This window comes from Vreelandella salicampi (genome assembly GCF_013415105.1).
GTDB lineage: Bacteria > Pseudomonadota > Gammaproteobacteria > Pseudomonadales > Halomonadaceae > Vreelandella > Vreelandella salicampi.
Genome location: NZ_JACCDF010000011.1, coordinates 1 through 161,512, shown reverse-complemented (window position 1 = coordinate 161,512; position 161,512 = coordinate 1). Strand labels below are relative to the sequence as shown.

The 161,512-nt window shown below is 56.7% G+C and carries 137 protein-coding genes, 3 tRNA genes and 1 pseudogene; 99 read left to right on the top strand and 42 right to left on the bottom strand.

What is annotated here, in order from left to right; all coding sequences use genetic code 11:
* Positions 1 to 260 (top strand): hypothetical protein (locus tag HZS81_RS17980; protein ID WP_206679556.1); only part of this gene is annotated, 260 nt, incomplete at its 5' end.
* Here the strand turns inward: HZS81_RS17980 and HZS81_RS18300 are convergent.
* From HZS81_RS18300 to HZS81_RS13030, 6 genes are all read right to left on the bottom strand, one after another.
* A complete protein-coding gene (locus HZS81_RS18300) occupies positions 173 to 403 on the bottom strand; it encodes an ankyrin repeat domain-containing protein (protein WP_179931004.1) in 231 nt (76 codons plus the stop codon). The two genes, HZS81_RS17980 and HZS81_RS18300, sit on opposite strands and share 88 nt — an antisense overlap.
* Positions 404 to 546: 143 nt before the next feature.
* A complete protein-coding gene (locus HZS81_RS13050) occupies positions 547 to 2,052 on the bottom strand; it encodes an MFS transporter (protein WP_179931003.1) in 1,506 nt (501 codons plus the stop codon).
* A gap of 6 nt (positions 2,053 to 2,058) precedes the next feature.
* Complete coding sequence (locus tag HZS81_RS13045) at positions 2,059 to 2,535, bottom strand: universal stress protein (RefSeq protein ID WP_179931002.1); 477 nt, start codon at positions 2,533 to 2,535, stop codon at positions 2,059 to 2,061.
* A 61-nt stretch (positions 2,536 to 2,596) separates the two neighbouring features.
* Complete coding sequence (locus tag HZS81_RS13040; protein WP_179931001.1) at positions 2,597 to 4,189, bottom strand: MFS transporter; 1,593 nt, start codon at positions 4,187 to 4,189, stop codon at positions 2,597 to 2,599.
* Positions 4,190 to 4,435: 246 nt separating this feature from the next.
* Positions 4,436 to 5,101, bottom strand: a complete 666-nt coding sequence (gene narL / locus HZS81_RS13035) for a two-component system response regulator NarL (protein ID WP_179931000.1) — start codon at positions 5,099 to 5,101, stop codon at positions 4,436 to 4,438.
* A 2-nt stretch (positions 5,102 to 5,103) separates the two neighbouring features.
* Positions 5,104 to 6,987 carry a histidine kinase gene (locus tag HZS81_RS13030; RefSeq protein WP_179930999.1) on the bottom strand — a complete coding sequence of 628 codons (1,884 nt, stop codon included), beginning with the start codon at positions 6,985 to 6,987 and terminating at the stop codon, positions 5,104 to 5,106.
* 367 nt (positions 6,988 to 7,354) lie between these two features.
* On the opposite strand from HZS81_RS13030, the gene hmpA reads away from it, so the two are divergent.
* Complete coding sequence (gene hmpA, locus HZS81_RS13025; protein WP_179930998.1) at positions 7,355 to 8,524, top strand: NO-inducible flavohemoprotein; 1,170 nt, start codon at positions 7,355 to 7,357, stop codon at positions 8,522 to 8,524.
* A 130-nt stretch (positions 8,525 to 8,654) separates the two neighbouring features.
* Here the strand turns inward: hmpA and HZS81_RS13020 are convergent, their stop codons facing one another.
* Together HZS81_RS13020 and HZS81_RS13015 are read right to left on the bottom strand one after the other, a co-directional pair.
* On the bottom strand, positions 8,655 to 9,041 hold the full coding sequence (locus HZS81_RS13020; RefSeq protein WP_338401862.1) for a SirB2 family protein: 387 nt from the start codon (positions 9,039 to 9,041) through the stop codon (positions 8,655 to 8,657).
* 45 nt (positions 9,042 to 9,086) lie between these two features.
* Positions 9,087 to 10,280, bottom strand: coding sequence for an NnrS family protein (locus tag HZS81_RS13015; RefSeq protein WP_179930997.1), 1,194 nt, complete (start codon positions 10,278 to 10,280; stop codon positions 9,087 to 9,089).
* Between the two features lie 351 nt (positions 10,281 to 10,631).
* On the opposite strand from HZS81_RS13015, the gene HZS81_RS13010 reads away from it, so the two are divergent.
* From HZS81_RS13010 to HZS81_RS12980, 7 genes are all read left to right on the top strand, one after another.
* Positions 10,632 to 14,402, top strand: coding sequence for a nitrate reductase subunit alpha (locus tag HZS81_RS13010; RefSeq protein WP_179930996.1), 3,771 nt, complete (start codon positions 10,632 to 10,634; stop codon positions 14,400 to 14,402).
* Positions 14,399 to 15,961 (top strand): nitrate reductase subunit beta, encoded by a 1,563-nt coding sequence (gene narH / locus HZS81_RS13005; RefSeq protein WP_179930995.1) that lies wholly within the window; start codon positions 14,399 to 14,401, stop codon positions 15,959 to 15,961. The genes HZS81_RS13010 and narH overlap by 4 nt, the downstream gene beginning before the upstream one ends.
* Positions 15,954 to 16,742 carry a nitrate reductase molybdenum cofactor assembly chaperone gene (gene narJ / locus HZS81_RS13000; RefSeq protein ID WP_179930994.1) on the top strand — a complete coding sequence of 263 codons (789 nt, stop codon included), beginning with the start codon at positions 15,954 to 15,956 and terminating at the stop codon, positions 16,740 to 16,742. Before narH ends, narJ begins: the two co-directional genes overlap by 8 nt.
* Positions 16,743 to 16,754: 12 nt before the next feature.
* Positions 16,755 to 17,438, top strand: coding sequence for a respiratory nitrate reductase subunit gamma (gene narI, locus HZS81_RS12995; protein WP_179930993.1), 684 nt, complete (start codon positions 16,755 to 16,757; stop codon positions 17,436 to 17,438).
* A gap of 12 nt (positions 17,439 to 17,450) precedes the next feature.
* Positions 17,451 to 18,263: a peptidylprolyl isomerase gene (locus HZS81_RS12990; protein WP_179930992.1), complete on the top strand. Its 813-nt coding sequence runs from the start codon at positions 17,451 to 17,453 to the stop codon at positions 18,261 to 18,263.
* 60 nt (positions 18,264 to 18,323) lie between these two features.
* On the top strand, positions 18,324 to 18,728 hold the full coding sequence (locus HZS81_RS12985; protein WP_179930991.1) for a ribonucleotide reductase subunit alpha: 405 nt from the start codon (positions 18,324 to 18,326) through the stop codon (positions 18,726 to 18,728).
* 103 nt (positions 18,729 to 18,831) lie between these two features.
* Complete coding sequence (locus HZS81_RS12980; RefSeq protein ID WP_179930990.1) at positions 18,832 to 21,024, top strand: OsmC domain/YcaO domain-containing protein; 2,193 nt, start codon at positions 18,832 to 18,834, stop codon at positions 21,022 to 21,024.
* An 18-nt stretch (positions 21,025 to 21,042) separates the two neighbouring features.
* On the opposite strand, the gene HZS81_RS12975 is transcribed toward HZS81_RS12980, so the two are convergent.
* From HZS81_RS12975 to HZS81_RS12955, 5 genes are all read right to left on the bottom strand, one after another.
* Positions 21,043 to 21,975, bottom strand: a complete 933-nt coding sequence (locus HZS81_RS12975) for a LysO family transporter (RefSeq protein ID WP_179930989.1) — start codon at positions 21,973 to 21,975, stop codon at positions 21,043 to 21,045.
* A gap of 8 nt (positions 21,976 to 21,983) precedes the next feature.
* Positions 21,984 to 22,676 carry a hypothetical protein gene (locus HZS81_RS12970; protein WP_179930988.1) on the bottom strand — a complete coding sequence of 231 codons (693 nt, stop codon included), beginning with the start codon at positions 22,674 to 22,676 and terminating at the stop codon, positions 21,984 to 21,986.
* Between the two features lie 67 nt (positions 22,677 to 22,743).
* Positions 22,744 to 24,093 (bottom strand): nicotinate phosphoribosyltransferase, encoded by a 1,350-nt coding sequence (locus HZS81_RS12965; protein WP_179930987.1) that lies wholly within the window; start codon positions 24,091 to 24,093, stop codon positions 22,744 to 22,746.
* Positions 24,090 to 24,656 carry an isochorismatase family protein gene (locus tag HZS81_RS12960; RefSeq protein WP_179930986.1) on the bottom strand — a complete coding sequence of 189 codons (567 nt, stop codon included), beginning with the start codon at positions 24,654 to 24,656 and terminating at the stop codon, positions 24,090 to 24,092. The genes HZS81_RS12965 and HZS81_RS12960 overlap by 4 nt, the downstream gene beginning before the upstream one ends.
* 119 nt (positions 24,657 to 24,775) lie before the next feature.
* Positions 24,776 to 25,714 (bottom strand): 2-hydroxyacid dehydrogenase, encoded by a 939-nt coding sequence (locus HZS81_RS12955; protein WP_179930985.1) that lies wholly within the window; start codon positions 25,712 to 25,714, stop codon positions 24,776 to 24,778.
* Positions 25,715 to 25,944: 230 nt separating this feature from the next.
* On the opposite strand from HZS81_RS12955, the gene doeA reads away from it, so the two are divergent.
* The 13 genes from doeA to HZS81_RS12890 all read left to right on the top strand — a co-directional run bounded on the left by doeA (position 25,945) and on the right by HZS81_RS12890 (position 41,010).
* A complete protein-coding gene (gene doeA, locus HZS81_RS12950; RefSeq protein WP_179930984.1) occupies positions 25,945 to 27,144 on the top strand; it encodes an ectoine hydrolase DoeA in 1,200 nt (399 codons plus the stop codon).
* 25 nt (positions 27,145 to 27,169) lie between these two features.
* On the top strand, positions 27,170 to 28,201 hold the full coding sequence (doeB, locus tag HZS81_RS12945; protein WP_179930983.1) for a N(2)-acetyl-L-2,4-diaminobutanoate deacetylase DoeB: 1,032 nt from the start codon (positions 27,170 to 27,172) through the stop codon (positions 28,199 to 28,201).
* A 17-nt stretch (positions 28,202 to 28,218) separates the two neighbouring features.
* On the top strand, positions 28,219 to 28,695 hold the full coding sequence (locus HZS81_RS12940) for an Lrp/AsnC family transcriptional regulator (RefSeq protein WP_179930982.1): 477 nt from the start codon (positions 28,219 to 28,221) through the stop codon (positions 28,693 to 28,695).
* A gap of 222 nt (positions 28,696 to 28,917) precedes the next feature.
* On the top strand, positions 28,918 to 29,787 hold the full coding sequence (locus tag HZS81_RS12935) for a carbon-nitrogen hydrolase family protein (RefSeq protein WP_179930981.1): 870 nt from the start codon (positions 28,918 to 28,920) through the stop codon (positions 29,785 to 29,787).
* A 154-nt stretch (positions 29,788 to 29,941) separates the two neighbouring features.
* The gene (locus tag HZS81_RS12930; RefSeq protein ID WP_179930980.1) at positions 29,942 to 31,414 is read left to right on the top strand and encodes a biotin carboxylase; all 1,473 of its coding nucleotides are present in this window, start codon (positions 29,942 to 29,944) and stop codon (positions 31,412 to 31,414) included.
* Between the two features lie 56 nt (positions 31,415 to 31,470).
* Positions 31,471 to 32,457, top strand: a complete 987-nt coding sequence (locus tag HZS81_RS12925; RefSeq protein WP_241697496.1) for a C45 family autoproteolytic acyltransferase/hydrolase — start codon at positions 31,471 to 31,473, stop codon at positions 32,455 to 32,457.
* Positions 32,458 to 32,515: 58 nt separating this feature from the next.
* Positions 32,516 to 35,293 (top strand): aminotransferase class I/II-fold pyridoxal phosphate-dependent enzyme, encoded by a 2,778-nt coding sequence (locus tag HZS81_RS12920; protein ID WP_179930978.1) that lies wholly within the window; start codon positions 32,516 to 32,518, stop codon positions 35,291 to 35,293.
* A gap of 180 nt (positions 35,294 to 35,473) precedes the next feature.
* A complete protein-coding gene (locus HZS81_RS12915) occupies positions 35,474 to 36,970 on the top strand; it encodes an NAD-dependent succinate-semialdehyde dehydrogenase (protein ID WP_179930977.1) in 1,497 nt (498 codons plus the stop codon).
* Between the two features lie 167 nt (positions 36,971 to 37,137).
* Positions 37,138 to 38,571: an aminotransferase gene (locus HZS81_RS12910; protein ID WP_179930976.1), complete on the top strand. Its 1,434-nt coding sequence runs from the start codon at positions 37,138 to 37,140 to the stop codon at positions 38,569 to 38,571.
* Positions 38,572 to 38,704: 133 nt separating this feature from the next.
* Complete coding sequence (locus HZS81_RS12905; RefSeq protein ID WP_179930975.1) at positions 38,705 to 39,382, top strand: haloacid dehalogenase type II; 678 nt, start codon at positions 38,705 to 38,707, stop codon at positions 39,380 to 39,382.
* Between the two features lie 85 nt (positions 39,383 to 39,467).
* The gene (locus HZS81_RS12900; protein ID WP_179930974.1) at positions 39,468 to 39,815 is read left to right on the top strand and encodes a putative quinol monooxygenase; all 348 of its coding nucleotides are present in this window, start codon (positions 39,468 to 39,470) and stop codon (positions 39,813 to 39,815) included.
* A 46-nt stretch (positions 39,816 to 39,861) separates the two neighbouring features.
* Positions 39,862 to 40,329 carry an S-ribosylhomocysteine lyase gene (locus tag HZS81_RS12895; protein ID WP_179930973.1) on the top strand — a complete coding sequence of 156 codons (468 nt, stop codon included), beginning with the start codon at positions 39,862 to 39,864 and terminating at the stop codon, positions 40,327 to 40,329.
* A gap of 144 nt (positions 40,330 to 40,473) precedes the next feature.
* Positions 40,474 to 41,010 carry a DUF924 family protein gene (locus tag HZS81_RS12890; protein ID WP_179930972.1) on the top strand — a complete coding sequence of 179 codons (537 nt, stop codon included), beginning with the start codon at positions 40,474 to 40,476 and terminating at the stop codon, positions 41,008 to 41,010.
* Between the two features lie 86 nt (positions 41,011 to 41,096).
* On the opposite strand, the gene HZS81_RS18075 is transcribed toward HZS81_RS12890, so the two are convergent.
* The 5 genes from HZS81_RS18075 to HZS81_RS12870 all read right to left on the bottom strand — a co-directional run bounded on the left by HZS81_RS18075 (position 41,097) and on the right by HZS81_RS12870 (position 44,464).
* Positions 41,097 to 41,807 (bottom strand): AAA family ATPase, encoded by a 711-nt coding sequence (locus tag HZS81_RS18075; RefSeq protein ID WP_338401861.1) that lies wholly within the window; start codon positions 41,805 to 41,807, stop codon positions 41,097 to 41,099.
* 20 nt (positions 41,808 to 41,827) lie between these two features.
* Complete coding sequence (locus tag HZS81_RS18070; RefSeq protein ID WP_241697495.1) at positions 41,828 to 42,283, bottom strand: AAA family ATPase; 456 nt, start codon at positions 42,281 to 42,283, stop codon at positions 41,828 to 41,830.
* 233 nt (positions 42,284 to 42,516) lie between these two features.
* Positions 42,517 to 43,137, bottom strand: coding sequence for a protein-methionine-sulfoxide reductase heme-binding subunit MsrQ (gene msrQ / locus HZS81_RS12880; RefSeq protein WP_179930971.1), 621 nt, complete (start codon positions 43,135 to 43,137; stop codon positions 42,517 to 42,519).
* A complete protein-coding gene (gene msrP, locus HZS81_RS12875; RefSeq protein WP_179930970.1) occupies positions 43,137 to 44,153 on the bottom strand; it encodes a protein-methionine-sulfoxide reductase catalytic subunit MsrP in 1,017 nt (338 codons plus the stop codon). The genes msrQ and msrP overlap by 1 nt, the downstream gene beginning before the upstream one ends.
* A 65-nt stretch (positions 44,154 to 44,218) precedes the next feature.
* A complete protein-coding gene (locus tag HZS81_RS12870) occupies positions 44,219 to 44,464 on the bottom strand; it encodes a sensor histidine kinase (RefSeq protein ID WP_338401860.1) in 246 nt (81 codons plus the stop codon).
* A gap of 104 nt (positions 44,465 to 44,568) precedes the next feature.
* On the opposite strand from HZS81_RS12870, the gene HZS81_RS12865 reads away from it, so the two are divergent.
* The 4 genes from HZS81_RS12865 (at position 44,569) to HZS81_RS12850 (ending at position 49,068) form a co-directional block, all read left to right on the top strand.
* A complete protein-coding gene (locus HZS81_RS12865) occupies positions 44,569 to 45,546 on the top strand; it encodes a DUF2157 domain-containing protein (protein WP_179930969.1) in 978 nt (325 codons plus the stop codon).
* Positions 45,543 to 46,622, top strand: coding sequence for a DUF4401 domain-containing protein (locus HZS81_RS12860; RefSeq protein ID WP_179930968.1), 1,080 nt, complete (start codon positions 45,543 to 45,545; stop codon positions 46,620 to 46,622). Before HZS81_RS12865 ends, HZS81_RS12860 begins: the two co-directional genes overlap by 4 nt.
* Positions 46,612 to 47,139 (top strand): GDYXXLXY domain-containing protein, encoded by a 528-nt coding sequence (locus tag HZS81_RS12855; RefSeq protein WP_179930967.1) that lies wholly within the window; start codon positions 46,612 to 46,614, stop codon positions 47,137 to 47,139. Before HZS81_RS12860 ends, HZS81_RS12855 begins: the two co-directional genes overlap by 11 nt.
* A gap of 195 nt (positions 47,140 to 47,334) precedes the next feature.
* On the top strand, positions 47,335 to 49,068 hold the full coding sequence (locus HZS81_RS12850) for a mechanosensitive ion channel family protein (protein ID WP_179930966.1): 1,734 nt from the start codon (positions 47,335 to 47,337) through the stop codon (positions 49,066 to 49,068).
* 91 nt (positions 49,069 to 49,159) lie between these two features.
* Here HZS81_RS12850 and HZS81_RS12845 read toward each other — a convergent pair whose 3' ends face one another.
* The 4 genes from HZS81_RS12845 to HZS81_RS12830 all read right to left on the bottom strand — a co-directional run bounded on the left by HZS81_RS12845 (position 49,160) and on the right by HZS81_RS12830 (position 54,214).
* Positions 49,160 to 49,555, bottom strand: a complete 396-nt coding sequence (locus HZS81_RS12845) for a DUF3037 domain-containing protein (protein WP_179930965.1) — start codon at positions 49,553 to 49,555, stop codon at positions 49,160 to 49,162.
* Entirely contained in the window at positions 49,548 to 50,111 is a 564-nt protein-coding gene (locus HZS81_RS12840) for a hypothetical protein (RefSeq protein WP_179930964.1), read from the bottom strand. Before HZS81_RS12840 ends, HZS81_RS12845 begins: the two co-directional genes overlap by 8 nt.
* A gap of 1 nt (position 50,112) precedes the next feature.
* Positions 50,113 to 53,586 (bottom strand): class I SAM-dependent DNA methyltransferase, encoded by a 3,474-nt coding sequence (locus HZS81_RS12835; RefSeq protein ID WP_179930963.1) that lies wholly within the window; start codon positions 53,584 to 53,586, stop codon positions 50,113 to 50,115.
* Positions 53,587 to 53,701: 115 nt separating this feature from the next.
* Positions 53,702 to 54,214: a carboxypeptidase-like regulatory domain-containing protein gene (locus HZS81_RS12830; RefSeq protein ID WP_179930962.1), complete on the bottom strand. Its 513-nt coding sequence runs from the start codon at positions 54,212 to 54,214 to the stop codon at positions 53,702 to 53,704.
* 386 nt (positions 54,215 to 54,600) lie between these two features.
* On the opposite strand from HZS81_RS12830, the gene HZS81_RS12825 reads away from it, so the two are divergent.
* Positions 54,601 to 55,659, top strand: a complete 1,059-nt coding sequence (locus HZS81_RS12825; RefSeq protein ID WP_179930961.1) for a CNNM domain-containing protein — start codon at positions 54,601 to 54,603, stop codon at positions 55,657 to 55,659.
* An 18-nt stretch (positions 55,660 to 55,677) separates the two neighbouring features.
* Here HZS81_RS12825 and HZS81_RS12820 read toward each other — a convergent pair whose 3' ends face one another.
* Entirely contained in the window at positions 55,678 to 56,643 is a 966-nt protein-coding gene (locus HZS81_RS12820; RefSeq protein WP_179930960.1) for a calcium/sodium antiporter, read from the bottom strand.
* 193 nt (positions 56,644 to 56,836) lie between these two features.
* Between HZS81_RS12820 and HZS81_RS12815 the strand changes: the two genes are divergently transcribed.
* The 5 genes and pseudogenes from HZS81_RS12815 to HZS81_RS12800 all read left to right on the top strand — a co-directional run bounded on the left by HZS81_RS12815 (position 56,837) and on the right by HZS81_RS12800 (position 60,171).
* On the top strand, positions 56,837 to 57,205 hold the full coding sequence (locus tag HZS81_RS12815; protein WP_179930959.1) for a hypothetical protein: 369 nt from the start codon (positions 56,837 to 56,839) through the stop codon (positions 57,203 to 57,205).
* 122 nt (positions 57,206 to 57,327) lie between these two features.
* Positions 57,328 to 58,794: a dihydrolipoyl dehydrogenase gene (locus HZS81_RS12810; RefSeq protein ID WP_179930958.1), complete on the top strand. Its 1,467-nt coding sequence runs from the start codon at positions 57,328 to 57,330 to the stop codon at positions 58,792 to 58,794.
* A gap of 34 nt (positions 58,795 to 58,828) precedes the next feature.
* Positions 58,829 to 58,942: pseudogene (locus tag HZS81_RS18235) on the top strand (DUF6746 family protein); the annotation flags it as partial.
* Positions 58,943 to 59,170: 228 nt separating this feature from the next.
* Entirely contained in the window at positions 59,171 to 59,374 is a 204-nt protein-coding gene (locus tag HZS81_RS12805) for a hypothetical protein (protein WP_179930957.1), read from the top strand.
* A gap of 20 nt (positions 59,375 to 59,394) precedes the next feature.
* Positions 59,395 to 60,171, top strand: a complete 777-nt coding sequence (locus HZS81_RS12800) for a ZIP family metal transporter (RefSeq protein ID WP_179930956.1) — start codon at positions 59,395 to 59,397, stop codon at positions 60,169 to 60,171.
* Between the two features lie 84 nt (positions 60,172 to 60,255).
* On the opposite strand, the gene HZS81_RS12795 is transcribed toward HZS81_RS12800, so the two are convergent.
* Entirely contained in the window at positions 60,256 to 61,272 is a 1,017-nt protein-coding gene (locus tag HZS81_RS12795; protein WP_179930955.1) for an isocitrate dehydrogenase, read from the bottom strand.
* A 283-nt stretch (positions 61,273 to 61,555) separates the two neighbouring features.
* Here HZS81_RS12795 and HZS81_RS12790 point away from each other — a divergent pair, with 283 nt between their 5' ends.
* The 9 genes from HZS81_RS12790 (at position 61,556) to HZS81_RS12750 (ending at position 71,538) form a co-directional block, all read left to right on the top strand.
* Positions 61,556 to 62,965 (top strand): NfeD family protein, encoded by a 1,410-nt coding sequence (locus tag HZS81_RS12790; protein WP_241697494.1) that lies wholly within the window; start codon positions 61,556 to 61,558, stop codon positions 62,963 to 62,965.
* Between the two features lie 60 nt (positions 62,966 to 63,025).
* Positions 63,026 to 63,811, top strand: coding sequence for a slipin family protein (locus HZS81_RS12785; RefSeq protein WP_179930954.1), 786 nt, complete (start codon positions 63,026 to 63,028; stop codon positions 63,809 to 63,811).
* Positions 63,812 to 63,870: 59 nt separating this feature from the next.
* Complete coding sequence (locus HZS81_RS12780; RefSeq protein ID WP_179931011.1) at positions 63,871 to 64,737, top strand: DMT family transporter; 867 nt, start codon at positions 63,871 to 63,873, stop codon at positions 64,735 to 64,737.
* A gap of 347 nt (positions 64,738 to 65,084) precedes the next feature.
* Positions 65,085 to 66,575, top strand: coding sequence for a SulP family inorganic anion transporter (locus HZS81_RS12775; protein WP_179930953.1), 1,491 nt, complete (start codon positions 65,085 to 65,087; stop codon positions 66,573 to 66,575).
* Positions 66,576 to 66,625: 50 nt separating this feature from the next.
* A complete protein-coding gene (locus tag HZS81_RS12770; RefSeq protein ID WP_179930952.1) occupies positions 66,626 to 67,486 on the top strand; it encodes a universal stress protein in 861 nt (286 codons plus the stop codon).
* Between the two features lie 117 nt (positions 67,487 to 67,603).
* Positions 67,604 to 68,758: a cyclopropane fatty acyl phospholipid synthase gene (cfa, locus tag HZS81_RS12765; protein WP_179931010.1), complete on the top strand. Its 1,155-nt coding sequence runs from the start codon at positions 67,604 to 67,606 to the stop codon at positions 68,756 to 68,758.
* Positions 68,759 to 68,762: 4 nt separating this feature from the next.
* Entirely contained in the window at positions 68,763 to 69,758 is a 996-nt protein-coding gene (locus HZS81_RS12760; protein WP_338401859.1) for an arsenic resistance protein, read from the top strand.
* A gap of 94 nt (positions 69,759 to 69,852) precedes the next feature.
* Positions 69,853 to 70,533, top strand: a complete 681-nt coding sequence (locus HZS81_RS12755; RefSeq protein WP_179930951.1) for a TVP38/TMEM64 family protein — start codon at positions 69,853 to 69,855, stop codon at positions 70,531 to 70,533.
* A 147-nt stretch (positions 70,534 to 70,680) separates the two neighbouring features.
* A complete protein-coding gene (locus HZS81_RS12750; RefSeq protein WP_179930950.1) occupies positions 70,681 to 71,538 on the top strand; it encodes a universal stress protein in 858 nt (285 codons plus the stop codon).
* Between the two features lie 15 nt (positions 71,539 to 71,553).
* Here the strand turns inward: HZS81_RS12750 and HZS81_RS12745 are convergent, their stop codons facing one another.
* The gene (locus tag HZS81_RS12745; RefSeq protein WP_179930949.1) at positions 71,554 to 72,744 is read right to left on the bottom strand and encodes an MFS transporter; all 1,191 of its coding nucleotides are present in this window, start codon (positions 72,742 to 72,744) and stop codon (positions 71,554 to 71,556) included.
* A 109-nt stretch (positions 72,745 to 72,853) separates the two neighbouring features.
* Here HZS81_RS12745 and HZS81_RS12740 point away from each other — a divergent pair, with 109 nt between their 5' ends.
* Entirely contained in the window at positions 72,854 to 73,195 is a 342-nt protein-coding gene (locus tag HZS81_RS12740; protein WP_179930948.1) for a TraR/DksA family transcriptional regulator, read from the top strand.
* 6 nt (positions 73,196 to 73,201) lie between these two features.
* On the opposite strand, the gene HZS81_RS12735 is transcribed toward HZS81_RS12740, so the two are convergent.
* The 3 genes from HZS81_RS12735 to HZS81_RS12725 all read right to left on the bottom strand — a co-directional run bounded on the left by HZS81_RS12735 (position 73,202) and on the right by HZS81_RS12725 (position 77,525).
* Positions 73,202 to 74,311 carry a pyridoxal phosphate-dependent aminotransferase gene (locus HZS81_RS12735; protein ID WP_179930947.1) on the bottom strand — a complete coding sequence of 370 codons (1,110 nt, stop codon included), beginning with the start codon at positions 74,309 to 74,311 and terminating at the stop codon, positions 73,202 to 73,204.
* A 21-nt stretch (positions 74,312 to 74,332) separates the two neighbouring features.
* Positions 74,333 to 76,216 carry a diguanylate cyclase gene (locus HZS81_RS12730; RefSeq protein WP_179930946.1) on the bottom strand — a complete coding sequence of 628 codons (1,884 nt, stop codon included), beginning with the start codon at positions 76,214 to 76,216 and terminating at the stop codon, positions 74,333 to 74,335.
* A 136-nt stretch (positions 76,217 to 76,352) separates the two neighbouring features.
* The gene (locus HZS81_RS12725; protein WP_179930945.1) at positions 76,353 to 77,525 is read right to left on the bottom strand and encodes a UbiH/UbiF/VisC/COQ6 family ubiquinone biosynthesis hydroxylase; all 1,173 of its coding nucleotides are present in this window, start codon (positions 77,523 to 77,525) and stop codon (positions 76,353 to 76,355) included.
* 217 nt (positions 77,526 to 77,742) lie between these two features.
* Between HZS81_RS12725 and HZS81_RS12720 the strand changes: the two genes are divergently transcribed.
* The 5 genes from HZS81_RS12720 to HZS81_RS12700 all read left to right on the top strand — a co-directional run bounded on the left by HZS81_RS12720 (position 77,743) and on the right by HZS81_RS12700 (position 82,439).
* The gene (locus tag HZS81_RS12720) at positions 77,743 to 78,648 is read left to right on the top strand and encodes an NAD-dependent protein deacetylase (RefSeq protein ID WP_179930944.1); all 906 of its coding nucleotides are present in this window, start codon (positions 77,743 to 77,745) and stop codon (positions 78,646 to 78,648) included.
* Between the two features lie 55 nt (positions 78,649 to 78,703).
* Positions 78,704 to 80,167, top strand: coding sequence for a protein adenylyltransferase SelO family protein (locus HZS81_RS12715; protein ID WP_179930943.1), 1,464 nt, complete (start codon positions 78,704 to 78,706; stop codon positions 80,165 to 80,167).
* Between the two features lie 60 nt (positions 80,168 to 80,227).
* The gene (gene dinB, locus HZS81_RS12710; protein WP_179930942.1) at positions 80,228 to 81,274 is read left to right on the top strand and encodes a DNA polymerase IV; all 1,047 of its coding nucleotides are present in this window, start codon (positions 80,228 to 80,230) and stop codon (positions 81,272 to 81,274) included.
* Positions 81,275 to 81,371: 97 nt separating this feature from the next.
* Entirely contained in the window at positions 81,372 to 82,175 is an 804-nt protein-coding gene (locus HZS81_RS12705; RefSeq protein ID WP_179930941.1) for an alpha/beta fold hydrolase, read from the top strand.
* Between the two features lie 9 nt (positions 82,176 to 82,184).
* Complete coding sequence (locus HZS81_RS12700) at positions 82,185 to 82,439, top strand: YkoF family thiamine/hydroxymethylpyrimidine-binding protein (RefSeq protein ID WP_179930940.1); 255 nt, start codon at positions 82,185 to 82,187, stop codon at positions 82,437 to 82,439.
* 81 nt (positions 82,440 to 82,520) lie between these two features.
* On the opposite strand, the gene gabT is transcribed toward HZS81_RS12700, so the two are convergent.
* The 3 genes from gabT to HZS81_RS12685 form a co-directional block, all read right to left on the bottom strand.
* On the bottom strand, positions 82,521 to 83,789 hold the full coding sequence (gabT, locus tag HZS81_RS12695; RefSeq protein ID WP_179930939.1) for a 4-aminobutyrate--2-oxoglutarate transaminase: 1,269 nt from the start codon (positions 83,787 to 83,789) through the stop codon (positions 82,521 to 82,523).
* A gap of 91 nt (positions 83,790 to 83,880) precedes the next feature.
* A complete protein-coding gene (locus tag HZS81_RS12690) occupies positions 83,881 to 84,822 on the bottom strand; it encodes a sensor domain-containing diguanylate cyclase (protein ID WP_179930938.1) in 942 nt (313 codons plus the stop codon).
* A 188-nt stretch (positions 84,823 to 85,010) separates the two neighbouring features.
* The gene (locus tag HZS81_RS12685) at positions 85,011 to 85,757 is read right to left on the bottom strand and encodes a sulfite exporter TauE/SafE family protein (RefSeq protein ID WP_179930937.1); all 747 of its coding nucleotides are present in this window, start codon (positions 85,755 to 85,757) and stop codon (positions 85,011 to 85,013) included.
* Between the two features lie 224 nt (positions 85,758 to 85,981).
* Between HZS81_RS12685 and HZS81_RS12680 the strand changes: the two genes are divergently transcribed.
* The 3 genes from HZS81_RS12680 to HZS81_RS12670 are packed head-to-tail and all read left to right on the top strand — an operon-like array spanning position 85,982 to position 89,465.
* Complete coding sequence (locus tag HZS81_RS12680; RefSeq protein ID WP_179930936.1) at positions 85,982 to 86,941, top strand: TAXI family TRAP transporter solute-binding subunit; 960 nt, start codon at positions 85,982 to 85,984, stop codon at positions 86,939 to 86,941.
* Positions 86,942 to 87,463: a DUF1850 domain-containing protein gene (locus HZS81_RS12675; protein ID WP_179930935.1), complete on the top strand. Its 522-nt coding sequence runs from the start codon at positions 86,942 to 86,944 to the stop codon at positions 87,461 to 87,463.
* Positions 87,450 to 89,465, top strand: a complete 2,016-nt coding sequence (locus HZS81_RS12670; RefSeq protein ID WP_179930934.1) for a TRAP transporter permease — start codon at positions 87,450 to 87,452, stop codon at positions 89,463 to 89,465. Before HZS81_RS12675 ends, HZS81_RS12670 begins: the two co-directional genes overlap by 14 nt.
* Here the strand turns inward: HZS81_RS12670 and HZS81_RS12665 are convergent.
* Positions 89,462 to 91,993, bottom strand: a complete 2,532-nt coding sequence (locus tag HZS81_RS12665) for a penicillin-binding protein 1A (protein ID WP_179930933.1) — start codon at positions 91,991 to 91,993, stop codon at positions 89,462 to 89,464. The two genes, HZS81_RS12670 and HZS81_RS12665, sit on opposite strands and share 4 nt — an antisense overlap.
* A gap of 215 nt (positions 91,994 to 92,208) precedes the next feature.
* Between HZS81_RS12665 and pilM the strand changes: the two genes are divergently transcribed.
* The 12 genes from pilM (at position 92,209) to eno (ending at position 109,609) form a co-directional block, all read left to right on the top strand.
* Complete coding sequence (pilM, locus tag HZS81_RS12660) at positions 92,209 to 93,270, top strand: type IV pilus assembly protein PilM (protein ID WP_179930932.1); 1,062 nt, start codon at positions 92,209 to 92,211, stop codon at positions 93,268 to 93,270.
* Positions 93,267 to 93,875, top strand: a complete 609-nt coding sequence (locus HZS81_RS12655) for a PilN domain-containing protein (protein WP_179930931.1) — start codon at positions 93,267 to 93,269, stop codon at positions 93,873 to 93,875. The genes pilM and HZS81_RS12655 overlap by 4 nt, the downstream gene beginning before the upstream one ends.
* The gene (locus HZS81_RS12650; protein WP_179930930.1) at positions 93,865 to 94,512 is read left to right on the top strand and encodes a type IV pilus inner membrane component PilO; all 648 of its coding nucleotides are present in this window, start codon (positions 93,865 to 93,867) and stop codon (positions 94,510 to 94,512) included. The genes HZS81_RS12655 and HZS81_RS12650 overlap by 11 nt, the downstream gene beginning before the upstream one ends.
* Entirely contained in the window at positions 94,509 to 95,066 is a 558-nt protein-coding gene (locus HZS81_RS12645) for a pilus assembly protein PilP (RefSeq protein ID WP_179930929.1), read from the top strand. Before HZS81_RS12650 ends, HZS81_RS12645 begins: the two co-directional genes overlap by 4 nt.
* Positions 95,067 to 95,103: 37 nt before the next feature.
* Entirely contained in the window at positions 95,104 to 97,218 is a 2,115-nt protein-coding gene (locus tag HZS81_RS12640) for a type IV pilus secretin PilQ (protein WP_179930928.1), read from the top strand.
* A complete protein-coding gene (gene aroK, locus HZS81_RS12635) occupies positions 97,218 to 97,790 on the top strand; it encodes a shikimate kinase AroK (RefSeq protein WP_179930927.1) in 573 nt (190 codons plus the stop codon). Before HZS81_RS12640 ends, aroK begins: the two co-directional genes overlap by 1 nt.
* 9 nt (positions 97,791 to 97,799) lie before the next feature.
* Positions 97,800 to 98,915 carry a 3-dehydroquinate synthase gene (aroB, locus tag HZS81_RS12630; RefSeq protein WP_179930926.1) on the top strand — a complete coding sequence of 372 codons (1,116 nt, stop codon included), beginning with the start codon at positions 97,800 to 97,802 and terminating at the stop codon, positions 98,913 to 98,915.
* Between the two features lie 503 nt (positions 98,916 to 99,418).
* Entirely contained in the window at positions 99,419 to 103,861 is a 4,443-nt protein-coding gene (gene gltB, locus HZS81_RS12625; protein WP_179930925.1) for a glutamate synthase large subunit, read from the top strand.
* Positions 103,862 to 103,909: 48 nt separating this feature from the next.
* Positions 103,910 to 105,328 carry an FAD-dependent oxidoreductase gene (locus tag HZS81_RS12620; RefSeq protein ID WP_179930924.1) on the top strand — a complete coding sequence of 473 codons (1,419 nt, stop codon included), beginning with the start codon at positions 103,910 to 103,912 and terminating at the stop codon, positions 105,326 to 105,328.
* 408 nt (positions 105,329 to 105,736) lie between these two features.
* Positions 105,737 to 107,392, top strand: a complete 1,656-nt coding sequence (locus HZS81_RS12615) for a CTP synthase (RefSeq protein WP_179930923.1) — start codon at positions 105,737 to 105,739, stop codon at positions 107,390 to 107,392.
* Between the two features lie 6 nt (positions 107,393 to 107,398).
* Positions 107,399 to 108,265 carry a 3-deoxy-8-phosphooctulonate synthase gene (gene kdsA, locus HZS81_RS12610; protein ID WP_179930922.1) on the top strand — a complete coding sequence of 289 codons (867 nt, stop codon included), beginning with the start codon at positions 107,399 to 107,401 and terminating at the stop codon, positions 108,263 to 108,265.
* A gap of 54 nt (positions 108,266 to 108,319) precedes the next feature.
* Positions 108,320 to 109,609, top strand: a complete 1,290-nt coding sequence (eno, locus tag HZS81_RS12605) for a phosphopyruvate hydratase (protein WP_179930921.1) — start codon at positions 108,320 to 108,322, stop codon at positions 109,607 to 109,609.
* A 464-nt stretch (positions 109,610 to 110,073) separates the two neighbouring features.
* On the opposite strand, the gene fdxA is transcribed toward eno, so the two are convergent.
* Both fdxA and mutS read right to left on the bottom strand, forming a co-directional pair.
* Positions 110,074 to 110,397: a ferredoxin FdxA gene (fdxA, locus tag HZS81_RS12600; RefSeq protein ID WP_179930920.1), complete on the bottom strand. Its 324-nt coding sequence runs from the start codon at positions 110,395 to 110,397 to the stop codon at positions 110,074 to 110,076.
* A gap of 229 nt (positions 110,398 to 110,626) precedes the next feature.
* Positions 110,627 to 113,191: a DNA mismatch repair protein MutS gene (gene mutS, locus HZS81_RS12595; protein ID WP_179930919.1), complete on the bottom strand. Its 2,565-nt coding sequence runs from the start codon at positions 113,189 to 113,191 to the stop codon at positions 110,627 to 110,629.
* Between the two features lie 97 nt (positions 113,192 to 113,288).
* Between mutS and HZS81_RS12590 the strand changes: the two genes are divergently transcribed.
* From HZS81_RS12590 to HZS81_RS12550, 9 genes are all read left to right on the top strand, one after another.
* Positions 113,289 to 113,801 carry a CinA family protein gene (locus HZS81_RS12590; RefSeq protein WP_179930918.1) on the top strand — a complete coding sequence of 171 codons (513 nt, stop codon included), beginning with the start codon at positions 113,289 to 113,291 and terminating at the stop codon, positions 113,799 to 113,801.
* Positions 113,802 to 113,898: 97 nt separating this feature from the next.
* Positions 113,899 to 115,011 (top strand): recombinase RecA, encoded by a 1,113-nt coding sequence (recA, locus tag HZS81_RS12585; RefSeq protein ID WP_179930917.1) that lies wholly within the window; start codon positions 113,899 to 113,901, stop codon positions 115,009 to 115,011.
* 6 nt (positions 115,012 to 115,017) lie between these two features.
* Positions 115,018 to 115,503, top strand: coding sequence for a regulatory protein RecX (locus HZS81_RS12580; protein ID WP_179930916.1), 486 nt, complete (start codon positions 115,018 to 115,020; stop codon positions 115,501 to 115,503).
* A gap of 146 nt (positions 115,504 to 115,649) precedes the next feature.
* Entirely contained in the window at positions 115,650 to 118,262 is a 2,613-nt protein-coding gene (alaS, locus tag HZS81_RS12575) for an alanine--tRNA ligase (RefSeq protein ID WP_179930915.1), read from the top strand.
* 90 nt (positions 118,263 to 118,352) lie between these two features.
* On the top strand, positions 118,353 to 119,603 hold the full coding sequence (locus HZS81_RS12570) for an aspartate kinase (RefSeq protein WP_179930914.1): 1,251 nt from the start codon (positions 118,353 to 118,355) through the stop codon (positions 119,601 to 119,603).
* Positions 119,604 to 119,815: 212 nt separating this feature from the next.
* Positions 119,816 to 120,007, top strand: coding sequence for a carbon storage regulator CsrA (gene csrA / locus HZS81_RS12565; RefSeq protein WP_179930913.1), 192 nt, complete (start codon positions 119,816 to 119,818; stop codon positions 120,005 to 120,007).
* Between the two features lie 146 nt (positions 120,008 to 120,153).
* A tRNA-Ser gene (locus HZS81_RS12560) sits at positions 120,154 to 120,246 on the top strand.
* A gap of 53 nt (positions 120,247 to 120,299) precedes the next feature.
* A tRNA-Arg gene (locus HZS81_RS12555) sits at positions 120,300 to 120,376 on the top strand.
* A 68-nt stretch (positions 120,377 to 120,444) separates the two neighbouring features.
* A tRNA-Arg gene (locus HZS81_RS12550) sits at positions 120,445 to 120,521 on the top strand.
* A 199-nt stretch (positions 120,522 to 120,720) separates the two neighbouring features.
* Here HZS81_RS12550 and HZS81_RS12545 read toward each other — a convergent pair.
* Positions 120,721 to 121,692 (bottom strand): tRNA dihydrouridine synthase, encoded by a 972-nt coding sequence (locus HZS81_RS12545; protein ID WP_179931008.1) that lies wholly within the window; start codon positions 121,690 to 121,692, stop codon positions 120,721 to 120,723.
* A 183-nt stretch (positions 121,693 to 121,875) separates the two neighbouring features.
* On the opposite strand from HZS81_RS12545, the gene HZS81_RS12540 reads away from it, so the two are divergent.
* The 3 genes from HZS81_RS12540 (at position 121,876) to HZS81_RS12530 (ending at position 125,391) form a co-directional block, all read left to right on the top strand.
* Positions 121,876 to 122,133, top strand: coding sequence for an OadG family protein (locus HZS81_RS12540; RefSeq protein ID WP_179930912.1), 258 nt, complete (start codon positions 121,876 to 121,878; stop codon positions 122,131 to 122,133).
* 100 nt (positions 122,134 to 122,233) lie between these two features.
* Positions 122,234 to 124,054: a sodium-extruding oxaloacetate decarboxylase subunit alpha gene (gene oadA, locus HZS81_RS12535; RefSeq protein WP_179930911.1), complete on the top strand. Its 1,821-nt coding sequence runs from the start codon at positions 122,234 to 122,236 to the stop codon at positions 124,052 to 124,054.
* 14 nt (positions 124,055 to 124,068) lie between these two features.
* Positions 124,069 to 125,391, top strand: a complete 1,323-nt coding sequence (locus HZS81_RS12530) for a sodium ion-translocating decarboxylase subunit beta (RefSeq protein WP_179930910.1) — start codon at positions 124,069 to 124,071, stop codon at positions 125,389 to 125,391.
* A 103-nt stretch (positions 125,392 to 125,494) separates the two neighbouring features.
* Here the strand turns inward: HZS81_RS12530 and HZS81_RS12525 are convergent, their stop codons facing one another.
* Positions 125,495 to 126,133: an IMPACT family protein gene (locus HZS81_RS12525; protein WP_179930909.1), complete on the bottom strand. Its 639-nt coding sequence runs from the start codon at positions 126,131 to 126,133 to the stop codon at positions 125,495 to 125,497.
* 35 nt (positions 126,134 to 126,168) lie between these two features.
* Positions 126,169 to 126,510 (bottom strand): LexA family protein, encoded by a 342-nt coding sequence (locus HZS81_RS12520; RefSeq protein ID WP_179930908.1) that lies wholly within the window; start codon positions 126,508 to 126,510, stop codon positions 126,169 to 126,171.
* 275 nt (positions 126,511 to 126,785) lie between these two features.
* On the opposite strand from HZS81_RS12520, the gene ccmA reads away from it, so the two are divergent.
* The 14 genes from ccmA to HZS81_RS12450 all read left to right on the top strand — a co-directional run bounded on the left by ccmA (position 126,786) and on the right by HZS81_RS12450 (position 144,586).
* Entirely contained in the window at positions 126,786 to 127,406 is a 621-nt protein-coding gene (gene ccmA, locus HZS81_RS12515) for a cytochrome c biogenesis heme-transporting ATPase CcmA (RefSeq protein ID WP_179930907.1), read from the top strand.
* Between the two features lie 28 nt (positions 127,407 to 127,434).
* Positions 127,435 to 128,160 (top strand): heme exporter protein CcmB, encoded by a 726-nt coding sequence (gene ccmB, locus HZS81_RS12510; RefSeq protein ID WP_422141601.1) that lies wholly within the window; start codon positions 127,435 to 127,437, stop codon positions 128,158 to 128,160.
* Between the two features lie 13 nt (positions 128,161 to 128,173).
* Positions 128,174 to 128,911, top strand: coding sequence for a heme ABC transporter permease (locus HZS81_RS12505; protein WP_179930906.1), 738 nt, complete (start codon positions 128,174 to 128,176; stop codon positions 128,909 to 128,911).
* Positions 128,912 to 128,913: 2 nt separating this feature from the next.
* On the top strand, positions 128,914 to 129,153 hold the full coding sequence (gene ccmD, locus HZS81_RS12500) for a heme exporter protein CcmD (protein ID WP_179930905.1): 240 nt from the start codon (positions 128,914 to 128,916) through the stop codon (positions 129,151 to 129,153).
* On the top strand, positions 129,143 to 129,652 hold the full coding sequence (gene ccmE / locus HZS81_RS12495) for a cytochrome c maturation protein CcmE (RefSeq protein ID WP_179930904.1): 510 nt from the start codon (positions 129,143 to 129,145) through the stop codon (positions 129,650 to 129,652). The genes ccmD and ccmE overlap by 11 nt, the downstream gene beginning before the upstream one ends.
* 57 nt (positions 129,653 to 129,709) lie before the next feature.
* Positions 129,710 to 131,734, top strand: a complete 2,025-nt coding sequence (locus HZS81_RS12490) for a heme lyase CcmF/NrfE family subunit (protein WP_277814997.1) — start codon at positions 129,710 to 129,712, stop codon at positions 131,732 to 131,734.
* Positions 131,731 to 132,258 carry a DsbE family thiol:disulfide interchange protein gene (locus tag HZS81_RS12485; RefSeq protein ID WP_179930903.1) on the top strand — a complete coding sequence of 176 codons (528 nt, stop codon included), beginning with the start codon at positions 131,731 to 131,733 and terminating at the stop codon, positions 132,256 to 132,258. Before HZS81_RS12490 ends, HZS81_RS12485 begins: the two co-directional genes overlap by 4 nt.
* The gene (locus HZS81_RS12480) at positions 132,249 to 132,716 is read left to right on the top strand and encodes a cytochrome c-type biogenesis protein (protein WP_179930902.1); all 468 of its coding nucleotides are present in this window, start codon (positions 132,249 to 132,251) and stop codon (positions 132,714 to 132,716) included. Before HZS81_RS12485 ends, HZS81_RS12480 begins: the two co-directional genes overlap by 10 nt.
* Positions 132,713 to 133,960: a c-type cytochrome biogenesis protein CcmI gene (gene ccmI, locus HZS81_RS12475; protein WP_179930901.1), complete on the top strand. Its 1,248-nt coding sequence runs from the start codon at positions 132,713 to 132,715 to the stop codon at positions 133,958 to 133,960. Before HZS81_RS12480 ends, ccmI begins: the two co-directional genes overlap by 4 nt.
* Positions 133,961 to 133,978: 18 nt before the next feature.
* Positions 133,979 to 137,473 (top strand): chromosome segregation protein SMC, encoded by a 3,495-nt coding sequence (gene smc / locus HZS81_RS12470; protein ID WP_179930900.1) that lies wholly within the window; start codon positions 133,979 to 133,981, stop codon positions 137,471 to 137,473.
* A 266-nt stretch (positions 137,474 to 137,739) separates the two neighbouring features.
* A complete protein-coding gene (locus tag HZS81_RS12465) occupies positions 137,740 to 139,389 on the top strand; it encodes a cell division protein ZipA (RefSeq protein ID WP_179930899.1) in 1,650 nt (549 codons plus the stop codon).
* 119 nt (positions 139,390 to 139,508) lie between these two features.
* Complete coding sequence (gene ligA, locus HZS81_RS12460; protein WP_179930898.1) at positions 139,509 to 141,545, top strand: NAD-dependent DNA ligase LigA; 2,037 nt, start codon at positions 139,509 to 139,511, stop codon at positions 141,543 to 141,545.
* A 26-nt stretch (positions 141,546 to 141,571) separates the two neighbouring features.
* Positions 141,572 to 141,847 (top strand): YheU family protein, encoded by a 276-nt coding sequence (locus tag HZS81_RS12455; RefSeq protein ID WP_179930897.1) that lies wholly within the window; start codon positions 141,572 to 141,574, stop codon positions 141,845 to 141,847.
* 150 nt (positions 141,848 to 141,997) lie between these two features.
* Positions 141,998 to 144,586: a putative bifunctional diguanylate cyclase/phosphodiesterase gene (locus tag HZS81_RS12450; RefSeq protein WP_179930896.1), complete on the top strand. Its 2,589-nt coding sequence runs from the start codon at positions 141,998 to 142,000 to the stop codon at positions 144,584 to 144,586.
* Positions 144,587 to 144,621: 35 nt separating this feature from the next.
* Here the strand turns inward: HZS81_RS12450 and mnmC are convergent, their stop codons facing one another.
* Positions 144,622 to 146,640, bottom strand: coding sequence for a bifunctional tRNA (5-methylaminomethyl-2-thiouridine)(34)-methyltransferase MnmC2/FAD-dependent 5-carboxymethylaminomethyl-2-thiouridine(34) oxidoreductase MnmC1 (mnmC, locus tag HZS81_RS12445; RefSeq protein ID WP_179930895.1), 2,019 nt, complete (start codon positions 146,638 to 146,640; stop codon positions 144,622 to 144,624).
* Positions 146,641 to 146,831: 191 nt separating this feature from the next.
* Complete coding sequence (locus HZS81_RS12440; protein ID WP_179930894.1) at positions 146,832 to 147,131, bottom strand: YciI family protein; 300 nt, start codon at positions 147,129 to 147,131, stop codon at positions 146,832 to 146,834.
* A 119-nt stretch (positions 147,132 to 147,250) separates the two neighbouring features.
* On the opposite strand from HZS81_RS12440, the gene HZS81_RS12435 reads away from it, so the two are divergent.
* A complete protein-coding gene (locus tag HZS81_RS12435; protein ID WP_179930893.1) occupies positions 147,251 to 148,150 on the top strand; it encodes a PHP domain-containing protein in 900 nt (299 codons plus the stop codon).
* A gap of 105 nt (positions 148,151 to 148,255) precedes the next feature.
* Positions 148,256 to 148,882 carry an L-threonylcarbamoyladenylate synthase gene (locus tag HZS81_RS12430; RefSeq protein WP_179930892.1) on the top strand — a complete coding sequence of 209 codons (627 nt, stop codon included), beginning with the start codon at positions 148,256 to 148,258 and terminating at the stop codon, positions 148,880 to 148,882.
* Between the two features lie 3 nt (positions 148,883 to 148,885).
* On the opposite strand, the gene HZS81_RS12425 is transcribed toward HZS81_RS12430, so the two are convergent.
* Positions 148,886 to 149,767 carry an ion transporter gene (locus HZS81_RS12425; protein WP_179930891.1) on the bottom strand — a complete coding sequence of 294 codons (882 nt, stop codon included), beginning with the start codon at positions 149,765 to 149,767 and terminating at the stop codon, positions 148,886 to 148,888.
* A 38-nt stretch (positions 149,768 to 149,805) separates the two neighbouring features.
* Positions 149,806 to 150,708, bottom strand: a complete 903-nt coding sequence (locus tag HZS81_RS12420; RefSeq protein ID WP_179930890.1) for a CYTH domain-containing protein — start codon at positions 150,706 to 150,708, stop codon at positions 149,806 to 149,808.
* 137 nt (positions 150,709 to 150,845) lie between these two features.
* Here HZS81_RS12420 and HZS81_RS12415 point away from each other — a divergent pair, with 137 nt between their 5' ends.
* From HZS81_RS12415 to HZS81_RS12400, 4 genes are all read left to right on the top strand, one after another.
* Positions 150,846 to 151,526: a TIGR00153 family protein gene (locus HZS81_RS12415; protein WP_179930889.1), complete on the top strand. Its 681-nt coding sequence runs from the start codon at positions 150,846 to 150,848 to the stop codon at positions 151,524 to 151,526.
* 11 nt (positions 151,527 to 151,537) lie between these two features.
* Positions 151,538 to 152,803 carry an inorganic phosphate transporter gene (locus HZS81_RS12410; RefSeq protein ID WP_179930888.1) on the top strand — a complete coding sequence of 422 codons (1,266 nt, stop codon included), beginning with the start codon at positions 151,538 to 151,540 and terminating at the stop codon, positions 152,801 to 152,803.
* 151 nt (positions 152,804 to 152,954) lie between these two features.
* Positions 152,955 to 154,268 (top strand): amino-acid N-acetyltransferase, encoded by a 1,314-nt coding sequence (gene argA / locus HZS81_RS12405; RefSeq protein WP_179930887.1) that lies wholly within the window; start codon positions 152,955 to 152,957, stop codon positions 154,266 to 154,268.
* On the top strand, positions 154,265 to 155,260 hold the full coding sequence (locus HZS81_RS12400) for a C45 family autoproteolytic acyltransferase/hydrolase (protein ID WP_179930886.1): 996 nt from the start codon (positions 154,265 to 154,267) through the stop codon (positions 155,258 to 155,260). Before argA ends, HZS81_RS12400 begins: the two co-directional genes overlap by 4 nt.
* A gap of 4 nt (positions 155,261 to 155,264) precedes the next feature.
* Here HZS81_RS12400 and xseA read toward each other — a convergent pair whose 3' ends face one another.
* The gene (xseA, locus tag HZS81_RS12395) at positions 155,265 to 156,605 is read right to left on the bottom strand and encodes an exodeoxyribonuclease VII large subunit (RefSeq protein ID WP_179930885.1); all 1,341 of its coding nucleotides are present in this window, start codon (positions 156,603 to 156,605) and stop codon (positions 155,265 to 155,267) included.
* A gap of 126 nt (positions 156,606 to 156,731) precedes the next feature.
* On the opposite strand from xseA, the gene guaB reads away from it, so the two are divergent.
* The 5 genes from guaB (at position 156,732) to HZS81_RS12370 (ending at position 161,419) form a co-directional block, all read left to right on the top strand.
* The gene (gene guaB, locus HZS81_RS12390) at positions 156,732 to 158,201 is read left to right on the top strand and encodes an IMP dehydrogenase (protein WP_179930884.1); all 1,470 of its coding nucleotides are present in this window, start codon (positions 156,732 to 156,734) and stop codon (positions 158,199 to 158,201) included.
* A gap of 81 nt (positions 158,202 to 158,282) precedes the next feature.
* On the top strand, positions 158,283 to 159,860 hold the full coding sequence (guaA, locus tag HZS81_RS12385; protein ID WP_179931005.1) for a glutamine-hydrolyzing GMP synthase: 1,578 nt from the start codon (positions 158,283 to 158,285) through the stop codon (positions 159,858 to 159,860).
* Positions 159,861 to 159,914: 54 nt separating this feature from the next.
* Positions 159,915 to 160,502 carry a nucleotide modification associated domain-containing protein gene (locus HZS81_RS18230; RefSeq protein ID WP_179930883.1) on the top strand — a complete coding sequence of 196 codons (588 nt, stop codon included), beginning with the start codon at positions 159,915 to 159,917 and terminating at the stop codon, positions 160,500 to 160,502.
* A complete protein-coding gene (locus HZS81_RS12375) occupies positions 160,489 to 161,163 on the top strand; it encodes an HIT family protein (protein WP_179930882.1) in 675 nt (224 codons plus the stop codon). The genes HZS81_RS18230 and HZS81_RS12375 overlap by 14 nt, the downstream gene beginning before the upstream one ends.
* A 19-nt stretch (positions 161,164 to 161,182) precedes the next feature.
* Positions 161,183 to 161,419, top strand: a complete 237-nt coding sequence (locus tag HZS81_RS12370; RefSeq protein ID WP_179930881.1) for a hypothetical protein — start codon at positions 161,183 to 161,185, stop codon at positions 161,417 to 161,419.
* Positions 161,420 to 161,512 lie beyond the last annotated feature (93 nt).

The following is a 161,512-nucleotide window of genomic DNA, read 5'->3' as shown; positions in this document are numbered from 1 at the left end:
CAGTAGTGAAACCGCTCAGCGCCGATGGTAGTGTGGGGTCTCCCCATGCGAGAGTAGGTCATCGTCAGGCACTTATCCGAAAAATCCCCCCGGGCTTATGCCCGGGGGGATTTTTTTTGCGCATTAATAATTTATTTGCTGAAGCTATCAAGCGCTTCAATAAAATTTCTTATTATGGAATTAGTCTATCTTTTAGGGTGATCTTCGTCAGATTTGACTCTGCAAAAGATAGAGTAGTCGTTGGTGCAGCAGCCCATTGAATCGCCGTGCGCCCTGCATGATCGCTTTGATAGGGATCTGCGTCATGCTTTAGAAGCTTGCGGACACTGTCTATATCATTCTGTTTTGCGGCCCAAATCAACGCCGTCCAACCCAGGCAATCTTGATGATTAACTTCAGTCATGGCGCCAATCAATGCTATCCAATCCACCAGGGTGGCAGTGTTTGGCGGATTCGCGCTCTGGGTTAACCGAGACCCACAAAAAAGGGCAGATTGAAACAATCTGCCCTTAACGTATTGTATAGCGAATACCGTCACTTAAGCTCTCAACTCTTGCCTGAGTGCTGCGCTTTAAGGTTCGCTTGTTCCTCTATCATGCGGTCAACAGAGGAGACGTGGTACTCCTCAGCAAAGCCACCTTCCGGCTCCTTGAGCCAGAGAAAGCAGATCAGCCAGCTTAGGAAAGCACCGGTGGCGATGATGTAAAAGAACTGAGTTGGCGTGACGAAGGTGAAAATGGTCAAGTAGACCACTGCCCCCACATTACCATAAGCGCCGGCCATGCCCGAAATCTGGCCGGTGATGCGGCGCTTGATGGAGGGAATGATGCCGAAAGTCGCGCCTTCCGCGCCCTGCACGAAAAAGGACGTAAAAATGGTGATAGCCACGGCCACGATCAAGGGCCAGTTCGAATTGAGCATGGCCATCAAGAGAAAGCCGATGCCGATGCCGAACATGTAGCTGAGCATGACAAAGCGTCGGTTACCCATGCGATCCGACACCATGCCGCCCATGGGGCGCGCCACCAGATTGACAAAGGCGAAGGAGGCCGCGATCACCCCAGCCATTGCAGCACTGAGCCCCCAGGTTTGCTCAAAGAACATGGGCAGCATCGAGACCACGGCAAGCTCAGCACCGAAGTTGGCGAAGTAGGTGCTGTTAAGTGCCGCCACGCTGCTAAAGGGATACTTGTCGTCCTCGGGGACGCCCTCCTTGAGAATGGGGATGTTGACCCGCAAGATCTGGATGATCTGATAGATAACTACCGCGACAATCACCAAGTAAGCAATGATCGCACCCGTGGTGGAAAGGTAGCCCATGTTTTGAATGCGCCAGACAAGGATGCCGAGCACACCGACCAGCGGAATCGTCCAGAGGATCAGTTTGACCATGTCGGCCCAGGAACTTACCTCCATCGCGGCGGCCTTGCGTGGCTTGCGGTGTGCCTTGGGATCCGGACCGTCGGTGATGCCGAACCAGTAGTAGACACCGTAGGCCGCCATGACGATGGCGCTTTGAGCAATGGCCCAGCGCCAGCCGTCTTCACCGCCATACATAGTGATGGCGATGGTAGGCAGGGTCATGGCCGCAGCGGCGGAACCGAAGTTGCCCCAGCCAGCATAGAAGCCTTCGGCAAAGCCGATATCCCGAGGTTTGAACCACAGCGCGGTCATGTGGATACCGACCACGAAGCTTGCGCCGATGGAACTCAGCACCAGACGCGAGATGAGAAGCTGCGCCATCGTGTCGCCGAAGGCGAACACCAGCGCCGGAACCGACATCGTCACCATCAGCACCGAGAACACCCGGCGGGGGCCGAAGCGATCTAGGGCCATCCCCACGATGATGCGCGCCGGAATGGTCAGCGCTACGTTACAGATGGCGAATAGCTTGATGTCGTCCTGGGTTAGCCAGTTGACGCTTTTGAGCATGCTCGATGCCAGCGGCGCCATGTTGAACCAGACATAGAAGGTGATAAAAAAGGCGATCCAGGTCAGGTGCAGGGCCCTGATCTCCGGGTTTTTCACCTTGAACACGGCAGAGGCTTTCATAGTCGTCTATTCCTTGTTTCCAGTGTCGCCTGTGGGGAGAATCAGCAATGGGCATTCGGCCCGGCGGGTAAGAAAGGAGCTGACGCTACCGAAAGTCATGTAATCAAATTCGTCGAAGATGGCGTTGAGTGATTTGGCGATAAAGCTTGGGTCGGGCTCGTGGCTGTGTCGGGCAATGACCAGCAGGTCAGGCTTTTGCTTGTGGGTAGCCTGTAGCAGCAGCTTGCGCGCATCACCCTCGGCGATCATAAGCTCGGCTTCGAACCCTTCCTTAACGGCAGTCTCGACGCCTTCTTTCAAATGCCCTTTGAGCTCCTCGTATTCCTCCTTGAAGAGGTCCTCATTGGCATCCGTAGAATCGCGCGGGTTCTCCACCACGCCCACCAGGATCAGAGAGGGCGTGTTGCAGCGGAACATCTTCATGGTTTCATCGAGTGCCAGTTTGGCGTTTCGAGAACCGTCATAAGCAAGCATGATTTTCATCGGTGACCTCGCAAACGGATAACAGAGGGGCGCCGACCATGGGCGCCACTCGACGAACGATTCAAGGATTCTTCACGTAAGCGTTTTTGCGCAGGTAGAACCACCAGTTAACCACCAGGCATAGCGCGTAGAAGATGGAAAAGCCGTACATGGCAAGTTCTGGCGTACCGGCTTGAATTTGCTCGCCCATAACGCGCGGTGCGATAAAAGCGCCGTAAGCGGCCACCGCCGAGGTCCATCCCAGCACTGGACCTTTCTGCTGCGCATTAAAGATGACGCCGATACTGCGGAAGGTGGACCCGTTCCCAATACCGCTGGCAGCGAACAACACAATGAACAAGATCAGAAAGAGGGCAAAGTAGCTATTCGGGTCGGTAGAGTTATAGGCCAGCATCATCACATAACCCACGGCCGCGGAGGCCGCCACCATCACTACCGAGATTGCCTGGGTGACGATGGCACCACCCATCCGGTCGGAGATCCAGCCCCCTACTGGACGAATCAGCGCACCGACAAACGGACCCATCCAAGCCCACGTCAAGGCACTGGGTCCGTCGGGGTTGTCGATGCGTGTCATGGCGCCGTCAGCGCCCATTTCCATCATACCGCCGAAGATGACATTGATGGACAGCGGCAGGGCCGCAGAAAAACCGATGAAAGAGCCGAAGGTAGCAATGTAGAGCACGGTCATGGACCAAGTGTGCTGGTTAGAAAAAATTTCAAACTGCTTTTTGATGTTGGGCTTGATGTCTCCGGGAATGAGCCGAAGCAATACCACGGTTAAGACGATGGTCAGGGGCAGCGCTATCCACATGTTCAGCCACACTAGCGCCAGCATGCCGATGACGCTGGTGACGGCGCCGACAGCGTAGAGGCCGAGAATCTTGCCGAAAGCCTGCGCGGGTGTGCCCGGGTCGGGCGTGATGGGCCGCAGGTTATTCATACCGAACCAGCCGGCGAAGGCCAGCGGAATCAGAAACACCAACCAGATGAACCCCGCGTTCTGAATCCAAGTATCGGTGCCTGCTTCGATACGGCCAATTAAAGTGCCGCTTGAGCTTTCAAGCGCCATCGGGCCGCCGGCAATAGCGCCAAAGATACCCACTGTCATCACCAGCGGAATCAAAATCTGCATGGTGGTAACGCCGAAGTTACCCAGACCCGCGTTCATGCCCAGGGCATACCCCTGCTGCTTTTTGGGATAGAAGTTAGAGATGTTGCTCATGGAGGCAGCAAAGTTACCCCCGCCAATGCCGGATAACAGCGCCAGTGCTTGGAAGATCCACAGCGGCGTATTCGGGTTCATCAGCGCGAAACCGGTGCCCGCAGCAGGAATCATCAAAAGCGCTGTGGTCAGGAAGATGGTATTACGCCCGCCGGCAATACGGATCATGAAAGACGCGGGGATGCGAAGCGTTGCCCCAGAAAGACCGGCCAGTGCCGTGAGCGTGAATAGCTCACCAACGCTGAAAGAAAAGCCAAGGTTCTGCATCTGCGTGGTGATCATGCCCCACATCAGCCAGACGGCAAATCCCAACAGCAAGCTAGGAATAGAAATCCACAGATTCCGCGTCGCAACCCGTTTTCCTTCCTGTTCCCAGAACGTGGGGTCCTCGATATCCCAGCGTTCAATATCGGCATTTTTTTTACTCATGGCGTACCCCCTTGGACGAGAATGCAGCGTTATGCCGCCCTGACCGGCAAGATACGCCTTGGCTTGAAGGGGGGGAATGGGGGGTAACGAGCCGAAAAAAAGCCTATATACTCCTTGATAGGTATAAAGGCTTGTTGATTAACTATCTGATATTAAATGGAAAAGTATTTACATTGAGGTAAGTGCTAACAGGTGTTTGTGTCCTCTCAAGTCTTTAGGAGTATCCACTCAGAGCCGGCTGACGGGCTATTTATCCAAGCCTTCCTGTACGGCCCAAACGGCCGCTTCCACTCGCGAGCGCAGATGGAGCTTTTTGAGCAGATGCTTCACGTGGACTTTGACGGTGCCCTCGGTGATATCAAGCTTTCGTGCAACCAACTTATTGGACATACCGGCGGCTAGCTCGCGCAAGATTTCTTTCTCGCGCAGGGTGAGGGCGTCAATCGACGGCTTAGAAGGCACTGAGCGTTGATTACGCAGGGCTTCAGCAAGCAGAGCGGTGAGGTTTTCACTAATGGCCATGCGCCCTTTGGCGGCCTGACGTAATTGATGAACCATATCTTCCGGCTCCATATCCTTAAGCAAATAGCCATCCGCGCCGCCACGCAGGGCATCCACCACGTCATCTTCTTGATCCGATACCGTGTACATAATAATTCGCCCAGCGTAGCCCCCATCGCGCAGCTGTTTAAGCGCCTCAAGGCCGTTCATGTCGGGCATATTAAGGTCTAGCAGAAGCATGTCGGGATCTAATGCTACCGCTTGCTCAATGCCTTCTTTGGGGGAGCCGGTATCGAAAATCAGGGTCAGGTCGTCTTCAATCTCTAACAGTTGGCGAACACCGCGGCGTAAGAGCGGATGGTCGTCAATCACCATGATGGTCGCAGGGTGATCGTGGGCGGTGCTGGACATGCTTAGATGCTCCCTTCCTCGATGAGTCGGTCAGTCTGTGGGTTAAAGACGAGATAGACCCCGGTTCCGCCTTCAGAGCGGTTTTTAAAATTGAGTGTGGCATTAATATTGCGCGCACGGTCGCGCATGATGATCAGGCCATAATGCATCGGCGGCGATTGATCATCAGCTAGGCCAATACCGTCATCCTCGACGGCTAAATGTAAGTTCGCCTGCTGAAAGGTGAAGCTAACCTGGGCCCAGTGAGCATGGGCGTGTTTCAGGGTATTAGCCAGCGCTTCTCGGACGATTTGGAGTAGGTGCACTTCTTCGTTAGCGCTAAGTAAGTGCGGCGGCACCTGATACGTTAACTCCACCGTAAAGCCCAATCGCTGGCTAAACTCGTCCACGGTTTGCTGCAACGCTGGCTGCAATCCGGGTTTATCCAGCGAGAGCCGAAAGGTGCTTAGCAGCTCGCGAAGTTGGCGGTAGGCACTGCTGAGGCCTTCACGCAGATCGTTGATGACACCTTGCTGTTGCTCCAGGGGAAACTGTTTTTCCTGCATGCGCTCAAGCCGGGCGACCTGCATTTTCAGGTAAGAGAGTGATTGTGCCAGCGAGTCGTGTAGCTCCCGGGCGATGATGGTGCGCTCCTTAATGAGGGATAGCTGCTGCTGTTCCTCGATACGCTGCTGTAAGTAGATCGCCGTGGCCAAATGGTCGGCGAGCGTATTTAGCAGCTGGCGTGTTGACGTACTCGGCGGCGTGGCGTAGCCGATGGTTAAATAGCCGAGCGTTAAATCACCGACAGCGACGGGCAGCACCAGCGTTTGCGCATCGCTTTTGCGGCTCCGGGGGGGAGGGTGCTCGTGAGAAAACTCAAGTGCGGATTGAGGGTCTTCCAAGCAGGCAAAGCAGTCTAAGTCACGGCAGTAAAGCGGACGCTCGGATGAATGGGTCGCTAGGATTTCCATATCACTGCCGTCATGTTCGTTATTCAGCGATAACACCATGGGGCCGATGTTAAATAGTGCTTCGAGCTCACGCAGCATAGGGGCTGCGCTGCCACATAAGTCGTTGCCACCGCCGTATAACGCGCGGCTGCCGTTGTGAATGATGTGAAGGGCCCGATTGTGACGCGCGAGTTCTTTTTGCTTGTGCGAAATGCGCGCCTCTAGCTCGCTATAGCTTTCGTTGAGTTCGGACGCCATTTGGTCAAATGTGCGACCGAGTTGACCTAGCTCATCGCGGCTAGTGAAATTTGTGCGGTAGTGAAAATTGCGCTGCCCCGCCTCGCGGCTGAGTACCATCAGTTGACGTAGCGGTGTGATGAGGTTGTGTCGAAGGTCATAAAGCGCCGCCAGTAAAAGCAGGCCAATCACGGCTAAAAACAGCACCTGCATAGCGCTTAAAAAACGAATTTTAGCTTCGGTGTTGGCTTCAAGGAGGGAAACAAAGTGGTCAATGTCATCGATAAAGCCATTCAAGGCCGCCTTTGCCCGCTCAATGTCGCGCTCGTTACCGTTAACGGCGTCCTCTAACGTGGGAGTGAGCGTTTGATGCCACTGCGTTTTTAGCGCGCTGAGCTGCTCAGACAGCTGGCCGTTACTCGTATCGTTATTTCCTTGTTCCAGCACGGAGCTTTCTAGGCGCGATGTGAGTCGTTCAGCGAGACGGTTCACCTCTTGTGCCACTTCATTGGGCTCATCAGTAGGAGAGCGCTGCAGCGCCTCGGCAATTTGCGCACTATTTAGGCGTAGGGAACCGGCGACATTAATGGCAGCGGCATCGCCCTGGCTGCGTTGGGCAATCAGCATGGTCAGCCCAATACTTGCGATTGCCATGGTGCTGATGACCATCAGGTAAGCAATACTCCGGGCAACAAGAGAGTGGCGTAATACGTTCATGCGGCTCCCGGTCAGTGAAGGGGGAAACGTAATAGGCCGTCAGGCTAGCGCTTATTCCCTATGATTGAAGTAAGTGTATTACTTCTTTTTAGGTATAAAAAGCTGAAAAGCGCTACCCCTTTGCTTTTTAGTCGTCTAATTTTTCCTCACGGTAATAGCGTGATATCAACGCCCCGATGACAGCGGTCGATTTGCACCGTGGGTATATGCATCAACCGGGATAGTTGCGATGAGCGTCCTTCAAGCAAGTCCCCATTGTACGGCGTTCACCGGCGGGGAGAAATGTTTTGCTGGGGTGTATTTACGCAGGAATGCGAGGCTGATATCTTAAAAGATGTATTTTAAATAAATCTTTTAAGAGGCATTTATGCTCTCACCGGCACAAGAAGACATCATCGAAGCCACCGCGCCTGTCGTGGCCGAGCACTTAGAAACCATCACGGCGCGTTTTTACCCACTAATGTTTGCGCGCTACCCGCAGGTCGTGCCGCTGTTTAACCCAACGCACCAGCAAAACGGCGGCCAGCCGCGCGCGTTGGCAAAGGCCGTGCTGGCTTACGTGCAGCTGCGTCAATCGCCGCAACAGGCCCGCGAAACGCTAGAAACAGTGGTCAATAAGCACGTGTCGTTGGACATTCAGCCAGAGCACTACCCGATTGTTGGCGAGTGCCTAATGGCCGCGATTGGCGACGTGCTCGGTGATGCCGTCACGCCGGAGGTGGCCGACGCCTGGAGTGCACTGTACCAAGAGCTTGCGGATTTGCTGATCGAGCTGGAAGCCGAGCGCTACAACGCCTTTGAGCAGCAAGTCGGTGGCTGGCGCGGGTCGCGGCGTTTTCGCATCGCTGAAACACATCAAGAGAGCCACGTGATCCGCTCGTTTATTCTAGAGCCGGAAGACGGCGGCGCGGTGGCGGCGCATGCGCCCGGCCAGTACATTGGGGTGAAGCTTGAAATCGACGGTGAGCCGGTTTATCGCCACTACAGCCTTTCCGATGTGCCCAATGGTCGTGCTTATCGGCTTTCTATCAAGCGCGAGGCGCACGGGGTAGCGAGCCGCCACTTCCACGACCGCCTGGATGTTGGCGATACGCTAGAACTGTTACCGCCCGCGGGCGAGCTAACACTGGCCGGTGATGACGAACCGCTTGTGTTGATTAGCGGCGGCGTCGGTCAAACCCCGCTGCTGCCGATTGCCAAGCAAGCGCTTGAGCAAGGCCGCCGGGTGACGTACCTGCACGCCGCTTTAGACGCTGAGCATCATGCCTTTGCGGGAGTGATTGCCGACCTACGTAAGGCGTATCCCCAACAGCTCAATAGCATCACTATTTATGAGCAGGATGACAGCGGCGACTATCAAGGGCGCATTAATCAGTCGCTGCTAGCCGATTATGTGCCGTCACAGGCGCGCTGTTACTTTGTTGGGCCTCACGGCTTTATGGCAGCGGTAAACCAAGGGTTGGAGCGCTTGGGCGTGCCAGCAGACAAGCGTCACTTCGAGCACTTTGGGCCCGAAGCGGCGCTAGACGCGGCGTAACCCTAGGGCTTTGTAGTTAAGGAATTAGCAACAAAAACGAACGTAACCACTGCACTGAAAAAGAGCGCCATCGCCGTGAGTAGCGTGGCGCTCGTCCCTATCTATCAGAGTATTCCTACGCTTGAGGCCATCATCCCAGCCAAGAGAGCGGCGTACGCTGAATCGCAGCGCCTAGCATATACACAAATACCACCACGGCGGCGAAGGCAAAGCCAGTGCGAATGGCGGGTGTTTTGCCGCGTTTGATCGCTACGGTGCCGAGCACGATATAGATGACCAACGCGGCGATTTTGGCACTGAGCCATGCGGGTAACGGCCAGAAATTAAGCGTAATGGCGAGCAAAACGCCAAATGTCAAAAGCGCAGTGTCGATGACATGGGGCACTATCTTGACCCAGCGTGCTTGCAAAATGGGCGCTTCCCGCAGCGACCAAAAGGCGCGCAGGATAAAGAAAAGCAGGCTCAGGTAAGCCGCTGTGATATGCAGGTGTTTGAGCATTAAATAGTGTTCTGGCACGTCTATCTCCTTCGATGTTCGCTACGTTAATGATGCTGCCCGTTGCTAACCGTTTTTGCCATCCGGGCGGGCACTGAGTAGCGGTACGCTATAGTGCAACACAAAGACCAAATAGCTTAAGCACCAAATAAGGATCACCACGCTATACACCCAATGGCTTGTTTGCGGAAACACCAAGAGCCATACCGAGCGCAAAAGGGCAGCGACCAAAAGTCCTGCCAGTGCGATGCCGATACCGGGCAGCGTGCGGATCACACGCCCGGTGTGACCTAGTGAGACGCGTGACATCATCGCCAGCATCATCGTGCCTATGCTGCCAATTGTCAGCGCATGAAGGGCGGTTTCCACCCGTTGCCCGGCGAAAAGCTGCCACGCCCACAGCAAAAGCCCCAGTGGAATAAACGCATAGCTTACATGCAAGCCCCACAGAAGCGGCTCGCGAAAGCTTAACCAACCCTGCCAACGTACCAAACGCCAAGCGTTTGCCCCGGCGGCAATGAGCAAAAGTGCGGCCAGCAAGGTGTTCGCCCGCACATCGCTCAGGGTGATCAGCGTTTGCAGAAGCACCACCGCTACCATGGCGCCGAGGCTAGCAAACTCAATAACACGGTGAGGCTCCGGCGGTTTAATCCCGAGTTTGCGCGAAGTGAAAAACGGAATCACCCGGCCGCCTAGCAGCACCATCAGCGTGGTAATAAGAAAAAGCGCCAAGTGCGCGGCTTCACGTATCAATAGCCCATCGCCTTGCAGGGCACCCCAGTGCATCGTCGCGTTCGCCAGGGCGAGCAGCAGTAACACTGGCACAAATAGCAGATTGCGCCACATCCGCGCGGCCACCACGCGCTTGGCCATCGCGAAGGCGACCAGCGGTAAAAAGGCTACGTCCACAAGCAGCAAAAGCCAGCCGGGCAGCATTGGGGCGTAGGTTAGCAGTAACCGAGCGGTAAGCCACAAAGCCACAAGCCCCAACAGCGGCCCACCAGAAAGACTTGGTCGTCCGGTCCAGTTCTGCACGGCGGTGAGCAGGAATCCGGTGATGATGGCGCTGGCAAAACCAAACAGCATTTCGTGCTGGTGCCACCACAGCATGCCGCCGTGGGGTGTGATCCACAGGTTGCCGTGCCAGAAGGCGAGCCAAACCAGCATCGCGAGCACGCTAAAGAGCGCACCCAGTAGAAAGAAAGGCCGAAAGGCCAGGCGCAGTAGCGGGAAACGTTGGGCTAGCGCGGTGTTGCTCATGTTTTTCACCTTTATCTTAGTACCTGTTATCTCAGCGCCTGTTATCTCAGCACTTTTGATGCTAATACCTGAGTGTACTCGTCGGGGTCGGGGTATAGTAATAAAGATGCTCTAATAATGCATGATATGAATCAAACGCAACCGGCTTTAACGGCTCCTATCTTCAGAAGTTGGTAAGCGCGTTCTCAACGGCTATGGCAAAGGCCGTCGCAAAGACTATCCCCTAAGAGGTAGCGAGGGGTTATATGGAGGTAACCGGGCAGAAATCGGATGTTTAATCACCCAGAATCGATTTCCAAGGTGCCTGTATTTCAGGCGATTGCTTTCCTTCGAAAAGCCTGGAGATCGACCATGAGTCATTTCATTGACCGGCTAAATTTTTTCCGCAAAGCGCGTGAGCCCTTTGCTAATGAGCACGGCGAAGTCCGCCAAGAGGACCGCCAGTGGGAAGATAGCTACCGCCGCCGCTGGCAACACGACAAAGTCGTGCGTTCCACCCACGGCGTGAATTGCACTGGCTCGTGCAGCTGGAAAATCTACGTCAAAAATGGCCTGGTGACCTGGGAAACGCAGCAGACCGATTACCCGCGTACACGCCCCGATCTCCCCAACCACGAGCCGCGCGGCTGCCCGCGGGGGGCCAGCTACTCGTGGTACATGTACAGCGCCAACCGCTTGAAGTACCCGTTGATTCGCAAGCCGCTTTTGAAACTGTGGCGCGAGGCGCTGGCGCTGAAAAAAGACCCGGTGGACGCGTGGGAGTACATCGTTAGCGACCCGACGAAAACCAAAGAGTACAAGCGTGCCCGTGGCATGGGCGGATTGGTGCGTGCCAATTGGGATGAGCTCAATGAGCTGATTGCCGCGTCCAACGTTTACACCGCTAAGCAGTACGGCCCGGACCGCATTATCGGCTTCTCGCCGATCCCGGCCATGTCGATGGTCAGCTACGCCGCTGGCAGCCGTTATTTGTCGCTGATCGGCGGCGTGTGTATGAGTTTCTACGACTGGTACTGCGATCTTCCGCCGGCTAGCCCCCAGACCTGGGGTGAGCAGACCGATGTGCCCGAATCCGCTGACTGGTATAACTCGGGCTATATCATCGCCTGGGGTTCCAACGTGCCGCAGACTCGCACGCCGGATGCCCACTTCTTTACCGAGGTGCGTTACAAAGGCACCAAGACGGTATCGATCACGCCGGATTACGCCGAGGTCTCCAAGCTCACTGATGAATGGATGAGCGCTAAGCAGGGCACCGATGCCGCGCTTGCCATGGCGATGGGACATGTGATTCTCAAAGAGTTTCACTTGGAGAATCCCAGCGCCTATTTTACCGACTATGTGCGTCGCTACACCGATATGCCGTGTCTGGTCGAGCTGGAAACGCGCGAAGACGGCACCTTGGTGCCCGGCCGTCAGCTGCGCGCGGCGGATTTCGCCGACAACCTAGGCCAAGACAACAACCCCGAATGGAAAACGCTGGCCTGGGACGAAACCCGCGACCAGCTGGTGGTGCCGCGGGGTTCGATTGGCTTCCGCTGGAATGAAGAAGAGGCCAACCAGGGCAAGTGGAACCTGGAATCGCTCGACGCAGAAGGGGCTGAAATCAAGCCGTTGCTGACCTTTGTGGGTCATCACGACGATGTCGCCCGCGTGGCGTTCCCATACTTCGGTGGCATCGAGCACGAGCACTTTGACCACGTCGAAGGCGCAAGTGGCGACCGCCTCTACCACTGCCTGCCCGCCAAACGGATGAAAAAGGCCGACGGTACCGATGTGTTGGCGGTCACCGTATTCGATCTGATGTGTGCCAACTACGGCATTGACCGTGGCTTGGGCAAAGAAGGCGAAGACGACGGCGCGACGGCTTACGATCAGATCAAGCCCTATACCCCCGCCTGGCAGGAAAAGATCACCGGCGTCTCCGCCGAGCAGGCGACCCGTATCGCGCGTGAATTCGCCGATAACGCCGATAAAACCCACGGACGCAGCATGATCATCGTCGGTGCCGGGATGAACCACTGGTACCACATGGACATGAACTACCGTGGCCTGATCAACATGCTGATCATGTGCGGCTGTGTCGGTCAAAGTGGTGGCGGCTGGGCCCACTACGTCGGCCAAGAGAAGCTGCGCCCGCAGACCGGCTGGCTCCCGCTCGCCTTTGGTCTCGATTGGACGCGCCCGCCACGGCACATGAACTCCACTTCGTTTTTCTATAATCACTCTTCGCAGTGGCGCTACGAAAAGCTGGAGATCAAGGAAATTCTCTCGCCGCTCGCCGATACTTCGCGCCATACCGGTAGCCTGATCGATTACAACGTTCGCGCCGAACGGATGGGCTGGTTGCCCTCCGCACCGCAATTGGGCACTAACCCGCTACGCATCGCGGAATTGGCCAAAGCAGCAGGGATGGCCACTAAAGAGTACGCCGTTGAACAGCTGAAAAAAGGTGAGCTCGCCTTTGCCGCGGAAGACCCCGACAACCCGCAGAACTTCCCGCGTAATATGTTTATCTGGCGCTCCAACTTGCTCGGCAGCTCCGGCAAGGGCCACGAGTACATGCTCAAATACCTGCTGGGTACACGTCACGGTATTCAAGGTAAGGACCTCGGTGATTTCGGCGGCCAGAAGCCCGAAGAAGTGAAGTGGCATGACGAGGCACCGGAAGGCAAGCTTGATCTGCTAGTGACGTTGGACTTCCGCATGTCGACCACCTGCCTTTACTCGGACATCGTGCTGCCTACGGCAACGTGGTACGAGAAGAACGACCTCAATACCTCGGATATGCACCCATTTATTCATCCGCTGACCGCGGCCACCGACCCGGCGTGGGAGTCGCGCAGCGACTGGGATATCTACAAGGGCATCGCCAAAGCGTTCTCAAAAGCCTGCGTAGGCCATCTTGGCGAAGAGACTGACCTTGTCACGTTGCCAATGCAGCACGACTCGCCTGGGGAGCTTTCTCAGGTGGACGTTAAAGACTGGAAAAAAGGCGAGTGCGACCCGATTCCCGGCAAAACCATGCCAGCGCTGATGGAAGTGCAGCGCAACTATCCCGAAACCTACGAGCGCTTTACCTCGCTCGGTCCGGCGCTTGAGAAACTCGGCAACGGCGGTAAAGGCATTAGCTGGAATACCGATACCGAAGTTGAGCTTCTGGGCAAGCTCAATAAGCGCAAGCTTGAGGGGTCGGCGAAAGGGCGCCCGTGCATTGAGTCCGCGATTGACGCCGCCGAAACCGTATTAACGCTCGCGCCGGAAACCAACGGCCAAGTGGCGGTGAAGGCGTGGGGAGCGCTAGGCAAGATTACCGGGCTAGACCACACCCATCTTGCGCACCCCAAAGAAGACGAGAAAATTCGCTTTCGCGATATCGTCGCGCAGCCGCGCAAAATTATCTCAAGCCCAACGTGGTCTGGCCTGGAAGACGAGCACGTTTCCTACAACGCCGGCTACACCAACGTCCACGAGCTGATTCCGTGGCGCACGGTGAGCGGTCGTCAGCAGCTTTATCAAGACCACGCCTGGATGCGTGACTTCGGTGAGAGCCTTTTGGTGTACCGCCCGCCGATTAACACCAAAGCGGCGGAGAATTTCCAGCTCCCGGCGGATAACGGCTACAAGAGCAAGGCGCTTAACTTCCTGACGCCGCACCAGAAGTGGGGCATTCACTCAACCTACTCCGACAACCAGCTAATGCTGACGCTCAATCGTGGTGGCCCGGTGGTGTGGCTCTCTGAAGACGACGCCGCAGACATCGGCATCGAGGACAACGATTGGATTGAGGTTTATAACGCCAACGGTTCGATCGCCGCCCGCGCGGTGGTGAGCCAACGCATTAAGAACGGCATGGTGATGATGTACCACGCCCAGGAGCGCCAGGTGAATGTGCCCGGTTCCGAGATTACCGGCACACGCGGCGGCATCCACAACTCTGTCACCCGCGTTTGCCCTAAACCGACGCACATGATCGGCGGCTATGCGCAACTCGCCTACAGCTTTAACTACTACGGCACTGTGGGCTCCAACCGCGATGAGTTCGTGCTGGTGCGCAAGATGAAGCACATCGACTGGCTCGATGGCGAAGGTAACGATTACGTCCAGGAGGCAGTCAAATGAAGATTCGCTCGCAAGTAGGCATGGTCCTCAATCTTGATAAGTGCATCGGCTGTCATACCTGTTCGGTGACGTGCAAAAACGTCTGGACCAGTCGCGAAGGCGTCGAGTACGCCTGGTTTAACAATGTCGAGACCAAGCCGGGCATCGGGTACCCCAAGGAATGGGAGAACCAGGCTAAATGGAAAGGCGGCTGGATGCGTCGTAAAGACGGCAAGATCGAGCCGCGCATCGGCGGTAAGTGGCGGGTGTTGGCGAATATTTTCGCCAACCCGGATTTGCCCGAAGTGGATGATTATTACGAGCCGTTCACCTTCGATTATCAGCACCTGCACACGGCTAAGCAAAGCGAGCACCAGCCCGTGGCGCGTCCGCGCTCGCTGATCACCGGCGAACGGATGAAAAAGATCGAATGGGGACCCAACTGGGAAGAAATTCTGGGTACCGAGTTTGCCAAGCGCCGCAAGGACATGAACTTCGAGAAGGTACAGGCCGATATTTACGGCCAGTTTGAAAACACCTTCATGATGTACCTGCCGCGTTTGTGCGAGCACTGCTTGAACCCAACCTGTGTGGCGAGCTGCCCGAGTGGCGCGATTTACAAGCGCGAAGAAGACGGCATCGTGCTGATCGACCAGGACAAGTGCCGCGGCTGGCGGATGTGTATCTCCGGCTGCCCGTACAAGAAGATCTATTACAACTGGAAAAGCGGCAAATCCGAGAAGTGTATCTTCTGTTACCCGCGCATCGAATCGGGCCAGCCGACGATCTGCTCGGAAACCTGTGTGGGCCGCATCCGTTATCTCGGCGTGCTGCTCTACGATGCTGATCGCATTGAAGAAGTGGCAAGCTCACCCAGCGAGCAGGATCTTTACCACCGACAGCGCGACATCTTCCTCGACCCCAACGACCCTGACGTGATCGCCCAGGCGAAGGAAGACGGGATCACCGATAACGTGATCAAGGCCGCGCAAGAATCGCCAGTCTACAAGCTGGCGATGGATTGGGGCTTAGCGCTGCCGCTGCACCCGGAATACCGCACGCTGCCGATGGTGTGGTACGTGCCGCCGCTGTCGCCGATTCAATCCGCCGCTGAAGACGGCAAGGTCGAGTTTGACGGCGTCATGCCCAAGATCGAATCGCTGCGTATTCCGGTGAAGTATTTGGCCAATATGCTCACCGCCGGCGAAGAAGCGCCCGTCGTGCTAGCGCTCAAGCGGCTGATGGCGATGCGGCTTTACATGCGCGGCAAGCATGTCGAAGGCCATGCCAATACCGCAGTGCTCGACGAAGTGGATTTGACCCAAGCCCAGGTCGAAGAGATGTACCGTTATCTGGCGATTGCCAATTACGAAGACCGCTTCGTAATTCCCACGAGCCACCGCGAAATGGCCACTGACGCCTTCCCCGAGCGCGGCGGTTGCGGCTTCAGTTTTGGCGATGGCTGCCACGGCGAGAGTTCGTCGAGTTTGTTCAACGGCCGCTCGACCACGTCCACCTTGGTACAGCCCGTAGAGAGCTTTGATCCGCAGGCGCAAAGCGAGGAGGCACGTCATGGGTAACGCTGCCGAAAACTGGCTGCCGGAGCCGCACGACGAAATGCTCAGTCTACGTGTGTTGGCGCGTTTGCTGGACTATCCGACGGCCGAGCTACAACAAGCCGCCGGCGAGCTGATTGAGCTCATCGAGGCGGAAAAACGCTGGAAACCAGCGTTGCGCACTAAACTGATGGCATGGTGTCAGCATCTAGCCGACAACGAGCTTTTAGAGCTGGAAGCGGAATACGTCGCCCTGTTTGATAAGGGGCGTGCGACGTCGCTTTTGCTGTTTGAGCACGTTCACGGTGAGTCTCGCGACCGCGGCCAAGCCATGGTCGATTTGATGAACGAGTACCAAGCCGCTGGGTTTGAGCTAGACGCACGCGAACTGCCCGACTACCTACCGCTATTTTTGGAGTACCTCTCCACGCGCCCAGAAGGGGAAATTGCGCGCTGGTTGGGCGAGATTCGCCATATCTTGGCGCTGCTCACGGCGCGCTTAGAGGAGCGCGAGGCGGATTACGCCTTGGCCCCTTACGCCCTGCTAGCATTGATCGGCGCTGAAGACGACGTCGGTACGCACCGCGACGAGGTGAAAACCGAAGCGCCAGACGACACGCCAGAAGCGCTGGATGCCGTATGGGAAGAAGAAGCGGTACGTTTTTCCGCTGAATCCGACCAGGACTGCGCCCTGCAGTCCGCCGAAGGGCGCCGCCTTGCCGAACGCAAGCACAGCGTACCCAGCGACCCCATCAACATCATGCCGAGCAGCGACCCCGCCGGTCGTGGCTTAAGCGATCGCTAAAGGAGAACCGTCATGTTTAGCGAATACCTGCAACATTTGATTTATGGTTACTACCCGTACCTGGCGGGCACGGTATTTTTGCTCGGCAGCCTGCTGCGTTATGACCACGGTCAGTACACCTGGAAAACCGGCTCTAGCCAGATGCTGTCGTCGAAGAACATGCGTCTGGCAAGCAATTTGTTTCACGTCGGGATTATCGTGATCTTCTTTGGCCACCTGGTCGGCATGCTGACCCCTCACTGGGTCTATGCGCCGTTTCTGCATGCGGGCACCAAGCAGCTGATCGCCATCATCGTTGGCGGTGCCGCCGGTGTTGCCTGCTTGATAGGCGGCGCCATGCTGCTTCATCGGCGAATCTTCAATCCGCGTGTGCGGGCTTCCTCTAGCCGCATGGATACGCTGATTTTGGCGCTCATTGTGTTGCAGGCAGCGCTGGGGCTGATCACCGTGGTTTTCTCGCTCGGCCACCTCGATGGCGAAATGATGCTGACACTCTCTAGCTGGGCGCAGTCGATCATCTTCTTCAGCGGCGGTGCGGCGGATTACATGGCCGACGTTTCCTGGATCTTCAAACTGCATATTTTCCTCGGGATGACCATTATCCTGCTATTCCCCTTTACCCGTCTGGTACACGTGTGGAGCGTGCCGTTTGGCTACGTGACTCGCCGCTATCAACTGGTACGCCGTAGAGGTTAAGGAGTCGTTGCCATGCAGATGATTGATATTGAACAGTTACCGGGGGCGGCCACGCCCCCACCGGTGAGCGTGGGTGACCAGCAGATTTTAGACAGCGACATTGCTCACGAGATGCAGTACCACCCTGCGGACAGCGCCGGGACTGCCCAGCTTAAAGCGGCGCGTGCGCTAGTCGTGCGGGAGCTTTTGCGCCAACGCGCTGTAATGCTCGGGCTTGTTGAAGCAGGTGCCGACGTTGATGATCAAGCAATTGCCGAGTTGTTAGAGCAGGAACTTGCGGTACCCGAGCCCTCAGAAGATGACTGCGAGCGTTTCTACGCCAGCCACCCTGAGCGTTTTTGTGAACCTACGCGGGTAAAGGTGCGTCACATTCTTCTCGCCGCCGCGCCGGACGACGCCGAAGCCCGCGACGCCCAGTATCATCAAGGCGTCAAACTGTTGGAAACGCTAGCGCAGCATCCTGAGCGGCTGACCGAGTTCGCGGCGCGCTACTCCGCCTGCCCGTCAAAAGAGCAGGGCGGTGAGCTTGGGTGGCTAGCGCCGGGGCAGACCGTGGCCGAGCTTGACCGCGCGCTGCAACATCTGCCACAAGGCCTGCACGAGCGCCCCATCGCCTCGCGTTTTGGCTGGCACCTCGTCATGGTCGACGCGCGCGAAGAAGGGCAACGTTTGCCTTATAGCGCCGTAGCTGATCAAGTGCGCCGCAGCCTGCACGAGCAGGCAACCCGGCGCGGCCTGCGCCACTATTTGCTGGCGCTTGAAGCCGATATCGGCGTTGAAGGCGTGGCGCTTGATGACGATAGCGGCGGCGCCTTGATGCAGTAGCAAAGGTACCCAGGCTTTATTCGGGCTGATATCCGAGCATCTCATTTATTAGAGACCATCATGCTGACAACCCTAGACGATTTAATTCAAGAAGCGCGCCTTCAACCCGTGCCCCAGCGCCTGTTGTTTGTGCTCACCCGCGCGGAGCTGCCGGATTTCCCCACAGAAGCGCAGCGCGACAGTGTCGAGCACGGCGAAGGCGGCGTGTTGACGCCGGTATTGTGCGTGGATAAGTGCCCGACGGAGCTCGATAACATGGCCGCGCTGGCGGAAGAATCCCAAGCCACCGGCGTTGATTGGGATATTGCGCTAGTCGCCGCGATGGATCATCCCGGTAGCGAAGACGTGATCGAGTCGCGGCTTTCGCACTTGGTCAGCGCCGTGCAGATGGGCGATATCGGCCGTATGGTCGCCTTTAACCGCCAAGGCGATGCGATTGAGCTGGCCACCGCCCACGTTCACTAACAAGCGGGTTGTTACCCAAGACGCAGCGGGGTAAAAACTGGATAATGGCGCGCAACGAGCGCGGACGCGCGCCATCTTCTTTTTACCTATCTAGGCCCCGCTCATGGAAATCAAAGTCAACTATCTCGATAACCTCCGCCTGGAGGCTAAATTCGACGATTTCGCGGTTATCTCCGACCAACCAATTCGCTACAAAGGCGATGGCTCAGCGCCTGGTCCGTTCGATTATTTTCTGGCGTCTTCGGCCATGTGCGCGGCCTACTTTGTGAAGGTGTACTGTAATGCCCGCGATATTCCCACCGAGAACATCCGTTTATCGCAGAATAATATTGTCGACCCGGAAAATCGCTACAAGCAGATTTTCAAAATCCAGGTCGAGCTGCCCGAAGACCTTTCCGATAAAGACCGTCAGGGCATTTTGCGCTCCATCGACCGCTGCACGGTGAAAAAGGTCGTGCAGACCGGGCCGGAATTTCAGATCGAAACCGTCGAAAACATCGACGAAGATGCCCAGGCGCTGCTGATGGCCGCGCCCGACGGTGGCTCGCGCACCTATATCGAAGGCAAGGACCTGCCGCTTGAGGACACCATCGCCAACATGAGCGCGATGCTCGCCGATCTCGGGATGAAGATCGAAATCGCTTCCTGGCGCAATATCGTGCCGCACGTGTGGTCACTTCACATTCGCGATGCGGCTTCGCCGATGTGCTTCACCAACGGCAAAGGCGCCACCAAAGAGAGCGCGCTGTGCTCGGCGCTGGGCGAGTTTATTGAACGCCTGAGCTGCAATTTCTTTTATAACGACCAGTTCTTCGGCGAGGAAATCGCGGGCAGCACCTTCGTTCATTATCCCTTTGAAGAATGGTTTCAGCCGGGGCCCAATGATGAGTTGCCTGCGGAAATTCTGGATGAGCATTGCCGCGAAATCTACAACCCCGAAGGCGAGCTCCGCGGCTCGCATTTGATCGATACCAACTCCGGTCGCGCGGATCGCGGCATCGTCTCGCTGCCTTATGTGCGCCAATCCGACGGTAAGACGGTCTACTTCCCCTCCAACCTGATCGAGAACCTGTTTCTCAGTAACGGCATGAGTGCGGGCAATACGCTGGCGGAAGCGCAGGTCCAGTGTCTTTCTGAGATTTTTGAGCGCGCGGTGAAGCGTGAAATCATCGAGCAGGAAATGACGCTGCCCGACGTGCCGCGCGAGGTGCTGGCCAAATATCCGCAGATACGGGAAGGCATCGATGCGCTAGAAGCCCAGGGCTTCCCGGTGCTGGTCAAAGATGCCTCCTTGGGCGGGCAGTTTCCGGTGATGTGTGTGACGCTGATGAACCCGCGCACCGGCGGCGTGTTTGCTTCTTTCGGCGCCCATCCAAGCTTTGAGGTCGCGCTCGAGCGCAGCTTAACCGAGCTGCTGCAAGGCCGCAGTTTCGAGGGCTTAAACGATCTGCCTCAGCCGACCTTTAACTCACAAACGGTCGCCGAGCCGAATAACTTCGTCGAGCACTTTATCGATTCGGTTGGCGTGGTGTCCTGGCGCTTTTTCAGCGCCAAGGCCGATTTTGATTTCTGTGAGTGGGACTTCTCAGGGACGAACGAAGAAGAAGCCGCAACGCTGTTCGGCATCTTTGAAGAACTCGGTGCTGAAGTATACATGGCAGTGCACGAAGACCTCGGCGCGCCGGTGTGCCGGATTCTGGTGCCGGGCTACTCCGAGGTGTACCCGCTGGAAGACCTGATCATCGACAACACCAACAAAGCGCTGGCGTTTCGCGAGGATATCCTCAACCTGCATCGCTTAAATGACGCCCAGCTTGAGCATCTCGTCGCGCGGCTGGAAGAGAGCGAGGTCGATGAACATAGCGATATTATTACGCTGATCGGCATCGAGTTTGACGAAAACACCGTATGGGGCCAGCTCACGATTCTGGAGCTGAAACTTCTGATCTATCTGGCCCTTGAGCGCCATGAAGATGCCCTGGAATACGTCGAAATGTTCCGGCAGTACAACGACAATACCGTCGAGCGTGGGCTGTTCTACCAGGCGATGCAGGCGGTGTTGGAAATCGTGCTCGATGATGAACTCGACCTAGCCGATTACTTACCCAACTTCCAGCGCATGTTTGGTGAGAACACCATGGCAGCGGTCGTGGGCTCGGTTGAGGGAAGCGAGCGCTTTTACGGCCTGGAGCCTATCGGCATGGGATTAGAGGGGCTGGAGAGGCACCAGCGCCTAATCGATAGCTACAAAAAGCTCCACGCCGCCCGAGCCGCCAAGGCGGGCATTGCCGTTTAGCGCTACCCCAAAAGCACGTTAAGCGGATAAAGACAGAAAAAACAAAATAAGCGGCGGCGAAAGCAGCGATAGGATAAACCCGCTGACCACGGCGATGGGCACGCAGGCCACGCCGCCGTGTTGCTGAATGACCGGCAGCGTGAAATCCATGGAGGTGGCGCCGCCGTAGCCAATCGCCAGCGCTGCATGGCGGTGAATGACCAGCGGAATCAGAATAAACGCCAACAGCTCGCGGGTTAGGTCGTTGAAAAATGCCACCCCACCCATCAGCGGGCCGAGGTGGTCGCCGATCAGAATCGCTGATAGTGAGTACCAGCCAAACCCCGCCGCCATGGCGAGCCCTTCGTTCCAGCTCAGCGAGAGGAGTGGGGCGGCTAGCAAACCCGCCAGCAGCGAGCTAATTGCAAGTGTCATCGCGATAGCAAGCCCTAATCGGTTGAGCAGAATCTGTTTGAGAGGCATGCCGGAGTTACGCAGCTGACAGCCGATCAGCGCCAAGAGACAATATAGCGCCCACTCGGCTAATAAGTCTGCTGCTGTGAACAGCCCCTCTCCCAAACGTGGGCCGGCCAAAAGGCCCAATATGACACCCCCTGCCACGACGATGACTAACAGCAGTGATCCTTGCATCGCGGCGAGCTTGCTGGTCGGTGCATCTTTGACCACCGGCGAGCCCCCTGCCTTTAGCGCTACGCGGCGAGACAACCACCACAGCGCTACTAGGTTAAACAGTGTGGTAATGCTAAACAGCAGCAGGGCATTGCCGCCCAATTTGGAAAGCTGGCTGGTGAGGTTCTCAAGCCCCGCAAGACTGACACCCATCAGCAGCAAAATCACATAAACCGATCCATTCACTGCATGGTTGATCAAAGTTTGCCAATGGGGCCGACGCACGGGGACTAAGTACCCCAGCACCAGCGGGAGTAACACAATGATTAAACCAGAAAACATAATGAGCCTTAATTGCCTCCGTGCGTGCTCAGCTGGGTAAGCGTAATTTGGGTGTCGCGTTTACCGTCTTTTTGGTAAATCGCCTGAAGAATCAACCCAGGATAGTCCGCATGATAACTGATGCGGATCTGACGGTCGGGTTTTTCAACGTCGAGCAAGACCACCGAGTGGGCGTTAAAGGTGCCAGCGGGGACATCGACACGCTCCGGCTCGTTTGAGGTTAACGGCAGCGAATAGTACTGAAAGTACTCATCACGGCCGCGATGATCGACAAAGTTGACGTCGCAAGGCACGTTTGGTGTGCAGGTTTCGCTCGTGGCGCGGCGGGCGAGATCGATGATGGCCGCCTGACGGTCTAGCGAGGCAATGTCAGCCTCGTCAAGCTGGTAGCTGTTGCCAATCCCAAACAGGGAGTAGCTACTGATGTAATGCAGCGAGTGAGTGGCGCCATCGTCGATGGTAAAGCGGCTGCGCTCCTGGCCGCGCGCCACGGCAACGGAGAAACTCATATCGCTTAACCAGTGGCGCCCTTCATCGACGAGCCGGTGGGTAATCGTGGCGCTGGGCCAGCCGCGGACTTCCAGACGATACTCGGCCTCGAACGGCTGTAACTCGGCGCGTGAGGCGGTGTCAACGTCGTTAGCGTCAGCACCAGCCGCCGCTGCTAGCATCCATAAAGCGTAAACGGGGGCAATTCGCATGGCAGGCAGTTCTCCTAAGGGGCGCGGTAAGCGTGCTTGCGATTGCCTAGCAACCCAAATGCCGCGATCAGACGTTCGATGCCAAGCCGCGAAGCGCGGGGCTAAGGTCGACCGCATAGCGGCTTTCACCTTCTTCCAGGGCGGTAACGTGAGAGGGAAAATGGTGAAGGGCTTCACGTACACGGGCAGGGGCATTTTCTGCCTGTGCAAATGTTGCTGTTTGCAATTCGCCGCCTTTCACTAGGGGCGTTAATAGCGCTTCACCGTCAAGGCCGGTTTCATCTCGCAAGGCGATCACATCGCCACAATAGTGCCCTTGGGCGTTTCGGCGGCGATACACTTGTTTGCGTGACGGAAGGTTAACTTTGCCGGTCGAGTATTTTACCCGAGGTTTACCCGCATATTCGACCAGTTTGTAGGAAAGATCGAGCACCGGCGCATCTTCGGAGACGCCCATGTGCGTGCCGACACCAAAAGCATCAATCGGCGCCTTTTTGGCGATAAGGTCGGTAATGCTGTGCTCATCCAGGCCGCTGCTGGCGATGATCTTGATCGCAGGGTAACCCGCGTCGTCCAAAAGGGTGCGGGTGCGCTTGGCGAGATCACCTAAATCGCCCGAATCCAGGCGTACCGCACCGACGGTGAGGGATGGCTCTTCGCGCAGCAAATCAATCACTCGTTCAACGCCGGTTAAAGTGTCGTAGGTATCTATCAGCAGTGTGGTATTGGGGTAGTGGCGGGCAAAGGCGCGGAAGGCGTCACGCTCGTCGTCGTGGGCCAGAATATAGCTGTGCGCCATGGTGCCGTTAAGGGCTAGGCCGTGGCGCAGCCCGCCGAGCACGTTGCTGGTGCCATGTATCCCGGCGGTTTTATAGGCGCGCACGCCGCGAACGGCGGCATCAATGCCGTGCATGCGACGCATACCGAAATCCACCACGGGGTGATCGCCTGCGGCCCAGGTAATGCGAGCGGCTTTGGTGGTCAGGGTGATTTCCAGTTGCACCAGGTTCATCACGAGGCTTTCAAGAAGCTGCGCTTGACCAATCGGTGCGTCGACTTCGAGTAGGGGTTCGTTGGGGAACAGTGGTGTGCCTTCTGGTACCGTCCAGATGTCACCCTCGAAACGCCAATTCGCCAGCCAGTCGAGAAAGCCAGCGTCGAACATTTGCGTGTCTTGTAGTCGCTTAATGGCGGTATCGTTAAAACGCAGCTGGCTTAGCAGCGCCGCAGCGTGCTGCTGCCCGCAAGCCAGGATAAAGCGCCGTGAGGCGGGCAGTTTACGGAAAAACAGGCTGAACGTAGACGGTGTTTCGTGCAGTGACTCTTTCCAATAGGCCTGAGTCATCGTCAGCTGGTAGAGGTCGGTTAACAGCGCCAGCTCGTCGTCGGCAACGCTTGGCGTTACTCGCTCACTCATGCGCGCACCTCCGCACCGGCATCCTGCATCTCACGGCGGCAAGCGTCGATAGCATCCGGATCAGCCGCTGCGGATAACGATTCCAACAGCACCGTGCTAAAGCCTTCGCGACAGGCGGCCAGTACTGTCGCGTGAACGCAGACATCTAGCGCGAGCCCGCAAATCACCACGCGCTCTACGCCTTTTTCGCGTAGGTATTCCCCCAGCCCCGTGCCGTCAAACGCTGAATACGCATCGGCATTGAACGCCGTGGCTTTGCTGATACGAATCGCCTCATCAGGCAAGGCGAGTTTAGGGTGAAAGGCCGCCCCTGGGGTATCTTGTACGCAGTGAACAGGCCAAGGGCCACCGCGGTGTTCGAAGCTTATGTGATCGACCGGGTGCCAGTCGCGGGAGGCGACAATCATGGCCCCCGCGTTGCGAGCGGCGTCGATTTCGGCGTTGATGTCGGGCACCAAGGCGTTGCCACCCTCAATGGCAAGTGCGCCGCCTTCACAGAAGTCGTTTTGCATATCGACAACCAGCAGCGCGTCGTTGCGGTGATAAGACGTGGGTGTCTTCATCGTCAATCAATCTCCTTGAGCATGGGCTTAAGTGGACGATCTTTATGGCTTAAGACCGCCACAGAGCTGTCACGTTTCGCCTCTTTATATCTCTTATGTTGCGTCGTTAGCGTGTTGATTCAATAGCCGTCGCTGGGGTTGATCGTCGTTACGGGCTCGCCGGCTTCAAAAGCGCGCAGGTACGCAATGACTTGGTCGATCGCGGCATGCAGCGGTGTAGGGGCCGACATATGCGGTGTGATCGTGACCTTCGGGTGCTGCCACAACGGATTATCTTCAGGCAGCGGCTCCTCGGGGAACACATCAAGTATCGCTCCGCGCAAGTGGCCCAGGGTGTCGTGCGTGCCGAGCGCCGCCAACAGCGCGCTTTCCTCGACCAGCGTACCGCGGCCGGGGTTAATCAAACTGGCGCCTTCGGGCAGCTGGGCTAGACGTTCCTTGTTGACGATCCCACGCGTCTCAGCGGTGTCCGGCAGCAGAGTGACCAGCGTTTGGGCTTGGCTGAGTACGTGATCCAAACCGTCATCACCGTGATGGCAGCTAACGCCGTCAATTTGTTTGGGCGAGCGGCTCCAGCCGAGGACGGGAAAGCCAGCCTCGCTGAGCGTTTCGGCGACATAGGCGCCAATGGCGCCAAGTCCTAAAATGCCCACCGGCCACTGTGACTTTTCCGCGACCGGATGAGGCCGCCAATACGCTTGGGTTTGCTGATTGGCGTAGCGGTCAAAACTGCGGTAGAAGTGCAATACGCCGTATAGCACGTAATCGGCCATCAGTTCGCCCATGCCAGCATCGCGCAGTTTGACGATAGGCACGTCTTGCGGGCGTGCCGGCGAGCGCAGCAGATAATCGACCCCGGCGCCTAAGTTGATAATCGCCTTTAGCTGGCTCTGTTCGCGCAGCAGGTGCTCGGGTGGTTTCCACGCCGCGAGGTAATCGGCGTTTTGGCGCACCTCGGCCGGTGCCTCGCTGGTTATGACGTCGGCCTGGGGAAACGCCTCTGCCAGCGCTTCGCGCCACTGCTCGGCTTCGCTCTCAATATGGACGACGATTTTCATCTTGGCCCCCTTTAGCTCGGTGTTATTTGTCGTTACAGCTTACGCTATCACGAGTGAATGCACTTTTTGTCATAAAGGCTTTGACCGGCAACCAAGGGGTGGTGCTAGTATCAGCTTAAGACGACATTGGCGGGCCTACTGCGGCGGTAGCCAGGGTCGATCCTGTGGCCCGAAAAAGCGACGCATGTCGCTTTTTCGGTTCTTGGTGATCTTTAATGGCGAGTTGCCCGATGACTGAGGTTTCCCTGCCTTTCACACGCGAAGAGTACGCGAATCGACTGTGGAAAGTGCGCGCTGAAATGGCTGGCCGTGGTATTGACGTGATTATCGTTAGTGACCCCTCGAACATGGCCTGGCTGACCGGCTACGACGGCTGGTCATTTTATGTGCATCAGTGCGTTCTGGTGGGCCTTGAAGGCGAGCCGGTATGGTTCGGTCGCCGTATGGATGCCAATGGCGCGTTGTTGACGTGTTGGATTGATCCGGAAAATATCACTTATTACCCGGATTACTACGTCCAGAATCCAGACATGCACCCGATGGAGTACCTGGCGCAGTCGATCATGCCCGACCGCGGCTGGCACCAGGGTGTCGTCGGCATGGAGATGGACAACTACTATTTCACCGCCAAGGCGTATCAGAGCCTGCTGCGCGAGCTTCCTCACGCGCGCTTTATGGACGCCAATGGGTTGGTCAACTGGTGCCGCGCGATTAAATCGCCCCAAGAAGTCGCCTACATGCGCATTGCGGCGAAAATCGTCGAGGGGATGCATTCGCGCATTTTGGAAGTGATCGAGCCAGGGTTGCCCAAAAGTAAGTTAGTCTCCGAGATTTACCGGGTGGGTATCGAAGGCTACGTGGATAACAAGGGCAAAGTGTACGGCGGTGACTACCCGGCGATTGTGCCCATGCTTCCCACTGGCAAAGACGCCGCTGCCCCGCACTTAACCTGGGATGACACCCCGTTTCGTAAAGGCGAGGGTACGTTTTTCGAGATCGCCGGTGTTTACAAGCGCTACCACGCGCCGATGTCGCGCACCGTCTATTTAGGTACGCCGCCCAAAGACTTTCTGCGCGCTGAATCCGCGCTCTTGGAAGGCATCGAGAATGGCCTTGCCGTGGCCAAACCCGGCAACCGCACGGCGGATATCGCCATGGCGCTGGGGGCGGCGATGGATAAATATGGCTTTGACCGCGGCGGGGCTCGCTGTGGCTATTCAATCGGGCTTTCCTATCCGCCTGACTGGGGCGAGCGCACCATGAGCTTGCGCCCCTCAGATGAGACTATCTTGAAACCCGGCATGACATTCCACTTTATGCCCGGCCTATGGGTAGACGAATGGGGGCTGGAAATCACCGAGAGCATTCTGATTACCGAGGATGGCTGCGAGACGCTGGCCAATTTCCCCCGCCAGCTATTTGTAAAATAGCCGCTTGTACCAAAAGGAATATTCAATGACCGATCAACCCAACCAAGTGCGGCCTAGCCCTATTTCAGCCACCGTGGATTTTGACGCCGATGGCGTCCAGCACGGCTTTTTGAAACTGCCGATCTCCACCGATGAATCCGCCTGGGGGGCAGTGATGATCCCCGTCACCGTGGTGAAAAACGGTGACGGCCCCACAGCACTTCTCACCGGCGGTAACCACGGCGATGAGTACGAGGGCATCACGTCGCTGTTAAAGCTGTCTTCCACACTGAAAGCGGAAGACGTCACCGGGCGGGTGATTATCGTGCCGTGCATGAACACCCCGGCGGTGATGGCGGGCAAGCGGACCTCGGGGCTTGACGGTGGCAACATGAACCGTAGTTTCCCCGGTGACCCCAACGGCAATGCCACCGCGCAGATCGCCGACTACTTCACCCGCGTGCTGGTGCCGATGAGCGATGTGGTGCTCGATTTGCACTCCGGCGGTCGTACGCTGGATATTCTGCCCTTCGGCGCGTCCCACGTGCTGGACGATAAAAACCAGCAGCAGGCAGCGCTCGACGGTGCTAAAGCGTTTGGCGCACCTTATGCCATGGTGATGTTTGAGCTCGATGCGGAAAGACTCTTCGATACCGCCTGCGAACGCCAGGGCAAAGTATTTGTCGCCACCGAGCTTGGCGGAGGCGGCACCTCCACGCCGGAAAGCATGGCGATTACCGAGCGTGGTGTACGTAACTTTCTGATTCACTATGGCTTAGTGGCAGGCAAGGTCGACATGCCAGAAAGCGGGCAGGTGTATCTCGATATGCCCGATGCCAGCTGCTACGTGCAAAGCCAGCACTCGGGCGTGTTAGAACTGTTAGTCGCCCTCGGCGATGAAGTGAAAAGGGGCCAGACGATTGCCTACGTGTACGACATGACTCGCAGCGGCACTGAGCCTGTGGCCTACCGCGCCGAGCGCGATGGCGTGCTGATGGCGCGGCGTGCCCCCGCGCTGATAAATATGGGCGATACGCTCGCGGTGATTGCCGACGTGGTGGAGCGTCTTAACGCCTAGGCGTTGTCGGATTTATCATGACTAAACTCGACCGATACGATGTAAAAATTCTGGAAATTCTTTCCCGCGACGGGCGGATCACCAAATCCAAGCTCGCCGCGGCGATCAACCTTTCCGTCAGCCCCTGCTGGGAGCGGGTCAAGCGGCTGGAGCAGGCGGGCATTATTCAAGGCTACAGCGCGCGTATCGACACCAACATACTGGTGCCGCACAACCCGGTGTGGGTGCAGATTGAGCTAAAAAAGCACAACGCCGATAGCTTCAAGGCTTTCGAAGCGCTGGTGATGCAAACCCCGGAAGTTACCGAGTGTGTTGCCGTGGGCGGCGGGGTAGACTACTTGGTGAAGTTTGAGGCTCGCTCTATCGATAGCTACCAACGCCTGATGGATAGCTGGCTGGTCTCGGACGTGGGCATCGAGCGCTATTGCACGTATATCGTGACCAAGATGGTCAAGCAGTCCACGCCGACCGTGGTAGCGGAAGATTTTCTGTGACGCTTCGCGTATAAAACGAAACAAATGATTTGGCTAGGGGTTTGGTCAACGCCAATTCAGCGCTCGATTATCATAGGATGAAGGTGAGTGCTTATTTACCGACTGACTCAGCGGAATACACGCTCCCACTAGCAAATTTAAAGTAGTATTTGAACCAGCATTAAAAATAGTATTTAAAACAGAATTTAAAACAGCCAGATCGCCTGACGCAGAGAGAATCCAATGTCTTACTTCACCATTGCCGGTGTTCAAATGCATGCCCTGCACCACGGCGACAATACCGAGGCCATGCGCCACCGTATCGACGTGCTCATGAACCGTTTTCCTCAGGTTCAGATGGTGCTGTTTAGCGAATTGCTGCCCATGGGCGCATCGCCGCACCACGCGCAACCGCTACCCAGTGATACTGAAGCGATGTTTTGCCAGTTAGCCGCGCAACACCGCATCTGGTTAATTCCCGGCTCGATGTTCGAGCAGGTGGGTGAGCAGATCTACAACACCTTGATGGTGATCAACCCATTAGGGCAGGTCGTAACCCGTTATCGCAAGATGTTTCCCTTCCGCCCTTATGAAGCCGGGGTGGAAAGCGGCACTGAATTTGTGGTTTTTGATGTGCCCACCATAGGCCGCTTCGGCGTGTCTATTTGCTATGACATGTGGTTTCCCGAAACGACCCGGACCCTGGCCGCCATGGGTGCTGAAGTGATTCTTCATCCCACCATGACCGATACCATCGACCGAGACATCGAGCTTTCGATTGCCCGCACCAATGCCGCAATCAACCAGTGCTATTTCTTTGATATCAACGGTGCGGGTGCGCTGGGTAACGGCCGTTCCATCGTGGTCGGCCCGTCCGGTGACGTGATCCACCAGGCCGGTATCGGCGAAGAGGTCATGCCGATTGAAATCGATCTGAACCGAGTGCGCCGCGAACGCGAAACTGGGTTGCGTGGCTTGGGTCAGCCGCTCAAGAGCTTCCGCGACCGGGACGTGGATTTTTCGCTGTATCGTAGCGAAAACGGCTCATCACCTTTTTTAGATACCTTAGGGGCGCTTGCCAAACCGGTGCGTAACGACCAAGACATTTTCTAGGAGATTGTTTGATTTGACTGATCGTCACGAGAAGCACGGATTTCGCGCCACATTGATTGATCGATTTAGGCAAGTCGTGCGTTTTTTCACCCAGCGCCTAGCCGACACTAATATCACGCGGTCTTCAGTACCCGTCACCGAAGGAGCGAGAACAATGACTAAAATATCTTCCATTGCAGATGTTCGACGGCATTTTCTTAACAATAAGGAGCCGGTTTATTTTATTTCCGCCACCAATTTTAATCTCTTGGGTATCGGTGATTGGGTCGGCGGCTTTCGCCATATCAACTATATAAACTGCTTCGAGGGCAAGCAGCGAAACGTCTTCGTGCCCAAGGAGAAGTTTCCCCGTGACTTCGAGGGCATCGAAGACATCAACAACTATTTGCTCGAACACAAGGAAGTGATTAATTTCATTCAATCACGTGCCGATGGCGAAAATGCCGGGGTGGCCGCGTTTTTGATGTTCGACGAGCACACCGAAGAAATCTGCAAGCAATTGGGGCTGCGGGTCGCCTTTCCGCCGGCGCAGTTGCGCCAGCGAATGGACAACAAGATCGAGACGGTACGCATCGGCAACAAAGCTGGGGTGCCCAGCGTGCCCAATGTGCTGGCCAAGGTAGGCAGCTATCAGGAGCTCGTTGAGGTCAGCAAAGAGCTTGGCAATGACTTAGTGGTGCAGACCGCGTTCGGTGATTCCGGCCATACCACCTTCTTCATCGCCAGCGAAGAGGACTACTACAAGCACGCCGAAGAGATCGAGGCCGAGCCCGAAGTCAAAATCATGAAGCGCATCAACTGCCGTGGCTCGGCGATAGAAGCTTGCGCCACGCGCTGCGGCACAGTGGTTGGCCCCTTGATGACCGAACTTGTAGGGTTCAAGACATTAACGCCTTACAAAGGCGGTTGGTGCGGCAACGAGATGTTTGCCGGAGCCTTCAGCCAGGAAGTACGCGACCTGGCGCGTGAGTACACCTTCAAATTCGGCGAAGCCCTGCGCGAAGAAGGCTACCGCGGTTACTTCGAGCTCGATTTCCTGATCGACATGGACACCAACGATGTGTACCTGGGCGAGCTCAATCCCCGCGTGACCGGGGCGAGCTCGCTGACCAACGTCGCGGCTTTTGCCCACTCCGATATTCCGCTGTTCTTGTTCCACTTGCTGGAGTTCTCGGATGTCGACTTCGACCTGGATATCGACGACATCAACGAGCGCTGGTCGCACCCTGAAAGCGTTGACAGCTGGAGTCAGTTGGTCATCAAGCATACCGATGAAAGTGTCGACCTTTTGACCCATGCTCCCGATACCGGAGTATGGCGTATGAGTGACGATGGCGAAATCGCCTACGATCATTACAGCTATCACCCGCACGCGGCGGAAAACGAGCATGAAGCTTTCTTTCTGCGTATCAGCGGCGCTGGCGATTTCCGCTATGAAGGAGCCGATCTCGGCATTCTGATCACCCGGGGCCGGTTGATGGATGATGATTTCCAATTGAACGAACGGGCGAAAGCCTGGATCGAGGGCATCCGTCAGCAGTACAGCGGTCAGGCGTTGCAAGACCCCGTGGTGGAGGGAGTTGCCGTTAGCCATGCCATCGGCGGTGGCAACTTCAAAATTTTGTGACCATGGACAGCTACTTAGCCAGTGGCAGGACGCCAAGTGTTGAGCTGGATAAAACATTGACGTTTCGCACTGTGCATGAAGAGGTGGCGGGGGCCAAATGGCAGTCGCTGTTTCATTACCATTGGCCTGCCTACGAACCTTGGTATTTGGCCGAAGGCGAACGCGAGCGTCCTTCTTACTTGGAATGCTACAACGCCTTGCGCCGCCATATGCCGGAGTTGTTGGGCACCTACCACACTTTGTGCGAGCTGGCCGGTGGGGGCGATCTTTCGTCGCGGCTATTGAGCCTGTACCGGCCGCCACCGTATATCACCGGCTGCTCCCAAGCGGTACTGGCAAGCCCGGCGGCCACCGTGCTGGCGCGCAACTACGATTATCCGCCGGAGCTTTGCGAGGGCACCATTCTCTACACCCGGTGGAATCAACGCCGGGTGATCGCCATGTCGGATTGCTTGTGGGGCGTGTTGGACGGGATGAACGATTCGGGGCTTGCGGTTTCTCTGGCATTCGGTGGGCGCAAGGTAGTGGGGGATGGCTTCGGCGCGCCGATTATCCTGCGCTACATTCTCGAATTCTGCGATACGGTGCCGGAAGCTGCGGCGGTGCTGGCACGTGTGCCCACCCATATGGCCTACAACATTACCGTGGCGGATGCCTGCGGGCGCTATGTCACGGCCATGATCGCGCCGGACCGTCGCGCCAGTATCCGGCGGGTGGCCGTGGCCACCAACCATCAAAAGAAGATCGAATGGTACGCCCATGCACTGGCCTCGGAAACCTTGATACGCGAGCGTCAACTGTCGATTCTGGTCGATGATGATGCCACCACTGATGAGCGGTTAGTGTCGGCTTTTTCTGCACCGCCCTTGTTTCGTCATGACTACCGGCGTGGCCTGGGCACGGTGTATACCGCGGTTTATCGCCCCAACGAGGGCCGGACCGAGTTTCGTTGGCCCGGCAAAGTGCTGGATTTGAGCTTCGAGGCCTTTGCCGAAGAACAAATCACCGTGCGTTACGGCTCACGCGGCCTGCATAGCGGATAAACACGGCGGCCAAACCACGTGTTTTTCAGATTAATATCGACAAAGGATGGGTGTCGTCATGCAAGAGAGCAGTCCTACTGAAACGCCCTACACTGCGCTGGGCTTTTATCACAAGATTTCCCAGCTTCGCTCCGACACATGGAATGCGCTCAAGCGTGACCTGGGTATTCTGACGCGCCTTGAAGAGGAAGGCCGTGCTAAGAATTTGATCAAGTCTATCGATATTAAATTGACCCGCCTGGAGATCATCGAGGACTATCACGCGTTTCCGTCCAAAGAGGATTTTCGCTACCTTTGGTTGCTGTTCCATCGCGGTGAATATGAGGTGTTAGATAAAGTGGTGAAACGCTTGGTAAGAGCGTTGATCAGCGAGTCCTATCGGCGTCGCCATGTGGATCTCTCCGAGACCGATGCTGGCGCCGAAGACATGGAAACCCTTGATGCCCTGAATCAGCTACGTCGTGGGCATCCGGCATCCAACAGCTCGGCTCAGCCCTATTTTGAGCTGTTGATCGTGGACAACCTTTCCAACCAGGAAGAGGAAGTGGTGCGCGAGGCGTTTCACAACATGCGCCGCCCGGAAGACCGCTTTGTCTACGACGTGGTAACGGTCAAAAGCTTCGAAGACGCGTTAATTGCCATACTGGTTAACCCCAATATCCAGGCGTGCCTGATCCGCTACGAATTTCCCTACAAGTCGAAGTACAACCTCAGTGCCCTGCGTAACTACCTGGAAGGTCTGTCGGAAAAAGAGCTGGAGCACCAGACCGAAGCCGAGCGCAGCATCCTGCTCAGCTCGATGATTCACGAGCTGCGCCCGGAGATTGATCAGTTTCTGGTCACCAGCGGCGATGTCGAGGCCACGGCGAGCCAGGACATTCAGTATTTCAACCGTATTTTTTACCGCGAAACGGATTACATCGAGCAGCATCATACGATCCTGCGCGCCATCGATAACCGCTACCGCACGCCGTTTTTCGATGCCTTGCGTGAATACAGCAAAAAGCCTACCGGCGTGTTTCACGCCATGCCCATCTCCCGGGGGAAGTCGGTCACCCGCTCCCACTGGGCGGGGCACATGATCGACTTCTACGGCATCAACATCTTTCTGGCCGAAACCTCGGCGACGTCCGGGGGGCTCGATTCGCTGCTGCAACCCTACGGGCCGATCAAGAAGGCGCAAGAATATGCCGCCCGGGCATTTGGCTCGCGGCGCAGTTTCTTCGTTACCAACGGCACCTCCACCGCTAACAAGATTGTGGTGCAGGCCTTGGTCAAACCGCGAGACATCGTGCTGATCGACCGTGACTGCCACAAATCGCATCACTACGGCATGGTGCTGGCGGGCGCCCACGTCAGCTATCTAGATTCCTATCCCCTCGACGATTACTCCATGTACGGCGCGGTGCCGCTGCGCGAAATCAAAAAAACGCTGCTTGCTTACAAACGATCTGGGCAGCTGCACAAAGTGAAGATGCTGTTGCTGACCAACTGCACCTTCGACGGCATCGTCTACAACGTGCGCCGGGTGATGGAAGAGTGCCTGGCGATCAAGCCGGACCTCATCTTTCTGTGGGACGAGGCCTGGTTCGCCTTCGCCGGTTTCAACCCGACGTATCGACCGCGTACCGCCATGAACTCGGCGCGCACTTTGCGCTATCGCTACCGCAGCGAGAGCTACCGTGAGGAATACAACACCTGGAAGGCCGAGTTCGACAAGCTCGACCCAGAAGACGACGCCACCTGGCTCGATCAGCGCCTAATGCCCGACCCAGACCTGGTGCGGATTCGCACCTATGCTACCCATTCGACCCATAAGACGCTGACTTCTTTGCGTCAAGGCTCGATGATTCATGTTTGGGATCAGGATTTCCGCCAGAAGGTGGAGTCTTCCTTCCATGAAGCCTATATGACCCACACCTCGACCTCGCCCAACTACCAGATTGTGGCGTCGCTGGATGTGGGGCGTATGCAGGCGGAAATGGAAGGCTTTGAGCTGGTCCACGCCCAGGTCGAAACGGCGCTTTCGCTGCGCGAGCAACTCTACACGCATCCGTTGCTGCAGAAGTATTTCCGCGTACTAAAGAACAGCGACATGGTGCCCGAAGCTTATCGCGAGTCGGGTGTTGAAACCTTCTACGACCCGGTGTCCGGCTGGAACAAGATGGAAGAAGCCTGGGCGCGGGATGAGTTCGTGGTCGACCCGACCCGTGTGACCATTGCCATTGGTAACACCGGGGTCGACGGCGATACGTTCAAAAACGAATATCTGATGAACAAGTACGGCATTCAGATCAATAAGACCTCACGCAACACCGTGCTTTTCATGACCAATATCGGCACTACCCGCGGATCGATTGCCTACCTGCTGGATGTGTTGATCAAGTTGGCCAAGGAATTCGAATACCGCTTGGAAGACAGCAGCCGCCCCGAGCGCAAGATCATCGAACAGCAGGTGCACTCGTTAAATCATGAGCTGCCGCCGCTGCCGGATTTCAGCTATTTCCACAGTGCGTTCCGGCCTAATCCCGATACCCCGCAGGGCGATATCCGCTGCGCTTATTTTCTTAGCTACGACGAAGAAAATACCGAGTACCTGCGCTTCGATAACGGCAAGTTACAGGCGCAGATGCGGGACGGGCGCGATGTGGTGTCGGCAAGCTTCGTGATTCCCTACCCGCCGGGGTTCCCGGTGCTGGTGCCGGGACAGGTGATCAACGAGGAAATTCTCGATTTCCTCCAAGCGCTGGACGTCACCGAGATTCATGGATACCGGCCAGAGCTGGGGCTGGTGGTGTTTACCCAGAAGGCGCTGATCAACCCGGCTGAAGGCTAAAAAACGCCCCTGCCAAAAAAAACCACGTTAAAGTCGGTTTTCGCAAAAAAAGTGCCGTTCATTGGGTGGCCTTTCAAAAGCACTTCGTGTGCTTTCTCCCTTACCCTGAACACATCAAAACGCAAACGGCCATGTTGGCCGTTTTGCTTTTTGCTCGCATTGATAACGGGGGAGGTTCCCATGACGACACTATCCACAACACTCGCCAAGCGCCTGGAAGACCCACGCCTTTTCCGTCAGTACGCCTACGTGAACGGCAAATGGACCCATGGCGAGAGTGGCCGCGAAGAAGCGGTGACTGACCCCGCCACCGGTGAGGCGCTGGGCCATATCCCCCTGCTGGAAGCCGAGCAAATTACCGCGGCGGTGGATGCCGCCGAAGCAGCCTTCGTGCATTGGCGGGCACTGCGTGCCGATGAGCGCTGCGAGCGTTTGCTTGCCTGGTACGACTTGATTCAAGCCAACCGCGAAGACTTGGCGACCCTCATGACGCTGGAACAGGGCAAACCGCTGCCGGACTCCCGCGGCGAGGTGCAGTACGGTGCCAGCTTCGTGCGTTGGTTTGCTGAAGAAGGCAAACGCACTTACGGCGAGACGATTCCGAGCCCCATCCCCAATGCCTCGCTCGGCACTATTAAAGAGCCGGTGGGCATTGCCGCGCTGATCACACCGTGGAACTTTCCACTGGCGATGATTACCCGCAAAGCTGCCGCCGCTTTGGCTGCGGGCTGCCCGGTTATCGTCAAGCCGGCGAACGAAACGCCGTTCTCGGCGCTGGCGCTGGCGGAGCTTGCCGAGCGCGCAGGTATTCCAGAAGGCATTTTCAACGTCGTGCTGGGCGATCCACCCGAGGTCTCTAAGATTCTTTGTGCCGAGCCGCGTATCAGAGCACTATCGTTCACCGGCTCCACCCGTGTTGGGCGGATATTGATGGAGCAAAGTGCGCCTACCGTTAAGCGGCTCGCACTGGAGCTTGGCGGTGATGCGCCCTTTATCGTCGGGCCGGATATGGACCCGAAAGAGGCAGCACTTGCGGCGGTGGCGGCCAAGTTCCAGACGGCCGGGCAAGACTGCTTGGCGGCGGACCGTATTTTGGTGCACGAATCCCTCCACGATGAATTCGTAGAGCACTTTGCTGAGCGCATGGCCGCGCTTACCGTGGGTAACGGCTTGGAAAGCGAAATTGACCTCGGCCCGCTGATTCACGGCCAAGCGGTAGAAAAAGCCGCGGGCATTGTAGACGACGCCATTTCCAAAGGCGCGACATTGGTGGCGGGCGACCAAAGCCAAGCGCCGGGCGCTAACTATTTCATGCCGGTGCTGCTCACTGGGATCACGCGCGATATGCGTTTGTGGCAAGAAGAGAGCTTCGCGCCCATCGCCGGTATCACGCCCTACGCCGACGATGACGAGGTCATTGATCTCGCCAACGATACCGAATATGGCCTTGCCGCTTACATTTACACCCACGATATTCGCCGTATCTGGAAGCTTTTGCGCGCGCTGGAATTTGGCATGGTGTCGGTCAACTCGGTGAAGATGACAGGCCCGCCAGTGCCCTTTGGCGGTGTGAAGCAGTCCGGCCTTGGCCGTGAAGGCGGCACCTGCGGTATTGATGAGTATCTGGAAACCAAATACTACTGCTTAGGCGCGCTGGGCTCGGTGTCGGGCAGTTAAACGAAATTCGCGTTTGGGTTTGTAGAGACACAAGGAGCCCGATTTATCGGGCGAACCCAAGCCTTATCGCCCAATAAGTTGGGCTCCTACAGCGGATAACTGGCACAAGGTTTTGTAAGAGCTCGACTTGTCGGGCGATATGTCCTTTATTGATAAGAGAGAACACCATGAGCTTGCATCAGGATTTAGTCGACCGCGACCGTAACGTTACCTTCCACGCTTCTACCCATCTGCGCGACTTCGCTCACGGCGATGCACCAGGGCGTGTGATTACCGGCGGCAAGGGTATCAATATCGTAGACAAAGACGGCCGTGAATTTATCGACGGTTTTGCCGGGCTTTACTGTGTGAACATCGGTTACGGTCGCACGGAAGTCGCCGAGGCAATCTATAAGCAAGCCTTGGAACTCTCCTACTACCACACCTATGTAGGCCACTCCAACGAGCCGCAAATTGAGCTTTCCGAGCGCATTCTGAAAATCGCCGGCATGAACATGTCCAAGGTTTACTACGGCATGTCCGGCTCGGATGCCAACGAAACGCAGCTCAAAATCGTGCGCTACTACAACAACGTGCTTGGTCGCCCGCAGAAGAAAAAGGTCATCTCGCGCATGCGCGGCTATCACGGCTCGGGCATTGCTTCCGGTTCGTTGACTGGCCTCAAAGCGTTCCATGACCACTTCGATCTACCGATTGACACCATCCGCCATACCGAAGCGCCGTACTATTACCACCGCGCCGCTGAGCAGCACGGCATGACCGAGCACGAATTCTCCTCGTTTTGCGCTGAGAAGCTCGAAGCGATGATTCTCGAAGAAGGCCCGGATACCGTCGCGGCCTTTATTGGCGAGCCAGTGCTCGGCACCGGTGGCATTGTGCCGCCGCCAGAAGGCTATTGGGGCGAGATCCAAGCCGTGCTTGATAAATACGACGTGCTCTTGATCGCCGACGAAGTGGTGTGCGGTTTTGGCCGAACCGGCTCAGATTTTGGCAGCCACCATTACAGCATTCAGCCTGACCTGGTCACCATCGCTAAGGGACTGACCAGCGCCTATCAGCCGCTCTCTGGCGTCATCGTCAGCGATAAAGTGTGGAAAGTGCTGGAGCAAGGCACGGGCGAATACGGTCCCATCGGCCACGGCTGGACATACTCCGGCCATGCGCTAGGTTGTGCCGCCGCGCTGGTTAATCTGGATATCATTGAGCGCGAAAACCTGGTGGGCAACGCCGAGGAAACCGGCGCCTACTTCCAGCAGCAGCTCAAGGCGACCTTTGACGGCCACCCGCTGTTGGGGGATGTGCGCGGCGTGGGCTTGATGGCGGCGCTGGAATTCTCCCCCGATGCCAAGCAGCGTCTTCACTTTGACCCGGTGCTGAAAGTTGGCCCGCGGGTTTCCGCCGCCGCCCTGGAAGAAAACCTGATTGCGCGCGCCATGCCGCAAGGGGATATTCTCGGCTTCGCCCCACCGCTGACCATCAATCGCGATGAGGTGGATGACATGATCGGCCGCGCCAAGCGGGCGATTGACCGGGTTACCGATGAGCTTTCGCGTTCGGGCGATCTCAAGCAAGGGCAAAAAGAGGCTGCGCTGACGATTTAGTCGCAAGTGGAAAATCCACTCGCCAAAACGCCGTTGCTCCGTGAGGGGGCAGCGGCGTTTTTTTAAAGGCTGGCTGGTAAGGTGTTGGCTATGCTGTACGCATAGTGTGGTTTACGCTGTTTAAGGAGCATGTATGCAACCCGTGATTGCTTTTGATGTTTACGGCACCTTGATTGATACCCAGGGCGTCACCGTTGAGCTTGAGCGCCGCTTAACAAAGCCGGAAAAAGCGGCCGAGTTTGCCCGTCGCTGGCGCGATAAACAGCTGGAATACAGCTTCCGCCACGGGCTAATGGGCCACTATCTCCCGTTTTCTGAATGTACTCGCGAAGCGCTGGTGTTCACCGACCGTGCGCTACAAGCTGGCCTTACCGATAACGACCAGGACCACCTGATGGCCGTGTATGCCGAGCTGCCCGCCTTTCCCGATGTGGTGCCTGCTCTGGTTACCCTGCGCGAGGCGGGCATACGTTGCGTGGCGTTCTCCAACGGCACGGCCGACGCGGTCAAAACCTTGCTGGTGCGCGCAGGCGTTGATAAACACATGGACGACGTCATCAGCGTTGACGACATTAAGCGCTTTAAACCCGACCCTGCGGTTTACGCTTACCTGCGTACTCGATTGGAAGCTCGCCCGGAACAGACATGGCTGATTTCCAGCAATCCGTTCGATGTGATTGGCGCCACGCACGCGGGTCTTCGTAGCGCCTGGGTCCGCCGCAGCTCAGATGCCCCCTTCGACCCTTGGGGCATCGAGCCGGATATGACCGTCGCCGATTTAGAAACCCTGGCCGAGCGCCTGTTGCGCTAATCAGTAGGCGGTTGTCCATTGATACGGGAGCCGCGCATAATAGGGCACGTTTCACCCACCACGGGACCGCAATACAGGACGCCACATGTCACAAAAGATTTACTGCACAGCCAGCTTCAAACCTAAGCCCGGCAAAGAAGAAGCCGTTTTTAAAACGCTACAGTCACTAGAGCCCAACGCCCATCGAGAAGATGCCTGCCTGCTTTATACCGTCACGCGGCAGATCGAGAACCCCTTCGCGGATGGCACCGGGTTCCCCATCGTTTTTCACGAGATTTGGGCTAACCGGGAAGCGTTCGAGGCGCACTGCCAGCGCGAGGAGGTTCAAGCTTTCTTCGCTCAGAACGTCGAGTCTCCCGACGGCGATATCGAAGATGCCAACGTTTGCGTCTATACCGATGAGCCGTGGAACTTTGACGCCCCAAAGGTGTAGACCAAGGGTATAGAGCAGGATAAAACGAATCGCAGAAGGAGCGACTATGACCGAGCAAAAAATGAATGTTGAAAGCTTTAACCTGGACCACACCAAGGTGAAAGCGCCTTACATCCGCCTGGCGGATATCAAAGAAGGCGAGAAGGGTGATCGCATTCATAAATACGACTTGCGCATCTGCCAGCCCAACAAAGCGCACATGGAGATGCCCGCGCTGCACTCGCTTGAGCATCTGATGGCCGAGCTTTCGCGCAATCACTCCGATAAAGTCGTCGACATCAGCCCGATGGGCTGCCAAACCGGCTTCTATATCGCCATGATCAATCACGACGACTACGACGACGTGGTCAACATGGTCGAACAGACGCTGAAAGACGTGCTCAACGCCACCGATGTCCCTGCCTGCAACGAAATGCAGTGCGGTTGGGCCGCCAGCCACAGCCTCGAAGGCGCCCAGGAGCTCGCGCGCGGCTTGCTGGATAAGCGCAACGAGTGGACCGAAGTGTTTGCTTAATGGCCCTGTTAGCGATGTCACGCAACCCCAGAACGCCTCCCCAGTGGAGGCGTTCTCGCGTCAGGCGTTGTAGCAACGCACGAGCTGTGGCTTCATAAACAGTCGGTTTGAGCAAATCAGTTTGAGTAAAAGACGGAATTCTTAATGTATCAGAGCATACTGAATTTCTGGTTCGATGAAATCGAGCCCAAACAGTGGTGGCGTGTTGAGCCGGCTTTTGATGAAAATCTAAAGGCGCGGTTTCAGCCCTTGTTGCAGCAGGCCGCTGCGGGCGAGCTTTATACCTGGCGGAAAAGCCCACAAGGTCGCCTTGCGGAAGTGATCGTGCTTGATCAGTTTTCCCGCAATATATATCGCGACACGCCGCAAGCCTTTACCCAAGACCCGCAGGCGCTAGTGCTCGCGCAGGAGGCGGTGGCCGCTGGCGCGTTAAGTGAACTAGCGCAAGATGAGCGCACTTTCTTGCTCATGCCTTATATGCACAGCGAATCGCGACTTATCCACGAACAAGCAGAAGCGCTGTTCAAGGCATTCACGCCAGCGGAAAACATCAAGTTTGAGTTACGGCATAAGGAAATCATCGACCGCTTCGGCCGCTACCCGCACCGCAACGACATACTAGGCCGCACCTCCACGCCAGAAGAGATCGCATTTCTCAAACAGCCGGGGTCGCGTTTTTGAACACCCGCGCCAATGCCCGCGTACGGTGATCAGAAGGATAGAACTCATGCTGTCACCGGAAGGTCGGCGTTAATCGCCTAGGCCTTTTAATCCGCCCACTGCCATGGCGGTTCGTCCAGCCACCCTTGTCCCAATATAACCGTTTCGCCAAACACTTTATCCAGCGCGATAGAGTTACAGGCAGTGTCTTTTTCCAAAGTGGCCACCAGGCGTGGCGCGTGGGAAACCACCCACACCTGGGTTTCTTGCGATGCACGGATAATCAGGCGGCCCAGGGCGGGCAGCAAATCCGGGTGTAGACTGGTTTCCGGCTCATTTAATACCAGCAGGGAAGGTGGTCGGGGTGTGAGCAACGCTGCTACCAGCAATAGATAGCGAAGCGTGCCGTCCGATAATTCCGACTGGTTTAAGGGGCGCAGCAGCCCCTCCTGTAGAAACAGTAACAGGAAGCGGTTGCCAGCGTCGGCCTTAAAATCAATCGTTGCACCGGGAAAGGCGTCTTCAATCGCTTCGTACAACGCCTCTCGGTCGCCAATCTCGTAGATGGTTCGCAAGGCGGCCACTAGGCTGTGACCATCGTGATCCAGCACCGGGGTGCGGGTGCCGATTTGTGGTGTACGAATCATGGATTGCGGATCGGTTCGGAACTGATCGTAGAAGCGCCATTGTCGGATGGTCTGCCGAACCGCATGAACCTCCGGCACAGCGACCGGGTCACTGATTTCGTTCAGAATGCTTTCGTAGCTATTAAGGTGGGCATCGTAAACCTGCCATTTGCGTCCAGCACGTACTTTCACCACGGATCCAACACGATCTATCAAACAACTGCTGGGGCGGGGCGGCAAACATCGCCCGCCCAGATGCATTCCCGCTTTATCTCGGGGTCGAACTGGAACATGGAGGGTTCCTGGTAGCCTGCAAACCCCTGCGGTGCGGGCATCCCTAATGAAATGGCGTAACCGAAGTCTTCACCGACAAACCCCATCCTAAGGCGCGTATTGTTCTTCTTGGCGGCGCCCTCAACCGGAGCAGAGCCGTCTTTCATGGTTTTGGTGAGTTTTTCTGGGCCTGCCCAGAAGGTGTAATCAAGGCCGCCTTCCTGTGCAATCGATGAGATAAGATTGCCTTTGGCGGTTTCGGCCAGTAACCGCAGCGACTTGTAGAGGTTGGATTTGCCGCACCCGTTGGGTCCGGTCACTACGTTGAGGCCCGACAGGGGAGAGACAACGTTTTTCAGGCTGCGGTAGTTGGAGACGGCAAAGGTGTTGATCATAAGCTCTGGATCGTTGAGGGTGGGAGGATCATATCTGTCAGCTTTATTTTTGCTCGGGTTCTACCAAGAGAGCGGATTCAAACCTGTCATTCTCCAGCTTCTCCAAGGCAATCTGATAACAGTCTTCGATATGACGGTTGCCCATGACCTTCAGGTCTTCCTGTGACTCGATCCTGAGGCGGTCCTTTTTTGACGAAGGGGAGTCTCCGTAACATCGCTGTTTGGGATACACACTACGTGTGACTAAACCGATAGCGCAGCTTAGGCAGCGTGCGGGCGACCGGCGGCAGTCGGGTTGCCATGATAAGCGCCGCAATGGCGGCGTACATTGCCCATTCGCCCATATCTGCCCGCACTACCCAGAAGAAGTGCAGCAGCACCAGGCCCAAAATGGCGTAGGAGAATTTGTGCAGCGGCTTCCAGCGTTTGCCTAGCTTGCGCATCGACCACTTGTTGGAGGTCGCGCCCAGTACCGCCAGGCCGATCAACGCGATCATGCCGACGATGATATAAGGCCGTTTGACGATCTCGCTACCCAGCAGTGCCCAGTTAAGCCCCAGGATGAACAGCGCGTAGCTGAGCATGTGCAGGGTGGCGTAGGCAAGCGTCCATAGGCCCAACTGGCGTCGGATCAGCGCAAAGCCTTTCCAGCGGGTGAGCTTGGTCAGAGGGGTAAGGCTGAGCGTGAGCAGCAGCATCCATAGCCCGCCAATGCCGATATTGAGCAGCAGGTAGCGCCCCGGCTCGGGGCCAGCGGCGTTATTCGCTACCTGCCAGCTCCAGAACAGCAGCGGCGTTAGCGCGGCTAGAAAAACACCCACGCGCCAGAGCAGCCAGATTTTCGGCGCTGCCATTAGTAGTGCTTCCTTAAATCCATGCCTGCATACAGCTCGGCGACTTCATCTTCGTAGCCGTTGAACATGCGGGTTTCGATGGTGTTGGGGCTGAATAGGCTGTTAGGTAATCGCCGCTCGGTGGCTTGGCTCCAGCGGGGGTGGTCGACTTTGGGATTCACATTGGCGTAAAAGCCATACTCGTCGGAGGCGATCTTCTGCCAGGAATTCACCGGCTGCTCTTCCGTCAGCGATATCCGCACAATCGATTTGATACTTTTAAAGCCGTACTTCCAGGGAACCACCAGCCGCAGCGGGGCGCCGTTTTGATTGGGGAGCTCGCGGCCGTACATGCCCATCGCCATTATCGTCAACGGGTGCATGGCTTCGTCTAAACGCAGACCTTCCACGTAGGGCCAGTCAATGATCGAGAACGAGGAGCGCTGACCGCGCATCTGTTCCGGATCCACCAGGGTTTCAAAGCGCACGTACTTGGCTTTGCTGGTGGGGTCGGCGCGCTTGATAATGTCGGCCAGCGGAATCCCCAGCCAGGGAATTACCATCGACCACGCCTCTACGCAGCGCAGGCGGTAAATGCGCTCTTCAAACTGCGAAGGCTTGGCGATGTCCTCCAGGGCAAAGCGCCCGCCGTTGTTGACCTCGCCGTCGATCACCACGCTCCAGGGCTGGGTTTCCAGGCTGCCCGCATAGCGAGCGGGGTCGCCCTTGTCGGTGCCGAACTCGAAAAAGTTGTTGTAGCCACTGGCATCGTCAAAGGGGGCGATTTTGTCTTTTTCAGGATTGCTGGGGGTGATCGCCCGCCACTGGGTATCGCTGATTTTTTCCTTTAACCACGGGGGCGCATCGCCATCAGGCACATCCGAGTAGTCGGCATTGGCATGCACGTTGCCGGAAAGGGCAAGACCAGCGCCCAGGCCTGCCATACCGCCCATAAAGCGCCGCCGGGAAAGATAGATAGATTCTGGTGTGACATCGGATTCGTGTAAGTCACTGGGTTTGGCAATCTTAATTAGCATGTGGTGCCTCCACTCGCGATGGATAAGGTGTGTGTTATTACTGTGACCATTTCGTACAAGATTTATCACAGCCAGTTCGCAAAGTTATTACGTTTTTTAAACGTCGGCTTAGTGAGGGGGTATACCGGTAAGCGTATGCAGAAAGATGCGCCGCCTGAGGCGAGGTTTTCTACACGAATATCACCGCCTTGAAGCGTCGTGATTCCGCGTGCTATCGCCAGCCCGAGCCCCGCACGGCCGGTGGCGCCCGAGGATTCGCCACGATAGAAGGGGGCAAAGATATGCGAAAGGGTGTATCGCGCAAAGTTCACAAATATGTCACGGGCGACCCAAAAATACGATGGTAACAACACCAACTTGATTGTTTTAATTCAACAAGCTGGTTTCACAAAAAAAGCTTCAACAAGGAGCCTCCATGGCATCCCCTCGCCGTGAACTGATATCACTGATTGAGCAGGGCGCGATACCGCCCGAGCAGGTGGCGAAAGCCGCTAAAGCGGCCGGGCTGTGCCCTTCGCCCCGTGCGTGGGGGGTGTTTATTGATCGGCTTTTACTTTGGCTGGGTGGCTTGGCTTTGGCCTTCGCGGTGCTGTTTTTTGTGGCCTATAACTGGGCCGATCTGGGGCGCTGGCCGCGCTTTGGGTTGGTGCAGGCGGCATTGGTTGTGGCGGTGGGTATCGCCCTTTGGGCTAAAGCCAGCAATGTGGTGGCCAATGTCGCGCTAACGGCCGCGACGCTGCTGGTAGGCGTACTGTTGGCGCTGTTTGGGCAGGTCTACCAAACCGGCGCCGATCCGTGGCAGCTGTTTTTCATCTGGGCCCTGTTAATACTGCCCTGGGTGTTGATCGTTCGTTTTGATCTGCTCTGGCTATTGTGGCTGGGGCTACTTAACGCGGCGCTGTGGCTTTATTTTCGTACCTGGGGCGGGGCGCTTGATGTTTGGGTTGTCAGCAGCGATGCCATCTTCTGGTGGTTATTTGTACTCAATACCACTGCGCTTGCCCTGTGCGAATGGGGGCATCAGCGATGGAACTGGCGCGTCAGTCGTTGGGCCTTGCGCACCTTGGCGTTGGGCAGCGGTGTGCCGGTCACGCTGTTAATGATGACCTTGATCGTCGATGCCACGACGTTTTATATGCCTGCGCTGGTGATTTACCCGCTGTGGTTGGTGTCGCTGTATAGCGTTTATCGTCACTGGCGGCCGGATCTGTTGTTGGTGGCGGGTGGCTGTGTGTCGCTGATCTGTGTGGTGACGCTGGGGCTGGCCCGGCGGTTGTTATGGCAGGGCGAATGGCAGCCGGGTAGCTTGCTGATGCTGGCGTTGGCGGTATTGGTAATGGGTGCCGGCGCCGTGGTGTGGTTGAAGCGGCTGCATACGGAGGCGCCCTCATGACCCATAAGACGTCTTCTTTGCGTGCCAGGTTGCACCAGGCGGGTATCGCAATAAATGAAAACGACACCCAAGCGTCGCCGCCAATCCCCTGGTTTGTGCGCGTGCTGCAGGCGTTTTCCGGCTGGTTGGCAGCGATGTTCCTGCTCGGCTTTATCGCCATGGTCGCGGCGTCCGTGGTGGAGAGCACGCTGGGGGCATTGAGCTTGGGTGCCATGATGCTGCTGGCGGCGTTTGGGCTGTTTCGCGTGACGCGCAGTGACGTGGGCGAACACCTGGCGCTTGCCGTTAGCCTGGCGGGGCAGCTGCTGGTGGCCTGGGGCCTGGTCAATGTCTGGGAAACGTCCGCTTATCTATGGTGGGTGTTGCTGGGTATGCAGGGCGTGCTGGCGCTGGTGATGCCTAGCCAGGCGCATCGTGGCTTTTCTGCCTTTGCCGCCAGCGTCGCGCTGTATATGGCGTTGGCAGCAAGCGCTATGACGTCGGTCGCCAGTGGCCTTGTGTTGCTGGCACTTGTCGTGCTTTGGGTGAATGAGTTTCGATGGCCAAGCCGTATTAACAACCTGCAGGCGTGGGGGCTTGGCCTGTTGATTGGCCTACTGGTTATTCAAGTATTAGCGCATACCGGCCAATCGCTGTCGCTTTTTGATGAACAGACAGGTGGCTCCTGGGTGAGATTAACGCCTTGGTTAAACGCTGCGCTAGTAGCGTTGGCGCTGCTGTTGCTTTTTCGTAGTGTTTTTCAGAACCCTTGTTCATTCAGGGTGCGCTGGGCGTCCTATGCGTGTGCAGCTGCATTAGTCATCGTGTCATTCCACACGCCGAGTGTAGGGCAGGGGATAGTGGTGATGTTATTAGGTTTTGCCATTGGCCACCGTTTGCTGTTGGGAGCTGGCGTGCTGTCGCTACTGCTGGGTATCGGCAGTTATTACTACTGGCTGGAGTCCACACTGCTGATAAAGTCACTCACGCTGCTGGTGTTGGGCGTGCTGCTACTGTTGCTGCGTTGGGCGTTACGCAAGTGGTTGAGTTCACCGCTGGCCAAGCCAAGTGACGAGGGCTCAAACCATGATGCGTAGTGCCAAGTGGCGCCGGGTGGTTATCGTTGCGACCACGCTGTTGATCCTGGCGGTGGTGAACGCAGCGATCTGGGAGAAGGAGCAGCACCTGGCCGAAGGCGAGGTGGTCTATCTGGCGCTGGCGCCAGTCGATCCGCGCTCGTTAATGCAGGGCGACTACATGGCGCTCAATTTTGCGCTGAGCAACGAGATTCGGCGTGCGCTGCAAAGCCGCCGTGATGACGACGCGCCCAGATCCCGCGACGGCTACGCCATTGTGTGTGTGGACGAACAGCGTATTGCTCACTTCCAAGGGCTGGCGGAGGGCCAAAGCACGCTGGATGACGACGAACGGCGTCTTCACTACCGCCTGCGCAATGGCCAGGTGCGGCTAGCCACCGATGCATTCTTTTTCCAGGAAGGCCACGCCGAGCGCTATGAGGCTGCAAGCTACGGCCGCTTCCGACTCAATGAACAGGGGGAGCCCTTGCTGGAGTCGCTGCACGATAACGATCTTGACGCGCTGGGAGATACCTAACCGGCCCTGCCGTTGTCTCAGCTTTTGTACGCGCGCGAGTCACCATCACGGCGCCGCGCCTTGCTACATCGGGCAAGGTAGGCTGTACTTTGTGTTCTCACTGACAAGGACGGCTCGGTGATTACCCCCTGGGTTGCCTAACGGCCGGGCCTGTTGGTGGCATACAAATGGCTCACTTTAATTAACAAGGCCTCTATGAAAGCAAACACCGTGTGGTTAGTACTATTCGTGGCATTCACTTTTTCTAGCCTCTGTACGGCGCAAACTCAAGAAGAGGAAGGCGGGGGCGAGAACCGTCAATGGTTTAGCGTTGATTCAATCAATGCCGGGCTCGGCGAAGCCCCCGAGGAAGTGAGCCGGGTAACGCCTAGGGAAGCGATCCGCAGCTTTATTAACCTGACTGGGCAGGAAGAGTACGAGGCGGCCGCTCATGTGCTCAACCTGGCTGAATTCTCTGAACAGGAGCAGCGTGAACAAGGCGCTGAATTTGCTCGCCAGATGGCGGAGGTCCTCAAACGCGGCAAGTGGTTGAATGTGTCGGATCTCCCAGGGCGTGCAGACGCCATGATCGTAGACGCCTCGGGCCAAACCCCCCGTGCGGGCGAAGTACGCCGCAGCGTTGAATTGGCGTCGCTCAGCACTCGCGGCGAAACCTACGCTATTCGGCTGGGTCGATACCGCGTGGGTGAAGAGGAGCCGGTGTGGCTGATCATGCCCGTCAGCGTGACGTACATTCCGTTGCTCTATGAACGATTCGGCCCGTCGATGCTGGAAGAATATATCCCCGAGCGATTCCAGGGTTCATTTGGCCTGCTGAAAATTTGGGAGTGGATCGCCATTCCGGTGTTTCTGCTTCTCAATGTGTTTGTCGGTTGGCTGGTTTATCGGTTCATCGGGTTGCTGGCGAAATGGCTGCCTTCCGGGGGGATAAGCATTTTTGCCGACCAGATTGGCGTACCCATGGCGCTGGTGGTGGTGTCGCTGGTCACGCAAACGTTGCTAGATTATGTGGTGTCATTTTCGGCGGTGGCGACGATGACCTTTCGTGTCGTACTGATTAGCATTTTGGCCTGGGGCATCGGCACCATCGCCTTGCGCCTTGTGGATACCCTGATGTTGGGGATGACGCGGCGCTTGGTCGGCTCCATCGATGACACCGATTCCAAGGATGATCGCAAGCTTCTCACCACGCTTTATGCCCTGCGTCGAATCATTATTCTGATCACGGTGTCGGGCGTGACGGTCTATATTCTGGGGCAAATTCAGCTGTTTGAGTCCCTGGGTATGTCGCTTTTGGCGTCGGCCAGCGTGTTGGCGGTGCTGGTGGGTGTTGCCGGTCAGGCAGTGTTGGGCAATATTGTCTCGTCGTTTCAGTTATCGCTTGCCAAGCCCATTCGGATTGGCGATCTAGTGATATTCGAAGGCGAGTGGTGCTATGTGGAAGGTATCTTCTATACCTTTATTCGTTTGCGGGTGTGGGATGATCGGCGATTGATTGTGCCCGTAACGTACTTTGTCACTCGGCCTTTCGATAACATGTCGGTCAAGGGCACCAAAATGTACCGGTCTTTGACGCTTACCCTTCACCTAAGCGCCGACATCGAGGTATTGAGAGAGAAGTTTTTAGAGGTCGCGAAAGAGGAAGACGACATTATTGAGCACCATAAGCTGCTGTGCTATGTAACGGAGCAATCCGGAACGGCACAAACCGTAACCTGTTATTTAATGACCACTGACCCCATGTCCGGATGGACAGCGGAAATGCACGTGCGAGAAAAACTCTTGGCGTTCATCCGCGACTATCATCCCGACTGGTGGCCAAGAGAGGTGGTGGTTATCAGCCATCAGGATATTGCCCGGGGCGTAAAAACCAAGGACAAGCGCTCAGGTGAAGCCCCAAGCGACGAAGCCCCCGGTGAGAAATCTTGATGCGGGTATCAGCAGGCGGCATGGGGCAAACGCTATAGCGGATGCTATGCGTAGCGACGATTCAGTGAGTGATTTTTCTAGCGAGTTGTTCTTAATCATGATGCACATAGCGATTGAAAAGCTCATCGAGCGCTTCTTGAGCGCTATTCGCCGCCAGTGTGCCTGCCTGGCTACACGTGAAAAGCCCTTCGGTTGGCTCAATGAGGTGAGTAAATAACTTCTTTTGCGCGTCAAGGTTTCCGCTTAAATCGCTAGCGAGTGCTTCGATACGCGATAGCTCGCGTTTCATTGGCTTGAGGTATTGAGCGAACAAGCCTTCTGGCAGTGCCGGGAAAACGTCATCAACGCGTGGATAGTTTGCATCAACGACCCGCGCAGCAAAGCTACCGTCATTGCCATACATGACGATGCCGGTATTGATAAATTCGCCTCTGTCTCTGTAAGGCAAAAAGCGGATGATGGCGTAGTTATAGTAGTGGTTAGTCATCTTGCAGGTGCTTTTTAGCAAGCACTTCGTCATTGAACCTGCCAATTTCTTCAGCCCACGGCTTGCTGACGTTAAGTAGCTGTTCGCAGGCTTTTTTCAACGCCTCTGGCGTAAAAAAGGTGCCTTGACCCTCTATATGAGTGAAGAATTCTTTAACGTTTCCGTGACAAAGATTATTTCTTAACCTGACGATTTCAACGTGTTCTCGACGCTTTTGTCCGAGTGCCATTTTACGTTCAAATTCTTCTTCACCCTCCATGGCAAGAATTTCAATCTTTAAGCCGACACACCTTGCCTTGTGGAGTAAGGGGTTGCTTAATGTTTGACCAGGGTTGAGGTTCAGATCATTTATTCCGCGGAAGTGATAAGCATGAAGCGCCCTAACGCTTGCTTCGATACCTATGAGTAAGCAGGTTGCCGAGGCAATATAGAGGCCATGGCGATAAGCTTCTTTGCCTTCTACAAAAAAATAATGCATTTCAGCGCCTCCAATGCGGCGCTGGTAATTGTGTAGCACGAAGAAGTACTTTAGCTGGTCCTCAACTGATTTTTTCATATCACCTCACCAACCGCCATTGCTCGCCTTCTTGCTGGGCTTGGCCGAGGGCGGCGAGGGCGGAGAGTACCTCGTTGACGCCTTTTAGCGGTTTGCGTTTGAATTGGCTGGCCAAGCTTTCCGTGCTGTGTGGGCTGGCGGCGAGCATATCGCGCAGCAACGTGACCTGGGTAGCGAGGTCTTTGGGCCAGGCGGCTTTGGTTTTGTCTGCTGTTGGCACCTCGGCTGCAGCGGTAGGGTTCTGCAGTTCGGTTTGAGTGGGCGCGGCTTCTTCTGGCGCTTGATAATCCGGGCGTAGCCAGCGCACCTTGCCTTGGGCTTCTTCGGCGGCGCGCTGTTTGTTCAGCGCGACTAAACGCATCAGTAACTCTTCCTCGGTCTCCGCTTGGGCGGCGGGTTTATCCGGCAGCGGGGTAGTGGCGCCGGGTAGACCCACTAGCTTATCGGCTAGGTCATCCCAGCCGTAGGCGTTAAAGACGGCGCGGTCGAGGTTGTCGTGGTCGTCCAGCAGGGTGCTGACTAGGCCCTGCTGGTTGATGGTCTGTTCCTTTTTGGTCAGCGTCTCCCCGGCGCGCAGCTTTTCCATTACGTTGTACATGCCTGTGAGCGTGAGCGTGGAGTGTTCTGCCTGCTGACGCTTGCGATGGGCGTCGATCTGCTCGGCCAGTTGGCCGATCTGTGCCGCCTGCTCGTCAGTAAGCTCAGGAAAGGGGAAAGTCTCGAAGCAGCGGGTTTTTACATAAACTGAATCGTTGCCAACGCCTAAACGGCTACCAGCCGCTAATGACCAGAGTATATGCAAGCGGCTTGATAACAGCCCAAACTCTTCACCCTTTTGCAGAGCAATATTGATTAGCTTGTTGTCTGGTAAAATATCCGCATCCAAAAACGTAAACAGGCGATGTTTCGCCGTTTCGACGGTGGCGATATAGCGCGGGAGGCCGTCGGCATAACGCCGCCAATCTCTTCTGGCTTCGCCAAAAATCCACCAGTTATCGCGATAACCAGCACGTTTATTTTGGTCGCGTTCTGGTTTGACTCGTTCAAACACCCACTGGTAGACCGAAGGGTAATGTGCTTTTGCTTCTTCTGCTGTTAACCCAAAAAGATCAATGACCTTTACGCCACGTGGCGTTTGGGTCAAGTCGCGGCCGTTGCGGTAATTGCGAATCACCTGTTCAAGTGCTGGGTCATTTTCAAAGCCAAGTTGATTTGCTTCTTCTGGCGTCACGATAAAACCGGATCCAATTAGCTGTACGCCTCGTGAAGCAATTGTTGAATTCGCCAGTAATGGCTGCACCCCCGCCACATCGGCCCCAATCGTTAAATCGGCAAACACCTTACCTTCGCGGCGGCTTAGTGCCACGCTGCGGGCTTCGCGGCTTTCGTCGCTGTCTTCTTTTATTACCTGTTGCAAAAGCCCTGGTGCTTCGCCTGCGCGGCCCACGGTCATGGCGATGCGCACAGCGGCACCGTCGTTGCCGTCTACCCAGGGGTGGTCGGGAATCGCAAAGGTCAGTGAAAGCGGCTTTTTGGCATCGTTCAGGTGCGGCTCCAGCACGCGGCGGTTGAAGGTTTGGCGCAGGCTGTTGGTGGTAATAAAGCCAAACTGCTGGGCGTGGCCGTTGCGTACCGCGTCGGCGGCGATATGCCACCAGTACATCACAAAATCGGCAGATTCCGGTACCGTGCCTTTAAATACCTGGCGCACGGCGTCTACATAACCATCGCCGAGGGCGCGGCGCATGGTAGAGGCCCCAATAAACGGCGGGTTGCCGACAATGTAATCCGCTTCCGGCCACTCGGCGCGCTTGGGGTTGTGGTAGCGGTAAACGGTGGTGCGGGCGGTTTCATCGGGGATCAGCTCGCCGGTGGCGGGGCTTTTCTTCATGCTGATGCCATCCCAGATGGTGACGGCCTGGCCGCTTTCATCCAGCAGCGGTTCGCGGCGTTCAAACTCAATTAGCGCATCGCGGTTTTCGATGTTGTGGAAGTCTTTAAGTATCGGCTCGGGCAGGTCGAGTTTGCCGTTAATGCGGTAGTGCCACTGCAGGTAACCAATCCACAACACGATTTCGGCAATAGCAGCGGCGCGGGGGTTAATTTCCATGCCGAGAAACTGCTGGGGCGATACGGTAAAGCCCTCGGCTTCCAGTGAATCTTGCCCGCCGCTAAGCTCGGCAATCAGGTTTAGTACCTCGCCTTCCAGGCGCTTCATGTGCTCCAGCGCGACATACAAAAAATTGGCGCTGCCGCAGGCGGGGTCGAGCACCCGCACCTGGCAAAGTTTGTGGTGAAAGGTACGCAGGCTTTCCAGCGCTTTGTCGGTTTTGCCTTTCTGGTTGTGGGCTTCCGCGACGACCTGTGCGGTGGCCCATTCGCGGCGTAGCGGTTCAATCAGCGTGGGCATCACCAGCCGCTCTACGTAGGCTCGGGGCGTGTAATGGGCGCCCAGCTTGTGGCGCTCGCGAGGGTCCAGGGCGCGTTCTAGCAAGGTACCGAAAATTGCCGGTTCAACAAAGCGCCAGTCGGCTTTGGCGGCATCAATCAGCAGCTGAATTTGCTCTGCGTTAAGCGGGATAGGGTCGATATCCTTGAACAGGCCGCCGTTAAAACGCATTAACTTAGCGGTGAGTACGCCGCTAAAGCCGCCGCTGTTCATGCTTTCCCACAACGAGCCGATGGCGTCGGCGAAGTGTTCGGGCGTCTCTTTCATGCGCGTGAGAAAGTCGGTAAAGCTGTTTTTGGGCAGCAATTCAACATCTTCACTGAACATGGTGAACAAGCAGCGTTTTAAAAAGTGCGCTACACGGTCGACTTCATAGCCGTCAGCTTCCAACGTTTTAGCAAGGGCGGCGAGCTTAGAGCTAACAGCACGGGTAACGCGGGCGGCGTATTGGCTAGGGTCTAGAGTGTCTGGCGCTTCCCACAGCGCTTTCAGGCGCTGTTGAATCTCGGGGTGGCGCAGGTCTTCGAGTTTGATGCGGTAGTTGCGCGGGTCGGGAAAGGGTACATAGGTGCCACCGGAGCGGGAAAATTCCGAATACAGCGCCAGCGTACGGCCCACATCCGTCACCACGATAAACGGTGGGCGACCTTCGTTGGCGGGCAGGGCGCGCACGTATTGGTCGGCCTGGTTATAGGCCGCCTGCATGGCTTTGTCCCAGCCTTTGGTTTCCAGCCCTTTGCCGGTTTGTTTGGCTTCCAGCACAAAAGCACCGCGTTTATAGAGGTCGATAAAACCGCGGTTCTCGCTGCCGTCTGGGTTGGCAATGTCCACCCGCCGCTCAAAGGTATAGGCGTTTTCGCTGTTGTCTTTGCTGGCAGGGTCTGGGGTGGGCAGCTCAAGCAGTGCGCACAGTTCAGAAAGAAATAGCTGATAGTTGGCTTTTTCGGTGCCGGTGGAGTCTTTCCAACGGGAAATAAAGGCATCAACGGCTTCAGGCGAGGCAACGGCGGCGAGGGCATCAAACATCAGCAAGCATCCTTTCTAGCGGGTTTAAAGCTCGCTGAGATGTTAGCACGGTTGTATGAAAGAGAGGACGGTGAGAGAAAGCACCGTCATTGAAAACGGTGCTTTGCACAAGCCGTTAAATTTGGCCGAGGTACTGCATTTCGTCTAGCAAGTGTGAAGGCACGTCTTCCACTAGGACGAGTGTGATTTCAGAGTCGCCGTTTGCGGTGGTAGCAACGCTTTCGCCGAGCGAGGCATTGAGGCTATCGGGGGAGAGGTTGTACATCGCTCCGGTAAGCGGGTCGACGATTAGCCAACCGATAAAGCCACCAAAAATGAGGTTGCCGCCGATGTACCAGCCGTTAGGCGTGGAATTTACCATCATGGTGCGCGACTCGTAGCCATCTTTTGAAATTTCGACAGTATAAGTTTTGCCGCCAAAATAGCTACCATCAGCTTTACGCAGCTGAACGGTGGTCGGCGTGGTAGCAGAGTGAACCTGTTGGCTACGCTCGTCAGTGATCACAACGTTGGCGTTACTCGGTGCGCTGTTGATAGTAACCGACTGTTCTTTTTCTCCAACAATTGAGGCACAGCCAGATAGGACGCTTAGCGCTGCTACGGCGGCGGCAATTTTCAGTTTTTGCATGGTGTTCCCTTGTTGATCCATCAGTGTTTTTACGCAGCGAGTGCTGCTTCCTTAAAGCCGCCTTCATGGCAGCAGCATTTGGCAAATGCCAAAATTCTTTGCTGGGCTAAGCAGTATGCTGATTTAGTTGGTTTTCGCTTTCTGCCCGTAAAGGGGCGTAACATACGCGGAGACGGTAGGGGGATCAAGGCGCGTTCAGCAAAGGAATTGCGCTGACGCAAAAAATATAATTCTTTGTAATCTATGGATTATTTTCTTGTGCGATATGTCTTACAGGATGAAGTGTATCCGTGGCGTAAGTGCTAACTGATATGCCGTGTTAAACTATTGCTTCTCCTTGCGCTTACCCCTATAAAGGCGTTGCCACTTCTTACCCATGGACCCTTATGTTCCTGCTGATTCTAACCGCCGTGCTATCTATCGGTATCTCGTTTTTATGTTCCATTTTGGAAGCTGCGCTGCTTTCCATTACCCCCAGCTACATTGCCACTCTAAAAGATGATAACCCTAAGCTGCACGGGGCATTGCGGGACCTAAAAGCCAATATTGACCGCCCGCTAGCGGCGATTCTGACGCTGAATACCATTGCCCATACCGTGGGCGCGACGGCGGTGGGTGCGCAAGCAGCGGTGGTCTTTGGCGAATCGTCGATTGGCATTGTGTCGGCGGTGATGACGATGCTGATTCTGGTGCTCTCCGAAATTATTCCCAAAACCATCGGCGCGACTTACTGGCGCGGTGTGTCAGTGATTTTGCCGCGCACGCTGAAAGTGATGATCGTGTCACTGCTGCCGTTTATTTGGTTGTCTGAGCAGATCACGCGTCGGCTGGGAAAATCCGAGCACGATGTCGACCTGCGCGATGAGATTAAGGTGCTGGCGCGAATCGGTTTGGAAGAGAGCGTGTTAGATGCCGATGAGTCGCGCACCATCATCAATATGCTCAACCTTCACGATATTTCGGTAAGCAAGGCGATGACCCCGCGTACCGTGACGGAAACGGTTCTGCCGTATATGACGGTGGCCGAGTTTGATGAGCAGTACGGAAGGGCGCCTTTTACCCGCTTCCCGGTGATGGATAATGGCGAACAGGCATTTGGCTATGTTCACAAAGCGGATATGTATCACGTCGATGGACAGAAGACGATGAAGGAGATGATGCATCCCATTGGTAGTGTGGATGTCTCCCACAACGTTGAGCAAATTTTCACCGCTATGCTCAAAGACCGCCTCCATATGCGTGTGATTTACGATGAGCACGGCACTTTTGTTGGCTTGATTACCCTAGAAGACATTATCGAGACAATTTTAGGGCAGGATATCGTTGATGAAACTGATAGCGTCGATAACCTGCGCAACTACGCCAAGCAGCGCTGGCTCAAGCGGATTAAGCATAGGCAGGACGCTCAGCAAGAGACTTCATCGGGCGTCAACCCACGGAGCTAAAAAGCGGCCGGGGAGACATTAAAACGTCGTCGTTACTAGATAAGTTGTGTAGCCAATAAAGCAGGCAAGCAAAATACCGCCTTCTACTCGGTTTATCCGGCCGGTACCACGGAAACCGTAACCGATGACGAAGAGCGATAACGTCAGGGCTGTCATTACAGCGAGGTCACGGCTGAGCACTTCCGGCGCCACCGCCATGGGAGATATCAGCCCGGCAATACCGACCACCGCCAGGGTATTGAAGAGGTTAGAGCCTAAAATATTGCCTAGGGCGAGGTCGTGCTCCCCTTTTCGCGCGGCGATCACCGAGGAGGCGAGTTCCGGTAACGAGGTGCCCACGGCGACAATGGTCAGCCCGATAATCAAATCGCTCACGCCGAAAGCCGTCGCCAGATCCACCGCTCCCCAGACCAGAATCCGAGAGCTAACAATTAGCAGCGCGAGACCCAAAATCAGCCAGAAAACGGCTTTTTTTATCGGCATGGCTTGTCTATCAAGCTCTGCCTCAACCTCGGTCGCCATGGTGTCGGTTTTTTGCTTCATACCCTGGTAAACCGACCAGGCAATTAAGCCAGCAAAGACAACAATAAGCACTAGCGCGTTGGCGAAGCTCAGCATGCGATCCCAAAGCAGCCAGAACGTCAGCAGAGTGATAAGCGCGAGTAACGGCAACTCTTTTCGCAGTACCTGCGAGTGAACGGCAATAGGGCTAATCAAAGCGGTGATACCCAGAATCAGCGCAATATTGGTGATGTTCGAACCATAGGCGTTGCCAAGTGCTAGCCCAGGGTTGCCCTGAGTGGCCGCCAGGGCGGATACCACCATCTCCGGTGCTGAGGTACCAAACCCCACCACGACCATACCAATCAGAAGCGGCGGCATGCCGAAGTGGCCGGCGGTTATCGCAGAACCTTCAACGAATTTGTCAGCGCTCCAGACCAGCAGGGCGAGACCAAACACAATGGCAAAGAGCGCTAAAAGCATGGTGTGTTCCTATAATGAAAGGGACCTTCGCAAACTGTCAGTTTGCGTCGAACCCATTGCGGTTGCAATCTGGCTCAAGCGAATTAAGACCTAGGGTTGTCAAGAGGCGCTGAGAGTTAAACGTTGACTTATCTCAAGGATAGGTTTAATTTACATAAGTTAATGAGAATCAGTTTTATCTAAAGGTGCTCCCATGACGGCTGAACAGCGCCAGCTTCGCCAAACACTTATTTTTCTACGTACCTCGTTTGAAGCCGTGCAGCACTCCATTGCCGGTCGCCTTGATGACCCGTTGCCGTGTTGGCTCGATGCGAGCCTGCTTGCCATGTTGAGCCGCGAACTCAAACGCTGTTATCAGGAAGCCGCCTTGGTGAACCCGCCCGTCGCAAAACAGCTCCTCGTCGCCTCTCAAAACAGCGATTTACTGCTAAAACAGTGCCCCGGTGTACTAAGCAGCGCGGTGTGCTACCGCCAACTCGAAGCGGTATTAATACCACTGCACTCGGCCATTTCACTCCTTACCTACTCGAAAAAACGCAGCTGGCCCTGGCAGCGGCGTTAATCTGGCGTATCGCCTAATTCCATAGAATAGCGGCAGCGCGCGGCATTTTGTCTACCTTGATATAAGGTTATGCATCGATATGCCATCGTAAGCTATCGATATTATTATCAAGGAGACACTTCATGCAGCAGCGTCATACCGATATCGCCGTGCTTGGCGCCGGTAGTGCGGGACTTAGCGCTTGGCACACGGCAAAAAAATACACCGATGAGGTGGTCTTAGTCGAAGCTGGTGAGTACGGCACCACCTGCGCTCGAGTTGGGTGTATGCCCTCCAAGTTATTGATTGCCGCCGCAGAAGCCGCGCATCGTGTGCGCCATGCCAGCACCTTTGGTGTGAATGTCAGCGGTATCGATGTGGACGGCAAAGCGGTAATGGCGCGGGTGAAAGGCGAGCGCGACCGTTTTGTGGGTAGTGTGCTCAAATCGATGAAGCGTATCCCTGAATCTCACCGCATTCGCGGGTATGCGCGCTTTATCCAGCCGCATACGCTGCAAGTTGATGACCATACCCAGCTGACCGCCAACGCGATTGTCATCGCCACCGGCTCACGCCCGAGTTGGCCGGGGATGCTGGAGTCCGCTGGCGACCGCTTGATTGTTAACGATGACGTCTTCGAATGGGACACGCTGCCCGAATCGGTGGCGGTTTTTGGCCCCGGCGTGATTGGCTTGGAGTTAGGCCAAGCGCTTAGCCGCCTGGGCGTGCGTATGCGTATGTTCGGCGTGGGCGGCGCAATTGGGCCGCTACAATCGGAGAAGGTGCACCAAACGGCGGACGAGGTGTTCAACCGAGCGTTCTACCTCGATGCTGACGCTGAGGTGAAACACATTGAACGCCAAGGCGAGGGAGTCGCGATCACCTTTATCGAGCGGGGCAGTGGTCGTGAGCTAACCGAAACCTTTGACTACGTACTCGCCGCGACCGGACGCAAGCCCAATGTCGACCAACTCGATATCGCAAACGCTGAGCTTTCCTTGAATGAGCATGGCGTGCCCAACTTCAACCGCTTTACTTTGCAGTGCGCGAACGCCGACGGCAGTGACAGCCATATTTTTATCGCCGGTGATGCCAACCAGGCGGTGCCGCTTTTGCACGAGGCGATTACCGAGGGACAGATTGCCGCGCGCAACGCCGCTAACCTTGAGAATGTACAAGTTGGCCGACGCAATGTGCCGTTATCGGTGGTGTTTACCGAACCGCAAATAGCCATGGTGGGGGATAACCGACCGGCGTTGGAAGCGCGCTACGGTGGCTGCGACTGCATCGCCGAGGGCGGTGTTTCATTTGGCGATCAAGGGCGTGCCATCGTGATGGGCGAAAATCACGGCTATATGGCACTTTTTGCGGAACACGGCACGGGTCAGTTTTTGGGCGCCGAGCTTTTAGGGCCGCAGGTGGAGCACATGGCGCATCTATTGGCCTGGGCGTTGGAGCAGAAGCTCAGCGTCAGCGAGATGCTGACCATGCCGTTTTATCACCCGGTGTTGGAAGAGGGACTACGCACTGGCTTGCGCGACCTGAATGCCAACTTGAAACAAGGCTCGGCGATTACCGAACGCTGCATGGAGTGTGGACCAGGGGGTTAACGCGGAAATGCAATAAACCGACGCAGACGTCGATGCGATGGCCGTCTCGCTGGAGGAAGTTCGCTTAGGCTCTGAAACGCTGGATCAAGAGCGCGTTGCCACTAACGGCGCGGATTTCCTAGAAGCTGCGCAGACGCTAGTCGAATAGCCAGTAGTTTCTTGCAAGCCAAGCGGCCCGGTCATTTGATCGGGCCGCTTACGTTAGGCAAAGGCTTACGGTGATGTAGGCGCTTCCCATGCGAGCGGCTTTGGCTATTCGTTAAGTAGGTTAAGGCGCTGTGAGCTACGAAATAGAAATATTGAGAATAAGTATATTCGTTTCTGTATATGGGGTGGATTGCGCAGGCGTGCGTGCCACCCTAGAATGCGTCTATAAATGCCGACCTCTCTCATAATCCCCAACGTCGCCTTAATAGCAGTCATGCAGACCTTCTGGCGGTTGGGGGATCACCACACGTCGTTGTGCGATTTGCTCGCCGAGATAGGGCGCTATTGTGAGCCGCTGCTTGGCAATTTAGCCACGTCGTCAGACCCAGCGCCTGACGGCGCTTATATGGCCGTACTTAACGACTTTTCTTAACCATAAGGCTAACAATTTACATGGAAAACACAGTATTAGTGGGTTTTCTCGGCAGTCTGATTGCGGGGTTGTTGACCGCCGTCGGTGCCTTGCCGGTATTGCTGGGTAAAGCACCTGACCGTGGCTTTCGCGATCTCGCGCTAGGGTTTGCCGCCGGGGTAATGCTCGCGGCGTCGTTCTTTTCGCTGATTATTCCAGCGCTGGACGCTGCTGAAGTCTATTACGCTGGCGGGGCGGTGCCGGCAGCCATTGTGTGTATTGCTATCTTGGTGGGGATGGGCGCGATAGCCCTGCTCAATGAGCGCTTGCCCCACGAACACTTTCAACAAGGTCGCGAGGGCCCTGAGGCCGCCTCATTGCGCCGGGTGTGGCTGTTTGTGTTTGCCATTGCGATTCATAACTTCCCCGAAGGGCTAGCGGTAGGCGTAGGGTTCGGCGCCAACGGTGTTTCCGGTGGGATGCCGCTTGCCATTGGTATCGGCTTACAGAACATGCCCGAGGGTTTGGCGGTGGCAATCGCGTTGATGGGCGAGGGCTACTCGAAGTGGCGTTCTTGGAGCATTGCTGCATTGACGGGGCTAATCGAGCCGGTAGGCGGGCTGTTGGGCGCTAGCATTGTTTCGGTGTCTCAAGCGCTTTTGCCCTGGGGGCTCGCGTTTTCCGCCGGGGCCATGCTGTATGTTATTAGCCACGAGATTATTCCCGAATCCCACCGCAGCGGGCACCAAAAGAAGGCCACTTTTGGGCTTGCGATGGGGCTTGTGATCATGCTGTTTTTGGATGTATGGCTAGGATAAGCACGACATCCAGCAACGCCATAACAAATGCCATCGGCCTCCCTGCGCGTGCAGAAGCGTTAGGCAAAAAACGCTGGCGACGGCTTACTTGGCTTTTACCTGCTCAACCAGCGCATCGGCGAAGGTGTCGGTGCTGCCGGTGCCGCCCATGTCCGGGGTGACCATATCGCGGCGGCGTTCGAGTACATCGCGAATGCCTCGGCGGATAGCGGTGCCTTTCTCGTTCATGCCCAGGTGATCGAGCATCTGGGCGGCGGCGAGCAGTAGCGCGCAGGGGTTGGCCAGTTTTTTACCTTCGATATCCGGCGCCGAGCCGTGAACGGCCTCGAAAATCGCCGCGTCTTCGCCGATGTTGGCGCCCGGCGCAAGGCCCAAGCCGCCAACCAAGCCCGCGCACAAGTCAGACATAATATCGCCGAACAGGTTAGTGGTCACGACGACGTCAAACTGGTGCGGGTTCATTACCAGCTGCATGCAGGCGTTATCGACGATCATCTCTTGGAATTCGATCTCGGGGTACTCTTTGGCGATTTCCCGCGCGACGTCCAAAAAGAGCCCTGAACTTGTCTTGATGATGTTGGCTTTATGTACGGCGGTGACTTTTTTGCGGCCGTTGTTTTTCGCCAGCTCGAAGGCGTAGCGCACGATGCGCTCGGAACCTTCGCGAGTCACTTTGATCACCGAAAGCCCTGTGTTGCCGTCGTCGATCAACTCCTGGCCGTCAGAGAGGTAAGCGCCTTCGGTGTTTTCGCGCACGGTAATCATGTCGATATCGTCGTAGCGCGAACGCGTACCGGGGAAGCTCACTGCCGGGCGCACGTTGGCGTAGAGGTCAAAATGGCGGCGCAGTTGCACGTTGATTGAAGAGAAGCCTTTGCCAATCGGCGTGGTGAGCGGGCCTTTTAGCGCGATACCCAGTTTTTCGATGGTGTCGAGCGATTCCTGCGGAATCAGCGTGCCGTGCTTTTCCAGCGCCGTCAGGCCAGCATCGATAAATTGGTAATCCAAACCGCAGTCTAGCGCGTCAAGAACGCGCAGGGTGGCATCCATAATTTCGGGACCGATGCCATCGCCTTTAATGACCGCAATAGACTGGCTCATGTCTTACTCCTCTTGATAATGGCGGGAAATCGGCGGGGTAGAACCGATTCAACGTGGACTGACGGGTATCGTCTTGTGCGTGGCAATGGTACGTCAACGTAGGACAAAACGTCACCCTGCAAAGGCCGTAGAAAAGCGCGCTTGCGGGTTATTCAAACGTTATTCATGCTTTATACGCTAAGTAAAATATCTTGAGTGAAAGCACGTTGAGTAAAAAAAGTAGAACCTGCTAGCCTGAAAAGAAACCTCACGGTGACGCTGCCCTGCGGTTAAAGGAGTGTTCATGCACACGCGACGCTTGGGAATGTCCGCAAAATTTATCGCGCTTTTCTGTTTTCTGGTGGGCACATTAATGCTTGCTTGGCAGGCTGTGGCGCAAAATAGCGAAGCCGATAACGTGTCTGGTAGTGACGCTAGTGCGCTGGTGCTGACGATTGACGGCGCTATCGGCCCCGCCACCAAAGATTATTTTGAGCGCGGTTTGCGCACGGCGCGTGAGCAGGGCAGTGACGTGATGATCGTCACCCTCGATACGCCCGGCGGGTTAGTCGACACCACCCGCGATATGATCCGCGAGATGCTCAACGCTGATATTCCGGTCGCGATGTACGTATCGCCGAGCGGTGCACGGGCGGCGAGTGCAGGCACCTATTTGCTCTACGGTAGCCACGTCGCGGCGATGGCGCCAGCGACCCATTTAGGCTCCGCTACGCCGGTACAGATGGGTGGCGGTGGGTTGCCCGGTACCGGCGATAGCGATGATGCCGAGCCGAGTGAAGAGAGTGGAAACGGCGCCGATACGGAGCAAAGCGACGGCGTCAGCGCCATGGAGCGCAAAGTATTGGAAGACGCCGTGAGCTTTATTCGCAGCCTGGCCGAGCGCCACGGCCGCAATGCGGATTGGGCCGAAGACGCGGTGCGCAATGCGGTAAACCTTACCGCCTCAGGCGCGCTGGAAGACAACGTCATCGATATCGTCGCCAGCGATATTGATGATTTGCTAACCCAGATGGACGGCATGACGGTGGTAATGGAGCGTGGTGAACGCACGCTGAACACGGCCGATTTACGCGTTGAGCGCTTCGACCCGGATTGGCGGACCGAGGTGCTCTCGCTAATTACCAACCCCAATATCGCTTACTTTTTACTGATCATCGGCTTTTACGGGCTAATTTTTGAGCTCTCCAGCCCCGGCAGTCTTTTCCCCGGCACAATCGGGGTGATTTCACTACTGCTAGCGCTCTTTGCGTTTCAGGTGCTGCCGATTAACTACGCGGGTTTAGCGCTGATTTTGGTGGGGCTGGCGCTGATGGTCGGTGAGGCGTTAATGCCTAGCTTCGGTGTGCTGGGCGTCGGTGGTATAGCGGCTTTTGTGTTGGGGTCGGTGATGCTAATGGATAGCGAGTACTTGGCGATTTCCTTGCCCATGATCGGCGGTGTGGCACTGGTTTCGGGCGGACTAATACTGTGGACACTCACGCGTTTTATGACCCTACGGCGTCGCCCGGCGCACACCGGTGCCGAGCAGTTGGAAGGTTCTTACGCCAAGGTGCTGGAAGATTTTGACGATGAGGGCCATGTGCGCTTACACGGCGAGCGCTGGAATGCGATCACTAATGCCCCGGTGAAAAAAGGCGACGAGGTGAAAGTCCTGCGTCTTGATGGTTTAACGCTTTTTGTGACGCCCCCTTAGCAGTGAAGCTTTAGGGTTTTTGGCTTTCAATCGACGCTTAACGTTGAAAAGAGGTGCCCGATGATTCTTTCGTATCTTGTCCCCGTCGTTTTGGTGGTGATGCTGATCGCCGCCTCGATTCGCATCTTGCCCGAGTACAAACGCGGGGTAGTGTTCTTTCTGGGCCGCTTCCAGACGGTGAAAGGACCAGGCCTTGTGATCGTGATTCCCGGTATCCAAAAAATGCAGGTGATAGACTTGCGCGTCATCACCATGGACGTGCCCGAACAGGACGTGATCTCTCAAGATAACGTCACGGTAAAGGTCAACGCGGTACTCTATTTCCGCGTGGTCGATCCGGAAAAAGCCGTCATCCAAGTGGAGAACTTCACTCAGGCTACCAGCCAGCTGGCGCAAACCACGCTGCGCTCAGTATTAGGTAAGCATGACCTGGACGAAATGCTTTCCGAGCGCGACAAGCTCAACGACGATATTCAGGAAATCATCGACACCCAGACCGAAGCATGGGGCATCAAAGTCGCTAATGTCGAAATCAAACACGTGGACCTGGATGAAAGCATGATCCGCGCGATTGCCCGCCAGGCAGAAGCCGAGCGCGAACGTCGTGCCAAGGTGATTCACGCCGAAGGTGAGCTTCAAGCCTCGAAAAAGCTGGTCGAGGCGGCCAACGTGATGGATGAAAATTCCGCCGCGCTGCAGCTGCGTTACCTGCAAACCATGAGCGATATGAGCAACAAAAACGCGTCTACCATTGTGTTCCCGCTGCCCATGGACATTATGGAGGCGTTCAAGGACATGAAAGCCAAACACGCAGCGCCAAACGATGCGGGTAAAAACGACGCGTGAGCCAAACGTTACCAGAAACCGGCGCACAACCTCTCTCACACCGGCAGCAAGGGCTTTTGATGACCGCTGGTGGGGCGCTGATTATCTCCCCCGATGCGCTGCTGATTAAGCTTATTGGCCTGCCGGATTTGGATATCTTGCTTTGGCGCGGTCTGCTCACGGCGTTGGGCTTTATGCTGATTGTGGCATTTCGCCAAGGCCGTGGCTTTGTCAACGCTTACCGCCGTTGCGGCTGGACCGGCATTGGCGTCGCCGTGCTATTCAGCTTTTCCACCTTTGGTTTCGTGCTCGGCAATCAATATACCAAAGGCGGCAACGTGCTGATGATTTTAGCCAGTGCGCCGCTGATAGCTGCTGCGCTCTCGCGGGTTTTCCTCCACGAACGCCAGCCGCGGCGCACCTGGGTGGCGATTTTTCTCTGCCTGTTGGGCACATCGTTGATCGTGTTGGACGATGCGGGCGCGGGCTCTTGGGTGGGCAACGCCTTTGCGCTACTCGCGGCGACGTCATTGGCGGCCAACTTTACCCTGTGCCGCACACGCCCGGGCGTGGATATGAGCCCGATGCTTACGCTCGCGGGGCTAATGGTGGCCACGGTGGCCCTCGTCGTCAGCGGCTTTGGCGAGCGTTTAATCGTGCCGTCTTCGGCGAGCTGGGTGTGGCTAGTGGTGTTGTGTTTGGGGCTTTTGCCGCTCGGGTTTACCTTGATTCAACGTGGCCCACTCTATTTACCCGCGGCGGACGTGGGGCTTTTGATGCTCTCTGAAGTGGTGGTGGGCACGCTCTGGGTATGGTGGATACTCGGTGAGCAGCCTGCGCCCATTGGGCTTTTGGGCGGGGCATTAGTGATTGGCACCCTTTTGGTGAAGGGGCTTTATGAACGCCGCCTGGAGATGCGGCAGCGCAGCAGGGTGCAGGCCAGCTGATTTGCTGCTAAAATCCGTCGCCTTCGTTGCGCGACTTTAGGCGCATTACCGTTAAAACGCACAGGCATAGTTCACTGTCATGTCGATTCCTTTCACGACATTTACCACTTTCTCAGGGCTGATGACTCCGCCCTAGGTCTTCCCTGCCATCGCTTATGACCGCCCGGCGTTCACGACGCTGTCCCGGCGGCACGGCATCCTTGTGTGGCTCATTGTGATATGGCCCGCAAAGCCTGCGTCATCTCCGCATCCGCGGTTCTCTTTTTTTGCTGTCTTCGTGCGATTCTGGCGCGCCTTGGGGTGCTGTCATTGAGTTGCTTGTTTCACTCCCAACCCTGGACCCTCGAATGTACGAAAAATTCAAACTCTCCTGGCTTTCGAACCTGAAGGGCGACACGCTCTCGGGCATCGTCGTCGCGCTCGCGTTGATTCCCGAGGCGATTGCGTTCTCGATTATCGCCGGCGTTGACCCCAAAGTTGGCCTTTACGCCTCGTTTGCCATCTGTGTGATTATCGCCTTTACCGGTGGCCGCTCGGGCATGATTTCCGCCGCGACCGGCGCCATGGCGTTATTGATGATTACGCTGGTCAAGGAGCATGGTCTTGAGTACCTGTTAGCAGCGACGCTGTTAACCGGGGTGCTGCAGATTATCGCCGGCTACCTGCGCCTGGCGGATCTGATGCGCTTTGTATCGCGCTCGGTGGTGACCGGCTTCGTTAACGCCCTGGCGATTTTGATCTTCATGGCGCAACTGCCCGAGCTCACCGGGGTGACCTGGCATGTTTATGCCATGACGCTCGCGGGCCTGGCGATCATCTACGGTTTCCCCTACTTGCCGGTAGTGGGTAAGTCGATTCCTTCACCGCTGGTGTGCATTGTGGTGCTCACCGTCGTGTATATGGCGACGGGCATGGAGATCAGAAGCGTGGGCGATATGGGCGAGCTGCCCGATAGTCTGCCGATCTTTTTGTGGCCCGACGTGCCGCTGAACCTGGAAACGCTGATGATCATCCTGCCCTATTCGCTAATGCTGGCGGTGGTGGGGCTTTTAGAGTCGATGATGACTGCCACCATCGTGGATGATCTCACCGACACCAAAAGCGACAAAAATCGTGAGTGTAAAGGCCAGGGCATTGCCAACATCGGCTCGGGCTTGATTGGCGGCATGGCGGGCTGCGCGATGATCGGGCAGTCGGTGATTAACATTAAATCCGGTGGTCGTCGTCGTACGTCAACGCTGATCGCGGGTATTTCGCTGTTGCTGATGATCGTGTTCCTCGCCGACTGGGTTTCACAGATCCCCATGGCGGCGCTGGTCGCGGTGATGATCATGGTGTCTATTGGTACCTTTAGCTGGGAGTCGATTCGCGACCTGAAAAAGCACCCGATGAGTACCAATATGGTGATGGTCGCGACCGTGTTAGTCACCGTGGGTACGCATAACCTCGCCATTGGCGTGTTTGTCGGTGTGCTGTTGGCGGCGATGAACTTCGCCAACAAAGTGGGCAATATTCTCTATATCGGCTCGAAAGAAGTCGAACCGGGCGTTGAGCGTGAATACGAGATCGTCGGCCAGGTGTTCTTTGCCTCTTCTGAAACGTTCATCGGCGCCTTCGATTTCAAAGAAAGCATCGATAAAGTCACCATTAATCTTTCCCGTGCGCACTTCTGGGATATTACCGCCGTACAGGCGCTAGACCGGGTGGTGATCAAGTTCCGCCGTGAAGGTACCGAAGTCGAAATGATTGGCCTAAACGAAGCCAGCGCGACCATCGTTGACCGCTTCGCGGTACACGACGACCCCGAAGCCGTGGAAAAACTGATGGGCGGCCACTAGTTGTTGCCAAGACCTGGTCGTTGCCAATCGACCCAGACAAGGAGAGTAAGATGAGTGATCACGTAATGGCCGCGATTGACGGCTCGCAGTTTTCCGAAAACGTGTGCGACTACGCTGCATGGGCAAGCCTTGCGATGGATGCGCCGCTCACGTTTGTGCACGTGGTGGATAACCACTCAGAAGTGCCTGAGGACGCCAACCTGTCGGGTAATTTGCGCCTTGGCGCGCGCGAAAAGCTGATGAAAGAGCTCTCAGACCTTGATGAGCAGCGTGCTAAAATCAACCGCGAGCAGGGCAAGTTGATGCTGGAAGCGGCCAAGCAGCGCGCGATTGATGACGGTGTGGCGGAGCCCGCTACGCGTCAGCGTAACGGCACGTTGGTGGAAACCCTAGTAGAGCTTGAGAAAGGCGTGCGCCTTTTAGTGGTAGGTAAGCGCGGCGAAACCGCCGATCAGGCCTCCGGCCACTTAGGCTCTAACTTGGAGCGCGTAGTGCGCGAAATGCATCGCCCGATTTTGATGGTGCCAAGTGCTGCGTATAAAGTGCCAGAAAAGGTCATAATGGCGTTTGATGGCAGTAAAACCGCGCGCAAAGGAGTGGAAATGCTGGCGAAAAGCCCGCTATTCAAAGGGGTTGTTTGCCACGTGGTGATTGTCGGTGCGGATACCGGCGAAAACCGCTCGCAGCTGGAGTGGGCACTAACCACCCTGCGCGATGCCGGGCACGAAGCCGAAGGCGCCATTCGCGCGGGTGAAGTGGAAGCCACGCTGCACGCTTACGAAAAGGAGAACGGCATTGACATGATGGTGATGGGGGCCTATGGGCACTCACGTATTCGCCATTTACTGGTGGGTAGCACCACCACCGAGATGCTGCGTAACAGTCATATTCCCGTATTGATTTTGCGCTAACCCTTAAAGCCGGCCCGCCTTGCGAGAGCCGGTTTTTTCATAGCGCGCTAAATTCCTACTAAGATTATTCAAGAATATGTGACCTTTTCCCAACGGCAAGAGGAAACAATCTTGAATATGACACCGCTGAAAAAAAGCGACGTCGGCTTTGATCTGTCGATATCTTCTCACCAATACGTGGCGGATCTCCTTGCGCAGGCGAATATTGAGATAAACGGTGAGCGACCGTGGGATATGCAGATCAACGCCCCTGGCGTGATTGAAAATGCGCTATCGCGCGGTAATCTCGGGCTGGGTGAGAGCTATATGAACGGTGACTGGGATGCCGAGTCGCTGGATCAGTTTTTCTATCATTTAATGCGTGCCCAACTGCATCTGCGCGTGAAGCCCACGCAGCTGGTTTATCATTCGCTGAGAGTGAAGCTTTTTAATCGCCAAAGCGCCAAGCGCGCCTGGGAAGTGGGGGAAAAGCACTACGACCTGGGTAACGAATTTTACGCCGCCATGCTCGACCAGCGGATGACTTATACCTGCGGTTACTGGAAAAACGCCTCCAACCTCGATGAAGCGCAAGAGGCCAAGCTCGACCTGATTTGCCGCAAATTGCAATTGAAACCCGGTATGCGCGTGCTCGATATCGGCTGCGGCTGGGGCAGTTTTATGGCCTACGCCGCCGAGCATTACGGCGTGGAGTGCGTGGGGTTAACCATCTCCAAAGAACAGGCGGACTTCGGCAAGCGGGTGATGAAAAAAGGTCTGCCGGTCGAGTTTCGTCTGCAAGATTATCGCGATGAAACGGAAGTCTTTGACCGCATCGTAAGCATTGGTATGTTTGAGCACGTCGGGCGCAAAAACTATCGTGAATACATGGAGGTCGCGAACCGTTGCTTGAAAGAGGACGGACTCTTTTTACTCCATACCATTGGCAAAAACGTCACGGCTATGCCCCCTGACCCTTGGATTGATAAGTATATTTTTCCCAATGGTGAATTGCCGTCGCTTTGCCAAGTCACCGATGCCGCTGAATCGCTGTTTGTGGTCGAAGACATGCACAACTTCGGCGCCGATTACGATAAAACCCTAATGGCATGGCACGATAACTTTGAAGCCAACTGGTTCGATTTTCGTGAGCAGTTTGACGACGAGTTTTACCGCATGTGGCGCTATTACCTGCTTTGCTGTGCCGGGGCCTTCCGTGCCCGGCAAATTCAACTTTGGCAGTTTGTGTTGAGCAAAGAAGGGGTGGTAGGTGGTTACTCTCGCGTGAGTTGAGTTAGTGTCACACCTGCGCATTTACGGTGAGGTTGGCAAATACTTAATGCGAGATACGCTGGAAAAACATCAAGTGTGGCTCTATCTCGTGGCGATTGCTGCCGGTATTGTCACGGGCACTCGCTGGGATGCAGTGCACGCGTGGGAGGTGGCGTTGTGGCCGCTACTCGGTGTGCTGCTTTACGCTACCTTTACCCAAGTTCCCCTGTTGCATATCTCGCAGGCATTTCGCGATAGGCGATTTATGGCCGCGCTTGTGCTGGGTAACTTTGTGCTCATGCCGCTGGTGGTGTGGGCACTGGTAACGCTTTTTGCTTTAGAGGGCGCACTGCGGCTGGGCGTATTGCTGGTGTTGCTAGTGCCGTGCACCGATTGGTTTATCAGCTTTGCCCATCTTGGCCGGGGAGACAGTGCTGGCGCAATTGCCGCGACACCGGTGCTACTTTTACTGCAAATCGTGCTGTTGCCGCTTTATGTCGTGGTCATCATGGGCGAGCAGTTGGTGGGAGCCAATTTGTGGGCTCAATGGCTGCCTGCCTTCATTGGCCTCATTCTTACGCCGCTATTGCTGGCGTGGCTTACCGAGAAAGGGGCCGAACGTTATTCAGCCCTTCAGCGAACGGTAACGGTGATGGGCTCGCTCCCTATACCGTTGTTGGCAGCCGTGGTTTTTTTAATTGCCGCCTCGCAAGTTCAGTTGGTCATCGATACGCGCGAAACCCTGTGGCAGGTGGCGGTTATTTTTGTGCTTTATCTGCTTGCCGCCCCTTTGGTTGGAAAGCTTTTAAGTTTGCTTTTTCGTGTGCCCGTTGCGTCAAGCCGAACGCTAGTGTTTAGCCTAGGGACGCGTAATTCGTTTGTGGTGCTGCCCTTAGCGATTGCGCTGCCCGATATTTGGGCAGCGGCAGTGGTGGTGATTGTGCTGCAGTCGCTGATTGAGTTGCTGGGGATGGTGGCTTACCTAACGTGGGTGCCGCGTCTGGTGAAACCGCCGCGATAAGGTCTTGACGTCATAACAATGCGTTGGGCTTTGTATTGGGTCTGTTAACCGCATGGTGTAAGCTCATTTGCTTTCAATCACGGCAGGAATCGCCATGCCTCGGACCCTTATCACTGCGCTTAGCGTGTTGGCCACGTTAATCATCTTGGGCGGGCTTTGGCAGTGGTTGGCGATGCAGGATGTGCTCACGGTAGAGCTTCTTCAGCAATGGATCGCGACCTCTACCGCCTGGCGTGATAGCCCATGGATATTTGTTGCGGTAATGGCAGGATATGCCGCCACCCTTTTAGTGATGTTCCCGCTCAGTTTAATGGTGGCACTGACTGGCTTGGTGTTCGGTCCGGTGTGGGGGTTTGCCTATGCCACATTGGGGACACTGACCTCTTCCGTCGTGTCTTATTGGGTAGGCCGTAAGATAGGGCGCGAGGCGTTAATGGCCTATGGCGGGCGGCATTTGCACGGGATGTCGCGCTATTTGGCCCATCGCGGTGTTCGCACCATGACCATCATCAATCTTTTGCCGCTGGCGCCTTTTACCTTAACCAATATGCTGGCAGGGGCCTTCCATCTGCGTTTCCGCGATTACATGGTGGGGTCGACACTGGGTATTGTGCCGGGGATTGCCGCCGTCACTTTGCTGGGCAGCCAGCTTGGGGCGTTAGTCACCGCCAGCGATAGTAAAGACTTAGTGATGGCGGTATTGGGCTTGGCGGCCGGGGTGTTGTTACTCTTTGCCCTGCGCCGCTATACCCAACGTCGCCGTACCAAAAGTTAGCGGTGCCAAGAGCGTATCCACCCCCATAACGCGCATGTGGTATAGCAAGGCCAGTTATCACAAAGGGTGTTACCGCTATGATAGTTCGTGTAGAAAACACTACGACAACAACAAAACGTCAATGCACCCGCTTAAGAGAGACACGCAATGACCGATCAGGTGTTGGCCGCCATTGATAGCTCACCGTTTTCAGAAGGCGTATGCGATTACGCCGCCTGGGCCGCGCAGTCGCTCGATGCGCCGTTAGATTTTGTACACGTGCTCGATAATCACCCACAAACCTCAGAACCTGACCTGACCGGCAACTTGGGGTTAGGCACCCGTGAACACCTGTTGGAGCGCCTTTCCGACGTTGAGGAGCAACATGCTAAAGTCGCCCGCGAGCAAGGGCGCTTAATGCTGGAGGCGGCCAAAGAGCGCGCCGTCAGCGCAGGCGTCGTTTCTCCCTCCACGCGCCAGCGCAATGGCACACTGGTGGAAACCCTGGTGGAACTCGAAGATGACGTGCGCTTGCTCGTGGTGGGCAAGCGCGGCGAAACAGCTCACCAGGCCAGTGGCCACTTGGGCTCTAATCTTGAGCGGGTGGTGCGCGAAATGCACCGCCCGATTTTGATGGTGCCGCGTGGCGAGTTTAAGGCGCCCGAAAACGTCATGATGGCGTTTGATGGCAGCAAAACCGCGCACAAAGGCGTGGAAATGCTCGCCAAAAGCCCGCTATTTCAAGGCGTCGCCTGCCACGTAGTGATTGTCGGCGCTGATACCGCAGAGAACCACTCCCAGCTTGAGTGGGCACTGACCACCCTGCGCGACGCCGGGCACGAAGCCGAAGGCACGATTCGCGCCGGCGAGGTGGAAGCCACGCTGCGCGCCTACAAGCAAGAAAACGCTATCGACATGCTTATCATGGGTGCCTACGGTCACTCTCGCATTCGCCACTTGCTCGTTGGCAGCACCACCACCGCGATGCTGCGCAACGCCCACTTGCCGGTGCTGATTTTGCGCTAGATACCACCGCGGGGTTTACTCACTTGTTGCTTTCGCTACCCTCAACACCGGCTGTGCCAGCAGCCAGCCGGCGATGATAAAAGCGAGCATCCCGGCGAGAATTACCTCGAAAGTGACGCCTGCCCCAAGTAGCCCACCAAGTACCGCCGGGGCGATGCCGGTGGAGAACACCATCGAGGCGCTGAGCGCGGAGCGTACCCGACCCAGATGCTCAGCGCCCCACAGCTTGATCAATAGCCCGGAGGCGACCAGTTCCTGCGCGCCCATGGCCAAGCCGCCGCCGACCATCAATGCCCATACGCTCACATGCCCGCCCACCAGTAGCGCGATCACCATGGCCAGCGCGTAGGGGAACAGATAGAGGCGGGCGAGCCGCACCGGGCCGAGTTTATCTACCCAGCGCCCGCCGAGTAGTGCCCCGGGCAGCTTGGCAATGCCCATGCCGGTTAGGGCCAGCGCGTACACGGTCAGCGAGCTGTCCAGTGCGTCGGTCAGCTGCGCTTGGTAGATGAAAAGCCCCGTCATGGTGATAGGCAGTGACATCAAAAGCGGCAGCAGCTGCCAGAAGTTGCGCTCGCGAAAAGGGTGCGGCCCTTTAGTGTCACGCTGAGTGGGCTTAGCGCCGGGGGCATTTGGCCACGGCGCTTTTATCAAAAGCCACGCCCAGGGCAGGGCGATTGTCAGCGCGAAAAGCCACCAAAACTGCTGCCAGGCAAGCCATACCAGCGTGACGGCAACCAGCGGCGGTAGTGCCGCCTCGCCAAGGGGAATCCCCAGGCTCACCAACCCCATCGCGCGACCGCGCAGCTGGGTGAATTCCCGCGCGGCGAGCGTGTTGCCCAAGTGGGTGAGCATTCCTTGGCCGCACAGGCGCACCAGCCCCAAGCCGAGAATCCCGAGCCACCACCAGGGTGAGAGCGTCAGCAGCGCAATCCCCCCGGCGAGCAGCAACAACACCGTCATGGCGAAACGGCGCGGCGAAATCCAATCAATCTTCGGCCCGAAGTGCAGCATGAGAAACCCTGACGCCAGTGTGACCACCGCGTAGCCGGTGCCAAACTGGCCAACACTCAAGCCTAGGTGCTCCGAGATAGGGGCCTGAAACAGGCCGATAAAAAAGCTTTGCCCCAGGCTTGAACTGAACATCGCTAAAAAGGCGATGCTCAGTAAAGGGCGGTGTTCACGCAGCAGCGTGCGATATCCCATGGCATTATCCCATAACAGTGTTCGTCAAAAGCGGCTCTCAACAAGTGAGATAAAAGCCGCTAGTGTAGCAGGCAGGCACCCCTTAATAGCTGACAAAGAGGAGACGGGCATGAATCATCCCGAGCTGGATGCCGATGCGGTCAGAGAAAAGCTTTTGCGATTGCGCGAAGAGCTGAAAGCAGAAAGCGAAGACAGCGAGTTTTCCCGCGATACGGTGGTGCTGGATCAAACCTCGGTGGGGCGGCTCTCAAGAATGGACGCGCTGCAGGGCCAAGCGATGGCGAAAGCCGAAGAGGAGCGCCGCCAGCTCAAACTCAAGCGCATCGTCGGCGCTCTGCAGCGGCTCGATAACGAGGAGTTTGGCGAGTGCATCGAATGCGGCGAATGGATCGGTGCCAAACGCCTGAACTGGGACCCGCTGGTTCTCAAGTGTATCGATTGCGCCGAGTAAGCGGCGCTAACTAACTTGGCGCAAGGCGTCTTCCACCGGCGCCAAACGCCCCGGCGTGAGCGCGTCTTCCAGCGCGGTAATCCTGAGTACGTTGGCAATCGACGGATGCCCCAACCGGGCGATCAGCGTGCCCTCGCTGAGTAGTTGTTGGTGGACGGTGCCGGCCAACTCAACGCTAGGCAGCCGGATACCGACAAAATTGGTCGCGCTGGGCAGTACGTCCGCACCGAGCGCGCGAAAATGCTGGGCCAGTTTTTCCCGCCGGGCTGTCACTGCATGAATATGCGCGCGGGTCTCGTCAGGGTGATCCAGCACCACCTCGGCCGCCGCCTGAGTCAGCGTGGAGACCGCGTAGTGAATCCTTACTTTCATCAGCATCGCCAGCGTTTCCGGCTCGGCGATGGCGTAGCCGATGCGTAGCCCCGCCAGGCCGTGCGCTTTGGACAGCGTGCGCAGGCGAATAACGCCGGGCAATACGCTGGCTAGCACGCCGCTTTGTGCATCGTCGCGGAAGTCGCCGTAGGCTTCATCAAGCAACAGCCAACAATCTTTGGGAAGTTGTTTGCGCAGGGCGCGAATGTCCGCCTCCGTGTGCAAATGGCCGCTGGGGTTATCGGGGTTGGCGAGATAAACCAAGCGTGCGTCTTCGGCGTGGGCAGCGCGATTTAGCGCTTCCAAATCGGGCGCCAGCAAGCCGGGGGCTTGTTGATAAGCCGGCTCCACGACGTGACAACCCTCGCCGCGGGCAAAATAGCCGAATGTCGGGTAAGTGCCTGCGGTGGCCACCACGCAACACCCCAGCGTACAGGTGGCGCGGAGTGCCAAGGCCATCAGGCTATCGGCGCCGGCATCCACCAAAAGCGCCTCAAGCGGGATCCCTTGCTGATGACTGACGCGCTGCCGAACGCCCAGGGCTTCGGCATCGCCGTAGGCATAAGCCTGCTCAGCCAGCGCATCGCCGAAGTACTCACGCAGCGCGCGGTGGGGCATGTCCAGGCCCTCGTTGGAGCCCAAACGGTGAGGAATCGGGTGGCCGAGTTTGCGCTCCAATACCTTGATACCCGGGAAAGGATTATGCGGGCCGTCACCCTGCAGATGGTCGGGAAAGCGTGGCATGTTGTCTCCTTGTGTTGTCCGCTAGCGCCGCTGTGACTTGCGCGATGCTTTATGCGTGTACATGGCATTGTCGGCAGCGGTAAAGAGATCATCAATGTTTTGGCCATCGGTGGGATAAATACTTATCCCGACACTGAGCGATAAGGTGACGGAAAGGTCGTTAGCGAGGATAATGGGCGTATTCGTACAGGCGGTGAGTCTGGCGCGCAGTGTTTCAATATCGTCGGGCTCAATCGGCGGCGCATATAAAATCACGAACTCGTCACCGCCAATGCGTGCCACGGTGTCGCTGGTTCGCACGCAGTCACACAAACGCGTTGCCGTTTCGGCGAGCATCTGGTCACCCACGGCGTGGCCATGGATGTCGTTGATCGGTTTAAAGTCGTCAAGATCAATGACGGCAAGCGCTAGATGCTGGTCATGGCGCTTTGCGTAGGCCAACGTTTCTTGCGTGCGGCGATGCAAATATTGGCGATTGGCCAAGCCGGTGAGCGCGTCGTGGCTCGCCTGATGTTCGAGTTGCTTTTGGCTGATGTGAAGAAGGCGATTGGCTTCCTCAAGTTCAAACGTGCGTTGTTTCACCCGGCTTTCCAGCGCCTCTTTGTTAAACCGCTCGATTTCCAGCCGTTTTTGGCGATTGGTGATGGCCTCTGCCTGTGCCTTTTCTTTCTGTTGCTGCAGGTTCTGAATACGATCCGCCAGTGCCAGCGAGAGCAGAAGCATCTCGACGGCGGAGCCGATCATCATGGCATTGGAAACGAGAAAAGAACTGGGTAAAACACCCAAATTATGCAGGGAAATCACCATCACACCACACAGGAAAAATAGCCAAGCCACGACGAAAAAACGCGCGCCGGGTTCTCTTTGAAGTAGGCTGGTAACCCCGAGTGAGGCGGCCGATACGACGAAAACCAGCGAAATAAGATTTACCGCGATGGCCGCTACGTTGTACGAGACCAATAAAGCAGTAAGCAACGTCAGCGCGTAAGCCACGCTAATGGTTGGCATTAGCCAGTGTAGGCGTAATTTTCGCGGCGCTGAGCCTAGAAAGCGTTGTACAAACAGGGAGCCAAAAATCCCCGCCGCTGAAACGCCGGCCGTGGGCGTCATGTGCGTCAGCCACCCCCAGTCCGGAAACAGAAATTGCCCTGTGACGCCAGATAGCCCGGCCTGGCCAATGGCGAGGAAGAGGACATAACCGGAATAAGTGACATACAGCGTATCGCGTAAGGCGAAATACAAGAAAAGGTTATAAATCAAAAGGCTGAGCAGAATGCCGTAATATAAGCCCAAGACCATATAGTGGTTTTGATCGCGCTGCCAAAGGGCGTCTTGGGTCCACAGCGTTAAGGGGACCGTCAGGGTGCCTTGCGAGCGGACGCGGAGGAGAATATCTTGCGATAAGGGGGCTGATGTATCGGCGGCGGTGAGTTCTGACAGGGCAAACACATGATGTAGGTGAGGCACGCTACGCGAGGAGAAAGGCAGTAGGTCGCCGGATACTTGCTTCTGCCAGCGAGACCTCGCGTCGTTGGCGCCTGGCGCACGTTGAAAGAGCGCGACATGATCCAAAGAGGCGTGTCCTACTTCTAAATACCAAGGCTGAACGGTGTCAGATAAGCGCTGTAGCGGGATATACAGCCAGATAGTGTCGCGCGTCAGACCAAAATTGCGCTCGCCCCGATGGATAGTATCAGGGGCATTATCTTTAAAGCGCTTCAACGCCTCTTGAGGGCTGAGCTCCTCCCCGCGATGGCGGAAATAGGCAACTTCGTCTGACAGTTCTACCTCTTTTTGCTGCTCATCCAGTAACAGCGGCGTTTGGGCAAACGTCTCACCCGGCAGGCAGAGAGTGAAAAGTATCGCGATGGAAAGCATCCACCACTGTCTCTGCCATGCTTGCATTGCCCATTCATCCTGTCGTTTGCATGAAAACATGCTGTCACCGAAATGAGCTAGTGAGCTTACCAGATGCGGGCCACCGTGGCGCTGACTAACGTTGCCTGACGGCCCAGCATATCTCATGCTTTATGCCTACGTCTTAGCCTCGTTTAAACGGATTCAGCCCGTTGGCCTGTTGCATCATCATGCGTTTGGCGAGCGGGAAGCGTTCGGCAAGCTGTAAGCTTGCATCCCCCAAGCGGCGCAGTGGCGCGCTACCGGTGAAGAGGTGATGAAAACCGTCGGTGGCGGTAATCATGGCCTGGTTGGCGAAACGGCGCTGAATCTCAAAGCGGCGTAGCCCTTTAGCATCGCCTACATCGCGCTGGGCAAGGAGTATGTCGGCAAGGGCGTCGGCATCGTGCAGGCCAATATTCAACCCTTGCCCGGCCAGCGGGTGAACTACGTGCGCGGCATCGCCAATTAAAGCAAGCCGTTTGGCGATATAGCGCTTGGCATGCTGACGTTTGATCGGAAAGCTGGCGTGGCCGGTAACGCGAATCAGGTTGCCCAAGCGTTTAGGGAAGGCCGCTTCGATGGCGGCTTTGAGGCCGTTGTCGGTGAGCATTTCCCGGTCGCGGATGGCCGCATCGCTGTCGTACCAGATCAGCGAGGCGTGATGGCCCGGCAGCGGCAACATCGAGACTGGGCCGGTGGGGGTGAAACACTGCCAGCTAACGTCCTGCTGAGGCAGCTCGGTTTCCACGTTGGTGATTAGCGCGCGCTGGTGATAGTCGTAGGTGGTGATATCGATACCGGCTAGCTCGCGTAGCGTCGAGCGCGCGCCGTCAGCGCCGACGACCAGATCCGCGTTGAGGGTTTTGCCGTTATCCAGCTCGACCAAGCGGGAGTCGCTGCTGGTGAGCGTCGAAATCGGCGCGCACTGGGTGTAGCAGGTGACACCGGGTAGGGTTTTTAAACGCTCCCAAAGCGCGTATTGCAGGGCGCGGTTCTCGATAAAAACGCCAAAGCGCTCAAGGCCGCTATCGTCTGCGGAAAACAGGCTGTGGCCCTTGCCGCCTTGGTTCCATACTTCAATATGACGAAACGAGCAGCAGCGCGCCTCGGGTAGCTCCGTTCCGCTGGCTTCGATAAACGCAAGCGAGCGCGCGTTGAGCGAGGAGATCCGTAGATCAAAGTCGCCACTAGGCGCTGTGGGCGCGTCGCCGCGCTCGACCAAGCCGACGTTTAACCCAGCGTAACCCAGGCGCGCGGCCAGTGCCGCACCGACCATACCGCCGCCGACAATGACAATTTCGTGATCCCGTTGCATGCTGCCCTCTCCCACAGAAAACTGATGGCCAGCGCAAGCGATAACGCTGACATTTACACGGTTTCTTCAAACCACTACATAAGACGGTATTTGAGATAGTATCCAAGTTCGTACTTGAGACCGTACTCGAAATCGTACTCAAGACAGTATCGTTGAGAGGTACAAGGCTTGCCTAGAGGTGAGCCTTCCACGGTAAAGAAACAGTGGGCAAACATTGATGCAGGTAAAGAAAGTGGTCGACACGCCAGCGATACCGCACGTGGAGCAGGCGGGCGATGCGCTGGCGGCGTATATCGCCCGACACCCAAAACTTTGGGTGATTACCGGCGCGGGTGTCAGCACCGATAGCGGTATACCCGACTACCGCGATGCGGCAGGCCAGTGGAAACGCTCGCCGCCGGTGCAGCACGGCGATTTCATGGCCTCCAATAGCGTGCGAAAGCGCTATTGGGCGCGGGCGTTGGTGGGCTTTAAAGCGCTGAGCGAAGCGCAGGTGAGCGGTGCGCACCGGGCGCTGGCCGCGCTTGAAGCCATGGGCTACGTTGAGCTGCTGGTCACTCAAAATGTTGACCGCCTACACCAACGCGCGGGCTCGCGGCGGGTGATCGACTTGCACGGCCGCGCCGATCTGGTCAAGTGCATGGGCTGCGGCTACCAGCTGATGCGCCACGCCATGCACGCGGAGATGGCGCGAATGAACCCGGAATTCGCCGCCTTGAATGCCCAGCATGCCCCAGACGGTGATGCCGACCTGGAAACCGACTTTAATGCGTTCCAGGTGATGGACTGCCCACGCTGCGGCGGTATCTTAAAGCCCGATGTGGTCTATTACGGCGATGTGGTGCCGCCTGCGCGTCGCATAGCCGCTGAAGCGGGCTTATCGCGCGCTCAAGGTGTGCTTTGTGTAGGCACCTCATTAATGGTGTTTTCCGGCTACCGTTTTTGCCGCGCCGCGCATGAGGCGGGGCTGCCACTGGCATCGCTTTCGCTCGGTGTTACCCGCGCCGATGCGCTGTTATCCCACCAATGGCGCGCGCCGCTAACGCCGGTGCTCGAACGCGCCGTTCACGTGCTTGAGGATCATCATCACGGCACGCCTTGGAGGCTACCGTCAGAAACCTGATTAAAATAGTCGGGTATTTTGCTATCCTACTCGTACAGCCAACGAGGAGGTCATCGTGCTCACCTTTGACACATCGTATACGCGCTTACCGGAAATGCTGTGGTCAACATGCCAGCCTACGCCGGTTAAAGCGCCTGCATTAATCGCATTTAACGCCGAGCTTGCCGCACACCTCGGCGGCGCCGAGCCGCCGGATGAGGCCACGCTTGCCGGCTGGTTTAGCGGCAATCAGCTGCCGCCGGGGGCTGAGCCGGTGGCGCTCGCCTACGCCGGGCATCAGTTCGGGAATTTTGTCCCACAGCTTGGCGATGGCCGTGCCGTGCTGCTCGGCGAGGTCGTCGACCCGCAAGGGCGGCGTTTCGATGTGCAGCTCAAAGGTAGCGGGCGCACGCCTTACTCCCGCGGCGGTGATGGCCGCGCGCCGCTTGGCCCGGTGCTGCGCGAATACCTGGTCAGCGAAGCCATGGCGGCCATGAGCGTGCCCACCACGCGCGCATTAGCGGCGGTGACCACCAGCGAGCGCGTCGTGCGTCAGCTCCCCGAGCCGGGGGCCGTGCTGACCCGTGTGGCGGCAAGCCATATCCGCGTGGGAACCTTCCAGTTTGCTGCCTTGCACCAAGACCACGCCGCGCTTAAGGCGCTGGCAGATCACGTCATTGAGCGCCACTACCCCGAAACCACCGATGCCAAGTCGCCCTATCTGGCGCTATTTGAGGCGGTGCTTAAGCGTCAAGCGCAGTTAGTGGCCAAATGGATGGGGGTTGGGTTTATTCACGGCGTGATGAATACCGACAACATGAGCATCGCCGGGGAAACCATCGACTACGGCCCCTGCGCGTTTATGGAAGCATTTGACCCGCAGAAGGTCTATAGCTCGATTGACGAAGGTGGGCGCTACGCGTTCTCCAACCAGCCGGTGATCGCCCAGTGGAATTTGGCCCGTTTTGCCGAGTGCCTACTGCCGCTGCTTGAAGGCGACCAAGATGAACGCGTTGAGCAGGCGACCGCTGTGCTGCGCCGCTTTAATGATTATTTTGACCCGGAGTGGGCGCGCATCAGCGCTGATAAGCTCGGGCTTGCCGAAGGCAGCGAGCAGGCAGCGCAGATGATGGCAGCGCTACAAGCGCAAATGCAGCAAGGTCGTATGGACATGACCGCGACCTTCGATGCGCTGACGCGCTATGCCCAAACCGCGAACGAAGAAAATCGCGACGCCCTGTTCGCGCTGACCGATAAGCCCGATGCTCTCGCGCCGTGGCTGGATGAATGGCAGGGCGTGCAGGTCGCGGGGCAAGATGAAACGCGCAGGCAGGCGATGCTTCAAGCCAACCCGGTGGTGATTCCGCGCAACCACCGCGTGGCAGAGGTGATTCAAGCGGCGGTGGATGGCGATTTTGCCCCTTTTCATGCCATGCTCGCCGTGGTGACGCAGCCATTCGACGATACCCCCGAGGCGCGGAAGTGGTCAGCGCCCGCCAGCGAGCAGGAGCAGGTATTGCGTACTTTCTGCGGCACATAAAGCGCCCGCCTATGATAGGCTGTGATTGTTTACAGCTATAGGGCGGTTTGAGGCCGTAAAATGCGTAAAATCATTCACTGCGACTGTGACTGCTTTTTTGCCGCCGTCGAAATGCGCGATAATCCCGCCCTGCGGGATATCCCCATTGCCATCGGCGGCAGCGTCGAGCAGCGCGGCGTGGTGGCGACCTGTAACTACCCCGCCCGGAAGTACGGCATCCATTCGGCCATGCCCATGGCCCAGGCGCTAAAGCGCTGCCCGCACCTCACCTTGGTGCGTGGCGATATGGCAAAGTACAAGGCCGTCGCGCGGCAGGTTTTTGCTATTTACCGTGAGGTGACGGATTTGATCGAGCCGCTCTCGCTGGATGAGGCGTTTCTGGACGTTTCCGCGGTGACCTTGTATCAAGGCAGCGCCACGCGCATGGCCGAGGCAATTCGGGCGCGAGTGCAGCAGGAAGTAGGGATTACCGTCTCGGCGGGCGTTGCGCCGAACAAGTTTTTGGCCAAAATCGCCAGCGACTGGAACAAGCCCGATGGCCTTTGCGTGATCACTCCGGCCGGTGTGGAGGGCTTTGTGACCACGCTGCCCATCACCAAGATTCACGGCGTAGGGCCGCGCACCGCCGAAAAGCTGCACGCGCTGGATATTCACACCTGTGCCGACTTGCGCCAACGCCCATTGACCGAGTTGGTGGAGCAGTTCGGCCGCTTTGGCAAACGCCTGCACGATCTTAGTTTTGGCCATGATGAACGCCCGATCAAAACTCAGCGCGAGCGCAAGTCGGTAAGCACCGAGCAGACCTATCCTCAAGATTTACCCACACTGGCTGCCTGCCGCGACGCACTGCCCGAGCTCATTGCCGATTTAGAGCGCCGCTACGCGCGGCTCGATCCCGCGCCCGCCGTGCGCGGCGTGATGGTGAAAGTGAAGTTTAACGATTTCACCCAAACCACCGTCGAGCACGCCGACCCTGCGCCCGACACGGCGCAGTTTGACACCTTGTTAAACGTCGGCTGGCAGCGTGGAAAACGCCCGGTGCGACTGCTTGGCGTTGGCTACCGGCTGGCGGAAGCGCCCCCGGAAACCCAGTTGACGCTTTTTTGAGCCATTGACGCTTGGCGCTAGCGGCGTTAAAACAATTGTATGAAAATCATTTGATAACGACGCCGATAACCACGCCAATAATGTTAAGAGCCCGCCCATGACTTCCGTTTTATCTCGCCCGCGACTGGTGTTTGCCCATGCCAACGGCTTTCCCGGTCTTAGCTATAAAAGCCTGTTAGCGCCTTTAAGCGATCAGTTTGATTTGCACCCCCTCGACCGGCTTGGCCACCACCCGGACTACCCGGTGAATGCCAACTGGGCCAACCTGGTGGATGAAGTGTTGGCGGCGCTACCGCAAAACGAGGCGCCGGTATTGGGAGTCGGGCACTCGCTGGGTGGCACGCTGATGGCCATGGCGGCGGCAAAGCGGCCAGAGCGCTTTGCCGGTGTGGTCATGCTTGACCCGCCGCTGATGCTGGGGGTGGATGCCTGGGTAATGAAGGCGGCGAAGCGCTTTGGTTTTATTGACCGCATTACCCCCGCGGGTAAGACTCAAGGGCGGCGCACGGTATGGCCAAGCCGCGAGGCAATGGCGATGTACCTGCGCCGCCGCGGCCTGTTTCGCCGTTTTACCCCAGAGGCACTCAACGACTATATTGAAGCGGGCACGCGTGAACTTGATGATGGTCGCGCTGAACTGACGTTCGATCCGGGCATCGAAGTCGAGATTTTCCGTCATCTGCCGGATCACCTCACACGGCTGCCACAACGTCTTCAGGTGCCAGTAACCGTGGTCGCGGGGGATGAGTCGCACTTGCTTACGCCCGCGCGCATTCAACGCCTCAAACGTCGTGGTTTGCGGGTGAAAGTCGTGCCGGGCACGCACATGTTCCCGTTGGAGCATCCCGATGAGACCCGCGCGGCCATACGCGCTGCCTGGCAGCAGATGACCCCATCTTAAGGAGGCACTATGTATCTCTCCGTACAGCTTAGCTACTACCCGCTTGCCGACGACTTCAAACCGCCAGTGAAAGAGGTGGTGAAAAAACTGGAAGCCTCAGGCCTTGAGGTCTACTCCAACCGCATGAGCACCCAGGTGTTCGGTGAGTTTGATGCCGTGATGGCCGCTTTGTCAGACGTGATGAAGTGGTCGTTCGAGACGTATGGGAAGGCTGTGTTTGTGGCGAACTTTTTACAGGGTGATCGGCGCCCACGCGGTGAATAAATCCGCTGATAAAAAAGCGCCGCCTGAAACCAGGCGACGCTTTTAACGCTTAACTGACGTCTACCGGGTCAGTTCGGTCTGTCAGGTTAACTCGTTGAGGCAGGCTTCAACGATATCCAGACCTTCGTTGAGCACGCTGTCTTCGATGGTTACCGGCATCAAGAAGCGGATGGTGTTGCCGTAGAGGCCGCAGGAAAGCAGGATCAGCCCTTTCTCTCGGGCTTTACCGCAAAGCTTGGCGGCAAGTTCGGCATCCGGGGTGTGGTCGTCTTTGATCAGTTCAAAGGCGGCCATCGCGCCCATGTTGCGGCCGTTATCCACGCAGGCGAATTTGTCTTCCCAGCCGCTAAAGCGTTTGGCTAACTTTTCACCCAGCGCTTGGCTCTTTTCCAGAATGTTCTCTTCTTCGAACACTTCCAACACGGCCAGAGCGGCGGCGCAGGCGGTCGGGCTGCCCGTATAGGTGCCGCCTAGCGAGTTGCCGCCGGAGGCATCCATGTGCTTGTCGGTGCCCACGATAGCGGAAATCGGCATGCCGTCGGCCATGGATTTGGCCATGGTCATGAGGTCGGGTTCGACACCGCTATGCTCGATGGCAAACATCTTGCCGGTACGGCCAAAGCCCGACTGAACTTCGTCGACGATCATCAGCATGCCGTGCTCATCGCAGATCTCGCGAACTTTCTCCAAGAAGCTTTTCGAGGCCGGGTAGAAGCCGCCTTCACCGAGTACCGGCTCAAGAATAATCGCTGCGGTATCCTTGGGGTTAGCGTCGGTTTTGAGTGTCATTTTCAAGCCACGAAGCGCTTCGTCTTCGCTGACGCCGTGATACGGCACCGGGTAGGGCGCGCGGAAAACGTTGCCCGGCATGGGGCCGAAATCGGTCGCGTAAGGCGCGACTTTACCGTTCATCGCCATGGTGAAGAGCGTGCGGCCGTGGTAGCCGCCATCAAAGCAGATGACGTTGGAGCGGCCCGTGGCAGCGCGGGCGATTTTGACCGCGTTTTCCAGTGCTTCGGCGCCGGAGTTGGCCAGCATGACTTTGGCATGGCCGCGAACCGGTGTGATGTGGCTTAGCTTTTCGGACAGTTTTACGTAGCCTTCATAAGGCATCACCGTCTGGCAGGTGTGCATCACTTTATCCAGCTGCGCTTTAACAGCCTCGACTACCTTGGGGTGGCGATGGCCAATGTTGAGGACACCAATGCCGCCGGCAAAGTCGACATAACGGTTGCCGTCGGCATCCCAAATTTCAGCGTTTTCCGCGCGGTCGGCATAAGCCGTTGCCGGGCTTGCTGCCCCGGCTGCAACGTATTTTTTCTTCAGCTCGTTGAGTTCTGCGTTACTCATTGTGACTCCTTCGGTGGGTGACGTATCAGTGAGTGGCGTTGAGCGAATAACGCTCTGAGAATGGCATGACGTAAGCATAGCGTGCAAAACGCTATGTCACATCATCCGCGATGATCACTTTATTTCGCCCGGATTGCTTGGCCCGGTACATGGCTTTATCGACACGATCAAGCATCCGCGTGGTTGAGGCTTCCATGTAGCTTGCCACACCGGCGGAAAGGGTAACGATTAGCGCATGCGTTGTCATCGGCGTGGCAGCAGCTTGTTGGCGCAGACGATCAGCGGCCAGGTAGGCAGAGGAAACATCGACTTCCGGCATGATGATCAGAAACTCCTCACCGCCTAAGCGCACGAGAAAATCCGTAGAGCGGATCCCTTTTGCCATTAGCTGCGTCATCTCCTGTAGCACGTCGTCGCCGATACCGTGGCCGTAGGTGTCGTTGATATGCTTAAACGAATCCAGGTCGTACATGACTACGCTCAGCTTGCTGCCATAGCGTTGGCAGCGTTTAAGCTCTTCCTCTAAGCGCATAAGCCCGGCACGGCGGTTGTAAATACCCGTTAGCTCGTCGTGGTGTGCTAAGTGGTCCAGGCGTTCGTTGGCCTGCTTTAATTGCTCTTCAAGGCGTTTGCGGTTGGTGATATCGACCACGTAAGTGACTTTGCGCGGCGCGCCGTCCTCGCCGTGGACGCGCGCGGCTTCGGCGATAATCGTGCGCGTCTCACCGTTTTTACGCCGCACTTCCCATTCCTGTCGGAGCTCTTGGATTTCATTGCCAGCAATAAACGTATCATGTAGCTGGCTTAGCTTGTCACGATAGGCTTTGGGCACGACCAGTGTGAAATGTTGCCCTAAAAGCTCCTCTTTTTCGTAACCATAAAAGTCGCAGTAGGCGGGATTAACCACCTCAAACTGGCCATTCGCATCGGTGATACAGATGCCGATAGGGGTGGCGTTGATCACGTTAGCCATATCGCGTGACGACAGGGTGATCAGGTGCTCAAACGGGTCAGCAATGCGGCGCTCGGCCATGTGGCTCTCCTTTCGATGTCCCCATTTACCGTCGACATAAGCCACGCTGTGATGAAAGGGGTTAAAACAAGACCCTGGTGGGAGCAAGGCGGAAAAAAACGTACTGGTTGTGTTATGTGCAGTCTAGTGTAGCGCGTTTTGTTCTGGTTAATACATTGGCTGTAGAGGCTCTAGTGTGTCACCGCCTGCTAGCCGAACACTAAGCGCAATAAGATCGCGGTGATCACGGCCAAGGTGAGGTACTTGATCCATAGTGCGCCTCGCGGGCTCATGTTGACCTTCACTGCCAACCAGGCGCCGGTCATGCTTCCCATTGCCAGCAACAGCCCATAGCTCCAGCGCACCTGGTCGAACCACAAAAACATCGCCAGTGCCGGCACGCTGTACACCAATACGATCAACACCTTGAAAACGTTCACTTGGGCAAGGTCGATCTTCAGCATGCGGTAGAGCACGACGATAAATAAAACCCCCACGCCAACCTGAATAAAACCGCCGTAAAGGCCGATGCCAAACATGGCGACATAAATCAGCGGCGTGAGGCGTTCTGACGTGAGCGGGCGGGTATCCAGTCTGGGCTGGGGCAACAGCATTGTGACGGCGGAGCCGGTCATCACGGTGATCAAAATCGCTTCAAACAACACGTCGCTGACGTGAAGTGCCAGCCAAGCGCCGAGTAGCGAACCTGCCACCGCGGGTAGCGCCAGCCGTAGGCTAAGCCCAATGTGCGCCGCGCCCGCGCGAAAAAAATTACCCACGGCGGATACGCTTTGCAGCACGACCGTCACGCGGTTGGTGCCGTTGGCCTCTTGAGGCGGCAGGCCTAGAAACATCAATAGCGGCAGCGTCAGCATCGAGCCGCCGGCGGCGAGTACATTGATAAAACCAGCGACAACGCCGATGGCGATAAGCGCTGCGGCTTCCCAAACGGGCATGAACGTACCTCTTCGTGTTGGCGGTGAGTGGTAAAAACGCATGGCAGAAGCGTGCCCAGTATAGCCTCGTTAGCCGCACGTGGAGTTAGCTTAGATTAAGAGGTTGGCATCTAACGCGAAAGGCGTGCTAGTTTCATAACACCGCACGTTTAATCGGCGTAGCGGCAGAGATTCACCTCCTTTATAACCTTGAATAACTCCCTATTAAGGGTGGAGGAATGTTTATGCGAACGCTTCACTACGTGGCAGCGACGTCCATGCTGGCGGTTGCACTGCCTGCCTCGGCACAGCAGCTTTCCATTGCCACCGGCGGTACCGGCGGCACGTACTATCCCATTGGCGGCGGTTTTGCCGAGATGATCAATAACCATATCGAAGGTGCTCAAGCCACGGCAGAAGTGACCGGCGCCTCGGTGGAAAACATGGGCTTGATCATGCGCGGTGATGCCGATATGGCGCTGGCGCTGGCGGATACCGTTTATCAGGCGTATACCGGCACCGGCGATTTTGAAACGCGCCAAATTGAAGCCACCCGGGCGCTGGCATCCATGTACCCCAATGCCGTGCAGCTGGTTACCTTAGCGGAATCCGATATTCATTCGCTGGCCGATTTGGAAGGCAAACGCGTCTCCGTTGGTGCACCGGGCAGTGGCACCGAACTCAATGCGCGGGCGCTTTTAGAAGCCAATGACATTAGCTACGACGATTTCACCCCTCTGCGGTTTAACTTTAACGAAACCGCCGATGCGATTCGCGATGGCGATATCGATGCTGGGTTCTGGAGCGTTGGCCCGCCCACCAGTTCGATCATGAACTTGGCGACAACGCGCGATATTCGCTTGATTGGGCTCTCCGATGAAGAGATTGCTAACGCGCGCGAAGATACCGCGGTATTTGCCCGGTATATGCTGGGAGAAAACCTCTACGAAGGCATGGACGAAGCCGTCCCCACGATTGGCGTCCCTAACGTCCTCGTCGTCAACGCCGCCATGGATGAAGAGCTTGCCTATCAGCTCACTGAGCTTTTGTTTGAAAATACCGACGAGCTAATCGCGGTGCATCCGGCCGCCAATGACACCACCGTGGAATTCACCATGGAGTCAACACCGGTACCGCTGCATCCAGGCGCGATCCGCTACTTTGAAGACGCGGGCGTTGAAGTGCCTGAGCGTTTGCGCCCCTAAATGTCTCTCTTTCTGGTATCTGCACGACTCCCGGCGCTGGCGCCGGGAGTTTTGGCGTCTTTGGCCGTCTTGGCATTGCTCTTTGCCACCCCCGTGTTGGCGGATCGGCTACAAGTGACCCGCGCGCAAGGTGAGCGGATTTGGCACAGCGCCATGCCCGATGGCGCACGCTGGTGCGTTGAGTGGGAGCACTCGGTGGAGCACTTCACCGTGCGCGACTGTTACCTTAACGTCGCCGGTAGCATGCAGCTTGAACGCAGTCATCAGCCTGATTTTGCCGCAGGGCTCGGGCATACGTTGGGCCGTGGTAAGCAGGTCTCTGACGGCAAAGGCGGCTATTGGATCGAGGAAATCTATGAGCCTGTCCCGAGTAATCAGTATGCGCTGCGCGTGGGGGCTATGGCGGTTAACCATCGCTTGGTGTGGCAGCAAGACGGGGCGAGGCATGTATACAGCTTAAGCCGCCGCGCTGCTGGCGAGCGAGTATGGATTCAACTGGTGAAAACGGATGAAAAACACTGAACAATCCACCGTCATCATGCCCGGTGGAAATATCCAGCACCCTCGCGCGGTGCTTTGGTGTATTACCTTGGTGGCGGTGGGACTGTCACTTTTTCAACTCTACTCCGCCGGCATTCAGCCGCTGGGGCTTTTTTATCAGCGCAGTATTCATTTATCGCTCGTTATGATGCTGGCTTTTTTGATGTTTCCGGCGTTTGGGCCGACGCGTAGCCGCGGGGTCGTGGGTTGGGCGATTGATGCGGTCTTTTTTACCGGCGCGCTGATTACCGGCGGCTATTTGGTGCTGTTTCTGGATGACATCATCAACCGCGCCGGTTTTTGGAGCCAGACCGATATTGTCGTGGCGTGTATTGCCACGGTCACCGTGCTGGAAGCTAGCCGCCGCGCGGTAGGCATGAGTATGACGATGATCGGCCTGATCGCGATTGCTTATGCCATGGCAGGGCCGCGTGGTGACTTTGCCGGGCTGGGGGAGTGGTTGCCGGGTATTTTGGGGCATCGCGGTTATAGTCTTGATCGCATCGCCGGTCAGCTCTACCTAGGGCAAGAGGGGATTTTTGGTCTGCCACTGGGGGTGGCGGCAACCTATATCTTTATTTTTGTGCTCTTCGGCGCTTTTCTTGAAAGTACCGGCGCGGGTAAGTTTTTTATCGATTTAGCCTACGCAGCGACCGGGCGTCAGCGCGGTGGCCCAGCGAAAGCGGCGGTATTAGCCTCGGCGGGGATGGGCTCGATTTCCGGCAGCGCGATTGCCAACGTGGTCACCACCGGCGCGTTTACCATTCCGCTGATGAAACGGCTAGGCTATAAGCCTAAGCAGGCTGGCGGTATCGAAGCCGCGTCTTCCACTGGCGGGCAGATCATGCCGCCGCTCATGGGCGCCGGTGCGTTTTTGATTGCCGAATACACCAACACGCCTTACCTGGATATCGTCAAAGTCAGTATCTTCCCGGCGGTAATGTACTTCACCACGGTATATTTGTTTGTCCATATCATCGCGCTCAAGCAAGGCATGCAGGGTATGACCAAAAGCGAGCTGCCGCAGCTACGCGATGTGATGCGTGAGGGCTGGCACTTTTTGCTGCCGCTTGCCGTGCTGGTGTGGCTGCTGGCGATGAGTATGTCGCCCATGCGCGTGGGGTACTATGCCGTGGTGACGATGGTGGTCGTTGCCGTGTTGCGTTACGCGCTGTGGTTTTTCTTTGTCGCGCCGCGTCAGGGAGAGCCGGTGACTGTTAACCGGATGATCGACGCAAGCGCACGCGGCCTGCGTAAGCTGATCGAAGGGCTGGAGCTAGGCGCGCGTAATGCCGTCGCCGTCTCAATGGCGTGTGCCGTGGCGGGTATTATCGTTGGCGTGGTAGGGCTCACCGGGCTGGGCCTAAAGTTTTCTTCCATGATGCTGGCGTTTTCCGGCGGTAATATTGTGTTAGCCCTTATCTTGGTGCTATTAGCAAGCCTCGTGCTGGGCATGGGGCTTCCGGTGACGGCGAGCTATATCGTGCTGATTGTGCTGGTTGGCCCGGCCTTGACTCAAGAGTTTGGCATTCCGCTTTTAGTCGCGCATCTGGTGGTGTTTTGGTACTCCCAGGATTCTAACGTGACCCCACCCGTGGCGCTGGCAGGGTTTGCTGGGGCGGCGATTGCTGGCAGCAAACCCATGGAAACCAGCTTCCAAGCGTGGAAGTTCGCCAAGGGACTCTATTTGATCCCACTGTTTATGGTTTTCAACCCGGAAATCATTATGGGGGGGCCGGTAGGACTAGTGCTCTGGAAAGGGGCGATTGCGGTTCTCGCGCTGGGTGCTTTCGCCGCCGCCCTTGAGGGGTATCTCTTTACCACCATGCGTTGGCCTTCACGCTTGGCAATCGGTGCGGCGATTATTGGTGTGTTTTACCCCGATGCCATGACTGAAATCGCCGGTGTGGCAGTGATGGTTGCCGCTATCGTGGGCAATGGCGTGGCGGCGAAGCGACAAGCTCGCACCGCCACGCCCGCCTAGAAGATCGACTCGGCCGCGCCGGAGCCCTCTGAACCGCTGGCTTCTTCCAGCTCACGGCTTATCCGGCGCGTTTGAAAATCGGGCAAGTGTTCGGCGTCGAATAACTCGCTGATGCCGCCAGGCTGGTCGTCGTGCAAGCGGCGGCCAGTGTCGGGGTCGACGCGGGCGGTGACAACGCCGTCAGGGCGCTCAGGCCACGCCTCAGGTTGGCCTTCTAGCGCGTTGCCCATGAAGTCTTTCCAGATGGGCAGGGCGGCCTGTGAACCGTACTCGGCGATGGTTTCGTTGCTGTCTTTGCCCACCCACACGGCAGCGACCAAATCGCTGTTAAAACCGGCAAACCAGGCATCGCGCTGATTGTTGGTGGTGCCGGTTTTGCCCACGATATCTTCACGGTTAAGGCTGAGTGCGCCGCGGCCAGTGCCGCTTTCGATCACATCGCGCAGCATATCGCGCAAGATATACACCGCTTCGGCGTCGGCGACGCGTGGGGCAACGGGGTGTTCGCGTCCGTCAAGCTCAACCGTCTCTTGCTGCTCGTCGCACTCGCGGCAGGCCACTGCGGGGGTTGCCTCAAAGATATTGTTTGCATTTTCGCCGCCCCGTGTGACGCGGTCAATAAACCAAGGGGTGACTTTATAGCCGCCGTTCGCCAGCACTGCATACGCGTTGGTCATTTCCAGTGGGGTCAAACTGGCGCTACCCAGCGCTAGTGACAGCCCGCGTGGTAGCTGTTCAGACGCAAAGCCAAAGCCCTTCAGGTAGTCGATGGTGTAACCCAACCCCATGCTGCGAAGTATGCGGATAGTGACCAAATTGCGCGAGCGGGCAAGCGCCGGGCGCAGCCGCGTTGGGCCTAAAAAATCACGGCTGGAGTTAACCGGACGCCATAACGTATCGCTGCCGTCTTCTTGCACCACCGGGGCGTCATTGACGACGCTCGCGGCGTTCATTTCGCCATTCTCTAGGGCGGCGAGATAGATGAACGGTTTAAAGATGGAGCCAGACTGGCGTAGTGCCTGCACGGCACGATTAAACTTGCTGGCGTTAAAATCAAAGCCGCCTTGCAGGGCTACAATTGCCCCGGTTTGCGGGTCTTGCACCACCACCGAGCCTTCGGCATCAGGGCGCTGCGACAGCCTCAGTTCGCCCTCTTCATTCTCCACTACGCGGACGAGATCGCCGCGCTCGGCGATCTGCTCAGCCGATGTGGGAGCCGCGCCGCGGCTGTGCGGGCTTAAGTATGGCTGTGCCCATTCCAAACCCTCCCACGGAATGGTGCGTATCGAATTATCGCGGGTAAGCACTTGCATTTCGCGGCCGCTGCTTTCGACCACAATGGCAGGCTCTAGCAGGCCATAGCGGGGCGTGCGGCTTAACACTTGCAACCAGTTGCTGACATCGCCGTCAAACCCTTCCACTTGGGTCTGGCTGCGCTCAGCGGCTTGGCGGGCCGTTTCGCGAATCTCCGGCGATTCGGCGAGCTCCTCTTCAAGCCCCTGTGTTTCGGTTTGCTCTTGCGCTTCAACAAGGCTTGCCGGAAGGTTTTGCTGCTCGGGCCCGCGCCAGCCGTGGCGGCGGTCGTAAGCCAGCAAACCTTCGGCCAGCGCCAGGCGGGCATAGGGCTGCAGTTCACTATCAAGCGTCGTGTAAATGCTGTAGCCGCCTATGTAGGCATCGTCACCGTACTCTTCGATGGCGTATTGGCGCGCCATTTCGGCAACATACGCAGCCTCAACTTCAAGCTGAGTTTCGTGGTGCTGGGCGGTAACCGGCGCTTGTACGGCTTGTTGGTAAGCCGTCTCGTCGATGAGGCCTAGCTCGCGCATGCGAAATAAAATCCAGTTGCGCCGGATCAGCGAGCGCTCAGAGTTGGCCAGCGGGTTAAACGCTGAGGGAGCTTTGGGTAAACCGGCGATCATCGCGGTTTGGGCCAGCGTCAATTCAGCCAGTGGCTTGTCGTAGTAGGTCTCCGCGGCGGAGGCGATGCCATAGGCGCGATTACCCAGGAAAATTTTATTGACGTAAAGTTCGAAGATATCCTCTTTGCTGAGCACTTGCTCCATCTGCAGGGCGAGCAAAATTTCCCGAATCTTACGGGTAAAAGTCTGGTCGAGGGTGAGCAGATAGTTACGCGCTACCTGCATGGTAATCGTCGAGCCGCCCGACTGAATTGTGCCCCCACTTTGGGCTAGTTCTACTGCTGCGCGAATCAACCCGCGCGGGTCGACGCCTACGTGATCGAAGTAGCTTTGATCTTCCGCGGCGATCAGTGCATCAATCATGGGTTGCGGAATAGCATTGAAGTCCACCGGAATGCGGCGCTCTTCGCCGAACTCGCCAATCTGTTTGCCATCATGGGTGTAAATACGCAGCGGCGTGTGCAGCTCAAAATTTTCCAGCTGACGCACATCGGGTAAGCCCGGGGCAAAATAAATCCCGGCGCCAATAACGGCTAGGAAGGTTGCTCCCACCAGGGCCACGAGAGTGGAAAACAGCGACAAAATAAGTGTGCTAAGAAACTTCATGAAAACAGGCTACCTGTGGGAAGCATGGAAAAAGCCCAAATGGCGACGATGGCGCAATACATAAATGCAGCGCTAAAAAGTAAACGGCTGCCATTATAGGAAGCTCTTGCGGCGGCCACCAGTGTTGATATGCAGCAATGAGTCACGCGTGTGCGATAGGTTAAAATCCTGTAACCTCGAATTCTGCGTCATAATAGCCGGAGCTTAATCCCATAATGCGCTTGCTTAAATCCCATAACGGCTTGATTGGCGTCGATATTACCTCGGCGACGGTCAAGCTCTTGGAGCTCAAGTCAACGGCGGATAACTATCACGTTGAAAGTTATGCCGTGCGCCCGTTGCGCGAAGGTGCGGTCATCGAGCGTCGTATCCAGGATATCGACGACGTGGCAAGCGTTTTAAGTCGCGCCGTCGAGCATGCCAAGCCTTCGACGCGTAAAGCGGCCGTGGCCGTTCCTGCGAGTGCCGCCATTACCAAGACGCTCAGTTTTCCCGCGAATTTGAGCGAAGACGATATCGAAGAGCGCATTGTCGCCGAATCAGACCGCCATATTCCTTTCCCGTTCAATGAAGTGGCGTTCGATTTTCAGTGTTTAGGGCCCTCGCCTTATGATGAAGAGGAACAACAGGTGCTATTGGTGGCGTGCCGCCAACACGATGTCAGCCAGTTGACCGAAACGCTTGAGCGCGCCGGACTTGAACCTGCGGCCGTCGACGTCGAAACGTTTGCCATGGAGCGCAGTTTTGAGGTGCTAAAGCGCCAGCTGAGCGTTGAGCTAGACCCTTCTACCTGTGTCGGGCTGGTCGATTTTGGCGCTAATATGAACGCATTTCACGTTATGCGCGGCGGTCATATCGTCTATAGCCGCGATACGGTATTTGGTGGCCGTCAGTTAACCGATGCGATCCGCGAGCGTTATGATCTCTCCATGGAAGAAGCCGGGTTTGCCAAAAAACGTGGCGGCTTGCCCGAGGATTATCAAGACAGAGTGCTTAACCCGTTTCTAGAGACCGTCGTTCAGCAGGTGGGCCGCTCGCTGCAGCTCTACTACACCGCGGGGCGGCACCACGAAGTGAAAGAGATTGTCCTAGGCGGGGGGTCGAGCGTTATCCCTGGCCTTGCCGAGCGTATTGCGGAAGACAGCGGGATGCGGGTGACCATCGCCAATCCGTTTCAAAATATGCAGGTGAATAAGCGCTTAAACATTGAAGGGCTAACCAACGACGCGCCCGCCATGCTCACCGCTTGTGGCTTAGCGATGAGGGCTGGACAATGAGCGTGATGATTAACCTACTGCCTTGGCGCGAAGAGAAGCGTCAGCGTCAAACGCGTCGTTTCCACCTTTTGCTGGTAGCGATGCTGGTGCTGGGGACAGCGCTGGGTTTTTTGGTGGCCCGGTTGTATCAGGCAGAGTTAGAGGCGCAGCGCGAGCGCAACCACTACATCACCGAGCAATCCCGCCAGCTCGAAGCGAATATTAGCGAAGTGCGCGGCTATGAGGAGGATGCCGCCGAGCTCAGCGATCAGCTTGCGCTATTTCAAACGTTGCAAAACGAGCGCGTCAAAACAGTGCGCGTCTTTAACGAGATAGCCCAAAGCGTGGCCAGCGGCGTGATTTACCAGCGCCTATCCCGTCGTGGTGACACCCTAAGCGCGACGGCAGAGGCGGGTAGTGATCGCCAAGTCTCCGAACAACTGCGGCGCATTGAAAAGATGCCCGGGCTTGGGGTGCCGCAATTTACTGAGGTCGAAAGCGATAGTGACAGCGCTCGGCGGATTTTTCGTTTTGAAGTGAATCAGCAAAGCGTTACGCCCAAGGATGATGAAACCGCCGATAGCACCTCAGAAAGCGGCGATCTGGAGGCGCGTAATGAAGCTTAACCGCGACAGGTGGGTAGACGAATGGCAGCGCTTGCGTGATGTTGACGTTCGAGCGTTGGATATTAAAGAGGCCGGAAGCTGGCCGTTGCTGCTGAAAGCGCTTTGCCTGCTGTTAGCACTCTCGCTCTCGCTCGCCGCCATGTACTGGTTTGTGATTGGCGAGCGCCGCGATGCGCTGGCATCGGCGCAGCGTGAAGAACCCCGCCTGTTAGAAGAGTACCGCAATAAAGCCGCAGAGGCCGCACACCTGCCGAAGATGGAAGAGAAGCTAGACGAAATTAATGCGCAAATGATGCGCCTGCGCGAGATGCTGCCGACAAGCGTCGAGATTCCATCACTGCTCGATAGTATCAGCGACGCGGCGGTGAACAATCAGCTCACCATTGAAAATATCCGGCTACGCTCAACGGTTACCCAAGCACACTATGTGGAACACCCTTTCGATATTCAAGTGCAGGGGGAGTATCACCAAATTGCCCAGTTTGTGGCGGATATGGCGGCACTGTCGCGGATCGTGACCCAGCACGATTTCACCCTTGAGCCGGTCGAGGGTCAGGGTAATACGCTACGGCTTTCTATGTTGGCGCGCACGTATAGCGACTTAGCCCGTATGCAAGGCTCGGAGGATGACGCATGACGCCGCGCCAAGTGAAACTCAGCGCTCTGGGCTTAAGCGTGGTGTTCATACTCGCTGGCTGCGCCGATGCCAATATAGCGCAATTAACGCAAAAGCTGCGTGATATCCGCGAGACGCCAGGCAGCCAGCCACGCATTGAAATGCCTGAGGTGCCTGATTACGAGCCGCTACCGTATCGTCATAGCGACATGCGTAGCCCGTTTTTAGCGCCTGATGCGGTGGTCGATAGCACATTTACCCAGCCGGGCGGCAATAGTGAGTTAGCGCCCAACCAAGAGCGCACGCCGGAGCCTCTAGAGCGCTATTCGCTGCAAGAGCTTAGGCTGGTCGGGACACTGCAAATGGGCCAACGCCAGCGAGCGCTGATACGCACGCCGGATGATGAGGTCGTAAGCGTAAGCGTGGGCAATTATCTGGGGGCAAATTATGGCCGCGTTAGCCGCATAACTGAGCAGCGCATCGAAATTAATGAACGCGTCTTTACCCAGCGCGAGGGCTGGCAAGTTCGCGATGTCACGCTAGCACTGGCCGATGGCAATAATACTGACGAATGAAATGGCCGCGGCCAAAAAGAGTAAATAGGGAGAGGGCATGGGTATAACCGTGTTGCAAAAAGCGTTGAAAAAAACACTGCTTATAATCCGACGGTGTGTGGGGTTATGGGCTGTGGCGCTGCTGCCGTTACTGCCCGCTTGGGCGTCAGCGGCCGTGCTCACTGATATCCGCGTTGATGATAGCGGTGGCGAGCAGGTCAATATCGACCTGCAGTTTTTTGGCAGCGTGCCCGAGGTCAAAAGCTATCGTCTCGATGCGCCGCCGCGTTTGGCCATTGATCTTCCCGGCACTAGCAGTGGTTTGGCTAAGCGTCGCGTAGAGGTGGCGCGAGGCGGGGTCGAATATATCACTGCGATTGAGGCGAGCGGGCGCACGCGGTTAGTGATTAATTTCAACGAGGTTTATGACTACACCACGGAACCCGGTGAGGGGCGGCTACGCATAGCACTTACCCCCGACTCAGCACTTAGCCCGGACTCGCGGGAAGCCCCGCTTGAGCCTGATGCACTTGCCACCGTTCAGGGGCCACAAATCAAAAACATCGATTTTCGGCGCGGTGAAGAGGGGGCGGGAAAATTAGAGGTAACCTTTGATCGCGATTCGATCTCTCCGCGCGTTGAAGAGCGCGATGGTCGTGTGGTGGTTAACTTACGCGATGTGGCCATTCCGGACTCGCTGAATCAAATCTACGACGTGACAGATTTTGCCACGCCCATTACGCAGGTAGTGCCGCGTGCCAGTGCCCGTGGCACCGAGTTAACCCTCGAAACTCAGGGCGCTTACGCCATGGTTTCTTCTCAGAGCGGACAAACGCTAACAGTAGAAGTACAGCCGGTAAGCCAAGCCCCGCAAGAGGAGCGCGAAACTCAGGAAGACACCTTCACCGGTGAACGCTTAAGCCTTAATTTTCAAGATATTGAAGTGCGCTCGGTGCTCTCAACGCTAGCGGAGTTTTCCGGTTTTAATATTGTCGCCAGCGACGGCGTGACAGGGCGTGTGACGCTTAACTTGAACGATGTGCCGTGGGATCAAGCGCTAGCGCTAATTCTGCAAAGTCAGGGGCTTTCTAGCCGCAAGCGAGGCAATGTGATCGTGGTTGCGCCTGCCTCTGAGCTTGCCGCGCTAGAGCAGCAAGAGCTAGAAGCGCGCCAGCAGCGCGAAACGCTGGCGCCCTTGGTCACCGAGTTTGTGGAAGTGAAATACGCCCGCGCGGAAGACTTAGCACAGCTTTTGCGCGGTGAAGATGGCTTTGGCCTGCTCACTGATCGCGGCCGGGTCAGCATCGATCAGCGCACCAATACACTTTTGGTGCAGGACACGCGCGAGCAAGTAGAGCAAATCATGAGCACGCTAGACCGGCTGGATGTGGCCGTGCGCCAAGTGCAAATCGAAGCAAGGATAGTGATTGCCCGGGACAGCGTTTCGAGAGAGTTGGGTGTCGACTGGGGGATTTCGTCTCGAAGAGACGTTCGTGGGGTATTTGGCAGTAGTACCCGAGACCGCTTAACCTTTGACGGCGCCTCTGATGGGACGCCGAATACGGGAGGACTAGCGGTAGATTTTGGGTCTTCTGGAACGCCAACTACCTTTGGTTTCGGTTACCTTTCTGGCGATATTCTGCTGGACCTTGAGCTGCGCGCTTTAGAGAGCGAAAACAAGAGTCAGACGATTTCTCAGCCTCGGATAATTACGGCAAACCAGCGCACAGCCACTATAAGTCAAGGTGAAGAGCGTGCATACCCAGTTCAAGATAACACTACTACTACTAATAATAATTCTTCGCAAGTTACAGTTGAGTTTAAAGAGGCCTTATTGTCGCTAGAGGTTACACCTCAGATTACTCCTGATGACCGTATTATTATGGATTTAGTCATAAATAATGACAGTTTTGGTGTGCCAGACGTAACTGATGAGCCGCCAATTAATACCAATACGATCGAAACCCAGGTGCTGGTGGATAACGGCCAAACCGTGGTGCTCGGCGGCATATTAACCACCGAAGAACTGAGCCAAATTGCTAAGACTCCGCTGCTGGGTGATTTGCCGTTAATTGGTAGACTGTTTCGGTATAATGAAGAGAGTAATGAAAAAGTAGAGTTACTGGTTTTCATTACTCCACGACTCCTTGATGACGGCCTGGCGGTTCACTAATGCAGGATTTACCCAACCTTTTTCTGATTGGCCCCATGGGGGCTGGCAAAAGCACCATTGGCCGCCTGTTGGCGGCCGAGCTATCGCGCGAGTTTGTTGATAGTGACCATGCCATCCAAGACCGCTGTGGGGCGGATATCCCCTGGATTTTTGACGTTGAAGGAGAAGCCGGCTTTCGTCAGCGCGAAGTGCAGATGATCAATGAGCTGACCAAGCGCGACAACGTGGTGGTGGCCACCGGCGGCGGCGCGGTGCTGCGCGAAGAAAATCGCCGCGCGCTGCGTGAACGCGGCACGGTGATCTACTTAATGACCACCGTCGAGCAGCAGCTAAGGCGTACGGCCAAAGATCGTAACCGGCCACTTTTACAGTGCGCTAATCGCGAACAGGTTCTCTATGACATGTTTGCCAAGCGCGACCCGCTCTATCGCGCCACCGCCGATATTACCGTGCGCACTGATCGCCGTAGCCCGCGCGCCGTGGTCAATGAGATTTTACGCCGCGTGCATCGCTTGGTAGACCCGCTAAAAACGGCCGGTTCGGCACATAAAACAGGTACGGTGCAAAAATAAGGTATTCACATGACATACCCAGACGGCGTGCTGCGCACGCTTAATGTTGCGCTCGGTGAGCGCAGCTACCCGATTCATATTGGTACGGACTTGCTAAGTCGCCCGGAAACCATCGTGCCGTACCTGGCTGGCCAGCAGGTGATGATTGTCACCAATGAAACGATTGAGCCGTTGTACCTGGCGAATCTCTGCGCCGGCTTGCCGGAGCATGCTGACGTGCGCACGCTGGTACTGCCCGATGGCGAGCAGTACAAATCCATCGAGCAGGTCGGGCGTATTTGGGATGCGCTGCTAGAAGCCGGGTTTAATCGCCGCTGCACGTTGATTGCCCTCGGTGGTGGTGTGATCGGCGATATGGTGGGGTTTGCTGCGGCGAGCTATCAGCGCGGCGTGGCGTTTATTCAAGTTCCCACCACGCTGCTCTCGCAGGTGGATTCCTCCGTTGGCGGCAAAACTGGCGTGAATCACCCGTTGGGTAAAAATATGATCGGCGCGTTTTGGCAGCCGAAGGCCGTGCTGGTAGATATCGACACGCTTAACACGCTGCCCGACCGCGAACTCTCAGCGGGGCTTGCTGAAGTCATCAAATACGGCTTTATCCGCGACGAGGCGTTTTTGTGCTGGCTTGAAACGAACATGGCGCAGCTTCGCCAGCGCGACCCGAATATGCTAGCCGAGGCGATCGCGCGTAGCTGCCAGATCAAAGCCGATATCGTCGCTGAAGATGAGACCGAGCAAGGCGTGCGGGCGCTTTTAAACCTGGGTCACACCTTTGGCCACGCCATTGAAGCGCACCAGGGTTACGGTAACTGGCTACACGGCGAGGCCGTGGGGGCGGGGATGGCGATGGCCGCAACGCTTTCAAGAGAGCTTGGCTTTATCGATGAGGCAGTGCTTGCCCGAACCCTGGCAGTGATCGAAAGTGCCGGTTTGCCACTAGCCGCTCCCGCTGAGATGACCCCTGAGCATTTTTTGACGCACATGCGCCGCGACAAGAAAAACATCGATAGCCGCCTGCGTCTGGTGCTGCTTAACGCGTTAGGTGATGCGAGTGTGAGCGATGCCACCCCTCCAGAGCGTTTGGCATCTTTGCTGGAGCGCTATCCGCGCGCCTCGCGAGCTTAGGCCAGCATTTTTTTGTCGGAGGGTGCCTTATACGCATTTCGACAAGCTTCATGCGAACGGAACATCTGCCGCTCATCCTGAAATTTTCGAAGGGTGAGCGGTTTTTTGTGCTGACCACACTCGATAGCTAGCTCAAAATAAGATAATCGGCATGCCTTATGCGCTATCGGCATGGGATTTTGGGCTTATTTATACTAAAGTCTATGGGGTTATGTTAATCGTTGAATGATCGTTTTATTGTTTTACAAGTTGTTGAAGTTTATCGATTTTTTGCATTTAGGTATTCGCAAGGCACCGATTTTTCGAGGTTTTTGCGTCAATGAAAGGGGTAAGGCGATTGCGCTAGGAGGTAGGTGATGGCTATGCTGAGCGGCCATTTTCTCATCCCAGCGAGCGCTAAAACGGCCACCAAGAGCCAGACAAAAAGGCGGCGAAAATAGAGCAAACCGATCTTTATATCATGAGCTCGCTGTAAATAAAATACGCTTATCAGGGGCACGCCCATGAACAGAGGTCTTCATCAGCCCGGCGAGTTTCGCGACAACTGCGGCTTTGGTTTGATCGCCCATATGGAAGGGCAAGCAAGCCACGACTTGCTGAAAACGGCCATTGAGTCGTTGACTTGCATGACTCACCGTGGCGGCATCGCGGCCGACGGCAAAACCGGCGATGGCTGCGGCCTGCTGCTAAAAATGCCCGTGCAATTTATGCGCGATGTAGCAGCTGACGCTTTAGACGTTGCGCTAGGCGAACACTTTGCCGTTGGCGTGGTGTTTTTGCCCGACGATAACGCCCGCGCTGAGCATGCCCAAGACGTGCTGGAACGTGAGTTGAAAAACCGTGGTCTCGGCGTTGCTGGCTGGCGCGAGGTCCCGGTGGATGCCTCTGTCTGTGGCCCGATGGCGCTAGAGTGTTTGCCGCGCATTCATCAGGTGTTTGTGACACCGGGTAGCGGTGAACATTTCGACGTCGATCTCTTCATGGCGCGCCGTAAGGCTGAGCAAGCGCTGCGCGACGATGAAGACTTCTATATCGCCTCGCTCTCTTCTGAAGTCGTGTCTTATAAGGGCCTGGTGATGCCGGAAGATTTGCCGGCGTTTTACCATGACTTGAACGACCCGCGCCTGGAAACGGCTATTTGTGTCTTCCACCAGCGCTTTTCTACCAATACGGCTCCACGCTGGCCGCTGGCGCAGCCGTTTCGTTTGCTCGCTCACAACGGTGAAATCAACACCATTGAAGCCAACCGCGGCTGGGCCAACTCGCGCAAACAAAACTTTGTCAACGACCGCTTGCCGGATATTGCCGAGCTCGACGAGATCGTCAACACCACCGGTTCCGACTCCTCGAGCATGGATAACATGCTGGAAGTGCTGCTCACCGGCGGCATGGAACTGCATCGCGCCGTGCGTATGATGGTGCCGCCGGCATGGCAGAACGTCGAAACCATGGATGCCGAGCTGCGCGCGTTCTACGAGTACAACTCCATGCACATGGAGCCATGGGACGGCCCGGCCGGCGTGGTGATGACCGACGGCCGTCAAGCGGTGTGTATGCTCGACCGTAACGGCTTGCGTCCGGCGCGTTGGGTGATCACCAAAAACGGCTATATCACGCTCGCCTCAGAAATCGGCACCTACGACTACAAGCCTGCCGATGTGGTCGCCAAAGGCCGTGTTGGCCCGGGGCAGATGCTCGCCGTGGATACTCATACCGGCGAAGTGCTGCATACCGAAGAAATCGATAACCGCCTGAAATCGGCCTACCCTTATAAACGCTGGTTGAAGCAAGAGGCCAACTATTTGGAGTCGGCACTCACCGAGCTTGCCCGTTTTCAGACCATGGACACCGACGCGCTCAACACGCAGCAAAAGATGTTCCAGGTCAGCTTTGAAGAGCGCGACCAAGTGCTGCGTCCGCTGTCGGAAAGTGGTCAGGAAGCGGTCGGCTCCATGGGCGACGATACCCCAATGGCTGTGCTCTCTAGCCGTCCACGCCTTTTGAGCGACTACTTCCGCCAGAAGTTTGCTCAGGTCACCAACCCGGCTATTGATCCGCTGCGCGAAGCGATTGTGATGTCGCTGGAAACCTGCGGCGGGGCTGAGCTCAACGTATTTAAAGCGACGCCCGAACACGCCCACCGGTTGATTTTGACCACGCCGGTGCTGTCGCCGCGCAAGTTCACCGCGTTGATTAACCAGGACGACCCGGCCTTCGCTAGCCATACGTTCTCGCTGGGATACGACCCACAAGCGCAGTCGCTTAAGCAAGCGCTGACCTCGCTCTGTCAGGCCGCCGAAAGGCAAGTGAGAGCGGGTAAGGTGATTTTGGTGCTCTCGGATGCCGACCTGCCTAAAGGGCTAATTCCGATTCAAGCCACGCTGGCGGTAGGGGCGGTGCATACGCACCTTGGCCGCCTGGCGCTGCGCCCCAATGCCAACATCGTAGTGGAAACCGGCTACGCACGTGATGCCCACCAAATGGCGGTGTTGTTTGGCGTGGGCGCCACGGCGGTCTACCCGTGGTTGGCCTATCAGGTCATGGCCGATATGCACCGTGTGGGCGAGCTAACCGGCAACCCGGCGGATTCCCGCGAGAACTACCGCAAAGGTTTGCAGAAAGGGCTGTTTAAAATTCTGTCTAAGATGGGCATCTCGACGCTGGCGTCTTATCGCGGTTCGATGCTGTTTGAAGCCGTCGGCCTCGATGATGACATTATGCATATGTGCTTCCCGGGCATGGCGTCGCGCATTCAAGGCACTGGCTTTGCCGAGCTCCAATTGCAGCAGGAAGCGCTTGGCCGTGACGCCTGGATTGCGCGCAAAGGCATCTCGCAAGGCGGGATGTTTAAGTATGTCCACGGGCACGAGTACCACGCTTACAACCCTGATGTGGTGATGACGCTGCAGCAAGCCGTGCAGGAGGGCAGCTACGCTAAGTGGAAGAAGTTCGCGCAGCTGGTCAATGAGCGCCCGGTGGCGACCATCCGCGACCTCTTGAAGCTCAAGCCTGCTGAAACGCCGGTGCCGCTTGATGAGGTGGAGTCGGTCGAAGCGCTGATTCCACGTTTTGACAGCGCGGGCATGTCGCTCGGCGCGCTCTCGCCGGAAGCCCACGAGGCGCTGGCGCAGGCGATGAACGAGGCGGGTGGTCGCTCCAACTCGGGTGAAGGCGGTGAAGATCCGGCCCGATACGGCACCATTCGCAGTTCCAAAATCAAACAGATCGCCTCGGGCCGCTTTGGCGTTACCCCGCACTATCTGGTCAATGCCGAAGTGTTGCAGATCAAGGTCGCCCAGGGCGCCAAGCCCGGCGAGGGCGGCCAACTGCCCGGCGGCAAGGTCAATCAGCTGATTGCCAGGCTGCGTTATTCGGTGCCCGGCGTGACGCTGATTTCACCGCCGCCGCACCACGATATTTACTCGATTGAAGACCTGGCGCAGCTGATTTTCGATCTTAAGCAGGTCAACCCGGATGCGCAGGTGTCGGTGAAGCTGGTTTCCGAGCCGGGTATCGGCACCATCGCCACGGGCGTGGCCAAGGCGTACGCCGATTTGATCACCGTTTCCGGCTATGACGGCGGTACGGCGGCGAGCCCGCTGACGTCCATCAAGCACGCCGGTTCGCCTTGGGAGTTAGGCCTGCCGGAGGTGCACCAGGCACTGCGGATCAATGGCCTGCGCGACAAAATTCGCCTGCAAACCGACGGCGGCCTGAAAACCGGGCTGGATGTGGTGAAAGCGGCGATTCTGGGCGCCGAGAGCTTTGGCTTTGGTACCGCGCCGATGGTGGCGCTGGGCTGTAAGTACCTGCGTATTTGCCATTTGAACAACTGCGCCACCGGCGTGGCGACCCAGGATGACTTCCTGCGCGGTGAGCACTTCCGCGGCACGGTGGATATGGTCAAGCACTACTTCCGCTTTATCGCCGAAGAAGTGCGCGAGCTGATGGCGATGCTGGGCGTTCGCCAGCTGACCGATTTGATCGGCCGCACCGACTTGCTAGAAGTGCTCGAAGGCAACACGGCGTCGCAGCGCAAGCTGGATTTGACCCCGCTGTTGGCCAATGACTTCGTCCCTGCTGACGCGCCGCAGTTCTGCCAAGTCAGCCGCAACGTACCCCACGACCCGGGCGCTAAAAACCAAGAAGTGCTGGAAGCGGTGCGTGGCGCGGTTGAATCAAAATCCGGCGGCGAATTTACTTTCAATATTACCAACTGCGACCGTAGCGTCGGCGCGCTGACATCCGGAGCGATTGCCAAGCGCTACGGCGAGGCAGGGCTGGAAGAAACGCCGATTATCGCGCGTTTTACCGGCGTTGCCGGCCAAAGCTTTGGTGTGTGGAACGCACGTGGCTTGCATCTGTATTTGGAAGGCGACGCCAATGACTACGTCGGTAAGGGCATGAACGGCGGGAAAATCGTCATCGTGCCGCCGCGCGAGAGTCAGTTTGAAAGTCACAAAACGGCGATTATCGGCAATACCTGCCTGTATGGCGCCACCGGCGGCAAGCTGTTTGCTGGGGGCATAGCCGGCGAGCGTTTCGGGGTGCGTAACTCCGGTGCTCACGCGGTCATCGAAGGCGCGGGCGATCACTGCTGCGAATACATGACCGGCGGCTTGGTCTGCGTGCTGGGGGAAACCGGCGTCAACTTTGGTGCGGGCATGACCGGCGGATTTGCCTACGTGTTGGATGAAGATCGCACCTTCGTGGATAAGTACAACCACGAGCTGGTGGAAATTCATCGGATTAACACCGAGACGATGGAGGCGCACCGCCGCCATCTACGCGAAGTGATCGAAGAGTACGTGGCCGCGACGGGATCAAGCCGCGGCGCCGATATGCTTGAAGACTTTAGCGATTACGTGCGTCACTTCTGGCTGGTTAAGCCAAAGGCGGCGAGTCTGGGCAGCCTGCTTGATCAATCCCGGCGCCATCCGGAATAAGCCGTTTCTGTCTATTAGCTGATGCCCGTCGCCGAGAGGAGTTAGATCATGGCTAACCGTTTAAATAACGATTTTCAGTTTATTGATGTGGGTCGCCAAGACCCGCAAAAGAAAGACGCCCGCTCGCGGGCGAAAGAGTTCGCCGAAATTTATGAGCCATATAAGCCGACTGAAGCAGCGAGCCAGGCGCACCGCTGCCTGCACTGTGGTAACCCCTACTGCGAGTGGAAGTGCCCGGTTCACAACTATATTCCTAACTGGCTGCAGTTGGTGGTGGAAGGCAACATCATCGAAGCTGCTGAGATGTCGCACAAGACCAACTCGCTTCCCGAGGTGTGCGGGCGCGTGTGCCCGCAGGACCGCCTGTGCGAGGGCGACTGCACCCTAAATGACGGGTTTGGCGCCGTGACCATCGGCTCGGTGGAGAAGTACATAACCGATACCGCCTTCGCTATGGGCTGGCGCCCGGATATGTCCAACGTTGAGTGGACCGATAAGAAAGTGGCGATTGTCGGCGCAGGCCCGGCCGGGCTTGGCTGCGCCGATATTCTTGCCCGCAGCGGCGTGAAGGCGGTGGTGTTTGATAAGTACCCGGAAATCGGCGGTCTTTTGACCTTTGGTATTCCTGAATTCAAGCTCGAAAAAAGCGTGATGGAGCGGCGCCGGGCAGTATTTGAGGAAATGGGCGTTGAATTCCGCCTGAACACCGAGATCGGCTCCGATATCGAATTCGACACGATCTTGCAGGATTACGATGCCGTATTCCTCGGCATGGGCACCTACAAGTACATGGAAGGCGGCTTCCCCGGCGAGGACCTGCCCGGTGTGTACAAGGCACTGGATTTTCTGATCGCCAACGTCAACCGCTGCCTCGGTTTTGAGAAAGACCCAGCCGATTACATCTCGATGGAAGGCAAGCGTGTCGTGGTGCTCGGCGGCGGCGATACCGCGATGGACTGCAATCGCACCTCGATCCGCCAGGGCGCCGCAAACGTCACCTGTGCCTATCGTCGTGATGAAGGCAACATGCCAGGCTCGCGCAAGGAAGTCGCCAACGCCCGCGAAGAGGGGGTCGATTTCCTCTTTAACCGCCAGCCGGTTGCCGTGGTTGGTGAAGAAAAGGTGGAAGGCGTGAAGGTCGTGCGCACGCGCTTAGGCGAGCCGGACGAAAATGGCCGCCAGCGGCCGGAAGTGGTACCGGGCTCCGAGGAAGTGATTCCTGCCGATGCGGTCGTCGTGGCCTTTGGTTTTCAGGCCAGTCCCGCGCCGTGGTTTGAAGCCGCCAATATCCAGGTCGATGAGCGCGACCGCGTGAAAGCCCCTGAACATGGCGAGCTCGCTTTCCAAACCAGCAACGAAAAAATCTTTGCCGGTGGCGATATGGTGCGCGGCTCTGACTTGGTCGTCACCGCGATCTATGAAGGCCGTCAAGCCGCCGAAGGGATTTTGGATTACCTCGGCGTTTAAAGACAATCGCCCAATGAATTGGGCTCCTACAACATCCGATGTATGCACCTAGGTCTTGTAGGAGTCCGACTTGTCGGGCGATCCGGCTATCTGCCGGTTATCACTATCGGCGCCTTGATAACGGCTGATCGCCCAATGAATTGGGCTCCTACGGCACTCGAAGCGCGCAACTAGGCTTTGTAGGAGTCCGACTTGTCGGGCGATCCGGCTATCTGCCGGTTATCACCCTCGGCGCCTTGATAATGGCTGATCGCCCAATGAATTGGGCTCCTACCCCCCGGCGCCGCAGCTGTGTGGCTAAAGCGTCTAGCTCGCTAATTGAGCCTTTAGGCGTACTCTGCTATTCTGCCATCCCATCCTGGCGTGGCTTTCTGCCGTGCCTTTTGATCACGTTTCGACAGGTTTTCCATGACACGATATATCTTCGTGACCGGCGGCGTTGTGTCCTCCCTTGGCAAGGGCATCGCGTCGGCCTCGCTGGCGGCGATTCTAGAGGCCCGCGGCCTTAAGGTCACCATGCTCAAGCTCGACCCTTACATCAACGTCGACCCGGGCACCATGAGTCCCTTCCAGCACGGCGAGGTGTTCGTCACCGAGGATGGCGCCGAAACCGACCTGGACCTTGGGCACTACGAACGCTTTATTCGCACCAAAATGACCCAGGGCAACAACTTCACCACCGGCCGCGTGTACGAGCACGTGCTACGTAAAGAGCGCCGCGGTGACTACCTGGGCGGCACCGTGCAGGTAATTCCGCACATTACCGATGAAATCAAACAACGCGTTTATGCCGGCGGTGAAGGCTTTGACGTCGCGCTGGTGGAAATCGGCGGCACGGTGGGCGATATCGAATCGCTGCCTTTTCTGGAGTCGATCCGCCAGATTCGTAGCGAACAGGGCGCCAACCGCGCCATTTTCATGCACCTCACCCTGGTGCCCTACATCAAGACCGCAGGCGAAACCAAGACCAAACCGACCCAGCACAGCGTCAAAGAGCTGCGCTCGATCGGCATCCAGCCAGACATTTTGATTTGTCGTAGCGAAGTGGAGCTGGAAGAGAGTGAGCGGCGCAAAATCGCCCTGTTCACCAACGTGGAAGAGCGTGCGGTTGTGCCGCTGCAGGATGCCGATACGATCTACCGCATTCCGCTGATGCTCCACGAACATGGCCTTGATGAGATCGTCTGCGATAAGCTGCGTTTGGAAGCGGACGAGGCGGATCTCTCCGAGTGGATCAAGGTGCTCGATGCCAAGCTCAATCCGCTGAAGTCGGTCAGCATCGCCATGGTCGGCAAGTACATGGAGCTGCTCGACGCCTACAAGTCGCTCAACGAGGCGCTGATTCACGCCGGTATTCAGGGCCGTATCAAGGTCAATATCGACTATATCGACTCCGAAGATATCGAGCACCACGGCGCCGAGCGCTTGGCGGGGAAAGACGCCATTCTGGTGCCGGGTGGCTTTGGTGAGCGTGGGGTCGAAGGCAAAATCATGGCCGCGCAGTTTGCCCGGGAGAATAAGATTCCCTACTTGGGGATTTGTCTCGGGATGCAGGTAGCAGTCATCGAGTACGCGCGTAATGTCGCTGGCTGGGCGGATGCGAACTCCACCGAGTTCACTCACGACACTCAGCACCCGGTGGTGGGCTTGATCACCGAGTGGATCAACCCCGAAGGTAAGATAGAACTGCGCGATGCGGCTTCTGATTTAGGCGGCACCATGCGCCTGGGTGGCCAAGTCTGCCATTTGCGGGAAGGCACTAAGGCGCGCGATGCGTATAACGCCGATGAGATTGTCGAGCGTCACCGTCACCGCTTTGAGGTCAACAACCAATTTGTCGATGACCTGGAAAAAGCCGGCTTGGTCATCTCGGGTAAAAGCGTCGACCAATCGTTGGTGGAAGTGATCGAGCTTGCCGATCATCCCTGGTACGTGGCGTGTCAGTTCCACCCCGAGTTCACCTCGACGCCGCGCGATGGCCATCCGCTCTTCTCCGGCTTTGTGAATGCCGCCTTTGAGCACAAAACGGTGCGTACCCGCGCCCAGTCCTCTCATCAGGAGTGAGATTTGATGTCGGTAAACAACGAGTCCATCTCCGAGCGTCATATCGCATTTGCCGGCCTAAAGGCCGGCAATTCTTTGCCTCTTATGCTGCTTGGCGGCATGAACGTGCTGGAATCCCGCGAACTTGCCATGGAAGTCGCCCAGGCCTACGTTGACGTCACGCAAAAGCTTTCGATGCCGTACGTCTTTAAGGCCAGTTTTGATAAAGCCAACCGTAGCTCGATTCATTCGTTTCGTGGCCCTGGTATCGAGAAGGGGCTTGCGATGCTGGCCGAGGTGAAGTCGCGCTTTGGCGTACCGATCATCACCGATGTCCACGAGCCATGGCAGGCGGAGGCAGCGGCAGAAGTCGCGGATATTATTCAGCTGCCGGCATTTTTGGCGCGCCAAACCGATTTAGTGGTGGCGATGGCCAAAACGGGCGCGGTGATTAATATCAAGAAGCCACAATTTTTAGCACCCCACGAAATGCGCCATATCCTCAACAAGTTCCAGGAAGCGGGCAATGATCGCTTGATGCTGTGCGAGCGCGGCTCTAGCTTTGGCTACAATAATCTGATCGTGGATATGCTTGGCTTTGGCGACATGAAGCAAACTGGCTTCCCGGTGTTTTTCGATGTCACCCACGCGCTGCAGCGCCCCGGCGGGCGTGCCGATAGCGCCGATGGCCGCCGGGCCCAGGTCGCAGAGCTTGCTCGTGCCGGCGTTGCCGTGGGGCTTGCAGGGCTGTTTTTAGAAGCACACCCCGACCCGGATAACGCCAAGTGTGATGGCCCGTGTGCGTTGCCGCTTGATCAGTTGGAACCATTTTTGACCCAGGTGGCGCAGCTGGATGCGCTGGTTAAAGGTTTTGCCCCGCTTGCCATTCGCTAAGCGAGCGACGGTTATTCAATCGATCCCTTATCGCCAATAAAAAAGGACGCAGCTATGACGAAAATTGTTGAAATTCGTGCGTTAGAAGTACTCGACTCCCGCGGTAACCCAACCGTGCAGGCGCATGTGCGCCTGGAAAGCGGCGCCACGGGCGAAGCCTGCGCGCCAAGCGGGGCCTCTACCGGTTCGCGGGAAGCGCTTGAGCTACGCGACGGTGATAAAGCCCGCTATTTAGGCAAAGGTGTACTTAAAGCCGTTGACGCCGTGAATGGCAAAATTCGCGATGCCTTGTTGGGCATGGATGCGCGCGACCAGCGTGGCCTGGACGATGCCATGCTCACGCTCGACGGCACCGACAACAAAGCGAACCTGGGTGCCAATGCGATTCTTGCTGTGTCTCTGGCGGCTGCTAAAGCGGCGGCCAATGCCAAAGGCGTGCCGCTTTATGCCCATATTGCCGAGCTATACGGCCAGCCGGGCCACTACAGCATGCCGGTGCCGATGATGAATATCTTGAACGGCGGTGAGCACGCCGATAACAACGTCGATATTCAGGAATTTATGGTGCAGCCGGTTGGCGCGCCTAACTTCCGGGAAGGACTGCGCATGGGCGCGGAGATTTTTCATGCGTTGAAAAAAGTCCTCGCCGCTAAAGGCCTTTCGACCTCGGTGGGCGATGAGGGGGGCTTTGCCCCAAACCTGGCATCCAACGCCGATGCATTGGCGATTATTAAGCAAGCCGTGGCCGATGCCGGCTACACCCTGGGCGGCGATGTCACTTTGGCACTGGATTGCGCGTCTTCTGAGTTCTATAAAAATGGACAGTATGATCTTGCGGGCGAAGGCAAACAGTACGACGCCGAAGGCTTTGCCGATTATCTCGCCGGCCTGTGTGCGGACTACCCGATTGTCTCCATCGAAGATGGTATGGACGAGTCAGACTGGGACGGTTGGAAAGCACTGACCGATAAGCTAGGCGACAAAGTGCAGCTGGTCGGTGACGACTTGTTCGTGACCAATACAAAAATTTTGAAGCGTGGTATTGATGAGCAGATCGGCAACTCGATTCTGATCAAGTTTAACCAGATTGGCTCGCTCTCCGAGACCTTGGATGCGATTAAAATGGCCCAAGACGCGGGCTTTACCGCGGTGATCTCGCACCGCTCAGGCGAAACGGAAGACACCACTATTGCCGATCTGGCCGTGGGCACCTGTGCCGGCCAAATCAAAACCGGCTCGCTATGCCGCTCGGATCGCGTGGCGAAATATAACCGCTTGTTGGCCATTGAAGCGGAACTGGGCGATGTTACCTACCCGGGGTTGAAGGCGATTAAGGGGCAATAAGGCTGACGCAAAAATGACGTGTAAGAGATCGCTTCATTTTTTGTAAGAGATCTCTTACAAAAGCCGACGAAATTGACGTTTTAGCTTGTATGTAAAGACGTCGTAGCGTCTATATTCGAGCATAACATGCTGTTTTTAATGAGAAGAGTTTGCCAAAAGCGACCCGATAGGGTCGCTTTTGGCGTTTTTGACCACCTTGAGGCTTTACTTAGATCTGCCACAATGCGCTCAGGACAAGGGAGGCAAGGATGCCTTCAGGCAGGATGCAACGGGATGCTTGGGTGCGCCGGGCGATACATTGATGTTGGCCCTGGCAGGGACGGCACCTTAGGAGATTTGACGCAGGGAGTGTCAGAGGAAGTGCTTGGAGCGGGCGGCCTACGGGCCGCTTTTTTGTGCGCGATGACAAATTCATCCTGAGCCTGTCGAAGGGCGATCAGGCTCAGAGTGAAAAGTGCCCCGCCTTAGCGCTCGAGTTTCTCTAGCTTGCCTGTTTTGCCATCCCACTCTTCGGCATCCGGCAACGGGTCTTTCTTTTCGGCGATGTTGGGCCAGACTTCCGCCAGTTCGGCATTGAGTTCAACAAAAGGCTCTTGCCCATCGGGCAGCTCGTCCTCGGAGAATATCGCCTCGGCAGGGCATTCCGGCTCGCATAGCGCGCAATCGATGCACTCATCCGGGTGGATCACCAGGAAGTTAGGGCCTTCGTAGAAGCAGTCGACCGGGCAAACTTCCACGCAGTCGGTGTATTTGCATTGGATGCAGTTCTCGGTCACAACAAAGGTCATCTTGGTATCCCTCTTGCAGCGCCGGGTGAGCCCGGCGTGGTTTAAGCGTAAGTTAAAGCGAAAATGGTTTTAATCACGGATGGTTATAGATTATCTTTTCTTTATAAGATAAATAGTGTGCGACATTCTAGAGGCGGCGCCGTCTAGCGGCAAGCTCAGTATGCTGGGTAACCCCGTTCGCGCTGAGCCTGTCGAAGCGAACCTGCCGAAGCGCGTGTCGGGCGTTGCCTTACACTTGAGCGCGCCACTGATACAAAAGCTCCAATGCCTGCCGCGGCGATAGCTCGTCGACATTAAGTGTCTCCAATGCCTCTACGACCGGATGGGGCGCTTGGGCAAATAAATCGTTTTGCTGAGGTGTATCAAAACGTTTAACCGCCCCAGGGCTTTCGGTATCGCGCTGCTCTAAGGTGACGAGCTTCTCCCGGGCGCGCTGTATCACCTGCGATGGTACACCGGCTAACTGCGCGACTTGCAAGCCATAGCTTTGGCTCGCGGGGCCGGCTTCGATACGGTGCATAAAGACAATGCGCTCACCGTGCTCGGTAGCGGTGAGATGAATATTGGCCACGCCTTCGGCATGCTCGGGCAGAGCCGTCATCTCGAAATAGTGCGTAGCAAATAACGTCAGCGCCTGTGCGTTAGCCAAATGTTCGGCGCTCGCCCAGGCAAGCGATAAACCATCGAAGGTGCTGGTGCCGCGGCCGATTTCATCCATCAGCACCAAGCTATGCTCGGTAGCATTGTGCAGGATGTTGGCGGTTTCGGTCATCTCGACCATAAAGGTCGAGCGCCCGCCAGCGAGGTCATCGGAGGAGCCAATGCGCGTAAAAATGCGATCCACCGGGCCGATCTCCGCGGCGTCAGCGGGCACAAAGCAGCCGCTATGGGCGAGTAGTGCGATCAGCGCTGTCTGGCGCATGTAGGTGGATTTCCCCCCCATGTTGGGGCCGGTAATGATCAGCATGTGCTGCTCTGGGGTGAGCGTGACATCGTTGGGTACAAACGGTGTCTCGCTGACCTGCTCGACCACCGGGTGGCGCCCCGCGTCGATCTTAAATCCGGTGTTTTCACCCAGCGTAGGGCGCACCCAGTTAAGCGCCTCGGCACGTTCGGCAAAGGCGCACAGCACGTCAAGCTCCGACAGCGCGCGGGACGTGCCCTGAAGTTCATGCAGCGTGGCGTTAAGGTCTTCCAACAGACGGTCGTAAAGCCACTTTTCCCGCGTTAGCGCCCGGGATTTGGCCGAAAGTGCTTTGTCTTCGAATTCTTTAAGCTCGGGAATGATAAAGCGCTCGGCATTCTTCAACGTTTGGCGGCGAATATAGTCGACCGGGGCTTGTTGGGCCTGGGCGCGGGGCAGTTCGATAAAATAGCCGTGAACGCGGTTGTAGCCGACTTTTAAGTTGGCAAGCCCGGTACGCTCGCGCTCGCGGGTCTCGAGCTGAACCAGATAGTCCCCGGCGTTTTCGGCCATGCCGCGCTGCTCGTCGAGCTCAGCGTCAAAGCCGTGGGCAATCACGCCACCGTCGCGAATCACGACTGGCGGGTTTTCCATTAAGGCGCGCTGCAGTGTGTCGGCGATCTCGGGGTAAGGGCGAATATGTGGGCGCAAATTGTCCAGCGCGCTGCCGGTGTCGATATCGCTCAGCGCGTGCTCGAGCTCGGGCAGGGTGGCGAGTGCATCGCGCAGACGCGCCAAATCCCGTGGGCGGGCGCTATAAAGCGCCACGCGAGCGAGAATCCGCTCCACATCGCCAACGGCGCTTAAGGTCTCACGCAAGCTCATGTAAGCGGCGTCGAGGGTTAAAAGCGCCACGCCTGCCTGGCGCTTTTGCACCACCTCGCGCTGGCGCAGTGGCCGGTTGAGCCAGCGCTTTAATAACCGCGAGCCCATGGCGGTGGCGCAGGTATCCAGTACGCTTGCCAGGGTATTGTCTTGCCCGCCGCCTAAGTTGGTATCGATCTCTAAGTTGCGCCGGCTTGCCGCGTCAATCACCACCGTGTCGTCGCGGTTCTCAACGCCAATCGCGGTGACGTGGGGCAGGCGCGAGCGCTGAGTATCGCGGGCATAGTCAATCAATACGCCCGCCGCCACTAGCGCGGTACTTAAATGGGCGCAGCCGAAACCGCGCAGGTCCTGCACTTCAAATTGATCGCACAGGCTGCGCGTGGCGCTTTCCAGGTCATAAAGCCACTCGCCTTGACGGCGCAGGCTGCGCTCGCGGGAAAGCGACTCGGGTAGCGTCAGGTGCTCCGGTACCAGCAGTTCCGCTGGGGATAGACGAGTCAGTTCGGCGAGCATCTCTTCTTCGTTTTCAACTTCCAGCACGCTAAAGCGCCCACTGGAGAGTTCAAGCCAGGCAAGCCCCCAGCGCTCGCCGCCCTGGGCGATCGACGCGAGGACGTTATCGCGACGTGCGTCGAGCAGTGCTTCATCGTGCAGCGTGCCGGGCGTGACGATGCGTACCACCTGGCGATCAACCGGGCCTTTACTGGTGGCCGGGTCGCCAATTTGCTCACAGATGGCCACGGACTCCCCGGCGCTGACCAGTCGTGCAAGATAGCCTTCGGCGCTGTGGTAGGGTACTCCCGCCATGGGGATGGGTTTGCCGCCCGATTGGCCGCGTTGGGTGAGAGTGATATCTAAAAGCGCGGCGGCCCGCTTGGCGTCGTCAAAAAATAGCTCATAAAAATCCCCCATGCGGTAAAACAGCAATACCTCGGGGTGCTCGCGCTTAATCTTTAAATACTGTGCGATCATCGGCGTATGCGCCGGTGTGCTGCTGGCCATGAGTGTCCTAGAATGCGCGTGTTCGTCGAGTATGTGAAATCGTCGGGTGAAAACCGGTATTCTACGCTGAAGTGATGATCGACATGAAGGAGTGACCATGGCGCGAAGCATTGAGAGTTTAAAAAACTTGGATTTAACCCTGCTGGCACAACGGCTCGGCAAATTGTGCACCACCTATCAAGTAGAAGTGAGTGCCGCGGAGTCGTGTACTGGCGGTGGGATTGCCAGTGCCATTACCGCTGTGCCGGGAAGTTCTGCGTATTTCTCGACCGGTTACGTCACCTACTCTAATGCGGCAAAAACGCGCCTTTTGGGCGTGCCCGAGGAGATACTTGAAAGCCAGGGCGCGGTCAGCGAAGCGGTGGTAAAAGCGATGGTGGCAGGCGCTTGCCGCGAAAGCGGGGCGGATTTAGCCGTCGCGGTCAGTGGTGTGGCCGGCCCCGACGGAGGGAGTGACGAAAAGCCGGTCGGCACCGTCTGGCTAGCGTGGGGCGGTGTTAGTGCCCAGCAGGCGGAGTGTTTGCACTTCCCCGGTGATCGCCACGCCGTGCGTGAACAGGCGGTGCGCCAGGGTATCGCGCGGTTGATCGTGGCACTCGACAAACGCTAGCAAAAGAAAAGCGCAGAAAATGCCACCGGGCATTTGTTTATTGACCAATCTTTGGCATACTGCTGGCTAACTATACAGCCTTTATGAGGATCTTCGCATGGCTCAGGACGAAAACCGCACGAAGGCGCTAAACGCCGCACTCAGCCAGATCGACCGTCAGTTTGGTAAAGGCACTGTGATGCGCCTAGGCGATACGCCTCGGGTGGTGATGCCGTCGGTTTCCACCGGCTCGCTCGGGCTCGATATTGCGCTGGGCATTGGTGGCTTGCCGTTTGGCCGCGTGGTGGAAATTTTCGGCCCCGAGTCGTCGGGCAAAACGACGTTAACGCTTTCGGTGATTGCCGAAGCGCAAAAACAAGGCAAAGTATGTGCTTTCGTCGACGCCGAGCACGCCCTGGACCCAAGCTATGCCGAGAAGCTCGGGGTCAACTTGGATGATCTTCTGGTCTCGCAGCCAGATACCGGCGAACAGGCGCTGGAGATCACTGACATGCTGGTGCGCTCCGGTGGCGTTGATGTCATCGTGATCGACTCCGTGGCCGCTTTGACGCCGCGCGCTGAGATCGAGGGCGAAATGGGCGACTCCCACGTTGGCCTTCAAGCGCGTTTGATGTCGCAGGCGCTGCGTAAGGTCACCGGGAACATGAAAAATGCCAACTGCATGGTGATTTTCATCAACCAGATCCGCATGAAAATCGGCGTGATGTTCGGCTCACCCGAAACCACCACCGGCGGTAATGCACTGAAGTTCTATTCCAGCGTGCGCTTGGATATTCGGCGCACCGGCTCGGTGAAATCGGGCGATGAAGTCACGGGTAACGAAACCCGCGTGAAAGTGGTCAAAAACAAGGTGGCGCCGCCGTTTAGGCAGGCCGAGTTCCAGATTCTTTATGGCAAAGGCATTTATCACGCCGGTGAGGTGATTGACCTTGGCGTGCAGTGCAACCTGGTCGATAAAGCCGGCGCTTGGTATAGCTACAAGGGCAAGAAGATTGGTCAGGGCAAAGCCAACGCCGCGCAATACCTGGAAGATAATCCCAAGACAATGGACGAGATTGAAAGCCAAATTCGCGCACAGCTACTCGCGCAGCCCGAGCCGGACAAAGATAGCGGTAAAGACGACGGCAAACGCGATGGCAAAAAGAAAACGGCGGCGGAAGCCTCTGCCGACCAAGCGCCGCTTGAGTCCGATAGCGACGAGCTGCTGTAAGTCGTTATGGCGTTTGGCACTTCCAATACGAGTACATCCGGTAAACTCGAACGCTCGCCCCGCGAGATCGCCATTACCCTGCTGGCTCGGCGTGAATATTCCCGCGCTGAGCTGGCAACCCGCCTCGAGCGCAAAGAGGTGCCGCCTGACGAGATCGACAGCTGCTTGAATGCACTTGCCGAGCAAGGGTTGCAGTCCGATACGCGCTTTGCCGAAAGTTTTATTCGCTCACGCATTTTACGCGGACAAGGCGTGCGGCGTATTGAAAGCGAGCTGCAACAGCGTGGTGTCGATTCCGCCACGTATGCCGCCGCGTTCGCTGAGGTGGTGGCGCAAGAGGACGTGGACTGGTTTGAACTCGCTCGCGAGGCCCTTTCCCGGCGCTTTTCCACCCCCGGCGATACCCCCAAAGAGCGTGCCAAGCGCGAGCGATTTCTGGCCAGTCGCGGCTTTGATTTTGATCAGATTCGCTACGCGCTTTCGACACTTTAACGCCATCCAATGTGGCGATTTTCTTGTGTCTCCCACTAACTGCGGCTTTAGTCGTTTGACAACTGCGCTATAATGGCGCTTTTGCGACCCCGGCGGGTGGCGGCTAAGCGCCCTGGGGCATCACGCTTTCTTGTTACGGATACCCTATGAAAAGCGCAGAAATCAGAACAGCCTTTCTCGACTATTTCGCTCAGCACGGGCACACCATCGTGCCGACCAGCTCACTGGTGCCGGGCAACGACCCGACACTATTGTTCACCAACGCGGGCATGGTGCCGTTTAAAGATGTTTTTCTTGGTCGCGACCCACGCCCTTATGTGCGCGCCACGTCGGCGCAGCGCTGTGTGCGCGCCGGCGGCAAGCATAATGATTTGGATAACGTCGGTTATACCGCACGCCACCACACCTTCTTTGAAATGCTGGGCAACTTTAGCTTCGGCGATTACTTCAAGCGTGATGCCATCCGCTTTGCCTGGTCGTTTCTCACTGAAACCCTCGGCCTGCCTAAAGACAAACTTTGGGTAACGGTACATATCAGTGACGACGAAGCGGAAAAGATCTGGAAAGATGAGATCGGCGTCGACCCCGAGCGCTTCTCCAAGCTAGACGAGGATAACTTCTGGCAGATGGGCGATACCGGCCCTTGCGGCCCGAGTTCCGAGATCTTTTTCGACCACGGCCCTGAAGTGTGGGGCGGCCCACCGGGAAGCCCCGAAGAGGACGGTGATCGCTACATCGAAATCTGGAACCTGGTCTTTATGCAGTTCGACCGCGACGCTGAGGGAACGCTGAATCCGCTACCTAAGCCGTCGATTGATACCGGTTTGGGCTTAGAGCGTGTGGCCGCTGTCATGCAGGGCGTTCATTCAAACTACGAAATCGACCTGTTCCAGAACCTGTTGCAGGCAGCCGCTCAAGCCACCGGCCACTCGGATACCAACACGCCGTCGCTTCGTGTGATTGCCGACCATATTCGCTCGTGCGCCTTTTTGATTGCCGATGGCGTGTTGCCTTCCAACGAAGGTCGCGGTTATGTGTTGCGCCGCATTATCCGTCGCGCGATTCGCCACGGCCACAAGCTGGGCGCGTCCGAGCCGTTTTTCCACACGCTGGTGAGCGCGCTCGATGCGGAAATGGGCGAGGCCTATCCGGAACTGCGTGAAGCGCGTGATCAGATTGCCCGCGTGCTGCTCAAAGAAGAAGAGCAGTTTGCCCGCACGCTGGATCACGGCATGGGGCTTTTGAGCGCCGCGCTCGATGAGCTTGAAGGAAAGGTGTTGCCGGGTGAAACCGTTTTTAAGCTGTACGACACGTTCGGCTTTCCCTATGACCTCACCGCCGATGTCTGCCGCGAGCGCGATGTGACGCTCGACGAAGAAGGTTTTCAGCGTGAATTGGAAGCCCAGCGCGAGCGTGCCCGCGCGGCCAGCCAGTTCGGCGCTGACTACAGCGTGAAAATCGAGCTTGACGGTGAAACGCAATTTACCGGTTATGACAGCCTGGAAGACGAGGCGAAAGTGACCGCGATCGTTGATAGCGAAGGCAACGAGCTTGCCGCGTTAGAGGCGGGTCAAAAGGGCATTGTCGTTCTAGACCGCACGCCGTTTTACGGCGAATCCGGCGGCCAGGTCGGCGATACGGGCTATTTGCATTGGGATGACGGCGCCCGCTTCCAGGTTACCGATACCCAAAAGCAGAGCGGCCACCACCTGCACCAGGGGGTGATGGTCGAAGGAGCGCTCAATGTCGGTGGCCGCGTGCGTCCGCAAGTCGATGCGACGCTTCGCGGCGCGACCGTGCGCAATCACTCGGCGACGCATTTGCTGCATAAGGCGCTGCGAATGGTGCTGGGCGATCACGTGCAACAGAAAGGCTCGCTGGTGACGGCTGAGCGGCTACGTTTTGACTTCAGTCACTTTGAGCCGATGACGCCCGAGCAGCTCGAAGAAGTCGAACGCTTAGTGAACGAGCAGATTCTCGCTAATGCGCCGACCAAAACCGAACAAATGACGCTGGATGAAGCCAAGGACAAGGGCGCCGCTGCACTTTTCGAGGCGAAGTACGCCGATAGCGTGCGCGTGCTGACCATCGGCGCGGATGACTTTTCCATTGAGCTTTGCGGTGGCACTCACGTGGCGCGCAGCGGTGATATCGGCTGCTGCCATATTGTCAGCGAAGTTGGCATTGCCTCTGGCGTGCGCCGCATTGAGGCGATTACCGGCGAAAATGCGCTGGCTTACTTCCGCGAGCAGGAAGCCCGCGTGCAGCGCATCGCTGAGCGTGTTAAAGCCAAGCCTGAGCAGGTGGAATACCGCGTTGAATCCTTGGTGGAGCGCAATCGCAGCTTGGAAAAAGAGCTTGAGCAGGTTAAAGCCAAGCTGGCCAGCGCCGCGGGCAGCGATATGCTCAGCCAAGCCCAAGAGGTCGGCGGCGTGAAGCTACTGGCCACACAGCTTGAAGGCGTCTCCGGTAAAGAAATGCGGGGCGTGTTGGATCAGCTGAAAAACAAAATGGGCTCTGGGGTTATCGTGCTTGGCGTGGCCGATAAAGAGGCCGGTAAGGTCAGCTTGATCGCCGGGGTGACGCAAGACCTCATCGGGCGCGTTAAGGCGGGCGAGCTGGTCAATCATGTGGCCTCGCAAGTCGGTGGCAAAGGCGGTGGCCGCGCGGATATGGCCCAGGCGGGTGGCAGTCAGCCGGAGGCCTTACCCAGCGCGCTGGATAGCGTCCCTGCTTGGTTGGAGCAAGCGCTTAACTAATCGATAAGGCCGGTGGCATGATAGTCACCGGCCTTCCTGTTTGATGACACATTTCACCCTCCATTCCCGAACGTAATAGGAAAACGGCATATGGCACTATACGTACAGAAGTTCGGCGGTACCTCGGTGGGCTCTGTCGAGCGCATCAAGGCCGTGGCGCAAAAGGTCAAAGGGTTTCGCGACCAGGGGCACCAAGTGGTGGTGGTCGTCTCCGCGATGAGCGGCGAGACCAACCGCTTGACCGATATGGCCACGGCGCTCAACAGTGATCCTAACCCCCGTGAGATGGATATGCTGCTCTCCACCGGCGAGCAGGTCACCATTTCCCTATTGGCTATGGCACTGCAGCAGCTCGAAGTGCCTGCAACATCACACACGGGAGCCCAGGTCGGGATCCACACCGATAGCGCTTACACCAAAGCGCGCATCCAGCGTATCGATACCGATGAGCTGAGAGAGGATCTTGATGCGGGCAAGGTCGTGGTAGTGGCCGGTTTTCAGGGTGTGGATGAAGAAGGCAATATCACCACCTTGGGCCGCGGTGGCTCTGATACCACCGGTGTTGCGCTCGCGGCTGCGCTGAAGGCGGATGAGTGCCAGATTTACACTGACGTTGACGGTGTTTATACCACCGACCCGCGCGTTTGCTCTAAAGCGCAACGCCTAGAAACGATCACCGTTGAAGAGATGCTGGAGCTAGCGAGTTTGGGCTCTAAGATATTGCAGATTCGCGCGGTGGAATTCGCCGGCAAGTACAACGTTCCACTACGGGTGCTCTCAAGCTTTGAAGACGGCCCCGGCACTCTTATTGTTGCAGACTCAGACGAAGACGAGGACTCTATGGAAGAACCGCTGATTTCCGGTATTGCCTTTACCAAAAGCGAAGCCAAACTGACCCTATTGAACACGCCCGACGTGCCGGGTGTGGCCTCACGCATTCTAGGGCCGATTGCCGACGCCAATATCGAAGTCGACATGATCGTGCAAAACGTGGCACCGGCCGGTGACTACACCGACTTTACCTTTACCGTGGCCAAAGGCGATTACAAAGCGACCAAGAAGATTCTGGAAGAGCAAGTGATTCCCGATCTCGGTGGCGGTGATCTGCGCGGTGACGATAATATCGCTAAAGTATCGCTCGTCGGTGTGGGGATGCGCTCGCATGCGGGCGTGGCGTCTAAGATGTTCCGCGTTCTTGCCGATGAAAACGTCAATATCCGCATGGTATCGACCTCAGAAATCAAAATTTCTGTCGTGATTGATGAGAAACACATGGAATTGGCGGTTCAAGCGTTGCATAAAGCCTTTGGTTTGGATAAATCGGATATCGAACCTGAGTAACACGGCAATTAGTAACGTAAGATGCGTGAAACCTTCTACGCTGAATAAGGGGTCTCGCTGCCGTGGGGTGGTGGGCTTTCTTTCAACGGGGTGTTCAGGTGTTATGACCCCGTGCCATTGGTGACAGCGATGTCATGGCGCATAATGGCACGGCGCCGTTTCTGGCGGACACATCCCGTTGCAACAAAAAACGTCTGAGAAGGAGATCAGCCATGCTCATCTTAACCCGCCGTGTTGGCGAAACCCTGATGATCGGTGATGAAATTACCGTCACGGTTTTAGGAGTAAAAGGAAACCAGGTTCGCATTGGCGTTAATGCGCCGAAAGACGTTGCCGTTCACCGTGAAGAGATTTACCAACGTATTCAGCGTGAGCGTAGCACCGAAGAGGGTGGCGACGAGTGAGAGCCCCGATGAGCGGGATTTTGCTGATGGCACATAGGGTTGCGTGTCGTAGGGCAATGCCCGTTTTTTGTCGCTGGCGCGAAAAAAATTGGCACAAGGCTGGACAAGTCCACGCCAAATCGGTAATATTCGCGCCGTGCCGTTAAGGAGAGGTGGCCGAGTGGCTGAAGGCGCTCCCCTGCTAAGGGAGTATAGGGTTTATAGCCCTATCGAGGGTTCGAATCCCTCTCTCTCCGCCAAGTGGCATGCTGTCTCATCAACGTAATTCGTTAGATAAGATAGTAAAAGGTAAGCGCCCGTAGCTCAGCTGGATAGAGTACCTGACTACGAATCAGGTGGTCGGAGGTTCGAATCCTCCCGGGCGCGCCACCTTCCTAGAAAGTCACTAATGCACAAGTTTTGATGTAGATGTTTAAGCTCTAGTGCAATAGCGTTAAGCGCCCGTAGCTCAGCTGGATAGAGTACCTGACTACGAATCAGGTGGTCGGAGGTTCGAATCCTCCCGGGCGCACCAGATTATAAACCCGCTCTCAAAGAGAGCGGGTTTTCTGTTTAATAGCCGTTCACGACGAAGTTGCCTATCAGGGTTTATTTTCCTGGCTAGATCGACGGTGGCTCGCGTCGCCGATCTCGCGATCGTGTGTAGCGCCCCACTTATTGTGATAGGGCGCTTTTTTTGGGTCTTGGTCTGCCGTTTTGGCTCTTGATCAAGGCTACGCCTCTAAGGGGGTGTGCCTGTGTTGTGGTTGTGTCGGCGTATCGATCACGAGGCTATCCAACAGAGTCGCCAAGTCGGTGATGCGTTTTAGCCGTTGAAATTGGCGATCAGCTTCAGTGTTGCCCTGGCGCATCTGCGCGAGCCACTGCTTGACGAGTGAGGTCACAACGCGCTCGGGCAGGTTTTGCCGCTGCCAATGAGCGTACTCTGTGAGTACGTTGGCGCGCATAGGCCAGGTGGTATCAGGTAGGCGCTCGCCCGTTAACTGCCAGTGGCGAATGCGAGGCGCAAGCCACGGGTCGGCTAGGGCGCTTCTGCCGAGCATGACATCACGACAACCTGACAGCGTGCGCGCTTTCCAGTAGTCTTCCAGTGTCCAGATATCGCCGTTCGCCACTACGGGGATCTTCACCCGGTGGCGAATTTTGCCAATCCATTCCCAGTGCGCTGGCGGTCGATAGCCCTCGTCGCGTGTACGCCCATGTACTACCAATTGGCAGGCGCCACCGGCTTCTACGGCTTGGGCGCAAGCAATCGCGAGACGACGATCAGAAAAACCCAAACGGATTTTTGCCGTGACTGGAATCTGATCGCCAACGGCATCAAAGACGGCTCTGATGGCAGCGTAAACTCGCTCAGGGCGACGCAGAAGCGACGCACCGCCGTCATGTCGATTGACGAGTTTTGCGGGGCAACCAAAATTTAAATCGATGCTTAACGCCCCCAGTGAGAGCGCTTGGTGAGCGTTGGCGGCAAGCGTTTGGGGGTCTGAGCCGAGTAATTGTAGATGAACAGGCACGCCGCTGGGCGTGGCGGCAGGAAATATTTGTAGTTCGGGGCAATGTTTATAAAACACGCGCGGGGGTAAACGGGCATCGACTACACGGACAAATTCGGTCACCGTCCAGTCAAAACCCGCTTGGCGCGTCAATAAGTTACGGGTAAGCGCATCGATAACGCCTTCCATCGGGGCTAGGCCGATTTTGCCCTTATGTAGTAAATTAACAACTTTGACTTCCACTATGGCGCCATTGCAATCTTTTTTGAGTGTGGCAGTTTATTGTACCACCCTTATCGCGCCAACCGTGGTGATGCCGCTGGGTTTGCTACAAGAAACGCTGTGACCGGCGTGAATTCAGGAGAATACCGAATGCAGAATGCTGAGCTATTAAACGAAGGGCTTGCCTTGATGGCGTTGGGTATGGGGTTCGTTTTTATTTTTCTTACCGTACTGGTCATCAGCGTCACACTGATGTCGAGCACTGTGCGTCGCTTTCATCCCGCCCCTGCTTCATCAGCGCCTGTGCGCCGTGAGCCACCTGCCTCCTCATCACAAGATGATGAAGTGCAGGCAGTCATTAGCGCGGCCGTTCACCGCTACCGTCGCCAAAAAGGGCGTGAATCGTAGCCAGCTTGTATGAAATAAGAGAATTTTGTTCGTAAACTAACGACAAATTCTAGTCTAGTGCCTCTTTACATCTTCTTGCTTATCAATACGAGTTAACGCCATGAATGAGACGAAGCGCCCTCTGGGCATTACTGACGTTGTGCTACGTGACGCCCATCAATCGCTATTCGCGACCCGGATGCGTCTTGATGACATGCTGCCCATTGCCGAAAAACTGGATCAAGTTGGCTTCTGGTCGTTGGAATCGTGGGGTGGCGCGACCTTTGATTCGTGTATTCGCTACTTGGGCGAAGACCCGTGGGAGCGCATTCGCGCGCTGAAAGAGGCGATGCCCAATACGCCACAGCAGATGCTGTTGCGCGGCCAAAACCTGCTAGGCTATCGCCACTACGCCGATGACGTGGTAGATAAGTTTGTTGAGCGCGCCAAAACCAACGGCGTCGACGTGTTCCGCGTATTTGACGCCATGAACGATCCGCGCAACCTAGAACGGGCGATTAAGGCCGTACGGAATGTCGAAGGCCACGCGCAAGGCACCATCTCCTACACCGTGAGTCCGGTCCATACGCTTGATAGCTGGATTGATTTGGCCAAAACCATTGCGGACATGGGCGCCGACTCGTTGGCTATCAAGGATATGGCGGGGCTTCTCACGCCGTACACCGCTTACGATCTGGTAACCCGCTTAAAGCAGGAACTGTCAATCCCGATCCACATGCAGTGCCACGCGACCACGGGCTTGTCGACGTCGACCATTCTGAAAGCCGTCGAAGCGGGTATCGATAACGTCGATACGGCGATTTCGTCGATGTCGATGACGTACGGTCATAGCCCGACCGAATCCGTCGTGGCAATGCTCAAAGACACCGACCGCGATACCGGGTTGGATCTAGAGCTGCTGGAAGATATTGCCGCGTATTTCCGCGAAGTGCGTAAGAAGTACGCAGCGTTTGAAGGCTCGCTCAAAGGCATCGATTCGCGCATTCTGATCGCGCAAGTGCCGGGCGGAATGCTGACCAACATGGAAGGCCAGCTCAAAGAGCAGGGCGCCGGTGACAAGCTTGACGATGTATTAAGCGAAATTCCCCGCGTGCGCGAAGATTTGGGTTTTATCCCGCTGGTCACGCCGACCTCGCAAATTGTCGGTACCCAAGCGGTAATGAACGTGATGATGGGCGAGCGCTACAAGTCGATTTCAAAAGAGGTGCAAGCCCTGCTAAAAGGCGAGTATGGCGCCGCACCTGCCCCGTTTAACGCCGAGCTGCAAAAACGCGTACTTGAAGGCGGTGAGCCGATCACCTGTCGCCCGGCGGATAACCTAAGCCCCGAAATGGATAAGCTTGCCACCGAGCTAAAAGAGAAGGCCAAGGCAGACACTATCCGCTTAGCCGAGGGCGAGCGCGAAATCGACGATGTTCTGACGTACGCGCTGTTCCCGCAGATTGGCCTGAAGTTCCTCAAAAACCGTGACAATCCGGATGCGTTCGAGCCAGTGCCGCAGGCGCCGGATACCACCACTAAGGCGCCCGCCAACGCTGAGCCGGCTAAAGCCCCGGTGGCGAGTAGCGGCCCAGAAACCTACACCGTCAAACTCAATGGCAAGGCGTTTGTGGTGGAAGTGTCTGAAGGTGGTGACATTGGTGAGGTACAAGAGCAATCCGCGTCGGCCGAAAAACAAGACGCCGCCCCGGCGCTGAGCGGTGGGGGTAGTGGAGAAAGCATCGACGCTCCGCTTGCGGGCAATATTTTCAAGGTGAACGTCAAGCCCGGCGATTCAGTTGCCGAAGGCGACGTAGTGATTATCCTCGAAGCGATGAAGATGGAAACCGAAGTGCGCGCCTCAAGCAGCGGTACGGTCTCCGCAGTGAAGGTCAGTGAAGGCGACAGCGTCGTCGTTGGCGATACGTTGATCGAACTTTAAGGGGCTTTCGCACTATGGATAAGGTAATCACGTTATGGGAAGGCTCGGGGCTTTATAACCTTCAGCTGGGCCAGGCGGTGATGATCGTGGTAGGGCTCGTGCTGCTTTACCTGGCGATCTACAAAAAGTTTGAGCCGCTTTTGCTCGTCCCCATCGGGTTTGGCGGAATCTTGGCCAATATCCCGGAGGCGGGGCTTGCGATTTCCGCGTTGGACCAGGCCATTGAAGTGGCGAAGCCGGCCGTGTTGCAGCAAATCGCTACGGCGCTAGGGGTGGCGCTTGACCCACTGGCGAATGCCGAAAGTTGGCGCGTCGCGCTTAAGAGCGTAGCGGACGGCAATGCGTCAGCAGAAGCGTTGCGTGCGGCTAAGTATGTGGCCGTCAATGTCGGCTACAGCGACGGCATGCTTTACAACTTCTACAAGGTGGCGATTGGCACGGGGGTGGCGCCATTGATCATCTTCATGGGCGTGGGCGCGATGACGGACTTTGGCCCGCTGCTGGCTAACCCGCGCACGCTGTTTTTAGGTGCCGCTGCGCAATTTGGTATCTTCGCTACGCTGTTTGGCGCCGTGGCGCTATCATCGATGGGCGTGATGGACTTCTCGCTTAATCAAGCCGCCGCGATCGGGATTATTGGCGGGGCGGATGGCCCCACGTCGATTTACGTATCCAGCGTGCTGGCTCCCGAGCTGCTCGGGGCGATTGCCGTCGCAGCGTATGCTTACATGGCCTTGGTACCGCTGATTCAGCCGCCGATTATGCGCCTGTTAACCAGCAAAAAAGAGCGTGAGATCACCATGACGCAGCTGCGCCCGGTCTCTAAGCTGGAAAAAATTATTTTCCCGCTGATGCTGCTGATTCTGGTCGCGCTGTTTCTGCCCGATGCCGCACCGCTTCTGGGGATGTTCTGTTTTGGTAACCTGATGCGCGAGTGCGGTGTGGTCGAGCGTTTATCCGACACTGCGCAGAATTCGTTGATTAATATCGTGACCATCATTCTGGGGCTGTCGGTAGGCTCTAAATTGATGGCAGAGAGTTTTCTCTCGGTGGAGACCCTGGGTATTTTAGGGTTAGGCATTGTGGCCTTCGGGATTGGCACTGCGGCCGGTGTGTTGATGGCCAAGCTGATGAACCTGGTGAGCAAAATGCCGATCAATCCGCTGATCGGGGCCGCAGGGGTCTCGGCAGTGCCGATGGCGGCGCGTGTGGCCAACAAAGTGGGGCTGGAAGCGAACCCGCATAACTTCCTGCTGATGCACGCAATGGGCCCCAATGTGGCGGGTGTTATCGGCTCGGCAGTAGCAGCCGGGGTGATGATTAAGTACTTGGGGTAAGCGCTTAGCTTAACACCTTGGGCTAAGTGCTTTAGATGCGTACTAGGGCTAGTTCAGTTCGTCACCAATGGCCCATTGCGCGTAAGATAAGCGCGGCACGTTGTTAATCAGCGTGCCGCGTTTTTGTCGGTGGGCTAGTGAGAATGCTGGCCTTAAGTCGGTTTTCAAGCTCGCCAAGCTCAAACGCATGATCTCGCGGCCACCCTATGGCTAGGCGTACGCCATCGCTATCGTATTCGGCATTTTCAATCGGGAGCGCTTGCTCATTGCACCAAGCGCGGGCATCGGCTTCTTGGGCAAATGTTAAGCGCAGGGTGTAGGTGTCGCGTTCGACGATTTCGCGGGTAGGGAGTGTTTCCAGCGCAGCGCTGACCGCTTGTGCGTAGGCGCGCGCTAACCCGCCCGTGCCCAGTTTGGTGCCGCCAAAATAGCGGGTCACAACGCAACCGATTTCACCAATACCGCTGCCATTGAGAACTTGGAACATGGGTCGCCCCGCCGTCCCTCCGGGCTCACCGTCATCCGAAAAGCCGATACGATTTTGCTCACCCGGCGCACCGGCAATATAAGCGCTGCAGTGGTGGCTAGCACTCGGGTGCGCCTGTTTGGCCGTGGCGAGCAATGTGTCGAAATCATCAATGCTCGGCGCGTGGCACACCCAAGCAATAAACTGACTTTTTTCGATCTCAATGCTTTCGTCATGCCAGATTGCGGGTGCAAGGTTGGGAATGGGATAACGCATTAATGCTCCAAGGGTTGGCGACCAACAGCAGGAAGCTAAGAGGCTTGGTGCTCAATCCCCATGACAAGACCAAGCACTTGAATGTCGCGGTTGTGCAAGAACATGGCAGGTGTGCCCGCTTGTTCCGGCTGAAGATGAACACCGTCGTGGCCGATAGAAAGGCGCTTAAGCGCGACAGAGCGGCGATTGATTTCAGCCACTGCGGTTTCATCCTGGGTGTCATGCTGAAAACGGCGAATAATAATGACATCACCATCAAAGAGGTGGCAATCGTTCATCCGATTGCCGCGCACTTTGATGGCGTAAGTGTTGCGCCGTGTGACGCGCTTAGGGACGGGGGTGTCATGAAGCTCGGCGATAGCGGGTAAGGCGGTCATGGAAGTCTCCGGGATCAAGGTTGGCAGCGACATCCTGTGGCTTATTCTTGGAGTGTTTTTTAGTACAGTCTGTTGTTATGTACATTATTAACTGTATATGTGTTTTTCTATACAGTCCAGTGCCTGGATGGAAATCCTCTGAGCGCATAGTCGTATCCGTCTAAAGTGTGAGTTGTCCAAGGTCAATCTGCGACTGGGCGTCGCAGGGCGTGACTAGCGAGAAATACGCTTTCCGTGTAGAGTTCGACGCGAAATCATTATGCATGGAGAGCCCTTTGAGCCTGCGCCTACAAGCCCAACAGCTAGCCTGTGAACGCGATGATCGCTGGCTGTTCCAGGGTCTCGATGTAGACATCCATAGTGGCGAGGTCGTCCGGATTGAAGGCCCCAACGGCAGCGGTAAAACCACGCTATTGAAAATTCTCTCGGGGCAGCTGAGCGATTACCATGGCGAGTTGTATTGGAATGACCAGCCCATGCGCGAGGTGCGCGAGCATTTTTTAACCAATTTGCTCTACCTCGGTCATGCGCCAGGCGTAAAGACAGGGCTAACAGCGTTAGAAAATCTCTCTTGGTACCAAGCCTTGGACGGTCAGCGCGGTAGTGAGTCTGAGCGTTTAGACGCACTGGCCATCGTCGGGCTGGCGGGTTTTGAAGATGTGCCGGCCGGGCAGCTTTCCGCTGGCCAGCAGCGCCGTATTGCGCTGGCGAGGTTGACGCTTACGCCGCGTGCGTTATGGGTGCTGGATGAACCTTTTACCGCCATTGACCGCCACGGTGTTGCCGCGCTTGAAGCCCAGCTTGTGGCACATGCGAATAGCGGTGGCTGCGTGATTGTCACCACCCACCATGAGTTAGCCTCATCCCCTGCGCTACGGCGTATTGAGTTGGGCTAATTAACGGGCTAGGTATAAGGAGAGTGTGGTGTTGCAGGAAACCACAGAGGTTGCCCCGAGACTGAAAGAGCCCGGTGAAGGCTTGGCACTTGCGTTAACGGCGACACTGAAGCGTGATCTTGTGTTGATGCTACGCCGTCGTGGTGAAGTGCTAAATCCCCTGGTCTTTTTCGCCTTGGTCATCACGCTGTTTCCCGTCGGTATTTCCCCTGATCCCGATTTGTTAGCGTTAATCGCACCAGGGCTCTTGTGGGTAGCCGCTTTGCTGGCGGCGTTGCTTTCGTTGGATAGCCTGTTTCGTAGCGATTTCGATGACGGCAGTTTGGAGCAGTTACTGCTCGCGCCTCAGCCGCTTGCCGCCCTTACGCTTGCGAAAGTGGCGGTGCATTGGCTTTTGACTGGGCTGCCGCTGGCATTAATGGCGCCCATTTTGGGTATTATGTTGGCGCTGCCGGCGGGAAGTTATCTGGTCCTTGCTGTGTCGCTTGCCTTAGGCAGTGCAACGCTAAGCCTTATTGGCGCGATTGGCGCGGCGCTAACGGTGGGGTTGGCACGGGGCGGTGTATTGCTGTCACTGTTGGTGCTGCCTCTTTATATTCCCGTGCTTATTTTTGGTGCCGGTGCGGTGCAGGCAGCGATTGCAGGCGATAGCGTCAGCGCGCATCTGGCGATTTTGGGTGCGCTGCTAGCGGCCGCCCTTATGCTGGCGCCCTGGGCGATTGCGGCATCGCTGCGAATCAGTATTAATGGTTGAGGACAGACTCACTATGTGGGCTTTTATTCATAAGCTGGGATCACCCAAGTGGTTCTACGGTATCAGTGCCAAGCTTGAGCCCTGGTTTTGGGTGGCTGCGGCGCTTTTGATCGTGGCGGGGACTGTGTGGGGGCTGGCATTTGCCCCGGCGGATTATCAGCAGGGCAATAGCTTCCGGATTATTTACGTACATGTTCCCGCGGCATTTTTGGCGCAATCGATTTTTGTGTCGATGGCGGTTGCGGGGCTTGTGTTCATGGTCTGGAAAATTAAAGTCGCGGATATGGCAGCGGCTGTCATGGCGCCTTTAGGCGCAGCAATGACATTTGTATCGCTCTTTTCCGGCGCGGTGTGGGGCGTACCCACCTGGGGAACGTGGTGGATGTGGGACGCGCGCCTTACCTCCATGTTGATCTTACTGTTTCTCTATCTGGGCGTCATTGCGCTACGCGGTGCTTTTACGAGTCGGGATAGCGCGTCACGCGCGGCGTCGGTATTGGCGATGGTGGGGGTGATCAATATCCCAATCATTAAATATTCGGTGGACTGGTGGTATACCCTGCACCAGCCTGCTTCATTTACGATGACGTCGCGCCCGGCGATGCCGACCGAAATGTGGTTGCCCTTACTGATCATGGTGCTAGGGTTTTATAGTTTTTTTATCGCCTTGACGCTGATGCGGACGCGAAACGAAATTTTGCGTCGCGAATCCAATAAGCGATGGGTGCGAGAGCTGGTTCAGGAGGCGTGACGATGGCGTTTAACTCAATTGCAGAATTTATCGCCATGGGTGGGCATGCACCTTATGTGTGGTCTTCGTGGGGTCTGACGCTGTTTTTACTCGTGGCCCTTGTGTGGCATGCACGATTTGAACGCCGCCAGCTCATTAATAGTTTAAGGCGCCGTGAACGGCGTGAGCGCGCACGAGAGCAGCAAAACGCCGCCCAAGCGCCACTTCAAACGGTTGTAGAGGGAGGTCAGCATGACACCTAAACGTAAACAGAAGATGTTTGTGATTCTCGGCTTGGTATCGCTTACCGCCATCGCCGTTGGGCTCACGCTTTATGCGCTTCGCTCTAATATCAACCTGTTTTTCAGCCCGGTCCAAATTGCCCAGGGTAATGCGCCTATCGAACGCACGATACGCGCCGGGGGGATGGTGAAAGAGGGCTCGGTCTCTCGCGATCCCGACAGCCTTAACGTTGAATTTAAAGTAACCGATTACGTCGATGACCTTGATGTTTACTACAGCGGCATTTTGCCGGACCTGTTCCGTGAAGGGCAGGGCGTGGTCGTGGTTGGTCAGCTACAGGCTGACGGTCGCTTGCGGGCGGATGAAGTGCTGGCTCGCCACGACGAAAATTATATGCCCCCAGAAGTCGCTCAAGCGCTCGAAGAAGCGGGCTATAAGCCGGCTGATTTCCAGGCCAAAGCCGCTGAGGTGGGTAAGCGTCTTGAAGCAAAGGGCGTGCCCCAAGCAAGTGATTACTAGCGCCACGCCACGCCACGCCATGCCGAGCCGACTGTTACGTGCTAAACCGGAGCGCACATGTTCACTGAAATGATCCCAGAAGTTGGCCATTTTGCCCTCGTTATCGCTCTGCTAATGGCAGCAGTTCAGGCCATTATGCCATTGGCAGGTGCGGCGACGCGGCGCCCGCTGTGGATGGCTTACGGCCGACCTATGGCAGCGGGGCAGTTCCTGTTTTTGTTGATTGCTTATGGCTGTTTAACCGCCAGCTATATGCTGGATGATTTTAGCGTGGCCAATGTGGCCAATAACTCCAACACGATGCTGCCTTGGTACTATAAGCTCAGCGCCGTTTGGGGCAATCATGAAGGCTCGGTGCTGCTTTGGAGCTTGATGCTGGCTGGCTGGGGCTTTGTCGCCAGTATCTTCTCGCGGCAGCTTCCGCGCGATATGGTCGCTCGTGTGATGGGGGTTTTGGGTGCGGTCAGCGTAGGGTTTTTGCTCTTTGTTTTGGTGACCTCTAACCCGTTTGATCGGTTGCTGCCAAATATGCCGCAAGACGGCGCCGACCTTAATCCGCTCTTGCAGGATTTTGGCCTCGTCGTGCACCCGCCGATGCTTTACATGGGCTATGTGGGTTTCTCTGTGGTGTTTGCGTTTGCCATTGCCGCCCTTCTGGGTGGGCGCTTAGATGCAGCATGGACGCGCTGGGCTCGCCCCTGGACCAATATCGCCTGGGCGTTTCTCACCGTGGGTATCGCGCTGGGCAGTTGGTGGGCTTATTACGAGCTTGGCTGGGGCGGTTGGTGGTTCTGGGATCCGGTGGAGAACGCTTCACTGCTCCCCTGGCTGACTGGTACCGCGCTGATTCACTCGCTAGCGGTGACCGAAAAGCGTGGCTCATTTAAGAGCTGGACCGTGCTTTTGGCGATTGCCACATTCTCGCTTTCGTTAATGGGTACCTTTTTGGTGCGCTCGGGGGTTTTAACGTCAGTGCACGCCTTTGCTAATGATCCGGCGCGCGGCTTTTTCATTTTGATGCTGCTGGCGATCACGGTCACCCTGTCGTTGTTGGTGTTTGCCCTGCGTGCGCCGCGCGTTAGCCACAAAGTGGGCTTTAACTGGCTATCGCGAGATGCGCTCTTGTTGATCAACAATATCTTGCTCGTGATTATGACCGTTACGGTGCTGTTGGGTACGCTCTACCCGTTGATCTTGGATTCGCTAGGGTTGGGTAAAATTAGTGTAGGGCCGCCGTATTTTAACGCGCTGTTTGTTCCTCTCATGGCGGTGACGAGTATCTTTATGGGATTAGGGCCGGTGGCACGCTGGAAGCGTATGGCGGCGAAAGAGCTTTACACCAAACTCTGGCTGGCCGGTGTCGTGGCATTGGTGCTGGGCGCTTTAATCCCCGTGTTTTATGGCCCTGAATGGAACGTTTGGGTAGCACTCGGCATGCTGATGGCGCTTTGGATCGTGTTGCCCATACTGCGCGATATTTGGGATAAAACCCGTAATGCGCGTTCGTTTGGCGCTGGCCTGAAAAAACTCTCCCTGACGTATTGGGGCATGGTGTTAGGGCATCTGGGCGTGGCCTTTACCATCGTGGGTGTTGCCGTCGTCTCCCATTACAACATCGAGCGTAATGTGCGTATGGGGCCGGGAGATAGCGTCGAGGTGGCCGGCTACCATTTTACGATGACAGAGCTATCAAGCCGCCGCGGCCCAAACTTTTTGGCGGATACCGCAGAGATTGAAGTTCAGCGGGGTGAAAACGGGCGTCAGTTCACCATGCAGCCGGAAAAGCGGCTCTACTTGGCGACGGGCATGCCGATGACGCAGGTGGCTCTACGCGCTGGCTTTTTCCGAGATCTCTATGTTGCGATGGGGGAAGATCTCGGCGACGGCAGCTGGGCCATGCGTATTCAGCACAAGCCCTTGGTGCGCTGGTTGTGGCTGGGTGGTTTGTTGATGGCCGCTGGCGGTCTGCTTGCCGTGGCGGATAAACGCTATCGCCGCACCCGTGTTCGCCAACAAAAGTACGCTTCTGAGAATACGGGCGCCTCTTCTAGCAACAGGGCATCGAAGGAGGCGCTGGCATGAAGCGTCGTCTACTGCTTTTTTTGCCATTGGTGGGCTTTTTGCTGCTCGCGGTGTTTCTTTATCTGCGCCTTTCGGAAGATCCATCGTATCGCGATTCAGCGTTAGTGGCGCGCAACTTTCCTGAATTTGAGGCAAGCACGCTAGAAGACCCTGATCGCCGTGTTGATCAGAGCGTACTAACCGGTGAGGTGACGCTCGTCAACGTATGGGGCGAGTGGTGCCCGGCCTGCAAGCAGGAGATGCCACAGCTACTCGATCTTGCCGACCGTGGTGTGCGTATGGTGGGGGTTAACTACCGAGATACCCGTGAAAAGGGGCGTGAATTCTTAACTGAATTCGGCAATCCTTTTGAGTTGAATATTTTCGACCCGGAGGGCGATATCGGCTTTGATCTTGGGGTTTATGGTGCACCGGAGACGTTTTTGGTCGATGCGGACGGCATCATTCGTTATCACCATACAGGGTATATTTCCCCCGCTGACGTGAGCGACACCATTATGCCGGAGGTGGAAAAATGGCGCTGAACCGCTGGCTTATCGCCATCTTACTGTTATTGCTTGCCGGCAGCGCGCTAGGCGCTGTTGAAATACGTGAGTTTGAGGACCCTGTGACAAAGCAGCGCTATCAAGACCTCACGGCATCGATGCGGTGTCCGCTGTGTGAGAATCAGGCAATCAATGATTCTGATGCGCCGATTTCGGGTGACATGCGCGAGCGTGTTTATCAATTGCTTCAGGATGGTAAGTCCGACACCGAAATTATCAACCACATGGTGCAGCGCTTTGGAGAGTACATTCTCTATAATCCGCGCTTAGAAAACCGCACTTACCTGCTATGGGGCATCCCGGTTGTGTTGGTGCTGTTGGGCATCTTGCTCGTGGTATGGATGGTGCGCGCACGGCGCAATGCTTCGGCGACGTCGCTGAGTACCGAAGAGCGAGCCCGCCTGGATGAACTCATTAATCGCGAGAGGTCTTCATGACGCTGCTGTGGATTGCGTTTGCCGTTTTACTGTTGCCGGCACTGTGGCTCTTGGTGTTGCCGCTACGACAAGCGCGAAAGCTGCACGATAGGCAGCAAGATTTCGAAGCTAACGATACCTCCGCTGAGCAAAATGTTGCTATCTTTGAGCGTCGTCTCACCTCATTAGAAGCGGCGCGTGAACGCGGAGATATCGATGATGCGCGTTTTGAAGAAGACCGCCTCGAGCTAGAGCGCAGCCTGCTAGAAGATACCCAGAACCTCAAGCGACGCCCGCTGAAAAAGTACACGTCAGGGCGCTTTGTCGTGCCACTGGTCATGGTGAGTGTCGTAGCGGTCAGTGTTGTCTGGTATCAGTTTCAGGGCGCTGAAGGTGACTTGATGCTGTTGGAAACCCGCCGCGAGGTGCAGGCTGACCCGGACGCGTCGCTGGCGATGTATATCGAGCGGATGGAAACGCAAGCCGAGCGCCAGCCTGATAACCCCAATGTGTGGTCCGAGCTTTTTCCGCTCTATCGTGAAACGGGCCAAGTTGAAAAAGCCGCTAATACGCTTGAGCGGCTGATCGACATCGAAGGTCGTGTGGCGCCGCTGCTAGCCCAGCTCGCTCAACTGCGCTTTTTTATGGCAGAGCGTGAGCTTACGTCTGAAGTGCAGGCGTTGGTGGATGAGACGCTCGAGCAGGATCCGCGCCAACCCACCGTGCTGGGGCTTTTAGGGGTGCACGCCTTTGATCGCGGCGAGTACGAAACCGCGATTGATCGCTGGCGCCGCGCGCTGGCCAATATTGAAGAAGAGGAGACGGCCTCGTCGTTGCGAGAAGGTATCCGCGTGGCTCAGCGCCGTATGGGCGTGGAGCCAGAGCAAGCTGATACCGAACAGGCTCAAGGCCCGGGGATTCGCGTCGATGTCTCGCTTGATAAGTCGCTGGCTGACACCGTACCTGACGATGCCACCGTCTTTATTACGGCGCGTGATATGGAAGGCGAGCTTCCACCGCTTGCCGTGGTCAGAGCGCAGGTCTCAGCGTTGCCCATGACGGTTGTGCTAGATGAAACCAACGCCATGTCACCGCAAGCCTCGCTATCGCAAGTGCAGCAAACACGTCTCATAGTGCGTGTTTCTCGTTCCGGGCAAGCCACGCCGCAACCGGGGGATCTCTTTGGTGATTTAGACGGCGTCACGGTGGGTCCGGTTGAAGAAGATGAGGCTGTGGAGGTCGTTGTGGATCGTGTCTTTGAGTGATCGTTTGCGGCTTTTACTATGCGCTTAACCTCCATCCGCCTGGTCGGGTTTAAATCCTTTGTTGACCCCATAACGGTACCCTTCGATGGCAATATGACGGCCATCGTTGGGCCTAATGGCTGTGGCAAATCGAATATTATCGACGCGGTACGCTGGGTGATGGGGGAATCATCGGCCAAAACGCTGCGCGGCGAGTCGATGGCGGACGTGATCTTCAATGGCTCCACCGCGCGTAAGCCGGTGGGGCAAGCCGCCATCGAGTTGAAATTCGATAACCGAGACGGTGCCATGGGCGGCCCCTATGCTCAATATGCCGAAATTGCGGTGAAGCGCCAGGTCACCCGCGACGGTCAATCTAACTACTTCTTCAATGGCCAGAAATGCCGCCGACGGGATATTGCAGATCTCTTTATGGGGACCGGCCTTGGGCCGCGCTCCTACGCCATTATCGGCCAAGGCATGATCTCGCGGTTGATTGAAGCACGCCCGGACGACCTGCGTGCCACCCTGGAAGAAGCTGCCGGCATTTCCAAATACAAAGAGCGACGTCGCGAAACTGAAAATCGCATGCGTCGTACCCAAGAAAACCTCGATCGCCTCGACGACATTCGCGAAGAGTTGGATAAGCAGCTAGAGCGTTTGAAGCGCCAAGCCGAGGCGGCAAAGCGCTATCAAACCTTGAAGCAGCAAGAGCACCGGCTCAAAGGCGAGCTTGCGCTGCTGCGCGGTCGCGCGCTACGGGCCGAACAGCAGCAGCAAGAAAGCCGTGTGCGCGAGCTTGAAATCAGCGTCGAAAAAGACGTATTTGGCGTGCGCGAATGCGAAACGCGCTTGGAGCAGGCTCGTGAGCAGCATGATGAACTTGCCGACGTATTAGAGCGCCACCAGCAGCAGTTTTACGATACCACCACGCGTATCGCCCGCTTAGAACAGGATCAAACCCACCGCCGTAGCCGTCTAGCCCAACTTGCCAGCGATATCGATAACGCCCGTCGCGAGCTCAATGATCAGCGTGAATTAGGTGAGTCAGATAGTGAACGCTTACTTACCATTGAAGAGCGATTAGATGCGCTGCTGCCGGAAGCTGAGGCGCTAGAAGAGCAGCTTGAAACCCTCGAGCAGGCGATGACCGAGGCGGCGCCCGCGCTGGAAAGTGCTGAAGCCGCGTGGTCTGATGCCGACGAGCAGTGGCGCCAAGCGAGTCGAAACGCTGAGCGTAGTCAAGATCAGCTGCGTGATATCGAGCAGCAATTAAAACGATTACACACCGAGCAGCAGCGCCGCCGTCAGCAGCGTCGCGATATTGCCGATTTTAATGCGCTGCGCGCTGAGCATGCTAACGCGCAAGAGCAACTCAGCAAGGCCGATGCGCAAACGCAGCAGCTGAGTCTTGAGCGCGAGACGTGGCAGCCGCGGCTTACCGAGGCGAAGCGCGAGCAGCAAGAGGCTAACGCCCAGCGTGATGAAGCGCGCACAAAGCTCAGCCGTTTAGAAGGTGAGCAGGCCTCGCTGGCGGCGTTGATTGACGCGCAGCTGACCGATCACGACCCGGCACTGGTGGCGACGCTCGATGCCCACGGCCTGGCGCATGCCCCGCGGTTGGGCGAAATCCTGCAAGTGACTCCCGGCTGGGAAACTGTGACGTCTTGGCTTCTTGCACCGTGGATGAATGCCCGTGTGGTAGCGCCAGAAAAACTCAACGCGTTACCCCAAGCGCTGGCAACGGATTGGTGCCTACTGGCAGATACGACGGGACTTTCAGCCCCCGACAACACTGTTGCCGCCTTGGTCCAAGGCACGGGCGCACTTAATGCTTGGTTAGGCACCATCCACTGCGTTGAACATGCCGATGACGTCGAACCACGCTTGGCATCGCTGCCGGCGGGTGAAAGCGTCATTAGTCGGGATGGCGTTTGGCGGTCGGAAGACTGGCTGCGTCAGCAAGCAGAAGGCGAGTCTATCGATGCGCTGTTGGTGACACGTCGCCGCCATGACGATTGCCAAGCGCAATGCCAGGCACAGCAGACAGCGTTAACACAGGCGCAGGCCCGCTGTGACGAGGCGCTCGCGACGCTGGAGTCACTAGAAGAAGCACGCGATGCCCACGCGCAGCAAGAGCGGGAGAGCATCGAGACGCGCCAGCAGTTAGCGCTCAAAGAACGCAGCCTTGCTCAGCAAGTGGAACATCTTGAAAGCCGTGCCACAGAGTTGGATGAAGAGCTTAAAAAGCTGCAAGAAGATGGTGCCGAGCTCGATCTTAAGCTGGAAGAGCAGCGCGCCCGTTGGAACGAGGCGATGGAGCATCTTGAAGAGGCGGCATTGCGCCGTGAAGAAGCCAGTGCCGCGCGTGAACACCAGCGTGAGCAACGCGAACGACTCAATCATGAGCACGCACCGCTTAAAGCCGACCAGCAGCGTTTAGCGCTAGAGCGCGAGCGCTTAACCGCCGAGCAAGCGAGCCTTAACGCACAAAAAGTGCGGAGTGCTGAAAACGAAGAGCGCTTGTCGCTGCGCATCAGTGAGCTAGAAGAAACGCGCGAAGGGCTTGTTGAGCCCGATGAACTCGCCTCTGAAGAGTTAGAAGAACTCCTCTTTCAGCGTGAGCAGCAAGAGCACCGGCTCAACGGAACGCGCGAGCAAGCGCAAACCATTGCGGAACAGTTGCGTCATGATGAGCTGGCACGTCAATCCCACGAGCGCAATTTGGCGCAAAGCCGCGAGCTGCTGCAAAACCGCCGAATGGAAGTTCAAGCGCTGGAACTAAAAGCCGCCACGCAGGATGAGCACCTGGCCGAGTTAGGGCACGATGCCGAGGCGCTGGCATCAGAACTCCCCAGCGACGCGGATGAAACGAGCTGGCAGGACACGTTGGAAGCGACCACTGACAAAATTCGTCGTTTGGGTGCGATTAACCTCGCAGCCATTGAAGAGTATGACCAGCAGGCCGAACGGCGTAACTATTTAGAGGCGCAGCATGACGAGTTAACCGAAGCACTGGAGACCTTAGAGAGAGCAATCCGGCGTATCGACCAAGAGACACGCGTGCGTTTCAAAGAGACATTCGAGCAGGTTGATAGCGGTCTGCAAGCCCTTTTCCCTCGAGTGTTTGGCGGCGGTACTGCGTGGTTGACGTTAACCGGTGAGGACTTGCTGGAAACGGGGGTGGCCATTATGGCGCGCCCTCCGGGTAAGAAGAACAGCACCATCCACCTACTTTCTGGTGGAGAAAAAGCCTTAACCGCGCTTTCGCTTGTGTTTGCGATTTTTCAGCTTAATCCTGCACCGTTTTGTATGTTGGATGAAGTTGATGCGCCGTTGGATGATGCTAACGTGGGGCGGTACGCTAAATTGGTTAAAGAGATGTCGGAAAACGTCCAGTTTATTTATATTACCCACAATAAGATTGCGATGGAGGCGGCGGAGCGCCTAATGGGCGTGACCATGCAAGAGCCTGGGGTGTCTCGCTTGGTTGCCGTAGGGGTAGATGAAGCCGCCGTGCTTGCCGATGCTTAAAAAGAGGGTTCTGGGCCAAAAAGCGCGTTAATAAATAGTAAAAAGAGTTTAAAAACTGTGCGTAAACGTGAAAAAAGATAAAAATTGGCCTATTTTGTCTTAATAGCGCTATGCTTGGTGTAAGAGATTGGGCAAACTGGACTTCAACGTTAACGTTTATATATTCAACTGCTGTGTTCAAAGTTAGATGTTTCTAGATGTGTTTTGAGTGTGATGTTTCTAGAGTAGTGTCTTAAACCGGCAAAACGACCCATGGAACGTGCGACATGGAACTAAGAGAATGGCTAATAGTTTTAGGGCTGGCGTTGGTTTCGCTGATTGTCATTGATGGTGTACGTCGGCTTCAGCGCCAACGCCGGGTACCGCAGTTAGATCAAGCGACGGGTGCCGACTCAGGCGACGCTAAAACCCCTGATAAAGATCCAGAAGAGGCGCAGCGCCAAGCTGAGCTGAGCTGGGAGCTGCCTAATGGTGGCGCTCGAGTGTTAAAGCCTGCGGATTATAGTGGGTTGAGCGGTAAGCCTAAACTTGAGCGCCAAGAGCATCCAGGTCCTTCTAGGGTACTCTCAGAGTTCCGGCGGACGAAAAAGACGAAAGAAGAAGCCCCGCACGATGTTAAAGCGTCGGCTAGCCAAGCGGCAACGGCTGAATCGCCACGCCATACAGAACCCACTCTATCGGTTCCCCCCGCGAGTGCTGCCGAGGCAACTGACCATGGAACAGCAATTGATCATGAAACAAAAACTGTCCATGAAACGGAAAGGGCTCAGGAAGCCGAAAATGTTCGCATAACCGAACATGCGGAGGAAGCTAGTCGTAAAGCAAGCGAAGCAAAGGCGCGCACAGCTCAGGAAGACTCAGTGACGGAAAGCGATACGCCTTCACCGTTAAGCGCTACCCGCGCCGACGAGGACGATGTCAAAGCACATCTTGCCCAGCATAGCGAAGCCAAGCGGCGCCAACTGCGACGTGATATCGCCGGTGAGCGTGAGGAATCCGATCACGACGACGAGTCGTACGAGGATGACAGCTACCGACTGGTTGATTTTGACGGTATCAAGCATTCCCTCAAAGAGCGGATGGCCGAACGTCGTAAAGCCAAACAGCAAAAGAAAGAAGCAAAAGCCGAGCAAGCTAGAGCGCAGGCTCAGCAAAAAGCCGAACGTAAAGCGCGAGAAGAGACATTGCGCCTTGAAGCGCAAGCGGCCGCTGAGGCTGAAAAAGCGCGAGTGGCTGCTGAGCAAGCAAAAGCTCAAGAAGCCGCTGCTGCTAAAACCGCTGAGGCAGTAGACCCAGCTTATGAGACGTCGGTAATGTCGCGAGCGTTAGACGATCACCCCGACGATACATATACAGACGCTGAATATGATAATGGCAGCTACGATAACGTTGTGCGCCCGCACCCCACCTTGGAAAAAGCACTCCGCCATGATGTGTGTGGTGGCCACGCCCGCAAAACGCTGACCAACGCAGAAGAAGTGATTGTGATCAGCGTGATGTCGCGAGACAAGGAAGGCTTTGATGGGGTCACACTGCTAGAGCTATTAATGATGTGTGGTCTGCGTTATAGCCGAGGCATGGGGGTGTTTCACCGCTTTGAAACGGAGAGTTCTGACAGTGAATTGCAGTTCTCGATGGTGAACGTGGTGAAGCCGGGCTCTTTCCCGATTGAGGAAATGGACGAGTTTGTCACGCCTGGCGTGACGTTCTTGATGCCACTACCCGGCGCTGAGGACAGTAGCGCTGCCTTTGAAGCCATGGTCGAGACCGCGATGGTCGTGGTGCGCCACTTAGGCGGTGAGCTCAAAGATGAGAACCACAGTGTGATGACCGCGCAAACCATTGAGTTTGCCCGTCAACGCGTGCACGAGTTTGAGCGGCGCCATCGTTTGCATCAACAGATGCAGGCGCACTGATTCGGTTTTCCCTTACACGTTGTAAGTGAAAAAAACACCCGCTGCCGGGTCAGGCAGCGGGTGTTTTTGTATAATCGAGCTCTACATTCATCCCCTCTGCCTTGCTTGGATTTGCCTTCATGAGTCAGCCTGATGCCGCCGTGCTTAAGGACATTGCCACGCTCCGTGCCGAGCTGGAAGATGCCAATTATCGCTATTACGTACTCGATAGTCCCACGCTCACCGACGCCGACTACGACCGTAAATTTCAGCGTCTCAAGCAGTTAGAAGCGCAATATCCCGAGCAGGTTACACCAGATTCGCCTACGCAGCGCGTAGGCGCTGCCCCCGCGGATGGCTTTCCAGAAATCATTCATGTCATCCCCATGCTGTCGCTAGATAATGCGTTTAGTCGCGACGGTATTTTTGCCTTTGCCGAGCGCGTGGCTGAACGACTTGAGTGTGAGCCGGATGAGATTTCATTCTCGTGTGAGCCTAAGCTTGATGGCGCCGCGGTGTCGCTCGTCTACGAGCGGGGCGTGTTGGTAAGTGGCGCCACCCGGGGAGATGGCCGTACAGGCGAGGGCATTACGTCGAACCTGCGTACCCTGCGTTCGGTGCCGCTACGTCTGCGCGGCGAAAAAACGCCTGCACTTTTGGAGGTGCGCGGCGAAGTGATCATGCGACACTCAGGCTTTGAGGCATTGAATGAGCGTGCTCGCGAGGAGGGAAGCAAAGTATTTGCCAACCCGCGTAACGCGGCGGCGGGCAGTTTGCGTCAGCTTGACCCACGCATCACTGCTACTCGCCCGCTTGAGTTTCACGCCTATCAAGCCGCTCGGTTAGAGCCGGATATGGGCGATGCCACCCACAGTGCCTTAATGCAGCGCCTATCGGACGCTGGCTTTCGCACTAGCGACGAGCTCTCCGTGGTAACCGGCCCAAACGCCGTGGCGGATTATTGTGCGGCGCTAGGAGAAAAGCGCGACCGCCTTGGTTTTGATATCGACGGTGTAGTGATCAAAGTCGATGAACTTCGCCTGCAGCGCGAGCTAGGGTTTGTTGCCCGTGCGCCGCGCTGGGCTGTGGCCTTTAAGTACCCAGCGCAGGAAGAGATCACCCACGTCAATGACGTTGAGTTTCAAGTCGGGCGCACCGGTGCCATTACACCGGTAGCACGCCTGGAGCCGGTGAGCGTGGCGGGTGTGACGGTCTCTAATGCCACGCTGCATAATGCCGATGAAATCGCGCGATTGGATGTGCGCATTGGCGATACGGTTGCGATTCGCCGCGCTGGCGATGTGATCCCCCAGGTAGTGCGTGTTGACATTGATAAACGCCCGGCTGATGCACGTGAGATTGTCTTTCCGAGTCGTTGCCCGGTGTGTGAATCCGAGATCGAGCGGGTGGAGGGCGAAGCGGTGGCGCGCTGCTCTGGCGGGCTCTACTGCCCAGCACAACGCAAAGAAGCGCTAAAGCACTTTGCCAGCCGCCGCGCGTTGGATATCGATGGCCTGGGAGAAAAGCTGATCGATCAGTTGGTGGAGCGCGACTGGGTCAAAACACCGGCGGATCTTTTCCACTTAAGCGTCGAGCAGCTGCAAACGCTGCCGCGCATGGGAGAGAAGTCGTCGTCTAACCTGATCAATGCGCTCCAACACGCCAAGGAAACCACGCTTTCGCGCTTTATTTACGCCTTGGGCATTCGTGAAGTGGGTGAGGCCACCGCGGCTAACCTGGCGGCGCACTTTGGCACCTTAGACGCCTTACAAGAAGCCGATACAGCCGCGCTTGGAGCCGTGGATGACGTTGGCCCTGTCGTGGCGGCGCATGTGCATACGTTTTTCCGTCAAGTGCATAACCAAGAAACGCTCGATGCACTTTTGGCTGCGGGTGTGCGCTGGGAAGAGCGCGACGTGGTGCGCGGTCCTACGCCCCTAGACGGACAAACATGGGTGTTGACCGGCACCATGGAAAGTATGACCCGGGACGAAGGCAAAGCGCGCCTGCAGGCACTGGGTGCCAAGGTTTCCGGCAGCGTATCGAAGAAAACCACCTGCCTGGTGGCGGGAGAGGCCGCCGGGAGCAAGCTGACCAAAGCTGAACAGTTAGGCGTTCCGGTTATCGACGAAGCCACGTTTCTTGAGCGCTTAGACGACTGGGAAAACGGCGATTAAACCACCGGCGAACAGGAGATGAACGCATGAGCCGATTTATCGAAGTCCCCGCACGAATGCTGCCGCCAGAAACGCTGGAGGCGCTGCTGGAAGCCTTTGTTACCCGCCAAGGCTACGACACCACGGATACCGGCGAAGGCATGCGTGGCTGGGTGAGTGAATTAAAACAGCAGCTTGAACGCAACGAGTTGATCATTGCTCACGACCTGGAACTGGAAATGACCGAAGTGATGACGCTCGCTCAGTGGCGCAGTTTTGGCCGCGACATTGGCGATGATGAAGAAGAAGGTGACCTCGTTTGACGTACATCAAGCTCGCGCAAGCTTTTGCAGTACTGCGACCAAAAGCGCCTTTATCCAAGCCTAATGCCTGACATAATCTTGCTCCCACCCTTAAGTGCGTTAGCACTTTTTACTTAAGCACAATTTTAATTAAGAAAGTGGCAGGCTGCGATGCACTCTTGGTATTACCGACTTCATCAACCGCTCACTACGCTGCGCGGTTTTGTTTTTTGCGTCATTCTGGCGTCAGCCCTGGCGGTATTTCTGGGAGTGACACTCGCGGCGTCGTTGCTGTATGAAGACATCATGCGCCGTCAGGCAGCACAAACGTCGCAAAATATCGCTGAGCAGACGTTCAACTCGATGTTCGAAGTGATGCGACGCGGCTGGAACCGCGAAGACCTTGAACGCTTTGTCGATGCGACCAAAGCTGCCCACGAGAACTCCCCCTTTGATCTTGAAATCTATCGCGGCGCGTTGGTGGCGGAACTTTACGGCCATATTACCCAGCCGGAGATGGATCGGTCGATTCAAAACGCTTTTGCCGATGGTGAGCAAAGCGTCACTCATAATGACAATATTACCCGTCGCATTTACCCCATGACCGCGCGCAGCGAGTGTTTGGCCTGCCACACCAACGCACAAGTGGGCGATGTGCTGGGCGTGATCGATATTCACCATGACATGAATCCGGTGGCTTCCGAAGCGCGTCAGGGTTATGTGGTGCTGTTTGTGATTGTATCGCTTGTCATGCTGTTTGCGGCAGGGTTGGTCTCTTCGCTCGCGGCGGGGCGCGTCAAGCGCGCGCTGGATTTGTTTCGCACGCGCTTAAGTTCAGTGAACACGGTGAAGGATTTTCGCACTTTAGACGTAAGCGACGTCGATCTCTCCTTTGACGAATTAAATCATGCCTTTGGTGACATCAATGCCCTGGCGCAACGGTTGAAAAATGTTGCTGTAGATAAGGACATTCTTGAATTCGAAATTCGCCTTTTGAGCAAATTTATTATCACCTCGGACGTGGTGCGTGACTGGCGCGAGTTCATCAAAGATCTGCTGGTCGACATCAATACGATTATCGAAGCGCATACGTTAATGACTATCTTCCAGGTGGAAGATGAAGGCTATGAGCTGGAGATTTTTTGGTACCGCGAACCCACCCAAGGGGATCGTCAGCTGTTGGAGCGCATTGTCACCCGGCAGCTAGAACAGAACTCGCACTTCCAAGACGATTTGGCCATCGTACGTATTACCCACCACAGCGTTGAGCATAACGGTGATATTGACAGCCAAGCGATTACCATTAGCCCGGAAGAGATCGAGCTGGAAACCAAATCGTTGCTGCTAGATGCGCCGCGCATCGGCGGTGTGGTCGGCATTGGTGTGCAGTCCGAAATAGCCAAAGACCCGATTCGTCATATTGTGATCGACGGTATTCTCTCGACGCTGTTAAATCTCGTTGGCTCGGTGAAGGCGATCTACAAATACACTTGCGATCTGGAGTTTTACGCCACTCGCGATCCGCTCACGTCGCTGCATAACCAGCGGGTGTTTAAAGATTTGCTTCCCTATGAGGTGGGGCGCGCCAAACGCCATCGCGAGTCCTTCAGCCTTTTGATGCTCGATATGGACAACTTCAAGCTGGTTAACGACCGACACGGCCATGCGTTTGGCGATCAGTTTCTGCAGGCCTTTGGTAAGGCGCTGGCTGGCGCCGTGCGACCAGGGGATTTCCTGTCGCGCTACGGCGGCGACGAGTTCACCGTCATTTTGCCCGACACCGGCGCTTCTCAGGCGTATTCGGTGGCACAGCGCATTACCCGAGAACTCGCTGAGGTGGTGCTGATGGCGCCGGATGGCTCTCCCGTGCGGGCGACCACTTCGGTAGGCATCGCTGTTTATCCCGAGCACGCCGAAGACCCGAAAGACCTGTTCTTGCTTGCTGATAACATGATGTACAAGGCCAAGCGCCAAGGGAAAAATTGCCTAGCGCTACCGGAAGAAGATGAGGTCGCGGCTATCTACCGTGAGGTGGGTGAGAAAAACCAAATGGTGCTCAATGCGCTTGAAGAAGGGCGTATCGTGCCGTACTTCCAGCCGATTGTGGACGTGAACACCGGTGAGACGAATATCCACGAGCTGCTCATGCGCATTGAGCAGGATGGCCGTATCGTGCCGGCCGGCGAGTTTATCGATATTGCCGAGAGTATCGGAGTAATCCACCGCATGGATTATCTCTTGATCGAAAAAGCCTTTAAGCAGATTCACGCCCAGGGCTATATCGGTACGTTGTTTATCAACCTCTCGCCGCGCTCGCTGATCATCGGCGAATTTATTAACCGTATCCACCAGCTCGCCGTGGATTATGAAATTGATCCAAAGCGGATTGTGTTTGAGCTAACCGAACGCGAGACCGTCAGCAACCTGCAGCTGCTGGAAAAATTTGTACTCGACCTTAAGTTGCAGGGGTTTAACTTCGCGATCGACGACTTCGGCTCCGGCTACTCATCGTTCCACTATCTTAAGCAGTTCCCCATCGATGTGATCAAGATCGAGGGGGAGTTTATCCGCAATATGATTGATGACGACAAGTACCTGGCCTTTGTGAAAAGTATCGTCACGCTAGCGAAGAGCCTAAAGGTGGAGACAATCGCCGAGTTCATCGAAGACGAAGCGGTAATGAATGCGGTGCGGGAGCTGGGCATCAATTACGGCCAGGGCTACCACTTAGGCCGCCCCGGCCCGGATTTTCTTAGCTGATGCTTAGTTTTTGCTGACGCCTAGAGAGGCGCAAGCTATAACGTCTGGCGGCGAATCAACGCGCTGATAATCCGCCGCCCTGGGTGAAGGTGATCCGCCAGCGGCGCTTCTAGCGGCAGCGGTTCATCGCACAGGCGGGATGCAATCACTTCCGCGCACAGCGGCGCGCTGGCCAAGCCCCGCGAGCCGTGGGCCGTGCTGACCCAAAGTCCTGGATGGTGCTGGCCGACTTGCGTCGGCACGCGTGTGGCATCTTTGCCCAACACGGCGTAATCCGCTTGCCAGGCGTTGGCATCCGGTACCGGGCCGGCGTAGGGCGATTTATCCGGGCTTGCCGCACGTACCGCTGCACGGCCTTCGAAATCCTCGGCGCTCAGGCCCGTACTTTCCAGTGCATCGGCCAGCGCCGGCAGGCTCTGGCGTAGCTCATCAAGGTTACGCTGGTGCTCTTCAGTGGAAAGCTCGGTCGTTGCGCTATTCGGCACAAAGCTCGCGCCAAAGGTGAGAATGCCATCCAGCACCGGCGGCACGTAGCCTCCCGCGCAAATCACCGGCGTGGGGCCGGTTACGCCAGCCGGCAAGGGCACGCTCGATACCTGGCCGCGTACCGGCTGCAGTGGCAGGGCGCGCGTTTGGGCAAAGCCATTCGCCTGATGCGCGTTGGCAATCACCACCTGATCTGCCACTAATCGGTCACCGCTTGCCATCAACAACTGCCAGCCGTTATCCCCTCGGCGCAACTGGATTACCTCGCCTTGTTGATAATCAACCCCTGATGTTGCGAGTAAGCGATCACATAGCGCCTTGGGCCGTACCCAGCCTGCCTGTGGGTAGAAAAGCCCCTGCTCACCCGCCACGGGAAGCCCGGCGATGTGCTCAAGTTTGCCTCGCGTGTACAGGGTGAGTAGCGAGGCTGGCAGCGGGTGATTCGCGAAAAAGCGGCGTTGCCGCTGGGCTTCTTTTTCGCTTAATGCCAGTTGCAGCACGCCGCTTTCGCCCCAGAGCGTTCGTGCTGGGTCGAGCCACTCAAGCCAGCGGCGGCTGTACATTAGTCCACTAAGATAAACCCGGCTCTGCGCGTTGGTTTCGGCGGCGAGCTTAACGTAGAGCGCGCCTTGATGATTGCCCGAGCCGCCCGCCGCCGGGGAGGTTTTATCTACCACGGTGACCGCCACGCCTCGCCGCGCCAACGCAGAAGCCACACTGCTCCCGGCAATGCCAGCGCCAATCACCGCCACGTGCTTGGCAGGTTGGGGCGGCGGTGGTGTGAACCAAGGCGTGTCACAGCGGCGTGTGTCGGGGGGCGGTGAGTCGATATGACCGGCGAGCATTTCCCGCTTGCGCCCGAAGCCGGGTACTTTTTGCCAGCGAAAACCGGCGGCTTTCAAGCCACGCTTGACGACCCCGGCGCAGGTAAAGGTGGCAAACGTCGCCCCGGGGCGCGAGCGCGCCGCCATGGCGTGGAAAAGTGACGGCTGCCACATCTCAGAATTTTTTGACGGCGCAAAGCCATCCAAAAACCAGGCATCAATCTGACCATCGAGTAATGAAAGCCGCTCGGCGGTATCGCCAAAGTGCAAATCGAGCGTCACCCGCTCGCTCAAGTGCAACCGGTGGATACCGCTCACCGCGTCCGGCCACTGCGTGCATAGCGGCTGTGCATAATCTTCAAGCGTCGGCCAGGCGCTGAGCGCTTTCGACAGAGCTTGGCGCGGCAGTGGATACTTTTCGGTGGAGATTAAATGCAGCCTTGCCGCGGCCGGGGCGTGGCGCTCAAAGCACGCCCAGGCGCAGAGCATATTGAGCCCGGTACCGAAGCCCGTCTCGCCGACCACGAACGCGCGCGCCTTGTGCCAATTGGCAAAACGCTCGGGCAAACGGTTGGCGTGGATAAAGACGTGTTCGGTTTCTGCACGCCCGTCTTCGCGCGAAAAATACACGTCATCAAAGGCTTGCGAGTGTGGTGCGCCGTTTTCCCAACACAGCTCCGGTGGCGTGAGGGCTGTAAGCGCGGGCAACGGGGGGAAGCAAAAAGGGCCAGGGGGCTGGGTCACAGAAATCTCCGCCTGCAAGAAGCGTATGAGTGAAGCATGAAGTGGTTAAAAAATAACCAATGTGGTGAGCCGGGCGTTATTTCTGGCTTAGCGAAAGGCGTCCGCCGAGTTTTCACAGAGTTGTCCACAGCCACTGTGAAGAAAGACGGTGTGGAAAAGCGGCTGTGAACAGCTGCGGACGCGTAAGCACGTTAAGGTAAGACTTTCTTAAACGGTTTTACCGTGACGTTGGCGTAGACACCGGCAATCATATACGGGTCGGCGTCAGCCCAGGCTTGAGCGGCATCGAGGCTTTCAAATTCGGCGATCACGAGGCTACCGCTAAAGCCGGCATCACCGGGGTTGTCGGCATCGATGGCCGGGTGAGGGCCGGCCAGTACCAGACGGCCTTCATCGCGAAGCGCTTCCAAACGGGCGAGGTGGTCGGGGCGCGCGGCCAAGCGGCGCTCTAAACTGTTGGCAACGTCTTCGCTGATAATGGCGTACAGCATGGGCATAACTCCTTGATATCGAAAGCGTGCCATTGACCACGTGGTTGGCAGCACGCACTATGACGGCATATTCCGCCTTGTTTGAGCCCGCTATTTTGACAAACTCGTCCGACGGCGTCATGCCTATTGACACACTTCCCCACACGCTTGCCGCCGATCAGCACTATTCGGTCGATTTCCATATGCATTCTACCGCCTCCGATGGTGCCCTTTCGCCCACAGCGTTAGTCGCGCTGTGCGCGCAGCGTGGGTTGACCCATATGGCGCTGACTGACCACGACACCATGGATGGCATCTTTGAGGCCGAGCAAGCCGCGCAACAGGCGGGTATTTGCCTGCTGCCGGGTAGCGAGTTATCCACACGCTGGCAGGGAGTGGGGATTCACGTGGTGGCGCTGATGCCGAACGGCCTGCAAGGCCCGTTGGTTGAAGGGCTTGCACAGCAGCGCGAGGCGCGGATCGAGCGCGCCGAGGTGATCGCCCAGCGGCTGGAAAAAATGGGATTGCCGGATGCGCTGGCGAAGGCGCGCGCTCACGCGGGTAGCGAGCGACCGCTGGGACGTCCGGATTTTGCCCGCGCGCTGGTGGCGGAAGGCGTGGCCAAAGATTGGGCCGATGCGTTTAAGCGCTACCTTGGCAGCGGCAAAAAGGGCGACGTAAAAGCGCAGTGGCCGGAAGTTAGCCAAGCGGTAGAGTGGATAGTGGCATCCAAGGGCGTGGCCGTGATTGCTCACCCGCTGCGCTACCGGCTGACGCGGCGTAAGCGCGGGCTGTTGATGGATACGTTTTGCGAGGCCGGCGGCCAAGCGGTGGAGCTGGTGAACGGCCAACAGAATTCGGATGCTACGCGGGATTTGGCGCGCCAGTTGGTCGAGCGCGATTTGTACGCGTCACTCGGCAGCGACTTTCACTTCCCCGGTAGCCACGCAGCCCCTGGGAGTATGAGCGTTGTACCCCGCACCGCAGCGCCGCCGGTGTGGCGCCATCCGCTTTTGGCCTCGCGCTGCTCTGTCCGCTAGGTGCAATTGGCTGAGCATTGGCCGCTAAGCACGCTCGACTCGATTCTCTATACTTAGACGTTATTCACCGAAGTCAGACGTTATTCACCGTAGGAGGCTTTCACCATGAGCCAGTTTTTTCAGATTCACCCCGATAATCCACAAAAGCGATTAATAGATCAGGCAATCGAGATCATCCGCAAAGGCGGTGTGGTGGCCTACCCCACCGATTCCGGCTACGCGCTGGGCTGCCATCTAGGCGAGAAGAAAGCCGTTGAAAAGATCAAATGGCTACGTTCGCTGGATGATAAACACAACTTTACTCTGGTGTGTTCGGATCTCTCTGAAATTGGCACCTACGCCAAAGTGGATAACGACGTGTTCCGCCTGCTTAAAGCGCACACGCCGGGGGCTTATACTTTTATCCTCGAAGCCACTACCGAAGTGCCACGCTTGCTTTTACATCCCAAGCGCCGGTCTATCGGGGTACGCGTACCGGACCACCGGATTACTCACGCGTTACTCGATGCCCTGGGCGAGCCACTAATGAGCGTGACGCTAATCCCGGTGGGCGAGGCGTTACCCATGACCGATGCCGACGATATCCGCGAGCGCTTCGGCGCCCATCTGGATTTGATCATCGACGGCGGTGCTTGCCAGCTTGACCCGACAAGCGTCATCGACCTGCGCGATCTGCCGCCGAAAATCCTGCGTGAAGGGCGCGGTGACGTGACGCCGTTTCAAGCGCTTTAAATATCAAGTGTCTTGATCTTTCTCCTCCGAAGGCTCGCTCAGGCGCGGGTCTTCGGTGTCTTCATCCAGCCAGGTGCCGCAGCGTAGGCAGTAGCGCGCGCGTTTTTCGTGGCGGTCATGGCCGCAGCCGGGGCACGCTTCGTCGGAGTAGCGGTCTTGGCGAATCGAGCGTATCACCTGCGCTGAGAAGACCCCGGTGGGCACCGCAATAATCGAATAGCCGAGCAACATCAGTATCACGGTAATGGCCTTGCCCAGCGAGGTCATGGGTACGATATCGCCGTAGCCCACCGTAGTCATGCTCACAATCGCCCAATAAATCGACATCGGGATGCTGGTAAAGCCGGCCTCTGGGGATTCGATGGCGTACATCAGCGCGGCAAACAGCGTGACCACGATCAAAATGCAGAAGAAAAACAGAAAAATCTGCCGCAGGCTGCGCTTCAGCGCATCGATCAGTAATCGCCCCTCACCAACAAACTCCATCAAGCGCAGAATACGAAAAATGCGCAGCACCCGCAGCACACGAATGAGCACCAAGCTTTGGGCGCCGGGGACGGCAAGCACCAGCCACGCCGGCACGATGGCTATCAAATCGACGATGCCATAGAAGCTTTTTAGATAAAGCCATGGGCGCTCTAAACAGTAGACCCTAAGGGCTAGTTCCACGGTGAATAGCAGCGTAAACCCCCACTCAATATACCTGAATACAGTGCCAAAGCGTGCATGGTAGGCCTCGATGCTATCGAGCAGTAGCGCCGCGACGCTAATCAAAATGGCGATGATTAGCACAATATCGAACGCTTTCGAGGCCGGTGTATCGGATTCAAATATCAAGTGAAAAAGCCGGGTACGCAGACCCTTGCCGGCGGGTGTCAGGCTCATCGCGTTGTCCTTACGTCAGTCGTCAAATTAGCGTCATGTCAACGCAGCTCGGTGCGTTCCGCTAAAGATCGCGCCAGGGTAAGCGCGGCGCTACCGTAAGCGGTACTGGGCTGGCCGTTTTCATCGAGCGCTTGGGGTAGCGTTTGGGCTAGCGGGCGTGCTGCATCATCAAGCCCTGGGTGCTCGGCAAGTTTCGCGAGCGCTTCAAAGGCCAGGGTGAGAAATGCGCCCTGGCCGCTATCGTGAAAGGCATCCAACGCAAGCGTGGCCCGTTGGAGCCACTCGCTCGGTATGTGCGCCTCGGGCAGCGGCCAGTGTTGATGACCCAGCGCTGTACCGCGGGCGGCTTTGCTGCTGTCCGAAGGGCGAAGGGCGACGTCAGCCGCTAAGGCCATGGCAAGGTCCCACAGTGCGTTGGGGGCGCCGCGTTTTAGCTCCAACTCCATCTCACAAATCGGCGCGCGGTAGCCGTGACAGTCGATTTCCCCTTCATCCAGCGCCAGTTCAATTTGGCTTTCCTGGTGGTGGATATCCCACTTTGTGCGCGTGAAATCCGTGCGCAGTTGTGGCTCAAGTGCGGCGAAAGTGGCGTCATCGAACGCTTGAAACGGCGGTAGCGCTTTTAATCCGGTGATATCGAGTTGGTTGCCACTGACCTCCCACTCCCACTCTTCGCGGGAGGAGAGCCCACCGCCGCCTTGCCCGGCGGTTTTGACCGTTTGCAGCGTTTGGCTGTTGATCTGACGCAGGCGTAGCGCAACGCGTGCAGCGCCAAGGGCACCGTCCGGGGTATCAAAGTAGGTGTTGGTCAGCGTAAGCCGCGTTGCCGTGGTGATGTCGAGCAGCGGGTGTGCAGCCAATTGGGCTGGGCCGCCGGGGGCGAGGGCCAGTTTTAGTTCCACTTCCGTGGGGGCTTCACTAGACGCTTTCGGATTTTCCATGACGTTTGCCACCTCGTTAATATGACGCTACGGTTAAATTTTGATGTCAGTATGAATTTTTTATGACGGAGGCGAGGTCAGTCTTTATACTGGCGCCCGCCAATTCCAGGCTTCCCGAAAACAGGCTAAAAGGCTTTATGGTTACCTCCAATCCTTTTTCTGCGATGTTTGGCCGTTCGCCATTCCAGCCGCTGCTGGCACACATCGTCAAAGCGAATGACTGTGCTGATCAGTTACTGCCGTTCTTTGAAGCATCGCTTCAAGGCGACTGGGACAGTGCCGCCCAGCTGCGTGAAAGCATTACGCGCTTGGAACACGAGGCGGATGTGCTCAAAACGGAACTGCGCCTTAACCTACCCAACACCATGTTCTTGCCCGTGTCACGCTCGGATATCCTCGATCTGATCAGCGTGCAGGACAAAATCGCCAATAAGGTACGTGACATTACCGGCATTATGCTGGGGCGCAAAATGCGCGTGCCGAAAACCCTCGCCGAGCCGATGCGCCAGTACATACATACCAGCGTGGCCTGTGTTGCCCAGGCGCGCCAAGCGCTTGAAGAGTTGAAGGATCTGCTTGAGTCCGGCTTCGGGCGCAATGTCTCTGATGTCATGCAAAACATGATCCGTGAGCTGCACACCCTTGAGCACCAAGCGGATAGTCAGCAAGTGGAAATTCGGCGTCAGTTATTTGCGCTGGAAAGTGAGTTGCCGCCGATCGATGTGATCTTCCTTTACAAGATTATCGATTGGGTGGGCGAGCTTTCCGACCGCGCCGAGCGTGTGGGTAGCCGCTTGCAGATTCTGACCGCGCGTTAAAAGGGGGCAAGATGCAGATTATTGCGCAACATGGCGAGATTTTTATCATCCTTGCCTGCCTGTTCGGCTTCTTTATGGCTTGGGGTGTGGGAGCAAACGATGTCGCCAATGCCATGGGCACCTCGGTTGGCTCTAAGGCCATTACCATCAAGCAGGCGATTATCATCGCCGTTATTTTCGAGTTTCTCGGCGCGTGGCTTGCCGGTGGTGAGGTGACCAATACCATCCGCAAAGGCATTATTGACCCGGAGCTTTTGCAGGATGACCCGCAGCTTTTGGTCTACGGTATGCTTTCCGCGCTACTGGCCGCGGGCACGTGGCTTTTGATTGCTTCAATGAAAGGCTGGCCGGTTTCCACCACACACTCCATCGTCGGCGCTATCGTCGGTTTTGCTGTTGCCGGGTTGGGCGCGGCAACGGTGGATTGGGGCGGCGTGGGGACCATCGCCGCGAGCTGGATCGTATCGCCGCTGCTGGCCGGCACCGTTGGCTTTGTGCTATTTAAATCGCTGCATCACCTGGTGTTTGAGGCCCGCGACCCGCTGGCGGCCGCCAAACGCTACCTGCCCGCTTACGTATTCCTCGTGGGGTTTGTGGTGGCCATGGTCACCATGACCAAAGGGTTGAAGCACGTCGGTCTTGATCTCTCTTTTGCTCAAAGCTTGTTGATATCGATCATCCTCGGGTTGGTGCTCTCAGCCATTGGTACCTGGATGGAGAGCCGCGTGAAGTACGTCAAATCCAACGATGACCACTTTGGCTATGCCAACGTAGAGCGTGCTTTTGGCGTGCTGATGATCTTCACCGCCTGTGCGATGGCCTTCGCTCACGGCTCCAACGACGTGGCCAACGCGGTCGGCCCGCTGGCGGCGGTGATTAGCGTGGTGCAAAGCGGCGGCAATGTTGAAGGAGCCGCGCTCGTGCCTTGGTGGGTACTGGTGCTGGGCGGCGGCGGTATCGTCGTGGGCCTGGTGACGTACGGCCACAAAGTGATCGCAACGGTGGGCACGGGCATTACCGAGCTAACGCCGAGCCGTGGGTTTGCCGCCACGCTTGCCGCCGCGACGACGGTGGTGCTGGCCTCGGGCACGGGCTTGCCGATCTCGACCACGCATACATTGGTGGGCGCGATACTCGGCGTTGGCCTAGCCCGCGGCATGGCGGCGCTTAACCTCAGGGTGATTGGCACCATTGCAATGTCGTGGCTGATTACGCTGCCCGCCGGTGCTGGCCTTGCCATTTTGTTCTTTTTTATGTTCAAAGGTATCTTCGGCTAGCCTTTAACGCCAACCGCGACCCTGGCCCAAGCGGTATCTTCTGGCGCACTGCGCAGCGAGAAGATGCCGCTTTTTTTGTGCTCTGCTAAAGTAAGCGGGCCGGTAATGTCGGCATACGAGATTTCATTCACCTGCTGCCGGAGAGCGGCCCTTGGATACGCGCTTCCCTTTTGTTGACTGGTTCCGTAATGCATCGCCCTATATCAATGCGCACCGCGGACGAACCTTCGTCATTTTGATCGAAGGCGAGGCGGTGGCGTCTGGGCGTAGCGAACAGCTGATTCAAGATTTGGCCCTTTTGCACTCGCTAGGCGTTCGCTTGGTGGTGGTATTTGGTATTCGCCCCCAAGTGCAGGCGGCGCTGGCGGCAGCCGAGGTAACGCCCAGGCGTGTGAACGGCCGCTGGGTGGCAGACCGCGCGGTCATGGCGACCGTTGAGCAAGTCGCGTCGCATCAGCGGTTGTGGCTAGAGGCGCGGCTTTCGCTGGGGCTCCCCAGTACGCCGCTACACGGCGTTGAGCTCAATGTTATCTCCGGTAATCTGGTGACCGCTAAACCGCTGGGCGTACGCGAAGGGGTCGACTTTGATCACAGCGGCGAGGTGCGCCGGGTGCGCGCCAGCGCCATTGAAGGGCTGTTGGATAAAGGCGCGTTGGTGCTGTTGCCGCCGCTTGGTTTTTCCAGCACCGGTGAAGTGTTCGACCTAGACGCCTCCGATGTGGCGCAGCACGCCGCCGTGGCGCTAAAAGCCGACAAGTTGATTCTGCTCGGCGAATCGGAAGGGCTCGAAGACGAAACCGGCGCGCTACTGCGTCAGCTTTCGCCCTATGAAGCCGAGCCACGGTTAAGCCAAGCCACACCGGGCAGCGAATTGGCGCGTCATCTGCACGCTGCCTGCCAGGCGGCCCGCGAAGGTGTCGCACGCACGCACCTACTGTGCTGGCGCAACCACGATGCGCTGCTGGGTGAGCTTTTCACCCGCGATGGCGTGGGCACCATGATCACCCAGCACCGCTACGAGCAGCTGCGCCCGGCGACACTCAACGACGTCGCGGGGCTGTTGGATCTGCTCGAACCGCTGGAGCAGCGCGGCATGTTGGTGGCCCGCTCCCGCGAACGCTTAGAGCATGAAATTGATGACTACGTCGTGATCGAGCGTGATGGCATGGTCATTGGTTGTGCGGCGCTGCATGCCTTTTCCGATGCACAACTCGGTGAGCTTGCCTGCGTGGCCGTGCACGCAAACTACCGAGGTGGCGAGCGGGGCGAGCGGCTGGTGGAAGCCATCGAGCAGCGCGCCCGAAGCCGCGGCATTGCGAGGCTCTTTGTGTTGACCACCCACACGGCTCACTGGTTTGTCGAGCGTGGCTTCGCCCCAGCCAGCTTAGACGACTTGCCGCCGCTGAAGCGCGAAACGTACAACCACGCGCGAAAATCCAAAGTGTTGATTAAGGCGCTACTATGACCCCCCTTGAGCGCTGCGCTATCGCGGGCACGCCGTATGAGTTGGGCCGCCAGCTCGGCGAGCGCGGGCGCGACGCCGTTCACCGTGTGCTGATGCACGACCCCGCTTGGCAAGCCGTTCAAGCGCAGGCGCGAGAAAACGCTGGCGGGGTAAAGCGCTTGGCCGCCAACACGCAACGTGAGTTCCCCGCCGTTTGGCAAGAACTTGGCGGCCTGGCCGAGGGGCTTGGGTTGCCGCTAGCGGATGTCGTCGCTTGGAATTGCCGGGGGGATCTGCTGGCCACCGTAGCGGATGGCTGCACCAGCGTGCAGCTGCCCGGGGTGCTTTTGGCCCATAACGAAGACGGCCTGCCGTGCTTGAAGGGGTATTGCCTGTGGGTCACGGCGCAGCCGGCAGGGGAGGCGGCGTTCAGCACCTTCTGCTACCCGGGTTCACTGCCGGGGCATACGGTCGGCGTGCGCCACGGTGGCTTCGCCTTTGCGGTCAATAATCTGCGGTTGACTCAGGTAACGCCGACAATATCCCGCATGGCGGTGTGTCGTGCACTTTTGGGCGTTTCAGACATCGACGCGGCCATGGCACTGCTCGAGCGCTTCAATCAGTGCGGTGGCTTTCATATTACGCTGGCCGAGCGGGGCGGCGGGCGCATGGTGAGCGTCGAGTTTGGCGCGGGCAACACCGTGATCACCGCGCTTACGGCGCCGGCCGTTCACGCCAATCACGCGCTTTACCACACAAGTGCGCAACACCTGACGCGCTCCTCCGCCGACCGCCAGCACCGTGGCGAGGCGCTGCTGGCTCAGGGTGTGCGTAACCCGCTCAGGATTCTTCATGATCAAGCCCGAGAAGCGTTGCCCATTTTGCGCTGTGAGCCTGACGACCCGGATAACGAAAATACCCTCGCCAGCGTGGTGATAACGCTAGGGAGCACGCCTACCTGGGCCTGCTATTTGCCGGGTGAGACATCGCCCTGCCAGCAAGGAGCCTGGTAAGCACTTAGCGCTGATAGCGCCGTTTGACCTCGACGCTGAGCTTGCCTTCACCCAGGCGCAGCTTGAGTTTCTGCCCCGGTTGCGTATCTTGCGCTCGGCGCACCACTTGGCCGCTCTCGTCCTGCGCGATGGCGTAGCCGCGCCCCAATACGGCCAAGGGGCTTATCGCATTTAGCTCGCGTGCCGCGCTGGTGAGTCGTGCTTGGCGGTTTTCGAGCTGGCGCTGCATGGCCGACCCCAAGCGGCGATGAAGCTGGTTGACGCGTTCCTGTTCGGCGCGGTGCAGCCGCGCTATGTCCTGGCTCGTCAGCCGCCCGTTAAGCTGATTCACCCGCTCGCGCTGCTGGGCAAGCCGTGCGTTGGTGGCCCGCTGTAAGCGCTGGCTGAGGTGGATGAGGTGTTGTCGCTGATGTTTGAGCTGTTCACCGGGGTGGCGCAGCTTGGCGCGTAATGTATCCAGCCGCTGGCTGTCGCGTTCTAACCGCGCCTGCATCGCCCGCTGAAGGCGGTTTTCATGGTGCTCTAGCTGGCGCTTGAGGGTCTGCTGGTCGGGCACTAGGCGCTCGGCTGCCGCCGACGGGGTAGGCGCACGCAGGTCGGCGGCAAAGTCGGCCAGTGTTACATCGACCTCATGGCCGACAGCCGACATCACCGGCAGGCGTGAATGAAAAATAGCCCGCGCCAAATGCTCGTTATTGAACGCCCACAGGTCTTCCAAACTGCCGCCGCCGCGGGTAATGAGCACCGCGTCGCGCTCTGGGTCGAGCCGCGATTGACGATTGAGCAGGCCGAGTGCGGCCACCATCGCGGGCGCAGCCTCTTTGCCTTGTACCGGCACCGGAAGCAGCGTCACCTCCGTGAGTGGCCAGCGTGCGCTTAACACCGCCAGCACATCGCGAATGGCCGCTCCCGTGGCGGAGCTCAAAATCATCAGCCGCCGGGGTGGGTAGGGTAGCGCGCGGGCATTGGCAAAAACGCCTTCAGCGTCGAGCTGGGTTTTCAAGCGCTCAAACGCCGCTAACAGCTCGCCCAAGCCCGCCGCTTGCACCGCCTCGACAATCAGCTGGTAATCGCCGCGCGGCTCAAAAAGCGACACCCGCCCGCGCAGTTTGACCTGATCACCATCGCGCATGGGCGCGCTAACAAACCGTGCTTGCTGGCGAAACAGCGCACAGCGCACCTGAGCACGGTCATCCTTCAAGGTGAAATAGACATGCCCAGAAGCCGGGCGCGAAACGTTGGAAAGTTCCCCCTCGACCCACACCTCGCCCATGTCGCGCTCCAGCGCCTTACGCGCCTTGAGGTTGAGTTCACTGACGGAAAGAGCTGCGGGTTTGTCTGGCATGCTGGAACCTTGTGTTGCGTCGCTGGGATCGTGTCTGTGAATTGCTGCCTTGGTCGCATAGGCGTTATACTACGCGACTAACCTTTCATGCCCCATCTTCCCACTTCAACATTGGGTGTTGCCGCTATGCTACGTATGGCTCAAGAAGCACTTACGTTCGATGACGTATTACTTATTCCCGGCTTCTCCGACATTCTTCCCAAGGATGTCAGCCTGAAAACCCGCCTGACACGTGACCTTTCGCTCAATATTCCGCTCGTTTCCTCGGCGATGGATACCGTCACCGAGGCGCGGCTAGCGATTGCGATGGCCCAGGAAGGCGGCATCGGCATCATCCACAAAAATATGTCGATTGCCCAGCAAGCGGCGGAAGTGCGCAAGGTCAAAAAGCACGAAAGCGTGATTGTGAATGACCCGGTCACCGTTAGCCCCAAAGCCAAGCTCGAAGACCTGCTCGCCATGGCGCGGGAAAACGGCTTTTCCGGCTTTCCGGTGGTGGAAGGTGAAACTCTGGTGGGCATTGTGACCGAGCGCGACATGCGTTTCCAGCCCAACCATGGCGACAGCGTGTCCGATATCATGACGCCCCGCGAGCGGCTGGTGACTGTCCCGGAAGGCACTGATCTTGAAGAAAGCAAAGCCAGAATGCGCGAACATCGTATCGAAAAGATGCTCATTGTCGATGACGAGTTCCACCTGCGCGGTCTAGTGACCTTCCAGGATATCGAAAAAGCCCGCACCTACCCGATGGCCGCCAAAGACAGCGACGGCCGCTTGCTGGTGGGCGCAGCCGTGGGTACCGGGCCTGAAACGCCGGACCGCATTGCCGCGCTTGCCGAAGCCGGTGTCGACGCGGTGATTGTGGATACCGCCCATGGCCACTCACAGGGTGTTATTGACCGTGTGCGCTGGATCAAAGCGAACTTCCCCAAGATTCAGGTGATCGGCGGTAATATCGCCACCGGCGAAGCCGCCCGGGCGCTTGCCGAAGCCGGAGCGGATGGCGTGAAAGTGGGCATCGGCCCGGGGTCAATCTGCACCACTCGCGTTGTGGCGGGTGTCGGCGTGCCACAAATTACCGCTGTCTCCAACGTCGCCGCGGCACTTGAAGCCTATGATATCCCGCTGATCGCTGATGGCGGTGTACGCTTCTCCGGCGACCTGGCCAAAGCCATTGCCGCCGGTGCCAGTGCGGTGATGGTCGGCGGCCTTCTCGCCGGTACCGAAGAGGCGCCGGGGGAAGTCGAGCTCTACCAGGGGCGTACCTACAAAGCGTATCGCGGCATGGGTTCCATGGGCGCGATGTCGCAAAACCAGGGCAGCGCTGATCGCTACTTCCAAGATAAAAGCGCCGGTGCGGAAAAGCTGGTGCCGGAAGGCATCGAAGGCCGCGTGCCGTATAAAGGCATGATGGGCGCCATCGTTCACCAGCTGATGGGCGGCTTGCGTGCCTCGATGGGCTATACCGGCTGCCGCGATGTGAACGAGATGCGCACCAAACCGGAGTTCGTCAAGATCACCGGCGCAGGCTTCAACGAGTCTCACGTGCACGACGTGCAGATCACCAAAGAAGCGCCCAACTACCGCGCGAGCTAAATGCGCAGATGCATGAAACGGCGGCGAGGCAACCCCCTCGCCGTTTGCTTTTTTGGCCTCGGCCACCAACGAGATATTGCCATGACTGATATTCACGCCCACAAAATTCTGATTCTTGATTTCGGCTCCCAGTACACCCAGCTGATTGCGCGTCGTGTGCGCGAGATTGGTGTTTATTCTGAGGTTCGCGCGTTCGATATCACCGAAGCGGAAATCCGCGAATATAACCCCAACGGCATTATCCTCGCGGGTGGGCCGGAGTCCGTCACTGAACTGGACTCCCCGCGTGCGCCGCAATGCGTGTTTGAAATGGGCCTGCCGGTGTTTGGGATTTGTTATGGCATGCAGACCATGGCCGAGCAGCTGGGCGGTAAGGTGGAAGGCTCCAACCAGCGCGAATTTGGCTACGCCCAGATTCGTTTGGACGAACCCTCCGCGCTGTTCAACGACATCAAGGATCACGTCGACCACGAGACCGGCAAAGCGCTGCTGGACGTATGGATGAGCCACGGCGATAAAGTCGGCCAGGCGCCGGACACCTTCACCGTGACCGCTTCCACGCCGAGCTGCCCGATTGCCGCCATGGCCTGGGAAGAGAAACAGTTCTACGGCGTGCAGTTCCACCCGGAAGTGACCCACACGCTGCAGGGCCAGCGTATTCTCGAGCACTTCGTGCTGGATATCTGCCAGGCCGAAAAACTCTGGACGCCTGCACAAATCATCGAAGACCAGGTGCAGCGCGTACGCGAGCAGGTAGGCGACAGCCACGTGCTGCTCGGCCTTTCCGGCGGGGTGGATTCCTCCGTTGTCGCCGCGCTGCTGCACAAAGCGATTGGCACCCAGCTCACCTGCGTGTTCGTGGATAATGGCCTGCTGCGCAAGGCAGAGGGCGACCAGGTGATGGAAACCTTCGCCAAGCACATGGGCGTGAAGGTCATCCGTGTGGACGCCGAAGACCTGTTCCTCGACAAGCTGAAGGGCGAACAAGACCCGGAAGTGAAGCGCAAGATCATCGGCAACACCTTCATCGACGTGTTCGATGATGAAGCCAGCAAAATCGACGGTGTCGACTTCCTCGCTCAGGGCACCATCTACCCGGACGTGATCGAATCCGCCGCCAGCAAAACCGGCAAGGCTCACGTGATCAAATCCCACCACAACGTGGGTGGCCTGCCGGAAACCATGAAGCTCAAGCTGGTCGAGCCGCTGCGCGAACTGTTCAAGGACGAAGTGCGCAAACTCGGCCTGGAGCTCGGCCTGCCGTACGACATGGTCTACCGCCACCCCTTCCCGGGGCCGGGCCTGGGCGTGCGCATCCTCGGCGAAGTCAAAAAAGAGTACGCCGACATCCTCCGCGAAGCCGACGCTATCTTCATCGAAGAACTACGCAATTCCGGCTGGTACGAAAAAACCAGCCAGGCGTTTGCCGTGTTCCTGCCGGTCAAATCGGTCGGCGTCGTCGGCGACGGCCGCCGCTACGAATGGGTCATCGCGCTACGCGCGGTAGAAACCATCGACTTCATGACCGCCCGCTGGGCGCACCTGCCCTACGAGCTGCTGGAGAAGGTTTCCAATCGTATTATCAATGAGTTGGAAGGGGTGTCGCGGGTGACTTATGATGTGAGCAGTAAGCCGCCTGCTACTATTGAGTGGGAGTGAGTGGTTTAAGATTTAGTGTCTCATATCACATAAGTTTTTAAAAAAGGCAAGGTTGTGCATATATATCAGCAGACCGAGAGTGAAATAAAACAGCTCAGAGAGCAATGTATAGAGCTATTCTCAAAAAAGAACTCAGAGTATGGTCCAACATGGCTGGGGCTTAGGCCCCTTTCATTGATAGACCATATATTAATCAAGGGCCTTCGATTAAAAAATATAGAGTCGCCTGGCCATGATCAACAAATTTTAGATAGCCCTGTAGATGAGTTGGTTGGAGTTGCTAACTATTGTGCAATGGGAATAGCATTGGCTGGCTTGGAGGAGAAACAAGATCCTAGGCTTCAAGTTCCTTTGGTTGATGCTGATTTGTTTGAAGACAAAGAAATAGTCTCTATGATTAGGCAAGCTTATGCATCTTCTTCGGAGTTGTTGATTAAAAAAAATAACGACTATGGAGAGGCTTGGAGATATATGGAGCCTGAGTCTTTTACGGATGAAATTATTTTACGTACAAGTCGAATGAAAAAAATAATTCGAAGAGACGGAAATTTTTCGTTTTTAACGATTTCAAGCCAGCTTCATGATACTTTAAATTATTCATTTTTTGGAATGATATCACGAGGTTTAGATGATCAACCCTAAGACTATTAGTGACGAAGAGTTAAAGGGTGAATGTAGGTTTTGTAGGGTTTCTGATGCAGAAAGGGTTCTAGCCTATACAGAAAATTTCTATGTCATGCTTTCTTTAGGGCCGGTAGTTGAAGGTTATCTTTTAATCGTTACACGGGATCATGTCGACTGTATAGCTGATCTTCCTTTATCTTGTATAGATGAGTTTAAGTGCATATATAACGTCATCAGAAATATTCAGATTGATATCTATGGCAATGTAGTTTCCTATGAACATGGTCAGGCAGGGGTATGTGCTAGTCACTCTTCTGACACAAAGCACTGCCACCATGCACATTTACATATGGTTCCTTCTAGCGCGCGTGTTTCGGATATAATTAAGTCACAATTCGAAACGAAAAATTTACAAGGTTGGAATAGTTTGTTCGATGAATATCGAGAAAATCCATGTTTTTATATAATGAGTATCATTAATGAAGAAGAAATAACTTTTGCTCCAGTAATGCATGGTATTCCACGACAGTTTTTAAGAAAAGTTGTTGCTGAGCATCATTCTGCAGGCGAAAAATGGGATTGGCTGTCCTATCCCCAATGGGAAAAAATAACTGCCGGAGAGTTAAAAATCCGAGAGAAAGTTAGAAAAAAGCTCGATTCCGAAGGGTTGTTAAAATAATTTAAAAAGGGGATAGTATATGGTTTTTTTTAGCAGAAGGGAGGCTGAAGTATTATTTGATGAGCATATTAGATCTACGATAAAAACCTCTTTAGTTGATCTCGAAGATGGATCTTTTGGCTGGTATCGAGATTTGAGTCGTAATGATACAGTAGGTATAGTCGCTACTGCTCAAATGCTTTCTATCATTAGCTTTTCTTATGATTTCGACGTAGAAGTTATTAATAAACCTGAATCCGTGAGCCTGGCGGCCTAAAAGTCTTCTAACCTTCTGATCCACATGGCAATATAGCGTATATCCTTTTTCACCCGATCATTATCATGCCTAACGTCAAATTTCGCGCCAGTC

Coding starts and splice junctions, on each gene's coding strand:
- HZS81_RS12685 (WP_179930937.1), bottom strand. CDS start 85,757: ATGCCCGTTTGGGAAGCCGCAGCGCTTATCGCCATCGGCGTTGTCGCT.
- HZS81_RS12435 (WP_179930893.1), top strand. CDS start 147,251: ATGCCTATTGACACACTTCCCCACACGCTTGCCGCCGATCAGCACTAT.
- kdsA (WP_179930922.1), top strand. CDS start 107,399: ATGTCGGTAAACAACGAGTCCATCTCCGAGCGTCATATCGCATTTGCC.
- HZS81_RS12895 (WP_179930973.1), top strand. CDS start 39,862: ATGACCGAGCAAAAAATGAATGTTGAAAGCTTTAACCTGGACCACACC.
- HZS81_RS12830 (WP_179930962.1), bottom strand. CDS start 54,214: ATGCAAAAACTGAAAATTGCCGCCGCCGTAGCAGCGCTAAGCGTCCTA.
- HZS81_RS12730 (WP_179930946.1), bottom strand. CDS start 76,216: ATGCAAGCATGGCAGAGACAGTGGTGGATGCTTTCCATCGCGATACTT.
- HZS81_RS12430 (WP_179930892.1), top strand. CDS start 148,256: ATGAGCCAGTTTTTTCAGATTCACCCCGATAATCCACAAAAGCGATTA.
- fdxA (WP_179930920.1), bottom strand. CDS start 110,397: ATGACCTTTGTTGTGACCGAGAACTGCATCCAATGCAAATACACCGAC.
- oadA (WP_179930911.1), top strand. CDS start 122,234: ATGAATGAGACGAAGCGCCCTCTGGGCATTACTGACGTTGTGCTACGT.
- HZS81_RS12540 (WP_179930912.1), top strand. CDS start 121,876: ATGCAGAATGCTGAGCTATTAAACGAAGGGCTTGCCTTGATGGCGTTG.
- HZS81_RS12990 (WP_179930992.1), top strand. CDS start 17,451: ATGCAGATGATTGATATTGAACAGTTACCGGGGGCGGCCACGCCCCCA.
- HZS81_RS12645 (WP_179930929.1), top strand. CDS start 94,509: ATGACGCCGCGCCAAGTGAAACTCAGCGCTCTGGGCTTAAGCGTGGTG.
- cfa (WP_179931010.1), top strand. CDS start 67,604: ATGACACCGCTGAAAAAAAGCGACGTCGGCTTTGATCTGTCGATATCT.
- ccmE (WP_179930904.1), top strand. CDS start 129,143: ATGACACCTAAACGTAAACAGAAGATGTTTGTGATTCTCGGCTTGGTA.
- csrA (WP_179930913.1), top strand. CDS start 119,816: ATGCTCATCTTAACCCGCCGTGTTGGCGAAACCCTGATGATCGGTGAT.
- HZS81_RS12825 (WP_179930961.1), top strand. CDS start 54,601: ATGTTCCTGCTGATTCTAACCGCCGTGCTATCTATCGGTATCTCGTTT.
- HZS81_RS12815 (WP_179930959.1), top strand. CDS start 56,837: ATGACGGCTGAACAGCGCCAGCTTCGCCAAACACTTATTTTTCTACGT.
- HZS81_RS12505 (WP_179930906.1), top strand. CDS start 128,174: ATGTGGGCTTTTATTCATAAGCTGGGATCACCCAAGTGGTTCTACGGT.
- HZS81_RS12465 (WP_179930899.1), top strand. CDS start 137,740: ATGGAACTAAGAGAATGGCTAATAGTTTTAGGGCTGGCGTTGGTTTCG.
- HZS81_RS12680 (WP_179930936.1), top strand. CDS start 85,982: ATGCGAACGCTTCACTACGTGGCAGCGACGTCCATGCTGGCGGTTGCA.
- HZS81_RS12690 (WP_179930938.1), bottom strand. CDS start 84,822: ATGGCCGAGCGCCGCATTGCTGACCCGTTTGAGCACCTGATCACCCTG.
- HZS81_RS12955 (WP_179930985.1), bottom strand. CDS start 25,714: ATGAAAATCGTCGTCCATATTGAGAGCGAAGCCGAGCAGTGGCGCGAA.
- HZS81_RS12805 (WP_179930957.1), top strand. CDS start 59,171: ATGCCGACCTCTCTCATAATCCCCAACGTCGCCTTAATAGCAGTCATG.
- HZS81_RS12790 (WP_241697494.1), top strand. CDS start 61,556: ATGCACACGCGACGCTTGGGAATGTCCGCAAAATTTATCGCGCTTTTC.
- HZS81_RS18070 (WP_241697495.1), bottom strand. CDS start 42,283: ATGATCAACACCTTTGCCGTCTCCAACTACCGCAGCCTGAAAAACGTT.
- HZS81_RS12795 (WP_179930955.1), bottom strand. CDS start 61,272: ATGAGCCAGTCTATTGCGGTCATTAAAGGCGATGGCATCGGTCCCGAA.
- HZS81_RS12425 (WP_179930891.1), bottom strand. CDS start 149,767: ATGAGCCTGACACCCGCCGGCAAGGGTCTGCGTACCCGGCTTTTTCAC.
- HZS81_RS12590 (WP_179930918.1), top strand. CDS start 113,289: ATGGCGCGAAGCATTGAGAGTTTAAAAAACTTGGATTTAACCCTGCTG.
- HZS81_RS13015 (WP_179930997.1), bottom strand. CDS start 10,280: ATGAGCAACACCGCGCTAGCCCAACGTTTCCCGCTACTGCGCCTGGCC.
- HZS81_RS13030 (WP_179930999.1), bottom strand. CDS start 6,987: ATGAACGTATTACGCCACTCTCTTGTTGCCCGGAGTATTGCTTACCTG.
- HZS81_RS12655 (WP_179930931.1), top strand. CDS start 93,267: ATGAGCGTGATGATTAACCTACTGCCTTGGCGCGAAGAGAAGCGTCAG.
- HZS81_RS12705 (WP_179930941.1), top strand. CDS start 81,372: ATGACTTCCGTTTTATCTCGCCCGCGACTGGTGTTTGCCCATGCCAAC.
- HZS81_RS12620 (WP_179930924.1), top strand. CDS start 103,910: ATGGCTAACCGTTTAAATAACGATTTTCAGTTTATTGATGTGGGTCGC.
- HZS81_RS13010 (WP_179930996.1), top strand. CDS start 10,632: ATGAGTCATTTCATTGACCGGCTAAATTTTTTCCGCAAAGCGCGTGAG.
- doeB (WP_179930983.1), top strand. CDS start 27,170: ATGACCGATCAACCCAACCAAGTGCGGCCTAGCCCTATTTCAGCCACC.
- hmpA (WP_179930998.1), top strand. CDS start 7,355: ATGCTCTCACCGGCACAAGAAGACATCATCGAAGCCACCGCGCCTGTC.
- HZS81_RS12740 (WP_179930948.1), top strand. CDS start 72,854: ATGAATCATCCCGAGCTGGATGCCGATGCGGTCAGAGAAAAGCTTTTG.
- narL (WP_179931000.1), bottom strand. CDS start 5,101: ATGTCCAGCACCGCCCACGATCACCCTGCGACCATCATGGTGATTGAC.
- HZS81_RS12785 (WP_179930954.1), top strand. CDS start 63,026: ATGATTCTTTCGTATCTTGTCCCCGTCGTTTTGGTGGTGATGCTGATC.
- HZS81_RS12820 (WP_179930960.1), bottom strand. CDS start 56,643: ATGCTTTTAGCGCTCTTTGCCATTGTGTTTGGTCTCGCCCTGCTGGTC.
- HZS81_RS12570 (WP_179930914.1), top strand. CDS start 118,353: ATGGCACTATACGTACAGAAGTTCGGCGGTACCTCGGTGGGCTCTGTC.
- gabT (WP_179930939.1), bottom strand. CDS start 83,789: ATGAGTAACGCAGAACTCAACGAGCTGAAGAAAAAATACGTTGCAGCC.
- HZS81_RS12400 (WP_179930886.1), top strand. CDS start 154,265: ATGACCCCCCTTGAGCGCTGCGCTATCGCGGGCACGCCGTATGAGTTG.
- HZS81_RS12920 (WP_179930978.1), top strand. CDS start 32,516: ATGCAAGAGAGCAGTCCTACTGAAACGCCCTACACTGCGCTGGGCTTT.
- HZS81_RS12965 (WP_179930987.1), bottom strand. CDS start 24,093: ATGAGTGAGCGAGTAACGCCAAGCGTTGCCGACGACGAGCTGGCGCTG.
- HZS81_RS12860 (WP_179930968.1), top strand. CDS start 45,543: ATGACCCATAAGACGTCTTCTTTGCGTGCCAGGTTGCACCAGGCGGGT.
- HZS81_RS12940 (WP_179930982.1), top strand. CDS start 28,219: ATGACTAAACTCGACCGATACGATGTAAAAATTCTGGAAATTCTTTCC.
- HZS81_RS12845 (WP_179930965.1), bottom strand. CDS start 49,555: ATGACTAACCACTACTATAACTACGCCATCATCCGCTTTTTGCCTTAC.
- HZS81_RS12960 (WP_179930986.1), bottom strand. CDS start 24,656: ATGAAGACACCCACGTCTTATCACCGCAACGACGCGCTGCTGGTTGTC.
- HZS81_RS12745 (WP_179930949.1), bottom strand. CDS start 72,744: ATGGGATATCGCACGCTGCTGCGTGAACACCGCCCTTTACTGAGCATC.
- HZS81_RS12720 (WP_179930944.1), top strand. CDS start 77,743: ATGCAGGTAAAGAAAGTGGTCGACACGCCAGCGATACCGCACGTGGAG.
- HZS81_RS12615 (WP_179930923.1), top strand. CDS start 105,737: ATGACACGATATATCTTCGTGACCGGCGGCGTTGTGTCCTCCCTTGGC.
- HZS81_RS12750 (WP_179930950.1), top strand. CDS start 70,681: ATGACCGATCAGGTGTTGGCCGCCATTGATAGCTCACCGTTTTCAGAA.
- HZS81_RS12865 (WP_179930969.1), top strand. CDS start 44,569: ATGGCATCCCCTCGCCGTGAACTGATATCACTGATTGAGCAGGGCGCG.
- HZS81_RS12580 (WP_179930916.1), top strand. CDS start 115,018: ATGGCGTTTGGCACTTCCAATACGAGTACATCCGGTAAACTCGAACGC.
- smc (WP_179930900.1), top strand. CDS start 133,979: ATGCGCTTAACCTCCATCCGCCTGGTCGGGTTTAAATCCTTTGTTGAC.
- HZS81_RS12935 (WP_179930981.1), top strand. CDS start 28,918: ATGTCTTACTTCACCATTGCCGGTGTTCAAATGCATGCCCTGCACCAC.
- HZS81_RS13040 (WP_179931001.1), bottom strand. CDS start 4,189: ATGAGTAAAAAAAATGCCGATATTGAACGCTGGGATATCGAGGACCCC.
- HZS81_RS12905 (WP_179930975.1), top strand. CDS start 38,705: ATGCAACCCGTGATTGCTTTTGATGTTTACGGCACCTTGATTGATACC.
- HZS81_RS12775 (WP_179930953.1), top strand. CDS start 65,085: ATGTACGAAAAATTCAAACTCTCCTGGCTTTCGAACCTGAAGGGCGAC.
- HZS81_RS12670 (WP_179930934.1), top strand. CDS start 87,450: ATGAAAAACACTGAACAATCCACCGTCATCATGCCCGGTGGAAATATC.
- pilM (WP_179930932.1), top strand. CDS start 92,209: ATGCGCTTGCTTAAATCCCATAACGGCTTGATTGGCGTCGATATTACC.
- HZS81_RS13050 (WP_179931003.1), bottom strand. CDS start 2,052: ATGAAAGCCTCTGCCGTGTTCAAGGTGAAAAACCCGGAGATCAGGGCC.
- msrQ (WP_179930971.1), bottom strand. CDS start 43,137: ATGGCAGCGCCGAAAATCTGGCTGCTCTGGCGCGTGGGTGTTTTTCTA.
- HZS81_RS12480 (WP_179930902.1), top strand. CDS start 132,249: ATGGCGCTGAACCGCTGGCTTATCGCCATCTTACTGTTATTGCTTGCC.
- narJ (WP_179930994.1), top strand. CDS start 15,954: ATGGGTAACGCTGCCGAAAACTGGCTGCCGGAGCCGCACGACGAAATG.
- HZS81_RS13045 (WP_179931002.1), bottom strand. CDS start 2,535: ATGAAAATCATGCTTGCTTATGACGGTTCTCGAAACGCCAAACTGGCA.
- HZS81_RS12490 (WP_277814997.1), top strand. CDS start 129,710: ATGTTCACTGAAATGATCCCAGAAGTTGGCCATTTTGCCCTCGTTATC.
- HZS81_RS12545 (WP_179931008.1), bottom strand. CDS start 121,692: ATGGAAGGCGTTATCGATGCGCTTACCCGTAACTTATTGACGCGCCAA.
- HZS81_RS12410 (WP_179930888.1), top strand. CDS start 151,538: ATGCAGATTATTGCGCAACATGGCGAGATTTTTATCATCCTTGCCTGC.
- HZS81_RS12900 (WP_179930974.1), top strand. CDS start 39,468: ATGTCACAAAAGATTTACTGCACAGCCAGCTTCAAACCTAAGCCCGGC.
- HZS81_RS12735 (WP_179930947.1), bottom strand. CDS start 74,311: ATGCCACGCTTTCCCGACCATCTGCAGGGTGACGGCCCGCATAATCCT.
- xseA (WP_179930885.1), bottom strand. CDS start 156,605: ATGCCAGACAAACCCGCAGCTCTTTCCGTCAGTGAACTCAACCTCAAG.
- HZS81_RS12455 (WP_179930897.1), top strand. CDS start 141,572: ATGAGCCGATTTATCGAAGTCCCCGCACGAATGCTGCCGCCAGAAACG.
- aroB (WP_179930926.1), top strand. CDS start 97,800: ATGACATACCCAGACGGCGTGCTGCGCACGCTTAATGTTGCGCTCGGT.
- ccmD (WP_179930905.1), top strand. CDS start 128,914: ATGGCGTTTAACTCAATTGCAGAATTTATCGCCATGGGTGGGCATGCA.
- HZS81_RS12855 (WP_179930967.1), top strand. CDS start 46,612: ATGATGCGTAGTGCCAAGTGGCGCCGGGTGGTTATCGTTGCGACCACG.
- HZS81_RS12370 (WP_179930881.1), top strand. CDS start 161,183: ATGGTTTTTTTTAGCAGAAGGGAGGCTGAAGTATTATTTGATGAGCAT.
- HZS81_RS12850 (WP_179930966.1), top strand. CDS start 47,335: ATGAAAGCAAACACCGTGTGGTTAGTACTATTCGTGGCATTCACTTTT.
- guaA (WP_179931005.1), top strand. CDS start 158,283: ATGACTGATATTCACGCCCACAAAATTCTGATTCTTGATTTCGGCTCC.
- ligA (WP_179930898.1), top strand. CDS start 139,509: ATGAGTCAGCCTGATGCCGCCGTGCTTAAGGACATTGCCACGCTCCGT.
- HZS81_RS12375 (WP_179930882.1), top strand. CDS start 160,489: ATGATCAACCCTAAGACTATTAGTGACGAAGAGTTAAAGGGTGAATGT.
- HZS81_RS12440 (WP_179930894.1), bottom strand. CDS start 147,131: ATGCTGTACGCCATTATCAGCGAAGACGTTGCCAACAGTTTAGAGCGC.
- HZS81_RS12800 (WP_179930956.1), top strand. CDS start 59,395: ATGGAAAACACAGTATTAGTGGGTTTTCTCGGCAGTCTGATTGCGGGG.
- HZS81_RS12975 (WP_179930989.1), bottom strand. CDS start 21,975: ATGTTTTCTGGTTTAATCATTGTGTTACTCCCGCTGGTGCTGGGGTAC.
- HZS81_RS12835 (WP_179930963.1), bottom strand. CDS start 53,586: ATGTTTGATGCCCTCGCCGCCGTTGCCTCGCCTGAAGCCGTTGATGCC.
- HZS81_RS12485 (WP_179930903.1), top strand. CDS start 131,731: ATGAAGCGTCGTCTACTGCTTTTTTTGCCATTGGTGGGCTTTTTGCTG.
- ccmI (WP_179930901.1), top strand. CDS start 132,713: ATGACGCTGCTGTGGATTGCGTTTGCCGTTTTACTGTTGCCGGCACTG.
- msrP (WP_179930970.1), bottom strand. CDS start 44,153: ATGCTAATTAAGATTGCCAAACCCAGTGACTTACACGAATCCGATGTC.
- HZS81_RS12640 (WP_179930928.1), top strand. CDS start 95,104: ATGGGTATAACCGTGTTGCAAAAAGCGTTGAAAAAAACACTGCTTATA.
- aroK (WP_179930927.1), top strand. CDS start 97,218: ATGCAGGATTTACCCAACCTTTTTCTGATTGGCCCCATGGGGGCTGGC.
- HZS81_RS12985 (WP_179930991.1), top strand. CDS start 18,324: ATGCTGACAACCCTAGACGATTTAATTCAAGAAGCGCGCCTTCAACCC.
- HZS81_RS12970 (WP_179930988.1), bottom strand. CDS start 22,676: ATGCGAATTGCCCCCGTTTACGCTTTATGGATGCTAGCAGCGGCGGCT.
- HZS81_RS12930 (WP_179930980.1), top strand. CDS start 29,942: ATGACTAAAATATCTTCCATTGCAGATGTTCGACGGCATTTTCTTAAC.
- HZS81_RS12450 (WP_179930896.1), top strand. CDS start 141,998: ATGCACTCTTGGTATTACCGACTTCATCAACCGCTCACTACGCTGCGC.
- HZS81_RS12980 (WP_179930990.1), top strand. CDS start 18,832: ATGGAAATCAAAGTCAACTATCTCGATAACCTCCGCCTGGAGGCTAAA.
- HZS81_RS12755 (WP_179930951.1), top strand. CDS start 69,853: ATGCCTCGGACCCTTATCACTGCGCTTAGCGTGTTGGCCACGTTAATC.
- HZS81_RS12840 (WP_179930964.1), bottom strand. CDS start 50,111: ATGAAAAAATCAGTTGAGGACCAGCTAAAGTACTTCTTCGTGCTACAC.
- guaB (WP_179930884.1), top strand. CDS start 156,732: ATGCTACGTATGGCTCAAGAAGCACTTACGTTCGATGACGTATTACTT.
- narI (WP_179930993.1), top strand. CDS start 16,755: ATGTTTAGCGAATACCTGCAACATTTGATTTATGGTTACTACCCGTAC.
- HZS81_RS12675 (WP_179930935.1), top strand. CDS start 86,942: ATGTCTCTCTTTCTGGTATCTGCACGACTCCCGGCGCTGGCGCCGGGA.
- recA (WP_179930917.1), top strand. CDS start 113,899: ATGGCTCAGGACGAAAACCGCACGAAGGCGCTAAACGCCGCACTCAGC.
- HZS81_RS12780 (WP_179931011.1), top strand. CDS start 63,871: ATGACCGCTGGTGGGGCGCTGATTATCTCCCCCGATGCGCTGCTGATT.
- narH (WP_179930995.1), top strand. CDS start 14,399: ATGAAGATTCGCTCGCAAGTAGGCATGGTCCTCAATCTTGATAAGTGC.
- HZS81_RS12890 (WP_179930972.1), top strand. CDS start 40,474: ATGTATCAGAGCATACTGAATTTCTGGTTCGATGAAATCGAGCCCAAA.
- HZS81_RS12915 (WP_179930977.1), top strand. CDS start 35,474: ATGACGACACTATCCACAACACTCGCCAAGCGCCTGGAAGACCCACGC.
- HZS81_RS12415 (WP_179930889.1), top strand. CDS start 150,846: ATGGTTACCTCCAATCCTTTTTCTGCGATGTTTGGCCGTTCGCCATTC.
- mutS (WP_179930919.1), bottom strand. CDS start 113,191: ATGGCCAGCAGCACACCGGCGCATACGCCGATGATCGCACAGTATTTA.
- eno (WP_179930921.1), top strand. CDS start 108,320: ATGACGAAAATTGTTGAAATTCGTGCGTTAGAAGTACTCGACTCCCGC.
- HZS81_RS18300 (WP_179931004.1), bottom strand. CDS start 403: ATGACTGAAGTTAATCATCAAGATTGCCTGGGTTGGACGGCGTTGATT.
- HZS81_RS12525 (WP_179930909.1), bottom strand. CDS start 126,133: ATGCGTTATCCCATTCCCAACCTTGCACCCGCAATCTGGCATGACGAA.
- dinB (WP_179930942.1), top strand. CDS start 80,228: ATGCGTAAAATCATTCACTGCGACTGTGACTGCTTTTTTGCCGCCGTC.
- HZS81_RS12725 (WP_179930945.1), bottom strand. CDS start 77,525: ATGCAACGGGATCACGAAATTGTCATTGTCGGCGGCGGTATGGTCGGT.
- HZS81_RS12420 (WP_179930890.1), bottom strand. CDS start 150,708: ATGGAAAATCCGAAAGCGTCTAGTGAAGCCCCCACGGAAGTGGAACTA.
- gltB (WP_179930925.1), top strand. CDS start 99,419: ATGAACAGAGGTCTTCATCAGCCCGGCGAGTTTCGCGACAACTGCGGC.
- HZS81_RS12700 (WP_179930940.1), top strand. CDS start 82,185: ATGTATCTCTCCGTACAGCTTAGCTACTACCCGCTTGCCGACGACTTC.
- HZS81_RS12810 (WP_179930958.1), top strand. CDS start 57,328: ATGCAGCAGCGTCATACCGATATCGCCGTGCTTGGCGCCGGTAGTGCG.
- alaS (WP_179930915.1), top strand. CDS start 115,650: ATGAAAAGCGCAGAAATCAGAACAGCCTTTCTCGACTATTTCGCTCAG.
- doeA (WP_179930984.1), top strand. CDS start 25,945: ATGACTGAGGTTTCCCTGCCTTTCACACGCGAAGAGTACGCGAATCGA.
- HZS81_RS12530 (WP_179930910.1), top strand. CDS start 124,069: ATGGATAAGGTAATCACGTTATGGGAAGGCTCGGGGCTTTATAACCTT.
- HZS81_RS12520 (WP_179930908.1), bottom strand. CDS start 126,510: ATGACCGCCTTACCCGCTATCGCCGAGCTTCATGACACCCCCGTCCCT.
- HZS81_RS12665 (WP_179930933.1), bottom strand. CDS start 91,993: ATGAAGTTTCTTAGCACACTTATTTTGTCGCTGTTTTCCACTCTCGTG.
- HZS81_RS12650 (WP_179930930.1), top strand. CDS start 93,865: ATGAAGCTTAACCGCGACAGGTGGGTAGACGAATGGCAGCGCTTGCGT.
- HZS81_RS12910 (WP_179930976.1), top strand. CDS start 37,138: ATGAGCTTGCATCAGGATTTAGTCGACCGCGACCGTAACGTTACCTTC.
- HZS81_RS12770 (WP_179930952.1), top strand. CDS start 66,626: ATGAGTGATCACGTAATGGCCGCGATTGACGGCTCGCAGTTTTCCGAA.